This window comes from Gordonia sp. SL306, from assembly GCF_026625785.1.
Taxonomy (GTDB): Bacteria; Actinomycetota; Actinomycetes; order Mycobacteriales; family Mycobacteriaceae; genus Gordonia.
Genome location: NZ_CP113063.1, coordinates 2,007,710 through 2,238,395 on the forward strand (window position 1 = coordinate 2,007,710; position 230,686 = coordinate 2,238,395).

Genomic DNA, 230,686 nt, shown 5'->3' on the forward strand with positions numbered 1-230,686 from the left:
GGTGTGCGTCGGCGTAGCTGAACACACGGCCCAACAGCATCTTGTCCGGGGAGAAGCCCACGCCCGGAACCACATTGGACGGCTCGAAGGACGAGAGCTCGATCTCGGAGAAGAAGTTCTGCGGGTTGCGGTTCAGCGTCCAGGTGCCGACCTCGATCAGCGGGTAGTCCTGCTGGGACCAGACCTTGGTGAGGTCGAACGGATTGAAGCGATAGGCTTCCGCGTCCTCGACGGGCATGATCTGCACCTTGAGCGTCCAGCTCGGATGCTCGCCCCGTTCGATGGCCTCGTAGAGGTCCTTGCGGTGATGGTCGGGATCGCTACCCGCCAGCCGGTCGGCCTCTTCCTGCGTCAGGAAGTCGATACCCTGGTCGGTCTTGAAGTGGTACTTGACCCAGAACCGTTCGCCCGCATCGTTCACCCACTGATAGGTGTGCGATCCGTATCCGTCCATGTGGCGCCATGACTTCGGGATACCCCGGTCGCCCATCAGCCAGGTGACCTGGTGTGCCGACTCGGGCCGCAACGTCCAGAAGTCCCATTGCATGTTGTGGTCACGCAGGCCCGAGCCCGGCAGCCGCTTCTGCGAGCGGATGAAGTCCGGGAACTTGATCGGGTCCTTGATGAAGAAGATCGGCGTGTTGTTGCCGACGAGGTCGTAGTTGCCGTCCTCGGTGTAGAACTTGATCGCGAAGCCGCGTGGGTCACGCCAGGTGTCTGGACTGCCCTGCTCACCCGCGACGGTGGAGAACCGGACCAGCGACTCGGTCTTCGCGCCCGGCTGAAAGAGCTTGGCCTTGGTGTACCTCGAGACGTCGCCGGTGACGACCAGCTCGCCGAATGCACCGCCGCCCTTGGCATGCACGATCCGCTCGGGCACCCGCTCACGGTTGAACTGGGCGAGCTTCTCGATGAGGTAATGGTCATGCAGCAGGATGGGACCCTGCGTGCCGGCGGTCAGCGACTCGTTGTCGCTGGCGACGGGAATCCCGGCGTTGGTGGTGGTGCGCGGCGTCATACGGCACATCCCCTTTCGGATGAACGGCATCAGTTGGGCTGCGATGCGATGGATGAATTCGGTTGTGGTCGAGGGTGTTACGAAACCGGTCCGGCTTGCGCGCGCCGGCAATCGGGGCACGCTCCCCAGAAGATGACCTCCGCCTCGTCGATGCGGTATCCGTGGTCGCGGTCCGGGGTCAGGCACGGCGCCTCACCCACCACGCAATCGATGTCGATGATCTCGCCGCACGTGCGGCAGATCAGGTGGTGGTGATTGTCCGACGTCCTTGTCTCATACCGCACCGGCGATCCCGCAGGCTCGATCCGCCGCAAGAGGCCGCGATCCGTGCAGGCACGCAGCACGTCGTACACGGTCTGCGTGGACACTGCCCCGAGACTCTCGCGGACACCGGTGGTCACGAAGTCCGCCGTCGAATGCGGATGCTCATGCAGGATCTCCAACACCGCGAGCCGGGGCGCAGTGACGCGCAAACCGGCCTCTCGGAGTTGTCGATGAAGCATGTGACGGCCGGACATGAGTCCACCGTACACCTTTATCTGGAGTTGTTCCAGAAATTAGATGAACTCCAGAAAATGAGGGACGCCTAACCTCGCCTTCGCCGGACCGGCGGTCGGGTCGCGCCCCGTGCCGTCGTGGCCTAATCTGTGGTGGACGAGATCGTGTGTAGCAGCGGGCCGGAGTTCCCACTGTTCGCGTCCGCGATGTCCCTCTCTCAGGCGTCGCGTCGAAAAGCGCACGCGAACTCACTCACACGAGAGAGAACTCCCATGTCCGACATCACCACACTGTCCGACGACCACCGGCCCGAGGCCACCGCGCCCCGACCGGATGCGCCCTACGGGATGGCCGAACTCAATCGCGAGGCATCGATGGGCGGCCTCGGTACCGAGACCACCGACCGCGAGATCCGTCGCATCAGCCTCGCCGACTTCGATTCCCGACGTGAGCAGATCACGGCCGAACTATGGTCCGCAGCAACAGATATCGGGTTCTTCCAGGTCGTCGACCACGGCATTGACCTCGACGACGTGGCACACGCGTTCGACATGTCCGCCAAGTTCTTCGCGCTGCCCGGCGACGTCAAGGCGCAGTACCCGCTGAAGAAGGGGCAGAACGCCGGGTGGGAACACACCTCCCAGGTCCGTCCGTCCGTCGGCACGCCCGATCAGAAGGAGTCCTACCAGCTCACCTTGCCCCGGATGGACGGACTCTGGCCATCCGACGCCGAACTCGCGGGATTCCGGACGACGATCCTCGAGTTCGAGCGCAGATGCTGGCGCCTCGCGATGGATCTGCTGGGGTGCTTCGCAACCAGGCTCGGATTCGACAGTGAGTTCTTCACCCGCGCACACGATCCCGGCGTCGACACCTATCAGAGCACTCTTCGGCTGTTGCATTACTACGCCTTCCCCGAGGACCTGCTCGACACCGACAACGCGTGGCGCGCGGGTGCCCACACGGACTTCGATGCGCTCACCCTGCTGTTCCAGCGGACCGGCCAGGGCGGCCTGCAGGTGCTGCCCGGCGCCGAAGCGCACGGCCAGGCCTGGACGCCGGTGGAACCGTCCGACGACGCGATCACCTGCAACATCGGCGACATGCTGATGCGCTGGTCGGACGACCGCCTCCCCTCGAACTTCCACCGGGTGCGGGCACCGCGCCGAGGCGAGGACACCGGTCCGCGCTACTCGATCGCGTTCTTCGCCCAGGCGAACACCGACGCGGTCATCGAGAGCGCCGCAGGCAAATACCCGCCGATCACCGGGGGCGACTACATCGCCCAGCGCATCGCCGCCAATTTCGCGAAGTAGGGCCGACGTCATGACACCATCCGACCCCACCGCATCGCGCTCCCCCGCGTTCAGTGACGTCTCCGTCTTCTCTGCGGGCGCATGGCACGCACACCAGGACGTCCACATCACCGAGGGGGTGGTGGCCTCGATCACCGACACACCGGCGCCGTCGGACGGCGGAAACGGTTTCCTGATACCGGGATTCGTCAACACGCACACGCATCTGCAGCAGTCGCTGATGCGCGGGATCGCCGAATGCACCCCGCTCCTCGAGTGGCTGCTGGCGGTGGGTGAGGAATCGGTCGCGATCACGCCCGAGCGCGCCTACCTCGCCGCGGTGTCGGCCTGCCTCGAGGCGCTGCGCTCGGGCACCACGACCGTCGTCGAACACATGTGGCCGCACCCGTCCGACGAGGTGCACGGTGCGGTGATCCAGGCGGTGCGCGACACCGGGATTCGAGCCGTTCTGGGGCGTGGTGTCGCGGATCGTGGTGACGCGTCACGTAAATGGGGCTTCGAGCCGCGCCTGATGCAGCCACTCGGCGACGTCCTCGACCACATCGATCACCTTCGTACCCAGGTCGAGGAGGTGCCGATCACGCTCGCGCTTGCGGTGCCCAACCCGAGGTCGGTGACCGAGACCGGGATGATCACCCTGCGTGAGTTCGCGCAGGCGCGTGATCTGCCGGTGTCGATCCACCTGCTGGAAACACCCACCGACGACCGGATGTGCATCGAGCATGCCGGGATGGGTGCGGTCGAGTACCTCGACAGCAACGGATTCCTGTGGGATCGGGTGCTCGCCGTCCACTGCGTCGAGCTCGACGACGTCGGTCATGGCATCCTCGCCGACCGTGGTGTGGCCGTCTCGCACAACCCGCTGTCGAACATGCGGTTGGGCAGTGGGGTCGCACCTGTTCCGGCCATGCTCGACCGTGGACTCGCCGTGGGGCTCGGTGTCGACGGTGCCGCGAGCAACGACACCCAGGACATGCTCGAGACCTTCCGGATCGCGTCCTATGTCCAGCGCGCGGTGCACAAGCGCGCCGACCTGTTGGGCTTCGGTGAGATGCTCGACATCGCCTGTGGTGGCGCCAATGTCGCGCTGGGGCTGCCTGCAGTGGTCGGCGGCGTGAGCGTCGGGACGCCTGCGGATCTGACCCTGATCCGGTTCGACCGCGACTACGCGACGCTGCCCGTCCGGGACCCGGGGGCATCGCTGCTCACCACAGGCTCGCGGTCGATCGTCGACACCGTGATGGTCGACGGGCAGATCGTCGTCGAGGACGGCCACAGCACCCGGATCGACGAGGCGGAGTTCACCAAGGAGTTGCTCGCGCTCCGGTGACCGGGCGGCACATCCCGTTCCCTGAGGAGCGATCACCGCGCTCGCATCATCCTCGTCGGACGCATCCGGGTGGATTCCGGGAGCCATTGATTGACGCTGCGGCGCACGGTGAACATGGCCGCGACGATCAGCAGCGCGAACTGGATCCACGAGATCACGACCATCGCCGACCACACCTCCGGGTACTGGAACAGCAGGTCGATGCCGATCGGGATGCACAGCAGGTTGACCACCACGGCCGCGAGGAAGAAGTTCCGGCAGTTGCGGCTGTTGTGATGCGCCGCGGCGACGAGCAGCGCGTATTCGACCGCGAGGAACACGACGATCATGATCAGCATGAACGGCGGGAAGAAGCCGGCCAGTGAGTCGACCTGACCTTGCGGGCTCGCATTGCGCGGGTCGTCGATCACACCGTCGAGCAGTCGTTGCCGCAGTGCGTCGCTGATCAGTCCGAGGTTGACGAAGCCGTAGACGACGCTGACCAGGCCGGCCGCCGCCGCACCCCAGAACGCGACGCGGGCGTGCAGCGACAATGCCGCAGGCGCGGGCCCCGGGTCGTCGGTACGGGGCGGATACAGATTCGCCTGGTCGCGGTCCTTCGAACTCCGCTCGATCTCCGCCAGGTCCTCCGCATCGAGCTCGGCCTGCGACGGGATGCGATCGGGGTCGTCGGGTTGGGTCATGGGCCGATTGTCCCATGCACCGCGAGCCGCTCCGGCCGGGTCATCGAGCGATCTTCAACATCCGGCCGAGGGTCGCCTGCCACATCGTCCCGTCGCGGGCGATCGTCCCCGTCAGCTCCAGCGGCTCGTCGATCGGCGCGTCGCCGACCTTCAGGGTCCGGACACGACGTCCGGTCGCGAAGTCGGTGGCCACGTAGTCGACGGGACCGAGCTGCTGGACCGCCCCCGGCACGTACGGCCCGTACCCGAGCGCGTGAATGAGGCCGTCGGCACGGGACAGGCGGGGCAACGTCGCGATCCGGTCGTTGTTCTCCCAGACCCGGCGGCAGCCCTGAGCGGACACGTCGATCCGGGTCGATCCCCCGACGAACGGCGCGTTGGCAGGCACGCTCGGTCCGGTGACCGCCATGGGCGGGTACTGGTAGCCGTAGGTGCTCGGGATGACCAGTGAATTACCCCAGGCCATCGGCGAGTTTTCGGTGCCCTGGCCGGATCGGTCGAAGGCAGGCATCCGGCAGACGGTCGAGCCGGTGTCACTGTCGTAGACGATCAGCTGCGGCCGCCGGGCGTTGTCGACGATCGCGACCCAGCCGTCGCCGCCGGGTCCGAAGTAGGTCGGCGTGGTGCCGGATCCCCAGGTCAACTGGCCAGGCATGCGAGCGGTCCCCCGGTCGTACGCGCGGCGCCACACCACTCGCGGGACGCCGTTCGCACTCGCACGCATCTCGTAGAGCGCGTGCGTCGTCAGCACGGAGGCGCCGTCGGCGCGGATGGAGAGCCCGTTGCCGAGTTCCTCCCCGCGCGGGAGATGCATCGACCGGACGTTGCGGGCCCCGTCCACCGTCCCGACGACACCGTGGGTCGTCGCGAACCAGACCCGTCCCGAGAAATCGGGTGCCAGCCCGGTGATGGCATCCCCCGCCGCGATGTGCTTCGCGACGTCGATCCGGTCAGCGACGTAAACCTGCCACCCGCGTGCCGTCTTCCGGTGCGCGACACGGAGGATGGCGCCCGACCCGTCGGCCACGACCACCCGGTCCCGGTCGTCGAGGTAGCCGTAGACGCCCCCGAGCAGGCCGCCCTTGGCCAGCTGCAGACGCGCGACGGGAGCAGCGGTCGCCGGATCGAACAGGGTGACCGTGGGGACGGCGACGGTGGGTGGTCCGGCGCCGGGAGCGGAGCGAGCGGGCCGATTCGTCACGGCGCCGGGAGCGGAGCGAGCGGGCCGATTCGTCACGGCGCCGGGAGCGGAGCGAGCGGGCCGATTCGTCACGGCGCCGGGAGCGGAGCGAGCGGGCCGATTCGTTGCCCCCGTCCCGACGAACTGGGTGCACAGCGATACCGGCATGCCGTCGCGCCCGATGAACGTTGCGGCGCAGGCACCACCGGGCACCGACGATGCCGCGAGACGCGCACCCCGGCCCGGACCGGGGAAGGGCGTCGAGTCGGTGGACCACAGATCGCCGTGCATCAGCGAGGTGCCGGTCGGGCCGACTCCGGTGGTCGGCGATGGCGCAGCCGGTGCGGCATCGGCCGCCGAGCCGAGCAGACCCCAGGTCAGCAGGACCGCGACCAGAACCGCCGACCACCGAAACCGACCACCGCGCAACGCTCCACACCCCGACGACACCGCGACAGCAAATCACATTTCCGCGAACGCCGGAAGCTTCTCGGTCAGCTCGATCCGGTCAGCTCGATTCGACGCTGGCGTCCACTCTCGTCATCGATCGAAGTTCGCCAGCAGGAAGTTCGTCGCAGGCAGAAGTGTGGTCAGCATCGGCAGCGCGTGGTTGACGACGAGACCCGGGAAGATCGCCGGGATTCCGTTGGTCACCAGCCGCACATCGGCGCCCTGGGCGCGCCAGTCACGCTCGAGCGTGACGACCTGACCGTACGGGATCACGTCGTCGTTGATGCCACCTTCGAGAAGCACCGGCGCATTGGGCTTCAGGGTGCCGATCCGCTGTTCGGCCACCACCTTCTTCGCCTCCGGGTTCCGGTCGATCACCTGCGAGAGCGGCTGGCCGGTCCTCGTCCACTGGTTGGTCCGCTGGAAGCCGAAGGCCAGGCCGGTGTCGCCGATGCACTGGGTGGCCACCTGCGACAGCACCCGCTTGCCGGCCGGGGTGGTCTCCCGGTCGAGGATCGGACCCAGCTCCGGGTACCGAGCCGTCAAACCGTTGATCGCATAACCGATCCCACCGACGATGAACGTCCCGTCGATTCGGTCGATCACCTTGGCGAGATCGGCGGGCGGAGCGCCGGCGTAGGTCGCCTTCACGTTCAGATCGGGTGCGTACGTCGCGGCCATCTCCGCCGCCGACGCGGCCGCGCCACCGCCCTGGGAGTAGCCGGAGAACCCGACCGGAGCATCGGCCCCGGCCTTCGACAGACGCAACGCGGCCCGCGCGCCGTCGAGCATGGCCGCGCCCGACTCACGACGGTTGACGTACGTATGGATGCCGGGTGTGCCCATCCCGATGTAGTCGGTGATGAACACCCGCACACCGTTGATGAGTAGCAGGTTGAGTTCGAGTGCCGTGTAGTTCACCGCGATGCTCGGCTTCGCCGGGTCGATGGCGAGCGGGAAGCTCATGAGTTTCGAGCCCGCGCACTGGTCTCCCTGGCCGACCGTCCCCGGTCCGAGCACGATCGTCGGTCGTTCGCCCTTGCCGCGCCACCCCGCGGTCGGTTCGACCAGGGTTCCGGTGACCGGCGCAGGCTTCCCGTCCTGGTAGCTGGATGTGTACATGACGCGGGTTGCGGTCCCGGGCCACTGGTTCTTCATGCCGGGGATCTGCAGGAGCAGAGGACTGGGCTGACTGCGGATGACCGAGCCGGGTTCGGACGCGAACGTCGACGGCGGTGTATAGAAATCACCGGCCGCCGATGCCGTCGGCGATGCCATCGTGATGCCAGCGGCGGCCACCAGTCCGGTGGTGACCAGGGCCGCCAATCGTTGCGTCGACCTCGATCTACGCGCCGATCGGCCGAACAGTTTCCCCCACGTTCTCTTCATGGAGAAGTAAGCTACCGCACAGTAACTTGGTCAGGTGACCCGGGCCATCATGGCGCCGGCCGGCGATCAGATGACCAGACCCAACGCCAGCACCACCACGAGGCCCGTCACCGACAGCAGCGTCTCCATCGCCGACCATGTCTTGAACGTCTGCCCGACACTCATCCCGAAGTACTCCTTGACCAGCCAGAACCCGGCGTCGTTCACATGGGAGAGGAACACCGAACCGGCCCCGATGGCCAGGACCACCAACGAGATCTCACCCGAGCTCAATCCGTCGACGAGGCCGAGCATCAACGACGACGCCGTGATCGTTGCGACAGTGGCAGACCCGGTCGCGAGGCGGATGAGTGCCGCGAGGACCCAGGCGAGCAAGATCACCGAGATGTTCGCGCCCTTGGCCCAGTCGGCGAGCAATGTCCCGATACCCGTATCCACCAGGACCTGTTTGAAACCGCCGCCGGCCGCCACGATCAGCAGGATGCCCGCGATGGCGGGCAGCGCGGCACCCGTGCACTTGGAGATCGTCTCGCGATCCATCCCCGACCCCCGGCCGAGGGTGAACATCCCGACGATGACGGCGATGAGCAGCGCGACGAGAGGTGTCCCGAGGATGTCGAGCACCCGCCGCACCATCTGGTCCTCGTCGTCGACGAAGATCTCGGCGAGAGCCTTGCCGAGCATGAGGACCACGGGCAGCAGGACGCTGAACATCGTGATCGCGAAGCTCGGTCGTTTCGTGGTCGTACCGTCGGCCGGATCCGCGTCGAACGTGTCCGGTACCGGGACCGTCACCCAGCGGCCTGCGAGCACCCCGAACAGCGGGCCCGACACGATGATCGTGGGGATCGCGACCACCACTCCGAGGGCGAGCGTGGTACCGAGATCGGCACCGAGGGCGTCGATGGCGACGAGCGGGCCCGGATGCGGCGGGACGAACCCGTGCATAGCCGAGAGACCGGCGAGTGCCGGGATGCCGATCGTGATCAGGCCCAGACCGGATCGTCGGGCCACCAGATAGATCACCGGCATCAACAACACGAGCCCGATCTCGAAGAACATCGGTAGCCCGATGATCGCGCCCACGAGGGCCATCGCCCACGGCAGCATGCGCGGCGATGCGTGCCCGACGATCGTGTCGACGATCTGGTCGGCGCCACCCGAGTCGGCGAGCAGCTTCGCAAACATGGCGCCGAGTGCGATCAGGATGCCGACTCCGGCGGCGGTCGTCCCGAAGCCGTCGGTGAAGGATTCGATGACTTTCGGAACCGTCTCGCCGGCAACGAGTCCCACCGTTGCACCGCCGCCGATGAGGGCGAGGAAGGGATGGACCTTCCCGACGGTGATCGCGAGGACGATGACCGCGATACCGGCGAGCGCGGCGATGACGAGCTGACCGCCACCGGCCACCGGCTCGGGGAGTTCGGCGTCGGCGGCGAGCAGTGCCGTCGACGGGATCATGGTCGAGATCATGAGTTCGCCTCCCCGATCGAGAGCGCACCCACGAAGTCGTCGACGATCGCATCGATGCTCTGATCCACGTCGATCACCACGCCCCGTTCACCGGGACCGAGCGGCTCGAGCGTCGCGAACTGCGACTCGAGCAGGGCCGGCGGCATGAAGTGCCCGGGGCGTGCGGATTGTCGGCGTGCGATGACCTCCATCGAGCCGTCGAGGTGGGCGAAGCACACCGTCGGCGCATGTCTGCGCAGCACGTCCCGGTAGGCGTGCTTCAGCGCGGAACAGCTCATCACGCCGCCGTCGGCGTGGTCGGCGAGCCAGTCCCCGATGGCCTCGAGCCACGGACGCCGGTCGTCGTCGTCGAGCGGATGCCCGGCCGACATCTTGGCGATGTTCTCCGGCGAGTGGAAGTCGTCGGCGTCGGCGAACGGAACCCGCAGCCGCTGGGCCAAGGCCGCCCCCACCGTCGACTTCCCGGACCCGGAAACTCCCATCACCACCACTGGTGATCGCATCTGCACTCCTCACGTCGCTGTGCTGCTGGTCACAGAGAGTGCCTTAAACGTATTACTTTTGCAATAGTTCGGCGCGATACGTATGCCAATTGGCGTCCAAGCAATGCGAATGAGAAGATGAATTCGTGAGTCAGGACACATCAGGGGCGGGCGAGCTGCACGATCAGATCCTCGGCGCGGTCGGTCGGCCCATCGTCTCGGGCGCGCAACCCGTCGGCAGCGTGCTGACCCTGGACGGGATCTGCGCCGAGCACGGCGTCTCGCGGACCGTCGCGCGTGAGGTGATCCGGGTGCTGGAGTCGATGGGCATGGTCGCATCCCGGCGTCGCGTCGGGATCACCATCCAACCGCGGACGCGGTGGAGTGTGTTCGACCCGCGACTGATCCGCTGGCGACTCGACGGCGACGACCGCACCGAGTTCCTGCTGACACTCTCGGAACTACGCAGGGGCTTCGAGCCGGTGGCCGCCGCGCTGGCCGCCGAACGCGCCGACGAACATCAGTGCCGCATCTTGGCGGCGGCCGCGTCGGACATGGCCGTCCACGGCCGCACCGGTGATCTGGACGCGTATCTGTTGGCCGACAAGATCTTTCATCGCGGGCTCCTCGAGGCGAGCGGCAACGAGATGTTCCACGCGCTCGCCGAGGTGGTCTACGAGGTGCTGGCCGGACGGACCCATCACGGCATGATGCCCGACAAGCCCAATCCGGAAGCCATCGCGCTGCATGACGATGTCGCCCGCGCCATCCGGCTCGGAGATCCGGTGGCGGCGGAGACCGCGATGCGGGCGATCATCGTCGAAGCGGCGTCTGCCGTCGTCGAGCCCACGGATTCCTGAGCGCCCTTCGAGACACTCCGCTGGCGCTCCGTTCCTCAGGGAACAGAAATGCTGCCGCAGCGCTTGCGAGCGCCGCGCCCTGAGGAGCGAGCTTGCGAGCGTCTCGAAGGGTCTATCTAACTCTCAGACCAGCAGTTCGGCGATCTGGATCGTGTTGAGGGCGGCGCCCTTTCGCAGGTTGTCGCCGGACACGAACAGCGCGAGGCCGCGGCCCTCGGGTGCACCCTCGTCCTGACGGATCCGGCCCACCAGTGAGACATCCTTGCCTGCCGCGTCGAGCGGCGTCGGCACGTCGACCACCTCGACACCGGCTGCGCCGCCCAGGATCTCCCTGGCCTGTTCGGGCGAGAGCGGATTCGCGAACTCGGCGTTGATGGACAGCGAGTGACCGGTGAACACCGGCACGCGCACGCAGGTGCCGCTGACCAGCAGGCCCGGGATGTCGAGGATCTTGCGCGACTCGTTGCGCAGCTTCTGGTCCTCGTCGGTCTCGCCCGACCCGTCGTCCACCAGCGAACCCGCCAGCGCGACCACGTTGTAGGCGATCGGCGCGACATACTTGACCGGCTCGGGGAACGACACCGCACCGCCGTCGAGTACCAGCTTCTCGGCATCGTCTGCGCCGGCGCGGATCTGCCCCGCGAGTTCTTCGACGCCGGCCAGTCCGCTGCCCGAGACCGCCTGATACGACGACACGACCAGTCGCTTCAGGCCAGCGGCATCATGCAGTGGCTTGAGGACCGGCATCGCGGCCATCGTGGTGCAGTTCGGGTTCGCGATGATGCCCTTCGGGGGGTTCTTCGCGAGTTCGCCGTTGACCTCCGCGACGATCAGCGGGACGTCGGGGTCCTTGCGCCAGGCCGACGAGTTGTCGATGACGGTGACGCCGGCTGCGGCGAACCGCGGCGCCTGCTCCTTCGACATCGTGCCGCCCGCGGAGAACAGCGCGATGTCGAGGCCCGACGGGTCTGCGGTCGCGGCATCCTCGACGACGATCTCGCCGTCGCCCCACGGCAGCTTCTTGCCCGCCGACCGCGCCGACGCGAAGAATCGCACCTGGTCGGCGGGGAACTTGCGCTCCGCCAACAGGGTTCGCATGACGCCGCCGACCTGACCGGTCGCGCCGACAACTCCGATGCTGATACCCATGCCTACCGCCCCGTTCCTGCGTAGACGACTGCTTCTTCTTCGCCGCCGAGGTCGAAGGCCTGATGCAGCGCGCGCACGGCGTCGTCGAGTTCGGTGTCACGGCAGAGCACCGAGATGCGGATCTCCGAGGTGGAGATCAGTTCGATGTTGATGCCGGCGTCCGACAACGCCTCGCAGAAGGTCGCGGTCACGCCGGGGTGGCTCTTCATGCCCGCGCCGACGAGGGAGACCTTGCCGATGTGGTCGTCGAAGAGCAGCTCGGTGAAGCCGATCTCGTTCTGCAGCTTGGTCAGCTTCTCGACGGCGGTCGGGCCGAGCTCACGCGGCAGGGTGAAGGTGATGTCCGTCTTGCCGGTGTCCACCTTGGAGACGTTCTGCAACACCATGTCGATGTTGATGTCCGCCTCGGCGACGGCCCGGAACACCTTGGCGGCGTACCCCGGTTTGTCGTCGAGACCGACCACGGTGACCTTCGCTTCGCTGCGGTCGTGTGCAACTCCGGTGAGAATCGCTTCTTCCACTGGAATGTCCTCCATCGAGCCGGCCACCATCGTGCCGGGTTTTGTCGAGTACGACGAGCGCACGTGAACGGGAACGTTGTATCGGCGTGCGTATTCCACACAACGCAACATCAGGACCTTCGCGCCGCACGCCGCCATCTCGAGCATCTCCTCGAAGGAGACTGTCTGCAGGTGGCGCGCGTTCGGCACGATGCGCGGGTCGGCGGTGTAGATGCCGTCGACGTCGGTGTAGATCTCGCAGACATCGGCCTTCAACGCCGCGGCCAGCGCGACGGCGGTCGTGTCGGAGCCACCGCGGCCGAGCGTGGTGACGTCCTTGGTGTCCTGGGAGACACCCTGGAATCCGGCGACCAGGACGATCTTGCCGTCGTCGAGGGCGCTCCGGACACGACCGGGCGTCACGTCGATGATCTTCGCGGCGCCATGGGTGCCGGTGGTGATCACACCGGCCTGCGAGCCGGTGAACGACTGCGCCTGCGCACCGAGGGAGCTGATGGCCATGGCGACCAGCGCGTTGGAGATGCGCTCGCCGGACGTCAGCAGCATGTCCATCTCTCGCGCCGGCGGCGCGGGGCACACCTGGTTCGCGAGGTCGAGCAATTCGTCTGTGGTGTCGCCCATCGCGGACACCACCACGACCACGTCGTTGCCTTGTTTCTTGGTCTCGACGATGCGTTCGGCGACCCGACGGATGCGCTCGGCCGTCGCGACCGACGATCCGCCGTATTTCTGCACAACGAGTGCCACGTCGAACCACCTTCCGGGATTGTCGGATGCATCGGTTCGGATGCATCGCCCCTGCTCGGGATCGGTCTCCGATCGAGCATTCGGGGCCTTCCTTGCGGGCATCACCTTACCGGCGGCGCGGTAAGCGCCCGAATCGAGCGCCGTTCGCGCAGGCCAGACACGACGTCGGTGCGAGCGCCGGACGTGCAGAAAGTCCGGTGGACACCCGGAGCCGGACGGTCTTCTGGTCGTCGGCGGCGCATCGCCCTAACATCGCTCAGGTGGCCACTGGAACCGACGTCGGCACGACCCCCGCTGGTCGTCGCGAACCAGACGACCGTCGGCCGGGTCCACAATCGGGCCAGAAGCGCTCCGCCGACCGTCCGTCGCGCCTGGGGTCTCGGCCTCACACGCCGCTGCGTACCTGGCTCCAGCCCATCCTGCTGTTCCTCGCCATCCGAGGTATCGGCATCCTGGTCCTCGCGCGTTTCGCTCAGCTTCGGGACACCACGCTCGGCGACGCGCTGTGGCTGTGGGACGGCAAGTGGATGGTGGCGATCGCCGAATACGGCTACGCCGACGTGCCGTTCACCCAGACCGACGCCCGTGGCCTGCACACCCCCGACACCGCGTATGCCTTCTTCCCCGGTTATCCGATGCTGGTCGGCGCCGTGGCGAAGTTGCCGCTGATCACGCCCTACGGAGCCGCGATCACGGTGAATCTGGTCCTGGGCTGCATCGCCGCAGTGGGGGCTGCCCGCCTCGGCGCCCTGTGCGCCCGCGCGATGGCCGACAAGTCCCCGATCGGAGCGGTCGATCCCCGTCGCACTGGACTGTTCCTCGTCGCCCTCTTTGCCGCGACGCCGATGTCGGTGGTGCTGAACATGGCCTACACCGAAGCGCTGTTCTGCGCCCTGGCGGTCTGGGCGCTGATCGGCATCCTGGAGCGGAACTGGCTGCTCGCAGGCATCTGCGCCTGCCTCGCGGGCGCCAGCAGGCCCACCGCGATGGTGCTGATCGGAGTGGTGATGCTGGCGGCACTGCTGGCGCGACGCGACGGCTGGCGGGCGTGGGCGGCGGTGGTGATCAGTCCTCTCGGATATCTGGGCTACCTCGCCGTCGTGTGGGCCCACACGGGATCGCCGACGGGCTGGTTCACCATCCAGACCGTCGGCTGGGGCACCGAGTTCGACTGGGGCCGCGCCACCTTCGACTTCGTGAACGATGCACTCGTCCACGCTGGGGAGGTCGCGCCGGTTGCATCCGCCTGGATCATCCTGTCGACGATGGCGATGCTGGTGATCGCGGCGTGGTCGAGGCTGCCGTGGCCCGTGCTGCTCTATGGCGCGCTGGTCATCGCGTCCATCGTGTTGTCGAGCGGGTTGATGATGAGCCGCGCCCGACTGCTCCTACCGGCCTTTGTCCTGTTGGTACCCGTCGCGATGGTTCTCGCCCGCTGGCGCCCAGCGGTCGGGATCGCGACGATGGTGCCGATCGTCATCGGCAGCGCGTGGTTCGGAGCTCACATGCTCACGGTGTACCCACACGCGATGTAGCCGCCCCGACCCCTGCCGATCGTGCCCCACCTGCTGATCGAGCCCCACCTGCTGATCGAGTAGCGCGAACGGAGTGCGCGCGTATCGAGATCGCGCGCGCGTGCCTCGATACGTCGCTCGTTCCTCGCGACCACTCGATCGTCAGTCGGCAGTCGGTGGCAGGCCTACCGATCACCGACCCGGCGGTCGCAGACCGTCGAGGACCACGCCGATCAGCCGCCGGCGGGTCTCCTCGGTGTCCTCGGCCACGCACGTCATCGACAAACCGCCCATCAGACGCGTGATGTCGACCGGTTCCACGTCGTCGCGAAAATCTCCACTGCGTCTACCGGCCTCGAGGATGGCGGTCATCAATTCCCGCGAGTTGGTGCGGGTTTCCTCGAAGACCGGCGCATCGTTGCCGACGGCGACAAGGATGGCTTCGCGCATCCCACGCTTCGTTCCCGCGGTCGCCATATAGGCCGCGAACATGCCCTCGAGTGCGGCGACGGCGGACTCGCTGTCCAGCAGGCGCCAGCCGTCGGCGACGATCTGCGCCGAGTAACTGCGGAACGTCGCCTCGAGCAACGCGGCGCGGTTCGGGAAGTGGCGATAGAGCGTCCCGACACCTACCCCGGCCTCGGCGGCGACCTTGTCCAGGGCGACATCGGTGCCCTCGGTGGCGAACAAGTCCTGCGCCGCTGCGACCAGCTTGTCGTAGTTGCGGGCCGCGTCGGCGCGGGTGGGCCGCTGGGATGCCGGAGCCGGCGCATTCGTCTCGTCATCGACGGCCTTCGCGGCAGGACGGGATCGGGCGCCCACGACATCCACTCCTCACGGTCGGTACAGCATCTGTTTCGACACCACTGCTTCCACACAGCTGTTGCTAAACGGATGAATCCTCCGTATATTAATCGGAGGAAGCTTCCGTTTCACCGCTGAGTGTACTCCACAATCCCTACTCGAAAAGAGCTCATCAATGTCTCTTTCGCCATCCCTCGAACGCATCCGGATTCCGGGACAGCCGTCCCGGATCCACCGGTTGCGGTCACGGATCAACACCGACGCACTGGTTCTTCTCGCGGTTCTCGGATGCCAGCTGATGGTGGTCGTGGATGCCACGATCGTCAACGTCGCCCTACCGGATATCTAACGGTCCCTTGGCTTCTCGACCTCGAGCCTGTCCTGGGTCCTCAACGCCTACACCCTCACCTTCGGGGGCCTGCTCCTCCTCGGCGCCCGACTCGGCGACATCCTGGGTCGTCGGGGCACCTTCCTCGGTGGACTCAGCCTGTTCGTCGCGGCATCGATGTTCGGCGGTTTCGCCACCGACACCTCGATGCTGTTGGTGGCCCGGGCATTTCAGGGCGTCGGCGCCGCACTCGCCGCGCCGGCCGCGCTGGCCCTGCTGATGACCCGCTTCCCTGAGGGAAGCCAACGGACTCGCGCGTTGGCGCTGTTCACCGCGGTGTCGATCGGCGGATTCTCGCTGGGACTCGTGCTCGGCGGCGCCCTCGTGCAATGGCTGGACTGGCGATGGGTGTTCTTCGTCAACGTGCCCATCGGCGCGGTCGTGATCATCGCCGGCCTGCTGTCGCTGCCACGAACCGCCGCCCAGCCCGGGGCGTTCGACCTCCAGGGCGCCCTGTACTCGACGGCAGGCATCGGAGCGATCGTCTACGGTCTGGTCAACGCTGCCGAACACGGGTGGTCGTCATCGGTGACGATCGTGGCGCTGATCATCGGATTCGCCTTCCTGATCGGCTTCGTCTACACCGAAAGCCGTGCACCACAACCCATCACACCACTGCGGCTGTTCGCCAGCGTGTCTCGCAGCTCGGCCCACCTGGGCCGACTGGTGATGGTCGCCGGGTTCATGGGCATCATGTTCTTCCTGACCCAGTATCTACAGGAGGTCCTGCACTACGGCCCCTTGGAGACCGGCGTCGCCTACCTCCCGATGACGGTGGCCACCTTCGCCGCCTCGCAGGTGACCGCACGTGTGCTGGTCGGGCGGTTCAGCACTCGCGCCCTCCTCATCACCGCGTTCTCGGTGGCGGCAGCGGGCCTGTTCTGGCTGACCACGCTCGATGCCCAGACGCCGTATCTCGCCCTGCTGGGACCGTTCGTGCTCATCGGCGCAGGCGGCGGAATGGCGTTCCTGTCGCTGACCACCGCGGCGCTGCGGGGCGTGCACCCCGACGACGCCGGAGCGGCATCCGGGCTGGTCAACACCGCGCAACAATTGGGCGGCACCGTCGGTCTCGCCATCATGGTCGCCGTGTTCGGGGCCGCGACACGCGGCCTCTCACCCTCGACGACCACCTTCGCCCACGGCATGACAGTGACAGTGCTGGCAGCCGCCATCCTGCTCACGGTTGGCGCGGTGCTCATGGCGATCACCCAGGGCGAGCGTCGGACGCTTACCCCTGCACCTGCCGCCCCCGTGCAGTGAATCCGGCACACAGATAGGCGATCCCGTCGTCGAGGCGGGATCGCGGGTCGAGAAGCCGTGGCGCCGTGTCACATCCGGACAGTTCGGAGAGATGCGGCGCCACGGCCTTGCTCCGACCCCCGATCAGGTCCTCGAGCCCGTCCGGCCGTTCCGAGGGCTTCTCGGTGCGCAGCAGGTCGTCACTGACGGCCACCAGCGCGACGCCGTGCACGTGCGTCCAGACCGCGAGCGCCATCCCGGTCGCCTCGACGAGGTCGACACCGAGATCCAGGAAGCCCGCGGCGAACCAGTCCAGACACCGCAGGGACTCATCACCGAAGCTGTGCCTGGGCGACGAGTATGCGAGCACCACCCAGGGGTGGCGGCGATACAACTCCCAGTCGATCTCGACGATGATCCGTACCCGCTCCTGCCACGACGACGGCTCAGCCTCGTCGACCGGATACGGGAACCGCCTGCCGATCTCCTCCGACATCTGCTGGAGCAGGGCGTCCTTGTCATCGACGTGCCGATACAGCGACATCGCCCCGACACCGAGTTCGTCGGCGATCCGGCGCATCGACAACGCGCCGATGCCGTCCCGGTCCGCGACGTCGATCGCGGCATCGACGATCGCTCCGAGAGTCAGCTTCGCGCCGACCGCGGACTTGTCTGCAGCGGATTTCTCGTCAGACGGCAATCGTCGATCCCTCTCCCCGGTGTCGCCCACCGATCACCCCGGTGACCTGTGGGAATAATTCACTTGCGTACAGCGTACCCATTCTCGTACCCTTCCAAGCGTACGGCGTACGCGGCCACCCGGCGGCGTACGCCTTCGCCAGTATTGCGAGATCCAGGAGAGTTCGACATGTCCACCCTCATCCCATCGTCAGATCAGCGCCAACGGGATCCTTCCGGCGCCGACCGACGCATGTGGTGGGGACTCGGTGTCCTCACTCTCCCCGTGTTGCTGGTCTCGATGGACTTCTCGGTCCTCTACCTCGCCATTCCGGCGATCACCGAGGCCCTCGACCCGTCCGCGGCCCAGCAGCTCTGGATCCTCGACATCTACGGATTCCTCATCGCCGGCCTGCTCATCACGATGGGCAACGTGGGCGATCGCCTGGGTCGTCGGCGCATCCTGTTGGCGGGCGCGGCGCTGTTCGGTGTCGCCTCGGTGATTGCCGCATTCGCACCAACCGCCGGCGTGCTCATCGCCGCACGCGCCCTGATGGGCGTCGGTGGCGCGACCCTCATGCCCTCGAGCCTGTCGCTGATCGCCAACATGTTCCCGAACGCCCGGGACCGGGCCAGGGCGATCGGCGTCTGGACGGCCGCGTTCGCCGGCGGCAGTGCGCTCGGTCCGGTGATCGGCGGCGTGCTCCTGCACCACTTCTGGTGGGGCGTCGTGTTCCTCATCAACGTGCCGGTGCTGGCAGTGCTGTTCATCGCCGGTCCTCGGCTGGTGCCCGAGTATCGCGCGCCCAACACCACGCGGTTCGACGTGGTCGGCGTGGCGCTGTCGATGCTGGGCATCCTGCCGCTCGTGTATGCGGTGAAGACGATGGCGGCCGACGGCATCAGCGGAACCGTCGTGGCGATCGGCGTCTTCGGCGTCGTGATGCTCGCACTGTTCCTGGCGCATCAGAGGCGGGTGGCCGCACCACTGCTCGACCTCGCCCTGTTCCGGAACCCGCAGTTCAGCGCCGCTGTCTCGGTGGCGCTGGTCGGCATGATGGCGCTCGGCGGGATGTCGTACCTCACCGGCGTCTACCTGCAGTCGGTTCGCGGGTTCGACGTCCTCACCGCAGCACTCGCGGGGCTGCCGATGGCGGTCGCGGTGGCGGTCTTCTCGATCGGCGCGTCCCGGGTGGTCGCGGCGCTCGGGCTACGAGCCGCCTTTGTCGGGTCGGTGCTGCTCGCGGCGGTCGGCAACCTCGGGCTGCTCGCGCTGTCGATGTCCAGCCCGCTGTGGATCTACCTCGTCTTCACCTCGATCGCCGGCATCGGATACGGCATCCAGTTCAGCCTGGTCTCCGATGTGGTGGTCGGGTCGGTTCCGGTCGAGCGTTCGGGTGCGGCGTCGGGGATCTCCGAGACGAGCTTCGAACTCGGCACCGCACTGGGGCTCGCGCTGCTCGGCTCGCTGGCAACGCTGGTGTTCCGGGAGAACTCCGGTGGCTGGACCTTCGGCGACACGCTCGGCGACACCATGCACCGCGCCCTCGAGATGGGCGACGGCGGAACAGGATTGGCGGACGCGGCCCGCAACGCCTACGTAGACGGGATGCATGCCGCATCCCTCGCGAGCGTGATCGCACTCGGCGTGCTCGCGGTCGTGCTGACCGTCGTCATGCGCGACCGCACCGCAGCCGACGTGCGGCAGGACTGATCGGGTCGGAGGCGTTAGCCTTGCCCTCGTGCACGAGCTGATCGAAGGACGTTGGAGCGCGCGAGGGTATGACCCCGACGCGACGATCTCCACCGACGACGTGACCTCGATCCTGGAGGCCGGCCGGTGGGCGCCGACCTGGGGTCGGGTCCAGCCGGTCCGGTTCGTCGTCGGGATTCGGGGCGATGCCACGTTCATGAAGCTCACCGATGTCCTGACCAGCGGAAACGTGGGGTGGGCGCCTGCCTCCGCGGCGCTGGTCCTCGTGTGCACGGCCGCCGAACCCGACGACGAGAAGGCCCGCACCTACGCGACGGTCGACACCGGACTCGCAGTGGCGCAGATGATCCTGCAAGCCGCGGATCTCGGGTTCAACGGTCACCCGATGGCCGGGTTCGACCCCGCTCGTGTGCGGGAACTGTTCGCCATCCCCGACGACCGACGACCGTTGGTCCTGCTGGGCGTCGGCAAGCTCGCCGATCCCGCGACCCTGGCACCCGAGATCCGCGAGCGCGACGAACGCCCGCGCACCCGACTACCGCTCGACGAGGTGGCGTTCAGCGAGACCTGGGGTCACGCCTTCGGAAGTCCCTGACCCCGCCGATCGGGCACAGTTCCCCGTCGATCGGGCACAGTTCCACGCCGACCGGGCACAGTTCCACGCCGATCGGGCACAGTACCGAGTTCGTGCGCACACTCGGCGCGAACCTGCGCACGATCGACGGATTCGTGTGCCCGATCGACGGGCGCTGTGAACGATCAGAACTGCTCGCAGGTCGCCTTGGCCTTCTTGATCGCGTCGTGGTTCTTCTTCATCTCCGTGCGCATCGGCGGCATGATGTGGTGATCCTGCATGAACTGCCTGATCGACGCGCGGGTCGGGTGATTCTTGCGGAACTCCGCGCGCTTGGCCTGCTTCTGTTCCTTCGTCATCGTCATCGCCGACTCGAAGTGCTTCTTCATCTTCGGGTTGCCGTCGATGCGCTTCCACAATGCCGGGTCCTGCTTCGCGAGAGCACCCTCCACCTGGGACACGCTGCAGTGGGTACCCGGCACGCTCGAGTGCGGCGCGGGCGTTGCCGGGGCCGCAGTCGCGACGCCTCCGACCGCGATGGCCGACGCGATGCCTGCACCGGCGACGCTGCAGGCGACACCGCGGGCGAACCGCTTACCGGGGCGAGTGGACTGAGTCATGTACACATCCTTCGTTGTCGGTCGAACGGCGGAGCCGTCGCGCGACATGCACGGCCCGACGGGCCGGGCATGCGACGAAAACTAGCGGCGCCACATGAGATACGACTGAGAATCGCTCAACAGTCCGCGCATATTTCTCGCTGGTCAGAGCCCTTTTGCCGGGTTTGTGCCCGCATGTCGGAATCCGCGGGCGGCGATTGCGGCCGCCCAGCCTCGGGGCCGACGGCATTTGATCGGCACCATCGGTGGGGAGTACAGTCCGAGACATGCAGCGCGCGCTCCTTCTCGGTTGCCGCGGCGGGGTCTGAATGACCGGCCCTCCGTCGCGGGCCTACTCATGCGCCGGTCATCTTCCCCATTCGATTCACGGAGATTGACCACCAATGGCAGCAGCAGACTCATTCACTTCCGGCACGAGCCGTATCGTCGAGCCGTCCGGCCCCATTCCCTCCGGCCAACCGGTCTGGAACACTCAACGCAGTTCGGCGATGCCGTCTCATCGTTATCGTCAGTTCGCCGATGAGGTCGAGAACGTCGCCGTCCCCGATCGAACCTGGCCCGACAAGATCATCACGGGTGCGCCGATGTGGTGCGCGGTGGATCTGCGCGACGGCAATCAGGCCCTGATCGATCCGATGAGCCCGGCCCGCAAACGGCGGATGTTCGATCTGCTGGTCCGTATGGGCTACAAGGAGATCGAGGTCGGTTTCCCGGCGGCCAGCCAGACCGACTACGACTTCGTCCGGGAGATCATCGAAGAGAACGCGATCCCCGACGACGTCACCATCCAGGTGCTCACACAGTGCCGCGACGAGCTGATCGAGCGCACCTTCGACGCGTGCCGCGGTGCGGCCAACGTGATCGTCCATTTCTACAACTCGACGTCGGTACTGCAGCGACGCGTGGTGTTCCGCGCCGACAAGGGCGCCATCAAGAAGATCGCCACCGACGCTGCTCACAAGGTGCTCGATGAGCAGAAGAAGTACCCCGACACCAACTGGCGCTACGAGTACTCGCCCGAGTCGTACACCGGGACCGAACTCAGCTTCGCCAAGGACGTCTGCGACGCCGTCACCGAGATCATCGCGCCGACCCCCGAGCGTCCGATGATCCTCAACCTGCCTGCCACCGTCGAGATGGCGACCCCGAACGTCTACGCCGACTCCATCGAGTGGATGCATCGCAACCTGGCCCGTCGCGACTCGGTCATCCTGAGCCTGCACCCGCACAACGATCGCGGAACGGCCGTCGCCGCAGCCGAACTCGGCTACCAGGCAGGCGCCGACCGCATCGAGGGCTGCCTGTTCGGCAATGGCGAGCGCACCGGCAACGTCTGCCTGGTGACCCTGGGCATGAACCTCTTCAGCCGTGGCGTCGACCCGCAGATCAGCTTCTCCGACATCGACGAGATCCGGCGCACGGTCGAGTACTGCAACCAGCTGAACGTTCCCGAACGCCACCCGTACGGCGGTGACCTCGTGTACACGGCTTTCTCGGGCAGCCACCAGGACGCCATCAACAAGGGCCTCGACCAGATGAAGATCGACGCCGATGACGCCGACCAGGACATGGACGACATCCTGTGGCAGGTGCCGTATCTGCCGATCGATCCCAAGGACGTCGGCCGCAACTACGAGGCCGTGATCCGGGTCAACAGCCAGTCCGGCAAGGGCGGCGTCGCCTACATCATGAAGGCCGACCACGGCATGAACCTGCCGCGTCGCCTGCAGATCGAGTTCAGCCGCGAGATCCAGAAGATCACCGACGGCGAGGGCGGCGAGGTCAACCCGAAGGCCATGTGGGATGTGTTCGCCGAGGAGTACCTGTACCCGGTCCGACCGCTCGAGCGCATGCGCCAGAAGGTGGATGCGGCCGAGGTCGACGGTGGCGAGGACAGCATCACCGTGGTGGTCAAGGTCGACGGCGTCGAGCGTGAGATCAGTGGTAGCGGCAACGGGCCGCTCGCGGCGTTCGTGGACGCGCTGTCCACGGTCGGCTTCGACGTGCGGGTCCTGGACTACAGCGAACACGCACTCACCGCAGGCGGAGACGCCAGCGCCGCGGCCTACGTCGAGACCGAGGTCAACGGCGAGACCGTCTGGGGCGTCGGCGTCGCGTCGTCGATCACGACGGCCAGCCTCCGTGCGGTGGTCTCGGCGGTCAACCGCGCGAACCGCGTGACCGCGCCGGCCGCCGACGAAGCCGCCGCCGCACCGCGCACCTGGGCCCCGTAGCGGCGACCCACCCACCAAAGCCACCTCCCACCTCGCTGATCGAGTAGCGGCGACGGAGGAGCCGCGTATCGAGATCATCGACGCGCCAACCCCATTCGGCGCGCCAGCAGACCCACGATGGTCGGGCGACCCCCGATTCATCGTGTCGAGGCGTGGGCCGGGATCCATCGAACAGCGGGCGATCCCCGCTGACCGGGTCCCGGCCCACCCCTTTTCGGCATCCGACACGATCGTCATCCTTTCCGGATGACGACTTCCGCCCCCGAGCGGGACAGACTCCAAGGAGAGGATCGGGCGCACCGTCCGCGCTCCACTCGGCGAGAGGGGTCAGCATGGCCGACCGGGCCGAGCTCGGGCCGATCGACTACATCGTCGTCGAACTCCCCGACGACACAACGACTCTCATCGATCACATGATCACGGAGATCGCCGGACTCATGGCGGCCGGCACCATGCGCGTCCTCGACCTGGTGGCGATCTCCGTCGACGCCGACGGCGCGGTCGATGTGACCGAGGTCGAGACGGTCGAGGACCCCCGCCTCGCGGACTTCGTGACATCTCTCGCCGAGATCCTGGCCCTCGAGGATGTGGAGAACATCGCGACTGCGGTGACACCGGGGCGGAGCGCCATTGTGATCGTCTGGGAATACCTGTGCGCCCGCCCTTTTGCCACGCTCGCGCAGACGTCGGGATCGCAGATCATCGCCCAGGGACGCATCCCGACAGGAGCGGTGGTCGCGGCTCTGACGACCGAGCTTCCTGGATGAGGCCGTGGCCGACGATCAGATCAGGTCCCGTTCGCGGGCTCGGTCGACCGCCTCACGACGCGTCGACACCCCCAACTTCCGATAGATCGACTGCTGATGGGTTTTCACCGTGTTGACCGAGACGAACAGATCTGCGGCGATCTCCGACGCCTTGTACATGGTCGGCAGGTATCGCAGAACCACCAGCTCCCGCTCGGTGAGCACACCCACCGGCGCACCATCGACCGGTCCGGCCGTGCCGCCGCACGCCGCGATGAGCCGCCGGATGAAGCCGGCGTTGTCGTCGGCCAGGTGCTGGTGCCTGTCGAGCAGCGCCCGCACCGGCGGCCCAGCCGTCACGAACGGCCGTATGTGACCGATCGGTGCCGCCAGCCGCGTCGCGTCGCCGATGCGTTCGAGTGCGACCGACTCCCGTTGCAGCCGCGCCGAGGCCACCGCTGACAGCACCGCTGCCTCGACCGCCTGCAGACGATGCGGCGCAAAGGTACTCGTCGCGCCCAACAAGTCCGCCGCGTCACCGGGTCGATCCGCCGAGAGGTACGCCCTGGCGAGAGTGACCCTCGTCAGGGCACCGGCATACGAGTCGGCACGCGCCGGATCGCGGAGCCGTGCTATCACGGCATCGGCCTCGCCTGCGAGTATCTGCACCTCCGCCGACGTGACCTGATACCACGTGCTGAGCAGCGACGGCAGCCGGCCGGCCTGCTCACGCACGGCCTCGAGCCGCTTGGATGCTGTGCGTGCGGCATAGAGATCACCGCGCACCACCGCCAGCCAGACCGCCGAGACCTCCAGGATCAACCAGGCCCCGCTGTCCGTACCGAGCTCGACGGCACTGCGCCCCATGGCGATCGCGCGCTCGGCCTCCTCGAGTTCATGGCTCTCGAGGTGGGTCAGGGCGGAGGCGGCGTAGAGCGCCATCGCCTGGGGCTGACGGGTCCACCCGCGACGCTCGGCGAGCGACCTGATCGCCGTCGTCCGGGCACGGACCTCCGGCAACGCGCCGTCCGCGAGATCGGCGAGCGCCAGGTAGGTATCGGCCGCCATCGCCATCAGACTCAGCCCCGCACCGTCGGCGCTGATCCGGCTGGATTCGAGTTCTTTTGTTGCCAAGTCGATCTCACCGCGATGAAAGAGGCCGATGGCGCGGTTGTTCCTGGCGATCAACGCATAGGCCTGGGCGGCAGGCACCTCGCTGCGCGACACTCCGGCCACCAGTCCGAGCACCTCGTCGCACCGGTCGACGACATCGTCGAGCGAACTCAGCCGGGCGTGCACCATCCGCGTCAGGGCGAGCACGATCTGTGTTGCGGCAGGCGGAGTCGGTCTGCCACGCAAGGCATTCGTCGCGTCGTCGGCATCTCGGATCATCGTGCCGTAGTCACTGCGATGATATGCCAGCATCGACGCCACGATCAGGGTGTCGGCCGTCGGCCGTCGGTCGGCCTGCGCGGCCGTCGGTGCCAACGCCGCTGCCAGGGCAGGCGCCTGCGTCGACAGCACCAGGGGCAGTGCGATCCGGCACAGCACCTCGGCCACCTCGGCCCAGGCATGGGCCAGACCGTAATGCCGGATAGCCGAGATCGGATCCCCGCTCTCGGCGAACCAGGCCGCCGCTCGACGATGGAGATCAGCAGGGGCATCCGGGTTCTCGGCCGCGAGGCGATCCAACAACAGTTCCCGGAACAGGGGGTGATAGGCATACCAGTCCGGCCGATCGGACAACCGGACGGTGAGCAGGTTGTCCTCGACCAGGCTGTCCAGGACATGCCGACTGTCGATCCGCCCGGTCAGCGCACGCGCGAGCTCGCCGGTCATCATCTCCACAATGCTGCTCGACAGCAGGAATTTCCGATCGGTCGGTGCCAGATTCTCCAGCACCTCCTCGACGAGATACGCCGCGACGGTTTCGTTGCGGCCACCGAATTGCGCCAGTGCGTCGTGGATATCTGCGTCACGGGTACTCAGCAACGCGAGTCGGAGGCCTGCGGGCCATCCCTGCGTCCGCACGAGCAATGTGTCGAGATCCTCCTCGGAGAGTTCTGCTCCTGCGCGCGTACAGAATTCGAATGCATCGGCGTGCGTGAACGCGAGCTGATCGGAACCGATCTCGGTGAGCCGATCCGTGAGTCGCAGTTTCTGGAGCCGGAGTTCGGAGGCCGCACGGGTGATCAGGATCAGCCGCAATTGCGCGGGCTGACGGGAAATCAGATACCGGACGGACTCGAGAACGGCCTGGTCGGCGATCCGATGGAGGTCGTCGACCACCAGCGTCACCGGCGTCTCGGTGGCCGCGAGGCCGTCGATGACGAGCTCGACCTCGCTGCGATCGAACCCGACTCCCGGGACCACATCGGTCACGGCCGTGCCATCACGAAAAGCGCCAGCGGCCGACAGTGCCCCGACGACGCCACCCCAGAACGACCGGAGACCATCCGACTCGTCGGCCGCCAGCCACGCCACCGGTTCCGTCGCGATGTGACGGCTCCACGCGGCAACCGCAAGTGTCTTCCCATAACCGGGCCCGGCCGACACCACGGCGACCTGACCCGGCCGGCACGTGGTCAACGCACGGTCGATTCGACGCAGCCGGACATGACCCGGAGGTAGGTCGGGGCGCGAGATGCGCAGCCTGGCACCCGGCGCTAGGTGACCGATCGACTCGTTCACACGGATCCCGTCTACGACGCCCCGACTGGCCCGGGGGACCTGCACAGAGTCTAATCCGTCCGATCGGCGCACCCGTTCACTCATTCGAATGGAATGGCGACATCACGGTGTCCGGTCTGTGACGATCAGATGTGCGCGCAGCGAAGCGTCGCCGCAGGCACGAAGGAGGTGGTGGTCGTGGCCCTGCGTCCCGGACGGGCGAACCGGCGGGCCGTCATCGGTCATCCCATCGTTCGCTCGACGCCCCATCCGGAGTCCGCTGCCCTGATCGAACGCGCGATCGCCCGTCGCCGAGACGACTCCCGGGTCGCTGGGCCGGAGCGTTCCCCGGAACACTCCCCGCAACATTCCGGCGAGAGCCAGGGCCGCGACGAATGATCAGGCCTGATCGCCGCGGACGCTGACGGGCGGGTCGTCTGGTCCCGCCGTCTCGTCATCGGCCGTCACCGCGTCTGCCGGGCCCTCGTCTGCTGTTCCCGCGTCTGCCGGGCCCTCGTCTGCTGTCCCCTCGTCCACCGGGCCCTCGACCACCGGGACGGGGGTACGGCGCGCGGGCTGCATGGCCACTTCGAGGGCCGCCAACACCACGCACGCGATCACCACGGTCCAGATGACCACAAGCCCCGTCGGATACGGCCAGAACATCAACACCAGCGCGGCGATCGCGACCACGCCGATCCGCACCGCGATCCGCGCCTGCCAGAGGACGCGCTCGAAGGTGTTGGGCTGTCGTGCGGACCGACGGGAGTCGACGGCTCCGACGCCTCGGGTGAATCCGTGACGGACCGCCAGTGCCGCCCGCGAGCCACCGGCGAGGAACGCCGCCACCGCAACCACGAGGCCCACCACCGCGACCGCCCGCAACGCGAGACGTAGGGGTGCCGCGACGGTGTCGAAGATGACCCGTGCGGCATCTGGTGAGAGCACGTCGGGCGGAACCTGGCCGAGATAGATCGCCCGTCCGACGAGCAGCCCGATGGCGAGGACGAGCATGCTGAGGGTGATCGCGATCCCCACGATCGCGAGCATGCGAAGCCGTCGTCCGGATCCGATCAGGGCCACGGCCCCGACGGCCGCCAGGATGGCCAGCCACGGCAGGATGGACGCGATCTTGTCCAGCGCCCGCACCCAGCGCTGCGCCTTGGCCAGGTCAGGCGACTGGAACACAACGAATTGCTTGTCGACCTGCGGGATGCTGCCGGCGAAGGCGAAGCCGCGGTCCTGGAGTCGCTGCTTCACCTGTTCGATGATCGGACCCAATTGGATGCTGATCGTCCCGTCCGAACCGATCTTCACCGCGTCGCGTTGGGTTTCGCCGGTCACCGCGGCGACCACCGATCGATGTGCGGCGCGATTCGCCGCCACCCAGAGGTCCTTGAAGGTCGACGAGCGCACGAAGTCGTCCACCGTCTTGTGCACGAACGACTCGGCCTGCGATGCGAGAACGGGCGCCAGACCGATCAGCGCCTGATCGACGCGGGGCCGGTCCGCGGGGGTCAGGTCCACGATCTGCTGCAGCGCCTGCTGGGTCATCTGCTGGATGTCGACCCGCGAATCGATCTGTTCGGTGACCGCGGCGGAGACCTGCGCCTGCACAGCAGGATCGGAGGCCAACGGTGTCACGGTGGTCAAATAGTGTTCGGTGTCGAGGAGCTCGCCACGCACGTAACGGGTGGTCACGGAGGTGAGCGCGAGGAGCGCACACAGAATGACCAACACGGTCGCCCCGATGCGGCGCCATATCGACGGCCCTTCCCGACGGCGGCCGGATCGGCCCGCCACCTCTGCTCTCAGGCGCTCGAGCTCGGCACGTTCGTCGGCGTCGAGGGGGCGAGCGTCAAGGGGGCGAGCACTGTCGGATCCGGCTTCCGCCACGTCCGGGCCTCCTAGTAGTCGGCGATCGCTGCGATCGCTCCACGGTCGATGGCCGCCACGAATGTGGCGTGATCACGGGCGTTGCATTCCGCGTATCTGATAGCGAATCGTCCCATGGCGCGATCGAATTCGTCGGTCGACCCGAGGTATTCGGAGATCGCGATCGGATCCCCGGACCGCGCATGACCGTAGGCGAGGACACGGCCGCACACCCGTCCGTAAGCCCGGAGTGCAGCGGGATCGAGGGTCTCGATCACCACCGAGCCTTTGCCATCTCGCAATTGGCGGAGATAAAAGTCCCGGTACACGCCGTCGAAACCGACACCGGAGTCCCAGCCGAGGAACACGTCGCTGACGGCCTGGATCAGTCGCTGGCCGTTGACCACCCGCTCACCCTGGTTCAGGTGTTCGGGACCGTCGAGATAGCGCGCGAGCACCGACTCCTGCGCCTCCTTGGCCTGCAACAGCAACGGATCGCCATCGTCCTTGCCGCGGAACAACACCACCCAGGCCCGAGTTCCCACACTGCCCACGCCGACCACCTTGCGCGCCATCGCGACGAGTTCGAATTTGTCCAGCAGGACACGATGATGCGGCGGCATCGTCTCTCGGAAGTCGCGCAACCGCTCGTTCAGTTCGGCGTAGGCGCCTTCCATCTCGGTCGGATCCAGCAGTTCCTCGACCGGCACGATCAGCGGCGGCGAACTGACGAAACCGATCTTCCCGTCGGTCACCGTGGTCAATTTCGACAGTGCCTGGAGGGTGTTGTGCCGCCACGCCTTCTTGATCTGCTTCTCCAGGTTCTTGGCGGTCACGGCGTTGATCGTCTGCCGGATCCCGTCCAGGTTCCCGGCCGGCTCGGTGTGGCTGTACCAGCTGTCCAGGGTTCCGAGATTCGCCTGCGCGGCCATCGTCTCGCGGTATTCGCAGGCGCACTCCCGCGCAACGGCCTTCCCCTCCTTGCGTCCGAATCCGTTGTCGAGCGCGGCCACCACAAGACTCGCAGCCAACCGCTTGACATCCCATTCGAAGGGGCCGGGATATGTCTCGTCGAAATCGTTGACGTCGAAGGCGAGTCGACGTTCCGGGGTCGCGAAGAAGCCGAAATTGCTCAGATGGGCATCCCCGCAGAGTTGTACGGTCATGCCACTGTGCGGTGTCTGCGAGAGATCGTCGGCCATCGGGAGTGCGGCGCCGCGATAGAACGTGAACGGGGACCGCGCCATCCGCCCGTGGCGGATCGGCACCAGTTCGGGTACCCGGGAATCCGCCTGCTGCAGGAGCAATTCCATCGGGTCTCGGTGGGTGCCCGCATCGAGCACACCGGGCGGCACCTCGCCGAGCTCACCCGGCGCCACCCGTTTCCTGGCGGCGCGTCCGGACGCCACGCGCTCGGTGATCGAGAGATAGCCGGGGCCGGCGTGCATCATCGGCTCACCGCCGGTCGTGTCGACTGCCGTGTCCATCATCCGACGATGACAGCTCTCCCGACCAGCAGGCATCACCCAGGCGGTATGAAGATCCCCCGATGCAGGCGAACTCACCCGCTCCGGATGATCCGCCGGCGGTCGGATCACTCGCATAATGAGGCGAGCCCGGTACCTCGGAGGTATCCGGGTGCTTCGCTATCGAAGGAGACGACCATGTGGGATTCATTCTGGGACTTCATCTGGTACACGCTGGTCGTGTTCGCCTTCCTGGCCTACCTGATGATCTTGTTCTGGATCATCACCGACCTCTTCCGAGATCGGGCATTGTCCGGCTGGTGGAAAGCGGTCTGGGTGGTGTTCCTGATCGTCGTGCCATGGTTGACGGCCCTGGTCTACCTCATCGCTCGCGGGCACGGCATGTCGCAGCGCGCGGCCGAGGCGCAGTCACAGGCACGACAGCAGAGTGACGACTACATCCGCTCCGTCAGCGGACGATCATCGGCCGAACAGATCGCCGATGCCAAGGCTCTGTTGGACGCGGGGACGATCGACGAGAAGGAGTTCGCGCAACTCAAGGCCAAGGCACTCGGCTGAATCCGGAGGTGTTAGTGTTCCGGAAACGCGTGACTGGCCTTGACCGGTCGTGTGTCACATCTGCGCACCCACTGTGAACCTCCGTACGATTCCGCCCGGAGGCGTGCCATCGGGGCAGTTCACGCGGAGAATGGTCTCATATGGACACCACACTCATCTTTGCCCTGCTCTCCGTTCTGATCGTGACCACCGTCGGGATCGGCGCGATGATCGGCCTGCTCGCACATGCAGGCACACGCCCGGTTCCGGTTCGTGTCGACGATCAGCTGCCCGAGGTCATTCCGGCCAGCTGACCCTGTTCGAGCCTGCGACCCGACGGATCGGCATCCGCTTCACTCCGTGAACGAAGTCACTGCGCACGTACTCCGGATCGCCGAGTTCCACGTCGGGCAGCCGGGTCAGAAGCTCGGTGAACAAATGCGTCAGTTCCATCACGGCGAGCTGCTTGCCGAGACAGAAGTGCGGGCCCCCGCCACCGAATCCGACGTGCGGATTGGGAAAACGGTCCAGGTCGAACCGATACGGGTCGTCGAAGACCTCATGGTCGAAATTGCCTGAGCAGTAGAACAGGACGACTTTCTCCCCTGCCGCGATCGGCGTGCCGGCGAGCTCTGTGTCGACCGCCGCGTGCCGGGCGAAGCTGATCACCGGCGTCGACCACCTGATGAACTCGTCGACGGCTCCGCCGATCCGCCCCTCGAGATCCTCGAGCAGCCACCGACGCTGATCCGGATTGTCGATCAGCGCCTTGAAGGCATGCGAAGTCGTCTGCTTGGTGGTGTCGTTGCCCGCCGAGCCGAGCAGCACCATGAATGCGCCGATCTCATCGTCGGTGAGCCGGTGCCCGTCCACTTCGGCGTTGACGATGTTCGTCATCAGATCGTCGCGCGGGTCCACCCGTCGCTTCTTCGCCAGTTCCACTCCGGCACCGGTCAGGATGCCGAGTTGGGTCATCAGGAAGACCGCCTGCTCCTCCAGGCCACCGGCGTACTCGTCGTCGCTGGCGCTGAAGACGCTCTCCGCGGCGAACGCGACCGCTTCGTGCTCGTCGGGATGGATACCGATCATCTCCGAGATCGTCAGCATCGGGAGCTTCTTCGACACGGCGTCTGTGAAGTCCACGGGCGCGCCGGAATCCAGGTCGTCGAGCAACTCGCCGACGATCCGCTTTGCATTCGCCCCGATCTGCGCCTCGATGCGACGGACCTGCTTCGGCGTGAACGCCATCGAGATCAGCCGGCGATAGCGCGTGTGCTCGGGCGGGTCCATTGTCAGGAAGAAGGTCATGCTCCGCTGGATCTCCGCAGGCATCGGATCCATGCTGATCCCGTTGCTCGAACTGAAGAGTTCCGGGTGCTGGCTGACATGACGGATGTCGGCATGCCGCGTCACCGCCCAATATCCGGCCTCCTCATGCGGGAACATCGATTCGGCCGGACGATGCCACGTCAGACCGTCGACGGCACGTAGCTCGGCGAAGGTGTCGTCGCGGTTGCGGAAGTCCTTTTCCCAGAAGGCGGTTGCCGATATGTCGAGCGGATGGAAGGCGTGAGCGGAGGTCAGTTCGCTGGCCTCGGGCATGATTCCTCCAAAGAGTCGGGCTGCGCTGATGGGTCTACCGTATGCCATCCAGTACTGTCAATCGGAGCTGCCGCCAGGGCGGTTCCGCAGGCCACCGGGCGGCCGCCCCGGTCGACGACGATGCGGGTAATCTCGAACACACCGGCCGAGAATTCCCGCGGCCACCACATCCGAACACGAGATCGACACCGAGGTGACCACCATGAAGACACGACTGACCTGCCCGTGCGGCGAGATGATGAAGGGCACTGACGAGGACGAGTTGGTGACGCTGGTGCAGAAGCACCTGGCCGAGAACCATCCCGACCACGACTACAGCCGGGACGAGATCCTGTTCATGGCCTACTGAGGGCCGATTCGCCGCTCCGCGTTGACCGGACGGCCGCCGGTCAATACTGTTGCCCATACAGTACGAATGATCCGACGGACCGGCCTGCTCTCGGCGGAAGGACCATCACGATGCGCATCACCGTCGACACCGACCGATGCGTCGGGCATGGTCTCTGCGAAGCCACCTCACCCGAGGTCTTCGAGGTGAACGACGACGGCTACGTCGACATCGATGATGCCGCCGCAGACACAGCGGGCGAGCCGATTCTGCGTGAGGCGGCAAACAACTGCCCGTCGGCGGCGCTCACCCTCGAACCCTGACGGAGGCGTACCCGGCCGAAATCACCTGACCCGCCCCGATTCATGCCGTGCCACGCACCACAGCGCACCGGCAGGGGGATCCCGTATGCGCTACAGTGGCGGCAATACGGGCTGTCAGAGAGGCTGGTTCAGGGATGGCACGCAAGGAGAACGCCCCGAAGCGCGAACGGCGGGAGCGGGGATCCATCGATCCCGAGGAAATCATCAAGGGCGCTTTCGAACTCGCCGAGGAGATCGGCGTCGACAACCTGAGCATGCCGTTGCTCGGCAAGCATCTCGGCGTCGGCGTGACGAGTATCTACTGGTACTTCCGCAAGAAGGACGACCTCCTCAACGCGATGACCGACCGCGCCCTCGAACGGTACGGCCTCGCCGCGGCCCTCAAGCATTCGAGCGACGACTGGCGGACGCGTCTCCATGATCACGCTCACGCCATGCGGGACGTGTTCTTGAAGAACCCGATCCTCTGCGATCTCATCCTCATCAGGTCCTCGCTCGGGCCGCGCAATGCGCAGCTCGGCGCGCTGGAGATCGAGAGGTCGGTGGAGAACCTGATGCGCGAAGGGCTGTCCCTCGAGGATGCCTATGACAGCTACTCGGCAGTGCAGCTGCACGTACGAGGGTCGGTGGTGCTCGAGCGCCTGCACGAGAAGAACAAGGCCGAGGACTCGGCCGCCCAGGCGTACTACGAGAATCTGATCATCACACCCGATCAGACCCCATTGCTCGCCGAGGCCGCCGCCAAGGGCCGCGTGGGCGGCGCTCCCGACGAGCAGAACTTCGAGTACGGGCTGAGCTGCATTCTCGACCACACCAGTCGGCTCATCGACGAGCAGAAGAACGCGCCGAAGAGTGCGGCCAAGCGTTCACGGGTTGCCACCAAGGCGCCGGCCACCAAGGCCGCTCCGCGTCGGCGGGCGAGGTCCGCCGCCGGCAGCTGACCCCGGCCGCGCTCGCGAAGCCCCCGCCATGCGAATCATGTTCGGGAACGGTCGGATTCACGCCGGGCCGACTCCGAGAGGTGGCCCACCACGGCCTGCACCGCAATCCGCGACGACGGCCGGGTCAGCGCCTCGTACACCCGTGCCGCCCGAACACCCTTGAGTTCCAACCGTTTCACCCCGGGATGCCGCACCGCGAAGCGCGGTATCAGCGCGATACCGTGACCGGCCGCGACGATGGCCTCGATGGTCGCGAAGTCGAGCATCCGTTGCGTCACCCGGGGAGCCACGCCGGTCACCGCCGAAATCGACAGCAACACATCGTCGACGGGGAATCCCCCCTCCACGCTGATCCAGTCGTGGTCGGCCAGCTCGGCGACCTCGACCTCGTCGTGGTGCGCCAGCGTCGATTCGCGGGCGACCACCACGTCCACCGGCTCACGCATCAACTCGGTCACCTCGACACGGGGTTCACGCACCGACGCCGTGCGCTCGTCCCGGTGGGTCACCACGACGTCGAAATCCGCCAGCGACGGCGCCGCATCGGAGTAGCCGACGTCGAGTTCGGAGGCGTGCACGTCGATCCCCGCACCCGAGGCCCTATCGAGCACGGCCGGCAGCAACAGCGTCGCACCCGACGGGAACATCGCCAGGCGCACCGAGCTCTTCCCCGACCGGTACCCGGCCATCTCCTCCTGGGCCCGCTCGACGGCGGCGATCACCTCGTCGGCGCGCAGGACCAGAGCCCGACCCGCGTCCGTGAGGCGTATCCGCCTGCCGTCTTGCTCGAGGAGTTCCACGCCGGACTCCTTGGCGAGCACCTTCAGCTGCTGCGACACCGCAGACGGCGTCATGTGCATCGCGTCGGCGACGGCACCGACCGCTCCGCGATCGGCGAACTCCCGCAGCAACCGCAGCCGCTTCACATCCATGAGGAAGAACCCTATCGAAGGTCCACAACAGTTCGGATCTGCTACATCATCGCGGATGATGATGTCGCGGCCGCCTCGATGCCGAAGGTCGCTCGATAGGCGGACGGCGTGGTCGCGTACACCTTTACGAAGTTCTGCCTCATCGTCACCGCACTCCCGAATCCACAGGCGTGGGCGATACGGTCCATTCCCCATCGTGTCCGCTCGAGCAGCACACGGGCCTCGTCCAGGCGATGGTCCAGAACCCATTTCGCCGGCGACATCCCGGTGGCGCCCCGAAAGTTGCGGACCAGGCTCCGACGGCTCATGCGCGCACGCGCGGCCAGTTCATCGACCGAGAGATCGTGATCGAGGTGTGCCAGCGCCCAGGAACACACGTCCGAGATCGGGTCACCGGCAGGATGGTCGGCGACGGGACGCTCGATGTATTGGGCCTGGCCGCCGTCGCGGTGCGGTGCCACGACCAGACTGCGCGCCACCCGATTGGCCGCCGACGCACCGAGGAATCGCCGGACGATGTGCAGGCATGCGTCGATGGATGCGGCGGTGCCAGCCGACGTGATCACGTCGCCGTGGTCGATGTAGAGCACCGACGAATCCATCCGCAGGGTCGGATCACGCTGGGCGAGTTGAGACATCCACTGCCAGTGGGTGACCGCGGACCGCCCGGCGATGAGACCCGAGTCCGCAACGGCCACCGCTCCAAGGCACAGACCGACGATCACCGCCCCACGCGCATGCGCGTCGCGGATCACGGTCCGGAGTCCGTCGCCGATCGGCGGCAGGTCGGCGGGCCAGGTGGGGATGATCACGATGTCGGCGTCGTCGGCCACCGACGGATCCGCGACATCGGACAGCGTGTTGCCCTCGGCGGTCCGCACCGCGCCGCCGTCGAGCGACCACAGCGTCGTCGCCCAATCCTCGGCGAGACCGAGCCGTGCCACCTCACCGAACACCATCTGCGGCGCGGCGATGTGAAACAGCGACGCGTCGTCGAACACATGGATGGCGGTGCGCATATCCCTCCGCATCTGGTCGGTCATCCTCTACCGTCCGACCTGTGGCCCGATCTCATCGAAAGTGTGCATGTGGGCCACTACCCAACCGAACCACACCGCGGCAGGCTTGGCCATACCCGTTCTGCACCCACGAGGAGAGTGACCATGACCGCCACACCGCGCCGCGCCCTGATCGTCGTCGACGTCCAGCAGGAGTACTTCGACGGACCGCTGCAGATCCAGTACCCACCCCGGGACGACGCGCTGGCGAACATCGTGACCGCCATCGACGCCGCGACGTCGGCGGGCATCCCGGTCGTCGTCGTACAACACACCTATCCCGATGGGACGCCGGTGTTCGCCGAAGGAACACCGGGTTGGCAATTGCACCCCTCGATCGTCGAGGCGACGCCGGCTTCGGCCAAGCACGTGCGCAAGCAGTTCGGATCGGTCTTCGCCGGCACCGACGTCGCCGACTGGCTCGCCGGACACGACGTCGACACCATCACCATCGTCGGGTTCATGGCCAACAACTGCGACATCGCGACCGCCGTCGAGGCCGAGGGGCTCGGGCTGAACAGCGAGATCCTCTCCGACGCGACCGGCGCGATCCATCTCGCCAACGAGGCCGGGACGGTGTCGGCGGAAGATCTGCACCGGACTCTGATGGTGCTGCTGCAGTCGAACTTCGCCGCTGTCGCGACCACGGCAGACTGGCGGACGGCGCTCGAATCGGGCAGCGCTCTGACCAAGAACAATCTGGTGAGCTCTGCCGTCGGAGGCCGCACCGCCCGCGTGTGACGCCGCCCTTCCGCTGCAATCGAGACCCGAACGGGAATTAACCGGACCCGAGTACCATTTACCCACCATGAAGAAGATCGGTTTCCTGTCGTTCGGCCACTGGTCGGACTCGCCGGGCTCACAGGTCCGCTCCGGCTCCGATGCGCTGCTGCAGTCCATCGACCTGGCCGTCGCCGCCGAAGAGCTCGGCGCGGACGGCGCCTACTTCCGGGTGCATCATTTCGCCCGGCAGCTGGCGTCGCCGTTCCCGTTACTGGCCGCCGCGGGCGCCAAGACCAGCACCATCGAGCTCGGCACCGGCGTCATCGACATGCGCTACGAGAACCCGCTGTACATGGCCGAGGACGCGGGCGCCGCCGATCTCATCGCAGGCGGCCGGCTGCAACTCGGCATCAGCCGGGGATCCCCGGAACAGGTCATCGAGGGGTACAAGTACTTCGGCTATGTGCCACAGGAGGATTCGTCGGACGCGGAGATGGCCCGACAGCATGCCGACGTTTTCCTCAAGGTCATCGACGGCAGCGGTTTCGCGCAACCCAATCCGCGACCGATGTTCCCGAATCCGCCCGGCCCGCTGCCCATCGAACCCCAGTCCCCCGGTCTCCGGGACCGGATCTGGTGGGGCGCCGGGTCCCGCGCGACCGCGGAATGGACAGCGCAGCAGGGGATGAACCTGATGAGTTCCACATTGCTGACCGAGGACACCGGCGTCCCGTTCCACAAGCTGCAGGCCGAACAGATCCAGCGCTTCCGGGATGCCTGGGCTGAGGCGGGCCACTCCCGTGAACCGCGAGTGTCGGTGAGCCGCAGCATCTTCGCGCTCGTCGACGACCGTGACCGCGAATACTTCGGTCGGGGCGGTACCGAAGACGACCAGGTGGGCGTCATCGACAACACGGTCGCCCGGTTCGGACGGAGCTATTCCGACGAGCCGGACAAGCTGATCGAGCAGCTCCGTGAGGACGAGGCCATCGCCGCCGCCGACACCCTGCTGTTGACCGTCCCGAATCAGCTCGGCGTCGAGTACAACGCGCACGTGATCGAGGCAATCCTCACGCACGTCGCGCCGGAACTCGGCTGGCGCTGACCCTTCCCCGCCGACAGCAACGCCTTTCCCGCCGACAGCAACCTGAATTCTGCCGACAGCAACACGTTTCCCGACGACAGCAACCGGGCTCGGTTGCTGTCGTCGGAATTCGGGTTGCCGTCGGCGGATGTTTGTGTAGCTCAGCTACACCGTTGATGCGATTTATTTCGATTGTCCTGGATGAAGGACGCCAGCACGATGGTCGTCATGACAAGTCGCGATCGGCTCCTCGGGCTCGGCGTGATCGTGCTGTGGGGATTGAACTTCATCGCGATCCACCTCAGCCTCGACCACTTCCCGCCGTTCTTCTGCGCTGCGCTGCGCTTCGCGGTGATGGCCGTCCCGGTCGTGCTGTTCGTACGATTCCCCACGGTCCGGATGAAATGGTTCCTCCTCTACGCCGTCGGCTTCGGCATCCTGCAGTTCTCCTTCTTGTTCCTGGCGATGAACATCGGGATGCCGACCGGCCTGGCGTCGTTGGTCCTGCAGACTTCCGCACCCTTCACGGTGCTTCTCGGTGTCCTGTTCCTGCGGGAACGGATGAGTCCGCTGCAGGTCATCGGCATCGCGGTGGCAGTGGTGGGGATGATCGTCATCGGGATCGACCGCGCCGCCCACAGCTCGCTCGGTGTCGCCGCGGTCGTCCCGATGCTCCTGACCGTTCTGGGCGGCCTCGGCTGGGCGTTCGGCAACATCGGTTCACGCCTGTCCCGACCGGATGACGCGCTCCGCATGACCCTCTGGATGTCGGTCGTACCACCGATCCCGTTCCTGCTGATGAGCCTCGCCTTCGACGGCCCGACCGCCGGGATCGAGTCGATGACCACCCTCGGATCGCACAGCGGGCTGCTCGCACTCGCAGGTCTCGCCTACACGGTGGTCCTCGGCACGGTCGTGGGATCGGGACTGTGGACGCACCTCATGTCGAGATATCCGGCGAGCCGTGTCGCCCCACTGTCGCTGCTGGTGCCAGTCGTCGGGATCACCGCGGCCTGGCTGTTCCTGGGCGAGACGCCAACCGTCGTCGAGATCGTGGGGGCGGTGACCGTGATCGGCGGATGCGCCGCGGGCGTCCTCGCATCGCCGATGTCGAACCCCAAGGCGTCGGGGGCAGAACCGTCAGCTCAGCGACTCCGCCAGAGCGGCACCGATCCGGTCGACGGCGGCACGGGCATCCGGACTGATCAGCGTCATGTTCGCGAACGCGTGCATCAGACTGCCTGCCCGGTCGAGAGTCACCGGGACGCCCGCCGCCTTCAGTCGGTCGGCGTAGGCGATGCCCTCGTCGCGCAGCGGGTCGAAGCCCGCGACGATCACGTACGCGGGCGAGAGGCCGGAGAGGTCGTCGGCCAGTAGCGGCGAGACCCGCGGATCGGTGCGCTGGTCGACGTCGGGAACGTAGTTGTCGAGGAACCAGTCCATGTGCTCATCGGTGAGGTACAACCCGGTGGCGAACTCATGGCGCGACTGCCGTTTCGTGGACGCATCGGTGACCGGGTAGATCAGCATCTGCAGGCATGGCGTGACAGCGTCGTCGCGGACCTGCTGGGAGACCACCGCGGCGAGGTTGCCTCCGGCACTGTCCCCGGCGACAGCGATGTGATCGCTCGGCACACCCCAGGCCGGCGCCTTGGCGACCGCGAACCGCCACGCCGCGAGTGCATCGTCCACCGCAGCGGGAAATCGATGCTCGGGTGCGAGCCGGTAGTCCACCGAGAGGACGTCCGCCCCGGTGGACAACGCCAGACGTCGGACGAGGTTGTCGTGGCTGACCCGGTCGCCCTCCACCCAACCACCACCGTGGAAGAAGACGACGATGCCGACCGAGTCGACCTTTGCCCGATACCGCGTCACCGGGATCGGGCCGCCTGGCCCGTCGATGACGAGGTCCTCCTCGACCGCCATCGGCGGCAGCTTCTCGGCCATCGTCGACGCGTTGTCGCGCACATCGGCACGCGCCCGCTCGACTGACTTCCCGGCCAGTGCGAAAGCCGGCAGATGCGCGGCCACCCAGCCGGTCAACGCCATCTCCGGCGCCAGCCGGTCCCCGTCCGCGTTGACGCGGCCCCATCGACCCGCGAAGCGCAACAGCGCCGGCGGAGCATGACCGGCTCCACGCATCAATGCCCGCTGGACACGGGCGGGGAACGGGAGCGACATCGCTGTGGCCTGACTCACGATCGTGAGCGTACCCCCGGCGCACCGTCGTACTGCCCGTCACGGCTTGTGTCAGACTCGATGCCATGCCCGACCGCGTGAGAACACCGATGCGCACCAACGTCGCACTGGCCGCCGCATCCGCGGCACGCTGGGCGTCACGAACCGCAGGCCGCGGCAAGGGCTCGATGATCGGTGGCCTGGTGGCCGCCAAGATTGACCCGAACATCATGGGACGCCTCGCCGCGGGCAAACGTACCGCGCTGGTGACCGGCACCAACGGGAAGTCGACCACCACGCGGATGACTGCCGCGGCGCTGTCCGAACTCGGCGAGGTCGCCACCCAGGCCGACGGCGCCAACATGGACGCGGGGATCATCGCGACACTGACCCTGCACCGCCCGGCGACCATCTGCGCGCTCGAGGTCGACGAGCTCCACGTGCCGCACGTCAGCGATGCCGTCGATCCCGAAGTCCTTGTGATGCTGAATCTCTCGCGTGATCAGCTCGATCGGGTCGGCGAGATCAACATGATCGAACGCCGCCTGCGCGACGGCATCGCACGGCACCCGACGACGACGGTCGTCGCGAACTGTGACGACGTCCTGATCACCTCCGCCGCGTTTGACGCACCGAAGGTCATCTGGGTGGCGGCCGGTGCCGGCTGGGTCGGCGATTCAGTGAGCTGCCCACGCACCGGCGAGCCCATCGTCCGCAACGGCGACGACTGGCACTCCAGCGGCGACGACCAGTTCCGGAGGCCATCACCGCACTGGTGGTTCGATGACGAGAACATCTATGGCCCAGACGGTTTCGTGGCCCCGATGACACTGTCGGTGCCCGGTCGGGCCAACCGTGGCAACGCCGCCCAGGCAGTCGCGGCGGCCGTGGCGATGGGCGCCGATCCGGCGAAGGCGGTGGCCGCGGTCGGCACCGTCGGCGAGGTCGCCGGCCGCTACGGCATCCATCAGATCGGCAATCATTCCGTCCGGACCCTGCTGGCCAAGAACCCGGCCGGATGGCAGGAGGCCCTGTCGATGATCGACCAGGACGCCGACGGACTCGTGATCGCGGTCAACGGGCAGGTCCCCGACGGCGAAGATCTGTCCTGGCTGTGGGACGTGCGGTTCGAGGCGTTCGAGACGATGCAGGTGGTTGCGGCGGGTGAACGTGCCGCCGATCTGTCGGTGCGACTGCTGTACGCCGGGGCCGAGCACACCACCATCCCCGACCCGATGAAGGCCATCGCATCATGCCCGCCGGGTCGCGTCGAGGTGCTGGCCAACTACACGGCGTTCCGTGACCTCGGCGTCGCACTCGATCGCGCCGAACGCGCACGGGGCTCCGACCTGCAGAAGGGCGCGGAACAGTGAGCGAATCGACCCTCCGGATCGGACTCGTCCTGCCCGATGTGATGGGAACCTACGGCGACGGCGGCAACGCGCTGGTACTCAAGCAGCGCGCACGCATGCGGGGTATCGATGCCGAGATCATCCAGATCACCCTCGACGACGAGGTGCCCGATTCCCTCGACGTCTACGCCCTCGGCGGCGCAGAGGATTACGCGCAACGTCTGGCCACCCGCCATCTGACGCGCTATCCCGGCCTGCAACGCGCTGCGTCCGCAGGTCGTCCCGTTCTGGCCATCTGCGCGGCGATCCAGGTCCTCGGCCACTGGTACGAGACGTCGGCAGGCGAGCGGGTCGACGGGATCTCCCTCTTCGACCTCACCACTGCCCCACAGGCCGAGCGCAGCATCGGCGAACTGATCACCGCCCCCGCCGTCGACGGACTGACGGCTCCGCTCACCGGATTCGAGAATCACCGGGGCGGAACAACTCTCGGAAGCGATGCGATGCCTCTGGCGCGCGTCCGCAGCGGCGTCGGCAACGGTGTCGGCGACGGCACGGAAGGCGTCATCCAGGGATCGGTGCTGGGCACCTACATGCACGGTCCGGCGTTGGCACGCAATCCCGAGCTGGCCGACTACCTGCTGGCCCGCGCGACAGGCTCCGATACCCTTGCACCGCTGAACCTTCCGGAGGTCGAGCGGCTGCGGAAGGAACGGCTGGCCGTCGGTCGGCGCGGCTGAGCAACTCGGCGACCCGGCGGCGATCAGCGGCCCGGTCGCGTCCGCGTTGTCAGCCCGGCGTGGCGGGCTGCTGCGCTCAGCACGTCGATGAGCATCTCCGGCGTCAGACGTCCGGTGAACGTATTGTGTTGGCTCACATGGTAACTACCAAAGATCTCCAGTTCGCGATCACCACGATGGATGGTCGTGCGGGCGCCGTGGGCGAACTTCGGCTTCGGCCGCTCGACGATCCAGCCGAGCTCGCCGAAGGCGCGCAACGCGGACTGCCAACCGAACGCCCCGAGCACCACCACCGAGCGCAGAGTGGGCAACAGCAGGTCGACCTCGGCGTCGAGCCAGTGCGCGCACCGATCCCGTTCGGTCACCGTCGGTTTGTTCTGGGGAGGGGCACACCGGACCGGCGCGGTCATCCGCACCCCGAACAACTCCATGCCGTCGTCGGCGGACACCGCGGTCGGTTGGTTCGCCAGGCCGACGTCGTACAGGGCACGGAACAGGACATCGCCACTCTGATCGCCGGTGAACATCCGACCCGTGCGATTGGCACCATGCGCGGCAGGCGCCAACCCGAGGATCATCACCCGCGCGTCGACGGGACCGAAGCCGGGAACCGGTCGGCCCCAGTAGGTCTGATCGACGAACGCCGCTCGCTTCTCGCGCGCCACCTGCTCTCGCCACTCGACCAGCCGTGGACACGCGCGACATTCGACGAGCTCGTCGTCGAGCGCCGCCATGCTGCGATAACCCACACCTCACGGTAGCGCCCCCGAGACGCCTTCAGTCCAATACGCGGCATCGATCGCGGGTCCGATCGACCGCGAACCAGCCACGCTCGAACTGCTGCCACCGTTCCAGCTCGGTCCGTGATTCCTCACCGTCACGGGCAACCGCGCGTTCCAGCCGCTCCTCGGCGGGACCGCCGTCGAGCCAGAGCGAGTAGGTGAGCCGCTCGGCGATCCTGCGTCGCGCCGACGACACGCCCTCGATGATCAGCAACGGTTCCCATCGCAGCCACACCCGACGCCCCACCTCGGGAACCCCGCCGCGCCAGACCCGGGGCCGGTAGTGGTAGTCGTGCCGACGGATGAAGGCATGCAGCACATCGGTTTCCAGCTCCGGCCACCAGGCGACCGGGTTGTCCCAGGTGGCGAAGTCGTCGGTGCGGATGAGTTGGACACCGGTGCCCCGCTCGCGGAGTCGGGCCACCAGGGCATCGGCGACCGTGGATTTGCCTGCCCCCGACGGCCCGTCGATCGCGACGATTCCCGATATCAGCTCACCTGCCAGCTCGTCCAGGTGCGCCTCGACGGCGGGCGACGACGGTCCGGAGATGTCCACGGTGTCGAGGATATCCATCACTCGCCGTGGGCGTCGTCGGCCTCGCGGCCTGGCCGGAGTGTGATCGCGGTCAGGCCAACGCCCGACGTCCCGACAACGCGCGACCGAGGGTCAGCTCATCGGCGAACTCGAGGTCGCCGCCCATCGGGAGCCCGGAGGCGAGTCGGGTGACCGACAACCCCGGGAAGTCCTTGAGCATGCGCAGGAGGTAGGTCGCCGTGGCCTCACCCTCAGTGTTGGGGTCCGTCGCCACGATCACCTCGCTGACGTCGACACCGTCCTCCTGATTGGCCAGCCGACGCAGGAGTTCACGGATCCGCAGCTGATCGGGTCCGATCCCCGACAACGGGTCCAGTGCCCCGCCCAGGACGTGGTACCTGCCGTTGAACTCCTTGGTGCGCTCGATGGCGTGCACATCCTTGGGTTCCTCGACGACGCAGATCTTCGTGGCGTCGCGACGTGCATCCGAACAGATCCGGCACAGTCGGTTCGCCGAGACGTTTCCGCACTCGGCGCAGAACGTGACGTCGTCACGCACCCGGCCGAGCGCCGCGATCAGCCGATCGATCTCGTTGTTCTCCACGCCCAACAGGTGGAAGGCGATTCGCTGGGCACCCTTCGGGCCGAGTCCTGGTTGTTTGGCCAGCTCGTCGATCAGGTCCTGAATGGGTCCCTCGTACATGACGGCCTAGCCGAGACCGGGCAGACCGCCGCCGAGCCCGCCGGCGAGTGGTCCCATCTTCTCCTGCGTCAGCGCCTCGCGCTTGGACGCGAGGTCGGCGAGCGCACCGAGGACGAGGTCCTGGAGGGTGTCCACGTCCTCGGGATCGACGACCTTGGGATCGATGGCCACCCCGGTGACCTCACCGGTGCCATTACCCGTCACCGTCACCAGGCCGTTTCCTGCCGATCCGGTGACCTCGGCGGCCGCGATCTCGTTCTGCGCGGCCAGCAGCTGCTCCTGCATCTGCTGCGCTTGCGCGAGCAGCCCGGCCATCGGGTTGTCGCCGCCGGCGTTGTCGCCGCCGCCGAAGAGTGCGCTGGGGTCGAATGGTTGAGTCACGGGCTCCAGAGTAATCGCCGGGTCAGCGCAGGAGCCGATCGACATGCTCGGCGAGCTCCTCGACGGTGACGCCGTGACCGGGGGTGACGACGAACGAGATCACATCGTCACCGAACAGTCTGCCTGCTCGCCTGGTCAGAGCGAATTCGAACCGGTCGTCGATCCTCCGCCACTCGGTGATCGCACCGTAGATCGGGGCGCTGGCGCCCGTGGTCACGCAGTATTCGTCAGACCTCGGCCCGCCCACCAGGTCACGCTGGATCTGAAAACATGCCATGGACTCGTCGTCGATGAAGACGATGGCCTCGCACCCCAGATCGGTGTGCCGCTCGTATGTCGCCTGAATGGCCATGGGCTCAGGGTAGCCACAACGCCGTCAGCCGATCGGGTCGGTGACCGTCCGCCGGGAGACGAAGTGCCGTTTCTCCCCGCTCAGCGGGTCGACGAAACGCAACGTCTGCGCGACCAACCGCAACGGCTCGGAGAAGTCGCCGTGATCGGGTCGCGCAGCGAGCTCCGGACGGACGTCCGGATAGAGCGGATCCCCGACGATCCCGACACCGAGCTGTGCCATGTGCAGCCGGAGCTGATGTGTGCGCCCGGTGAACGGTCGTAGGTCGTACACCCCACCTGCGCCGACCTGCTCGACCAAGGTGATGTCGCTGATCGCGTTGACCTCACCTGCGATGACGCGTGCTCGCAGGTCACCCGCGGTCTTCTCGATCCGGTTGGCGACGGTGGTCGTGATCTCCAGATCGGCGCGGACGGGCGCCAGCGCCCGATACTCCTTGATGGCCAGCCGTTCGGCGAACAATGCCTGGTAGGCCGCCCGCACCTCGGGCCGGAGCGTGAACAGGAGTACGCCCGCGGTCAGCCGGTCGAGACGGTGCGCGGGGGACACCAGATCGGTCCCGAGCTCCCTGCGCAACCTCACGAGCGCGGTCTGGGTGACGTGGCGCCCACGCGGCATGGTGGCGAGGAAATGCGGCTTGTCGACGACGACGATGTTGTCGTCGGCGTACAGGATCGGCAGGTCGAACGGGATGTCCGGCTCCTCGGGCACGTCCCGGTAGAGGTAGACCGACGTGTTGAGACGAGCGGGCACGTCGAGACCGATCGGCCGACCGTCGGCATCGACGATCTCGCCGAGCGCCGCCCGGGCCGCCAGATCGTCGAGGGTGACGCCGGTCAACGAAGGTGTCGCGAGCAGACACTCGCCGACGGTTCGCTCCGGACCGGCCCGCAGCACCACACGCGTGGCATCGACCCCGTCGCGCGGCGGCAGCGGCGCGACGGGCCCTCGACGTCGTCGGCGGGTCAGTTCTCCAGACGCTTCTTGAGATTGCCCAGCAGCTCCGCCTGGATGCGGTTGAGCCCCTTGGGCGCGAAGGTCTTCTCGAAGAACCCGCCGATCCCGCCGGCACCGGTCCAGGTGGTCGTGGTGGTCACCGAACTGCCCGAACCGGACTTCGCGACTGTGTAGGTGGTCACCATCGACGAGTTCTCGTCGTTCTCGGTGACGGTGTCGGGCACCACCGAGACGGTGGCCTTGACGTCACGCTGACGTTTCTCGGTGGCCTGCAGGATCCAGTGCACCACCGTTCCCTCACCGTTTCCGCCGCTGATCACGGCATAGTCGCGGTACTGCGAGGGCAGGATCGCCGGGCGCACCTCGTTGTAGTCGGCGAGTGCGGCGACCACGGCATCCGGGGTGGCGGCGATGTCGATCGACTGCGTTGCGGAAACCTGACCCACGGCGGGCACTCCTTAGAACTGATTGGCGGGGGGCAAACTCACGACCTAGGCTATCCAAGTGAACTCTGACCGGTTGGAGATGGGGGCGCAGGGATTCGACCAGGGTGTCGCAACCCTCCTGAAGAGCTACCGCGACATCCCGCCCGGTGCGACCGTCCGGTTGGCGAAGAAGACATCGAACCTGTTCCGCAAGCGCGCCGAGAACCCGCATCCCGGCCTCGACGTCTCTGGCCTCGACCGGGTGATCTCGGTGGATCGGGATGCGAAGACGGCCGACGTCGCCGGCATGTGTACCTACGAGAACCTGGTCGCGGCGACCTTGCCCTACGGGCTGGCGCCCAAGGTGGTCCCGCAGTTGAAGACCATCACCCTCGGGGGTGCGGTCACCGGACTCGGGATCGAGAGCACGTCGTTTCGCAACGGTCTGCCACACGAGTCGGTGCTCGAGATCGACGTCCTGACCGGCGACGGTGAGATCATCACCGCCACCCCCACCAACGAGCATGCCGATCTCTTCTTCGGATTCCCCAATTCCTATGGCACGCTGGGCTATTCGGTCCGGCTGAAGATCGAGCTGGAGTCCGTGCAGCCGTATGTGGCGCTGCGTCACGTCCGGTTCGACCGGATCGAGGACCTTCAGTCGGCGATGGCCGCGATCATCGCAGACGGTTCGTATCGCGGCGAACGGGTGGACTACCTCGACGGCGTGGTGTTCACCGCCGACGAGTCGTATCTGACCCTGGGACGTCAGACCGACGAGCCCGGACCCGTCAGTGACTACACCGGGATGGACATCTTCTACCGGTCCATCCAGGAGCGGAATTCAGACCGCCTCACCATCCACGACTACCTGTGGCGATGGGACACCGACTGGTTCTGGTGCTCACGCGCCTTCGGTGCCCAGAATCCGCGGGTCCGCCGATTCTGGCCCAAGAAGCTACTGCGCAGCAGCTTCTATTGGAAACTCATCGCCCTCGACCACCGGTACAACATCGGCGACAAGCTCAGTGCCCGCAAGGGCGAGCCGCCGAACGAGCGGGTGGTCCAGGACATCGAGGTGCCGATCGAGAACACCACGGCATACGTGGAGTGGTTCCTCGACAATATTCCGATCGAACCGATCTGGTTGTGCCCGTTGCGACTCCGGGAGCCCGCCGTCAGCGGTTCGGATCCGGTCCGGCCCTGGCCGCTGTATCCGCTCGAACCACGGCGGACGTATGTGAACATCGGCTTCTGGTCGGCAGTGCCCGTCACCCCGGGCGATCCCGGGCACACCAATAAGCTCATCGAACGGAAGGTGGCCGACCTCGACGGCCACAAGTCCCTCTATTCGGAATCCTTCTACTCCCCCGACGAGTTCGACGAACTCTACGGGGGCGAGAATTATCGGCTGCTCAAGAAGCGGTACGACCCACGAGGCCGTCTGCTGGATCTGTATGCGAAAGCGGTGAAACGACAATGACGACATTCAAGGACAGCCCCCTACACGCCGGTGGTGACGCGGCGTCGACGGGCAGGATGACCCTGGCGCAGATCTTCGAATCGTTGATGGGTGGCGACCTCACGATACGCATCACCGCCTACGACGGCAGTGCGGCCGGTCCCGAAAACGCGGAATTCGGGCTCAACCTCAAGTCCTCCCGCGGCACCACCTACCTCGTCACCGCCCCCGGCGACCTCGGACTGGCCCGCGCCTACATCGCCGGCGATCTCGAACTCGTCGGAGCGCACCCGGGCGACCCCTACGGGGCACTGCGTGCCCTGGCGGCCGATCTGCACTTCAGTCGGCCCTCCCCGCTCGTCCTCGCGAACATCGCCCGCTCACTGGGCATCGAGCACTTCAAGCCGATCGCACCACCGCCACAGGAGGCTCTGCCGCGCTGGCGTCGCTTCGCCGAAGGCCTGCGACACAGCAAGGCTCGCGACGCCGAGGTGATCCACCATCATTACGATGTCTCGAACACCTTCTACGAGTGGGTGCTCGGGCCGTCGATGACCTACACGTGTGCGGTGTACCCCGAACTCGAGGCGTCGCTCGAGGCAGCTCAGGAGAACAAGTATCGGCTCATCTTCAACAAGCTGCGACTCAAGCCCGGCGACCGTCTCCTCGACATCGGCTGCGGCTGGGGCGGAATGGTCCGCTACGCCGCACACCGGGGAGTGAAGGTCATCGGGGCGACCCTCTCCGCCGAGCAGGCTCAGTGGGCGCAGCAGGCCATCATCGACGAAGGGCTGTCGGACCTGGCCGAGGTCCGGCACAGCGACTACCGCGACGTCACCGAGACCGGCTTCGACGCTGTCTCGTCCATCGGCCTGACCGAGCACATCGGAGTCGCCAACTACCCCGCGTATTTCAAGTTCATCCGGGACCGGCTACGGGTCGGCGGAATGCTGTTGAACCACTGCATCACCCGACCGGACAACCTCAAGAACGGGCGGGCGGGCTCGTTCATCGACCGTTACGTGTTCCCCGACGGCGAGCTCACCGGGTCCGGCAAGATCATCTCCAAGCTGCAGGACATCGGCGGCATGGAGGTCGTGCACGAGGAGAACTTCCGCGACCACTACGCGATGACGCTGCGCGACTGGAACAGAAACCTGCTCGAGCACTGGGACGAAGCCGTCGACGAGGTCGGTGAGGGAACCGCCCGCCTCTGGGGCCTCTACATGGCGGGCTGCCGGATCGGCTTCGAACGCGACATCATCCAGCTCCATCACGTGCTCGCGACCAAGCTGGACGACAAGGGTGGGAACGACCTGCCGTTGCGCCCCTGGTGGAACGCCTGAGCCCCTGACCGGCTCCCGCCCGGGCGCACAGTCCCGCCCCCGCCGACAGCAACCGAGATCCCGCCGACAGCAACCTGTTTTGCGCCGACAGCAACCGGCTCGACGCAATGTCAGGTTGCTCTCGGCGGGATTTCCGTTGCTCTCGGCGGGATTTCCGTTGCTCTCGGCGGAACTCCCCACACGTCGAGACCGCTCGAGAGCCACCTTCACTCGAGGGGGCGGGCTCCCAGCTCCGACTTGAGCAACTCCAGCGCGATCTGATCGGGATCGAGGCGGCGCTCCGGCGGCCCCGAGTGTGCGTCGGCGACCATCTCGTCGCGCTCCGCGTCGGTGATCTCCTCGTCCGGCCGTGGCGGCTCGGGCTCCTCGGGTTCGGGAGCGTGTTCCGGTGGCGGAGTGGCGGACTGTGACTGGTCACGTCCTCGACTCGGCCGCGAGTAGGCGGGCCGTTTCGGTGCCGGCCGCGACGGCTCGCGGTCGCCGGCGCCCCGCGGAGGCTGCGCCTGGACGGTCGGCCCGGACGCGTGGACGCATCGTGCATCCATTCCCGGGCCAAACACCCGCTGGACCGCGGCGCGGAGATTACCCGCGTGTTCGTTGCTCAACCGGCCGACGAGCATCTCGGTGGTGTGGCCGAACACGATGGTCTGCCCGTCGACCCCCTGAATGGACGCGCCGGAGAGCATGACCTCCAGGACGGGGGTGATACCGCGAGCCGTTTCGCGGATCTCCGGCCATCGTGCCTCGACGTCGGCGACGGCGAGCCCCGGGGCTGCTTGCGGCTCTTCGGGATCCGAGTCGTCGGCGGCAGCAGCGGCCGCGTCGTCATCGTAGGGCGGGGCGGCGTCGGCGGCCGGGTCGTCGGTCGGCTCATCGGGGAGCGGGATGTCGTCGTCGGTGGCGGACGTCGACGACAGCTCGGGAGCCGGTGGTTGCGGAGCTGTCGGCGTCGGGGCAACCGGCGGCGAATCCGGCTGCGCAGGCGCCGATTCCTGTACCACCGGCTCGGGTTCCCGTTCGGCGGGCACCCGCGCAGGCGGTTGCGGCGACGTCGGGTTGCCACCGCCGCGCGGTGCGGTCGGCTGGGGAACCGGCGGCGGATTCGACGACGGCCGCTGCGCGGGTTCGTCGACCGCTGCTGGGGGAACTTCCGGAACCTGCTCCACCACAGGCTCTTCGGCCGGTGCGCTCGCCTCGGCGGCTGGTTGCTCGACAGCCTTGCGCTGAGACGGACGCACGTACTTGGGCGCCGACTCGGACTCGGCCGTCCCGCCGGGCGCTTGTGCGCCGCCGGTGGCGGACGCGGCCGCTCCGGGCGTCGACGACACGCTCGTCGTCACGACGCCGGACTCGAGACGTTCGAGTCGGTGCAGAAGTGCCGCATCCTCCGTCGATGCCGCCGGGAGCAACATCCGGGCGCACATCACCTCCAGTAGCAGCCGGGGCGAGGTGGTACCGCGCATCTCGCCGAGCGCGGCATGCACGATCTCGGCGAACCGGGTCAGCGCCGCCGGGCCGAGGATCTCGATCTGGGACTGCATGCGCTGCAACTGATCACCGGGGGCCTCGACGAGTCCACGATCAGCTGCATCCGGAACTGCCTGCAGCAGAATGAGATCACGTAGCCGTTCGAGGAGGTCGACGGCGAACCGACGTGGATCGTGGCCCGCATCGACCACTTTCTCCACCGCGCCGAACAACCGCGAGCCGTCGGCATCCGCGAGTGCGTCGATCGCCTCGTCGATGAGCGCGATGTCGGTGACACCCAACAATGCGAGCGCACGGTCGTAGGTGACCCCTTCGTCACCCGCCCCGGCGAGAAGCTGGTCGAGGATGCTCAGCGAATCGCGCGGCGAGCCACCACCGGCCCGGATGACCAGTGGATAGACGTCGGGCGCGACCGTCACGTTCTCGTTCGCACAGATCTTCTCGAGCAGGCCACGCATCACCGGTGGCGCGAGCAGGCGGAACGGATAATGGTGCGTCCGTGAGCGAATGGTGGGGAGCACCTTCTCCGGCTCGGTGGTCGCGAACACGAAGATCAGATGTTCCGGCGGCTCCTCGACGATCTTGAGCAGCGCGTTGAATCCCGCATTCGTGACCATGTGCGCCTCGTCCACGATGAACACGCGGTACCGGGATTCCGATGGCGCATAGAAGGCGCGGTCACGCAGTTCTCGGGTGTCGTCGACGCCGCCGTGGCTGGCCGCGTCGAGTTCGATCACGTCGAGATTGCCGGCTCCGCCCGGCGCCAGCGCCTGGCACGAGTCACACACGCCACACGGCGTCGACGTCGGACCCTGCACACAGTTCAGAGAACGGGCCAGGATGCGGGCCGATGACGTCTTGCCGCATCCGCGGGGGCCGGAGAAGAGATAGGCGTGGTTGATCCGCCCCGAGTCGAGCGCGTGACTCAACGGATCGGTGACGTGCTCCTGGCCCACGACGTCGGCGAAGGTAGCCGGGCGATAGGTGCGATACAGAGCCACGTGACGAGACTACCGGCGATCGCCGACAGCCGAACCCGCTCCCCCACCCTGTCCACACCCAATCGTCGCGATCAGGGATGCCATGAGCATCACGGTCGCGGTTGCCACTGTTCGATGTCGTATTCGTCCGCTTCCGGGACACCCCGAGGTCGGCTTTCCCTGACAGGTATGTCGTCGGTTGCGGTCGGGTCATTTCCCAGGACCACGGGACGAGGCGTGACAAGTGCCGGATCTGTGTCGGACACCGCGTTCTCGCGCCGTCGGAACACCACGATCGTCGCGATGGCCGTCACCAAGAACACGGCGTTGTACGGGTAGTAGGTGAACCACGTCAGCCACCCGATGCCGGTCTTGAAGAACAGCCCGATCAGGTAGGCGTCGGGCACCGTCCGGTTCACGAACCAGATCGGATGCGCCAGGTAGCTCCGCCAGGAGAATGCCACCAGGATCAGGCCGATGAGCCCCGCCGCGATCAGGACGTAGGTCCTCAGGCGACGGCCCGGAGTCATCAGCATGTGGAACCCGATCACCACCAGCGGGACGAACCACACCCAGTGATGTCCCCAGGACATGGGTGAGATCGCGCAACCGCTCATCCCGACGGTGGTGATCGCGAGCAGTTCCTGACCGTGCCGGTGCGCCAGCACGGCCGCATACATCCCCAGAGCCAGGGCGGCGACGACGAAGGCCAGCCAGAGGAAACCGTTCGGGTCGTCGCTGTGCAGGAGGTTCGCGAGCAGGCCACGGACCGACTGGTTACCCGGCGTCTGGGGTGCCCCGACGCGGTCGGAATCGAACAGTTTGCCCGTCCAGTACGACCACGATTCCCGCGGCAACGCCACGAAGCCGACAACGGCCGTGCCGACGAATCCGGCGACCACACCGCCGACTGCGCGCCATTGACGCAGCAGTGCCAGATAGACGACGAAGATCAGCGGTGTCAGCTTGATCCCGGCGGCGATGCCCGTGCCGACACCGTAGAGGCGACTGCGTTCCGGGCGGGCCAGGTCGGCGACGATGATCAGCAACAGGAAGACGTTGATCTGCCCGTACCAGATCGTCGTGCGGACGGGTTCCAGCAGCAAGACCACCGTCACCAGCGACATCCCGATACAGCGCAGCGGCCATGTCGCCTGACGCCCAAGGCTTTTGAAGCTCAGCATGACGATCAGATAGAGCGCGACAAAGATCCCCGCGGTCCAGATGATCCGCGCCGCCTCGAACGACACCCAGGTGAACGGCGCGAACAAGAAGATCGAGATGGGCGTGTACGTGTAGTCCATCTGCCCGAGGAACTTGGCGTCGTAGAGGTGTCCGCCGGTGAGCACCGTCCGGGCACCGTCGAGGTAGACCTGGAGATCGAGCTGGTTGTCGAAGAGTCCCCAGAACGGGGTGTTCAGGGGCACCACCACGTCCTGCAGCCAGATCGCGAGAAGCCCGACGAGCACGAATCCGACGGCGACCAGCGCCGACCGGTGGGTCCTCACGCTCTGCGGACGGTCACGGGCACGAGTCCGGTCAGGATTCGCGCGACGCCAAGAGGGTCTCCGAAGCTGCCAGCAGCACGCAGGTCGCTACGCCGTCCATGGCTGTTCGGAGATCATCTGTGGAAGGGAACGTCGGTGCCAGTCGGATGTTGCGGTCGAACGGATCTTCCTTGTAGGGGTACGTCGACCCAGCTGCAGTCAGCGCGATACCCGCCTGCTTCGCGAGTTCGATGGTGCGGCGAGCAGTCCCGTCGATGACATCGAGGCTGATGAAGTAGCCGCCCTCCGGCTCCGACCACGCGGCGACCTTCGAGTCGGCGAGGCGATCGGCGAGGATGTCGAGCACCAGCCGGAACTTCGGGGCCAGGAGTTCCCGATGTCGGGCCATGTGCGCCCGCACGCCGTCGGCGTCGCCGAAGAACTTCGCGTGCCGGAGCTGATTGACCTTGTCCGGGCCGATCGTCTTGAACGCGAGGTGACGGCTGAACCAGTCGACATTCGCCTTCGACGAGCCGAAGAACGACACCCCGGCACCGGCGAAGGTGATCTTCGACGTCGAGCCGAGCACGTAGACGCGATTGGGGTTGCCTGCCTCGGCCGCCATCTCGATCACCGGCAGGGGCGTCGGCGGTGTCTCGACGAGGGTGTGCACCGCGTAGGCGTTGTCCCAATAGATGCGGAAGTCGTCGGCGGCGGGCATCTCCAGCAGACCGCGTGTCACGTCTTCGGTGAACGTCACGCCGGTCGGGTTGGAGTAGGTCGGTACGGCCCAGAGTCCCTTGATGCTGGGATCGGCCGCGGTGAGCGCGGCGCAGGCGTCGACGTCGGGACCGTTCGGCAGCATCGGCACCGGGATCATCTCGATGCCGTAGCTCTCGGTGATCGCGAAATGCCGGTCGTAGCCGGGTGCCGGGCACAGGAACTTGACGGGCCCCGATCCCCAGGGCTGCGCGGAATCGGGGTTGCCGTTCAGGAGCGAGAACACCGTGAGGTCGTGCATCAGCTCGAGGCTGGAGTTTCCGAACGCGATCAGGTTCGCCGGGTCGACGGCGAGCAGTTCGCCGAAGATCTCGCGGAGCTCCGGGAGGCCGGCCAGACCGCCGTAATTGCGGGTGTCGGTTCCCGCGGCGTCGCGGTATTCGGTCCCCGGCAGCGCCAGGAGCTCGTTCGAGAGGTCGAGTTGCTCGGGCGCGGGCTTGCCGCGGGTGAGGTCCAGTTTCAGGCCTGCCGCACACAGTGCGTCGTAGAGATTCTGCAGTTCGGACTTGGTTTCGCGGAGCTGGTCGGCACTCAACGAGTGGTAGTTCAACGCAGGGACCTCTCCAGTGACACCGGCGTGGGTTGGCGGTGGCGCTCCAAGCGGATGATTGTGTTTATGGGGACCCCGCGCACCCGAGAGAGCCCGTTGACCCTTGCTGCCTTCCGGCCCTGGGGGAGTTCACAGGATGCACGCCGCGCGGGATCCGCCGTCAAGTGTAGCGGGCGGTCGGGGCGGATCGACAATCCGGTGGTCGACAACCGCGCTCACCGGCCCTGACGCACAAAGACCTCATCACCGGCCAGGGACCTTTCACGCGCGGAAGGTCGCTGATCACAGGTGAGGTCTCGGCCGTCGTCGAGGTCGTCGTCGAGCCGGCCATCGCGCCCGGTTTTGGGCCAGCAGCCCCTCGGCCGCTATCATCCCTGACGGAGGATTCGCCTAGTGGCCTATGGCGCTCGCCTGGAACGCGGGTTGGGTTAACAGCCCTCAGGGGTTCGAATCCCCTATCCTCCGCCACACGAGATCCGTGGCCGTTCTCCTCGCTCGCCGGTGAGAATGGCTGCGGATCTTTCGTCTCTGCGGGTTCGGGTGGTGCGATCACCACAAGACCGCGTGCGATCAGCAAAAACCGCGCCTGATCGGCACACATCTGTGCCGACCGGCGCGGTGGAAGTTTGGACAAGACCGGGGGTTTCTGTAATCACCCCGGCCTCTGGTTCAACAAGCGAGTTACAGCATCGCGTGAACGTGGCCCCAACGATAGCAGCCCGGTGCGCGCACCGACGAATCGTCCAAGTGGGAAGCTGGTGGGGTGCTGTTCCCGACGCTGACACCCAACGCACCCGATATCCCCGATGCGATCACAATCGGCGACGACCGGCTCTCCCGAGAGGACCTGGTCGGCGCGGCGACCGCAGTGGCCGAGCGAGTCGCCGGCGCGCGGGTGCTGGCGGTCTACGCCCGGCCGACGACGGACACCGTGCTCGCCATCGTCGGCTGCCTGATAGCCGGTGTCGCCGCGGTGCCGGTACCGCCGGACTCCGGCGCGCGCGAAATGGAGCACATCCTCGGTGATTCCGGCGCGCAGGCGTGGTTGGGTGCCGCCCCCGACGATCCGACCCTCCCGGTGATCCCGGTGCGGCGCTACGCCAGATCGTGGCATCGCCATCCCGAGCCACCCGGGTCCGCGACTGCTCTCATCCTGTACACCTCCGGCACCACCGGGCTGCCCAAGGGCGTGCCGATCACCCGTTCCGCCATCGCCGCGGGCCTCGACGCACTCGCGGGCGCCTGGCAGTGGACCGCCGATGATGCACTCGCTCATGGTCTTCCGCTCTTCCATGTGCACGGGCTGATCCTCGGGATGCTCGGGCCGCTGCGCCGGGGCGGACGCCTGATCCACACCGTCACGCCGTCGGCAGAGAATTACGCAGCCGCGATGGGCCGTGGCGCGACCATGTTCTTCGGCGTGCCAACGGTATGGAATCGTGTTGCCGCCGAACAATCTGCGGCGCAATCATTGTCGTCGGCGCGATTGCTGGTGTCCGGCAGCGCCCCGCTCCCCGTCCCCGTGTTCGACAAGATCCGGAACCTGACCGGACACGAGATCGTGGAGCGATACGGCATGACCGAGACGATGATCACCGTCAGTACGCGGGTCGACGGAGAACGCCGTCCCGGCTGGGTCGGCTTGCCGCTCGACGGCGTCGAGACCCGACTCCGTGAGGGCGACTCCGACCTCCCGCACGACGGTGAGACGGTCGGAGATCTCCATGTGCGCGGTCCGATGATGTCGACCGGCTATCTCGATCAGCCGGAGAAGACTGCCGGCGCCGGGAGCGGAGCGAGCGGGCCGAATCCCAACGAGTCCTGGCTCGACGACGGGTTTTTCGCCACCGGCGACGTCGCGGTGATCGGTCCGGATGGCATGCATCGGATCGTCGGGCGGCGGGCCACCGACCTGATCAAGTCGGGAGGTTTCCGCATCGGCGCCGGCGAGATCGAGACCGTGCTGCTCGCTCACCCCGCCGTCGACGAGGTGGCCGTGATCGGCATCCCCGACGACGACCTCGGTCAGCGCATCGTCGCCTACGTCGTCGGTGGGCGCGTCCCCGACACCGAGCTCATCGACCTGGTCACCGCTGAACTGTCACATCACAAGCGGCCCAGGGAGATCCGCTTCGTCGAGTCGCTCCCCCGCAACGCGATGGGGAAGGTGCAGAAGAAGCTGCTCGACTGAGAGACTCGCCCCACCCGACAGTTCCTGCGCGGGCGGAACCGTCAGTTGACGCCCACCGGCGAGTGCCCGAGAAACTCCAGAATCGACTGCCGGCGACGCTGGTACGACTCCTCGAACTGCGCCTTGGGATCTCGCGGATTCTCGATGGTGATCACGTCCGCAACCGTCGCCGGACGATGGGTCAGCAGTACGACGCGATCCGCGAGCAGCAGGGCCTCGTCGACGTCATGGGTGACGAACAGGATCGTCGTGTTGAGCTGCCCCCACACCGAGATCAGCAACTGCTGCATGTCCAGTCGCGTTTGCGCGTCGAGAGCTCCGAACGGCTCGTCCATCAGCATGACCTGGGGTTCGCACGCGAGGGTGCGAGCCAGTTGTACGCGCTGACGCATACCGCCCGACAAATGGCTGGGGAGATGGTCGAGATAGGAACCCAGCCCGACCTGTTCGAGGTACTCGGTGGCCTTCCGCTTCGACTCACGACCGCGCATCCCTCTCAGCTTCAGCGGGAACTGCACATTCTTGAGAGCTGTGCGCCATGGGAACAACGCATCCTCTTGGAAAACCATGGCGCAGTGCGCATCGTTGCCGGTGATCGCCTGACCGTTCACCGTGGCCGCACCGTCCATCGGGGTGAGGAGTCCGGCAAGAGCTCGCAGGATCGTCGACTTTCCACAGCCGGAGGGACCGAGGAAGACCACCACCTCACCCGGTTCGATGTCGAGGGTGACGTTCGCCGCGATCTTGCCGTGGAAGCCGAGTTGCAGGTGGTCGAGGCGGACCGCTGCGCCGGAGGCTGCCCCGCCGTAGATCGGGATGTCGGCGGTGGCCTTGGCGGCGGCACGTGTCATGGTGTTGGTCGAAGTCATGGTTTCCGTCCTCTGGGTGGTTTCGGTTGTCATCGCGAGGCCCGCGGTAGCCAGTGGTTGACCCGACGTCCGATGAGCTCGACGATCCAAGCGGTGGTCAGGCCGAGCAAGCCGATCGAGAGCATGCCCACGACCACGCCGGCATAGTCGAGAAGTCCGTAGGCCTGCCAGGTGTAGTACCCGATGCCGAACTGTCCGGAGATCATCTCTGCGCTCACCACACAGATCCAGGCGACACCCATGGCCACCGAGAGTCCCGCGAAGATACCGGGCATCGCACCGGGCAGGACGACACTGCGCAGGATGGTCCAGCGGCTCGCGCCCATCGTCTTGGCCGCTTCCTCCCACACCTTCGGCAGTGAGTCCATCGCATGGATGGTGCTGACGAGGACCGGGAAGAAGGCTGCGAAGAACGTGATGAAGACGATGCCCTGTTCGCTGGACGGGAACAGCAGGATCGTCAGCGGAACGAGCGCGATCGCCGGGATCGGTCGAACCATCTCGATGAAGGGACGTAACGTCTTCCGGGCCATCTCGGATCGCCCGATCAGCATGCCGAGGGCGATGCCGACGACTGCGGCGAGCCCGAAGCCGAGCAGGATCCGTTGGAGGCTGGCGAACAGGTCAGCGTAGTAGCCGCCGCTGCCAACCCGCTCGACGAAGCTGTCGAGCACGGCGCCCGGCGTCGGCATCCGGTTGAACCGGAGCCATGCGACCACCTGGTTGGCGGTGAGAAGGTGCCACACCACCACGAACGCGACGATGGGGATCAGCGGGAGCACGACGGTCAGTGCGACTCGTCGGAGCTTCCCCGAGTCGATCACGCGGCCTGTGCCGTCTCCTCGGGAAGTCACACCCTCAGAGGGAGTCGATGCTCCCCCCTCGTCTGTGTCGGTGGTGGGCTCGCGCTTTTCTGTCGCGCGCTCCCGGGTCGGTGCCATGTGCGCCATGTGCATTCTCCCTTCTCGGAGTCTGGGGATCTGGATCGAGATTTCGGTGAGGATCAGGTCGTTGACCCGGCCTGGGTCAGGGCCGTCTCGTAGGAAACGTCCGTGAGCCCGGGGTGTGACTGCTGGTACATCGCCGCACCGCCGGTCGTGGCGAAGGGGAGGTACCGCCGGGAGGGCGGCGCGCTGGGGTCAACGAGCCAGGTCGCGTGGGCGGCGAAAAGCTTTGTGGCGGTGACCGCGTCGGGGACGTATGCCGCACGGACCCGAGTGCCGGTGTCGGCGATCCGGCGCAACGCACAGCTCGGGGTGGCGGCGACCGAGGTCGCCTGCTGGTCGGCGAACCAGACCTCGGACGCAGTTGCCGGGTCCGCCACGGGGAGCCCGCAGACGTCGTCGGTGCCGGTCAGATGACTCGGATTGCCGACGTCGGCGGTCTTGCTCGGATACTGCGAGCCGTACAGCGCCTCGAGGTAGTGGCTGTCGGTGAATCTCGCGATGTCGAAGGCCCCCGAGACGGATCCGCGCTTCACCAGGTAGGCCTTCACCTTCTCGAGAGCCGGCCCGAACTGCTTCTTGATCGTCGGGTCGAAGGACACCAGGCCGTTCGGGCCGTTGTAGAGGTAGACCACCTCCGGCTCGATGCCGGTGATCTCGCTGACGCGTAGCGCCGCCTGCATCGGCTGCGCCGTGATGTAGTCCGTGGTCCCTCTCAACGCCTGCATGAAGGCCGTCATCACCTCGGGGTTCCGGTCGGCGAACTGGTGACGGGCGACGACGCCGTGGAAAGTGGGGACCTCGTTGTCGCCGCCGTCGTAGACGAGCCGGCCCTGGTTGCGGAAGATCACCAGCTGCGGCCACGGGACGAACTGGGCGAATGCGTCCACCTGCTTGCCCTCGACAGCGGCCGCGCCGATGGACGGGTCCTGGTTGGCGATGTGGACGTCGTCCTTCGTGATGCCGGCGCGCTCGAGCGCGGTCGACAGCATTCCGTCACCGGCCGAGCCGAGACTGGTGGAGACGTCCTTCCCGCGGAGGTCGTCCAAGCTCGTGGCCGTGGAACCGGTCGGGACGACGACCTGATTCAAGGACCCTCGCAGGTTGTATCCGGTGGTCGCGATGAAGTCGGTCTGCGCGTCGTCGTACTTCTTGGTCTTGGACCCGTTGGTCAGCAGCGGGTAGTCGCCCATCGACCCGATGTCGACATGCGAGGCGATCATTGCGGCGGTCAACGGCGCACCCGACGAGAAGTCCTGCCACACCACGCGGTATCTCTTGCCGGACTTCTCCCCGGCCTGGTCCAGCGCGGCCTCGAACGCACCACGGTCACGCATCAGGGTGCCCGCGTTGACGGTGTTGAGCGTCTTGGACTGATATCCGACGTTGACGACGACGGATTCGGAGTCGAACATGCCGCAACCGGTCAGCGCTGAACTCAACGCGACGGTCGCGGTGGTGACGGCCAGCGCGGCCCGACCGCGGCGGCGGATGCGCCGCGGCGAGGGCCGGCGGATGAAGCGCTGGGTGGTGTTCTCGGTCATGACACAAGACTCGAAGCAAACTGTTACATCTGAGCGAACCACCGTTGCATCACGGTTAAGCCACCAGGTCAGCGGGGTGCGTACCCAGGAACGTCCAGCGCCGAATCGCGGCCGATCTGTGTAATACGTTGTACGCGAGCGATTATCGACATCAGGAACCGACGGTCGAAATCCGGAACGAGGCCCTATCCGAGCCCAAAGTTGGATAACGCCACCGTGTTTCGTTGGCGTTCGAACCGCGCGTACGGAAGCCTGGAGATATGGAGATCAGCGAACCCGACTACCGGTTCACCCTCGCCAACGAACGGACTTTCCTCGCGTGGCAGCGCACGTCGCTCGGACTGCTCGCGGCGTCGGTCGCGGTGTTGCAGTTCCTGCCGGGGGACACCCATCCTGCGGTCCGGTACGGGGTGGGGGGTCTGCTGGGCGCGCTGTCCGTCGCCACCGCCGTGGGCGGTTTGATGCGGTGGCGCAGCAACGACGACGCGATCCGGCACGATCAGCCGTTGCCACGGCCACGTCTCATCGCCTATGTGGCGTCGGCCCTGGCCGTGATCGGCGTGATCGCGGTGATCCTCGTACTCGTGCCGGAGTTCGGCGGCCGATGACGACCGCAGAAGTCGGGGTCGACCGCGGCCTGCAGGCCGAGCGAACGATCATGTCGTGGACCCGGACGTCGATCGCCGTCGGCGCGAACGGGCTCCTCGTGGCCGGTCGCGACCTGGTGAGCCATCCCGACGAGTGGATCGGCCTGCGGTGGGCCATCGGCGCGCTGGCTGCGGTTCTGGCAATCGCGATCTACATCGCGGGTCGGCGACGTGCGCGCGATCTCACCCGTCGCCCCCTTCCCCGGCCGGTCGCCGCACCCCGACTCATGGCGTGCACCGGTGTCGCAATCACACTGCTCGGCGTCGCGCTGTTGACCTCGGCCACACTCTGAGACCCGCGGTTCGCCGTTGTCGGCGCACAGCACAAAACGGGCCGGGCATCGATCGGATGATCGATGCCCGGCCCGTCGTCCGGCCGACCCGCGGTCACGTTCCGCGGAACGCTCCCTCCAGCCGGGTGTGCAGGGCCGCCGACGCGTCGTCGAGGCCGATAAAACTCACCGACGTACCTGCCGCCTGATACTTCCCGCGAATTCCCTCGAGCGTTGCGACCGACGTCGCATCCCAGACGCGTGCCGCCGAGAAGTCGATGATCACACGCGCAGGATCGTCGGCATAGTCGAAGCGGTCGACGAGATCGTGGCTGGAAGCGAAGAAGAGATCGCCGGTGATCCGATACGTCCGCACCGGCCCCGGATTCTCGAGATCGTCGTCGACGACGTGGTGGTGCTCCTCGACCGTGGCGCGTCCGGCCACCCGCCTGACGAACACCGCCATCGCGCACAGCACACCGACGATCACCCCGTACGCGAGGTTATGGGTGGCGACGGTCACCGCAACGGTTGCCAGCATGGTGATCGTCTCAGCGATCGGCATGCGACGCAGTGTCTTCGGAGAGATCGAATGCCAGTCCATGGTGGCGACCGAGACCATCACCATCACCGCGACGAGTGCCGCCATGGGGATCGCGGCCAGCGCCGGACTGAAGAACAGCACCAGACAGAGCAGGGCCGCGCCGGCGACGAACGTCGAGATCCTCGTGCGGCCACCGCTCTTCACGTTCATCATCGTCTGCCCGATCATGGCGCAGCCGCCCATGCCGCCGAAGAATCCGGTGACCAGATTTCCGACGCCCTGCCCCCAGCTCTCCCGTGTGGGGTCCGACGAGGTATCCGTGAGTTCGTCGACGAGCTTGGCCGTGATGAGCGATTCGAGCAGACCCACCAGGGCCACGGCCAGGGCGTACGGGAAGATGATCCGCAACGTCTCGAGCGTGAACGGCACACCGGGAACACCGAGCGTCGGCATCTCCGACGACACCGGCCCTTCATCACCGACGCGCGGCACCCCGACCGCGAACACCACGGCGATCACGGTGAGAACTGCCGTGGCGACCAACGGAGCGGGGACCACTGCGGTGATCTTGGGCAGGAACACCATCATCAGCAATCCTGCAGCGGTCATCGGGTACACCAGCCACGGGACGCCGATGAGGTGCGGCAACTGCGCGGTGAAGATGAGGATGGCCAGCGCGTTCACGAAGCCGGTCATCACACTGTGCGGGATGAACCGCATCAGCTTGGCCACGCCCAGCCACGCCATCACCACCTGCAGGATTCCGGCGAGGAGGACCGTGGCGATGAGGTGGTCGACGCCGTACTCGCGGACGATCGGTGCCACGACCAGCGCCACCGATCCCGCGGCCGCCGAGATCATGGCCGGTCGGCCGCCGACGAACGCGATCGTCATCGCGAAGATGAACGAGGTGAACAGGCCGACCGCCGGCCCCACCCCCGCGATCAACGAGAACGAGATGGTCTCCGGTATCAAGGCGAGCGCCGTCACGAGTCCGGCGAAGAACTCGGTCCGGAACTGCCGAGGATCCCGCAGAGCGGCCAGCGTCGACGACCGACGCACCCCGACGGCTGTTCGCGACAGTGCCCTGGCCACCTGTGTCCGAACATGGGGGCGTGGCAATGAGTCAACACTCATCAGAAGTCTCCATTGTGGTCGTGGGTGCCGAACCGCCACGAAAGCTGCACCGGCAGAGGATCTTCTGGGACCCTCTGCCGGTGCACCCCTCGATCACGCCTGAGCTGCCGCCAGCACTTCTTTTCGCTGGGGCACGAAGTCGATCGGCGCGCCGGGCGGAATCACTTCCTCCCGCTCGACCGATTCATCGTGCTCACGGATGATCCGGTGCGCATGCTGCATGACCCACCACCGCACGAAGGTCTGGTTGACCGCCTCGCGTTCCTTCGGATCCTCGAGCAGGTTGATGATGCGCGCGAAGCCGAGAGGGATCTCCGGGTCGTGGAAGTGTTGCTGCCGGACGAAACTGATCTTGAACTGCGACCACTTCACTGCGTGTAATTCGTCGTTGAGCCACACCATGCAGCCCTCGCGTGCCGATTCCTCTGCGCCGGCGAAGAACTCGCGCTGGTCGAGTCCGTCGATCTCCCGGTCGAGGGGGACCTCACAGCCGGCGAGACGCACCAAGGTGGTGAACATGTCGGTCACGTGCATCATCTCGTTGCTCTCGCGCGGCTTGACATGCCCGGGCCAGCGGATCAGTGCCGGGGTACGGATGCCGCCCTCTGCCGAACTGAAGTACGAGCCGTCGAAGAAGCCTGCGGTGCCGCGCCCGGCCAGGTGATCCTCGGGTCCGTTGTCTCCGGCGAACACCACGATGGTGTTGTCGGCGATGCCGAGTTCGTCGAGCTTGTCGAGGATGCTCTGGAAGTCGTGGTCGAGCATCAGCAGGGCGTCGCCCCAATCCCCGTTGCTGCTCTTGCCCCGGAACTCCTCCCGGACCTCGATCGGGAAGTGCAGCAGCGAGTGGTTGTGGTAGAGGAAGAACGGCTTGTCCTCGGCCACGCTGTGTTCCATGAAAGCATGCGCACGGCGATCGTATTCGGCGTCCATCCGACCCTTGAGTTCAACGGTCAGCTGCTCGTCGGTGGTGTGCACGCCGCCCTCTTTGGTGCCGTCGTACATGTACGACCAGCCGTCACGCTCGCCCTTATACCAGGGGTCGTCGGGCCACAGGCATTCGTCGTAGGTCCGGGCCGGCCCGTACCACTCGTCGAAGCCGTGATCGGTGGGCCAGCGTCCGTCCTCGGCGCCGATGTGCCATTTGCCGTAACAGGCGGTGGCGTAGCCGGCGTCGGACAGGATGTCGCCCATGGTGCGCTCCCAGGCGACCAGGCCACCGGCATTGCCGCCGAGCGCGATCGTGTGGTTGCCCGAACGGATCGGGTAGCGACCCGTCATGAGTGCGGAACGCGTTGGTGTGCACTGTGGTTCGACGACGAAATGGGACAGCTTCAGGCTCTCCGCGGCAAAGGTGTCGATATTCTTGGTGTCGGCGCCCCGCAGGATTCCGCCGCCGTAACAACCGAGCTCACCGAGCCCCAGATTGTCGACGTGGAAGTACACGATGTTGGGTTGCTTGCTGGGTGTGGACATGGCTATGCCTCACTTCCTTTCTGTTGATGACATTCGTGATGCGCTCGGGTGGGGAGTCAGTCGGACCTGTCGGTGTCCGAACTCCTGACCCGGGGATTGACGGAGACCAGCGACAGTCGGTCTCCTCGGTAGCGGACGGACTCCAAGTCGAACGGGGTGCCGTCTTCGAGATACGAGAGTCGGTGCAGTAGCAGGACGGGTGACCCGACCCGCACGCCCAGATGCCTGGCCGTGCCCTTGTCGGCCGCGACGGCTTCGACGGTGTTCTCTGCCTGACCCAGTCGGACACCGAGCTTGTCCTCGAGCAGACGGAACACGTCCTCCTCGGCCAGATTTGCGCCGTCGAGAGCGTCTATGGCCTCCGGTCGCAGCGACGTGGTGTCCAACGACAACGGGACATTGGCGACCGACCGGAGCCGCTCGATGAACAGGATCGGGCTCCCCTCGGGGATGCCCAACTTGTCGGCGACCGAAGGCGTCGCCGTCGACTCTCGTGCCGAGAGCACCTGATTCTGCACCGAGAGCTGATGCCCGGCAAGCGATTCGGCCAGCCCTTCGAGCCGGTCGATCCGCTGCCGGAGTTTGGCTCCGGTCACGAAGGTGCCCGCTCCCTGGACGCGGGTGATCAGACCTTCCGCGCGCAGCAGGTCGAGCGCTTCGCGGATCGCGTTGCGGCTGACACCCCACTCCTTGGCCAGTTCGTTCTCCGGAGGGAGCATCGGCCGCGGCGCGGCCAGTCCACCGAATGCGCCATCGAGGATCTGGGTCCGAAGGACGTCGCGTACCCACCGGGCAGCGTCCTCGCGGGTGCCGGCGTACTTGCGGGCCGGAGGGCGCGGGAAGTCCTTGGGTGGAATCCGTGGCCTCGATGTCATGGCTGTACTCTCCCAACTCGACATTCCGACTGATTTTCCTCGGAATTATCGATCGGTTACGCCACCCTGTATAGGCACAAACGCCTGGCCAGCAGCTATGAGATGGCGCAAGGGCTCGTGAAACGCCACCTTCATCGTGGGTAGGTGACGATCTCCTCTCCCGTTGTCGGCTTGTGCCAGGTGATGGTGCGGTCGGAGTGCATGGTGGGTAGCCACCTTCCGAGATGTTTGCGGTGGTGATCGGGTGTGCACAATGGCGCGAGGTTGACGCCCACAGTCCAGCCGCCGGCCTGCGGGTCGGCATGGTTGAACGTGACGAGGTGGTCGAGTTCGCATCCGTTGGACGGTCTGCTGCAGAACGGGTATCGACAGGTCCGATCCCACAGCACAATCTGTCTGCGTAACCGTGCTGGCGGTGCATAGTTCAGCGCGCCGGGCGGTGGATGCTGGTGGCCGCCGTGCCCGGTAGGGTCGACCGGCGGCGCGGGACCACGGTTTCCGACGACAATCAGGCCGGAGGGGCGGCGATGTGCGTTGTCGGGCAGGGTGATGGGCGAGGAGTTCTCGGCCAACGAGTTTGCCAACGCAGGGTCGATGGCCCCGTGGCCACGGAGTCGGGGTACCTCGATGCCGGTGGGGTCGAGGACGAGTGTCCAGGCGGGTGAGCTGAGCGATACCGGCTGTGCCGGCGACGTCTTGGCGGGAGCGCGCTCCGTGGGAACGTCGGCGATGTGCGCTGCCTCATCGACGATTGCGTCGGCAGCGCTGTGACCGCTGGTCGGGCCTGTTGGATCGGTGAGATCGATCGGATCGACAGGATCAATCGAGTCCGGCGACGGGTTCTTCGAACAGTCCCCGTGCCCGCACCGGCAGGTCAATGTCTTACCCGGTACGCCGGTGATCTCTGCCAATGCCATCACCCGTTGCTGCCCGATGCGGCGCGGATCGCGTCGGCACACCCGTTCGGCGATCAACGCCGCGATCCGCTGCGACAGCTACACTCCGTCCTCGGCAGGAACGCACGCATCGACATTCATGTGCCCCGACGAGTCAGCACTGACGGTCAGGTTCTGCCACGCCTCGGCGAACCCTTCGCGCGCGCGGGCGGCACCATCGGGGTCCAGGCTGATCACCGCCTCTGCCAACTGGTCCTGCAACACCGTGTCGGTGGTGGGCCGCGACCCCAACTCCAACGCCAGATCCTCGAAATCCCACACGGCCTCGGGAGCCGGTGCGGGATCGTCAGTGATGGGTTCACCATCGAGATCGGCATCCGCGGTGTCGGTTTCGGGCACATCGGCCTCTGCATCGTCAGCGCCGGTACCGTCGGTACCGGCCGCTTCAGCCTCCTCGACAGACGCTTGCGGTGCCGGATCGATGACCATGCCTTCAGGTGCAGCTTGGGCGGCATACACCATTTTCGCCATCCGATTGGTGCTGTACTCCCCGGCCAGATACGCCATCCGGAACTTCGGCAGGTGTTGCAGGGCATCTCCGAGGTTGAACCACGTACCGGCCTTGGTGCGCGAAAACCCCAGCTGCAACGAGATCGCACCGACCGCGGCTTTGTCCGCGCCATTGCGCACCATCATCTGCTGCCCCGTGCTCAAAGCCAGCATCATCTCGTCATATACCGACTGCCCCAGTCGATACGCCGACAGCAGCGAACGCGCTTCATGCTGGCGGCTGACCCGCAGATGCTCACGTGCCGCATCGCCGACATCGGTGGAGGACGCCGACGAGATCGCCGCATCAGCGGTTGCCGGATCCGAGCAAGGGAACACCAGAACAGGCCTTCACAGATCGAAACCGACAGGACACCAACAACATCTGCCCGTCATAGGAAACGAAAGCCCGCATCAACTCAACCGAGAACAGCATATCGGAGGACACCGACAAGAACTCGTCGGCTCGCCACACTCGACGAACCCTCCCGCATCAACTCGACCGGCAACGGAGTATCGGTCCGGTCCGACACAGTCCGGGGCCGTGGCGCGAGTGGTCTCGATACGCCCGCTCGGCTGGCGCGAGCTACTCGACCAACAAGTGGGGCGCGCTCGATCACTCCGTTCACCCACTCGCCAAACGGATCAGACGTCGAGGAAGCGCTCGTCGCCGGCGTTCCGGGAGATGAAGGTGCGCCTCGCCTCGACGTCTTCGCCCATGAGGATGGAGAACAACTCGTCGGCGATCGCGGCATCGGTCAGGGTCAGTTGCCGCAGTACCCGCGCTTCGGGATCCATGGTGGTCTCCCACAGCTCAGTCGCGTTCATCTCGCCGAGTCCCTTGTACCGCTGAATCCCGCTGTCGGCGTCCACCCGACGCCCGGTGGCCCGCCCCGCGGCGAGCAATCGGTCACGCTCGCGGTCGGAGTATGCGTATTCCGGTTCTCCCCGCTGCCATTTGATCTTGTACAGCGGCGGCTGGGCGAGGTAGACGTGACCGTGCTCGATGAGCGGGCGCATATACCGGAACAGCAACGTGAGCAGCAGCGTCGAGATGTGCTGACCGTCGACATCGGCGTCGGCCATCAGCACGATCTTGTGATATCGCAGTTTGTCGAGGTCGAACTCATCGCGAATGCCCGTCCCGAAAGCGGTGATGATCGACTGCACCTCGGTGTTCTTCAGCACCCGGTCGATGCGGGCCTTCTCGACGTTGATGATCTTGCCGCGGATGGGCAGGATCGCCTGGTACATCGAGTCACGGCCGGATTTGGCACTGCCACCGGCGGAATCGCCCTCGACGATGAAGATCTCGCCCCGCTCCGGATCGTTGCTACGGCAGTCGGCGAGCTTGCCGGGCAGGCCTCCGAGACTGCCGGCGGTCTTGCGGCGGACCAGTTCCCGTGCGCGCCTCGCAGCGATCCGGGCCTGCGCGGACGATGCGGCCTTGCTGACGATGACCTTGCCCTGTGCCGGGTTGGCATCGAACCACTCGGACAGATGTTGGTGGCACACCCGCTGGACGAACGACCGGATCTCGCTGTTACCCAGCCGGGTCTTGGTCTGGCCCTCGAACTGCGGGTCGGCCACCTTGACCGAGACCACCGCCGCGAGGCCCTCGCGGATGTCGTCTCCGGACAGGTTGGTGTCTTTGTCCTTCAGCACTTTCAGCGATCGCGCGTAGCGGTTGACGACGGCGGTGAGGGCCGCGCGGAAGCCCTCCTCGTGCACGCCGCCTTCTGGCGTGTTGATGGTGTTGGCGAAGGTGTGGACCGATTCGGCGTAGCCGGTATTCCATTGCAGCGCGATCTCGACCTCGTATCCCGTTCCGCGGCCCGAGAATCCGATCACCGTCTGATGGAGGGGCTCCTTGGTTCGGTTGATGTGTCCGACATAGTCGTTGAGGCCTCCGGGGTAGTGAAAGCGCTGTGATTCGGCGTCGGTCCGCTCGTCGACGAGGGTGATCTCCAGCCCACTGTTGAGGAACGCCATCTCCCGAAGCCGCCGCGCGACGGTCTCGACATCGAGGTCGGTCGTCTCGAAGATCTCGGTATCCGGCCAGAACCGAACGGTCGTACCGGTCTCCTGCGTCGGTTCGCCGCGCCGCAGCGTCCCCGGGACAGACCGGTCGTATCGCTGGAACCAGCGGTGGCCGTCCCGCGCGACGTCGACCTCGAGCCGCGTCGACAGTGCGTTCACCACCGAGACGCCCACGCCGTGCAAGCCACCCGAGACGGCGTATGCACCGCCCTCGGCATCGAACTTGCCGCCGGCGTGGAGTTGCGTCATGACGACGTCGATCGTGGGTATTCCACTGGCGTGCATGGCCACCGGGATTCCGCGACCGTTGTCGGAGACCTCGGCGCCGCCGTCGGCGAGCAGCCGCACCGCAACGGTCGTGGCATGTCCGGCCATCGCCTCGTCCACGCCGTTGTCGATGACCTCCCACAACATGTGGTGCAGTCCGCGGCTGCTGGTGGATCCGATGTACATTCCAGGTCGCTTGCGAACGACGTCGAGACCTTCGAGAACGGTGATCGAGTCGGCGCCGTAGGCGATCTCGGCGTCGTCGGTCACGGTCATCGCCCGTCGCCTTCCCGCGCGATGCAACGGAATCCGATGTGGCCGGTGGACGCATCGTCGACGTGCCCTTGCCGGGCCGCCGGGCGGTACCGATTGCAGTAGTTCGGCGCACACAGATGCGAGCCGCCCTTGACGACGCGACGCGGGAAGACCTCACCGTCGGCGGAACCCGCCTCCTGCACGGGGTTACGTGGGATGCAGCAGCTACTCGCCGGTGCGATGTTCTTGTCGCTGTCCGCGTGACTCGCAGTGTGGTGATCACGGGTCCATTCCCACACGTTCCCGGCCATGTCGAACAGTCCGTATCCGTTGGGGCGGAACCGTCCGACCGGCGAGGTTCCCGCGTAGCCGTCCACTTCGAGGTTCTCCCAAGGGAATTGCCCCTGCCACACGTTGCCGCCCGGTCGCCCGTTGGGCTCGTCCTGGTCACCCCAGACGTAGCGCTTACCGTCAAGACCGCCTCGCGCGGCGAACTCCCATTCCGCCTCGCTCGGGATGAGCTTGCCGGCCCACTCGGCGTACGCACAGGCGTCCAGGTAGGACACATGGGTCACCGGATGATGGTTGCGTTCGCCGACATTGCTGCCGGCTCCCTCGGGATGCCGCCAATCCGCCTGCGGGACATACGACCACCATCGGCGGTAGTCGTCGAGCGGAACCGGCGAGTCCGGCGGCGTGAAGACCATCGAGCCCGGGACGAGCAGATCGGGATCGGCATCGGGAAAGTCGGCGGCGTCGGGTTGGCGTTCCGCGGTTGTGACGTATCCGGTGTCCTTCACGAAGCGGCGGAACTGCGCGACGGTCACCGGGTGCGTGTCCATCCAGAAGCCGTCGACGGTCACCTGGTGGACGGGGCGCTCCTCGGGATAGAAGTCGTCCGAGCCCATCCAGTAGGTGCCACCGGGAATCCAGGTCATGCCCTTGCGCGCGACAGGCGCCTGCGGGGTCATCAGCAACATGGCGCCATCGTGCCAAGCAAAATGCGTCTCGGCGTTTTACATTGTGTTACGCCACCTGGTCGGTGCTGAATCTCCAGGTGGAGGTACCTCTCATGGCGGAATCGGTTCCGTTACGCCACCGACTGTGGCGCCGGAAACCCGCCCGCATGCAGAACCATGGCGGGCAGACGACGACCGAAGATCCCTTCGAGCCATTCGCCCGACGCCTGCAGCGCGGTGGTGTCCAGCCCGTGTGAGATCCCGGTGCGGTCCAGGGCGTACGCCAGATCCTCGGTGGCGATGTTGCCGGTCGCGTTGGGCGCGAACGGGCAGCCACCGATGCCGCCGAGGCTCGCGTCGAGGATGCTGACCCCGGATTCGACGGCGGCCAGCGCGTTGCCGATCCCGCAACTGCGGGTGTCGTGGAAGTGGGCGCGCAACGCGGTACCGGCCGGAGCCAGATCGGCGGCAACCACGAAGCGCTCACGCACGTCCTTCGGGACGGCGACCCCGATGGTGTCGGCCAGCGACAGTTCCGTCGGCGGTTCTTCGAGCACCCACTCGAGGATCGTACGCAGCCGATCCACGGGAACCTCGCCCTCGAACGGGCAACCGAAGGCGACCGCGATCGTCAGGTTGGCGGTGATGCCCGCCTCGCGTGCGGTGCGAGCGATGCGGTGCCAGATGGCCACCCCACCGTCAACGTCCGTGCCCTGATTCCGTCCGCTGAACGTGTCGGTGCAATGCACGACGGCATTGATCTCGGTGACGCCCGCGGCGAGCGCACGGTCGAGTCCCCGCTCGTTGAGCACCAACGCGCTGTAGGCGACCCCGTCCCCACCCGGCAGAAGACCGACGAGATCTTCCGCATCGGCCATGGCGGGCACCTTCTTGGGATGGACGAAGCTCGTGACCTCGATGTTGCGAGCCCCGTACTGGACCGCACGTTCGACGAGTTCCCGCTTCTGGGCGGTGGTCAGCTCCACCTTCTCGTTCTGCAGTCCATCGCGAGGCGCCACCTCGACGATGGTGACCCGGGGCTCACTGGGACCTGCCACGCTCATGCCGTCAGCCTACCGATCGCACCGACCGGTCGATGACGGCAGACTCGCACGCGGCAGATTAGATTTACTCCCATGAAGCCAGTTGGTCTGTCCGCGGTACCGTCGCACCGTCGGATCGGCATCGTCGTGTTCGACGGGGTCAAGATGCTCGATTTCTCAGGTCCCGCAGAGGTCTTCGTCGAAGCGAATCAGCACGACGGTGACTACGAGGTCGTGGTGTTGTCGCCCGGCGGCGCAGATGTGACGACGTCGGTCCACGCACGTTTGAGTACGCAATCGGTGGCCGGCTCGGGCCATTTCGACACCGTGCTGGTCGCAGGCAGCGAACTGGCACCTCCGACCTTCCTCACCGACGACCTCGTCGAGGCCGTTCGTGACCTTTCGACGCGCACCAGGCGTCTCGCGTCGGTCTGCACCGGGTCGTTCGTCCTCGCAGCCGCAGGCCTCCTCGACGGCCGCGCCGCCACCACCCACTGGAAGTTCACCGCCGACCTCGCCCACCGCTATCCCGCGATCAGGGTCGACGACGACGCGATCTTCGTCCGCGACGGCGATGTCTACAGTTCGGCCGGGGTGGTCGCCGGCATCGATCTGAGCCTGGCGCTCGTGGAAGAGGACCACGGCGCCGAGGTCGCGCGGCGCACTGCACAGGGGTTGCTCGTGTACATGCAGCGCGGTGGTGGTCAGTCGCAGTTCTCGGCGTCGTTGCGAGGGCCGATCCCCCGCAGCAGTGTGGTCCGCAGGGTCACCGACCACGTCCGCGGCAATCCTCGGCTCCCGCACACCGTCGGCAGCCTCGCGTCGCACGTGAACGTCAGTGCCCGGCAACTGACCCGCCTCTTCCGGGATGAACTGGCCACCACACCGGCCGGCTATGTAGCGGCGACGCGTTTCGAGGTGGCCTGTGACAGCCTCCACGCCGGATTCAGCGTCACCCAGGCCGCGCAGAGCGCCGGCTACAGCAGTGGCGAGGTGATGCGACGCGCTTTCATCGCACGGATCGGGATATCGCCGCGCAAGTATCAACAGCGCTTCGCGACCACCGGACCGATCGCGGTCTGACCACGAGTCGTCGGCCGCCGCGAGATCGTGGCGCAAAAAGGGGTGTTCCTGGCGCGCGAAGTGGGACCGCGACAGCCGGGAGAGCGGCACACTGAAGTGGCCGGTTGCGCCCGGATGTCTCACGGCGCGGCAACCGACATCCGAGCACTGTCGCATCCATTTCGAAGGAGCACCACCATGCCCACGATCACCACCTCCGACGGCGTCGAGATCTTCTACAAGGACTGGGGCAGCGGGCAGCCCATCGTCTTCAGTCATGGGTGGCCGCTCTCGTCCGACGACTGGGACACACAGATGATGTTCTTCCTCGCGGAGGGCTATCGGGTGATCGCCCACGATCGCCGCGGACACGGGCAGTCGACGCAGGTGGCCGACGGGCACGACATGGACCACTACGCGGCCGATCTCGCCGCCGTCGTCGAACATCTCGACCTGTCCGACGCGATTCACGTCGGGCACTCGACCGGTGGCGGCGAGGTTGCCCACTACCTCGCGCAGCACGGCCAGGACCGTGCTGCGAAAGCGGTCCTGATCAGTTCGGTTCCGCCGCTCATGGTCAAGACCGACGCCAACCCGGACGGGATTCCCAAGGAGGTCTTCGACGGCATCCAGGCGCAGGTCGCCACGGCTCGCGCCGACTTCTTCCGCACCTTTGCCGAAGGCCCCTTCTACGGCTACAACCGGGACGGCGCAAAGCCGTCCGAGGGCATCATCGCCAACTGGTGGCGCCAGGGGATGATGGGCGGCGCCAAGGCCCACTACGACGGTGTGGTCGCCTTCTCCCAGACCGACTTCACCGACGATCTGCAGAAGATCACCATCCCGACGCTGGTGCTGCACGGCGAGGACGACCAGGTTGTCCCCTATCAGAACACCGGTGTGCGGTCTGCGGAGCTGCTGCCCAACAGCACGCTGAAGACCTACCCCGGGTTCCCGCACGGCATGCCGACCACCGAGGCGGCGACCATCAACGCGGATCTGCTCGAGTTCTTCCGCTCCTGACAACCGTGTCGACGGGCATCGATCGCCTTGCCGATCAGGTGCCCGTCGACCAAGGTTGATCACATGGCGATCGAGGTACGTCCGGCGACGCGGTTCGCCGATGTCCGCACCATGGTCGGGCCGAAGCGGCCCGACGCCAATGTCTGCTGGTGTCTGAGCTATCGGATTCCCAACAAGCTCAATCAGGAACTCGCGCGCGAGGATCGTGGCGAGTACGTGAAGAAACTGTGCCGGCAGAAGCCGCCACCCGGCGTCCTCGCCTACGACGGTGACGAGGTGGTCGGCTGGGCCGCGGTCGCGCCGCGTGCCGACACCACGTTCGCCGGTAACCGGAAGATCCCGCACGTCGACGACCTCGACGTGTGGTCGGTGTGGTGCATCCGCATTCGCCCGGGCCATCGTAAGCAGGGCATCTCACACCCGCTGCTGGCCGGAGCCGTCGAGTTCGCACGCACCAACGGGGCGCCCGCCGTCGAGGGGTATCCGGTCGACAACGCCGGCGACAGGGTCGACCTGACCATGGCCTACGTCGGCACGCGAAAACTGTTTGAGGACAACGGTTTCGACTGGGCCGCCGACACGACGTCGGTGCTGAACGGATTTCCGCGCGTGCTGATGCGCTTGGATCTCACGTGACCAGATCGCTCAGAGCGCATTGCGGGACGTGAATCCATCCCTCACGAGCCGCGACGGCCCGGTCGCGGTGGCCGGGAAGGAAGGTCTGTCCCGACGCCGCCGCACGCGCGATCAGCGCGGTGATCACCGCATCGAACGCGTTGTCATCCTGGGTCAGGAGTTCTCGGTGGCCGGAGAGATCCAGCCATGGCGCGCTCTCGAGGAGGGACTCGTACGACGCCGCAAGCACAGCGCGCCGTGCGACGCCCTTGTAACCACGGGACGTGAGTCCCCATTGCTTCAGTGCTGCAGCCGGATAGGCCTCGACTGCCCACCCGGTCACACGATCGACGACGCGCAGATCCGCGATCAGCCCGGCCGCCCGGAACGCCACGTGCGCGATCTGGTCCGCGGACACGCTCAGCGGTCGGCCCCACCCGTTCTCCACGACGACTCGGTCGGTCCGTCGATAGGCCAGCGGCCTTCGTTGCTCGATGTCGTCGAGAGACCGTCCGGCGCCGAGCTCGCCCCGGTGTTGCGCGACGACGAAATCCACGAACGCATCCGGCCATCCGAACGGGGCGTCGATACCGACCTTCTCCGCACCGACCACCAGGTCGGCGATGTGCGCGTCGGTCGCGGGCATCACCAGGTCGACCAGTCGCGCGGCCCCGGGTGACCAGTCGACCACCGCGACGGCAGTGAACTTCGGCGACGCGGCCAGGTCGACGCCGACCGTCCGCATCGCCGTCCCCATCGAATCCGTCTGTCGCTCAGAACTTTCCGTCGAGGAACTCCGCATACGCCGGGAGGTCGAGCTGCCCGTGGCCGGAGAGTCCGATCACCACCACCTCTTCTTTGTCGCTGTCGGCGACGTGAGCGGCGCACGCGGCGATGGCGTGGGTCGACTCCGGAGCCGGGACGATGCCCTGCGTCCGGGCGAACTGCACGCCTGCCGAGAACGCGTCATGCTGAGTGATCGCGACACCCTGCACCAGGCCGAGTTCCACTGTGTGACTCAGCGCCGGCGCCATACCGTGGTAGCGCAGCCCGCCCGCATGGATGGGATCGGGAACGAAATCCATTCCGAGCGTGTGCATCTTGAGCAATGGAGTCAGGCCCGCGACATCGCCGTGGTCGTAGCGGTACTCGCCTTGCGTGATCGACGGGCAGGCGGCGGGTTCGGCTGCGACGACCCGCGGGTTCGACCGGCCGTGGATCTTCTCGCGCAGGAACGGGAACGACAGCCCGGCGAGATTGGAACCGCCACCAGCGCAGCCGAAGACGACGTCGGCGCCACCGGGCTCGACGGCATCGAGCTGCTCAACTGCCTCCACCCCGATCACACTCTGGTGCAACACAACGTGATTGAGCACACTGCCCAGCGCGTAGCGGGTGTCCGGGTCACCGGCGGCGACCTCGACGGCCTCGCTGACGGCCATACCGAGGCTGCCGGTGGTGTCGGGGTCCTTGGCCAGCATCGCGCGGCCGGACTCGGTGAGGTCCGACGGTGACGGGTGCAAGGTGCCTCCGTAGGTGCGGATCAGGTGCCCGCGATACGGCTTCGAGTCGTAGGAGGCGCGTACCTGCCAGACCTCGATGTCGATGCCGAACTGCGCACCCGCGAATGCGAGCGCGCTACCCCATTGTCCGGCACCGGTTTCGGTGGTCAGCTTCCGCACGCCGTCGACGCTGTTGTAGTAGGCCTGCGCGACAGCCGAATTCGTCTTGTGACTGCCGACCGGGCTGACACCCTCGTATTTCACGTAGATCCGGGCTTTGGTGTTGAGTGCCTCCTCGAACCGACGCGCCCGGATCAGCGGGGAGGGCCGCCACATCCGGTAGATCTCCCGCACCGGATCGGGGATCTCGATATACGGGTCGGTGGACACCTCTTGCGCGATCAGGCCTGCAGGGAACAGCGCGACGAGGTCGTCGGGTCCGACCGGCTCCTTGGTTCCCGGATGCAGATGCGGCGGGATCGGCACGTCGAGCTCGGCTGCGAGGTTGTACCAGTGGGTCGGCACCCCGACGGTCACCAGATCGGGATTGGTGGCGTCCACGTTCATCGTCATTCGAACACTGTAAACGGGCTGTCGCGGACGGTGGTCTCGATACGCCTCCTCGCTGCGCTCGTCGGCTACTCGACCAGCAGCAGACGAACCGGGCGCCGCTCACCCCGCCGCTACGACCAGGTCCAGTCCCGGATCTCCGGGAGGTCCTCGAAGTGCTCACGGACGTGATCGTGATGGCGGGCCAACTGCCGGTGACAGAACTCGACGAGTTCCTCGGACCGTTCGGGCACCCGACGCGATCGCCGGAGTGCCTCGAGCACGAGGTGGTAGCGGCTCATCTTGTTGAGCACCACCATGTCGAACGGTGTGGTCGTGGTGCCCTGCTCAGAGAATCCGCGTACGTGGAATCGGTCTGCGTCCGGCTGCCCGTGCAGGAGTTGATGGACCGCGCGCGGGTATCCGTGGAATGCGAACACCACGTGACCGTCACGGGTGAACAGGTCGGCGAAGTCGTCCTCGGACATCCCGTGTGGATGGTCGGCCTGTGGCAGCAACGACATCAGATCCATCACGTTGACCACACGGACCCGCAGATACGGCACCCACTCACGAAGCATCTGTGCCGCCGCGAGGATCTCCTGGGTGGGCACGTCACCGGCGCCGGCCAGCACGATGTCGGGGTCGTCGTCGTTGTCGCCCTCGGTCCCCGCCCACGGCCAGATCGAGATACCGGCCGCCGCCTGGTCGTTGGCCTCGTCGAGCGAGAGGTATTGCAGATGAGGCTGCTTGTCGACGACCAGCAGGTTCACGTGGTTGCGACTGCGGAAGCAGTGTTCGGCGATGGAGAGCAGCGAGTTGGAGTCCGGCGGCAGCCAGATCCGCACGACGTCGGGTGCCAGCGGGAGCACCGCGTCGATGAGTCCCGGCCCCTGGTGGGAGAAGCCGTTGTGATCGTTGCGCCAGCAGGTGGAGGTCAACAGGATGTTCAGCGACGCGACCGGCTCACGCCAGTCAAGGGTCGCCGCGTGCTGCAGCCACTTGGTGTGCTGGATCACCATCGACGCACTCACCATCGCGAACGCCTCATAGGTGGCGAAGAGACCGTGCCTGCCACTGAGTAGATAACCCTCCAACCAGCCCTGACACAGGTGTTCGCTCAGTACCTCCATCACCCGGCCCGACTGGGACAGGTTGTCGTCGTGCTCATTGGTGGGGAGTTGCCAGCAGCGATCGGTCGCCTCGAAGACCGCGGCGAGACGATTGCTGGCGGTCTCGTCGGGACAGAACAGCCGGAAGGCGCCGCCGTCGTCGTCGGACGACGAGTTCTCGGAGTAGATGTCGCGCATGTACTCGCCGAGTACCCGGGTGGTCTCGTGGATCGTCGCTCCCGGCTTGTCGACCTCGAGCGCGTAGCGGGCGATCGGCGGCAGTTTCAACGGGGTCAGCAGCCGACCGCCGTTGGCGTAGGGCGTCGCACCCATCCGCCGGTCACCCTCGGGTGCGAGCCCCGCGATCTCGTCGACGACCGCGCCTGCCGCGTCGAAGATCTCGTCTGGCCGGTACGACCGCAACCAGTTCTCCAGGATCTCGAGATGATCCGGATTCTCACGGACACCCGACAGCGGCACCTGATGCGCCCAATGTGTGCCCTCGATCAGTTCGCCGTCCACCTCGTGCGGACCGGTCCACCCCTTGGGGGTACGCAACACGATGGCCGGCCACCGGGTGCCGACCGACGGCCCGTCGTCGCGCGCCTCGGCCTGGAGGTCGCGGATGATCCGGTGGGACTGGTCGATCGCCGACTTCAGATCGCGGAACACCGCCTTGGGGTCATCACCCTCGACGAACATCGGGGTCCAGCCCTGTCCGCCGAGATAATCGGCGATGTCGCTGTCGGTGCTGCGACCGAGGACCGTCGGTCCGGCGATCTTCGCGCCGTTGAGATGCAGGATCGGGAGTACTGCACCGTCGCGTGCGGCGTTGAGGAAGGCCGGGATCTTCCACGATCCCGACAACGGACCGGTCTCCGCCTCGCCGTCACCGACGACGCAGACGACGGTGAGGTCGGGATTGTCGAACGCGGCGCCTGCGGCATGCACGAGGGCATACCCCAGTTCCCCACCCTCGTGGATGCTGCCCGGTGTCTGCACACTGACGTGACTGGGGATACCGCCCGGGGTGGAGAACTGACGGCACAGCTTCAGCACTCCCCGCGCGTCCCGCGAGACGTGCGGATAGATCTCGGTGTAGGTGCCCTCGAGATAGACGTTGGCGACCAGCGCGGGCCCGCCGTGTCCCGGCCCGGTGACGTAGAGCCAGTCCGAATCCGTCTCGCGGATCACGCGATTGAGCACGGTGTAGATCGCGGACAATCCCGGGCTGGTGCCCCAGTGGCCGAGCAGTCGCGGCTTGATGTGCTCCGCGGTCAGTGGTTCGCGCAGTAACACGTTGTCCTGCAGATAGATCTGCGCGACCGTCAGGTAGTTGGCGGCCGCCCACCATCGGAGGTCGGTGTCGAGCTCGTCATCGGCGTAGGCGGTGTGGTCGGTGCGGGTCTCGGTCAACGAGGACTCCTTCGGCGTGTTCCGGACGTCGGACACTCCCCCTCCACTGTTCTAGCCCGCCGATCAGGTGCGGTCCAGCAAACTCTTGTGTGTTGCGTCGAATCCGCGAGATCGGCGCCGCCCTCAATCCATCCCGTTGGACAACGAGATCGAATCACCGGACCGGCAGCGTCCGTGGTCGGAGACGAGGTAGAGCACCGCATTCGCGACATCGTCGGGTTCCAGCAAGCCCGGCCGCGGACGCCCCTGCGCGAACATCACCTCGACGTCGTCGCGGCCGGGGTTCTCGATATCGGGCCGGATCAGCCGGTAGGTCGCCGGGTTGTGGATCATCATCGTGTTGACCCCGGACGGGAGCACGGCGTTGACCGTGATCCCGTATTCGGCCACCTCGTAGGCCACCGACTGCACCAGTGCGACGACGCCTGCCTTGGCCGCCGCATAGTGGCCCGAGTTGGTCGCGCCGGTCTTCGCGACACTCGACGACGTCGCGACGATGCGCCCGGACCGGCGCTCGATCATGTGCGGCAGCACGGCCCGGAACGAGTTGAAGACCCCGGTGAGGTTGATGTCGATCATCGTCTGCCAGCGCCGCGAGGACATCGACGCGATCGGACCACTGCTCGCGATGCCGGCGTTCGCGATCAGGACGTCGATCCGGCCGTAGGCGGCGAGCGCCCGGCCCACGACTCCCTCGACCTCGGACAGATCGCGCACATCGGCCGTGATGCCGAGACAGCGTCGATCGAGGGATTCGACGTCACGCACCGTCCGCTCGACGTCGTCGGGCGTGGCCGTCTCGTAGTCCACATCCGACACCGGTGCGGCGATGTCGCAGAACACGATGTCGGCACCTTCGCGCGCCAGGGTCAGCGCGTGCGCTCGGCCCTGGCCGCGGGCGCCGCCGGTGATCATCGCAACCCTGCCTTCGAGCAATCCCATGGCCTGCCCTTCCACTCGTGTCGGAAGCGTTCGTCGAGGGTGTAGACCGGCTCGGTCGTACGGATTCATCGCGTCGCCGGGATTCCCCGCGTCAGCCCGGCAACCGGTACTCCTGTCGAGGCCGCCCGGTACTCCCGTATTGCAGCGACATCCGGACCCGGCCCGCGGACACCAGATGTGCGAGATGACGACGTGCGGTGGCCGGGGAGACGCCGACCGCTTCCGACACCTGGTCGGCGAAGAGCGGCCCGTCCGCGGTTGCGAACAGTTCGAGGATCCGCTGTTCGGTGTGTGAGCCCGCGTCGGGTCGATCGGATCCGCGGGTGCCGAAACGCAAGGCCGAGAGCGCCGAATCCACGGCGTGCTGATCGACGTTGTCGGCGGCGAGGACGCGCCGGTACTGGGCGTAGCCGGCCAGCCGCCTGGCGAGTTCGGTGTCGTCGAAGGGCTTGATCAGGTAGGCCAGCGCGCCGGCACGCATCGCCCGGCGCACCGCCGCCGCATCCGTCTCCGCACCGACGATGAAGGCGTCGCACGGCAATTCGGCGACCAGGTCGATCCCCGAGCCGTCGGGCAGGTAGACGTCGAGCAGCGCGAGGTCGACGTCGGGATGGTCGGCGACGGCGGCGCGGGCCGCGGCGATGTTGCCCGCCCGCGCGACGACACGAAACCCGCGCACGGCGTCGACGATGGTGGCATGTAACGCGGCTACCCGGAAATCGTCGTCGACGATGAGGACCCCGAGTTCACCAGCCATGTGCGCCACCTCCACTCGTCTCGCCGTCGTCATCGGTCGTCGCGGAACCGGTGGTGATCACGGCCGGCAGCCGGGCGACGACTACCGCCCCCCGGAGCTCATTGTCCACCCCGCCGACCGCTACCCCGTCCTCGCCGGGATCGCTGTCGGGCCCGCCCGGGTCGGCCACCCAGATGTCTCCTCCGATGCGCCTCGCGATCTGCCGGGACAACGCCAATCCCATGCCGCGCCCGCCGGGTACGCCGGGGTCGACCTTGGTGGTCACGCCCTCGTCGAAGATCGCGTCCGGATCGTCGACGCCGATCCCGGAGCCGGAATCGCTGACCGTGATGAACATGTCGTCGCCGTCGGTGAGGACCTCCACCTCGACGACGGCCTGCCGGCCGTCTCGACCGGCACTCGCCGAACCTGGCGCGCTCGCGTCGATCGCGTTGTCCACCAGGTTGCCCAGCACCGTCGTCACCACCACCGGATCCCGCAGGGTGCCCTGCACCCAGGTCTGGTCACCGAGCCGCAAGGTCACCCCGCGCTCCCGGGCGTGCGCGGCCTTCGCGTCGAGAAATGCCTGCAGATGCGGTTCGCCGATGTTGTCGAGACCCTCGAGCCGAGAGCTTCGCGGACCGGCACCGGTGAGCTCGTCGAGGTAGGCGATCGCCTCGGCCGGGTGGTCGTGGCGCAACAATCCTGCGAGCACGTGCATACGGTTGGCGGTCTCGTGGCGATGCGCGCGCAAGGCGGTACTCATGGCCCGGATCGAGTCCACCTCGCGGGTGAGTCGTTCCACGTCGGTGCGGTCGATCACCGACATCACCATGCCGAGATCACGTCCGTCGGCCTCCACGGTGTGCGAACTGACGAGCACCACCCGATCGCCGACGGTGGCGGCGATCGGCTCGGCGATCGGTTGGTCGAGCACACTCCGTACGCGCGGCGTGAGCCCGAGCTCGTCGATGTTCCGGCCGACCGGATCGGTGAGGTCGAGCAGTCGCCGGGCCGTGTCGTTGACAACTCGCACGATCCCCGTGCTGTCGACGGCGAGGACACCGTCGGCCATCGAGTGCAGGACCGCGCCCTGCTCCCGGACGAGTTCGGTGAGCTCGTCGGGTTCGAGTCCGAGCGTCAGTCGGCGCCAACGTCGGGCCAACAGTGCCGAACCGACCGCACCGACCGCCAACGCGGCCAGCGCGATGAGGACAGTGGCCACGGTGTCGCGCCTGGTCTCGACGGCCAGCCGCGCCGTGGACACCCCGACACTGACGAAGCCGACGACCCGCCCGTCGTCGAAGACCGGAACCTTGGCGCGGACCGACTCGCCGAGAGTGCCGCGGTCGGTGCTCACCTCCTCGTTGCCCGCCAGCGCGTTCGACGGGTCGGTGGAGACCTGCTTGCCGATCTCATCCGGCTCCGGATGCGCGAGCCGGACCCCGCTCTCGTTGCCGATCACCACGAACAGGGCGCCGGTACGTTGCTGCACGGCAACGGCTTCGGCCTGCAGCGGCCCTGATGCGAGTTCAGCCTGGTCGACGGCAGCACCTCGATGGCTCGCGACCTGACTCTGGACACCGGAGTCGGCGGCGACCGATTGTGCGATCGCAAGGGCTCGTTGCGCGTACTCCTCCCGCACGCGATCGTCCGATCCGGAGATCACCAGCCCGAAACCGACGCTCAGGCTGATCGCGATGACGGCGAGTTGCAGTAGCAGAACCTGCGTTCGCAATCGCATGCGGTCAGCCTAGGCGTCGGTCTGCCGGATCAGGTCAGAACGGAATCGCGCCGACCATGCATCCGACGACGAGCATCACGATCGACACCGCGGCCGCCCGCCACAGCACCTTCTTGTGATGATCGGCCAAGCTCACCCCGGCCAGTGCGACGAGCAGCAGGATCGCCGGGACCAGCGGGCTCTGCATGTGGAACGGCTGACCGGTGATCGACGCCCGGGCCATCTCCGCAGGGTCGATGCCGTAGCGGGTCGCGGTCTCCGACATCACCGGCAGCACCCCGTAGTAGAAGGCGTCATTGCTCATCAGGAAGGTCAGCGGGATGGAGAGGACACCGATGACGACCGCCATGTGCGGGCCCATCCAGTCCGGGATTCCGGAGGCCAGCCAGTGGGCGATCGCATCGACCATCCCAGTCCCGCTGAACACCCCGGTCAGCACTGCCGCCGCGAGCACCATCGCCACCACCGACACGATGCTCGACGAGTGCCGGGTGATCGCCTCCTGCTGATCCTTCACATGCGGGAAGTTGACGGCGAGCGCGATGCCGGTGGCGATCATGAACAGCACGGGAATCGCGACGATGTCGAGGCCCAGCACGGCGAGCAGCGCGACGGTCAGGCCCGCATTGATCCAGAACAGCTTGGGGCGCAATGTCTTACGATTCGGATCGAGGACTCCGGTGAAGCTCGATTCGTCGTCCTGCTCGTCGTCGTTCGACGTGTCGTCGCCCGAACCCCCGGAACCGGTTGTCACAGAACCGGTTGCCGGCTCACCCGCGTGGCGTCGCCCGCGGGAGGTCGGCGGGACGTCTCCACCTGCGCCACCACCGGCGGCCACCAGGACCTCCTCGCGCGGCATCAGAATCGAATCCCTGATCTCGATCCGGCCGATGCGACGCCGCTCCAGGACGCCGAGGTGGTACGAGAACAGCAGCACCACGACGAGACCGGCGATCAAGGCCGGGACCATCGGGAGGAACACCGCGTTCGTGTCGATCTTCAGCGCACTCGCAGAGCGGGCCGTCGGACCGCCCCACGGAAGGATGTTCATCGTCCCGTTGGCCAGGCCCGCGGCCACGGTCAGGACCACCGGGCTGACACCCAGTTTCAGATACAGGGGCAGCAGGGCGGCGGTGGTGATGATGAACGTCGTCGACCCGTCACCGTCGAGGGAGACCACCATAGCCAGCACCGCGGTGCCGACGACCAGTCGCGCCGGGTCGTTGCGGACCATCCGGACCACCAGGCGAACCACCGGATCGAAGAGCCCGACGTCGATCATGATGCCGAAGAAGATGATCGCGAAGAACAGCATCGCCGCCGTCGGGGCGAGTTCCTTGATGCCGTCGGTGACCATGTCGCTGATGTCGAGGCCGGCCCCGGCGAACAGACCGAACGCCACCGGCACCAAGATCAGCGCCACTACCGGGGTCGCGCGCTTGGTGATGATCAGGAACATGAAGGTGGCCACCATTGCGAGGCCGAGTGCTACCAACATTTGTCATGCTCTTTTCTGCGTGTGGGGAACGGCCGCCCGGTCGCCGAGCTGTCATGTCGGCCGTTACAGGAGCAGTCTTCGGGTAACCCACGTCACAGTCACGCTTGCGCTCATAAGTCGTCTTTTGCGCGTTTTGCGCACGCCCACCAACTACCTGCCGGTCGAGTAAGCGCCCCTCTGCCGGTCCAGTAGGCCGCCCCCTCGCCGGTCGAGTAAGCCACGAACGGAGTGAGTGGCGCATCGAGACCCCGCCTGGTGATCTCGACAAGCTCGATCGGCGGGCGGGCGCACGATGGGCAGGCGCGCACGCTCGACGTGAAAGTGCGCACGATCGGCGGGTCAGTCCGGCAGCATCGGAGCGTCGTCCCCGTGGTGGCGACCGACGAGGACCGCCCGGGTCACCGCGTCACGCCCGAACCTGTTGCGCAGGAGGTCCATCGCGATGTCGAGTTCGATACCACGGTCGGAGTCGAAGGGCAGCGCGAGTTGCACACTGTCGTGGTCGTCGAGGCTGGTCAGCGACAGCCCGATGAGTGTGCATCCCCGCTCCCGGATCAACGGCATCGCGTCGGTCAGCAACCCGCGCGCGACAGCCATGACGATGTCCGTCCGATCCGTCGACTCGAGGAAGGAGCGCGACCGGGTGGCTCGCGAGAAATCGTCGAACCGAAGTCGCAGAACGACTGTGCGGCAGACTCGTTCGGCACCTCGGAGACGTTTGCCCAGGCGCTCGACGATCGCGACGAGCGTCGCCTCGATGTCGGCCTCGCTCTTCGGTCTGCGCCCGAGTGCGCGTTGCGAACCGATCGATCGCCGACGACGACCCGTCTCGACCCGTCGCGGATCCCGGGCCATCGACAACGCGTACAGATGACGGCCGGTGCCCGGTCCGAGCAGGCCGCAGAGTCCGTGCTCCCCGAACGCCGCGAGGTCGCCGACCGAGGTGATCCCGGCGTCAGCGAGTTTCGCCTCGGTGATCGCACCGACGCCCCACAGGCGTCGCACCGGGAGAGGATGCAGAAAGGCGAGCTCGGTGCCCGGAGCCACCTCGAGCAATCCGTCGGGTTTGCCCACCGCGCTGGCGACCTTCGAGAGGAATTTGGTTCGCGCGATCCCGACCGTGATCGGCAGGCCGACCTCGGTCGCCACTCGTGCGCGTAATCGTTGCCCGATCTCGACCGGTGACCCGCTCACGCGGCGGAGTCCGCCGACGTCGAGGAAGGCCTCGTCGACCGAGATCCCCTCGACGACGGGGGTGGTGTCGTGGAAGATCTCGAAGACGGCGCGGCTCGCCTCCATGTACGCGTCGAACCGAGGACTCACGACGACTGCCCGCGGACACAGCGCCCGGGCCTCTCGTCCGGGCATCGGCGTCCGGACCCCACATGCCTTCGCCTCGTAGCTTGCCGCGAGCACGACTCCGCCGCCGACGATCACCGGCCGGCCGCGGAGCTCGGGATCGTCGCGCTGCTCCACCGAGGCATAGAAGGAGTCCAGGTCGGCGTGCAGAATCGTCGCTTCCGGCCGCTCCTTCCGCTCGATGCGCATAGAACATATGTTCGCATGCGGGTCCGACAGGTACGGTCGGGTCATGAGCGAGAGCACGAGCGGGTCGGATTTCGACGACGCCGGGAGCGCAGCGAGCGGGTCGGATTTCGACGACGCCGGGAGCGCAGCGAGCGGGTCAGATTTCGACGGCGCTGCCGAGTGGGACGAGCGTTATCGCAGCGCGGACCGGCTCTGGACCGCCGACGTCAATCCCGCCCTCATCGCCGAGGTCTCCGACCTCACGCCGGGCACGGCCCTCGACGTCGGCTCCGGCGAGGGTGCCGACGCCCGCTGGCTCGCCGACCGGGGCTGGCAGGTGACCGCCGTCGACATCTCACAGGTCGCCATCGACCGCGCCCGCGAGACCGATGCCCGCGAGTCGATCACCTGGCTGCAGGCCGACCTCACCGGGGCCGAGGTCCCCGGCGTCGAGTTCGGGCTGGTCTCACTGCAGTACTTCCCCATCGCACGCTCCGACGACCGCACGATGGGGAAGATCCTCGAGGCCGTCGGTCCGGGCGGCCATCTCCTGGTGGTGTCCCACGAGGCGGAAGGCATTCGCGCACACGGGCGCAACCCGGACGACTACTTCCAGCCCGCCGACATCGCGGCACTCCTCGGCGACGGATGGACGACGGTCACCGAGGAGACCAGGGAACGCGGGGTCGCCGCGGGCGGTGGCGCACACACCCACGACGTCGTGCTGCACGCCCGCCGCGAGTCCTGAGCGGACCGGCAGCGCAGGTCGGGAGTCAGACTCCGTAGCGCTTGTCCAGCAAGCGGATTCGGCCGCCGGCTAGAACACGGTCGGGATGCCCGGGCGCCAGACGATGCTCGAGGCGCCGCCACGCCGCCAGGTCGTCGCGACCGTGCGCCGACGACGTCCACTTACGGAGCACACCCACATCGCCTTCGGCGATGACCCGGGACCGGACGTCCTCCCGGATCTCCTCGAACAGTTCGGTGATCCCGGGCGCCGACGACTCGGCTAGCAGTCCGCCACGGCCGAGTTCGTCGATGACCGAGCCGAGTTCACCGCCACCGGCCACACGATCGCGGATCTCGGAGACGTCCGAGACCAGGTCGACGGTCAGCCGGTACGGCCGGGACTCGACCACATCGGTGCCCAGATCCCTTCGCAGCCTGGATATCTCGGCTCGCACCGTGACGGGATCGAGAGACTCCTCTGCGAGCAGGGTCGCGAGCTGCTCCGTGCTGAGACCTTCGGGGTATGCCTGGAGCAGCAGCAGGATCTCCGCATGTCGTCGGGACAACGTCCGTTCACCACTCGCATCACCCTCTCGACGCCATCGATGGGTGTTGCCTGCCAGCACCGTGAGGCGGGCGCCGCCGGGCGCGACGAACGTGGCCGGATCAGCGAGATCGACTGCTCGCGACTGCATCTCGCGTTCCACGGCAGCCACCACCGACCGCACCGCGGCCAGTGCGAACGGCGCTGCGACCTCACGGCCGCCCGTCACGTCGATGACGCCGATGACATGACCGGTGATCGGGTCGTGCACCGGCGCTGCCGCACAACTCCACTCCTGGACCGGCCCGGCGAAATGCTCCGGACCCACCACCTGCACACCACGGTCCACGGCCAGGGCGAGTCCCGGGGCGTTGGTGCCGGCGACCTCCTCGCTCCACAACGAGCCCTCGATGAAGTTGATGTTCGCGGCCTTGTCCCGGGCATCCGTCGCACCCTCGACCCACAGCAGCCGACCCGCCTGATCGGTCAAGGCGACGACGACGCCAGAATCGGCGATGTCGTCGAGCATGAGGGACTGCACGAGCGGGCGGACGGCGGTGATCGGGTGGGCGTCGCGGTACTCGGCGAACTCCGCCGCCGTCATCGACGCGGTATCGGTCTCGGGCGCCGAGACACTGGGATTGACGCCCCTCGTGACCGACCGGACCCATGAATCGCGCACCACGGATCGGACGGAGTCCGCCGGTGGCGTGATCCCCGTCAGGAAGTCCTCGTACGCTCGGCGCACACGTGAAGACGCCGAGGCAGAATCGCTCATACGTCCTCCGTCAATCGCCTCACCCGGTCCCATTGTGTCGCCCCGCCTGTGATGCGGCCGACACGACCTCGTGTTGTCAGACTAGCGCGCCGCCGGGATCGTCGAGGTCGACGCACGCGTGCGGGCGCTCTGTCACCTGCGGGAACGTCAGTCGAACCGCGCACCGAACTGTCCCGGGGTCATGCCAGTGACCGTGCGGAAATCGCGCACGAGGTGGGCCTCGTCGGCGTAACCGAGCTCGGCCGCGATCATCGCCAGGGTGGTCCCGGATCCGCGGAGCCGTTCGGCCGCCTCCTGCAGCCTGCGCCGCTGGATCAACCATTTGGGCGTCAGCCCCAGCCGACGCTGCGTGAGTCGTTGCAGACTGCGTTCGGTGAGGTGGAATCGGTCGCAGATCTGGGTCACCGACGTCACCGACGAATCGTTCTCGACGAACTCGACGATGGCGTTGACGAGCAGGCCGTCGTCGTCGACGGGCAGGCGGGGGCGGATCCACGCCTCGACGAGATCGGTGGCCTCGTGCTGGCGCGCGGAGTCGTCCGGGTCGTCGGCCATGACCGACCGGATGCCCGCGATGAGCGATGTCCCGACGTCGCCGGCCACCTCCGTGAGGTCGGCGTACCGATCGGTCCAGTCGGCGACCGGGCCGCCGGTGATCAGCGCACCGGCGGCCGGCGCGAGCATCGTCCCGATCGCCCATCCGCGACCGGTCAGCACCGTCTCCGACAGCCCGGTGTTGACCCCGTAGAAGCGGGCGTAGTCGTCGGTCACCACCACCAGACACACCGGATATTGCAGGACTCGCTGAGGCGCAGATCGGCCCGCAGGCACCGACCAGGTCGGCACCCAGTACCGCCTGACGAGGTCTGTGAGATCCGGCGACGGAGCCCAGCGCCCAATCGCGAACGACGTGTCGTCGGGGTCGACGAGGTGTGCGCGCTCCACGTCGTCGATGCGTGTCGCGGACTCACCTGATCTGTCGGATTTCATCAAGCCCCACTCCGGTCGTTCTCCGTACCTTTCCATCATGACCACTTCATCCGACATCACCCAGACACTCGCCACCGAGTACACGCGCCTCGCGACCGGCTTCGGCGACGTCCTCGACGAGATTCCGTCCGATCGGTGGGCGGCACCGTCGCCCTGCGACGGCTGGACGGCGCGCGACGTCGTCGGCCACGTCATCGAGACCCAGCGCGATTTCATCGCCCGACACGAGATCGACCTCGACGAGACCCCGGCCCTCGACGACCCGGCCGCCGCCTGGCGGACGCACCGAACCGCCGTCGCCGACCGCCTGGCCGATCCTGCCGTCGGGGCCAAGCCTTTCGACGGTCATTTCGGCCCGACGACCGTCGGCGAGACCCTGCTGCGCTTCTACGGATTCGACATGGTGGCCCACCGGTGGGATGTGGCCTCGGCCGCCGGCCGCGAGCTGCGCTTCACCGACGCCGAACTCGAGATGATGGAGACCGCGGCAGCGGGCTTCGGGCCCGCGCTCTACGGCGACGGGGTGTGCAAATCCGGTGTCGAGGCAGGCCCAGACGCCGATCGCCAGGCCCGCGTCCTCGCCATGCTCGGCCGTTCTGCCTGACAACGCGCCCGACCCCCGACACCGTCACGGAATCCATCCGTTGCGCCGGGGGTAGCGGGCGCGCAGAAAGCTGTAGAGGTAGGTGCTCACCAGCAGTACGCCCGCGGTGATCACCGTCGGCCACAGGTAGGCGTTGAGCAACGATCCCCGCACGGCCACCACCACCCATCCGATGGCCAGCAGCACCAGGGCGATCGTCGCGAGGATGCGGACCACCAGCACGAGCGTGGTGATCACCGCCCACACGGCTTCCCGACCCCGATCACCCATGGCGTCAGAGTAACCGCGTGGACGACCCGGCACCGGGCGATGCGGACGGGCACGACCGGTTTCTCGACGCGCGACCCGGCGGTGGCGGAGAATGGTGTCATGAAAACCGTTCTCAACGTGATCTGGCTGCTGCTGTGTGGTGTGTGGATGGCCATCGGCTACGTGGTGGCGGGGATCATCTGCTGCATCCTGATCATCACCATCCCGTTCGGGATCGCCTCGTTCCGGATGGCGAATTATGCGCTGTGGCCGTTCGGCCGAACTGTCGTACGCAAACCGACCGCCGGGGCGATGTCGCTGATCGGGAACATCATCTGGCTCATCGTGGCAGGGATCTGGCTGGCGATCGGCCATATCGCCACCGGAATCGCCATGTGCCTGACCATCATCGGTATCCCGCTGGGTATCGCGAGCTTCAAGATGGTGCCGGTCTCGCTGCTGCCGCTCGGCGCCAAGATCGTCTCCAAGGACGAGTATCTGCCCGCCGGCCCGCCACCGGCGCAACGCCCCGCCTACTGACGAGACGTCTCTCACACCTGCTGGGGTGGTTCGGCGTCCCTGTTCGACCCATCCGAACTGCTGATAGTTCCGAACACCGAGCATGAGTCTTTCACCGTCCCGGTCCATCGCGGTCATCGGTGGCGGCGTCTCCGGACTGGTCGCCGCCCACCTGCTGTCCAGGCAGAACCGGGTCACGTTGTTCGAGTCGGACGCGCGGCTGGGCGGACACGCCCACACTCACGACGTCACGATGCCCGACGGCGAGGTGCTCTCGGTCGACACCGGCTTCATCGTGCACAACGACCGCACCTATCCCACCCTCCTGCGGATCTTCGACGAACTCGGGGTGGCCACGCAGGAGACCGACATGTCGATGTCGGTGCGCTCGGAGATCACCGGACTCGAATACGCCGGCGCGCTCGGGGTGCGGGGCATCTTCCCCACCGCGCGCACGCTGACGCGCGGGCGCTATCTGACCATGCTGGGCGAGGTGATCCGCTTCCATCGGGCGGCGCGTCGGCTCCTCGACATCCCCGACTCCGACGAGCCGCTGCGCGAGTTCGTCGCCCGCGAAGGCTTCTCGGACTATTTCCTGGAGAACTTCCTCCTGCCCTTGGTCGCCGCGGTCTGGTCGTGCGACGACGAGGTCGCCGCCGAGTACCCGGCCCGCTACCTGTTCACCTTCCTCGACCATCACGGCATGCTGTCGGTGTTCGGATCGCCTGCCTGGCGAACGGTGGTGGGCGGTTCGGCTCGCTATGTGGAGAAGATCGCCGACGGCGTCGCCGGGCGTGGCGGGACGATCCGCACCGGGTCACCGGTCCGCTCGGTCACACCGGTCGACGGCGGCGTCGAGATCATCGCCGACGCCGTCGGGGCCGAACGATTCGACTCCGTCGTCATCGCCACCCACCCGCATCAGGCGCTGACCATGCTGACCGAACCGACCCGCGCACAGCAGCGCGCGCTCTCCGCGATCCGCTATTCCTCGAAACCGGCTGTGCTGCACACCGATACCTCACTCCTTCCGCGCGCTCGACGGGCCCGGGCATCGTGGAACTACCAGATCCGTGACGACGGTTCCGATGTCGCGGTGACCTATGACATGACACGACTGATGCGCCTCCCGACCACACAGCCCCGGATGCTCGTCACGCTCGGCCGAACCGACCTCGTGGACGAGACGTCGGTGATCGCCGAGATGGCCTACGAGCACCCCGTTTACACCACCGAATCCGTTGCCGCCCAGGCGCTGCTCCTCGACGCCGAGACAGATGTGATCCGCTTCGCCGGCGCCTATCATGGGTGGGGGTTCCACGAAGACGGCGCACTCTCCGGTGCCCGTGCCGCCGAGCGCCTCGGCGTGGCCTGGCAGACCTCCGCAACCCAGGTGACCGCATGACCAACGCATCGCACACCACCGCGCACCCCACTCGCCCCGCCTCGATCGCCTCCCTCGCCGACCGTGCGCAGTTTTTCGCCGATCGGGCCCAGAATCTCGCCCATCGTGCGCAGATCTTCGTCGATCGTGCGCAGATCTCCGTCGGACGGGCGATGGAAGACCGCCGTGCGCACAGTCGGCGCGAAACTGCGCACGGTCGGCGGGATTCCGTGCCCGATCGCGGGGTCGGCATCTCGTGTCCGACGCCGGCGGTGGTGGCCACCCGCATCTCGCACACCCGCACCACTCCGATCCGCCACGCGTTCGTCTACCGGAGCGCGTCGTGGCTGATCGACATCGATCACCTGCCAGCCCCGGCAAAGCCGTTGCGCCCCTTCGCCCGCTTCGATCCCGCCGATCACTTCCCCGAGACACCGACCGCGGGTCAGACCCTGCGTGGTCGGCTCACCGACCATCTGACCGCCGCAGGGGTCATCCCGCCCGCCGGTCAGGTCGTAGCCCTGCTCTCGCCACGGGTCGCCGGCTACGTGTTCAACCCGCTGAGCGTGTTCTGGTGCCACCACCCCGACGGGACCCCGGCATGCGTCGTCGCCGAGGTGCACAACACCTACGGGGAACGACACACCTACGTCGTCACACCCGACGACGACGGCCATGCCCAGGTGGACAAGGAGTTCTACGTATCGCCGTTCAACGATGTGAGCGGTACGTACCGGCTTCACATGCCCCCGCCGACGGCCGACGGCCGGATCGCGGTGTCGGTGACCCTGGAACGTGACGGCCACGATCCGTTCGTCGCCGCCCTGTCGGGTCGTGCCCGCCCGGCCCGGACCGACACAATTCTGGCGACCCAGCTCCGCACGCCACTCGCGCCGCTGGTCGTCGCCGCCCGCATCCGCTGGCACGGAATCCGGCTGTGGCTCGAGCACCTGCCGGTGATCCGCCGTCCCGACCACCCCCACGCCACCACCATCTCCACCGCCTCCGGCCGGAAGGAACGACGATGAACGCCCCGATTCGCAACTTCCCCAACGACTTCCCACCCGACGAGGCGGCCCGTTGGCCCGACATCGCCCGCGTTCCCGACGGGCCGACCGTCGCCCTGCGGAGCTCGGCCGCGGCATGGCTGTTCCGTCACGCCTCGCGGCGCGTGGACGTCCGCGTCGAATACCCCGACGGCGAGTTGTCGGGACTGCGGAGCTCCGGCGTCCAGCCCCGGATGATCATCAGGCGCCCGGAGGCCTTCGCCCGTCGCGTCGGCGCCGACGGTCTCATCGGATTCGGCGAGGCCTTCATGGCCGGGGACTGGACCACCGACGACCTCGTCGGCGTCCTCACACCGTTCGCCGCCCGGATGGCACATCTCATCCCGCGACCACTTCAGATCCTGCGATCCGCGGTTTTGCCGAGCCAACCGCGTTCCGAAGAGAACACGGCCACCAACACGCGCTCCAACATCGCGCGGCACTACGACCTCTCCAATGACCTGTTCGCCACCTTCCTCGACGACACGATGACCTACTCGAGCGCACTGTTCGACGGTCTGACCCCGGGCACCAGGCCGCCCTGGTCGGACCTCGCCGACGGGCAGCGACGCAAGATCGACCGGCTGCTCGACCTCGCCGGTGTCGGCCCGGGTAGTCGTGTCCTCGAGATCGGGACGGGCTGGGGTGAACTGTGCCTGCGTGCCGCGGCCCGTGGCGCCGTCGTCCGTTCGGTTACGTTGTCCGTGGAGCAGCAACAGCTGGCCCGGCAGCGGGTGGCCGACGCAGGCTTCGCCGACCGCGTCACCGTCGATCTCCTCGACTACCGGCAGGTCGACGGCGAGTTCGACGCGGTGGTCTCGGTGGAGATGATCGAAGCGGTCGGCGAGAAGTACTGGCCGGTGTACTTCCAGACCCTCGACCGGGTCCTGGCCCCCGGCGGCCGCGTGGCGATCCAGGCGATCACCATGCCGCACGACCGGATGTCGGCCTCGCGCAACACCTACACCTGGGTGCACAAGTACATCTTCCCGGGCGGACAGCTGCCGTCGCTGCGCGCTCTCGATTCGGTGACACGGCGCCACACCGACCTCCGGCTGGTCGACGTCCGCGCCATGGGCGACCACTATGCCGAGACGTTGCGGCTGTGGCGCGAACGGTTCGTCGGCCGGCACGACGACGTCGCGGAGCTCGGTTTCGACAACACGTTCACGCGGATGTGGGAGTTCTATCTCGCCTACTCCGAGGCCGGCTTCCGATCCGGCTATCTGGATGTTCACCAGCTGGTGTTCGCCCGCGATCGCGAGCAGCGGGACAGGCGATGATCTCCGGACTGCACGGCTGGGCCGCCTTCGGTGTGATCACCGGCGCTTCCCTGATCCTGCTCGCCGTCCTGCACGGGGTGACGATGGCGATCGGTCATCGCATCGGTCGTTACAACGTCGTCGACGTCGCGTGGGGGCTCGGATTCGTCGGGATCGCCGTGCTGTCGCTGATCCTGGGCCCCGGCGACCTCGGCCGCCGATGGTTGCTGGCGGTGCTGGTGACCGTGTGGGGTTCACGACTGACCTGGCACATGTACGTGAAGTCCGCAGGCAAAGGCGAGGATCCGCGCTACACCGAGTTGCTGTCGCGCTCCGGCGGCGACGGGCTCGGCGTGGTGGCCCGCAAGATCTTTGCCACCCAGGGCATCTCCCAGTGGTTCGTCTCCCTCCCGATCCAGGTGTCGGCAGTGGTCGGAGGCACCGAGGGGATCTGGATCGTCGTGCTGGTCGTCGGAAGCGGGTTGTGGGTGCTCGGCGTGGCCTTCGAGACCGTCGGCGATGCCCAGCTGCGCCGGTTCAAGGCCGACCCCGCCAACAAGGGCGAGATCATGGACCGTGGGCTCTGGTCGTGGACCCGGCACCCCAACTACTTCGGCGACGCCGCCGTGTGGTGGGGCCTGTGGCTCGTCGCGGCGAGCGCGTGGCCGGGAGTGCTGACCGTGCTCTCACCCGTCGCCATGACCTACTTCCTCGTGTACGCCACCGGGGCACGACTACTGGAGGAATCGATGAGCCGCCGGCCCGGTTACGCCGCCTACCAGGAGCGGACGTCCTACTTCCTGCCCCGACCACCTCGGCGGACAGTGCCATGACACCGCTCCAATCGTTGAGGCCCCGGCACCGTCCGGATAGGCTGATCGACGATGACTACGGAGCACTCGCGGTGACTGCTGATCCCGCATCCGACGTCGCCGCGCTGCCCGCGCTGCTCGACAGGATCGGATCGGGGGATGCCGATGCGTTCGCCCGGTTCTATGACCTCACCTGCGACCGCGTGTACGGCATGGTCCTGCGCGTGCTGCGCGACCCCGGTTACAGCGAAGAGACCACGCAGGAGGTCTTCCTGCAGGTGTGGCGGTCGGCGCGATCCTTCGATCCCCAGGCCGGTTCGGCACTTTCCTGGCTGATCACGCTGGCTCATCGCCGGGCCGTCGACCGCGTACGCTCCGAATCCGCGGCCACCCGCCGCGATGTCGCATACGGCCTCGAGGACACCCGCGCGAGTTTCGACCAGGTCGTCGACGCCGTGGCCACCCGGGAGACCACACGCGAGGTGGTCGGCTGTCTGGAGACCCTGACCGACGTCCAGCGTCAATCGGTGGATCTCGCTTACTACCACGGTCTGTCGTATCGCGAGGTCGCCGAGCGCCTCACCGTCGCGCTCCCGACCGTGAAGTCGAGGATCCGAGACGGTATGAAACGGCTGCGCCGGTGTCTGGGGGATCGCGATGCCTGACGACGAGCTCCTCGACCTCGCGCCCGTGGTGGGCCTGAATGCCGTGCACGGCGCCGAACTCGATGAGGTGACCCGGGAGGCCGACAGCGCATCCCCGATGATCCGCGACGAATTCCACCGGCAGGTCCAGGCCACGCGCGAGGCGATGGCCAGGGTGAGTGAGGCGACCGCGGTGTCTCCCCCGGAGACGCTGCGCGAGCGCGTCCTGGCGGCTGCCCGTGCCGAGGCCACTTCCGCGCAATCGGGCCCGTCCCCCGACGACCAGACCCCCGCGGCCGCGACGGTCACCCCATTGCACAATCGACGACGCCGCGCCGCCTACCTCGCAGCCGCAGCAATCGTGGCGATCGCGGTCGGAGCGATCGGCTGGGTCATCGGCGCAACGTCTGACACCGAACCCACCCGACCCCCGACGGCCGAGCAGGTGTTCGCCGCGACGGACGTCCGCACCTCGTCGGGCGACGTCGCGACCGGTCGCGCCACCGTCACGTACTCCCCGTCCGAGGACGCCGGGGTCCTGGTGATGAACGATGTGCCCCCACCCCAGCCGGGCACCGTCTACCAGATGTGGCTGGTCGGCCCCGACGGCCGGACGTCGGCCGGCACGATGACCGACAAGGACGTCGCACCGTCCACCACCGCGGTTCTCAAGGACCTCGGCGACGCAACCACATTGGCGTTCAGCGTCGAGCCGCCCGGTGGTTCACAGCAGCCGACCGGCCCCTTCGTCGCGGAGCTCCCGCTGAGCTGACCCTTGCCCCCCAGGGCGAAGCGACTCGTCACGGCAACTTCGCCCGGATGGCATCGATGGTGTCCGCCTCTGCGGCCGTCTTGTCGGGCCGGTAGCGCACGACGCGCGCGAATCTCAACGCCACTCCACCGGGATAGCGCGAACTGCGTTGCACGCCATCGAGTTCGATCTCGACGACGATTTCCGGACGCAGATACACCGTGTAGGAGTCACGACGCGTCTCGTGGCGCGGGAACTCGTCGGTCTGCCATTGCAGCAGCGCATCGGTGAGACCTTTGAAGGTCTTGCCCACCATGACCGGCGGGCCGCCGTCGGGATCACGCGCCCCGAGATGCAAATTGGAGAGGAAGCCCGTGCGTCGTCCGGAACCCCATTCGGCGGCGAGCACCACGAGATCGAAGGTGTGCACGGGTTTGACCTTCTGCCAACCCTTTCCGCGCCGACCGGCCGCATACGGACCCGCCAGCGACTTCACCATCACACCCTCGTGACCGGCGGCGAGTGCCGCGTCGAAGTGCTGTTGCGCCTGCGCGACACTCGGATCGGTCACCGACGGGATCCGCAGCCCCGGCGCGACCGACGTCAGCGCCGCCAGCCGGTCACGCAGCGGTCGGTCGATGAGGTCGACCCCGTCGAGGTGCAGACAGTCGAAGAAGAACGGGCGCAGCACCCCGGCCGGATCGTCGCCGAGATCACCCGCCGAACCGAACCTGCTCATGGTGTCCTGGAAAGGCCGCGGCCGACCGTCGGCGTCGAGCGTCAGCGTCTCACCGTCGAGGATCACTGTCTCGCAGGGTAATTCGCGGACGACGGCGACCAGATCGGGTACCGCCTCGGTGATGTCGCGCAGGGTGCGGGTGTACACCGAGACCTCGCCGCCACGACGATGGACCTGGATACGCGCGCCGTCGAGCTTGAAGTCGACCACCAGGTCCGGACCGAGCGATGTCACCGCGTCGGCGAGCGAATCAGCGGGGGTGGCGAGCATCGGGGCCACCGCGCGACCCACCTGCAGGCCGACGTCGGACAGCGCCTGCGCGCCGCCATGGACAGCGAGCGCAGCGGTCTCCGAGAGCGAGCCGGTGAGCATGTGGGCACGACGGACCAGGTCGAGCGACTGCCCGGACGCCGACGCGATCGCGTCCACCATCACCCCGGCCAGCGCCCCCTGCCGGAGTTCACCGGTCATCAACCTGCGGAGCAGATCTTGTTCGGATTCGGTTGCCGAGCCGAACAATTCGTCCAATAATGCGCGCCGACGGGCGACCGATCCCGGTCCGGTGGCGGTGGACAGGCGCGTGAGCAGGTCGTCCACACCGGCCACGGTGAGCGTCGGATCGGTCGCCGGCGGGAGTTCCAACGCGACCAGCGAGCGCCATCCGACACCGAGGCGCCCCTGCGGGATCGCCCCCGACAGCCATGCGACGACGGTGGGGATCTCGTCGGCCGAAGCGTCCCCGAGGAGCGCGCCGAGCTCTTCGGTCTTCTTCTTACGAGACCGGGTGGCGGTGACGGCGCTCGACGCCTCGACGACACGGGACAGCTTCATCGGCGATGACGTTACCCGCACAGATGACACCACAGCGGGCGTCCGCGACGAATGACGTCACGAAGGCCCGCTGTGGTGTCGGTTGTGTCGCGCTCGGATGAACAGATCGGGCTGAAGAGCAGTGCCGGTCAGCTTCCCCGCTTGATCCACTCCTCGAGATGCGGCGATTCCGCGCCGACGGTGGTGCCGTCACCGTGCCCGGTGTGGACCTTCGTCTCGGGATCGAGCGTGAAGATCTTCTCCTGGATGGATGCGATGATCGTCGGGAAACTCGAGTAGCTCCGCCCCGTCGCGCCAGGTCCGCCCTGGAACAGGGTGTCACCGGAGAACAGCACGCCGGCCTCCGGCGCGTAGATCACCGACGAGCCCGGTGAGTGTCCCGGTGTGTTGATCACCGTCAGCGACGTGCCGGCCACCTCGATCTGTTGACCGTCCTCGAGATCCTGATGCGCCACGTCCGGGTGCGTCTCGTTCCACAGCATGTCGTCGCCCGGATGCAGCAGGATCGGCGCGCCCGTCTCCTTCGAGAGTTCGGGCGCGACGGTGATGTGGTCGTTGTGGCCGTGGGTGAGCACGATCGCCTTCACGGTTCGGTCACCGACCGTCTCGAGGATCGGCGCGGCACTGTGCGCGGCGTCGATGATGATCACCTCGTCGTCGTTGCCGACCACCCAGATGTTGTTGTCGACGTCCCAGGTGCCGCCGTCGAGCGAAAACGTACCCGAGGTCACGACATTGTCGATGCGCAAGTCACTCATGCCTTCAACTCCACCACCGATCGCAACACCTTGCCCGCCTCCATCGCCGAGAACGCGGCCTCCACATCGCCAAGGCCGACACGCTCGGTGACGAATTTGTCGAGCGGCAACCGGCCCTGCTCGTAGAGATCGATGAGCATCGGGAAGTCACGTTCGGGCAGGCAGTCGCCATACCACGACGACTTCAATGCTCCACCGCGGGAGAAGAAGTCGATCAACGGCATCTCGAGCGTCATCTCCGGTGTCGGCACCCCGACCAGCACCACGGTGCCCGCCAGGTCGCGAGCGTAGAACGCCTGCTTGTAGGTCTCCGGGCGACCGACCGCGTCGACGACCAGATCCACACCGTTGCCATCGGTCAGATCTTGCACCGCGGCGATCACGTCATCGACCTCGGCACCGTTGATGGTGTGGGTCGCGCCGAGGCCCTCGGCCCACTCCAGCTTGGCCGGATCCCGGTCGATCGCGATGATGGTCGTGGCCCCGGCCAGCCGTGCACCCGCGATCGCCGCGTCACCCACACCGCCGCAACCGATCACGGCGACCGAGTCGCCACGGCCGACGTTGCCGGTGTTCATCGCCGCGCCCAGGCCTGCCATCACGCCGCATCCGAGCAGCCCGGCGACGGCGGGGTCGGTCTCGGGATTGACCTTGGTGCACTGCAATTCGTGGATCAGGGTCTTGTCGGCGAACGCTCCGATTCCCAGCGCCGGCGTCAGTTCGGTGCCGTCGGTCAACGTCATCGGAACACTCGCGTTGAAGGTGTCGAAGCAGTACCACGGCCGACCGCGCTTACAGGCGCGACACTGACCGCACACCGCACGCCAGTTGAGCACCACGAAATCTCCGACCTCCACGTGCGTGACGTCGGAGCCGACCGACTCCACCACACCCGCGGCCTCGTGGCCGAGCAAGAAGGGGTACTCGTCGTTGATGCCACCCTGCTTGTAGGCAAGGTCGGTGTGGCACACCCCGCACGCCTTGATCGCCACCACCACATCCCGCGCGCCCGGATCCGGGATCACCACGTCGACCAGTTCGGTCGGCGCTCCCTTGCTGCGTGAGATGACTCCCTTGACGGTCTGCGACATGCGCTGCTTTCCTTCCGCGACTGCGTTCTCGATGTGATCGGAACGTCGGCATCAGCCTAACGACGAGGCAACATCACGTCCACCCAGAGTGGACGGCGTTTATCTACATGATTGAGCTCGTCGCCGTTCCGATTCCCTCGCATGCAGCCTAGACAAGTGTCCAGGCGATGCGCCACATGTCAGTTGAGCGCATCGAGGAGCTGCGCCTTGGTCATCGACGAATAGCCCTTGACGCCCTTCTCCTTGGCCTGGGTGCGCAACTCCGCGACGGTCGGACCGCTCCGACGTGCTCGCGGCGTCGGGTGCGTGGAGGCCTTGGCCGCCGGCGCCGCTTTGGCGGCCGCCGATTTGGCAGGGGCGGTCTTCGGCGCGGGTTTCGCCGGGGTCGACGGCTTGGTCACCGCCTCCGGCACCACGGCGGGCCGCGGGGCCGGTTTTTCCGTGACGGCAGGCTTCGCGGACCCGCGCTGGCCGATCAACCTCAAGACCTCGCTGCGCAGCGACGCGACATCGCTGTCGGCTTTCTTCAGCCGCTTCTTGGCTTCCTTCTCCACGCGGGACAGTTCCTGCTGCAGCCTCTCGACCTCTTTCTCGAGGCGCCCGATCAACTTCTGCTTCTTGCCCATGTGTCGTCCCTCTCCGCTCCGGCTGTCTTCCAACCCTAGAACGAAACCGGCACTTCGGGCGTCAACCTGGCCTTTCGATATCGATTCTCAGCAGAGCGCATGTGCCGGGCGCGAACGGTGGCGTTGCCTGCCTGATTCGCCAATTTTCCACCCCACCGGGGTAGCCTCGAAAGCAGGCCCTCGGTTGAGAACACAGACGAGACCATGATTTCGAAGCTCTGTTTCGATCATCAGAGGAGGCAGCCATGCCAGAACGCGACCCCGGACCTTCTGTCAAGGACGACGAGCTGTACGAGGAGCTGCGCGACGAAGGCAACTCCAAGGAGAAGTCCGCCCGGATCGCGAACGCCGCCGCCAACGAATCCCGCTCATCGGTCGGCGAGAAGGGTGGCGCGTCCGGCTCATACGAGGACTGGACCGTCAACGAATTACGCGACCGTGCAAAAGAACTCGATCTCACAGGTTATTCGGACCTGAACAAGGACGAGCTCATCGAGGCGTTGCGGAACCACTGAATCCGTTGACCGCGGGCGGCGTTCGTCAGCCAGGCAGCAGGCCTGCCCGTCGAGCGATGACGACCGCCTCCAGTCGCGTCGACGCACCGAGTTTGCGCATCGCGTCCTTCATGTAGCCCTTGGCGGTCTGCACACCGACGCCGATGGTCTCGGCGATACGGGCGTTGCTGTAGCCGAGCGCCGCCAACGACAACACGTCCTGCTCCCGGCGTGTGAGCGTGGCTCCCGGACCGGCCGTCGAGTCGATCAGCGACTCGGTGATCAGGTCGAGTTCTCGCGTGAACGCCGGGTCGTCGACGTTCTGTGCCAGCATCCGCAGCCGGGCGTATGCGTCGGTGATCCGGTCGCGCAGCGCACTCACCTCCGGGACCGCCGCCGACGACTCCACGGCGGCACGGGCCGCGACGATCTGCTGTTCGAGTGCACGCGCCTCCATGGCCAGCACGTCGAGAGTGCGGTTTCCGATCGGGTCGTCGGTGTGCAGCGCGCCGTACAGAACCGCAACGGGGGTGCGGTCGACGATCACAGGTGCCGCGGCCATCGCACGGAGTCCCTCGGTCGCGATGATCGTGTTGTAGCGATGGGTGATGTTCGGGGTGCGCAGATAGTCGTCGACGGCGACCGGGCGGCTCACGCTGACGACCTTGCCGCCGAGACCGTGCCCGACGTCCACCGACACTCCGGCCAACGCGCCGATGGTGTTCCCGACGAAGTGCTCGAGGCGCACACTCCGTTGCCGTGTGCCGACCGCCGGTTTGACCATTCCGGCAAACGCGAGTGACACCCCACTTGTCCGGCGGACGCGGCGCAGCGCATCTGTGACCAGCGTCGATTCGCTCATCGCAGCCTCCAGGCGTCTCGGCGTCGACCGACCATCTCGGCGCGACCCCTCTTCGGGGGGTGTTCGGAATGCACCTCCACCGGGGACAATGTGACCCAGCTTACCCGTGGGCCGGATCCGATCCGACCCGCTCGTTCCGCCCCCGGCACCGACAGAGGTTCACCATGACGCAGACCGCTCCCACCCCCGCCGACCACGCCTCGGTCACCGCGACCATCGACGCATGGCTCACCACCTTCGGCGCCGACGACGCAAACGCCGCCGAACTGCTGGTGGATCGCCACGATCGGGCCGCCGTCGCCTTCACCACCATCGAGGTCGACGGCGATGATCTGGTCACCGTCGACCTCACCTACGGCGAACTCGCCGATTCGTCCAAGCGATTCGCCACCGCGCTCGCCGAGGCGGGCATCGGTCGTGGCGACACCGTCGGCGTCCTGATGGGCAAGCGCGCCGAACTCGTCGTCGCACTGCTCGCCATCGCGCGACTGGGCGCCGTCTACATCCCGCTGTTCACCGCCTTTGCGCCGCCGGCCATCGAGATGCGTCTGACGGCCGGTAAGGCACGCGTGGTGATCACCGAGCCGAGTCAGGCCTCCAAGCTCGACGGCGTGGACGGCATCACCACGATCGTCGCCGGTGAGCAGTTCGACGATCTCGTCTCAACCAGCGCGCCCATCGCCGAGTCGGTGGCCGTCGGCGGCGACGACGCGCTCATCTTGCTGTTCACCAGCGGAACCACCGGCGCACCCAAGGGCGTCCCAGTGTCGGTACGCGCGCTCGCGTCGTTCGCCTGCTACATGCACTACGGCCTCGACGTCGCCGCGGACGACGTGTTCTGGAACGCCGCCGATCCCGGCTGGGCGTATGGGCTCTACTACGGCGTGCTCGGCCCGCTGTCGCTCGGTCGCCGGAATCTGTTGCTGCACGCCGGCTTCTCCCCCGAACTGACCGCGCGCATCATCCGGGAACTGGGTGTCACGAACTTCGCCGCCGCTCCGACGGTGTACCGGTCGCTGTCGAAGGACCCGTCGTTCACCGGCTTCACCCTGCGGCGCGCGTCGTCGGCGGGTGAACCGCTGACCCCCGATGTGATCGAGTGGGCGAAAACCGCTCTGAACACCGAGGTGCGTGATCACTACGGGCAGACCGAACATGGCATGTTCATCAACAATCACTGGCACCCCGACGTCGCCGAGCCGCTCGTCCCCGGCTCGATGGGCAAGCCCATGCCGGGCTTCGCGGCAGGCATCGTCGACGGCCAGATCGCCATCGACGTGGCGCAGAGTCCACTGATGTGGTTCACCGGCTACCTCGACGCGCCGGACAAGACCGCCGCGCGTTTCACCGACGACAAGAAGTGGTACCTCACCGGTGACACCGGCCGGATGGACGAGAACGGTCGCTATTTCTTCACCGCCCGCGACGACGACGTGATCATCATGGCGGGCTACCGGATCGGCCCCTTCGACGTGGAGAGTGTGCTGATCACGCATCCCTCGGTGCTGGACGTCGCCGTCGTCGGGCGGCCCGATGAACTGCGCGGCGAGGTCCTCGAGGCCTTCGTGGTACTGGCGGAAGGAGTCTCCGGGACCGACGACCTGGAGAAGGAACTGCAGCAGCTCGTGAAGACCGGATTCGCGGCGCACGCCTATCCGCGGACCGTGCACTTCGTCGATGCCCTCCCCAAGACGCCGAGCGGCAAGATCCAGCGCTTCATCCTGCGCAAGCAGGAGTGAACCAGCACCCTTCCCGCCGATCGAGTAGCCCCCGAGCGAAGCGAGGGCGCGTATCGAGATCCCGCCGACCGTGGTTTCGGACCTACCCGTGAACATCGCGGACCAAACCTGTCCGCAATCGGCCATAACGTTGTCTTCAGCACCACACCGCAAGCACCGACAACGAGAGGCACCATCATGGCCGGCACCTACACCCCCGTCGCACTCCCGTTCACCGTCGCCGGTGAGAAAGAAGATCTGCTCACTCTGCTCGCCGATCAGCGGGCGCTCTTCAAGGTCACCGTCCGGGGCATCACCGAGGAGCAGGCCCGCAAGCGGACCACGGTGAGCGACCTGACCCTCGGCGGGCTGGTCAAGCACCTCGCGCTGGGCGAGCAGAACACTCTCGAGGAGCTGCGCGAACGCGACGAGACAGCCGAGTTCGACATGACCGAGGCCGAGCACGCCTACGATCTCACCGACGGCGAGACGCTCGCCGGCTGGCTCGACGAATACGACCGTGCGGCAGCCGAACTCGACGAATATGTCGCGGAAGTCGGCAGCCTCGACGAGCTGATTCCGCAGCCGACCGCACCCTGGCAGCCCGAGCGTGAGTGGTGGACGATCCGGAAGATGATGCTGCACAAGCTCCGCGAGACCGCGCATCACTCGGGTCACGCCGACATCATCCGCGAGGCCCTGGACGGGCAGTCGACGATGGGCGCCCTGTTCACCATGCCCGACGCGTAGACCGCTGAGGGACTAACGCGGCACGATGGCGTTGCCGAGAGCGACCTGCGCCTGCACGCGGGCGTCGTCGAGCGTCATCGCGCCGCGTTCGACGAGACCGACCGCACCGATCACCAGCATCGCGAGTTGTCCGGACGCGAACACCGGGTCGAGTCGCCCGTCGATCTCCCCCTGCTGCTGAGCTCGTCGGATCGCCCGGACCACCGGCGCTGTCGCCCTGGCCTCCGCTTCGAAGAGGCCGGGGTCCGTGCGTCGATACATCAGGATGAACCGGTAGCGCTCACCGATGGTGATGGCGTCGTCGAGGTACGCGCGCAGAGCCGGGACGACCGGCCCCTCGGCGGGCAGCTGCGACGACAACGCGGCCGTGTCGGCCAGCACCGCCTCGTGCAGCGCGGTGAGCAACTGTTCGCGATTCGTGAAATGCCGGTAGAGGGTGGCGCGATTGACGCCTGCCGCCTGCGCGATCTGTTGCATCGACGCATTCGGCGACTGACCCAGTAGCGCGATCGCCGCGGCGACGATCGCGGTGCGATTGCGTTCGACGTCCGCCCGTACTTGCGCAGCGACAGTCACCGGAATAGCGTACATGCAACACCGATGTCGCATTTCGTGCCGACAAGGGTGGCAGTCCAATCGCTTTCCTGCAGGGGTCGGGGCCGCATGACAGCAACGCAGCGCACCACGAGCCGAGCCGATTCGGACCTCGAGGATCCGGTGATCGTCGTCGGGGGTGGGCTGGCCGGACTCGCCACCGCGGTGTGGCTGGCGCGCGACGGCGTGCCGGTGGCCCTGGTCGAGAAGCGTGGCCGACTGGGTGGCCGCACCATGTCGTTCGAGCTACCGGGCGACGACCAACTCGTCGACAACGGACCACATCTCTTCGCCGGCTTCTACGATGCCCTGCTGTCCTACGTGGACACCGTGGGCACTCGCGACGAGTTGCTCTGGGATATACCACCGTTCGCAATTCGAACGGGTCCCGATCGGCTGCACGGATTCGACGGCGGGCCCTCGTGGCTACCGCTGCCGTTGAGCCGCGCCCTCGGCGCGTTCTGGATGGCGCGGCTCCCCATACCGATGCTCGACCGACCTGCGGCACTGCTCGCCCTGTTCCGCATCGCCCGTGCGGCCGCGTCACCGTCGCCGGACCTCGACCACCTGACCGCCGCCGCGTGGTTGCGGAATATCGGCGCACCGCGGTCGCTGCGGAAAATACAACTGGATCAGCTCGTGATCGGTCTGCTCAACGAGAAGCCCGACCGGGTGTCGGCGTTCACCTTCGTCCAGACGTTGCATGTCGGTCTCGAGCGCGCTCTCGCGGGCAACCCACGCAGCATGGACGCGATCTGGCCGCGGGTCTCCCTCTATGACCTCTTCGTCGCGCCCGCCGTCGAGTATCTACTGGACCGCGACGCGACCATCATCACCGGCAAGGCCGCCATCGACGTCGAGCTCGCCGACGACGGTGTCACGGCCGTGCAGCTCACCGACGGCCGCGTCCTTTCCGCATCCGCGGTGGTGCTGGCCATTCCGCCCTGGGCACTCACCACCATCCTCGACCGAAGCGCACTCGGCTCGCTCGAGCATTTCAGCCAGGTCCGCAAGATCGAGGCGGCACCGATCTCGTCGGTGTACGTCTGGCTCGATCGTCCACTGGGCAACCGGCGCCTGGCCGAGAACCTCCGCGACTGCACCATCGAGTGGGTCTTCGACGTCGGGCAGATGCAGGGGCGCGCCGACCATTGCTACGCCCTCGCGGTCAGCGCTTCCCGCGACGTGTTGCACACACCGCACGACGAGTTCGTCGACATCGCCCTGGATGCACTCCGCACGAACTATCCGGCCTTCGCCGAGGCCGAGGTCCTGCGCGCACAGGTCATTCACCAGCCGCAAGCCACATTCTCCGCACAACCGGGCTTCGAAGAACTACGGTTACCTTCACGGACCCCCGTCGACGGGCTGTTCCTCGCCGGCGACTGGACCGACACCGGTCTGCCGTCGACGATGGAGGCTGCGGTCGACAGTGCACAACGGGCGGTCGCGGATGTGCTTGCCCACGTTCGTGATCGACACGGTCCGTGATCGTTCCGCGGTGAATGCGGAACTCGACGAGGAGGTCCCGGTGAACGAGCCCGACACAACCAGCATCGGATCGGGCGCCGACGGCGCCGAGCTCCACGACGTCATCATCATCGGCGCAGGACTCTCCGGCATCGATGCCGCCTACCGGTTGACCGAGTCGGACCCCACCACCCGCTACCTGGTCCTGGAGCGACGCGAGCACATCGGCGGCACCTGGGACCTGTTCCGCTATCCCGGCATACGCTCGGACAGCGACATCTTCACCCTGAGCTTCCCCTTCGAGCCGTGGCGTCGACCAGAAGCCCTCGCCCAGGGCGCAGACATCCGTGACTATGTCACAGCGACGGCGGCCAGGCACGGAATAACCGAACACATTCGGTTCGGACACCACGTCCGCTCTGCCGACTGGGACTCGAGCACCGACACCTGGACGATCGCCACCTCGGCGGACGGCACCGAACAGACTTACCGATGCCGGTTCGTCTACTTCGCCACCGGGTATTACGACTACGACGATCCCTACCGACCGCGGTTCGCCGGGCTCGACGACTTCGCTGGCACGGTCGTGCATCCGCAGCACTGGCCGGAAGACCTGGACCACTCCGGCAAACGGATCGTCGTGATCGGGAGCGGCGCGACCGCGGTGAGCCTCATCCCGTCGCTGGCACGCACCGCCGAGCACGTCACGATGCTGCAGCGGTCGCCGTCGTATATCGCTTCGATGTCACAGCAGCAGCGAATCAATCCGCTGATCCGGAAGCTCTTGCCCGCCAAGGCTGCCCACAAGGTGATCCGCGCCCGCTACGCGGCGCAGACCGCCGCCATGGTGCACGGGATGCACCGGTTCCCGAAGGTCGGGCGTAAGCTCCTGCGTTCGGGCGTCGCCAAGGAACTCCCCGACAATTACCCGGTCGATGTGCATTTCAATCCCCGCTACGATCCCTGGGATCAGCGCATGTGCATGGTGCCCGACGGCGATCTGTTCGCCGAGATCACCACCGGCCGGGTGGAGATGGTGACCGATCAGATCGATCGGTTCGACGCGGGCGGCGTCACCTTGCAGTCGGGGCGACACCTCGATGCCGATCTCGTCGTGACTGCCACCGGTCTGCAACTGCTGGCGTTCGGCGGCATCCGGATTCGTGTCGACGACGCCGAGATCAAGCCGCACGATCGCTTCGTCTTCAAGAGCCATCTATTGGAGGACGTCCCCAATCTCGCATGGTCGGTCGGTTACACCAACGCATCCTGGACTCTGCGCGCGGACATGACAGCGCGAGCGGTGGCGAAGCTGTTGCGCTACATGAACTCCCATGGCTACACCCATGCCTACCCGCATCTGGGATCGGAATCGATGGGGTCCAAGCCGTTGTGGGATCTCAAGGCCGGTTACGTGGAGCGCTCACCAGACGCCCTGCCGAAGTCGGGCACCAGAGGGCACTGGGCGGTGCGCCACAACTACTACCGTGACGCGATCGACCATCGCCTCGACGATGTCGAGGACTCGATGGTGTTCGGCCGGGCACCTGCGCCTGCCTGACTCACCCCTCGATCCGGAACACCCGGCTGTGCCAGCCCGTGGCGCCGTCGGGGATCGGTGCCACCCGCTGTTCGGGTTGGGTACCGCCGGCCGCGTCGGTCGCGCGGCAGTGCAGAGTGTGCTGCCCCGGAGTCGCATCCCACTCCCAGGTCCACTGGCGCCAGGTGTCGACGGAGTACTCGGTCGCAAGCGTGGCGGGCTGCCATGGACCGTCGTCAACGCGCACCTCCACGCCACGCACGCCGCGATGTTGCGCCCATGCGGTGCCGGCCACCACCACCCGCCCGGCGGGTTGTTTTCGACAGTGGTGCAGGACGGTCGATGCGCGACGCGGTCTTGATCGGCGCCCGCACCCCCCAGCCACGCTTTGTCCAATAGGCCTGTGCGCGATCGAATCTGGTGATCTCCCAATCGACGACCCACTTGCATGCCGACACGAACCCGTAGAGTCCGGGAATCACCTGCCGGACCGGATAGCCGTGTTCGATTGGTAACGGGTCGCCGTTCATGCCGATCGCCAGCAACGCGTCCCGGCCGTCCGTGATCGCCTGCAGCGGCGTACCGGACGTCCACCCGTCGATGCTGGTGGACAGGAGCATGTCGGCGCCGGATTGCACACCAGCGCGATCGAGGATGTCGCGCATCGGGAAGCCGAGCCATCGCGCGTTTCCCGCGAGATCGCCGCCGACCTCGTTGGACACGCAGGTCAGTGTGATGATGCGCTCCATCGTCGGCATCGACATCAAGTCGTCCCACGAGAGCGTGATCTCTCGATCGACCATCCCGTGGATCCGCAATCGCCAGTCACGGGTGCTCAGCTGGGGGACCTGCAGGGCGGTGTCGATCCGGTAGAACGTCCCGTTTCCCGTGACAAACGGGGTCACGCCATCGACGGCCACCTCGGTGCCCGGCGGGATCGGGGCGGCCACCGATGAAACCTTCGGCAGGACCTGGCGCATCCGCTCCGCGATCACGCCGCCCGTGCGTGCCACGTGTCGAGCGACCAGGACCGAAGCGGCCGAGGCCACTGCGAGCACCCCGACCGCACCGGCGAACTGTCGGCGCGACCATCCCGCCCTGTCGGGGCGCTGATCAGGACCGCCCGCAGAATCGGCGGAACCGCCCGAACGGGGCCGCGCACCGCGGCACAGCACCACGAGCACGAGACCCGACACCAGTCCCGAGACAAGCGGCGGCAAAACGTACGACGGCTCGAAGGTCGGGCGGGTCACCGCAGCCAGCACACCGAAGGCCGCGAACAGCACGACCACCACGAGACCCAGCGGGGGGCGACGTACCTGCAGGAATCCGGCCACCACCGCGAGCAGGGCGATCACCGCCACCATGCCGAGCATCAGCGCCTGCTTGTCGTTGGTGCCGAAGGTCTGGATGGCGAATTCCCGCGCGAAGGCGGGCGAGTGGTCGACCATGAACGCGGCCACGGCCTGATATGGCGATGAGAACGGGGACACCGCCAGCGCGACGAGTTCGCCAGACGCCACACCACAGCCGACGGCGACGAGCCCGGATATGCCCCCACGCACATACTTTTCGGTACTGGCGCGCATGAGCATCCTCCTCGCACAACAAGTCTCTCGGGACTTGTTGTTCATCAATAGTCACCACCTATTCGGTGGAGTCGGATGCACGGATTGGTCGCGGCGCTCGGCGGCGGCAGCCAGGCTTGGGAGGCAATCGCAAAACTCACACCCATCCGGAATCATGTCGCCAGCGAATGACTCGATGAGACCTGCCGGGCGGTGGGTCCACCATCGACAGATTGGATCAATCATGGCGATCAAAGGAATGCAGCGCGCGGTGATGGCGGCCTCGGGTGCCGTTCTGGCAATAGGGCTGGTCGCGGGATGCTCGTCGGATGACAGTTCCACGACATCTGACTCGACCGCATCCAGCATGGCACCGATGAGTGGTATGGCCGGCGAAAGCGCTTCCGCCGCACCGGCAGCGATGGTCGGCTCCGGTTGTGCCGCCTACGCGCAACAGAATCCGACGGGCCCCGCCTCGGTCGACGGCATGGCGATGGCTCCCGTCGCCACGGCAGCGGCAGCAAACCCGATGCTGAAGACCCTCACCCAGGCGGTGTCCGGGCAGCTGAATCCGGACGTGAACCTCGTGGACACGCTGAACAACGGGCAGTACACCGTCTTCGCTCCCACCGACGACGCGTTCGCGAAGCTGCCGCCGGCAACCCTCGACAAGCTCAAGACCGACTCCGCGATGCTGACAGATATTCTTACCTACCACGTGGTTCCGGGTCAGATGACCCCGGATCAGGTCGGTGGTGAGCACAAGACCGTCGAGGGCAAGTCCCTCACCGTCTCGGGTTCGGGCAACGACATGAAGGTGAACGATTCGGCCGGCGTGGTGTGCGGTGGCGTCAAGACCGCCAACGCGACCGTCTACCTGATCGACACCGTACTCACACCTCCCGCCGCCTGATCGCGGACCTATCGGGTGCAGCACCGAGCGCCTCACGGCCTCGGTGCTGCCCCGCCGCTCCGACCAGATCAGCTGCAGTGAAAAGCTTTTCGACTCCAGCATCGCCTCCGGCGATCGAGAGGAGTTCGCCATGACTCTCGCCGACTTCGACGACGAACTCGAGGCCGCATGGCGCCGGTACCGGATCGACCTCGCCGATCACCTCGCGGGCCTGCGGTCCGGGGACGAGTTGGTCGTGTCGAGGATTCCAATCGACGGCAACAGCGACGCGCATCCGCTGATGACCTGTTCCCTCACCGCGTCCCGTAGGTACCGATGTCGCGTCCACGCAGACCGCCTCGCCGACGACGATCGACACCCCGCTCAGGTGCGCTTGATGGGCGACCTCGGCATGCGGTCGTTGCGGGGAGCCAACGGCGACTTCGTCATCGATTGCGGCAAGCGTCAGGTCGACAAACTCGCCGCGATCGTCGTGACGGCACTGCGCGAGGTGTGGGAGGTCATGCATCCGGTGTTCCTTCACCCGTCGTCGGGTGACACCGTCCCCGATGAGCCCGCCATCGAACTCGCCACCCTGGCCCACGACTCGACCCAGTTGCTGAGACTGGTCATCGACGCCCTGGAAGAACTCACCGGCGTCCCCGTCCACGTCGATCGGCACGGCGAGATCCCACTCCCGACCGATCCGGTCAAGTCGTGGCTGCGCCCGATTCACGACGTCGCCGCAATCGAGTGCTACACGATCCTCACCGATCACGTATCGGATTCCGGCGCTGCTGATTTCGTGGCCGCCAATGGACGTCGGTGGCCCGGCATCTGCCTGTCGGTCGAGGATGGCCGAGTCCACGCGTCGCATCGCGTCGAGTGCTCGGCCTTCCATCCGGCCAACCTCATTGCCGGACTGGAGATCTGGGACACCTTCATCCGAGAATCTGCGACCGAGATCGTATCGCGCTGTACTCAGGCGCGGCCACGACCTGCTCCCGCCGGATCAAACGCGGTACCGGCCGGCCTCGATGGCGTGCTGGACCTGGTCGACGATCGGTCGGAGCCGGACGGTATGACGATCGCCGCACTGTGCCGGTACGACGAAACCACCGTCCTCGAATACCTGCGCCACTGCGCCCAGCGGTCCAATCGATGCCGCGCCGACGAGAAGGCTTCCCGACAGATCGGCGATCCCGACGCGGCCGAGCGCCACGCCGAGGAGGCCCGGGAGTGGCGACACGTCATCCGTTGCCTCGGGACCGCGCTGCGAGCCCTCGATGACGCCCAGAACCACCGCAGGCCCGAGTCGTCGGGCCACGAACACACCACCTGACCGATCCGTGCCAGACCTCTCGGTCGGCACCACAAAGCCGGCCGCCCTTGCCCAGAGGCAAGAGCGGCCGGCTGTTCAGGTTGTCACTGCGGGGCGGGCGGTGGATCCCAGAACGCCACCTCGCCGTCGGGCATCGAGACGGCCCGGATCCCGTCGGGGGCGACGACGGACCACGCCTCGTATCGGCCGGTGGGGTCGCTGCCGATGTCGATTCGCGATCGGTCGTCGAGGGTCAGTGACAACGTCCCAGGGTGATCGACCGTCATCCTGTCGACGGATCTACCGGTCAGCGATTCGAGTGTGCTCGGCACTTCGTCCGGCGGAATGACCGCACCCTCCCCCGAGCGAACCGCGTCGTAGACCTCGAGCACGACGGTCCAGTCGAGATCGGTGCGGATGACGATTCGGTACGGCTCGATCACGACCTCGGAGATCGTCTGAGACCGGTCGGTGATGCTCGTCATTTCTGTGGCCATCCGCTGGGGACCGACGGGAACTGTCCATCCGGTCCGAAATCGTGGTGGGTCAGGTCCGGGCCGGTCGGTTTCAACTGCTGGTCGACTGGTTGTCCGTACTTGTTGTAGTACCGAACGTACCCGTTCGGGTGTTGCGGGGTGGGCTCCATGATCCGGATCGAGTTCTCGTCGCCCGGGGAACCCGGCGGACGCCACACGACTCCCTTTCCGTTCCTCGCCGGTCCGGCGACGTAGCCCTCCGGAACCTGCGGCGGGCGAGGGGCGCCCTGCTGCCATGGCCGCAGCTTCGCCGGCGCGGGGGCGGGCTTCTGGGCGGCGGGCGGCTGGGTCGGTCTGGCCGGTGCGGATTCGGGAGCCTTCGGCGCCGGGGCAGGTGCGGGCTCTGCCGGTGCCTTCGGAGCCGGCGGCTTCATCCCTGGAGGCTTCATCCCCGGGAGCGGGAAACCGCCACCCCGGGGCACCGGGATCTCGACGGGCGGCAGCTCGACGAACGGATTCTCGTTGTCGACGATGCCGTCGTGATCGTTGTCGACACCGTCCATGCCCGGACTGTCGAGTGGTGTCGCAGGCGGATCGTCCCGGTCCGGCGTGCGTTCCTCGGTGCGGCCGCTCTCGCCCGGCCGTCCATGCGAACTCCGATCCGGTGACGAGTCCGGACGGGCGAAGGTCTTCGGCGTGGTCTTGTTCGGGCCGCGGTTCTCGGACGGACCGGATGGACGGTCATTGCCCTTCCGCTTGTTCCCGCTGCGACCGCGGTGATCAGAAGTACTCGGCGCCTTGGTCTTCGGGGAGAACTTGTGCGGATCGCGATCCGGCTTCGCCGGTGATCTGTGGGGCGTCGACGGCTTCTTGGGGGCAGCCGGATTCGGCGGCTGCGCACCGGGAGACCCCGGCGACGAGGGCGACGGCGCATTGCTGTTCGGACTCGACGGCCCTGGCCGAGGCTTGATCTGGTGCGCCTCGCCGCCCCGGTTTCCCGGCGACGGGGCCTTGTTGTGGCCGCTCTTGCTGTTCCCCGACTGCGATGACGACGCTCCGCCACCCATGCCCTTGGTGGAGGCTGCACCGGCATGGGCCAGTGGGAGGACGGCGATGAGGACGGCGGCCACAGCGGTGACACAGGCGCCGATCAACGTGGTGATGGCTCTGGAAGATCGCATGTTGTCTCGACTCTCGCGAATGGATGGGTCGAGATGAATCTAGGTCGGCATCACCCTCTCCGAACCCCGTGAGGAACCAATTCGGCTCAACGAACGACGGCCGGGAACATTCCAGGTCCCGGCGGCGTCGGCCCGGCCGTCACGGCTTCGGCAGCTTGCGGTGCAACGGGTTCGCCGACACCGGGGTCGGCCGGCGACGTCGCCCCGGGACGCTCGACACCACCTGGGGTGAGTCCGCCGTCGACCTGGTCGCATCCTGCAGACGAACAGCTGCGGAATTGCCCGCGCCCAGTGCCGGGGCGCCGATCACCCGCCGTGCCTCATGTCCGCATTCCGGGCACGTCGACTCATCCGGGATCGACGACATCGAATGCTGCTCGGTGAAGTCATCGCAGGACTCCGAGCATCGGTAGACGTAGGTCGGCATCGGTTCACCATAAGCGGTCGACGCCGGCGTGACGCGTCGTAGACGCTGCCGATATCAGCTTGCGTCACTAGACTCGTCCCCGAGTCGATCCGTCGCCGGAAGATGAGGGAGTCGCTGTGCCGGAGCTGTTGTTCCCATTGGATTCGTCGAAGAGCTTCACCGATCAACAGATCGTCGGCCACAACCGCTGGCATCCCGACATCCCGCCGGCCGTCACCGTGAAACCCGGCGACACCTTCCGCGCGCATTGCCGTGAGTGGTTCGACGGCGCCATCCACAACGACGACTCGGCCGACGACATCCTCAACGCCCCACTGAACAACGTGCACACCCTGTCCGGGCCGTTCGCGATCGAAGGTGCCGAGCCGGGTGATCTGCTGATCGTCGACATCCTCGACGTCGGGCCGATCCCTCAAGAGGATTCGGGCCCGCTGGCCGGTCAGGGCTGGGGCTACACGGGCATCTTCGCCACTCGCAACGGCGGCGGATTCCTCACCGAACAATTCCCGGACGCCTACAAGGCGATCTGGGACTTCAGCGGCCAGAGCACGACGTCGAGGCATGTCCCGCATGTGAAGTACACCGGCATCGTGCATCCCGGCCTGATGGGCACGGCTCCGTCGCCCGAGCTGCTGGGGACGTGGAACGCGCGTGAGGCGACCCTGATCGCCACCGATCCCGACCGGGTACCGCCGCTCGCGCTGCCGCCCGAGCCGGACGGTGCTGTCCTCGGCTCCCTGTCCGGCGCCGAATTCGACCGCGTCGCAGGTGAAGCCGCGCGGACCGCACCGCCCAGGGAGAACGGCGGGAATCAGGACATCAAGAACCTCACCAAGGGCACCCGCGTGTTCTATCCGGTGTTCGTTCCCGGTGCCAATCTGTCGTTCGGCGACCTGCACTTCTCCCAGGGCGACGGTGAGATCACCTTCTGCGGGGCCATCGAGATGGGTGGCTTCATGGATCTCCACGTCGATCTGATCAAGGGTGGCATGGCGACCTACGGTGTCACCGAGAACGCCATCTTCCTACCCGGCAACACCGACCCGCAGTACTCCGAGTGGATCGCTTTCTCCGGTACCTCGGTGACGCTCGACGGCGAGCAACGCTACTTGGATTCGGATCTCTCCTACCAGCGCGCTTGCCTACACGCGATCGACTACCTCACCAAGTTCGGCTACAGCCCGGAGCAGGCTTACCTCCTCCTCGGGTCGGCGCCCATCGAAGGCCGCCTCTCCGGAGTGGTCGACATCCCCAATTCGTGTGCGACGGTCTACATCCCGACTGCGATCTTCGACTTCCCCATCGCGCCGTCGAAAGAGGGGCCGGTACAGATCGATCCGGGGGTGGGTGCGCCGACGGCGAGTTTCGGATAGGAGTCAACCTCGAGCGCGTGGCTCCTGTGGCTCCTGTTCACTGGTGTCCACTGCAGTCCACTGCAGTCCACTGGTGTGGCTGAAAGTTGTTGCGGTAAATGACTATTGACTCTTGCCTCGAACATATATTCGAGTAGAGTGGAGTCATGGGAGCAGCGGGGGATCTCACCACCATCACCGACATCTTGGGCGAATTGCGCGTTGACGCAGAGCTCAGTGGTCGCGACGTATGCGACGCAATGAAGTCGATCATCAGGGCACGCAACCAGATCGACCATCGTGCAGCCGTCCTCGCCGGCGCGCTCGATCGCCTGGGAGTCGCCAAAGATCACGGACGGACCACTCGAGAGTTGTTGATCGTCATGGGATTCGCGCCGTCGGCGGCGCAGCGACTGCTGCGCATCGCGGCCGGGGTGACACAGCTCCCGACCCTGGACGCGCACGCTGCCGACGGTGCCGTCTCCGGTGAGCACACAGATGCGATCGTGCGTGGCATGAATCACATCGCGATCCGATCGCCGGAACCGATCGATGAGGCGATGCGTCATAAACATGTGACAGATCTTCTCGGACAGTTCTTCTCCGGCGCCACACCCGCCGAGATCATGGATCGCGCACGGACACTCGGCAACCAGATCGCCGCTTCGACAGAGGGCGGCCTCCCTGCGGCCGAAGATCGGGCGCTCAACACGCTCGATCACGGCAAAGACGATGACGGCCGACTCCAGGTGCGGGCCGACCTCGACGTCGAGGTCGGCGAGAAGTTCCGTGCGGCCATCGACGAGCTGGCAGCACCCCGGCCAGAACCCGACGGCTCACCGGATGCGCGGTCCACCCAGCGTCGTCAGGCCGACGCCCTGGAGACGCTCCTCGACATCGCCGCCCGCAGTGGCGACACCGCGTCCGCGCCGCGCACCCAGGTGCTGCTGACAGTACCGGCCGACGCTCCGACGTTGTCGTCGTTGGCGCTCATGGGATCGGTCACCGAGGCCACGATGCGCACGCTTGCATGTGACACGTCGGTCACCACCGTCATCGTCGACGGCGAACGGGTGCCACTCGACATCAGCCGCGAGAAGCGATTCTTCCCGGCGCACCTACGCAAGGCCCTCTACGTTCGCGACCAGTGCTGCATCAAGTGCGGCGCACCTGCCGACCGCACCCACGCCCACCACATCCGTCACTGGGCAGACGGCGGGGACACATGTCTCGTGAACGGCTGCCTCCTCTGTCCGTCGTGTCATGCGGATGTGCATCACAACGGTTGGGAGGTGTTCATCGGTGCCGACCAGCATCCGTGGCTCATCCCACCGCGGGCCGTCGACCCGAGACGCAGACCCCTGCGTGCCTACAACAGACGCACGCTGACCACCGACGACCTCGCACTGGCCGGCTGACGCTGAACCGTCCCATCGCTCAACCGTCCCAGCGCAATTGATTCCTCGCACCCGGCAAGCAGCGGTTCACCCGGCCGGGACCGCATCAGTCCTTTGACAACTCCATAGTGTGAATCAACAGGGTGCCTGCGCTGTTGATCGGGTGGCCGCCCTGACACGGCGGCCACCCGATCAGCCCGCCACCTGCACAGGGGCCTTCTTGAGCTCGCGCAGTGCTGTCCGCAAGCCCCGACGCCGGCCGGTCGCCGGATCGACTCCGAAGTGGTTCTGTACACCCTCGCGCACGGCGAACCGCAACTCCGAGGCTGTCTCGGGTGCATCGTCGGACGTCGCCTTCAACAACGCGTTGGGCAGAGCGAGCTTGGCGATCGTCCGGAACGACTGGAAGTATTGGTGCACAATGGAACCCGTCGTATACGGCAGGTCGTACTTGTCGCACAGTTCACGTACCCGAACACCGATCTCCTCGTACCGATTGCTCGGCAGATCGGGGAACAGATGGTGTTCGATCTGATGACTCAGGTTGCCGCTCATGAAACGCATCAGCGGTCCGGCGCGAAAGTTGGCCGATCCCAGCATCTGTCGAAGGTACCAGCGCGGCTGATCTTCGTTCTCGTACTCCTCGACGGTGAACTTCTCGGCACCGTCCGGGAAGTGGCCGCAGAAGATCACCATGTACGACCAATAGTTGCGAATGATGTTGGCGGTGAAGTTGGCGGTGATGTTCGACTTCCAATTGGGACCGGCCAAGGCTGGGAAGATCAGGTAGTCCTTGGCCGCCTGCTTGCCGACCTTGCGGCCGATGATCCGCAGATCCTTGAACGCCTGCCGGTAGGACTTCTCCTTCTTGCGGAGCTTCTCGGTCTCCAGATGGTGAAGCGCCACACCGTATTCGAAGAAGGTACCGAGGGTGAGGTTGTAGAACGGGTTCCCGACGTTCCACCACTCCCACGGCTGATCGCGCGTCACGCGCAGAATCCCGTAACCCACGTCGTCATCCATCCCGACGATGTTGGTGTACTTGTGATGGACGAAGTTGTGGGAGTGCTTCCACTGCACACTCGGGCACGTGGTGTCCCACTCCCACGAGGACGAGTGGACCTCCGGATCGTTCATCCAGTCCCACTGCCCGTGCATCACGTTGTGGCCGAGTTCCATGTTCTCCACGATCTTCGCGAGACCGAGGATGGCGGTGCCCAGGACCCACGCAGGCTTGCGGTTGCTGAACATCAGCACCACACGACCACTGGCCGCGAGACTGCGCTGGATGGTGATCGAGCGTCGGATGTAGCGGGCATCCGACTCGCCGCGTTCTTCCTCGATGTCGCGTCTGATCGCGTCGAGTTCCGCGCCCAGGGCCTCGACGTCGGCGTCGGTCAGATGTGCGTATTGATCAATGTCGGTGATCGCCATTGCTCCCCTTTACAGGTCGAGTGTGCATTCTCCAGACACGGTGCTGATACATGTCTGGATTCGATCTCCTTCACGATGCTCATCGCCACTGCGCAGGTCGCGCACGTAGCCCCCGGCCAACGGAACAACGCAGGTCTGACAGATGCCCATCCGGCACCCGAACGGCATCTGGATGCCCAGTCCTTCGCCGGCCTCCATGAGTGTTGTGGCACCGTCGATCTCAGTGGTCTTGCCGGTCTTGGTGAACGTGACCGTCCCGCCTTCACCACCCACGTCGGTCCGTGCGATGGCGAACCGCTCGATGTGGAGCTGGTCGCGCAGACCCTCGTCGGTGTAGCGCTCCTCGACGGTATCGAGCATCGCAACGGGCCCACAGGCCCAGCACGAACGGTCGCGCCAGTCCGGGACCTCGGCATCGAGCTGATCGAGTTCGAACTTACCGTGCTCGCGGGTGAGCTGCAGTTGCAGACTGTAGGACACCATGTCGGAATCCATCTCCTCGAGTTCCTCGAGGAAGATGACGTCGTCTCGGGTGGGCGCCGAGTGCACGTGCACGATGTCGGGCTGCTGCTCGCGTGAGCTCACGGACCGGAGCATCGACATGACCGGCGTGATACCGCTGCCCGCGGTGAGGAACAGGATGCTGTCGGGTAGCGGCTCGGGCAGATGGAAGTCGCCCTTGGGCGCCGCGAGCCGGATGATCGTCCCGGGACTGACGCCGTCGACGAGGTGCGTCGAGAGGAACCCGTCGGGATTCGCCTTCACCGTGATCGCGATCTTCCGATCGTCCGAACTACCGATCGAGGTCAGGGAATAGGACCGCCAATGCCAGCGCCCGCCGACCTGCAGCCCGATCCCCACGTACTGGCCGGGTTTGTACGACTCAGGAAAGCCCCATCCGGTGCGGATGGTGACCGTCGCGGAATCCTCGGTCTCACGCTCGACGTGGACGACCCGGCCGCGCAATTCACGTGCACTCCACAGCGGATTGATGAGGTGCAGATAGTCATCGGGCAACAATGGCGTGGTCGCGCGGGCGATGAGGCCCCGCACGATGTTGACCTCGGGTTTCTTCGCCTCGACGTCGGCCGCCGGGCGCTTGCTCCACTTCAAAAGGTCCATACAGGCTCCTCCCACCTCCTGGTGTACGACTGTACACAGATCAGGGAGCTCCGTCGGAGTGTTCACGGCACATCGGTGGCCCTCAGGTTTCGTCCAGGTCGCTCCCAGACTCAGCCTCTAGCGTTGCTGACATGGCCGCGACTGTCACTGGGCGCAACCCCTCCCTCTCACGCGCAGTGGTGGTCGCGGCCACACTCGTCCTCGCCGCCGCGGCCGTCTTCCTGGTCGCGGTCCGGACACCGACCGGGCAGCGCATCGACCAGTGGCTCCTCGACGCCGGGCGGCGCATCCCGAAAGCCGATGTACCCGCCATCGTCACGATCGACATCGTCTCCAATCCGCTCCTGTGGCTGGGGGTCGCCGCGGCCGTCGTGGTGCTGATCCAGCTCGGGCGGTTCCGCTCACGCGCCGAGGCACGGCACACGCTGATCACCACTGCGGCGTTGCTCGCGTTTCCGCCGGCCGCCATCCTGGTTGCGCGCATCCTGCGCGATCACGTCCTGACCCGTCCGCAACTCCACGATTGGATCACCGAGACGTCCAACTCGGCGCCGAGCGGTCACGCCGCCGCGGTCACCGCCGTCGCCGTGGTGCTGATCCGTGCCACTCCCCCGGTACTGCGCCCACTGATCGGCATCGTGCTCGGCGGCTGGGCCGCCGTGATCGGCGTCTCGCTCGTCGCGGCCGGGTGGCACCGTCCCAGCGACGTGGTGATCTCGGTGCTCCTCGTCGCGGCAGCCGGGATGCTGCTCCCCGACCCGTGGCGCGAACCGCGCCGACGTCGTGTCGGGTCGACCTCAGCGAACCGGCCAGACCACCCGTTCGAGCGATCGACCGTCGAGGAGTCGACCGATGTTGTCGGCTATGTCATGGACGCGCCCGACGAAGGTGTCGCGGGTGACACCCGACGTATGGGGCGTCATCAGCACATTGGGCAGCTGGTGAAAGGGCATGCCTGAAGGTTCGGCGTGATCGCCGACTGACGGATATCGATACCAGACGTCGATCGCGGCACCCGCGATGGTGCCGGCGTCCAGCGCTTCGTACAGATCCCGCTCCACCACCAGCGGGCCACGCCCGACGTTGATCACGAGACCGTCGGGGCCGAGCTGGGCGAGTTCCGCCGCGCCGATCATTCCCGTCGTCCGGTCGTTCAGAGGCGCCGACACGACCACCACGTCTGATTCCTTCAGCAGCCGTCCCAGTTCGGAGGTGTCGGCGTGCCAGTCGAGACCCGCAGTGTCACCGACCCGGCCCGACCCGGTGACGGCACATCCACGGGCACCCATCGCGCCCAACAGATCCGCGGTGCGCCTACCGATGTGACCGAAGCCCACATAGCCGACCATCGCGCCTCGCATGGTCGGGGGTTGTGACACGCCGTCCTGATACACCGACGTCGCCCAGGTACCCGATCGCAGAGCCCGGTCCTGTGCGATCAGGCCGCGGCGCAGCATCACGGCGGCCGCCATGATGTACTCCGCGATCGAATCCTCGTGGTGAAACGTGTTGGCCACCTGCGTGATGGCCGGAAGGTCGTCGAACGACACCTTGTCGGTGCCTGCGCCGCAGGTGTGCACCAGCCGCAACCCCACCCCCGCTCGCGCCATCGCAGGGGTGACCCGACCGCCGATGTAGACGTCGGCATCGGCGAGATCCACGACGAGAGCCGCCTCGTCGAAGGTCGGATGCCACGACAACTCCACGCTCGACGGCAGCAGGGACACCAGTAGCTCTCGGTGGGGCAGGAGATTCCGCTCCCCTACCACCACCTTCAGCGATCCCGGCACCGCATCACCTCCGCACGAGCGCAGGACGTTTGCTGTCGAACGACCAGTCCGGGACCAGGTACTGCATGCCGACCGCGTCGTCGCGCGCACCGAGTCCCTCGGAGCGGTACAGCTGATGGGCGGCCTCCACCTGATCCATGTCGAGGTCGACGCCGAGACCCGGGCGGTCCGGCACCGTCAGATACCCGTCGACGATCTCGTAGGGCTCGGTGGTGAGCCGCTGTCCGTCCTGCCAGATCCAGTGCGTGTCGATCGCGGTGATGTCACCGGGCGCGGCGGCCGCGACATGGGTGAACATCGCCAGCGACACGTCGAAGTGGTTGTTGGAGTGCGATCCCCATGTGAGACCCCAGGCATCGCAGAGCTGCGCAACACGCACCGAGCCGGCCATGGTCCAGAAGTGCGGGTCGGCGAGCGGGATGTCGACGGCGTTGGTCCGGATCGTGTGGCCGAGTTCGCGCCAGTCGGTGGCGATCATGTTGGTGGCGGTCGGCAGCCCGGTGGCCCGCTTGAACTCGGCCATGATCTCGCGACCTGAGTATCGCCCCTCGGGACCGACGGGGTCCTCGGCGTATGCGACCACGTCGCGCAATCGCCGGCCGATGCGGATCGCCTCTTCGAGGAGCCATCCGCCGTTCGGATCGAGCGTGACCCGCGCAGTCGGAAAGCGTTCGGCGAGCGCGGTCACCACGTCGGCTTCCTCGTCCGGGGCGAGTACGCCACCCTTGAGCTTGAAGTCGGCGAATCCGTAGCGCTTCTGAGCCGCCTCTGCCAGCGCGACCACACCGTGGGCATCGAGCGCCTCCTGGTGACGGAGGCGGAACCAATCGTCGGACTCGTCGGTGCCGTCCGCGTAGTCGAGATCGGTCTTGGTGCGATCGCCGACGAAGAAGAGATAGCCGAGCGCTGCCACTCGATCACGCTGCTTGCCCTCGCCGAGCAGGGCGGCCACCGAGACCTGCAGATGCTGTCCTAGCAGGTCGAGAAGCGCCGCCTCCACCGCGGTCACCGCGTGGATGGTGACGCGCTGATCGAAGGTCTGGTCACCGCGACCGCCCTTGTCACGATCGGCGAAGGTGCGTCGGATGTCCTGCAGCACCGCGTGATGGTCGCCGATCCGGCGGCCCTCGACGAGCGGTCTGCTGTCGTCGAGGGTGATCCGGATGGGCTCACCGCCGGGTACCTCGCCGACTCCGGTGTTGCCCTCGGAATCGGTGAGGATGACCAGGTTTCGGGTGAAATACGGGGCGTGGGCACCGGAGAGGTTGAGCAGCATGCTGTCGCGGCCGGCGACCGGGACAACCCGCATCTCGGTGACCACCGGGGTCGTAGTCGTCATTCTTGGTCCTTTCAGAGAAGTTGCTGCGCGATGAGCAGCACCGCGCCGAGCGTCGACACGACGATCGAGACGATGCGCAGCCGGTTCTTGTCGAGGTGGCGATTCACGTAGCGGGAGGCCACGTAGCCGAGGATCACCGCGGGGATGAGTGCCACGAACACACCGGCGATGTCGCGGTGCAGATTGCCGGTCGCGGCCAGCGCGCCCATCGACATGATGCTCCCGACCAGGAAGAAGGCACTCAGATTGCTTCGCACCGTGGCATTTTCGGCGCCGGAGAGCACCAGCGCCATCGGCGGACCGCCGATCGAGGTCGCCGTACCGAGCAGACCGGATGCGGCACCCGCGGTGGCGAGGTTGCGTCGCATCGGAGCGGGCTGCCATCCGAGCGAGGCCAGCACCACGCCGCCGAGCACCACCGCCGCGAGCAGCAACGCCAGCCCTCGTTCGGGCAGCCACACCAGAAGCAGCGCTCCGGCGATGGTGCCGGGTACCCGGCCGACCAGCGCCCATCCGGTTCCCCGCAGGTCGAGCCCCTCCCGCTCCCGGACCACCACCATCAGAGTGACCACCGTGGCGGACATGATGAGGGTGCCCGGCAGCAGCGCAGGGTCCACCAGCGCGACAACCGGCGCGGCCAGCATGCCCATGCCGAAACCGATCGACGCCTGCATGCACGAGGCCATGCAGACGGCGACGGCGATGACGGCAAACGCCACGACGCTCACGCCACGGCGGGCATACCGAGCGCGACGCGTCCTCGCGGGTGGTAGCACTCGGCGATATGCCCCGGCTCGCTCTGGTCGGTGACCGTCGGCGGGACATCGGTCGCGCAGATGTCGGTGGCGTGTGCACAGCGGGTGCGGAACCTGCACCCCGACGGCGGGTTCAGCGGTGACGGCACCTCGCCGCTGAGCAGGATGCGCTCGCGGCGGGTGGCGGGATCGAGCGTCGGCGCCGCCGACATCAGCGCCTCGGTGTACGGATGGGCCGGATTGTCGAAAACTGCTTCGGTACCACCGGTTTCGACGATCCTTCCCAGGTACATCACCGCGACACGATCGGCGACGTGACGGACCACCGACAGGTCGTGCGAGATGAAGATGTAGGAGATGTCGAGTTCCTGCTGGAGTTCGTTGAGGAGATTCAACACCTGCGCCTGCACCGACAGGTCCAGCGCCGAGACCGGCTCGTCGCAGATGATCACCTCGGGATTCAGCGCGAGCGCGCGCGCGATACCGAGACGCTGACGCTGACCTCCCGAGAACTCCTGTGGACTGCGGTGCTCGTCGCTCGGGCGCAGGCCGACGAGGTGCAGCAACTCCCGGACCCGGGCGGCCCGGTCCCGCTTACGCGGGTACAGCTCCTTGTGGGTGCGCCACGGCTCCGAGATGATCTCGGCGGCGGTCATCCGATTGTTCAGCGAGGCATACGGATCCTGGAAGACCATCTGCACCTTGCGCCGCAGGGCGAGCAGGTCCTTGCCCTTCAGGCGGTACGGATCGGTGCCGTCCCAGCGCACGGTGCCGGTGTTGGGACGCTCGAGCATCATCAGGGTGCGTGCGAGAGTCGATTTGCCACAGCCGGATTCACCGACCAGACCGAGGGTCTCACCCCGACGCAGATCGAGGTCGATGCCGTCGAGGGCCCGGAGTTCCTTACGGCCGGACTTGCCCGACACCGAGAACGTCTTGCCGACGTCGCGGACCTCGAGCACCTGGGCTTCGTGGGTGTCGGGAAGTGCTGTGTCAGACGGTTTTCTCTCAGACATTGCTGGTCTCCTCGGAGAAGTGGCAGGCCGCAGCCCGGTTGTCACCGACGTCGATGAGGGCGGGCCGCTGCTGGACGCACAGGCTGCGGGCGATCGGGCAGCGCGCCTGGTAGACGCAGCCGGACGGGATCGAGTGCAAATCGGGTGGGGTGCCGCCGATGGATTTGAGGTCGGCACCACGTTCGGCGCTGACCGGCACCGAGTCCAGAAGCCCCTTGGTGTAGGGGTGTTTCGGATTTCCGAACACCTCGGCGACCGGGCCGGTCTCGACGACGTTGCCTGCGTACATGATCGCCACGCGGTCGGCCTGCTCGGCGACCAGCGCCAGGTCGTGGGTGATGAGGACGACGGCCATGTCGTGTTCTTCGCGCAGCCGTTGTAGCAGCGCCATGATCTGCGCCTGCACGGTCACGTCGAGAGCGGTGGTCGGCTCGTCGGCCAGCAGGACCTTGGGGCTCAACGCGACGGCCATGGCGATGAGCAGTCGCTGCCGCATACCGCCCGAGAACTGATGAGGGTAGGAGTCGATCCGGGACTCCGGTTCGGGGATGCCGACGTGCCGCATCAGTTCGATGGCCTCGCGCCGGGCCTTCTTCCGCGACATCTTGCGGTGGATGCGGAAGGGCTCGGCGAGTTGGGTGCCCACCGGGTACACGGGATTGAGCGCGGTGAGCGCGTCCTGGAAGACGATGGCGAGTTCGGTACCGGCCATCTGACGCCGCACCGACTCCTTGGCGGTCACGAGGTCGACGTCGTCGATGGTGATCGAGCCGTCGGCGACCTCGGCGATCGGATCGAGCAGGCCGACGAGGGCCTGCGCGGTCATCGACTTGCCGCATCCGGATTCACCGAGCAACGCGAGGGTCTCGCCGCGGCGGGCACGGAACGCTACGTGATCGACGGCCCGCACGGTCCCGGTGGGGGTCCGCAGGTCGACGGTCAGGTCCGCCACGTCGAGTGCGACACGATCATCGGTGCCGGCTCCGGACCGGTCCAGGGTGGGGGCACTCATCGCACTGCCTTTCGTGAGGAGAAGACACGCTTACGGGCCTTGGGGGTGGTCAAGCGCCACCGCTGGCCGGGATCGGTGGCGATCCGGGCCCAGGCCGCGAGCAGGGTGGCCGACACTGTGGTGATCACGATCGCCAGGCCGGGGAAGAACGAGAGCCACCAGGCGGTCTGCAGGTAGGTGCGCCCTTGCGAGACCATCAGACCCCAGCTGATCTCCGGCGGCTGGATGCCGATCCCGAGGAAGCTCAGCGACGACTCAGCCAGCATGACGTAGCAGAAGTCGAGAGTCGCGACCGTGAGCAGCGTGGGGAGCAGGATCGGCAGCACATGCCCACGCAGGATCTGACCGCTGCCGGCGCCGAAGGTACGGGCGGCGTCGACGAAGACGCGGCTCTGCAGTTCCGCCGATTCGGCGCGGGCCGTTCGCAGGTAGATCGGGATACGGGTGATCGCGAGCACCGCGACGATGTTCGCCGCGCTCGGCGAGAACACGAACAGGACCACGACGGCCAGCAGCAGCGACGGGAAGCTCATGATGACGTCGGCGACGCGCATCGCGGTGGTCTCGCGCCAGCCACGGTGGTAGCCGGCCCACATACCGACCGCGGAGCCGATGACACAGGAGATCAGCACGGCGGGCAGCGACACCATCAAGGTCGTCTGGCAGGCGACGATGAGGCGGGCGAGCATGCTGCGTCCGAGCGGATCGGTGCCGAGGATGTTCATCCAGCCGGTGTCCAGGTTGAACGGCGCCAGGTTGGACTCGTCGAGATTCTGGTCGGTGGCGGCGTCCCCGACCAGCCAGGGACCGAAGATGGCGACGAGCAACACGAAGGTGAGGATGACGGCGGCGACGGTGGCGAACTTGTCGCGCAGCAGCAGCCGCCACATGGGCAGTCCACCGGCCGGGACCTTCTTGGTGGCGACGGAGTCGCCCATGGGATCGGTCGAGGCGACGGGACTGGTCGTGTCGAGTGGATCGGTGACGATGGACATGTGGGCTCCTTGAGTTCCTTGCGCCTCTAGACCGTGGCCTTGTCGCGAACCCGCGGATCGAGGAGGGCGAGCCCCGCGTCGATCACGATGTTCAGGATGAAGATGCTGACGGCGGTCAGCAGCACGGCCGCCTGCAGGACTGCGAAGTCGCGCTGGAGAATCGAATCGATCATCAGCTTGCCGATGCCGGGCCATCCGAAGATCGCCTCCACCACCACCGCGCCGTTGATCAGGCCGACGGCCAGGTCGCCGGCGACGGTGAGGGCCGGGGCGGCGGCGTTGCGCAGCGCGTGATGGCTCACCACTCGCAGATCGCCTGCGCCTTTGCTGCGGGCCACCTTCACATAAGGCGCGGACAGCGCCGACACCATGGCGCCGCGGACCACCTGCGTGAGCACACCGAGTGGCCGGATCATCAGGGTGGCGATCGGTAGCACCCAGGAGAGGACACCGCCGGTGCCCGATGTCGGCAGCCAGCCCATGACCACCGCGAAGATCCAGATGCCGGTGATGGCGAACCAGAAGTCGGGGACGCTGGCGGCGGTCATCGAGAGCAGGCTGGAGAAGCGGTCGGCGAGTGAGTTGGGCCGGTAGGCGGCCCAACACCCGATGATCACCGAGGCGAGGATCGACAGCAGCAGGGTCACGAACGCCAGCTGCAGGGTGGCGGGAAAGGCCTTGAGCGCCATGCCCGCAGCTTCCTGCCCGGTCTTGAGGGACTCACCGAAGTCGAGGTGGATGACGCCCGAGAAGTAGTCGAACATCTGCTGCCAGATCGGCTTGTCCAGACCGTTCGCGGCCGCGAACTCGGCGCGCTGATCGGGGGTGGCCGAGACCGGCAGGTAGAGATTGGTGGGATCGCCGGTGAGTCGGGCCATGAAGAACACGCCGAACAGGACGATGATCAGCGGGATCAGGCTGGTGACCATCCGGCGCCGGAGGAAGGTGAACATCGGTCGTCTCGATTTCAGTCGTTACGGGTCTGGGCGTGGGTCATCTCGGCGAGTCGCATCTCATCACCGGTGGCCGAGTTGGGCTGATAGTCGACCTTGGGCGACTTCGCGAGGACGGCCTCCATGTGTGCGATGTACGCGTACTGCCGGACCTCGGTCGGCTCCTCGGCGAGGACCTTGGCAAGCGCGTCCTGTCGGGCGTCGCCGGTCATGGCCTCGGCAGCCAGGATCTCCTTGTCGTAGGCCTCGGTTCCGTAGGTGCTCTGGTAGCCGTCGGACAGCATGTACTGATCGAGCGTGAACTGGGTGTCACCGGCCTGGTTGCCGTGCATGATCATCAGCATCACCGGCCCGGAACCGGGGACGAACGGTCGGGTCTGGTACTGCATCTGCCCCGAGGTGTCCATCATCTCGATCTTGACGTCGAGGCCGATCTTGCTGAGCGAGAACTGGATTGCCTCGATCGTCTCGTTGATCTTGGGGAACTGCCCGGTACGTCCGATGAGTCGGATGGTCCGGTCGACGGGGACACCGTCGGCGCGCGCCTCGTCGATGAGCTTCTTGGCGCGGTCAAGGTCGTACGGGGTCGGCGTCAGCTGGTCGTTGTAGCCGACGATGCCCTTGCCGACCAGTTCGGCGGCCGGCTTCCCGAGACCCTGGAACAGGGCCCGGACGATGCCGTCACGGTTGACGGAGAGGTCGATGGCCTCCCGGACCCGGATGTCGTCCAGCGGCGCATCGGTCGCCTGCATCCGCAGCGCGGTGGTCTCGTTGTTGACATACGCGGTGCCGAGGTCGCCTGCACCGTCTTCGGGGCCCAGCGAGGTGGCGAGGTCGGCCTCGTCGTTGGTGACCATGGCCGCACGCACGCTGCCCTCGGCCCGCCACTGGTAGATGGCGCGGTTGTACTGGGGTGCCTGGCCGTGGAAGTTCGGGTTGGCCTTGAGCCCGATCCGCTGTCCGGAGTCCCAGAAGTCGACCATGTAGGGCCCGGTACCGATCGGTTGGCGCACCTTGGCGTCGGGGTCGGTGGTGCGCGGGACCATCTCGATGAACGAGAGCCGCAGCGGAAGAATCGGGTCGGGCTTCTCGGTCCGGACCTCGACGGTGTTGGGGTCGACGACGTTCACCTCGGTCTTGCTGTCGTCGAAGACGTAGCCGTTCACGTCGCAGCCGATCGCTCCGTTGAAGGTGCGCTTGATCGAGAATGCCGCGTCCTGCGCGTCGAAGGTGGCACCGTTGCTGAACTTGACACCAGACACCGTGGTGAAGCGCCAGACGTTCGGTTCCACCTGCTTCCACGAGCTGGCCAGCTTCGGCTGCAGATCACCGCTGCTGGGATCCCGCTCGATCAGCGGCTCGGTGATGTTGGAGCGGACCACCACGCCGGTAGCCGTCAGCGACGCATCGCAGGGTTCCAGCGTCGGGGGCTCCTGCGGCAGGACGATGCGCAGCGTGTCGGGGCTGGCGGACTCGCCTTGGGTCGTGTTGGCGACGCTGCAACCGCTGACGGCCAGTATCGCCGCCGCCGACACGGCCAACGTGCCGGCAAAGCGGCGACGTCGCGGGGATCGCATGGCTGCGATCTGCATGGGGACCTCCGATGAACAGAACTGCAAAGTGACTCGCGGGGGGCTGGTCCGCGGTTGTGACGGTAGACACACGCTAAGAGCGCCCGATCGGCGGCGTCAACAGCACAAAAGGGCCGTCAACTGCGATTTTGGCGAGTTTTCGCCCCCCTCTCGACGTCGACGTCATGCTGCCGTCGACCGCCGAAACCACCCCTGACCTGTCGGTTCTCGGCCGCCCCGGTGCGTCCGTCGAATCGTCGGCTGCACGTTCATACAGTTTGGGTATCGATCCATGTTATTTGCGTGTTGGACAGGTATTCAGCGGCCCACATACCGTGGACTCATCCATTGGAGGACATCTGTGTCCCGGACGGTCGAGGAGGACCGATGAGCAGCAGCCTCGCCAACCCTTCGGAATCACATGATGTGGTTGTCGGACAAGACCTTCCGGAGTCCGCGGGCAGGGTGCTGCGGGTCGGTCCGCTCAAGCCGTCGCTCGAGGAGACCCTGGCCGGCGACTTCCGCGCCGAGCGCCTGCCCGACGGAGACGCTCGCGCGTCCTTCCTCGCCGAGCACGGCGACGAGGTGACCGCCGTGGTCACCTCGGGCCGGACCGGCGTCGACGCCGACCTGATGGCCGCGCTGCCGAATCTCGGCTCGATCGTGCACTTCGGCGTCGGGTACGACACCACCGACGTGGACCGCGCAGCCGAACTGGGCATCGGCGTCAGCAACACCCCCGACGTGCTCACCGACTGTGTGGCCGACACCGCTCTCGGCCTCGTCCTCGACACCATGCGCGGATTCACCGCGGCCGACCGGTTCGTGCGCGCGGGCCGTTGGCCCGTCGAGGGCAATGTCCCGTTGACGCGCAAGGTATCCGGCGCAAAGGTGGGCATCCTGGGCCTCGGGCGGATCGGCACCGCGATCGCCGACCGGTTGACCGCGTTCCGGTGCACCATCGCCTACCACAACCGTCGCGTCGTCGACGGTTCCCCGTTCCGGTACGCAGCCTCACCCGCGGAGTTGGCCGCATCCGTCGACGTACTCATCGTCGCGGCTGCAGGCGGCGCAGGCACCCGGCATCTGGTCGATCGCGAGGTCCTGGAGGCCTTGGGCGCCAACGGCTTCCTGATCAATGTCGCACGCGGAAGCGTCGTCGACGAGGACGCGTTGGTCGAGCTGCTGCAGCAGGGACGACTGGCAGGCGCAGGACTCGACGTATTCGCCCACGAGCCCGAGGTCCCCGCCGCGCTGCTGGAACTCGACAACGTCGTCCTGCTCCCCCACCTCGCCAGCGGCACCATCGAGACGCGCGCGGCGATGGAGGAACTGACTCTGCAGAACCTCGACACATATCTCCGAACCGGCGACCTCGTCACCCCCGTGGTTGTGCCGGACCCGACCCTCCGCGGAAAGGAAACGCGATGAGCGTGGTCCTGAGTTATCTGCCGACCCCAGAAGGACGGGGCGCCCTCCCGTTCGGCTTCGCCGAAGCCCGGATGCGGGGAGTGGAGGTGCTGGTGGTCGCCGACGGCGACAGTGCATCGCAACCCGAGTTCCTGGTGGACGTCGAGAACGCACGGTCGACCGCCGAGGCCGACGACGTCTCCTACCGTGTCGCGAAGAACGATCCGGGTCTGTCGCACGCCGATCAGCTCATCGACGCCTCCTACGACGACGCGGTCGAGCTGTTGGTGATCGGCCAGAGGCGTCGCTCACCGGTCGGCAAGCTGCTGACCGGCAGTGTGGTGCAGCGCGTGCTGCTCGACGCCCAGTGCCCCGTCGTGGCGGTCAAACCCCCGGTCCGCGCCGCCGTCTAGTTCTCGCCTGTCAGATCCACTCCCGCTCGGGGAGAACGTCTTTCATGAGTCTCGCCAACGCCGGGTTGGGGTTGTCGGCCCGCCAGGCGACATTCATCTGCACCGGGCGATCGCGGATCGCCGTCACCTCTTTGAAGACGACGCCGTCCGGGTGCATCGTCATCGCCGATTCCGGGACCAGTGAGATCCCGAGGCCGGAATGCACCAGGACCAGCATCGTGTGCACCTGGGTCACGTACTGGACATAGCGAGGCGAGGCCCCGACGGCGGTGAAGGTGCTGATGAGCAGCTCGTTGAAATAGCGCGCATCCGTCGGTGAGTACATGATCACCGCCTGGCCGTCGAAGTCCTCGATCGCCAGGTGCTCGACCGCGGCCAGTTCATGGTCGGCCGGCAGTGCGGCCACGAGGCGTTCATGGTGCAGCGGCCGGGTGTTGATACCGGGTCGCGAGATGGGCGGTCGGACGATCCCGAGATCGAGGTCGCCGCCCGCGAGCGCCTCGACCTGGGCCGCGGTGACCATCTCGCGGAGCACCAACCGGACATCGGGCAACTTCTCGCGCGCGTTCTGCATCAAGCGGGGCAGCACCGCGCGAGCCGAGGCACCGGTGAACCCGATGTTGACGGTGCCCAGGTCGCCTGCCGGAACCCGGCGGACCGTCAGAGCGGCCCCTTCGGCCAGCGCGACGATCCGCCGTGCGTCGGGCAGGAACGCGGTCCCGGCCGCGGTGAGCGACACCGCCCGGCTGCTGCGCTCGATCAGCTGCACCCCGAGCTCGTGCTCGAGCTGCTGGATCTGACGACTCAGCGGCGGCTGCGTCATGTGGAGGCGCTCGGCGGCCCGGCCGAAGTGGAGTTCCTCGGCGACGGCGATGAAGCACGAGAGGCGCGACAAGGAGAACATCGATCCACTTTAGGCATCATCAGGCGCCGATGTGCGGCCTTCGGTGGATCGCGTGCACCCGACCTCCACCGCCGGTCGGCCCGCCCCGCACCCGTGACCGCCGAAGAACCACGCAAAACTCCCACACCCACGCTATGCATTGCGTGTGTGTGGGAGATCTGCGTGTGTTGCGGGGCCCGGCCCGCCTCAGCTCACCAGCGAGGGCAGGTGTTCTCGAAACTCGGATCGATCGACTGCATGTAGCCGGTGTCGTCGCGGTCGCGGATGCCGCAGTCGAGGTACTGCTGATGAAGACGCTCGAGCGCTGCCTCGTCGATCTCGACGCCGAGCCCTGGCCCGGTGGGCACCGGGACCGCCCCGTCCACAAAGCTCAGTGCGCCGGGCTCGACGACGTCCTCGGTCTTCCACGGCCAGTGCGTGTCGCATGCGTAGGTCAGGTTGGGTGTCGCAGCAGCGAGGTGCACCATGGCGGCCAGACTGATCCCCAGGTGCGAGTTCGAATGCATCGACAACCCCATCCCGAAGGTGTCGCAGATACCCGCGAGCTGCCGGGACCGCTGCAATCCACCCCAGTAGTGGTGATCGGACAGCACCACCGACACCGAGTTCTTCAGCACGGCCGGCTTGAGGTGATCGAAGGCCACCACGCACATGTTGGTGGCCAGCGGCATCTTGGCCTCCGCGGCCACCTCGGCCATACCGTCGAGCCCGGGTGTCGGGTCCTCGAGGTATTCGACGATGCCGTCGAGCTCCGCGGCCACGCGCACCGACGTGTCCACCGTCCAGGCGGCGTTCGGGTCGAGCCGCAGCGGAATGCCCGGGAACTCGGCGTGCAGGGCCTTGATGGCGGCGATCTCCTCGTCGGGCGCGAACACGCCTCCCTTGAGTTTGATCGCGGTGAAGCCGTACTCGTCGATCATCCGGTGTGCCTGGCGGATCAGGCCGGCGGGATCGATGGCCTCACCCCACGAGTCCTCCGCGGCACCGGGATGGCCGGCCCACTTGTAGAAGAGGTAGGCGCTGAACGGAACCCGGTCACGGACGGCGCCGCCGAGCAGGTCGCTGACCGGGCGGCGCAGCGCCTTGCCCTGCAGGTCGAGACAGGCCACCTCGAACGGCGAGAACACCCGATCGGTGGTGCTCGCCGTGGTGATCATGCCCGCGACACCATCGCCACCCGCCACGGACAGCTGGGAGACACGGTCATCGATGACCGCGCGAATCCGGTTGAGCGCGAATACATCGAGGCCGATGATGGAGTCGGCCGCCGCTTCCATCCGGGTGATGTGAGCGGTGTCGGCATAGGTCTCCCCGAGCCCGCGCAGACCGTCGTCGGTCTCGATCTGGATGATCGCCCGCAACGCGTACGGCTGGTGCACGCCGACCGTGTTGAGCAACGGCGGGTCCACGAAGGCCACCGGCGTGACGGTGACCCGGGTGATGGTCGACGATGTCATCAAGCCGTCGCGTTCGCCGCGAGCGAGCCGGCCAGCACCGCACGTCCGGCAGCGGTGATCCGTTCCAGCTCCACCTGATGCTCGGGGGTGAGCGGCACCAGCGGTGCCCGCACCGGCCCGGCATCGAGCCCTTCCATCGTGACGCCGTGCTTGACCAGTGACACCGCGTAGCCCGGCACCTTGTTCCGCAGGCGGACCAGCGGGTGGAAGAACTCGCGGAGCAGGGCCTCGGTCAGCTCGGTGTTGTCGTTCTCCAGTGAGTTGTAGAAGGCCAGCGCGAGCTCCGGGGCGAAGGCAAAGGTCGCCGACGAGTACAACGTGACGCCGATGGCCCGGTAGGCCTGCTGGGTGATCTCCGCGGTCGGGAGTCCATTGAAGAAGAGGAACTCCTTACCCGAGTCGGCCAAGGCATCCTTCACCGCGATGACGATGCGGGCGACGTTGTCGAGATCGCCTGTCCCATCCTTGAATCCGATCACGGTCGGCAGCTTCGCGACCTCGACGGCCGATGTCTCGTCGAACACCGCATTGCCGCGGTTGTAGACGATCAAAGGAAGATCGGTGGTCTTCGCGATCGTGCGTGCGTATTCCACCAGACCTGCGGCGGGCATCGTCACCAGGTAGGGCGGAAGCAGCAGGATGCCATTGGCACCATGCGCTTTGGCGCTGGCGGCGAACTCGCGGGCCTGGACGAGAGAGCCACCCGCCCCGGCGAAGACGGGCACCCGACCGGCGACGGTGTCGACGGCGCACTGGACGATCTTCCCGAACTCCTCGAGCCCGAGCGCGTGGAACTCGCCGGTACCGCAGGCGACAAAGACCCCACCCGGCCCGGCCGCGACGCCGCGGTCGATGTGCTCGGCGAGTAGCCGGTAGTCGACCTCTCCGTTGCTGTCGAAGGGGGTGACGGGGAAGAACAAGACGCCGTTGAGCATTGGGACTCCTTGAGGAAGGTACGGGCGGGAGCGGCTGGTCAGTCGCGGGTGAGTTCGCCGTCGATGCGGCGCCAGAGCTGTTCGGGGTTGCCGTCGGCGATCGACGACGGCAGAAGCGACGACGGGACGTCCTGGTAGGCGACGGGCCGCAGGAAGCGCTCGATGGCGAGCGATCCGACCGAGGTGGTGCGACTGTCGGACGTCGCCGGGTACGGCCCGCCGTGCACCATCGCATGCCCGACCTCGACGCCCGTCGGCCATCCGTTGAAGAGGATTCGGCCGGCCTTCAGCTCGAGCAGTTGCAAGAGGGCACCTGCGTCGTCGTGGTCGATGTCGTCGGCGTGCACGGTGGCGGTCAACTGCCCCTCGAGCTTTGCCGTGACATCGCGGACCTGTTGCTCGTCACGGCATTTCACGACGAGGCTCGACGCGCCGAAGATCTCCTGCTGCAGGGTCTCCGAGGCGAGGAAGGTGTCGGCGTCGGTGCTGAAGAGCGCCGCGCGGCAGGCATTGGGTGCGGAGGTCTCCGTACCTCGCGCCACCTCCGTTGCGACGCCATCGAATTCGCCGACGCCCCGGGCGTAGGTGCTGGCGATGTTCGGGGTGAGCATCGGCGTCGGGGTGGACTCACCGACGGCCTCGGCCGCGGCATCGATGAACGCGTCGAGATCGGGACCGTCGACAGCGATCACCAGGCCCGGGTTGGTGCAGAACTGACCGGAACCCATGGTCAGCGATCCGACGAACGCGCGGCCGAGGTCGGCGCCCCGGTTGCGGAGCGCCCCGGGAAGCGGGTAGACGGGATTGATCGAGCTCATCTCGGCGTAGACCGGGATCGGTTCGGTCCGCGAGGCGGCAGCGCGCACGAGTGCCGTTCCGCCGGAACGAGAACCGGTGAAGCCGACCGCCTTGACGTCGGGGTCGGTGACCAGTGCGATGCCGAGATCTCGGCCGGTGCCGTACAGCAGCGAGAAGGTGCCGGCGGGCATGCCGGTGGTGACGATCGCCTCGGTGATGGCGCGTCCCACGAGTTCCGACGTCCCGGGATGCGCGTCGTGGGCCTTGACGATCACCGGGCATCCGGCCGCGAGCGCGGATGCGGTATCGCCGCCGGCGACCGAGAATGCGAGGGGGAAGTTGCTGGCGCCGAACACCGCGACCGGCCCGAGCGCGATCTTGCGCTGGCGGATGTCGGCGCGGGGCATCGGTGTGCGGTCGGGCTGCGCGGGATCGATCCGCGCGCCGTGCCAGCTGCCCTCGCGAAGGACGCTAGCGAACATCCGGAGCTGTCCACTGGTGCGGCCGACTTCACCGGTGATGCGGGCGACGGGCAGCCCTGATTCTGCAGTTGCCCGCTCGACCAGCGCATCCTTGGCGGCATCGAGGTTGTCGGCGATGGTCGTCAGGAAGTTCGCACGATCAACCGAGGACGTGTTGCGATAGATCGCGAACGCCTCGACGGCGGCCGCGCTCGCCCGGGCGACGTCGTCGGCGGTGCCATGCGCATAGGCCGGCTGGATCCGCTCGTCGGTGGCCGGGTTGATGGCGTGCACCGCGCTGCCGGTGCCGGTGACGTGCTCACCGGCGATGATCATCTGTCCGGTGAGGTTCTGCGCGGTCGGCGACTCGGTCCGCTCTGCAGTGGTCGTTGCATCCATGCTCCGACCGTAAGACCGTGCATCTATACATGTCCAAGTCAAATCTCCACACTATCGATGCGCATCAGGTATCAACCCAGCTAGGGCCCCCATGGGGCGGTTACATGCTGTGCAAGGTCGTCACCATCACGAACACTGCGGGATAACAACCGCAGAAAGCCCAGGTGAATCGATTGAGACCCATCAGGAAGGCGCACATGACATGGAACGCGGCCCCGCTGATCAGAATGCCGAGAGCAACCGGCGGCGGGGCGAACAGAATCGCGAGAAATCCGAGTTCCCAGACAATCACGGTCCATCCGAGGAATCTGTCCAGTCCGGGATGGGCGCGCAGGATCCCGTTCATGAGCGGGAGTCCGTAGCATTCCGTCGACAGAATCCCGGACATCGCTCCCCCTCGCCGCCAAGTCGATGAGAATGCCTTCGCCGCACCTGCGGCGAGATAGGCGAGGACGATCTGGGCGCCGATGAAGACATCTCCCATCACACGCGCCGTCTCCCCGCCACCGGCGACCATCACGATGGCGAATGTCACCAGCGCGATGAACGTCAGTTGCTCGGCGCCGCTGCCACCGATCTGGCGGCGCATTCGGATGTACCCGGCAGTGACGAGACAGACCAGCGCGGCCGCGATTCCCGGTACGGTTCCGGTACCGACGGCAATCACCACGGTTGCGGCACCCAGTTGCAGGATGGCCGCCGTTCCCACGGCCCCCGCTCCGCCGAGAGTGGCACCGACGCGTTGATGCCACGCGACGGCGGCAGTGAGCAACTGGAGGTGGGACCTGGAGAAGATCCCATGCTGCCCGAATGCTTCTCTGAGGTAGACGATCTGGAATGACTCGATCACCAAACCGACAAAGATGAGCCTCGAGATGAGCAATTCAGGATGGGTGAACACGATCAGATCTCCGCAGTCGTGGCTCGGCGTCGGCGTCGTGCTCTTCGCCCAGGAACGACACAGCGCTGTGCCTGTTCGCGCCATCCCACGATGTGGTGACCAGCGCGAACTGGACCCGGACCGTTTCGGGGTTCTCGATTTGTTGAACCACCGCGCTCAGCAGCACAACATACGACGCACTTATCAGGGTCGTTCTCGAGGCCGTCTCCTCGTCCCCGGACGGCAGGTTGTTTGCGAGGTCGCTGACGGCTTTGTTCAGGACGAGTTCCGGGTTCCACAACCATCGGCGATGGGGTGGCGCGAAACCGAAATGGAGTTCCTGCCACGGCAGCCAACCTCCGTGCGCGCCATCGACGTATTCGTGCCAGATCAGACGCGAGTCAGATCGGGCAGGGTTGGGCGCGAAGAATGTCCACCCTGGCAGGAGTCCGATCGGGATACGATGCCGAATCCCGCGGGTCCACCTGCCTGAATCGATCTGATGTATCGCACTCACGACCCACCACGCGCCGAGAACGACCGCGCACACCGTGACGACGAAGTAGCTCATGGCCTAGTGGCGGCCGGTGACCACTTGCGCCCGGGCCTCCACCAAATCGGCAAGTGTCGTCCGGGCGCTGAGCTGCCCGGCGAGTTCCTTTATCTGCGTGATGATCTCACGATCCCGTTCGGTCAGCTCGATGAACGGATGGTGTGCGTCGGCGACTGCCTCCGCCATCATCTCGTGTGGGTTGCTCGACGACTCTGTCGGTCCGCCCAGGGTATGACCGGCTTTTTGCAGAGCAGTGATCGACAGGTCGATCGCGGCAAGTTCGATGGCGGAGAGTTCAGAAGTTTGCTTCTTGGTGGACATGGTGGAGCCTTTCTGGAGACCCGGCGGGCGCCGGTGCCATTCCAGCGTCCGCCCGGACCCAGCTGTGCACATGCGTAGTCGACTACGTGAATTCGGCAGACCCATGCTCGGGGGCCGCCCCGCCAGAGGCGACGAGGTCGTCAGCGGCGCCCGATCTCGAACACCACCCGCCCGACGGTGGTCCCGTCACCGAGCCGAGCCACGCCGTCCGCGACGCCCTCGAAACCCAGTCGCTCGCTGATCAGCGGTCTGATGGCCCCGGCATCGGCGAGCCGCATGAGTTCTGCATGACACTCCCTCACCAACGGCAGATTCTTGTGCTTGTACAGACCCCAGTGCACACCGACGATCGAATAGTTCTTCAACAGGGCATGATTCAGCGAGGCCTGGGAGATGCGGCCACCGGCAAATCCGACAACCAGCAGGGTTCCTTCGAAAGCTATGCATTTGGTCGAGCGGTCGTAGGTGTCGCCGCCGACCGGGTCATAGATGATGTCGGCGCCACGGCCATCGGTTGCTTCCTTGACCACGGCGACGAAATCCTCAGCGTGGCGGTCGATCACGATGTCGGCACCGAGTTCCCGGCAGTACTTGGCCTTCTGCGGTCCGCCGACCACGCCGATCACGGTCGCCCCGGCCGCCTTCGCCAACTCGACCGCAGTACTCCCCACCCCGCCCGTCGCGGCATGTACGAGGACCACGTCACCGGCGCGCACGTCGGCACGCCGGTGCAGCGCGAACCAACTCGTCTGATAGCCGATCGTCAGTGACGACGCCTCGGCGTCGTCGAGTGACGCGGGTGCGGGAAAGGCTGCGAAGTCGTCCATGAGCGCGAATTCGGCGAAGGCGCCGTCGGGCATCGCCGAGTTGCCGACTACACGATCCCCGACCGCATGAGTGGTGACATCGGACGCAACCTCGACGACCTCCCCACACAGTTCGACACCTGGTGTGAACGGCAGGTCCGGCTTCACCTGGTAGATCCCGCGACACATCAGGACGTCGGGGAAGTTGGCCGGCGCGGCCAGCACCTTCACCAGGATCTGGCCCGTCCCTGGCGAAGGGATGGCCACGTCGTCGAGGTCGAGGGCGTCTCGCGGCTCTCCGAGTTCTGTCACACGCCAGGCTTTCATGCTGTCCTGACCTCCCGTTTTCTCAAAAGTTGATGCATTGCGTCGCAATCTATGCCTATAGTTACCACAGACCAGCGTGAATGACGTCACGAGTTCGCATTGACTGAGGCACGCGTCATATTAGGACGATCATGCGCATGTGGGAGGGCTATGTCGTGAGCCACGGTGTCCGATGATCTCAATGCCATCGAGCAGCTCGCAGCGCAGCCGGCCGAGGAGCGTTACCACTCGTCGCCCGGTGGGATGCGATCCGGTGCCCGGCCCCCTCGAAGAGCGGACGTTCCTCGGCTCCCTCGGGATGTCGACGCCGGGCACACCATTATGTCGGGCTTCAATCCGGCTCCGGTCGAGTCACTCTGATTGACCTGTCCTGATCTGACCTGACCTCGCCGACGACGACCTATTCCACGCCGACAGCAACACAAAATTCGTCGACAGAATCCGAGAGACGTTGCAGTCGATGGATTTTCGGTTGCCGTCGACGACGGTTCTCACGTCCAGTCGCTCCACAGAACCGTTGTGACTCGAATCTTATTAATGATAATGTTTGTTCTGGATCACATCATCCGGTGACATCGAGGAGAATCCGATGACGCAGAACTCAACTCGGCAACGCAGCGGTGCCATCGTGCCTGTCATCTGCTGTATAGCGGTCATCTTCGATGGCTACGACCTATCCGTCTTCGCGACGACGATCCCGTCACTCCTCGACTACGAGCCGTGGAACCTCGACGCGGCCCGCACCGGACTCATCGCGAGCTACGCCTTCATGGGGATGCTCGTCGGCACACTGATCTGCGGTTTCGCGACCGACCTCCTCGGTCGCCGAAAGATGTTGATGGCCAGCATGAGCTGGTTCTCCATCTTCATGGGTGCCTGCACGATAGCTCCCACGGCTGAGCTGTTCGGGCTGTTCCGATTTCTGTCCGGCGTCGGCCTGGGCGGTCTGCTCCCGACCGCTCTCGCACTGTCCGTCGAGTTCGCGCCTCGCAACCGCCGCAACCTGGTCAGCGCGCTGGTGAGTTCGGGATTCTCGGTCGGCACCATCATCGCGGCCCTTCTCGGATTGGTCATCCTGGAGCCATTCGGCTTCCGCCCGATGTACGCCGTCGGCTTGCTCCCGCTCATAGTCCTGGTCCCACTCACGTACCTCGTTCTTCCGGAGTCCGTGCAGTTCCTCGCTTCGAAGGGACGGATGGACGAAGCAAGGACCGTTGCACGACAATATGGCCTCGCAGATCCGTCCGCACAGGTCGGCTCTCCCGAGCAGCATTCCCGGTTGCGTGATCTGTTCCGCCGACCGCTCATCACCGTCGCCATCGTTTTTGCCGGCGCCACGTTCATCGGCCAACTCTTCATCTACGGGCTCTCGACGTGGCTCCCGCAGATCATGCGGTCCGCGGGCTACCCCCTCGGTTCGGCACTGAGCTTCCTGGCGACGATGAGTGTCGGCGCAATCATCGGCGCTGCCACAATGTCGTGGTTCGCCGACCGGATCGGGCCACGGACAGTTGCACTGTGCGGCTTCGGAATCGGCACCGTCGCCCTGATCACCATGAGTATGGGGCCGCCGACCGCCATCCTCTACCTAGCGGTGGCCCTCGCAGGCGTCGGCGCCAACGGCACGGCCGTGATCCTCAACGGCTTCATCGCCACCTGGTTCCCGGCAGCCAACCGGGCCACCGCGCTCGGCACCATCATGACCGTCGCCCGCCTCGGTGGGATCTGCGGTCCGATCCTCGGCGGATACATCATCGCCGCCGACCTGTCGACCAGCTGGAGCTTCTACGTCTTCGTCGTCCCGGCGATCATCGGTATCGCACTGGTCTCGCTGTTGCCCCGCAAACACCTCGACGGTCGGCTCATTGGGACGTTGCGGCAACAACCGGCCCGTGAGCCCGCCAAGGTCTGAGACCGTCCTGCGCTCGACTTTCCGCCAACCACCCCGAACGGAGATCCTGTTGTCGAACACCAGCGAGAAAGAGAAATCCGCGTCGGTGACGCCTACCGAGATGGAGGCCGTCCGCGAGCTCCTGCACCGCTATGCACGCGCGGTGGACTCCCGCGACGAAGACCTGCTGGCCGATTGCCTGCACCCCGACGTCGTGCTGCATCGTGTGGACGGTCCGCGACATGGCCGCGACACCGTCCTTGCCTTCTACCGCACCGTCTTCGACGGTCCGACAACCTGGAGCAAGCACCTCGTCAGCAATATCACCTGCACCTCGAATCCGGACGGCATCGACGTCGGCGCCTATTTCCATGCGGCGTCGACAACCTCGGACGGCGGTCTGTCGGTGTTCGGCGAGTACTCCGACCGGGTCGTCCGGTCCGACGACGGTTCGTTGTGCATCGTGGTCAAGGCCATCGACGTCCAACAGATCTTCCCGATGGAGGTGTCCCGTGGCTGATCAACCTGCCGTCGTCATCACCGGGGCCGGTCAAGGAATCGGCGCCGCCATCGGGAGTCGTTTTGCCCGGGACGGCTTCACCGTCATCGGGCTCGACCTCGACCTCGACCGACTGAGCGCCACCATCGACCGATGGGAGGGCTCTGGTCACCATGCCGTTCACGGTGACGCCGCATCCCCCGACGACGTCGCCCGCGCATGTGATCTCGCCGACGGGCGGCTCTCGACATTCGTCGCCAACGCGGGCTTCGCCAAGGCCGGCCCGTCGACGGAGTACACACTCGCCGACTGGGACGCGATGCTGCGCGTTCACCTGACTGGTGCCATGATCGGCGCCCAGCAGGCCTCGGCGCGGATGCCCGACGGCGGCGCACTCGTGATGATGTCGTCACTCAACGGCCTCTTCGGCTTTCCCGGTCGGACCGCGTATGGCGCGGCCAAGGCCGGTGTGGCGGGGCTGGTCCGCGGCCTCGCCACCGAGTGGGCTCCCCGAAACATCCGGGTCAACGCGATCGCCCCCGGCTCTGTGGTCACCGAGCTGTCGCAGGACTTCATCCGACGCGGCGTTATCAAGGAGCAGGATTTTCTCGATCGCATCCCGATGAACCGGTTCGGTGAACCCAGCGAGATCGCGGAGCTCGCGTTCTTCCTCGGCACGCCGCGCGCGTCTTACATCACCGGGGTCGTCGTCCCGATCGACGGTGGCTGGAGCGCTCAGGGCATCGCCTGACCCGCACCCTGTTCTCGCGCCGACGGCAACGCAGAATCGATTGCCATCGGCGCGACAGCTACATGCCCCGTCGACACCGAGGATCGACCCGGGCGTATAGCTCGCCGCATCACTCGCGCCCGATAACCCTGTCCGACAAGGCCTCCGAGAAGCATTCGACACCGGCGAGGTGCCGGCATTGTCGATCTGCACGTCCACCTTGCCAAACCGTTCGTGACTCGCCTCGATGGTGCGTTGGGATCGGGCGCTATGGCAGACCCGTCGGCGTACTACATTTCGCTTGGATGTAGTACAAATCCGCACGTCAGGCGACTCCAAAGGTGTCATACTTGCTGAGTATGACCACCATTTCGCAGCCTGTGGATCACACCAGGCTCGACCGCCTGATCGGCGAGCTCAGACTCGGGGCGAACGCGTGGGCGTCGGTCTCACTTCACGAACGCGCAGCGCTCCTTCTCCGGACCCGCGACACCGTGCGCGACAACGCCGCCGAGTGGGCGGAAACGGCGATCCGGATCAAACAGACTCCACCCTCGGTACACGGCGAAGAGTGGCTCGCCGGCCCCTACATCACCATGGCGACCCTCACCGCGACGGCGCAGACCCTGACGGCCCTGGCCAGGGGAGGCAACCCGGTCGACGGGATACCGGTCGGGCAGGCGCCCGGCGGTCGGATCACCCTCGAGGTGTTGCCACATGGTGCGCAGGAAGCGTTGCTGCTCAACGGTTTCTCCGGTGCCATCTGGATGCCGCCGGGTGTCGGGATCGACGAGGTGCGCGCGACGGCCGGGCTGGCAGCACGACGTCCCACCGAAAGTGGCGGCGTCGGGCTGGTCCTGGGTGCGGGCAATGCCACCCTCATCGGCCCCCTCGACGCCCTGTACGAACTCGTCGCCCACAACCGGGTCAGCATGCTCAAGCTGAATCCGACGTTTGCCGAGATGCTGCCGGTGTACGAGAAGGCGTTCGCCCCGCTCATCCAACGCGACCTGATGCGAATCATCAACGGCGAGGGCGATGTCGGCGAGTACATCACCAGCCATCCGGACATCGGGCACGTCCACATCACCGGCAGCGCGTCCACCCACGACGCCATCGTCTGGGGCCGCGGCACCGAGGGCGAACGCCGGCGCGCCACCCACGCCCCGCTGATGTCGAAACCGATCACCAGCGAACTCGGCGGCATCTCCCCCATCATCGTGGTACCCGGGAAGTGGTCCGACGCCGATCTCGCCTACCAGGCGGAGAACGTCGCGACACAGAAGCTGCAGAACAGCGGCCACAACTGCATCGCCGGACAGGCCATGATCATGAGTTCGTCGTGGCCGCAACGCGCGCAGTTCCTCGACGCGCTCCGGAAAGTCTTCGACAGACTGCCTCCGCGAGACACCTGGTATCCGGGCAGCGACCGCAACATGGCCCGGGCCCAGCACGCCTACCCGCGCGCAGAACGTCACAGCGGCCGGATGCTGATCGAGGTGAGCGACTCGACGTCCGACGAGCTCTACCGGACCGAGTACTTCTCACCCGTGCTGGGCCACACCACCATTCCCGGAATCGGAGCCGAGTTCCTTCGCACTGCGGTGCGGTTCGCCAATGACCGTCTCGCGGGCACACTCGGTGCCAGCCTCATTGTCGCCCCGCATGATCGGAAGGAGATGGGTCCTGCTTTCACCGAAGCGATCGCCGATCTGCGTTACGGCACCATCGGGATCAACTGCTGGTCGGCCACGGGTTACCTCGCCCCGGTGATGCCGTGGGGCGCCTACCCGGGCAACAGACTCGACGATGTGGGCAGCGGCATCGGCGTCGTCCACAACACCCGGCTGATCGCCGGCCCCGAGCGCGTGGTGGTGAACGGACCGTTCCGCCCGTTCCCACGCTCGTGGCTGGGCGGGGAGGCGTCGATGGCACCGCCGATGCCCTGGCTGGTCACCTCCAAGGCCAACACTTCGGCGTCGAAGGCGCTCACTCACTACGCCGGCCACCCGGGTTGGGGACGGATACCGGGCGTGTTCAAGGCGATCCTGCTGCCCTGAGACGTTCGTTCGATCGACACGCAAACTGCCCGTGAGCCGTGGCGCGGCGCTACCCTCACCACAACGAAGTGATTGCATCTTGGGCGAGGAGCTGGAGCGCGATGTCGACACGCGTCGAGGCTGCAGAACCGACTGTATCGGTGACGATGTCGGGGACTGCGCGCGTCGAGATCGGCGGACAGCCCGCCGAGATCAAGTCCCGTCGCGAACGCGCCGTGCTCGCCCGGCTGGTCGCCGCGGACGGCCACGTCGTCTCGACGGACCGCCTGATCGACGACCTCTGGAACGGCGAGCCACCCCCGAAGGCCCTCGGCGGCCTGCAAGTGCACATCTCCAATCTGCGGCGCATCCTCGAACCGAACCGTCCGCCGCGATCGGCCGCACGGATCCTGGTGAGCGAGCCGCCCGGCTACGCATTGCGGATGCCGCGGGAGTCAGTGGACCTCTGGCGTTTCGCCGACCTCCTGGAGGCCGACGACACCGATCCGGCGACCCGATACGCCCGGCTCGGCGACGCGATCGCACTCTGGCAGGGCGAGCCATTCGGATCGCATGCCGTCGAGGACTGGGCACGGCCGGCCGTCGCGCGACTCGACGAGCTCTATCTCACCGCCCAGGAACAGCACGCAGGCGCGGCCTTGGACCTGGATCGGCCCGCGGAGGTGGTCACGCGACTGCCGGCATTGTGTGAACGTCACTCGACCCGCGAAGAACTGTTCCGGCTCCTCGCGCTCGCACAGTATCGCCTGGGGCGCCAGGCCGATGCGCTGCAGACCCTGCGCTCGCTACGCGACTATCTGGCCGACGAACTCGGCGTTGACCCGTCTCCCGCCGTTCGGGAACTCGAAGCCGCGATCCTGCAGCAGGATCCGGCGCTGCAGCTGGCGCCTCGACCTCGCGATGCTCGACCCGCCACCAGGACGACTCTGTCTGTCGCCGCTCCCGACGGCCGGCCACGACCCGACTTCGCGGGCCGGGACGCCGAAATGGAGAAACTCACCACGCACGCGGAGACGGCGCTGCGCACCGGGCTGAGGGTTGTCTGGATCACCGCGGAGGCCGGTGGCGGCAAGTCCACACTGGCGCAGTTGCTCGTCGGACGGCTTCGCGACGCGGGCTGGGCATCCGCGATCGGACATTGTCCCGAGGTCGACGGGGCACCGACCGCGTGGGCGTGGCGCGACGTGGTCGACGACCTCGGCGGCGACAACGAGATCGAGGACCCGTTCCTGATCGCCCGGCAGGTACGGGCCGCGTGCGAGGCGGCCCCCTCCGAGGGCACCGGCGTGGTGGTGGTCCTCGACGACGTGCACCGCGCCGACAGTGCAACGCTGCAGGTGTTGCGGCAGGTGGTGACGTGGATGGCGGACCAGCCGGTGCTGGTGGTCGCGACGTATCGACCGTCGGAGGCGGAGACCGAACTGCTCGCCACCGCTGCGTCACTGACCTCGGTCACCGCCGACCACTTGACGCTCGCCGGTCTGTCGGAGGACGGCATACGTGAGTTGGCGGCGTCGGTGGGACTGGACCCGGTCGACGAGACGACCCTGACCATGCTGCGTCAGCGCACCGACGGCAACCCCCTGTTCGCACGGGAGCTGGCCAAGCTGGTCGCGTCACGCGGCCCGCGAGACGCGCGAACAGCCGTTCCGAGCGGTGTGCGGGAGGTGTTGCTGCGCCGGGTCGAACGGTTGCCCGCCGACACAGTCGCGGTACTGCGGCTCGTCGCGATCTGTGGGCGTGACGCCGACATCGACACCATCGTCGCACTGCACCCCGACGACGCGGGCGGTGAAGACGCAGTGCTCGATGCGATCGACACCGCAGTCGTCGCCGATCTGCTGGTCGCCTCGGTCGATCGGGTGCGGTTCAACCATGTGCTGACCCGCGACGCCGTCTACGACAGCATTCCCGCGCTACGACGACGCCGGTTGCATTGGCGTGCCTTCGAGTGTCTCCGCGATCGCGGCGAGGTGCCGATCGACGAGCTCGCCCACCACGCGGCACTCGGCGCATCGTCGGGAACGGCAGCCGAGGCCCTCGACATCGTCGAAAGCGCAGCGCGGCAGGGATTCGCGCTGGAGGCCGACACCGCACCGCTCTGGCGGTCGGCAGTGGATCTGCACGTGATGGCCGGGCACGACCGGGCAACCGCGGACACCGGAGACCGCACCGCCCTCGTCCACGCCCTCTGTGATCTGGTGACCGCGCTGGCACACCGTGGCGAGGTGAGCGAGGCCCGGAGTCGTCGAGAACAGGCATTGTTGTTGGCACGCTCGGTGGGCGACGACGATCTCGTGCTGTCTGCGCTGACGTCGTGGCGGACGCCGACCATCTGGACCACTCGACCCAACCGGCTCCTCGACGACGTGATGAGTACCGCGGTGCGCGAGGCGCTGCCCGGCACATCGGGTGCAGACCGGGTGCGTCTCCTGGTGACGGCGGTCTTCGAATTCGAAGGAAACGAACAGCACTTCGCGGTCGAATGTGCACGGGAGGCGCTCGATCTCGCACAGCAGATCGGCGACATCGACCTCACGTGCGCTGCCCTCAACGCCCGCGTCTACACCGCGATGGGCCCCGACCAACGCGACGATCACCCGCGGATCGCGGCCGACTTCGTCACCGCAGCAGCAGAATCCGGCAATCTCGACTATCAGGCGGTGGCCCACTTCTTCCGGTCTCTCGTACGCTCGGGCGAGACCGATCTACCCGGCGCGGCAGCCGAGATGCAGCTGGCGATGCAGTCGGCAACGAGCAGCAAGGTCGGCGAACTGGTGGTGGTGCTCGCCACCTTCCGGGCGGTGCTCGACGTGCTGCGCGGTGACCTCGACCAGGCCGATCAGACCTATCAGGCGATCGGCATGCAATTGGCGGCCGCCGGGCTCCCGGCCGCCAACGAGTTCACCTTGATCTCACAGCTCTGCCTCGGCTGGCACCGCGGGTCGATTGGACACCTCGTCGACGGCGTGCGCGTGCTGTACGAATCGGCACCGGAGTCGATCGCGTGGGTCTACGTCGTGGCCTTGCTCGACGCCGGACGCGAGGACGAGGCCCGGCGGATCGCCGAGCAGGACATCCCGGTGGTCCGCGACTACTACTGGTCGGCGATCGCCGTGTTCCACGCACGGGCACTGGCCCGTCTCGGTTTGGCAGAGCAGGCCGCCCGGTTGTACGACGAATTGAGCGACTGGTCGGGCCTGATCGCCGGATTTGATTCCGGCAGTGTGGTTTTCGGCCCCATCGACGTGGTACTGGCCGAGTTGGCCGACCTGATGAACAAACCTGCTGCGGCGCAGCGACATCGGCAGGTCGTCGGCGAAGTCGAGGAGCAGGTCCGGCGCGGCCTCGCGCAGATCGACGTATCCTGAGGAGTCGATCGGGTCGCCGAGGTTCACCGCCCCCGTGCGGACACTGCAGCGCGGCGATGAGCACTATCGTGGATGGCGACCGCAACCGAAAGAGATGACTTCGATGGCCGATGCCGACATCAACTTCTACTTCGATCCGGTGTGCCCGTTCGCCTGGATGACCAGCAAGTGGGTCCGCAAGGTGCGTGCGCAGCGCGACTACACCGTCGACTGGCGGTTCATCTCGCTGCGCCTACTCAATGCCCATATCGACTACGACGCGCACTTCCCGCCGGAGTACGAGGCCGGTCACACGGCCGGGCTCCGCCTGCTGCGAGCCGCCGCGAGCATTCGGCGCGAGCACGGTCGCGCGGCGGTGGATCGGCTCTATGCGGCCTTCGGCACCCGCATCTTCGACACCCACACCGGTACCTACACCGTGGACGGTGGCGATCTCCGTGGCACGGCGGACTTCCTCGGGCCCGTGCTCGCGGAACTCGGTCTGCCCGACCACCACGTTGCAGCGCTGGATGATTCGTCGTTCGACGCCGAGATCCGGGCAGAGACGGATGAAGCCCTGGCGCTGACCGGGCGGGACGTGGGAACGCCCATCATCCAGTTCGAGCCACCGGAAGGAGTCGCGTTCTTCGGGCCGGTCATCAGTCGGTTGCCGAGCGACGACGATGCCGTGGTGCTCTGGGACCATGTGATCGGTCTGGCCCGCTTCCCCGGTTTCGCCGAACTGAAACGCAGCCTTCGCGAGAAGCCCCAGCTCACGGCGTTCGGCGTGGCCGATGCCGAGGTGGGCGTGCAGGAGGACTGGCACGGTGGGAGCCGTCGGACGAAGAAGTGATGCGCGGCTCCTGGCGGCTCACTCGTCACACCGAACGTCCCTCGCCCGGATCTGCTCGACGAGGATGTCGGCATGGCAGGCATGCCTAGCGACGTCGCCGATCAGTCGGTGTTCGGCGGTATTCTCCAGCACTTCCCGCTCGACGCCCGTGAACGGGCGACCCGCGTTGAGTAAAGCGGTCATCGTCATATCCCTTCTGTGGTCGATCCCTTGGCGAGTGATCGAAACTTGTCGGTACCTCGTTATAGATTGGTTTCAGCAGGATCGAAGACGATGAGCGAAGTGCGGCGCGGCGGTTGATCCGCTGCACCAGGGTTGATGACGACGAGGGTCCTGTGGTCGTGTCCGCAACTCTGGAAGGCTCGTCGTGTCCTCATCGTCGGTGTCGTGGCAGGATCTGCCCGCCGCGTTCGTCGGTGGCATCGATCCGTCGCATCCGGATGAGGAACCGATCAACGACCTGCTGCTCGGATTGGTCGATCTCGATCATGGTCGTTCTGATCGCACCCTGGCAGGCGAAGCTGATCATCTCACGAACCGACCTGCTCGACGACCAGTCCTTCGCGCCAGTCATCGACGCCTCGGTCGCGGATCTGCTGCGGCGTCGCAAGGGGACTTGGTCGAAGAAGCGGTTGCGCGACATGGTCGATCGCATCATCTTCCGCCACGACCCCAACAGCGTGCGTGAACGCCGCAAAGAGGCTCTCGATGCCCGCGGGGTGTGGACCGAGTCTCGGGGCGACGGGGTCGCCGAGATCACCGGGGTCATGGCTGCCGAGAACGTGCGCATCGCGGCTGCCGCGGTCGCCGCCCTGGCGGATGCGGCGTGTGAGCATGACGACCGCACGAAGCCTCAGCGCATGTCCGATGCGATGTTCGCGTTGCTGTCGGGGGCGACGTTCGAGTGCCAGTGCGGCCGTGAAGATTGCATCGCACGGATTCCTGAACCGGGCACTATCCCGTCGGTCGACACGCGGATCGTCCTACATGTGGTGTGCGACGAATCCACACTTGCCGGCACTGCCGATAACCCAGGCTTTCTGGATGGCCACGGCGTCATCTCCGACGAGCATGTGCGTGATATCGCTGCCCGCCCGGACACGAAGGTCTCGTTCCTGGTTCCGCCCGGCAACGCCCCGAATGCCGACGGCAGTTTCACCCTGCCCGCGCACCAACCGGCCGATCCGTATCGACCGTCGAACGCGCTGGACACCCACACGCGCCTCCGTGATGGTTACTGTGTCGAGCCCGGCTGCGCCACATCGGCATTCGACTGCGATCTCGACCATGTCGCCGAATACAACCACACCGATCCCGAAGACGGCGGTCAGACGACTTCGGCGAACTTGAACGCCAAATGCCGGCCGGGGCACCTACTCAAGACGTTCGGAGACTGGGTCGACGATCAGTACCGCGATGAGCACGGTCGACTGGTCACCGAACTCATCACCCCGGAAGGCCTGGTCATCCCCGGTGAAGCCGAAACCAACGAAGACCTGTTCCCCGGCCTGCGCCGGATTCGCTACCAATCCCCTCCGGCCAAGGCCCCACCGCCATCGTCGCCACACGAACACCGCCCCACCCGCGCCGGCACCCGGGCGGCGAACAAGCATGCTCGTCGACGGGCCGAGCGCTCTCGGAACCGTAAACGCAACAATGTCGGACCCGCACCGGACTTCTGAGAAGTCGCACACGGGTCGTTCACCCGAACGGTCGTTCACGCGAATAGGAGCCCTACCCTGACGCTCCACCCGTGGCTAGCGTTAGCCCGGAATCCATCAGCACACCTGCCACCCAAGGAGTAGGCAATGATCACACGCGCCCACAGGCTGTCGGCGATCCTGGTTGCCGCCGCAATCGTGGTCGGTGCGCCGGCCGCCACTGCGTCGGCCGAGCCCGACCGCGGCCCGCACAAGAGCACGCCGGGCGGCACCAACAACGACAATCATGTTCGGCATGGCGCCGAGCCGGATCGCAGTCCGCACAAGAGTGTTCCCGGCGGGAACAACAACGACAATCATCCGCGCGTGGGCGCGGAGCCCGACCGTAGCCCCCACAAGTTCTCGCCGGGCGACACCGGCGATCAGATAGCACCGATCACACCCGGTGGTCGGGACCGGACACCACCAAAGTCCGATGCCTCGCCCGAGGGTGATGGCCAATCCCCCTCGACAGCAGGTCCTTCCGAACATTCGGCGCCAGAGGCCGAGCCAGAGCCACAGCCACAGCCAGAGCCACAGCCGGAGCCACAGCCCGAACCCGCGACCCCGCAGACACAGTCACCGACCCCACCAGCGCCCACCACGCAGCCGCCCGCCGAGACACCCGCCCCGTCCGAGCCGACTGCGCCGTCAGAGCCGAGTGGTCCGTATGTCGATGCTCGGAGCATCCCGGGTAGTCCCTCCTTACCAGGTTCGGCGATCACAACCGAGAACTGCCCACACGGCTGCGCGGTGAGTTCCAGCCACAGCGGCACCACCCGTGTCTTCGACCTCGACAGCATGCCCGCGGGCGGCGACCCTCGGACCACCACTCGCGTCATCGATCCAGACGCCAACGATGGTGCGACAGGTACATTCTCGAAGAACCTGATCACGCCGAACCCGCTGACCAACAATGGTGTCGGCGTCCCCCTGCCGCAGGGCTCGGAACCGAACACCGCACCGGGCGCCGGCGGCAGAGTCAATCCCGCACGCCCGGGAGCCGCGGTCGACATCCAGGGCCGCTCTCAGATTCGGTTGCGTGTCGTTCGGGCGGTACCCGACAAGTCCTACCCGGTGACCACCGTCGGCGGGCGTGGAGTCGCCGTGCACTACCACTACGAGTACGAGGCACAGACCCTCAAGGGAGCCGACATCAACGGCATCCACATCTTCGGCAAGAGTGACTGGAAACCCGTGTCGCAGAGTCAGGTCAACGACTTCGCCTCGAAGGGAGTGCCGCTACCCAGCGTCCGGTGATTTCAGCGCGGTCAGCGGATGGCTGCGGAAGAAATCCCAGATGATTGCGGTGGCGCTGATCGACGAGGTGATCGGACCGGTGAACTCGGTAGCCGCGATGGCCGGGTCACCGCCGGGCCAGTTGTGGCCACCGCCCTGGATCGTGTAGAGCTCCACGGCGCTGTCGGGTGTGCACGAGTATGACGTTCGCGAAACATCATGAGCGACTTTCCGAGTCGTCGGTCGGCCTGTACAGCCGTTCCGCCGGGCCCAGGCGGCGGTCTGGGTGGGAATGCTCTCGCTGTTGGGCATCAGTTTCGGATGTGCGTCGTTGCGACGTTGCTGACCGATCGTTCTCGCCGAGCCGTCGGTGGACGGCAGGAGCTTGCCTCGCGGCCCGACACCACCGGAGTAGGAAAGGATTTCGTCGCCTGTCCCGTGGAAGGCAACCACTGGAACGTGTCGGGACGGACGACACCATGCAAAGTTCTGGAGACCGGAGACCGGCGCCACTGCGGCGAATCGATCCGCGAGCTGACAGGCAACCGACGAAGCGGTGAATGCGCCCATCGACAGTCCGGTCATGTACACCCGCCGCTTGTCCACACACAGCGTCTGCTCCACATGGGTCAGCAGCGCGGACAGGAACTTGATGTCCACACCGTTTCGGCCGTAGTCCCATTTCGGTGGCAGCACATGGGTTTCCGGTGTGATCACCGCGAACCCGTGGCGGGCGCCATAAGCACCCATCCCACTCCACGCGTCCTGCAGAGCGCCCGGCTGCAGGTAGCCGTGGACGTCGAAAACGACCGGCATCGGGACGCGGGGCGCAACGCGGGGAACCTCCTGCAGGTAGTCACCGGATCGCCCGACCGCGGAGAAGCCATGGAGAGATGTTCCGGGTGGCGTCGCGGCCGCCCGACATCCGGCCGACGGAACCGGCGCCGATGCCGCAGTCGACCGCTCCGCCGGAGCCGCGGAGACGGTGGCGCAGGTGGTCATCAACGCCAACGCGGTCGCGAACAATACGCACAGTGTGACCTGCACCCTCATGAGGTGGACATTAGATGTAGGTCACATATTGTGCAAGCGCCGCTCCCGCAGCACCGTCTTCTGGATCTTGCCCGTCGATGTCTTGGGCAACTCCGCGAACACGATCTCCTTCGGAACCTTGAACCGTGCCAGCCGCTCTCGCACGAATGCGATGAGGGCGTCCGCATCCACCTCGCCGCCCTCGCGGACGGTCACATAGGCGATCGGCACTTCACCCCAGCGCTCGTCGGGGCGCCCCACCACGGCCGACTCCACGACGTCGGGGTGGCTGTCGAGAACACGCTCGACCTCGACCGACGCGATGTTCTCGCCGCCGGAGATGATGACGTCCTTGCTGCGGTCACGGATCTCGGCGTATCCGTCGGGGTGCATGACCGCAATGTCGCCGGTACGCAGCCAGCCGCTCACCGTGGCCGCCGCGGTGGCCTCGGGATCGCGGTAGTAGCCGAGCATCACGTTGTTGCCTCGCGCCACCAGTTCGCCCTCGGTGCTGCCGTCCGCCGGGACGTCGTCTCCCTCCGGTGTCACCACCCGCACCACACCGGCCGCGATGTTGCCGATCCCTTGTCGTGCCTTCAGGTTTGCACGCTCCTGCGGGGTACCGGCGTTCCATTCGGGTTGCCACTGGTTCACGGCTATCGGCCCGAAGGTCTCGGTCAGTCCGTAGAGGTGAGTGACCTCGATGCCGAGGTCGGACATGCGCGCCAGGAGCGCCGGAGAGGGCGGGGCGCCGCCGGTCGTCGCCTCCACGATGTGATCGAGCGGGGCAGCGGCCGGATCCTCGGCGATCATGGTCAACACCGTCGGTGCGGCACTGAAATGCGTGATGCCGTCGTGGGTGAGGTGACGCCAGATCTGCGCGGTGTCGATTCCGCGGAGGCACACGTGGGTGGCGCCGGCGGCGGTGACGGCCCACGGGAAACACCAACCGTCACAATGGAACATCGGCAGCGTCCACAGATAGTTGGATGCCGGTCCGATGCCGGTGTGGTAGGCCATCGCGAGTGACTGCAGGTAGGCGCCGCGGTGGTGATACATCACGCCCTTGGGACGCCCGGTGGTGCCCGACGTGTAGTTGATCGCCAGCAGCCCGCGTTCGTCCACGTCACGCCACACCGGTCCCGGTGCGCTGTCGAGGAGCGTTCGGTACTCATCGTCGGCATCTCCCGACACCAGGACCCGGATACCCGCTGTTGCGCCGACCGCGCGGGCCGCCTCGGCGAACTCGACCGTCGCCACCAGCAGGCTCGCCCCGCTGTGCTCGACGATGTAGCTCAATTCCGCTTCGGAGAGGCGGATGTTCAACGGCACCAACACCGCACCGAGCCGTGGGACCGCATTGTGCAGCTCCAGCATCTCGTGACTGTTGCTGCACAACGCGGCCACCCGGTCGCCCGGCCGAATGCCCAGGCCGTCGAGTACTGCAGTCAACCCGCCGACCCGACGATGGAACTCGGCATAGCTGAACGTGCGGTCGCCGTCGACGATCGCGGTGCGGTCGGCGAAGACCAAGGCAGCACGCGCGAGGAACGTGACCGGGCTCAGCGTGTCGAAGGTGAAGTCCGCGGGTGTCGGGGGTGCGGGCCGATTGCTCTCTGACATCCCGGGGTCTCCTCTTCACTGGTCGCCAATGCGTGGTTCCGAGTGTGACCGATGACCTGCTGACGTGTGGGCCATCCCGGATCACCAATGCCAGGCGTCGCCTCCGACATTCGCGATGGTGCGCTGGAGAACGCTGATGGCGGTCTCGTATTCCTCGTCGGAGATGCCCCGCCGGCGTTCGATCCCCAGTTCACGCTGGGCCTCGGCGGCCACCGCAAATCGCTCGGTACCCGCCGAGGTCGCCATCACCATTGCCCCGCGCCGCTCGACCCATCCCTTGCCGATCACGGCGTCGATGGTCCGCACGATCGCTTCATCGGTATCGTTCGGTCCGATCGTCGCGACCAGTTGCTGCTCGTCGACACCACCCGGGTATCGAGACAGCTGATGCAGGACCCACCACTCATGCTGGGTGACACCCACCTCCGCGAGCCGCGACCTGATCCGTGATCGGATCGCCTCACCTGCACGGATGGTCCAGAATCCGATGGGCTGTTCCAGCGGCGGTTGCATCTGCGGTCTCATCGCACCGACGTTAGGACCTCAAGTGCGCTTGACGTCAAGCCTCGAGCGGCTGCGCGATTCGACACCGCGCCGACCATGCCTAACCTGGGTGCCATGCATTTCGTCATCTACGGGGCCGGCGCCGTCGGCGGTGTGATCGGTTCCCACCTGTTTCGTTCGGGGACTCCGACGACGGTGGTCGCCCGCGGCGCCCACCTACAGGCGATCCGGGATCGGGGACTCGTCCTCGACACCGCGGACGGCATCCAGAGCCAGAGAATCACCGCGGCGGCCAATGCGTCGGAGGTCGAGTGGACCGACGATTCCGTCGTACTCCTCTGCGTGAAGTCACAGCAGACCGCCGCTGCCCTCGACGACCTCCAGGCCCACGCACCACGGACCACGCCGATCGTGTCCGCCCAGAACGGTGTCGCGAACGAAGCGGCGATCCTGCGGCGCTTCCCCAACACCTACTCGATCTGTGTCATGTTGCCGGCCACGCACCTGGAGCCGGGCGTCGTGGTGCAGGGGTCATCTGCCAGACCCGGCATTCTCGACGTGGGCCGTTTCCCGACCGACGCCGACGATGTCGCCCAGGCGATCTCCACACAGCTTCGCGCGGCGTCGTTCGAGTCCCGGACGCGGCACGACATCATGGCGTGGAAGTACCGCAAGCTGATCCTGAACCTCGGGAACGGCGTGGACGCCACCTATCGGCGAGGCAGCGATGCACTGGGCGAGCTCATGCGGCACGCCCGCGCCGAGGGCGAGACCGTCCTCGCGGCCGCAGGCATCGACGTGGTCAGCGCAGCCGACGACCAGGAGCGCCGTGGCGACCACATCGTGCGGCGCGATACCGGCGAGGACAGCCTCGTCAGTTCGACCTGGCAGAGCGTCGCGCGTGGGGCCGGTGACATCGAAATCGATTACCTGTCAGGCGAGATCGTTCTCCTCGGCCGCTTGCACGGGGTACCGACCCCGGTCAACGAGCTGATACAGGCCGAGACCACACGACTCGTCAACCAGGGGCTCGAGCCGAACAGCCTTGACCCGACCGCCGCGTTGGCGCAGCTCGACGCGATCTGACGCCCTATTCGCCAAACGTTCCCGGTCGCAATTCCGCGTCGTCACCGAGCGGTCTGCGGATCGACCATCGCTCCGTCAGCGTGCTGGCCGACATCTTCCATTCGCCGTCCTCGACGACGTACTCGTCGTCGTACTCCCCCGTCATGATCGTCTCGGTGCGATCGAGCAGATTGACCTGCCGGAACTTCAGCGTCCAGCGGCCGGTCGCGGTGGAGTCAGAGGTCAGCGTGATGTCGGGATGCATTCCGTGGTGCATGTCGAAGATGACGTACTCCCCGTCGACCCGGTGCAGAGCAACCTGCCCGAAGATCTTCGCCATCGGTTCGGCGTCGTCGTAGGCGCCGAGGGGACCGTAGTCGATGCGGGCGCCGCTGCGGACGAAGCAATCCCGGAAACCGTTGGGGTCCTTGCCATCGCATGCACGCCAGTACCGATGCTTCAGCTGCTTGATCGCCTCGACCCGGTCGAGGTCGTCGAGGCGGCTGGTGAGGTCGTCGATGGACGTCATGGGTTCACGATAGGACAGAGTCCGCGCCATGTTCCTGTGGCGTTACGACGCAGTAACCATCTCCGTTTCACCTCGCCCACGCCGCGCGGCGACCGTAGGCTCCCAAAGATGGTCGGACCAACAGTCCAATTCGAAACAACGTGGGACACCCGTATCTGGCGAATCGTCGGTGCACCGCTGGTCATGCCGACCACCGACGGTCCACTGCACGGCGAGACGGTCGCGGTCAAGGATGTGTTCGGGGTGGCCGGAGTAGCGATCGGCGCCGGGCTCAGGGACTTTCTCGCCGAGATGGTTCCCGAGCCGGACCACGCGGCGGCGGTCCACACGTTGCTCGATGCCGGCGCGTCGGTCACGGGCGTTGCGCAGACCGACGCCTTCGCCTACAGCATCACCGGCACGAGCAACGACTACGGCACACCGATGAATCTGGCCGCACCGGGACGCATTCCGGGCGGATCATCGAGCGGCCCCAGCGCTGCTGTCGCGCACGGTGACGCGACGATCGGCCTCGGCACCGATACGGCCGGATCGATTCGGGTACCGGCCGCCTACCAGAAGCTGTGGGGCCTCCGCACCACCCATGGCGCCGTTGGCACCGCCGGAATGGTGCCACTCGCACCGTCTTTCGACACCGTTGGGTGGATCACACGCGACGGCGACACCCTTGCGCGTGTGGTCGACGCCGCGCTCGCAGCGCGATCGACCATCGAGGAGCCGGCGCCGGTCGTCCTCGACCCGACACTCCTCGCCGCAGCCGATGATGAGGTCGCCGACGAGATCATGCGCTACGCAGACCTTTTCGATGCCGATCACATCTCCATCGGCCTGGACCTCGATGATTGCCGGGAGACCTTCAACACGGTCCAGGCCTATGAGGCGTGGCAGTCCCACGGCAATTGGGTGACGAAGCATCCCACCGCACTCCCCGCCGACATCGCCGCCCGCTTTGCGATCGGGCGGGCCATCAGCACAAGCGACTATGTGGCCGCACGTCACCGTGCGCACGGGATCGCCGCACGCCTGCGGTCGGCCGTCGGGTCCCGGGTTCTGTTGCTGCCCACCGCCACCACCATCCCGGCACCGACCGACGCCGACTACGACGCCCTGCGCTGCGCGCGTGAGACGACGCTCCAACTCACCTGTCTCGCATCGATCGGAGGGTTACCGGCGGTCACATTCCCATCGTCGCGACCGGGCCTCCCGATCGGCATCTGTCTCGTCGGAGCCCCCCACACCGATCGCTCCCTCGTTCGCCTGGCACGTCGGTGCGCAGACGGTGAGGGATGACGCAGGACGGGTGGAGCCGGCCCGCGGGAGCCGACTCCACCCTCGCATGGCCGGTCAGAACACCAGGCAGATGCTGCCGAAGTTCATGCCCTGGCCGACTTGAACGCTTGTTGAGCGGGTGGGGCCATTACCTGTGCCCTGTTGGGCCGTGATGGTGTGCTGGCCCGGTGTGGTCGGGGTCCATTTCACGGTTGCCACGCCACCGGAGACCGCGATGGGTCCGCCGCCGATGAGTACACCATTGTCCTTGAAACGCACCGTGTTAGGCCCGGTGACGGGTGCCGTCACATCGTAGGTACAGGTGGTGCCGATGCGACCTCCGGGGCCCGGGGTCACCGAGACACTGGTCGCCTGTGCGGATGCCGGAGCCGCGAGAATGAGGGTCGCGGCACCCGCAGCGGCCGCGAGGGTTGCGATGCCCGCTGTCGTGCGGGCCCGACGCCGGGTTGTGGAAGATGCAGTGGTGGACATGATTGCTCCTGGTGGGTGAATGTGCGCCAGGGGGGATCGCGCACATCTCGATGGTCACCCTTGCGGCCGCTCGCGGAACGGGTATGCGACTACCCGGATTCCATCGCGGACAGTACCCACGCCACTCACCACTACCCGCGATACCTACACCGCAGCCCCGGGAGGTTCACACGAACAATGGGACCGTGGCATGCGGCGGGGCGCCGGCATAACGGTCCACCACCTTGTTCAGTTCGAACTGCATGTAAAGGAGATTCGTCCCGAACACGAACGCCAGCACCCAGCACAAGGTCGGCGAGCAGGTGGCGGGAAGTCCGGCAGAGGCCTGCGCGTTTCGGATTCGCGCCCCAGCGTTGTGGAAGCTGATCAGGGGTCCGATGACGGTCCAGCCGAGCAGGAGCATCACGAGCATCGGACCGACGACCGGGATCTGGCGTCGTTGATCGAACTCCGCCATCTCCTTGTGAATCTTGTAGTACCACACGTAAAAGTAGATGCCGAGGGTGATCAGCGGCAGCCCGATCCAGACGGCGAAGGGGTTGCGACGCTTCATTGCGAGCCCTGACGCGACCGGTACCGGATGCGGCGCGACCATCGGCACGTGACCCTGCGGAACCGGACGGGGTTGAACGGGAGGTTCGGACATGATCAGGCTCGATTCGTGATGCGGTGGCCACCCGTGACAGCAGGCGCAGCCGGGAGCGGAGTATGCGTTCTGTCAGACGCATCGGTCTCACTTGGGTATACGACGATGCGCTGTCTCCCGTTACGCATCGGGACGAAATCCGAGATGATTCAACCGATCAGATGACCGCCCAGCCCGCGGTGTGGGCGTATGCGCGTGCCGCGGACAGACCTTCATGAAGAGCACCGGAATCCGGTCTTGCACCCACCCAATTGAGGTGCCACGTGGCAGTGGCGTTCGGTGACAACGGTTTCCAGACGAACCCGTCGCGGACATCGGCCGCCACCGATTCCAGACAGACGAAGATGGCTTTGCCGTCGGTCACCATGTCGCTGCCGGCGACGATGCCGAACACGGCCGACGTCGTCCAGCGTGGCTGGCATCCATGGATGCCCAGCCAGTCGGTGACCCATCGGTTCCATCGACTCAACTGGTCATCGATGGAGACCACCGGGTGACGCGTGAGGTCGTCGGGCGCGATGGTCGCAGCGGATGCGAGCGGGTGGTCGTCGGTCATCAACGCACCGACTCGTTCGATGCGGATCGGCTCACTCATCGCGCCGGGCACTTCCAGCGGGCCGCCTATCGTCAGCGACAGCTGTGCTCGCGCCGCATCGTCACCGGTCAACGCACGGGGCAACGTCGTCAGATGCACCGACAGGTCCGGCTTGGCGGCGCGGAGCGCGGCCAGCAATCGACGAGGGGTCTCCAGCGCCGGCTCACTGACGTGGACGGTGAGCACGTGCCGCGGTGTCCCGGTCGCACGGGAGACGGCGACTCGGACCCGGTCGATGATGTCGCGGGCGTCCGCGGCCAGCTCGTCGCCCGCTCTGGTCGGATCCACCCGCCGGCTGGTGCGCTCGAACAGCATGACACCCAAGCGTCGCTCGAGCCGGATGATCGCCTGGCTGAGGGCGGGTTGCGCCATGTGCAGGTGCCGCGCGGCACGGGTGAAGCTGCGTTCCCGATGGACCGCGACGACGTACTCCAGCTCTCGCAGCGAAACATCTAGCATCGCTCGATGCTAGATCGATAGCGAATGGGTGTTGGTGGTTTGGTCCGGCTGGGCGCGACGATGGCATCATGCCTGATCACGTCGTCGACGCTCACGTCCACCTCTGGGATCTGAACCATCCGTGGTACCCCGGCCTCCAAGCCATGGCCGAGAGTCTGGGCCAACCCGAGCTCTACTCCGACTTCGGTCTCGACGATTACTCGAAGGCGGCCGGATCGTTCCCGGTGGAGAAGTTCGTGCACGTCTCCGCCGTCACGGCCCCGCGGACCTATCTCGACGAATTGCGGTGGGTCAGCACCGTGGCAAGCGACCATGACGTGGACATGCACTTCATCGGGACCGTCGACCCGACGCTCCCCGAGGCCGAGCTCCTCGCCGACCTCGATGCGCAACTCGCAGTCACACCGCACTTTCGTGGCATCCGGGTGCTCTACGACCTACCGCCCGAGTCGTCGTCGGCCCGGACCATCCTGCACTGGTTGGACGACCACGAACTGGTCTTCGACCTCGTCACCCATCCGGACACCATGGACGATTGGCTGCGAACGATCGGCGAATACCCGGATCTCGAGGTGGTGCTCGAGCACACGGGCTGGCCGACCGGTGTCGACGACGACGCCCGGACGGCGTGGCGTCGCGCCATCGCCGACTGCGCCCAGCGTTCGCGTGCATCGTGCAAGGTGTCGGGGCTCGGTATGACGACCGTCGATCTGTCGGCGTCCGCGTTGCGGCCATGGGTGGAACCCGCTGTCGATGCCTTCGGCTGGGATCGGGTGATCTTCGGCAGCAACATCCCGATCGAGCACATGGCCGGCCGCTACGCCGAGCTGGTCGAGTCACTGGATTCCATCATCGGCGCCGCGACACCGGACGAGCAGGACTGTTTCTACCGCCGCAACGCGGTCCGTGTCTACGGATTCGAGGAATGACGATGACCGATCTCTCCGGACGCGTCGCATGGGTGACCGGCGGTGCGCGTGGTCAGGGACGTGCGCACGCCAGGGCGCTGGCCACGGCAGGCGCCCACGTGGTGGTCACCGACAGTGTGCGGCAGGTGACCACCGTCAATTACCCACTGGCGACGTCCGAAGAACTCGACGCGACGGTCTCCGAGATCGTCGATGGTGGTGGCCGCGCGACCGGTGCGCAGCTCGACGTCAGGGACGCGGGAGCGGTCGGCGCGCTGGTCGAGCGCATCGTCGCCGAACACGGCCGGCTCGACATCCTGGTCGCCAACGCCGGGATCTGTGCATTCGTACCGCTCGAGGACATGAGCGACGAGCAGTGGACCGACATGCTGGACACCAACCTGTCCGGAACCTTCCACTGTGTCCGGGCCGCTGTTCGAGCGATGAAGCCCAACGGGTTCGGCCGGGTCATCGGAGTGTCGTCGGGAGCGGGTCGCGGTGGGATGAAGGATCTCTCGCACTACTCGGCCACCAAATGGGGCATCATCGGCTTCATCAAATCGGTTGCCCTGGAGGTCGGTTCGCACGGCATAACCGCGAATGTCGTCTGCCCGTCGTCGGTGGCGACGCCGATGGTGATGAACGAGACGACGTTGCGACGGTTCCGGCCAGATCTGGACGACCCGACACCCGACGACGCGAAACCCGTGTTCGCCGGTCTCAGCCCGCTCGGTGTGCCATGGCTCGAACCCGAAGACGTCACCCGTGCCGTCATGTACTTCGTCGACGACCCGGGGCTCACCACCGGTACCGTGCTGGAGGTCAACCTCGGTACGTCGGCGTCACGGACCTGACCGACCGCGTCGACGCCACGGCGTCTGCGGCGACCGCACGGAAGTCTCGGGTGAAATCGATCGTCCTCATCTGGGCGATGTATTGCGTGGCGAATCCGGGGTACATCGTCGCATTGAATCCGTCGGCAGTCAGATACCAGCTACGACAGCCGGAGTTCCAGGTCGTGTGTTCGAGCCGTTTCTGGATGGTCGCGTTGTAGGCGTCCTGCGCCGGTTCGTGTACGTCGAGGAGTCGAAGGCCGCGGTCACGGATGATCGAGATCGCGGTGACGATGGCGTCGATCTGTGCCTCCATGTAGACCAACGCCGAGTTGTGCCCCGGTCCGGAGTTCGGGCCGAAGGTGAAGTACAGGTTCGGAAAGCCCGAGACCGCAAAGCTCTTGTACGCATATGCGCCGCCCGACCATTCGTCGGCCAGGACCCGCCCGTCGCGACCTCGGATCGGGATGGGTGTCCCTTGTTTCGACACCTCGAAACCCGTTGCGAACACGAGGCAGTCAAATCGTCGCTCGATGCCTTCGACGGTCCGCACCCCGTGTTCGCAGATCTGCGCGATCGGCCACGTCACGAGTGTGCAGTTGTCTGCCTGCAGCGCCGGGTAGTAGTCGTTTGTCATGAGCAGACGCTTGCAACCAGCCCGGAAGTCCGGGGTCAGTTGCCGCCGCATCCACGGATCACCTACCTGCGCGCGCAGATTCAGCTTGGCCACGGTTTCGATCACACGGGTGAACGGCGAGTTCCACACCGCACCCAGTGCCACCGACTCATGTCCCGCGAACCACAGTCGACGAGCTACGGTCTGCGTCAACGGCATCGAACGGTACAACTGCCGGGTCATCCCCGAGACACGGCGATCGAGACGCGGCAGCACCCACCCGGGCGTGCGCTGGAAGACCGTCACATCGGCGCCGGCGCGAACCAGTTCCGGGATCAGTTGGACACCGCTGGCGCCGGTGCCGATCACGCCGACCTTCTTTCCGTCCAGATCGTAGTCGTGATCCCATGCCGCCGAGTGCATCCGATGCCCTGCGAACTCGTCGAGGCCGGTGATGTCGGGATAGCCCGGCGTCGAGAGCGGCCCCGAGGCCACCACCACGGTGCGCGCGACGATCGGTTCGCGATCGGCTATGTCCACGACCCAGGTACCGGCCGCTTCGTCGAACTCCATCCCGGTCGCCAGGTGCGAGTACCGGATGTAGCGGTCGAGTCCGTGGTCGGCGATCATGCTGTCGATGTACGCCAGGATCTCGTTGCTTGCCGAATATGTTTGTGTCCACTCCGGATTCGGAGCAAACGAATACGAATAGAGTCGCGACGGGATATCGCAGGCGGCGCCCGGGTAATCGTTGTCCCGCCAGGTTCCGCCCGGCCGCACGTCGCGTTCGAGGATCACCAGGTCGTCGTGTCCCTGTTGGAGCAGTCGGATCGCGGTGCCGATGCCGGCGAACCCGGCGCCGATGATCAGCGTGGTGGTGTCGACGGTCCGCTCATCGATCGCGCCTCCCCCGCTCATGCGACCGGCTCGTAGGTCAGTTCCTTCGACCAGGTCGGCTGCGGCCGCAACAGGAAGCGCGGATAATGATCGGTCACCCGGACCATGGCATCCGCGAAATAGTGATACGGACTGTCGCGGTTGATGACCCAGCCTGCGTGATATTTCAGCACCTGATAGGTGAGCAGGCGGGTGCCCTTGCCGCGCTCCCCGTTATTCTTGAACCGCTTCATCGCCTCGTACAGGCGCTCCTCCTGGAGTCCCATGTCGACGATGTTGTCGCGCATCTTGTTCAGCAGCGGCACGTACATCAGCGCGCCGATGATGACACCGGGCGAGGCCACGGTACCGACCGTCTCGATGATCAGTGTGCGCAGCCGTGAGTTGCCGATCATGTCGAGGGCATGGAAGTCGACGGCGAGATGTCGGGACTCGTCGGCATTGATCTTCCGGAACGCCTCGTGACACACCGGATCCTGAACCTCCTCGAGGAGGAACTTGAGCAGCGCACCGTCGAGCGCGACCTCCAGCATCGGGATCACGGTGCCCAACACGGACAGTGACATGCGATCGGCGAAGGTGTCGAGCCATTCGATCGCGAGCCGGATGTTGACGTTAGGCTCGGGAACCTCGTCATCCTCGAGCATCCCCCACCGTCGCATCAATGCGAGCTCGGCGTTGGCGTGCTTCTGCTCCTCGGCATGGAAGTAGCGGTAGATCTCGGCGAGGGTCTCGTCGGGGGCCTTCTTCGCCAGGGCGGCGAATCCGCGCGCCCCGACGTTCTCGATCCACACCAGATCAGCCATGAAGGCCTTGAGCTTTGGCTTCTGTTCTTCGGTGATGAGATCGGCACCGGGAGCCTCCCAGTCGACGTCCCCGAGCGCCCACTGTCGGTCCTTGATGGTCTGCAACATGTCCTCGAGCACGATGGGCATCTCACACTCCTTCCGGGATGGGGTCATCGACCTCTGACGACACGAGGTCGGGTAGGAACCGCTGCAGGAGACCGGCGCCGAAGGTGTAGGTCCGCGGGGCCAGTCGCTTGAACAGCCAGATCGCCTTGGCGTCGATCTGAGGCATCACGTAGAGACGGCCCCGGTCGTTGGCGTCGAGGGTCTGCCGCGCCACTTGTTCCGGAGATCGACCGGACAGACGCATCAGGGTTTCGGCCACCTTCATCGCCTCGCCGGTGATCCTGCCGTCGGCGGCGACGTTGGTCCGGACGAATGTCGGACACAGGACGGTCACCGCGATGCCGCTTCCCGCCACCTCCGCGGCGATGGTCTCCGACAACGCCAGCACACCGGCCTTGCCGACGTTGTAGGCGCCCATCCCGGGCGCCGCGGAGAACGCTGCTGCGGATGCGACGTTGATCAGCCCTGCGCGTCCGGATTCGCGCAGTTGCGGCAGGAACAGCTCTGAGCCGTACACCATTCCGCGCAGGTTGATCCCGAGTGCCCACTCCCAATCGTCGACGCCGATGGTGCCCACCGCTCGGCCGCCGATCCCGACGCCCGCGTTGTTGATCATCAGGTCCGCCGGACCACCGAGATGGTCGAGGGCCCGCGCCGCGAGCGCGCGCATGTCGTCGGCATCGGCCACGTCACAGGAAATGGCCTCGGCCTGTCCATGTCCCGCCTGATCGATCAGTCGGACCGTCTCGGTGGCGCGGTCGATATCGATGTCCGCGCACAGCACGCGCCCGCCGCGTCGAGCGAGCTCCACGGCAAATGCCCGCCCGATTCCGCTGCCGGCACCGGTGACCACCGCGCGTGCGTCATACGATCGCTTGGCTGTCATGGTTTCGCGTGTCCCTTTCCTCGATGACGTCCTGGTCGGAATCACTGGATGATTCGAAAGGCCGCGTGATGAATGCGGCGACTTCGGCCAACGCGGGTGTCGCCTCCGGGATCAGCGTCGGAAGTGCTTGGAACACATGCATTTGGCCCGGCCACGTCTGGAGTTCGCATGTCCCGCCGGCATCCAGGATCATCCGCTGAGCTTCCGCTGCGTCGGCGGCGAGCATCTCGGTTCCGCCGACCTGGATGAGTGTCCGCGGCAGATCGGCGGCGCGGTCGAGAGTGAGCTTCAGACGCGGCAGGTCGTCGGGATGTGCTGCCGTGTAGTGACGGACCAGTCGCCGTGCGGCCCGAGCCGATATCAACGGGTCGGGGCCTACTTCGCGCTCGCGCCGGCGGGCAAGCCCCAGCGTCAGATCGACGATCGGGGACATCAACACCGCCGACCTCGGCTGTGAACGCCCACGACGAACGTTCTCGGCCAACAGATCCAGGATCAGATGCCCGCCCGCCGAATCGCCCGCGACCGTGATGTTCTGCGGTCGGTAGCCGATGTCCTGGAGCCACGCGTACGCTGCCTCGACGTCGTCGGCGGCCGCCGGGAACGCATGTTCCGGAGCCAATCGGTAGTCGACTGTGAAGACCGGCATCCCGGTCAGGCGAGCAAGTCGGGCGGCGATCCCGCGATGGGTACGGTCCGAGCAGATCGCATACCCGCTCCCGTGGACGTACAGGATGACCTGACGCGACTCCTTCGCGGTGGCGGGGTAGACCCACTCTCCCCGGAAGGTTCCGGTGGCAAGCCTGTCGACTGTCACCTTGTGCGGGGGCGGGCAGCCGATCAGCATCGCGGCCGCCACGATGGCACGCGACGTGTGGACTTGCACAGATCCGGTAGGCAGCACCTCGGCGAACGGGCGCAAGGTTCGTCGCGCCAGCCAGGCCGCCCATCGTGATGCAGATGAGGTCTCCGTCACAGTCGAATCGCATCACCAATCCCGCCATCTGTCAATGGCACATTGCGTAGTGTGATAACCGGGCGTCGGCCGCGGCGCGGAAGCACAGCACGAAGGCGGAGGTGACGAGCGATGGCCCGGGCATCGTCAGCGCGCATGGCTCATCTGGCAACACTGATCGAGCACATGTCGGCCACGCCTCGCTACGTGGGCAAACAGTCGCGCGAACTCGAGACCACCATCACCAGGCTGCTGGCAAACGCCACACGACAGGCATTCGGCCAGCCCGCCGTGTCGAGGTATCGCATCGACGACCTGGCCCGGATCTCCGGCGTCACGACCCGGAACATTCGGGTCTATCGAGAGCGCGGTCTGCTGCCACCACCCCATCGCGTCGGACGTGTGACGCTGTATTCCGACAGCCACGTATCGCGGCTCGCGCTGATCAGTTCGATGCTGTCACGGGGGTACACCATCGCCCACATCGACGAGTTGATCACGGCATGGCAAAACGGAGGACAGATCGCCGACGTCCTCGGACTCGAAACCGAGCTCACCGACATCCAGGAACCACCAACGTCACGTTCGACGTCTCTCACGGAACTCGCCGAGGCAGGCGTCGATGCCGCCGACGCCAACCGTCTGGTGCGCCTCAAGCTCATCACCATCCACTCCGCGGATGACGTGACCGTCGAGGAACCGGCCCTTCTCGACACGATCCTGCCCCTGATCACCGCCACCAGGCCCGCATCGGCGGTCATCGACGTCATCGAGCAGGTCACACCCGCCTTCCAGGAGTTGGGCCAGGCGATGATCGGTGCCGCAGAAGCACTCGCGGTTCCGACGGCAGGCGGCACGGGCGACGACCGACTCACCGAGGTGACGCTCACACTGGTCCAGCTGCGAGCCCTCGCCGATGCAGCCACGCGCGTCACCCTCACAGAGACGACGAATACCCTTCTGGCACAGTCGCTGGCGACGCGACTCGGCGAGGGCGGGTGAAGCACGGGCAGGACCATCACCCCGCCCCGAACATCGCCTCCAACGTCGTCGTCCGGTTCCGCTCCGCGTGCTCCCTGGCGAGCGACTCCGCCAGCTCACCGTCGCCGGCTGCGATGGCCTCGACGATCTCGTGGTGATCGTGTGACACGGTGTGCGGGTCCGGGATCTGCCGGACCAGCCATTGCACGCGAAACAGGATGGGAGACATGATCTCCCCCAACGTGCGGTTGTGCGATGCCGTCACCAGCAGCTGGTGGAAGAGCGCATTCGCGTCATGTGCTGCCGTGGCGTCGCCCGCGTCATCGGCGGCGACCACCGCGGCGCGCAGGGCCGCGATGTCGTCGTCGGTCCGGTTGTCGGCGGCCTCGCGGCACGCCATCGCCTCCAGCGCCTGGCGGATGTCGAAGAGTTCACTCACGTCGCGTTCGGTCCACGAGCGCACCACCAGGCCACGAGTCTTGCGCACTTCGAGGAAGCCTTCGGCGCGCAATGCCTGCAGGGCTTCGCGCGCAGGCAGCCGCGAGACCCCGTAGGTATCGGCAACATCCCGTTCCACCAACCGGTAGCCGGGCGGATAACGGCCGGTCATCACGTCCGAGCGCAGCGAATCCAGCAATCGCCCGCTCAGCGAGACGCTGTCGGTGATGTTTGTGGACGAGGCTTCGGGACTGATCGGCGACATGACGCTCATAGCTTACGGCCCGGCCGTCACTCCCCTGGCGAATGCATCATCGGCCCACGAACTCGGGTCGCGCCTGCGCGTCGAAGGGAAAGCGGGTCCGGAACTCATCCGCGGCATCAGCCATGGTCACGAACTCGACACCGTCGAACGAACCCCAGCGGTCGAGGAGGCGTTCCAGCATCAGCAGCACTTGCGGTCTCCCGGACACGTCGGGATGCAGGGTCATCGGGATGACCGCGTAGTCGAGTTCGCGATAGACCCAGTCGAACTGGTCGTTCCACAGCTGCTCGATGTCGCGGGGATTGACGAATCCGTGCGAGTTCGGGTGTCCCTTGATGAACATCATCGGCGGCAGATCGTCGACGTACCAGTTGCCGCAGAACTCGACGAGGTCGATTTCGTGTCCGTGCTTGAGCGGTGTCATCCAGTGCGACGCGGGCTGCGACGTGTCGATCGGCGTCCACTGATCTCCCACCCGGGCGTAGAACGGGACGAAGTCGTTGTAGTTCTGCGAATGGTCGTAGGCGAAGCCGTATTCGGCGAGGATCGAGGCGGTGTGCTCACTCATCTCCCACCACGGTGCGACGTAGCCTTTGGGTCGCTCACCGCAGAGCTGCTCGATCAGCTTGACGCTCTTGGCCATCACGTCGCGCTCCTGCTCGAGGGTCAACGACCGTGGGTTCTCGTGACTGTACCCGTGGGCACCGATCTCATGCCCCGCATCGACGCACATCTGCGCCTGCTTCGGGAAGGTCTCGATGGAGTGGCCGGGCCAGAACCAGGTGCTGACGATGTCGCGACGCTCGAGCAGCCGAAGCATGCGCGGCACCCCGACCTCGCCGGCGAACACGCCGCGCTGCATGTCATTGGGCGAGTCCTGCCCGCCGTATGATCCGAGCCAGCCGGCGCAGGAGTCGACATCGATGCCGACGGTGATCTGAATCTTCTTGTCAGTCATGTGTTGTGCTCTTTCTGTCTCAGCGTCCGAGGAGATCGGCCATCGCGGCGCGGGCGTCGTTCATGGCGGCGACGTCGTCGTCGGACCAGCCACGTTCGGCGAGGCTATGGGCCGAGAGCCACGCGGCGACCTCACCGTCACGTTCGACCGGGCCGAGCACCTGGGCACTCACCCCGTACACATCGCGCAACGCCTGCGGCGGGAACGGCGGCTCGACGAACGCGGGCTGCACCAGTACCCGACGGGTCTCGTCGAGCCAGCGCACCGTCTCCAGCGCTCGCTGGTCGAGTGACGGGTCATGTTGGATCGATCGGATTCCCGCACCACAGGATTCGGCCACGCAGAGGTCCACATGAAGTCCGAGCGCGGCGTCGTCGACGCGCACCGTGGTGCGGTCACAGCCGGTTCGCTCGCGCAGCTCGGTGACGACCTGCTTGGCACGGTGGCGGAATGCCGCCTGCTCGAGAAAGATTCCCCACCCTCGGATTCGGGCGTCGGCACCGGCCATCTCGAGTGCCCACCAGAGTGTGGCCGCGATGCTGTCGATGACCGGTACACCCACCTTCTGCTCCACCGCCCGGGTCACACCGGTGCCATCGACGTTCGTGCAGACGAGCGCAACCGCCTGCGGATCGCCCTGCTCGGTGGCGCCGATGAGCAGGTTGGTCACCTCGTCGTCGGAGGCCGCCGCGAAGGAGAAGTTGTCGGTCAGACCCCACTCCGAGTGGGACACCACATCAATGCCGCTACTGCGGTACTCGGCGACGATCTGTTCGACCACATCCTCGGTGTACGGCGTGCCCAGCGCCAGTGCGGTGACACCGAAATCATGACAGGCCTGAAGAATTGCCAGCGTCGACGTCGTCGCCGGAAGGCCGGTGTCGTCGGTGATGGCGGCGCAGATGGTTCGATCGTGCTCAACGCCGAGCCAGGAGCCGGCCGTGCCGTTCCACACGATCACGTCGACCTTCGCATCGGCGAGCAGGCGTGCCGCGGCCACCATCGACTCCACGTCGAACGCTGCTCCAGCACCATCGGTACTGATGGCCTGCACCCGGATTCGCGTGGACACGAAGGATACGTCGTCTCGCCCGGCCAGCAGGCGTGAGGTGGTGTCCTCGACGCTGGTGTTCGACGACGGGACGATCATTCCGATCCGGGTCATACCGCTACTCCTGGTGTCGTGGTGGCCGGCTGCCCCGCTTTGGGGGCGAGCCGCTGTGCGTAGTCGAGAACGAGGACGGCAACGGTCATGATGATGCCCGCTCCGACGAAGTAGAGCAGCGCCCAGGTGTACCCGCCGGTGGCGCCGACGATGAACCCGACCGCCATCGGTGTGACGAAGCCGGACACGTTCCCGGCGAGATTCATTGCGCCACCGAGTACACCGGCGTCCTCGCGGCCGCCGAGAATGGCCGGGACGGACCAGAACAGGCCAACCCATCGCAGGAAGAAGAGCACCACCGACAGCAGCGCGATCGCTGCGACCGGCCCTGGCATGAGCACGACTCCGACCAGGCCGAGCACCACGCAGACCCCGGCGAAGCCCAGCAGGGACCGCATCACCAGATTGGTGTTGTAACCCTTCTCCTTCAGCCTATCGGCGAGTTGTCCGCCGATTATCTCGCCCACGAATCCGGAGCCGAAGATCACGAAGGTCGACCAGCCGATGGTATTGAGATCGAAACCCTTGCTCTCCGAGAGGAACAGGGGCCCCCAGGTCAGCAATCCGTAGAAGACCCCGTTGAATCCCAGCCAACCAAGGCACATCGCCCAGAAGCTGCGGAACTTCAGATAGTGCGTGAGGCCCGCGCGCTGACCCGTCGAGCGATGGCGTGCACTCTCCTCGGCGTGCGAACGAGTCAGGTACTCCAATTCGGCGGGATTCACCTTGGGATGTTCGTCCGGTGTGTCGCGGATGGCCCGCCACGCCCACACGCCGAGGAGCATGGTGACCACACCCGCGGCGAGGAAGGCCCAGCGCCAACTGCCGGTGAAAGCGATCAGCCCGGTGATGGCGATACCGCCGACCGCCGATCCCAGCGGTGCACCGGCGTCCAGAATGGTTGCGCCACGGCCGCGTTCCTTCTCGGTGAGAAAGGCTGCGTTGAGTTTGCCGCCGGCAGGCATGATCGGCGCCTCTGCGATGCCGATCGCGCCCCGCGCGAACGCCATGATCCCGATGTTGGGTGCCAGGCCCGACATCGCCGTCGCGCCACCCCAGCCGAAGCAGGCCGCCACGATCAGCTTGCGGGGGCCGAACTTGTCGATCAACCAGCCGGCGGGGATCTGCATCGCCGCGTAGGCCCAGAAGAACGCCGACAAGAGCAGACCGGTCATCTCCGCGCTGATGTGGAAGTCCTCTTTGATCATCGGCAGCGCCACGGACAAGGACCCGCGGTCGACATAGTTGACCGTGACCAGGAGGAGCAACAGGCCGAACATGCGCCAACGGGTGTTGGACATCGGGACTACTCCTTCGAAGTTTTGGTATACCAATTTGGTATGCCAAGAACCTAGGTGCTGGCGGCCCGATCCACAAGCGTTCGCGGTAACCAGTACGTAAACCCTGCAAACCCGGAGGTAGAGGCGATGAGCCGATCATTCGAGCCCCGCACGATCTGGGGCACCGGCGGCAACTTCCCCACTCTCGAATCGACGGCTCCCCCGCCACGCCCGCAGCTGTTCGTCAAGAACACCCATTCCGTGATCGGCGATGACGAGTCGCTGCATCTTTCCGGCGATATCGCGCAGCGAGTGGTGTGCGAGGGCGAACTCGCGATCGTCATCGGGACGGAATGCCGGCGCCTGACATCCGCCGACGAGGCGCGTGCCGTGATCGCCGGTTACACCGTCGCCAACGACGTGACGGCCCGCGACCTCCAGGACGTCGACGCCCACTGGTCGCGCGCAAAGGGACTCGACGGCTTCTGCCCGCTGGGCGCGGGGCTCGTCGCGCCGGTCGACGCCCCCGATTGGGACGAGGCGATCATCCGCACCCGAGTGGACGGCCAGACCATCCAGCACACCCCGGTCTCGGCCGCATTCGTCGGGGCAGAGGAGCTCGTCGTATGGGCATCCCAGCAGTTCACCCTTCACCCCGGAGACGTATTCCTCTTGGGTACACCGGATTACCTACCGCCGGGCCGCGAGGATGCGGCGGTATTACGGCCTGGTTCGGTCGTCGAGATCGACATCGCCGGGATCGGCTCGTTGCGGACGCCGGTGCGGGGAGACTCGGGCTGATCACCAGAAACTGATCGTGCCCCTGGGGTCGAAACACCCAGGGGCACGACAATCGGTCAGCTCAGTCGAGCAGATACCACCTTTCCTACCCGACCCGGATCACCGTCTTGATCTCGCCGGCATCGGGATCGGTCCAGGCCTCCACCGCACGGTCGAAGGCGAGCTCACGCGACACCAGCGAGTCGGCGTCGACACTTCCGTCGGCCAGCATGCCGATCACTGTCGGCCAGGTGAACGCGTACCGCATCACGCCGTGCAGAGTGATCTCCCGCTCGATGACCTGGGACATCGGTACCGACGCGTCGTCGCCGCCGACCCCGATGAACACCACCCGCCCGCCTGGTCGCACCTTGTAGAAGCCGTCGTGCCGCACCGTCTCGACACCGGTGCACTCGATGAACGCGTGCGCGTCACCGAAGGCATCGTCGAGGCTCTCGAAGGCCTCGCAGCCGAGCTTTGCCGCTATCTCGCGCCGCGCGGAATTCGGTTCGACGATCCCCACACGCCCGGCACCGGCGGCATGACACAGCTGCGCCACGAAGAGACCCACCGGCCCCGCCCCCGCGATCAGTACCTGCGCCCCGATCGGCAATGCCGCCTTCTCGATGCCGTTCAGCGCCACCGAGATCGTCTCGACCATCGCGGCCGCGTTGTCACTCACGCTGTCGGGGATCGCGTGTGCGTTGCCCTGCGGAACGGCGACGTATTCTGCGAGACCGCCGTCCAGCCCGGGCACACCGAAGAACTTCTGGGACGGGTCGATGTTGTACCGCCCTGCCCGCGCCTCGCGGGAGGTCCAGTCCGGCACCAGTGGCTCGACGGCGACGCGCTCCCCGATCCGCGAGTCGGGCACGTCAGACCCGACGGCGACGATGGTGCCCCCGAACTCGTGGCCGAGGACCACCGGCTCGGTGACGACGTCACTACTGGCCCGGCCGTGCTGATAGAAGTGCTTGTCGCTTCCGCAGACCCCGACCGAGCCGACACGGACGAGCACCTCCGATGCCCCGATGCCGGGTACGGGTCGCTCGTCGATCCGAATGTCCTTGGGTCCGTGCAGCACCCAGGCCTTCATCTGGGTGGGGATGTGTGTCGCGGTCATGGGCGCGCTCCGATCTCTTCCGACGCGGACGCGTCGACGATGTGGACTCGTGGAGTAAACGTGCCGCCTTTGAGGGAGCTCTCGATCTCCTCGAGGCTGCGGCCCTTGGTCTCGGGAACCCAGCGCCACACGAACAGCCAGGCGATCACGTTCACCACCGCCAGGACACCGAACACCAGCCCGGTGCCGAGTTTGTCCGCGGCGAAGTACAGCAGGAGTGTCACGAGGAAGTTCGTGACCCACAGGCAGAACGCGCACAGGGAGACCGCCCGACCGCGAACCTCCAGCGGGAAGATCTCCGCCATGTACAGCCAGGTCATCACCGAGAGGCTGCCGCCGTTGAAGGCGAAATATCCTGCCAGACAGATCATCACGAGGACTTGTAATCCGATACTCAGTTCGGCTCCGGCGCCCGCCGTCCACGGTAGGACCATGGCGAGGACGGCCAGCACCACCACTGCACCGGGCAGCCCCCACAGAACCAGTTTCCGTCGGCCGAGGCGTTCCAGGAGCGCCATGCCGACGAGTGTGAACACCAGCAGCGACACACCGACGCCGATCGAGGCGAGTGTGGCCGCAGATGTCCCGAATCCTGCCAGGGCCAGTAGTGACGGTGCGTAATAGATGATGGCGCTGATCCCGGTCGCCTGGGAGAAGAAGGCGACGCCGAGTCCGGCCACCAATGCCGGGCGCACCCAGGGTGTTCGGAGGTCGCGCCATGATCCGGTCTTCGGCTCACTGACCGACCTGATCTCGTCGAGCTCGGCCGAGACGTCGTAGCCGGCGGGCCGCACTCTCGCAAGTGCTTGAGCCGCATCCTTTTCACGAGACTTCAGGATCAGCCATCTCGGGCTCTCCGGGAGCATCAGCATGATGATGAGGAACACCACTGCCGGGATGGCCGCGAACGCCAGCATCTCCCGCCACGCGGCGTGCGTCCCCAGTGCATGCCCCGTCGCGTATGCGACGAGCGTGCCCACGCAGATCATCACCTGGAACAGGACGGCCTGGGTGCCTCGGACATGCTTGGGAGCGAGCTCGGCGATGTAGGTCGGGATGATCTGTGATGCGCCCCCGACCGGGAGGCCGAGCAGGAACCGGAAGATGATGAGCACGGTCACGTTCGGGGCCAAGCCGCATCCGATGGCGAACACGATGAACGCCACCGCCACCAGCACCACTGTCCAACGCCGCCCGAGGCGCTCCGACAACGGTCCGGTCCCGATGGCACCGAAGATCGCGCCCAGCAGCGTGATCGACGTGATGACCGACAACAGGCCCGGATCGTCACTGATCCCGAAGTCGTCCTGGAGAAACAGCAAGGCGGAGCCGATGATGCCCGTGTCGTAGCCGTAAAGCAGTCCGCCGAGGCTCGCGCCGACGGCGACGAGGATGGAGAAGGGCGTCACCTTGGGCGGCTGCACTCGTGTCAAGGTCTCGGTCATGGCTGCACTCTTTCGAATTCGGCGCCGACTAGGTCGGCCAGCACTTCGAGATCCGCGGCGAGATGTCCCCGCGCCATCGACCAGTGGTGGGTGGATCCCGACATGGCCCATTCCTCGGTCCACAGACCTGGGTCACATCCGAAGTCGATGCGGGTGGTGGTGTTGCCGATGGTGATGTGCGGACCGTCCACGGCCTCGCCCTCAGACGCGATGAATCGCAGCCGGCCGTTACCACGCTCGGTGATGGAGAATTGCGTGACCGGACCCAGCGCCACACCGCATTCGATGGACGCGCCGCCTCCGCCCTTGCCGTGGAAGACCTCGAGGTTGCGCAACACCGGCCGGTGCTCGGTGATCGCCAAGTCGGCTGCATCGTTGTGGCCGAGCTCGACGACTCCCGCATCGAAATCGAGTGCCTGCCCCTCGGTGAGGGTTCCACCGCCGCCGAGGGTGGAGGTCACGAGCATCGCGATCGCCGCGCGGAGTTCGTATTCGGTGACGGTCGGGATGCCGCGGCTGGTCAGCAGGGTGGCCCCGATGGGGAACCCCGTCGCGAGCTTGCCGTAGATATCACCCGGCTGACCGAAGTGGAAATAGGCCAACGTGGACAATGCGTAGTCGTCGACTAGCTGATCGAGCGCCGCCGAGACCTGCGACTGGAAGCGGATGTTGTCGGTGTCGACGCCGGGCGCCAGCTCGAATCCCGACTCCACCGCGGCCATCACCCGGTCGATCGCCTGACCTTCGACCTTCTCGAAACGTACTCGGAGGTCGTCGAACTCGAGCACCTCCACATGGCCGCCGAGGACCTTGACCACGTTGGTGATGTTCGTCGCGATGTCGTACATGCCCGGATACAGGTGGCCCATCATGCCGTGTCGTGCGGTACGCAGCAGACGAGTGGTGCGGGCTGCCGCGACGTACCGGGTGACCTTCCGCCACACGCGCGGGTCGTCCAGCCAGCCGGCGATGGCGCGCGGCTTCTTGCCGATGCGATCCATCGCCACGCCGATCTCGGGCAGCCCTGCCGAACCCGCGAACGCCAGCCAGTCCCCGGTGCCGAATCGTGCATGGTCCATCTTGCGGTCGGGTTGTAGCGACAGCAGAACCATGGGCACGTCGACGTCACGCAGGATCGGAAGCACTTGCGCCGACGTCATATAGGTCGGCACGAGCATGACGATCAGATCGAGATCTTGCGCTGCCAGCAGGCGTGCGGCGGCCACGCCCTCGGTCACGTCGGAGACGAGACCGGCGTCGACCACGGTGGCCCCGAGGTCGGCGATGCGGGCGATGACGTGCCGAGACGAGTCGTCGATCCGATCCTTGAGTCCGTCGAACTGCGGCCAGTAGGCGCCCAGCCCGCCTGCGACGACACCGATGCGCGCGTTGGGGACTCCGACACGCGTCATCGGGGCGGGTGGTTGCCGCAGGGCGAGATGCGGGGCCGATGACTCACCGGCTGTCTCGGCGCTGTGGATGGTCTGCGTCATGCGTGTGTCTCCCGTCGGGTGATCGGACGATTGGAACTCCGGGCGTGATCGGTGATGCCGCGAACCTCGCGGAAGTCGATGCCCAACAATTGCGCGGCGGCCCGGTAGTCACCGGAGCGATGTCCGGTGGACAACGACCAGTGGTGTGCCACACCGGTTCCCGACCACTCGTCCACCCATTCGCCCGGGTCGCGGCCGAAATCGACCCGGCTCGTCGTGTTGCCGATGGCCAGTAGCGGTCCCGGAACCACCTCTCCTTCCGAGGCGATCAGAGAGAGGGAGCCGTCGGCGTCCTGCCCGAGTCCCAGCACGGTGACCGGTCCGTGCTGTACGTCGAACTCGACACTGACGCCCCAACCTCGCTTGCCGTGGTAAACGCCGAGTCCACGCAGGGTGGGTTCACGCGAGGCGACGCCGAGGTGCGCCGGGCCGTCGTGTCCCATCTCGACGACGTCGTCCTCGAAGTTCAGCGCCTGGATCTCGCAGAACGACCCACCGGCGCCGACCACCTGGGTGACCAGCTGCGCGACCGACGTCCGCAGCTCGAACTCTCCGGTGGTGGGGATTCCGCGCGCCGTCAGCAGCGAGGCACCCAGGATCATCCCGGCGCCAAGTCGCTCGTGCTGTTCACCGTCGAGACCACGGTGGTAGTAGGCGAGACTGTCGAGCCCGAAGTCGTCGACCAGACGGTCGAGGCCCACGGATACCTTGGCACCCCAGAAGAAGTCGTCCTCGTCGACGGTGGAGTCGACGGTGAAGAGCTCGCGGGCCAGCTCCATGCGTTCGGTGACCTCGCGGTCGGTCACCGCCGCGACACGCACCCGCAGGTCGTCGAACTCGAGCACCTCGACGTGCGATCCGAAGGTGGCCGGCAGCAGGGTCATGTCGGTCGAGACGTCGAGCATCCCGGGGTAGACGTGCCCCATCAGCCCGTGCCGCGCATGCCGCAACGTGGCGCGCACCTGGGCGGCATTGATCCACTGCTCGATACGACGCCAGGCACTCGGCTGGTTCAACCATCCGGAGACCGAGCGGAACGGCACGCCGGAACGCCGGAACACATTGCCGAGCTCCGGCACGGAGCACTGGCCGCAGTACGCGAGCCACGCACCGGTGTCGAAGGTGGCGTGGTCCATCTTCTCGGTGGGCTGCAGGTCGATCACCAGGATCGGCGCGTTCGACCGTTTCGCGATCGGCATCACCATCGACGCGGTCAGGTAAGTCGTCAGGAAGAGGACGATGATGTCGCAGTCGGCGCGTCGAAGGACTTCGGCCGCCCGGTCCCCGTCGCGTGCATCCGAGATGAACCCGACGTCGACGACGTCGGCGTCGAACTCCCGGAAGCGTTCCGCGACGAATTCGGCCGACTGCTCGAGCTGCGGCAGCAGATCAGGAAACTGGGGCCAGTAGGTGCCGAGGCCTCCCGCGACCAGGCCGACGCGCGCCTTCCGCCGCGTCTTTGCAGGGGGCAATGCGGTTCGAAAACTGTCCATGAGCTGCGTCATTTCGCGATTCTCTCCTTGGGTCTATCAGCTCCACCTCGTGGATTTAATCGATTAAATCACCAAGGTGCTCTGCATCACAACCCCTCGCCGAGAGTGGTGTGCGTCCGCCGCGCTAGCTCGGCGCCGACTCCCTGATCACCAGTTCAGGGGAGAGGCGTCGCGCCTGATGTGTGTGCTCGGTGCCGCCGGTCTCGGCGTCGAGTTCATCGAGCAGCAGCGATACGGCCAGCTCACCCAGTTCGTTCTTCGGCTGTTTCACCGACGTGAGCGGGACCAGCGACTCCCACGCGAGCGGGAGATCGCCGTAGCCGACCACCGCCACGTCGTCGGGTACCGACAGCCCGGCAGCGCTCAGTCCGCGCACCACACCGACGGCCAGCTGATCGTTGGTGCAGAAGATGGCGCGGGGCCGATCCGCTTCGAGGATCTCCTCGATGGCCTGCTGCCCGTTGTCGATGGTCATCTCGCTGACGTGCCGCATGATCACCGACTCCGGGTCGACCTCGTGTGCGGCGAGGGCCTCCCGGACACCTTCGTCGCGCTCGGCGCACTGGGGAATGCCGAGGTCGCCGTTCACCACCGCGAGCGGACCTCCGAGGCGCAGCAGATGTTCGGTCGCGAGACGACCACCCAAGACGTCGTCGATGGCCACCGAGCATCCCTCGGAGACCGACGCGCGCCGATCGACGAGCACCAGGTGACTTCCCACCAGCCGCAGACGTTCGAGCCGTTGATGATCGGCGCTCAAGGTCACCACGATCGCGCCCGCGGCGCGGAGCTCGGCCAACGCCGCGAAGTGGTTTCTCTCCCGGTCCGGATCGTCGCCGCTGACGCAGAGGGACACGGCGTACCCGGCGCGCGACGACGCCGCGCACACCGCATCGGTGATCTCCGCATAGAACGGATTGACGATGTCGGGCACCACGAGCCCGATCAGGCGATTGGAGCCGGTGCGTAGTGCGCCGGCGGCGCGGTTCGGGACAAAGTCGAGTTCTTCGATGGCGGCCATCACTCGGTCGCGGGTGGCGGGTGCCACGATCTCCGGCCGGTTCAGGGTGTTCGACACCGTCGCAGTGGACACGCCCGCCAGCCGGGCGACCGCGGCGACGCCCAGATCCGGTCGGCCGCGGCGCGATTCCCTGCTCCGTGCCACCACTCACCTCTCTCGAAAACGACCATCTGCCGGCCCATTATGCTCTCGGCGGTCAGTTCATCGTCCGATGAGTCACCAGCACCGAGTCATCGGTGAGGACCACCGCATTGCAGGCGAAGGTGTTGGTCGGCCCGAGGCGCGCGGCACTCGGGAGATCACCCGGTACCGACACCGATCCCCGCACCGCCCATTCGGTGGCCACCGACGAGCGATCATGACCCGCGTCCCGCAACGCGGACTCGTCGTCGGGCCCCACGCTGGTGGTGCGGGTCGTGACATCGGAGAACCCTGCGGCTGCGGATTGCGACGCTGCCGTGCCACTGCCGGCCTCGGCCAATCGGTCGCGGACATCGGCGCGGATCACGTCGAGACATTTCGCGGTCGACTCCGTCTTCCGTTGTTCGCGGTCGTCCAGCGTCGATCGACCGTGCAACACCAGCAGAGCGATCACCACGACGACGACCACTGCCCCGACGATCCAGAGCGGTGAACGACGGGGAACGCGTACGCGAGACACTCCACGATCATCGACCAGCAGCGACCAAAAGTTGGTCAATTCGCCCGTTGGCTGCGGGCTCTCGACGAGTCGTCGTCGTTCCTGAGCTCGTTCTGTCCCATCCACCAGCGAGCGATGTCGATGCGCCGGGCGAACCAGACGTCCGGGTGTGCGCTCGCGTACTCCAGGAAGCGCCGGACCGCGTGCGCCCTCGCGGGCCGCCCGACGAGGCGTAGGTGCAGTCCCAGGCTCATCATGCGTGGCGCCTCGGATCCACCGAGGAGCAGTTCATCGAGCGTGTCGATCAGTTCGTCGCCGAACTGACGGCCGGTTGCCAGTCCCGGCGTGGTGGCCAGTCGCATGTCGTTGGTGTCGAACGCGTACGGAAGCACCAGATGCGGCTTACCGAACTCGCTGTCCCAGTACGGGAGTTCGTCGTCGTAGGCATCGCTGTCGTAGAGAAGGCCGCCGTGTTCGACCACGAGGCGGCGGGTGTTCGGACTGGTGCGGCCCGTGTACCAACCGAGGGGTCGCCGTCCGGTCGCCGAGGTGATGGCGTCGACCGTCCGCGCGATGTGATCGCGCTCCGTCTCCTCGGCGACGCCGTGATAGTCGATCCATCGATATCCGTGGCCGCAGATCTCATGGCCGCGAAACGCGAACTCGGCGGCCAGTTCTGGATAGCGCTCCACCGCCATCCCACACGCGAACACCGATGCGGGTACGCGATAGGCGTCGAGGATGTCGAGGAGTCGCCATACTCCGACCCGTGTACCGAAGTTGTACATCGATTCGGTCCGCAGGTCGCGCGCCCCGAACCGCGGCCGACCGTCGGCGACGTCGCAACCGCCGTTCTCCGACGAGTCATCGCCGTGGAGCACATTGTGTTCGGCGCCTTCCTCCCAGTTGATCACCACGCTGACCGCGAGCTTCTTGCCTCCCGGCCACCGCCACATCGGGGGTTGCTCCGCGTAACCGCGCAGGTCGCGGGGATACGTTTCACTCAACGCGGGCCGCCTGATGCGCCTGGCGGTAGGAGATCGATGTCGCATCGGCCAGTCGCGCAGCCCACCACACGGTGGCGATGGCCGAGTCGATCGCGTGGTCGGTGCTGGTGGACACGTTGGTGGAGATCACCGCCACCGGCCTGCCCTCGGGACCGGCGAGGGCTACGACGGTGGCGTCGAGTTCGGCCTGCGGGATCTTGGCGTAGTCGATGTTGCGGGTGATGCCACCCGCCTTGTCGACCTCCACCGAATAGCCCTGATCGCTCAGGCACTCGTGCACTCGACGATGCAGGGCATCGGCATTGGGCGTGTACAGCGCGATCCGTTTCGTTCCGGCCTCGGACAGGGCGGCCATCTGCGCGCGATACGACGTCGACGTCGGAGTGCCGGTGCGCGTGTGCATCGCTGCGGCGATCGAGTCGTCGGCGTGCCGGCTCAGCCAGAAGCCGGTCGTGCCGGCCCACATGATGGCGTCACACTCACAATCGGCCAGCAACTCTGCCGCGTCTGCCAAAGTGTCGGTGGCGAACTGACTCTCCGATTCGGTTCCCTCCTCCACCGAGCGGACCCGAATTCGAGTGCAGACCGCCGAGATCCCAAGGGCCGAGATGAGATCAGTCGAGTTCAGCAATCGCTCCATGGTCGGATTCGACGACGGGATGACGAATCCGATACGTGGTCGGCTCACCGTCTCCTCCTCTCGTTCATTCCTGCACCCACCAGGTGCGAATCATTCGGCGATGCGAGACGCTCTGCCAGAGAACACAACCGGCTCTCGGTCCCCGGAACACCCACCAGCTGCACCGATATCGGCCGCCCGTCGTCTCCGTGGCCGACCGGCATCGACAACGCGGCCAGCCCGGTGAGCGACACCGCCCGCAGATGTGCCATCAGCTGATGCCCCGACAACGATCTGCCGCCGACCTGCACCTCTTCGGCAGAGCCCACCGCTCCGGTCGGCGCGCACGGCACGATCACGGCGTCGTACCCTCTCAGTGCATCGCCGATGCGCCGACGGACACGCATGGCGGTCGTCCACGCATCGCGAACGTCGCTGCCGACGACCACCTCCCGCGGCGCGGCCTCCAGCACCGCACGGGTGGAGCCGCAGAGGAGTTCTTCACGCCCACGGGCCAATTCGTGGACATCGGCGTGGTCGTCGAGCTTGGCGCGTAGCTCGCTGTACGCCTCCAGGGCGTCGGCGAACAGTCCGTCGGCCGGGTCGACAACCAGCCCGCCCTGCCGCGCCCACTCGACGACCGACGACAACGCGGTCCGCACATCGTCGGAGATCGGCGCGATCTCCGAGCCGTCGGTGACCAGCACCCGGCCCGTCGACTCCCCGTGTCCCTGCTGATCCGCGAGCACACCGATGACGTCGGCGATCTTGCCTGCGGACCGGGCCATCACACCGACCACTTCGAGTTCGCTCGCCAGTCGCCATGGGGCCCTGGCGAGTCCGATCGGTGCGCTGCGGTCGGCACCGAGCCCGCCGATGCGTCCGTACGTCGGAACGTTGCCCACGCCCGGACGGAGCCCGAAGATGCCGAGCGCCTGGGCTGGCCAGCGGATGGAGCCGCCGTAGTCGCCGGCGATCGCGAAGTCGACGATGCCGGTCGCGACGGCCACCGCGTCGCCGCCGCTCGATCCGCCGGGCGACAGGTCGTCGCGTGTCGGGTGCAGAACCCGACCGCCCAGGCGAGTGTCGGTGTCGATGCCGAAACCGAATTCCGCACAGTTGGACTTTCCGAAGAAGACCGCACCGGCCCGGCGCGCGCGGGCGACCGCCGTGGCATCGACCTCGGGACGAAAGTCGTCGAGGACGAGGCTGCCCCCACGTGTCGGGACACCGGCGACAGCGAACAGGTCTTTGACGCTGAACAGGTCGCCGTGCAGCGTCCCCGGACGGGCGACGGTCGCCTCCGCACGTACCGCGTCGGCGTCGACGTGGACGAAAGCGTTGTTCCACGAGTAGTTTTCGTATCTGGAGAGCGCCTGTTCGACAGCAGTTTCCGTGGTCAACGGACCCGCTCTCGTTCGGCACGTACGCCGGCCTCGATACGATCGGCGATCGCGCGTCGCAGATGGTTGAACTCCGACGATGTCACATCGCGCGGATGCGGTGAGTCGACCTCGAAGATCTCGGTCACCTGACCGTCGGCCATGGTGGCGATCCGATCGCTGAGGACCAGAGCCTCTTCGATGGAGTGGGTGACGAACAGGGTGGTCACCTGACGCTCTTGTTGCAGCCGCACGGCGAGCTCCTGCATCTCGCGGCGCACATACGCGTCCAGGGCAGCGAACGGTTCGTCCATCACGAGCACGTCGGGTTGCATCGCGAGCGCCCGCGCGATGCCCACGCGCTGCGCCATGCCGCCGGACATCTGGTGCGGATACCGGCCGGCGGCGTGCTCCAGACCGACCTCGGAAAGCTGTTGCAGCGCTCTCGCCTTGCGTTCGCGCCGCGACAGATGGAGGTGCCGCAGGCCCTCGGCCACGTTGCCTGCCGCAGTGAGCCAGGGGTACAGGGTCGGCGCCTGGAAGACCACGGCACGGTCGGGTCCTGCGGTGCGCACCTGGCGATCACCGACCCGAACCGTTCCCGAGTCGGGTCGTTCGAATCCGGCGAGCAGATTGAGCAGGGTGGTCTTGCCGGTGCCACTCGGACCGAGCAGCGAGAAGAACTCGCCGGCTGCGATCTCGAGTGTGCACTCATCGAGGGCCGTGGTGCAGCGTCCTTTCTGCCAGTACTCCTTGGTGACCCGGTCCAGTGTCACGGGCGTGGACGTCGTGGTGTCGATCGTGGTCATGCGCGTACTCCTGTTGCGGTGTGCCAGCGGAGGGCCGATGCGGTGATCGCGCGCAGGAGCATATCGGTTGCCAGACCGCAGATCCCGAGGACGATCATGGCGGCGAACACGCCCGGGTAGTCGAGGTAGTTGTAGCAGTTCCAGATGGTGTAGCCGAGGCCGGAACGTACGGCCAGCATCTCCGAGGTGACCGCCATCATCCAGGCCAGGCCGAGTCCGATGCGCAGCCCGCCGACGATCCCGGGCAGCGCGGCGGGCAGGACCACCGCGAACGTGGTGCCGAGTCGGCCGCGGCCCATCATCCGAGCGGCACGCACCAGGTCGCGGGCAACTCCCGAGACCGCCACGGTGCTCGACGCCGCGATCGGGAAGACCGCACCCAGGAACACCAGGAAGTAGTTGGTGACCGCGCCGATGCCGAGAACGACGATGCACACCGGAATCCAGGTGGTGGGCGGAACCGGTCCGAGGATCCGCATGGTCGGGGTGAGAAGTTCATCGGCCCATCGGGATACGCCGATCAGCAGACCGAGGAGGACGCCGATCACCGCCGCCGACAGATAGCCGATCGCGACTCGCTCCAGTGTCGCAGCAACGTCGCCGGGCAGCTTGCCGCTGTAGAACATGCCGCCCTGCGATCCGGTGGCCCAGTCGTTCAGCGTGGACAGCACCATCGACGGCGACGGGATGAGCGCCTTGGGAAAGATCTCCAGGCGTACCACCACATCCCATCCGGCCAGGATGAGGATCGGGACGATCGCCCCGACCGCTATCCGTCGAATCATCGTGGCGGCGTTACCGGTTCTGCTTCGGAGATCGCGGGGTTGCGGACCGAGAGCCGGGTCGGCGGTGGTCTGCGTCTGCGGCTCGGCCAGAACCATCGAGTCGCTCATTGTGCGTCGCCCAGTTCCGTGGAGGGCTGGCCGGTTGCGGTGGCGAGCATCGAGTAGTCGATGTGCTCACGCAGTTGCGCGTCGGTCAGCGGCTTGGAGATCAGCTTCTGCGCGTACATGGCGTCGGCGATCGCCTTGATCTGGGTGAACGGCATGTCGACGCTCGGTGAGAGTTGCGTCATGGCCTCGTCGATCGCGGGCTGCGGCACGTTGGTGTACTTCTTGATCGCGCCGATCCAGTCTTGCTGCCCTTCCGGAGTTTTCAGGTACGGGACGAGTTCACTCATGCCCTGCGCGACCGCTTTGACCTTGTCGGGCTGCTTGGCGATGTAGTCCTTGCTGACCACCACCACGTTGGTCAGATCACCTGCGGCCTGGTCGTAGGGGAACGTGAAGTGCTCGGCGAACTTCTGGTCGATGATCTCCGCGGCGAACGGCTGGGCGGGGATCGCGGCGTCGACCGAGTCGTTCGAGAGCGCCTGTCCCATGCCCTCATAGGGCACGTTGGTCATCTCCACGTCGTTGTTGGGGTCGATGCCCTTCATCGGGAGCTCCAGGCGCAATTCGATGTCCTGGACGGTGCCGAACTGTGATGCGATCTTCAGCGGCTGACCGTCGGCCTTGGCCTTCTTCGCCGCGGCGGTGAAGGCAGGCCAGTCGTTCGCGTTCAGTCCCAGCTTCGGGCTGACCACGAAGTCCGAGCCACCATTGACCTGCCCGCTGATCGCGACGATCGGCAGTCCCTTGGAGATGAGGCTGACGAGTGCGGTGTAGTCGATCTGTCCGACGTTGATCTGGCCCGACGCGAGGCCGGTGCTGAGATCCGACAGCTTGGTGAAATTCTGGTAGGTGACGTCTTGTCCCGGCATCTTGTCGGGCAGCAGCGACATCGAGAGGCAGTGTGCGCATTGGGGCGAGGCCACCACGATGCTGTCACTCGAGGTGTCGCTGCCGCAGCCGGCGACAAGGGCGGTCGACGCGGCGACCGCGACGGCGGCCAGGGTGGTGGTCAGTCTCTTGGTGAATCGTGCACGGCGCATGGCTGCGCTCCTCCATCTCGCTGATGACGTGGGTACGGCCTGAGGCCGACGTCATTGACGGTAGGAAGGCGCAGTTGCCCGACCGTAACGCGGGAATCAAAGATGATTACGCAAGTGGTCTTACCAATCTGCCTGTCGAGGTCGCGGCGTCCTCGTCAATGACCGGGCTGGTCGCCGCGCGTCGCCGACGCACCCGGGCGATGGTCGCACCGTCTCCGCCGAACAGGTCGCCGCCGATCCGGGACAGGTGATCGGTCATGGCGTCGGCCGCACCATCTTCGTCGCCGAGCGCGATCGCCTCGAGGATCTGCCGGTGCTCGTCGGCCTGCACGTCGGACTGGTTGGTGGTGGCGCTCGACCCGTTGAGCAGCGCCCACATCGGGTGCGACGCCACGTCGACCAGTTGTCTCGTCATCCCGGCGATCACCGAATTGCCGCAGTAGCCGGCCAGTTCCGAGTGGAATGCCTGGCTGAGCTGGAAGTAGCTGCCGAATCGCCGTTCCCGCACCGGCTCGGCATCGCCGAGGTCGGACGCGTCGATCAGGGCATTGAGCCGCCGGATCTCGTCGAGATCCAGCCGTCCGGCGCACATCCGCGCCATGGTGGGTTCCAGGTGCAGTCGCGCCTCGAGAAGATCCTGCGGCGTGGCGTCGAGCAGTCCGAGCGCGGGATTCTGCAGGTGATGGCCGCGCTCGGTGATGTAACAGCCTGAGCCACGTCGGATCTCGACCACACCGAACAACTCCAACGCCAGCAGGGCGTCCCGCACCGTCGGGCGCGACGTGCCGCATTCGACGGCCAGGTCACGTTCATTGGGCAGCCGGTCCCCCGGGCTCAGCCGGCCCGCACTGATGGATGTGAGCACCTGGTTGACCACCTGCATGTACTTGCGGCCAACCCCGGGGACCTGTGGGATGAGTTCGGACACGAAGGTCAGGATAGTTGGTCTGACCAGTTCGCATCGTTTGAGTATTCCGACGGCGTATCCGCTATTCAAGGTCTGCCCATTCCCGCCCGGACACATTCAGCAGCACCCGTGAATACACGGTTGCGCAAACCGAAAATGCCCGATAATCTGAATCTATCGAACATACGTTCGAGTCCGGGCATCAGGGGGTGCAGCGCGGTGAACACCACAGATTCGCAGACCGAGATCGTTGCGCTGTACGCCGAGTTGCACAGCGTTCTCGACCGAATCAGCGTTGCGTCTTCCACACCCGCCTCCGATCTGGAAGTCATTGAAGCCGCCGAGTCTCATGAACGCGCCGTGAAGCGGATGAGCTGGATCGGACACCGCCGAGTACTCGACGTGTCCGACCGGGCAGCGCACATCAAGGCCGGGTACCGATCGCTGTATGCATTCATGGCGGCCCGGTTGCGGATCACGAACCCAACTCGGCGCCGGCGGCACATGGAAGCTGTCGCACAGATGTACTCGATGCAGGGCGAATTGCTCCCTCCTGCGTGCCCGGCCACTGCCGCTGCGCTGGCAGAGGGAGCCGTCGGCCCCGACCACGTCGAGGAGATCCTGAAAACGCTGCGCCACATCCCATCGTCGGTCTCCACCGAAGACAAGGTCGCCGCCGAGTCCCAGCTGGCGCAGCACGCCCGCGAGTTCGATCCGGCAACCGTTGCTCGACTCGGTGCACAGGTGATCGCTCATCTGGACCCCGACGGAAGTCTCACCGACGACCGCGATCGGGCGCGTCGGCGCAGCTTGAGTCTTGGCAAACAAGACCCGCAATCGATGAGCACCCTGAGTGGCACACTCGACCCGATCACCCGAGCGATGTTCGACACTCTTCTCGATGCGTGGGCCGCACCGGGTATGAACAATCCCGATGACGAGAGTTCACCGCGCGGCGGCAAGGTCGATGCTGACTCGAAGATCCTCAAAGAGGCTGCGCGACAGGATATGCGCTCGCAGTCCAAACGGAACCACGACGCGCTCACCGCTCTGCTGAAAGCGGCGCTCGGTGGTGGCGTGCTAGGAAAGAGCCACCGCGGATTGCCGCCGCATCTGATCGTCAAGATCACCGAATCCGAGCTGCGCGAGCGCGCCGGACTCGGCGAAACTGCCGGTGGTGCACATCTTCCCATCAAAGATGTCATCGAGCTGGCGGCCGAGGCACAACATCATCTGGCAGTGTTCGCCGATCACAGCCCTGAGATTCTCTACCTCGGCGAAGCTCAGCGGCTCGCCAACCAGTCGCAGCGATTCGCGCTGTTCGCCCGTGACGGCGCCGGATGCACCTGCCCTGACTGCACACAGCCGTTCACCCGCCTGGAAATCCACCACGCCGAACGGGACTGGGCCGACGGAGGCTGGACAGACGTCTCGGACCTCGCCGGGGCGTGCCCGAAACACAACCGGATGGTCGGCCCAAAGGTCGGACAGTGGACGACCCACATCATCCGGGAAGGCCCCGACACCGGTCGGCCGGCGTGGACTCTCAACAGCGACGGCACTGGACCCCCGAACTCGCCGAGGGTCAACCGCATCCACCACGTCGGCGAGAACCTCGACCGACTACTCCGCGGTGTGTCACCGCCCCCGACCATCGACTCACGGCGCGAGGACATGTCGCGCGAGGAACGACGCCGCGTGCAGAACGCGGTTTCCATGGGATGGCTGGTACGTGCCGTCCGGTGGGAGGATCTCGGCCTGGCCGGATGATGTTCGTGGCCGCGTCGACCTGGGAACATCCGCAAACGCTACGCTCTCAGGCATGAATTCTGGGATGACGGGGCGTCCATCGCAAGCTGGGTCGATGGCTTCCGGGTCGCATCGCGAGCTTCCGGTCCCACTGGTCGGCGCGATCTGTCTGATGTACTTCGGCGCCGTCGTCCAGATCGCGGGTTTGGTCGCTGCCCTCACCGCCATGAACACGGCGGCACTGAAGGTTCGCACCCAGCATGCGCAGGGTTCGGGACTCGCCGACGCAGACCTGGAAGGTTCGGTCGATACGGGCCTCGGCGCGGGCGTCGCTGTCGCCATCGTCGTCAGCGCGATCGCTGTCGGGCTGTGGATCTGGATGGCCCGCGCCAACGCTCGCGGGCAGACCTGGGCCCGGAGCACTGCGACCACGCTCGCTGTCCTCGGCACGGTGTTCGGCCTCTTCTCGGCGGTCCGCGCCGACACTGATTTCACGATGATCACCAACTTCGTGATGTGCGTTCTCGCAGTGGGCATCATCGTGTTGTTGCATCGTCCGGACTCACGCGAGTACTACGAAGCGATGTCGCGGTAGGACACCGGACTGCGCCGGTGAGCGGGCATGTTCGCCACGCATTCCGTCGCCGAAGCGGTCTTCCTCTCCACGCGTGTGGTGGTCATGGCGCCGCGACCGGGACGGATTCTCGACGTAGTCGACATCCCGTTCGACTATCCACGTTCCCGTGGCCTGCGTTTCGGACCGGAGTTCAACGAGATCTGCGCACATATCGACAATCAACTACGGGAGGTCGTGCTGTGACCCGTGCATCGGAGGTCGTCACCGTGCGAGCAACCGGGACCGCGGAGATCGAGGTCGCCGACGTCGAGGAGGGATCGCCCACCGCCGCGCGGTCGCACAGCAGCGCCAGTAGCGGCTCGACGGGACTGGACTTGCGGTGCTCGGACGTGTCCTCGGTCCGGCAGCGGTATTCGTCGCGGTGCTGGGTCTGTGGTCGCTGGTGAGTTACGTGATCCTGCCCGAGCAACGGAGGTTTCTGGTGCCGCCGCCGGGCGATGTGTTCGCCGCTGCGCTCACCGGACCGGAAGCAGCGCACATGTGGTCGGCGCTGGGACGCACGACCGTCGTCGCGCTCGTCGGCCTGGCGATCGCCTTCGTGGTTGGTGTCGGGTGGGCTGTCGTGATGTCGCAGGCACGCTGGATCGAGAACTCGCTGTTCCCCTATGCGGTGGTGCTGCAGTGTATTCCGATCCTCGCCGTGGTGCCGGTGGTCGGATTCTGGTTCGGCTTCGGGTTCGTGTCCCGGGTGTTGGTGTGCGTGCTCATCGCCCTGTTCCCCATCGTATCCAACACTCTGTTCGGATTGCGCTCTGTCGACGTGGGTCACCGCGACCTGTTCGCGTTGCACTGCACGAGCAGGTGGGTTCGCCTGCGCAAGTTGGAGATTCCGTCGGCGCTGCCGGGGCTCTTCGCCGGGCTACGCATCTCGGCCGGGCTGTCGGTGGTCGGAGCGGTGGTCGGCGACTTCTTCTACAAACAGAACTCGCCGGGCATCGGCATCCTGATGGACACCTACCGTGCTCGACGCGAGTCGGCGGAGTTGTTCGCGGCCGCCAGCCTCGCGTCCCTGCTCGGCGTGTCGGTCTTCGTGGTGTTCGGGTGGATCGGACAGCGGGTGGTGGGACGCTGGTCTCGCGCGTGAGGTGTTTCTCCACGGCGCTGGTCGACTCATATCCTCACACGAACACCGGAACCGTCGTATGCAGTGGCGCTCCTGCGTAGCGGTCCACGACCTTGTTCAGCTCGAACTGCACGTATTGCAGGTTGGCGCCGACCACCTGTGACCGGAGGTGACGGACCTATGACGGGCGCCGTGTCACACGCGCGGTGCTTACGCTGGTCATACGCTCATCGGCGGCGCGCGCTAAGGGTTGACCTCGATCTGGGCTAACACAGTCGTTAGGATGCGCGGTCGCCTCCGCGACGCTGATGACCCCGGAAAGATACGGTAACAGGCGCTGCGAGGCGCGGCGTCCGAAGATTGCGGTGGATACGGCGCCATCCGGCAGCGCCCTATCCACGCCGGTTTTAGCGGCATTCAGCGCTGCCCCTCACCCACCCACGGCGACGCGCAAGCTGTCTTGCCGATTCGAGCCGCAATGTCCCGGAACATGTAATCCGGACTCTTGCGATGACGGCAGCGGACGACAGTTCCGTGCCGAGACTTAGTCGGGATCGAGGAAGAAACGTACGTGATTGACCGACTAGGTTCTATTCGGCCTACAGGTCGCAGTCGACATGGGTCCACTCGTTGACGTAGAACCACTGCCGAACTTTTCCGTCCCAGATCACTCCGCGATAGACACGGTGGGAGTAGTCGGGCCAAAACTGAATGTCGTACTTTGTCGTGCTCGATAGCTGCCATCCCGCGTTGTTGGACGCCTTGATGTACTTTGTGCGGCACCAGACGCTGTCCTTGGGAGTGAGTGGTGGACGGGGCCCCCCGTAGTTGAAGCGTGGGACGCTGAGCCTTGGAACCTTCGGCCAGCCGCAGCCCCAATTCAGGCTCCCGTCAGGCTTGTACGCGCTGCATGCCGCCTGAGCGTCAGGGGTTCCCGAATGGGGAGCGATCGCACCGACTACGGAAACAGCGGCTGCAAGAGTGAGAGAAAGGGCGCCACGGTTGATCCTTCCCATGTCATCTCCTTCTTATTGCTAATGTTCGTCGTCTCCATGCGCCTCCGGCATGGACCTCGTCGTCGCAGTTTCAGGTCGGTTGCTGATGATGGGATACGACGTAGACGACGACGCGAAATCTGTTCCAGAGCCTTCAGATTGGTCGTACGAGAAGACTGCACTGATAATCGCTCCCATCCGCATGATCACTGCGAACGCTACACCAGACCTGGAATATTGAGCACTGAATCCGCAGCACGGAATATAATTAGCGTCGCGAACCATCGTGTGCTGCAACGGTATTGCCCGCCACGTCAGCGATGCTCAAGATGCTATTGGTGCTTGTGTGTTTGCGTGCCGGCTTCATTCGTTCGATTGAATCCGTTGCGTGTACGCTTCACCGGCTCGGCATCTTCTTTCGGCTCAACCGGAAGCCGTGATGCGTTGCAGCACAGCGCTTCATTGTTCAAACGTCACAGGGGTGGAACTCTCAAACAGCGGCGGATCGAAACAAGAGCCGCAGAGAGCTTTGTGCGTTGCGGGCACGGCGCTGCAGCTTCGCGCTTACCGTAGCCCATAGATCGGTCAACTATTGAATAGATCCGAGGTTTGTAATGAAGAATCCTGTTCGATCATTCTTGCTGGTCTTGTTGGGCGCGGGGTTGGTGTCAAGTCTGTTCGTTGGCGTCTCCGAAGCCAGTCCGATCGGCGCCAACGGGCGCCCGCCTGGCAATGCGTCGTCACCAAATGTCGCGCAGTGCAAGTACAAGCCAGCCTGGTCTGCTCTACAAGTATCAATCGGTGGCCCTACCGTGCGAACTAGCCGCGTTGTGAGAGTGCGATACACGCTGCTCGCGCAGAATGCCGTAAACCGCAGAGGAGTGGCCGCGGTTTCGTCACCATTCGTGACGGTGCGTCCCGGCCGGCCCTACACTTTCGCTCCGGGCAACATCCAGGTGCATTGGAGGCAGAATGTGCGCCTGTATACCCTTGTCGAGTTCGCGACCGGCGCACGAAGGATGCCAGCGATCGCGTTCGTTGCTGATCGCTACCAGTATTTCAACGGGCAGAACGTCGGTCCGTTCGGCCCCTTCCGCAGTTGCTATCGACCGTGAATGAATGAAAGGGACTGCCCCCGGTTTGGTTGACATCTGATCTGTGAGGACCACTCCTCACGATGGGAGGATGTCCACATGCCGAAGCCTTTCCCCGAGGAGTTCCGCCGCGACGTCATCGCCGTCGCCCGCAAGGGCGAGGCCTCACGGCGTCAGATCGCCAAGGACTTCGGAATCTCCGAAGGGCGCCTGCACCCCGCTGGCTGAAGATCGCTGACCGCGAGGTCATGCGTCGTGCCGTCGCCTATCTGTCCCGGGACGTCAACCCACAAATGATGTACCCGCTGGTCCTCGACCTCGCTGCTGACCGAGTGCCCGTCACGGTGACCTGCCGGGTTCTCGGATTCTCCACCCAAGTGTTCTACAAGTGGAAAAAGGACCCAGTTTCACCACGAGATTGGGACGCCGCACACCTCATCAATGCCGCGCGCGAGATCCACACCGACGATCTCGCCTTCGGCTACCGCTTCATCGCCGTCGAACAACCCCGGCCGGGGAATCGCCGCCGGCGAGAATCGCGTCGCCAGGCCGTGCTCACAGGAGCGAATCTGGTCGGTGTTCGCGAAGAAGAAGGGCCTGAACACAAAAGGGAGGCCCGCACCGACGAGGGCAAGCTCTACCTCTGCGCGATCAAGGACCTGTACTCGACCAGAATCGTCGACTACTCGATCGACTCCCGGATTGAAGGCCTCGCCGGCCGTGTCCGCCGTGCGGAACGCAGTCGAGCACAGAACCCCGTCCGGGGCCATTGTTCACTCGGACCGCAGGAGTCAATTCCGATCTCGGAGATTCGTTCATAAGCTGTGCTGCAATGGATTACAGGGTTTCATGGGTCGGGTCGGAGCGTGTGGCGACAATGCCCGTCATGGAGCGTTCTTAGGCCCTCAATGGTTACCCGCGCAACTACCGTTCCCGATCTCGAGGCCGCGCTGGCCACGCAGACAAGTTTCACTCCAGACCCCGACGACGCCGGCTGGTTCCGCGGCGAAACCTCGACGACGCCGCTCTACCTTCGAATGGGGAACTTTCCCGACGAGCACCTCTACTCCCTATATCTTGGACACGGACGCTGGATGGACTTCACCTCATCTCCCGACACATGAACCGTGATCACCAAGGGAGACTGGCCCAGTTCTGCTCGACCGCGACTACCCAAGGGTCAGTTCCATGAATGACGATAATCGGGTCGAGCCGAACTCGGCCAAGCCCAACTGGACTATCTCATTTCGAAATGAATTGACCCGCAAGCTAACCCGCGACGTTCAACCGTTCAACCGCACGACCATCACCAAGCTCGTCACGAGCGTCGGGATGTTTCACGTAGTGCTGCAGGAAGGCCAGAAGCTGATCGGCGCCGACAGCGAAAAGGTCAGCGGCAACCGTGATCGACCGTTGCAGATCACGGCGGGCCGGGGCGAGGGGCCCGATGAAGTTGATGTCGACCTGTGCGTGGGCACCGTCAGCGACGGTGATCGCCAGTCCCAGATTGTTGTTCGAGGCCACCGGCTCGACGTCGACGATCTCAGACCAACGAATCTGCTGGCGCGCCTTGAACCCTTGCACCACCAGATCATCAGGCGTGCAGTCGATTGTGGGGAACCGTGCAAACCCCATCGCTAACCAGATCAGGGCCACTGCTCCGTACAGTCCCAACGCCAGAGCGACAAACGGCAGAACCATGTCGAAGCCTGAGCTCATCGGGAATGTCAACGCATCCGTCCACATCCCAACGGCGAGGGTCACGCTTGCGATGACTGTCAGTACAAAGACGACCCAGTATCCCCATTCCAACGTCCTGGGCATCTGGAACGAAATCGTGCCGGACGCAACGGTGACAGCCGTCCGCGGTGCGACGGAGTTCCTCAGCCGCTGCCGCATGATGACGATCGTCAGCGCTGCTACGGCGAGACAGCCCACAGCAGCTGGGAGATAGAACAACACGTAGACAAGTCGGGCATCTCCGATGGCGCGGATGCCGTGGTAAGCCCAGAAGAGCCCCAACACCGCGAGTGCCGCGACGACCACCACAAGCACTTTCGTCTTGCTTCGGACACTGTCCCAGCCGGCGAGCCCGTCAACGTGTTCCCCGCTCAATTGCAGACCGCCTTACCCAATTCAGAACCCACCCAACCGAACGCCCACGCTCCTCCGGCCCCGAGAACACCGGCCGTCACCACATTGACCCCGGGAATCGGGACCGCGGCACCCAGGGCTCCGCCACCCCAACCGCCGGCAACACCCCCTAGGCCGGCGATGGCTGCTCGGCACTTGTCAGCCCCGCTGTCCGCGGTCACCACGTCATACATTGCGACGCCCGACGCAAGCGCAAGACCACCGTATTTTGCTCCGTAGTGAAGATCTTCGACGGTGTTCTTGGTGAGCGTCGGCAGAGACTTCTGTAGTGCGTTGCCGCTTCCGGCTTCGGTACCCGAAATTATTCCGCCCGCCGTGGTGAGCGCTGGGTGCGAGAAGAACTCACTGTTGGCGGGTATCTCCTGCGGTTCCCGGCCGAGCGGGTAAACGGTGCCGGAGCGATACCCATTGGGATTGGAGTAGATCTCGACAAGCGTCTGATCCGCATACCGGATCGACGTGGCAGTCGTCCCGTTGTCCATCTCGAATGATTTGGTTGTGGAGACGAGCGCACCATCCGGATCGAAGGCCTCTTCGACCGTCATCGGTCGCACCCGGCTCGAGCCGCCGTACGTGGTCGACTCGGTGAACACCTTCTTGCTGCCGTCCTGCATGAACACCGTCGTCGTCGGCTCGCCTTTGGCGTTCATCCCTGGCGTCTTCGAGGCCACGGTCACCGCGGCATCCGCATCGGCGATCGCGCGCTGGTACATCATTCCCTGCAACAGCATCGGATTCGGTACATCGTCGGACGGCGGCGCACCGCCGGTGAGCATCTCCGCCAGGTTGGGCCCGGTCGCGATGAATCCTTGTGCGGTGGCCGCGGCGCGCGCACTGTCGGCGACCCCGCTGTCAGCAGCGCCGACAGCACTCACCAGCGGATTCAGTTCGCCCTGCAGCTGGTTGCGACGATCCACCAGCTTCTCCGCCTCCTCTGGGGTCAGCTCGATCGGCTTGATGGTGACGACCCAGTGGTCACCAACGAGGAACGAGTCCGCCTCAATGTCCGCGACCTTGCCCATCACCGTCGTTTTCGCAGACGTCAACGTCCAGTAACCCTCGGTAAGCACGTTCCCGAGCCCCTCCGAAAGATCTCCGACGACGACGGCCTTCTCCTTGGCCCGGCCGTACGAGCCAGCCGCAGAGACGTGAGCTGTTCCGTCCCATGCCTTTAACGCGGGCAACTGGTTACACCGAGCCTCGATGCCCGCGCCCGCACCCTCGATCGCCGCACCCCTCGACTTGATCGCTTCGGCACCGGTGAGCAGACCGCCAAAGGTCCACCCGTTGAGACGCGACCGCGACGGAATCACCGCGGGAACACCTTGTCGATCGCCACCGCCAAGTCTTGATCGGTGACTTGGTAGGAGTCGGCTGAGCCGCGCGCCGCGGTCGCCAACGCATCGAATCCGTCGGACAGATTCGTCACCAGACCGGTCACAAACGCATCGATCGAGTTCGCCGCCCAGAGGCTGGTGGAACCAGGCATCCCCGCAAACGCAGCGGGCACGCTATTCGACAGGTCGTTCTCGCTCACCGTGTCTGCAGTCCGAGACGTTTCGCCTGCAAATGCGCGCAGGGTATCCGGATCAACCAGCATTCGCGTCCCCCTAGGCTCTGCTGCTGCATACCGTCCTTGGGTCCGGATGCTAACAGTCGACCAGCACCGAACCATCTCCATGCGCCCTTGTTCATTCGCGTCGATGACACGACTCCCTCGACGTCGACGCCAACATCGGTAAGGAAGCCCTCGCGCTCCCGGTCGAGCACCGTGTGGGCACGTTCTTCGAGAACACCCAGCACGGTCCTGACCTTCTGGCCTACGCGGTACAGCACGCCGTCGGCGATGACCGGCAGGCGTTCGCGCAGCGGAACCTGTTCGGGCCATCGGGCATCAAGGAGAGCGACTACTTTCTCTACCCGCGGCCGCAGCCGCCACACGTATGGCTACGCCTTTCATTTCATGCCGCCCGCCGGTGCGACTCGGATTGGTGATGGTCAACGACGGCGTGTGGCACGGCAAGCGGATTATCGACTCCGGGTGCATCCGCCAGTTACGCTCGCCGTCGTCAGCGACCCGCTACTGCGGGTGCTTGTTCTGGGTCAACAGCTCCCTGTGCACCGGTTCGTCGTTCCCGTCGCGGTAGACCCGACGACATCGTGCCCCTCCCCGGGATGCCGTCCGACGCCTACGCGATGGTCGGCTTCCTACAACAGAACAACTTCGCCGTGCGGAGTCTCGGCCTCCTCGTGAGATCGAACGGTTTCCTCGGCGACGCCTCCCCGACCCGGGCACCGTACTGAGCGCGAGCCTCAACGGCGAGCTCTACCACGAGTCCTTCCCACAACTCGCCGACGCGTTCCGTCCCCCCGGGCGACGATGAACCTAAACTTCGACCCCATGCAGTTCGCCGATCCGAATGTGACGCTGGGCTCGATTGGGGTCGGACCCTATGCCCCGAAGGACTGCACGGTCATTGCATGCGGGACGAACCCGCTGCGGGCGCCGTGCAGGGGAATCCGGGTTGCTTTGCGGTGACGTGTGTTCCGGGGCTGCCGGGTTCGTCGGGGAGTCGGGGAGGGTGAGGTGACAGGAGTCATCGCGGGACCAATTGCCGAGGCCAGCGCGCTTCGTTGACGTCACGGATTTCAACTGAATGAACGACACACGAACCATGTTTCGGCGTCGTACCAGCGTGGGACAATCGCGAAGTTCGAGTTGTCCATACGTCTCCGCGCGCAACCGCTTTAAGCATCGGGAACTGGGGCAACCGCGCGGCAACCAAATCTGCTACTTCGATTGCTGATAGTGGACTGTCACGTAGTCGAGCCGACTAGATCGGGGGCAGCGCCGCCAGTGCCGACTGCCGACCTCGCGGACCTACTCCAGGAGCAACAGTGACCAAAGCTAGGGCGCCCTCCAAGCCTGCCGAACCGGCTGCTGCGCGGTCTGAGGAGTTCGCGCGAACCCATCATCGGCTGGTCATCCACGATTACCTACCCCAAAGCTTTCACGATGGCGCCGCCGAGGCGAGCAAGTGCGAGTGGAGCTCACACATCGCCGTCAGCCTCAGCCCCGAGGAGTCGGGCGCCCTCGCCTGGGTGCTGATCGACACGATGATGCAGGCCCGCTTCGGCCCCGCCACCAGCCTGTACGACACGTGGCGCCAGTACACCCTTACAGGAACCAAGATCCCGTCGCCTGGCAGAGAGACCATCGCGTCGTTCATCGAGCCGGTCTTCGGGCTGCCGGACAAGCCGAAGAGCCAAGACCACCTGCACGGCCACGTCGGCGAGTGGCTCTGGCACCTGCTCACCAAGGACAACGCAGCCGTCCGCATCCAGCCCGACCCGAAGGGTGACGTTACGGACGCCGGCGCCGATGGGTTTTCTATCTACGAAAACCCCTCGGGCGCACTGCGGTTTCGGCTATGGGAGAGCAAGAAGAACACCGGCACTCGTGCGCTGTCGACGAGCCTCAACGAGGCGTACAAGCAGATCGCCGACTCCGGCCAACGTTACGTCGCCAAGATCGTCGGCACCTTCACGCCAGGCTCGTACGACGCCGAGATGCTGACCTTCATTGCCGAAGTGCCTGCCGCATGGACCCAAGGAGACGAGCTCGTTGGCGCCGGGGTGACGCTCGCGACCCACCAGCCGCTGCCAAGGAAGCCGTTCAAGAAGATGAACAAGAAGCTCCCGCTACTGGACAAGCCCGGTCAGCTACGCGGCCTGGCGACCAGCATCAGTTGCTACAGCGAACTCGCCAAGACGGTCAGGAGGTACGCGTGGAGCGCGCTCTAGCGGCCGAGCACCTCAATGCGGCTTTCGGCGACGACCAGCTCACCGAACTCCCGACTGTCGCCGAACTCACCGACCTCATCGCCGAACTCGAGATCGAGCTCGTACGCGGCCTCACCGACACCGGGTTCCGCACCAATCTCACACCGTTGCGGCGCACCGCCTGGTATCTACACGGAATCGCATCGACAGCCGAGACGTCCCGGTATCCGCTCGAGCAGCGCCGCCGCGCGTTTGCCGTCAGCGCCCACGTCCACGACCTCCTTCTCGAAGACCCAGCCGAAACACGTCGCGAGCGAATGACCACTGCGTTCGCAGCACAGGTCGGCTATCACCGCGCCGACGAGAGCCCCAACGCCAGCGCTGTCTACCGTAAGGTCCGCGACGTCGTGGAGGAGACAGCCAAGTTTATCGACGGCGCTGACGTCGCCCTCCAAGCCGGAATCCTGTTTCTCGGCCTCGACATGGCCGACCTCAACCGACGGCTTCACACTTGGGCGGCCACCGCTGCCGCTCTGACCCGCGGAACCGAGCTAGCCACCCTTGACGGCACCATGTTCGGACCAACCCAGCGACTCTTGCGCGGCATCGCTGACCTCGTCCAGTACCTACGCGAAGGCAGCCCAGACACACTCGAAACCGCCCGGGGCCACCTCCAGCTTGTCGTCGACGACGAAGTCGGCCTCAGCGACCTGGACACCCGATGGGTAGCCGGACACCTCCTCGCCCTCGCCGACGGGCTCGCCGGGAGCAGCATCTGGGCAGTCCTCCCGCCCGACCTCCCCGCAGCCGTCAAACAGGCATTCACCCTCGACCAAAAGCCCATCCTGACGCTGTGGCCGCCACAGCGCAGCCTCATCGCCCACCCGACCATCAGCCCCCTCGACCCGGCGACCTCCAGGCTTCTCGTCTCCGTCCCGACCAGCGCCGGCAAGACGCTCCTCGCACAGCTCATCATCTGTGCACACACCGCACGAGATGACCGCGACGTCTGCTACGTAACCCCTCTGCGCAGCCTCGGCCGGGAGATGCGTCAAGGACTCCGCCCGCGGTTGCGCTACCTCGATCGCCGCCTCGGCGCAGACCTCCCCGACGGCTTTGGCGCTCAGGACCTCTCCGGCGACAACACGGCCGCCCACGGCGCGAACGGCACTTTAGGCGTGGACGGCACCTATCAGCTGTCCCAGGTCGAGGTGATGACGCCCGAACGACTCATGCACGCTCTGCGGCAATCGCCACAGGAGATCCTGAGCCGGTTCAGCCTGTTCATCATCGACGAAGTCCACCTCATCGCCGAGTCCGGCGGCCGCGGACTGCTACTCGAAGGCCTGCTGTCAGTGCTAGACGCCAGCGGCGCGCGACTCATTCTTCTCTCCGGCGTGATAGGAAATGCGGCATCGCTCGCCGCGTGGACCTCGACCGGACAAGCAAACGTCCTTTTCACCGACGAGTGGAGAGCGCCACGACGGCTGCACGTCCTCCTGGGCACCGAGAAGATCGAAGGCAGCCGCACCAACATCCCAGCTCGAAGCCGACGCGGCAAGGACAAAATTCGGTACGACCTGCGTGCCCTCCTGGCGGTCCGCCCCACCAACACGACCGAGCAACACCTGACCACCAGCGACGACACACCTATCGGTCACCTCGTCCTCGGCCCTGACAACAAGCGCCTCACCGGCCAGGGCAACAGCTCCACCGCTTACACAACGACTGCCAGAACAGCCACACTGCTGCTCCGCGCCGGCAGTCTCCTCATGGTCGTCTCTCACCGCGCCACCGCACGCGACGCCGCGAAAATCATGGCCAACGAACTAGAGGAAGACCCGCGCTCCCAAGGCCTTGCCGACGCCCTCGCCGCGCGCCTCAGCGACAACCATCCGCTCGTCGGAACAGTCCGCAAGGGCGTGGCCTACCACCACGCCGGGTTGCCCGTCGAGGTGCAAGAAGCGGTCGAAGACGCGATCCGCAGCGAAACGATAAAGGCCGTGGTCGCAACAAGCACCCTCACCGAGGGGGTGAACCTACCCGTCCGCACCGTCGTCATCGCAATCACCGAGTACGACGGTCAAGACCCCGCGTTCCAGATGAGTGCCGCCCAACTCCTCAACGCGGTCGGTCGGGCCGGCCGAGCCGGTAAGGAGTCCGAAGGCTGGATCGTACTGGCCCTCCAGAAGTCGCTGTCCGGCAGTGACTTCGATCGACTCACCCCCGGCCCCGACGAACTGGAGGTCCGCTCGACGATAGCCAAGCCGTCCGCTCTCGAAGCTCTCGCGGAGGCCGAAGCACTGGTGGCAAAGACACAGGACGCGATCCTGCAGCTGACCCCTGACCAGGAGACCGGAGGATTCGTCAGTTACGTCTGGTTCATCCTCCACGTCCTCGAGCACGTGCCCGACCTCGCGAGCAACCGGACGTGGCGAGACGTCGTTACGAGGCTCTTCGCCTTCACCCAGCTCCCCGACGACCTCAGAGAACGGTGGCTCGAGCTCGCCGAGCGCGTCGCGACGCACTACGACCAGACACCACCAACATCACGTCGACGCTGGGCACAGACAGGAACCAGCCTCGCCTCAGGTGCCGACATCGAGTCGATCGCTGAGAACCTTGCCGACCATGTACAGCAGCCGGGCGGCCTTAACGAACAAACCCTGGAGGAAACCCTCAACGTTCTCTCCGAACGGTCCGTGTACACCCGTCTGCTAGCGCTTCCTGAAGCCCCGAAGCGCTGGCGCTTCCGAAAGTCACCGAAAGGTGCAGATATCGAGGTGAATACCGACGCCGTGGTCCGCGACTGGATCGCGGGCCGAACACTCAGCGAACTGGCCAACGCCCACCTCGCCATGGTCACGGACCCAGCATTCCGACTAGAGCAGATGGTCGACGGTGTTAGCGAGGGAATTCAGCACTACCTGTCGTGGACCGTCGGTCTCGTAATCACCCAGGCGAACGACATCCTTCTGTCACGCCACAGCCCCGTGCAGCTGCTCGCCACTGCTGCTGCCCATTTGCGTTACGGTGTCGATACACCGCTCGCGATCGACCTGCTCGTCCGAGACGTGAAGTCCCGAACACTGGCGCAGCACCTGGGGCGCATGGCAGCGGGCGCCGGACTGGATAAAGAAGGCTTGCGCGAGTACCTGAGCGAGCAGCACATCCAAGGGTGGCGCGACAACCTCGGAGCGACCCCGACAGACGTTCTCGACCTGCTCCACTACGTGCAGGGCAGAGACCGACACAAACTCGCAGAAATGATGGCAACCGGTGTAGTCACTGCTCAGGCTCGGCTCGAGGGCAATGAGTCTCCAGACCCGGTGCCGGTGACTGTAGCCGCCTCGAGCGACGGCGATGAGCTCAAGATCCTGGCCGAAGATGGCTCGAGTCTCGGGGTGATTGTTGCGCGCGATCACGCCGGTGTCGCAGCGGTACTCGACAGCGGTCTGGTACTCAATTTCACCCTACACGGGACCATTGCGACAATTACTCGCGCAGCGACAGGCCGTCTCAGCTTCATGTAACCCTGCGTGCTCGTCCATGCAACAATTCAACCCGGCCGTCGTGAGCGCTACTACTCCTCCGCTGTTGTCGCCAGTCGGGCCAGAGGCTGCGAGTGCAGACGGTGATCGAGGGCCAATAATGTCCGTTTTCGTCAACGTGATCACTAGCAAACGCCGTAACGAAACTGGGCCGCAGGAATACTAGCGATCGGCGCTCTGAAGTTGAGTCACGAACGGCTCCACTTCGGCTGGATTCTGGCTGCACCACAGCGCGGACAACTGCCGCAGAGCGAACTGACGGCCATAACGCTCGCCCAGACTGTTCACCCAATCATGAGGGTCCTGGCCTTCAATGGAATCCAAGAACTCGGACAGGGGCGCTACCGACGTGCCCAGCGAATGGGCGATAGCGGGTTTGTCGGCCCTCAAATCCATAAACAACGTATCTGGATCCTTGACGGTTGGCAGAAACACTATGGGCCACCGCCGCCCGACAGATGACTTCACCGTCTCTCGCTGATCGCCGTCAAATACATAGGCAAAGTTCACACGAGGAGCGGGTGACCGCGGCAAAGCCTTTTCCAGCGCCACAAGACAGCCTTGCCCCGTGCCCCAGACGATCTCGCTTGGACGGCCCGCCGCTGCCTCATTGGCGTCCAACAGAGCGGACAGTAGGAAGTAGGCCGACTCGTCCTCGCAGAACAGAACCTGCTGGACTGGAGGACTCGCCAGGAGAGTGTTGCCGGCATTGGGATCAATCGATGACGCGGTCGCCACAGTTCTGCCATCGTTGTCAACTTGCAGCAACACAAATCCCTCGTGTTGACGAGAAAGACGGATCATTTCCTCTGAATGAGTCGAAATGACTACCTTCCAGTTTCGCTTCAGACATAGGTGAAGAATGCACATAAGCAACTTATGAGCGCCAACCGGAGGGAGGAAAGCATCGGGCTCATCGAGCAATAGAAGAAGATTGCTTCGCTCTTTGAATTTCTCGAGTATCCAGAAGAGGAAGTGTACACAGAACTCCCCCTGCCCCATCTCCTTCGCAGAATACTGCATGCCTCGGTACTCCACCCTGAAGAAGGGGAGAACGGGTTCATCATCTGTCCACAGAAAGTCATCCGCATCGTCTTCATTAGCGGGCTCTATTTCTAGATCGTACCACTCGATCGATTCGTACTCACGTCCGACAATCAACTTCGAAATCGACGTGACGTCATCGTCCAAAGTCAGAGGTGTGTATTCCTCCACCATTTCATTCAAATCATCCCGCGATCTGAGCACCCGAAGAGCCTGTTCAGCCAGAGTATGAAGATTGATATAAACCCGTTCTTTTGGCGCGTCTTTCGCAATGGACCGCAGAACTCGTGACTTTCCAACTCCGTTTTTTCCACCGAGCACGATACATGGTTGGGCTAAATCGATCTCGACGCCATCATGAAACGTTAGGACCTGTGATGTGCGCACCATCCTATTGAGTTTCGGCCAGGCGCTTCGCGCCTCCGCGATCCGCATCTCAGATGGTCCCTTTCAGCGGAACGCCCCAGTCTGACGATTGAACAAAATCGAAGAATATGGCCTGTTGCCGCTCCTCTGGGGCTTCAGCGAGGGCCGCAAGAAGAGCATCCGAGTTCTTGCGCGGAGAAGTTCCATACAGCTTCATCGAGAACAAGTGAAGTGCTAAGTCACGAGTCAACACCGAGGATACATCGGTCACGCGATACGAGGCGCGGTCATCATACAGGCGGATCGCTGTCCGCAGCGAACTCAGCGCTGGGTCACCCGCCCCAAAATTTCCTTGTCGCAGCAGGTTTCGCTCGGACTCGAAACGGTGCAGCAGATCACGAGGTAGGGCCGAATAGTCGCTCCACTCATACGCCCAGTCGCAGTACAGAAGCCAGGTTTGGAGTGTACCCTTATTGAATCGAACTTTCCCCGAGCCCTGAACCATTCTAAAGAGCCGCGCACCGCTATCTCGGATAGAATCCAGGGTACTTGTTGAGAACTCACCACCGCGGTAGTATTTTTCGACTACGGCATTATTGATATGCGTTCCGATACTGTTTTGCTCGAGCGCCACACATGACCTCGCAATGATATCGTCATACGCGAGTCGTCGGTTATTGAACCCTACCGTCTCATGTTGCAATAGCCCAATCGTTCCTAGCTGATTAACTAGATGCCGAACCTGGTCCCGCGCCGCGCTATGAAGCGCATTCCGCTTTTCCGGTGGTGTAAGGTTATAGGATTGATTTAATCGAAAGAAGAGTTCATTGGGCTCCTCCGGCTCGTAGTCTCTGAGCGTGACGATCGGAATTACGAACCGATTTATTCGCCGTCGAACAGGGGCTGGCAATTGCGTATACCTGAGTCCATCTAGTTCTTGGATATCCTCGCTGATTGGATCAACATTCCCATTGACAGGAAAATCGTCAGCGAAGAAGGACCGCAGCGTCGCGAATCGTTGTTGCCCGTCCAGCACCAGATCATTCTCATCCGAATCGACCACGATATGTACTGCCGGCACATACCAGCCGCGTAAGACAGTGTCGATCAGACGCTGTTTACGTTTGATATCCCAAATTTCACCACGCTGGAAATTCGGTTGAAGATCAAGTTCGCCCGACTCGATCCGGTTCACGATCGTCTCCAGTTCAACGTCTGACTTATGGAGCTTCAATCGTCTTGCCTCTCACGCTGTACGTCGTCGTTGGTTCGATCCATCCTATTGCCTGTTGAAGATCGATAAGCACTCGGGAGGTCACGGCGTTATGAGCTGTCGCCGTTGTCTGGAAGTGGTAGCTGTCGACGTTCTCGGCGTTGCCGAACCTCTACGTGGTACGAGACCGGGGTCACGGCCAAAAGATGGTCAATCATCTCTATGAAGAAGCGGTCGGGTCGGATGTCGTCGGGTACGAGTTCAGGGCGCGTGACTACGCTGAGCTGGTTATCGATTTCGGTGATCCAGTCAACGAGGAGAAGGGCAGTCGTGGTGTAGCCGTTGACATCTCCGCGGTGCCGAAGCTTGCGGACCATGTCGACACTTCGTTCAAAGGCTTCGGGTTCGACGTCGATGATGGTGGCGCGCTGGACGAAGAAGTAGCCAACAGAGGCGAGAGGGTATCTGCCGCGCAAATTGCTGGCGTCACCGTAGGATTCCTCGAATCGGTTGGGGAGGTTCTTACCGAAGCTGGATAGCTGAGCTTTGGTGGATACGAGAAGTTCGGGTCCACGATCCCAGCGGGCGATGACCACGTCAACTTGTTTTGGGTAGGCCTGTCCGAGGATGCGAGCGTCGACGGGAGCAACGGAAGGGATCGTTGGGAGCCTTTTGGCGAGTTCGTCTCGCAGCTGGGTAGGGATCTTGTCCATCAGGACAGCGATATCCCGGGGCAGCACTCGGGGACGAGATGCTCTGGGCCACACTTCATCTGCGCGAAACCCAGATCGGCGAAACTCTTGAGCAATCCAGGCGTCAATACCGTTCGCGAACTTTCCGCTCTCCGAAGCGGCGCCCTCGGCGACGGGGATTGTCAGTAGTTGTTCGAGCAACAGGTAGTCGGGATCATATCGCGGCGCCTCCCCAAGACTGTGTGTCCAGGGATCGCTGGGCTCGGTGGGGAGTAGATCGTCAAACTGACTAAAGGAATCGGTGCGAGCCATCACTGTGTCCGGCTAGGATTGGCTGCGCGCGCCAGTCGGCGCGCTGACATCAGCGCTTGTGCAGCAACGAGTTCGCTATGTTGCGCTTCCGACAAGCGTAGATAGTCTCGCAGTACGAGTTGGTCGACGATTCGGACGGCACCGAGCAGGTCGCCGGCCTTGAGCGCGTCGCGCACACTGCGGCGTATTTCGCGCAAGCCGGGGGCGAGGTGCGCGACGAGCGACGGTGAGGGGAGGGGGAGCTGGTCTGCTTCACTTGGTTCGACCTTGAGCATTCCGCCGCCGTAGGACCGTCCGACGAGTTCCGCCCCGAGTAGCGTAACTGTATTGAGGCTGGCGATCGGCAATAACGACTTCCCGGGCTCTTTGTGCTCGGGATGTAGGTAGACGCCATGGACGCTATTAAGGTGGACCGCATTTGCGAGGTTGGTGGTCAATCGCGGGGTGTCAGCGTTCATGTAGGTCAACAGCAGATCTGCCGGCGCGTTGATTGGTACTTGCCACCACGGGGATCGAACGCGGCACTTATATGCCTGGTCGACCCCAAGGTGCTCTCCTTGCAGGAGGTAGCGTTGTGCGCCTGCCGACATTTGCCGCTTCTTTAGGCCTGGCCTGAACAAGAGAGTCTGCAATCCCTCGTCGCCCATAGAGTTCAGAGCGCTGGTATTCAGCGATAGTCCACGCAGATGGCGGCTGCCAGGCGGGGAAAGCGTAATCGTCTCCGAATCCTTCAGCTTCAGCTCACCAGCGCGGGCGGGCGAGATGGCGAAGTAGTTATTTCGGCCGGTGACCGCGCCAAGCGTGGTATCGCCCCACTCATGCAATATCGCGAAATGCTCGCTGTCGGTGAGTGGTGTGTACTCATTGAGTGCGGCTGCTGAAAGGAGCGCGGGTGTCCACTTGGCACTAGCGTGGGCGGGGCGCCATCGATGGGGCAACCCGTAACCAGAGTGGTCCTCCTCGCTGAGCTCGTCGACGGATCGGACCTGGTGCAGCTCGCAATGATCCGTCCCGCCTTCGGCCAGCGCGTCCTCGGCGAGCAGCAGCACGACCTCTTCCTGGACATCGGGAAAGACACGCTCGGTGAACATCACGAGCCGCACTCGACCGAATCTCTCCATGAGGTAGCGACGCACATCTGCGGCGTAATTGACCGACAGGAGCTCGGCAGGTAGCACCAACCCCATTCGGCCGCCCGGCCGCAAGAACTCCGCGGCATGCACCGTCGCGGCGGCCCACATCGAAGCCAACGCTGTCAAGCCAACCCCGCCTCGCAGGGCTGCTTGTCGGCTGGCAACCCGGGCAGCGCCGACATGGTCCTGGTACCGCACATACGGTGGATTTCCGATCACGGCGTCAAAGCGCCGAGCGGCGGTGACAGTAAAGAAATCGGCTACCTCAATACTGGCCGAGCGGCCGGTGACACTGACCAGTTCGGCGGCAGCTCGAGCACTCGGTGGATGTATCTCGATACCTTCCAGAGTCGTTGAGCCATGTTCCTTGGATGCACCGAGCTCGTCGAGACGCATTGCCGCTGCCACGAGGAAAGCCGCCTCGCCACACGAGGGTTCTAGAATGCGGTCCGATGGGGCGCGGATTGCCCAGCGAGAAACGAAGTTCGCCAGGGCTGGTGGAGTAAAGAAGGCTCCTCGTGCCTTGCGCAGCACAAGGCCATCGACAGGTGCAAGAAGGTCGTCGTGGGTAGTCGTCACGCAACCGACGCTTCGGGTTGCAGCGCTTCTGCAAGGAGGACCGCAGCGCAGTCGCTCACCGATGTGCCTCGGTCGTGGGCCTCTTCGACGAGTTGCTCAGCCAAGGCCACTGGTACGCGCACCAAGACGGCTTTGCGCTCGCCCCGCCAATGGCGACGTCGGGCTGATCCCGGATCCCTCCTCGCAGTCATGCCGAAAGTTGTATCAACTTTGACCGACAAGTTCGGCAAGGCGCGCTGGCGGGATGAGACATCGGTGTTCGACAGCCCATCGTGACCGGGTGGGGCCGGCGGTTCGAAGGTGCGGAGGGTGAAGCCTGCGGAAGCCGATCGAGAACGAGATACATGACGTCGACAACCTCCGTGTCCAGGCACATGATTCTGTCGCAAGCGCAGCAATGGCCGGCGCCAACGGCTGACGCGTCAACATGACGTCGATCACGCGCCACGGCTTGCGCATGCACGGCTGACGTCATCTCCCCCGCCTCATCTCCGACGCCACATTCAATTCAGCAGCAACTCCGATCGCTTCCACCAGCACCGGCACAAATCGCTGCACCTCGCGAGGCTCCGGCATGCGCGGCTCATCGCACCCGGCAGCCGGTTCACCGTCGGGCCATTCGGCGAGCCACTCTTCGCAGATGCGCGCATACCGGCGCAGCATCGGTGCATTCGCTCTGGTGTCGCAGGCGATCCGGGACGGGGTGACACCGTTGGGGTCAGCCACGAACCGTCTGATCAGGTCGACAAGTTCGGCAGGCATCTGCCCGCGGACGGGCCCGAAGTGGCCGGTCGCATCGGGATGGAGTTGTTCGACGATGTCGATCGCGCCGGCGGCGCAGAATTGTCGCCACGCGTCCAGCGCGGCCAGCAGGTTGATGGGATAGAAGGTGGCGCACTCGAGCGCCCGGACCGCGAAAATGTGGTCCTTGGTGACCAGGATGGAGACATCGGGCCATCGCGAGGAGTGCTCGGCGACCACCGCCCCGAGCAACGCCATGTCGGGCGTGCAGTGACCGACAATGGTGCAGAACTCCAGGCGCATCGCGTGCGGAGACACCAGCAACTTGGTATAGAAGCCGTCGACGTCCGTGAACCGGATGGCACCGTCGTCGATCGAGACGTTGCAGCCCCAGGCGGTTGCCAATGTGTCAGCGGCCATCGTCAGCAGATGTTCGGCATCGCCGGGGATCACGCCGAGTGATGCCGTCCCACTGAGGGTCAGCGTCCGTTCCTTCGGCCGGGCTTGCGCTCTCAGGCGCTGCGCCTCCGGACTGAACGGATCGTGCACGTGCAACACCGACGGATCTGCGATCTTCCACACCTCGCGCAAGGCCCGCTCGGCGTCGCGCATGAGCGCATTCGTATTGCGCTTGCCCGTCTCACGAATCATGCTGCCCGATCGCAACTCTCGCCATCCGAGGCGATCGACGGCGGCTCGTTGTGCACGAGCCGTCGCTGCTTGTTCGGGCGGCCAGAAGTTGGTGAGCGCACTGCCACCGATCGTGCACCGCACCCGGCCGGACCCGGTCACCGTGAAAATCAGCAGCGGTCGCCCGGTCTCCCCGGCCCGGCTCACCTCCACGAACTCGTCACGACCCAGCCTCGTCACCCTCTCGGCGAGCCGCTCCCAGAACCCTCGCCATGCCGCATCCGGATTGCCATCGGCTGCACCCTGACGGTCCGACATGTACATCTCCCCCTGGGCCGTCGGCCATCGGCGATGACCGGATGCGTTGCACGGTAGGAAGGAACTCCGACAGGTCGGGCGAATGCAGATCAGTTGTCCACAGGGGCCGCCGGTTTTGCATCCGACGTCGCCTCGTCAGTCCTCCTGCTCGAGCTTTTTCGCCAGCGGCGCAAGCGCATCCAGATAGATGGACGCCAGCATCTCCGACTCGTCGGCGGTGGCGCGCATCCGGTCGGCCTCGGTGGCGTCCCACTGGACGTCGACCTCGTTCTCGAATTCGTCGATGGCGCTGACCCGGTCGAGCCACTCCCGCTTGTCCTGTCGGTGCTGGATGGCGGCGACGATCTGCTGGTACTCGCCCAGCGCACCGAGCCGTTCGACGAGCCCGTCGAGTCGCCGCGACAGCAGCACAGCCTTGGCGGTGTAGGTGTCGACGACGTCGTCGTCGGTCCTCAGGTGTGTGGGTGGCTCACCGAGGAGCGCAACCTGCTCGTGGACGTTGGCCGCCGACGTCGTGAGCGCGGTGACCTCGGCCGCGAGGTCCACGCGGACGCCGTGCCGGTCGAAGAAGTCCAGTTTCCAGGCCGGGTAGTCACTGATCCGGTCGGCGACCATGCCCGCGGAGATGGCGATCTGTCCGATCGGGTCGTTGCGCAATCGGGCGCCGTCATCCGAGCCCGCGGTCCAGTTGTCGACCGCGAGGTCCAAGTATCGCCGCGACTCGGTGGGTTCGGCGAGTTCCCGGATCGCCCGGCACTGCGACCATCGGCGGGCGCGGGCCGCGCGCAGATCGTCGGCCAGTTGCGCGAGGGGATCGTCGAACACGGCGTCCGCATCTGCCTCGACGGTCGGCAGTTCGGGCCGCGCCTCGCCGGCTGCACCGCTGCCTCGCGCCAGGCGTCCGAGCCGGACACCCAACGATCGGACACCGCTGACCACCCAGGAACCGATCACGACCAACGCAATCGCGATCGCCGCCGCAACGACGACAATCACGAGGAGCTTGATCATTCCTCCAGTACAGCACGATCCGAAGACCCATCAAGCCCGCGAACACCGTTAACGCCGGCAGCGACGACCGTTGTCGACGCGATCGATGTCGATTGTCTTGTCAGACCCCGCTCCTACTCTGATCGCATCCCTTCACGCATCGGAGCGCCATGACCGTCACCACCGGCCCGCAGGCCATCGAGTTCTCATTTCCGGATGTCCATGCCGACGCCACACTGCGCATCACCTTTCACCAGACCCTGCGAGTCCCCGACGACCCCACCACCTACGGGCTGCCACCGAGCCTCGGCACCCTCGACGTGCGCTCCACGCGCGAGATCAGACCTCGCGCAGTACCGGCAGCCGACGGCCTACTCCCGCTGTGGCAATCCGAGGCGACCTGGATCGACTTCAGCACACCCCAGGACTATCCCTTCCTGGTGAAAGTCGGTGTTGGTGGAATCAACGCGATCACCGGGAACTCCTACGTCCCGCAGCCCGACTTCGATGCCGAGGACTACCTCGAGGCTCCGACCCAGCCATGGCTGGATGGATTTCGGGTCGACGCGACCACCGTGCGGCAGTTCATCGCCATGCCGCTCGGCGAGGGATACACCGCAGCCGAACAACTGACAGGCACCGACGACGGGCTCATCCGCTTCTCCGTGGCCCCGCTCAAACCCGACGTGTGGGCTCAGCGGCCGCCGATCTCCCGGATGGTCGTCGACGGGTGCACTGCCGCACCGGCCGGTATGGGCCTCGGTGCCGGTGGCACGATCCACCAGTCCATCGCCACGCCGATCGAGTCCCACGAGAACTGGGATGTCGACGCGCGGAGAGAGGTCAGCGTGAGGATCGTCAATTCGGCTGTGTGGCAGATACTCACCGACACTCCGCCGCACCGGCCACCTCTGACGATCGACGAATACCTGACTCACGGATACCCGTGGTTCGAGTGGTACGACGACTCCCTGGCGCGCCAGGGTGGTAGCGCGCTCAGTGAGGTGCAGACCGTCCGCCAGTTCGGCAACGAGAAGGGTGCCGATCCACTCCCCGACAACACGAGCTTCACGCCTCCGACACCGCACATCGTCGGCGGCGCCTGACCGACAATCTGAGTCCGAGGAGGGACGAATGCCGAAGGACGGCTGGGAGTTCTGGCGCCTCGTACGTGTCGACGACGGTTCGTTGGAGTGGCTGGCCGGCACGAGGCCTAACGCGCGGGCGACGATTGATCAGCACAAGGTGTGGACGTTGATCCCGAATCGCTCCATATTCGTCGCGAACTGGATCGTGACCGAAGACCACCATCGCGATTCAGGATTCCGGTGGACCCACGAGAACATCGACATTGACGACGCACGGAAGGTTGCGCTGGCTGTTCCCGAGATCGGTGTCGACGAGTTGCAGCGGATCAGCAAACCCGAGTCCGAGTTGACACTCGACCAGGTCGACCGCTACTCGGCCCAGAAGGTGCTCGGGAAGCGTGTGGCAGACGCGCTGAGTAATCGGCGGTTCGAGACAAGGGAGTAGTAGCGAGCCGTGCACCCCTCACTCCGGCGACTGGGCGGCAGCTTCTTTCTTCGCACCGCGCTTCGGGATGAGGTGCATGATCGCCACGACGATCGCGCCGATCACCAATCCCACGAGCGCCGAGACCACTGTCCCTGCGGTCCATGACAGGACGCCACCAAACCCGTGGGAGAGTTCTGCGAACCAGTGCTCGATGTCGTGCAGGCGGTCGGCCGGCCAATGGAATCCGGCTTCGCCGACGTTGACGATCAGGATGTGGCCGCCGACCCACAGCATCGCGGCGATCCCCACCACGGTCAGCGTGGACATGATCTTCGGCATCGCCTTGACCAGGCCGCGGCCGATCGTTTGGCTCGCCGTCGACTGACGTTGCGCCAGGGCCAGCCCCACGTCGTCCATCTTGACGATCAGCGCAACCACCCCGTACACGAGCGCGGTGATGAGGAAGGCCACGACGATGAGCACCAGCAACCGCGTGAGGAACGGTTCGGATTCGACCGACGACAGCGAGATCACCATGATCTCCGCCGACAGGATGAGGTCGGTGCGGATGGCGCCATTGACCATCGACTTCTCGAACTCCGGTCCCTTCTCCGCCGCCGGCACGTCGTCGGTGTGGTCGTGCCCATGCCCGCCGCCGAAGGCCTCGTAGACCTTCTCGGCACCCTCGAAGCAGAGGAACAGGCCACCGGCGATCAGCAGATACGGCAGTGCCTGCGGGAGGAACTGACTGAGGATCATCGCCACCGGCAGGATGATCAGCAGTTTGTTCCGGATCGACCCGACAGCGATCTTGCGGACGATCGGCAGTTCGCGGTCGGGGGTGAAGCCGTGGACATACCGCGGCGTGACAGCCGTATCGTCGACGACCACCCCGGCGGCCTTGATGCTGGCCTTACCGGCTGCGGCACCGATGTCGTCGATCGACGCCGCAGCCACCTTGGTCAGGGCCACGACGTCGTCCAGCAGAGCCACGAGGCCACCGGCCACAGGAACCTCCAGATAGAGAACACGAGTCACCGATCAGTATGCCCAACGATGAGCCTCCTCGGAGATCTGTCGACGGGGCTCCGGCTGCGCCGACACGTAGCGCCGCAAGCCGTCGGAGCATGTCGTACCCGGCTCGTATCTTCGTCGTCATCGGCAGCTGCCGGTCCGCCCATCGGCCCAGGAGGACCATGACCACCGAGACGTATGACGACGATGTCGAGGGATACGACGAGCAGATCGCCGAATCCTGGCGCGATTTCACCGCGGACCTTGCGGCGCGTCTCGGTGATCTGCGGTTCGGTTCGTTCGAGTTCATCGATCTGGCGCACCCCGTCGGCAATCGCGAACAGCTGCTCATCACCTTTCGCGCCAACCGGGCAGGTCGTGTCCGCGCGACAGTGCCCAAGAGTGCGCTTGTCGGCACGCGGCAACCCGACTGGTCACACACGCAGCGGACCTTCGAGGCGCTCGACTGGCGCTACCTCTCCCGCAAGGACGAGTACATCCGGGAGTTCGGCCGCAGGCAGCTGTACCGGGCGGCGGTCCAGTCCATCACCCTGCTGCGCGGCCAATGGGGTGTCACCCATCCGTCGTTCCTGACTCTCACCGATCCGATCAGTACCGTGCATCCGTTCTCGCTCACAGGGTGACGTGGTGTTGCCTGTTCTGCAGCTCGGCCGAGGGAACAGCCCGGCCCTGGCAACTTGCTCCGGCACCACATCAACGGGCGAACCTGCCGACCCCCGCCTGTCGTGGTCGAAGTGTGGAGTGTCGCAGTATCTCTGGCCACCAGAACAATTCGTCAAGTGGGCGAGCTGCACCTGATGGCATCCACGCTCACGATCTCCGCGTCGGGGCCTTCCCCGACTTCATCCGATCAAACGACGTTCCATGTCGGTCATATGCGGGACAATCACTTCATGCGTTCAGGATTTCGTCGGGCCGCGCAGCGCAGTGCTCTTGCGGTCGCACTCTTCACGGGCGTCGCCATATCCGTCGCCGCACCCGCGTCAGCCGCGCCTCCACCGACCGTCATCCACGACTGCACCGGCAATGCTTTCGTCAAACCCAAGATGATCGACTCGATCTTCTGCGCCGACGTCAGCATCATCGTCACCGATATCCACTGGTCACGATGGTCACCGACCCTAGCCGTCGGCCACGGCATCGAGCATCGCAAAACGTGTGTGCCGAACTGCGCCGAGGGGCCGATCGAGGTGCGACCGGTTGACGTCACGTTGTTCGCACCCAAGGGCGGCGAGTTCACCCACATCCGACTCGTCGACAAGAACGGCGTCATCACCCGCAAATTGACCGACCCCGTGCCGTCGTAGCGCGTGCGTCCCAGGCGAATCCGGCCCAGAGCCGCTCAGCGACTCACATGGACAGTCGCTCAACCAGTTGGCCGGTGATACCCGCGATGAGGTCAAAGTCCTTGCCCAGGTGCAGGACTGCGTGTCCTGCGGGCTCAGCCGTGGCTCCGATGCGCGAGTAGCCGACCTGAAGCCCGCTCATCGTGGTGTTGAAGACGAGCCCTCATTCGATTCGCTGCGCCCATTCGTCGGCATCGGGGCTACTGCCACGCCGTTGACATCACATCGTCGGCCCCGAGCGCGGAGAACGTGTCGGCGAACGACCGAAGATCGTCTCTGGTCACTGGCGCCGTATCTGCTTCGGCATCCTGAGCGAGCCGTCGGCGAAGATACTGAGTACGCGAGAGCCCCACCTGGCGGCTCGCGCGTCTATCGCGGCCACCACCTCATCTGGGACATCCCGGATCAGGACATCGGTCATCATCACCCCTTCCGCCTGGTGATATCAAGACGCTATCGCGGCAGTCGTCGGCCGCCAACTGGTCTTCGGGCTGGGTCGTACTTCGTCCTCGCCTAGGCTTATCCCCTGATGCCACCGCCCACCCATCCCCTGACGCTCGGCCAGAAGCTGGTCGCGGTGCTCGAGGTCGGACGGCGCACGGCGCACGGCGACTTACAAGCTGGCCGTCCTGATGGCGCTGCTGGACTTGGCGACCGCGATTGTCGGACATCGCAGAACCAGTGGTGAACGCGGGACTTCCGGGTAGTGGTGCCCAGCCAATAGCCTCGCAAAACTGTCATACCCCTCCCCTACTCTGCGGGTGAAAGGTGATTCGCGGCCACCGCGAAGCGCCCCCACTCCACGCGAGCACCGCAACGGACCCCGCGTTCAGCCACCCTTCGAGGGTGCGCGCGAGCGTGCTCACAGAGAGGAGAAGTCATGTCCGACTTCGATTTCGATGCCACCGTCGACGGTGCTTGGCGTGCGTTTCGCGCCGACCTCGCTGACCGGCTCGCAGGGATGGCCATCGGCAACAGCCACACGGTCGCACAGTCCGAGTTCCCGGAAGGCCCACACGGCGTCATCGCCTTCACGGTCACACGCGCCCAACGGGTGCGGGCAACGGTGGACGCCGGCGACCTGCACACCACGCCCGAGTACCTCCGCGAGCAATTGGATGCGATGGTCCGCGCCGGCTGGCGGCTGCTGCGCGACGGCCGGCTCATCTACGAGGTAGGGCAACGTCGCGTCGACAAGCTCGCCCAGGTCGCGGTCGACATGCTGCGGGACATCTGGGAGGTCGTGCACCCGGCCTTCCTCGAACACTCCGGGCCCACGCCGCGGGAGGCCACCATCGCCGTCGGGACAATCCCGGAGACACAACTTCAACTGGGGCGTCTGGTGGTCGAGGCCCTCGAGAACATGGCCGGGCGGCGCATCGTCGTCGATGACGACGGTGACATCCCGCTGCCCACCGGGCGGACTCCGTCCTGGCTGCGCGTGCTCGCCGACGAGGCGACCGTCGAGTTCTTCGGGACGGTCGTCGACGTTGTCCCGAACGGTTCGACGGCAGCCGAGTTCGTTGCCACCGAGGCACCTCGCTGGCCGGGCATCACGCTGGTGCTGCACCAGAAGACGCTGATGGCGTTCCAGACCATCGAGATGACGGCCTTTCACCGGGAGAACCTGACGGCCGGCCTCGGTCGGTGGTTGCAATTCATGCACGACGAAGCGCCACAGATCATTTCGGCGATCACCGGCGCTGAGACTCCGGAACCGCCGCGTACAGCGGAGAGCGATCTACTCCCCGATCCGCTGCAGACCCTCATCGTGCTCGATGAGGACGGCACGTCCCTCGATGCGCACGAGGTCGCGGAGATCTGCCGTCACGATCAGTCCGCCATCCTCCGCTATATCCGCACCAGCCAGGAGCAGTACCTGGAGTGGAGCAGTTCCGCTGCGTTGGCCGACGCCGCCGACGATGCTGACGAAGCGGCGGCATGCCGACACGAGGAGCAGGCATGGCGCGCGACAACCGACCAGCTGCGTGCAGCGCTGCGGATCGTCGCACTGCGTGGCGACGGCAAAATCGCCGACCGTGATCCGCATGCGACCACACAATGATGGAGTCGACAACCTCGTGCTCGCGTGCCCGTCGTTCAACTGGTTCAGCTCCCAACCGGTCTGTCGTCGGCGCAGTGGTCGCCCCCTGCCGTCACTCGAGTCAGTCCTCAAGCGAATCCGGGGCGATCAGAGGGTCGTGCGACTGCCCTCCGATGAACACCATGCTTGCCACAGCCGCGGCCAGAGCACAGATACCGACCACCAGATACCCGATCGAGTAGCCACTGCCCAACGCTTCGAACGCGGTGTGCTGCAGCGGATTGAAGGGCACCGTGCCGCCGTCCGGTAGCTGAATCTGGGACGGTACCGCATTGGCGCCGAGCGGACCCGAGTTCACCGCATCGATTGCCGCCTGCGCCGACGCCTGCTGATCAGGCGGAGCGGACGCTGCGGAGTTGTTGAACGCGTCGAGCGATTGGCTCAACGTCGGGTCCGAGTTGACCTGACTGGAGATCTGGTTGGCAGCATGCCCGAGAGCGATGGCGCCGATCACCGCCGGGCCGAGAGTGAAGCCAAAGTCCCGCAACAGGCTTGCCCAACCGGCCGCCATCCCCGCAAGGTGGTTCGGAACGGTGTTGATCACAACAGCGGTGACCGCTGTCAACGCGAAGGCCATGCCGGCACCCGATACAGCCAGAGGTGGCAACAGCACCGCGATCGATTCGTGGCTGATCGGGATCTGCCACATCCAGAATCCACCTGCGGCGATGAGGAGCAGACCACCACCGAGGACCCACTTCGGGTTGTAGCGGACGATCAGCCGGGAAGCGATGGGCACCTGAATGAGTGCGGAAACACCGTTGAACACCACGAATGCCACCGATGCCGCCAGCGGAGTGAACCCTTGGATCGCCGTCAGGCGGATGCTCGTGATGTATCCCGTCGCGAGATAGGTGAACATGCCGACCACCGTGACGATGGCTGCGGTGCTGAAGTTCCGGTTGGCGAACAGATCGAGTTGCAGCAGCGGCGACTCCTGTCGTCTCTCGACGAAGATGAATGCTGCGGTGAATATCGCGCAGACCACAAACCCGCCGATGACCTCACGACTGCCCCATCCGCTCGTGGGTGCCTGGATGACAGCGAACAGGAACCCGAGGACGGCAAACGCGATCGTGATCTGCCCGGGCCAGTCGAACGAACGGCCTTCAGGAGACGACGATTCCTGCGCAACCACGGCCGCCAGTACACCCACCGCAACAGCCAGGATTGCCACAACGATGAACGCCCATTTCCATCCGGCATAAGGATTCGAGCCGAAATGCAACTTTGCGGCCAGACCGCAGATGACCGGCGACACCACACTGCCCATCGACAACGCGGCCGCCCAGGTGGACAACCCCCGTGCCCGGGACCGCGCGGTGTGGGTTCCGGCGGCGACCATCGACAGCGTGGTCGGAATGACCGCTGCGGCACCGACACCCGCAATGAACTGGCCCGACCACATGACGGCGAGGCGGATCGTCTGGCTCGTCTCCGGTCCTGGAGTCAGTACACAGATGGTGAACCCCAGCGCGAGAATCCCCGAACCGATCACCAATAGCCGACGGCGCCCGAACATGTCACCCAGCAAACCGAAGCTCAACTCCAGGATGGTCACCGGAATCAGAAACGCGTCGGTGATCCACGTCAATTGTGACGCGGTGGTCCCGAAGTCCTGTTGAAAGAGCCCGTTCAATCCCGCCGGGACGGTCAATCCGAACTGCGCGACGAAGATGCAGAGTGCGGCCGCCACGAGCGTGCCGCGGGTAAGTGGAGACGGCTGGAGGTGAGCGGTTCGGGACAGTCCTGGACTGACACTGCCGATCCCATTATCAATGTCGGACATGATGATTCCTTCGGAATGGACGATTACCGAACTCGGGGAAGCAACCCGCGGACAGGCCACCGGTGCGGTGGTGCCGTAGGTGACCCGATGATCAGGCGACGCGCTCAGAACGTGTCGGTGATGTGGGGCTCATGGAGTTCCATGGCCGGCGTCGATCAGGCTATTCCGCCGAGACCCGCGGTCCGCGAATGGCGGCGACCAGGTCGCTCAGCAGCCCGCAGCAGTCGGCTACCGAATCAGCAGTGGCGTAGACCGTGTGGTCGGGACGCGCGATGACGAATTTCTGCCCGAGGTCGGCCAGCCAGGTGGACAGGACGTCGTCGGTCTCGGTGAGCGGCCGCAACCCACCAGGCGAACCTCTTCGCGGAGAGAGCGCTGTGACGTTACCTCCTAGTGGCGCTATGGCTTCGGTGAGCAGGTCAGCGTCGCTGGGCTCAAGCGGGGCTGCGCAGATCACTCGGAAGCCACTCCCGATGACATCGTCGAGCAGCGCCGAAGTTCCGTCGGGAGCGGTGACTCGCGGTTGCGGGAGGATTCGCCCCGCACCGGGGGTGTGCGTGGCGATGAGGCCGTCGCAGAGTGGGGGCAGAAATGTTGCTCGGTATGTGACCGGCACGTCGGGGGTGTCGCCACGGAGTTCGCGGTCTCGCTGACGTGCCGCAACCTGGTCGCGTTCACAGATGACCCGGCCGAGATCGATAGCGTGACCGGTTGTTTCGATGACGTGCGGGCGTCGTTCCTGTTGATAGCTGTCCAGCAGCGACGCGTCAACCGTCGGCGAATCGACTGCATACCGCAGCTTCCAGGCCAGATTCTGGGCATCGCGAATTCCTTGGGCCATGCCCTGTGCCATGAACGGCGGAGTCATGTGCGCGGCGTCGCCGGCAAGCAGGATGCGGCCGTCTCGCCAGCTCTCGGCCACCAGACCATGGAAGGTATAGGCGGCAGATCGCCACAGCGTGGCCTCGCCAGGCCGGATCCATCGATCGATGAACGGCCAGGCATCGTCGTCGGCAACGCTTCCCGCGGCGAGCTCCCCGGGTTCGAGCATGATCTCCCAACGTCGGTGATGGCCGGCGAGGACCACATAGGTCGAGGGGCGATCCGGTTCGCAGTACTGCACTTGGGTGGCCGGCAGGCGCTCCACCGCGTCGTCACCGACGATGGCGTCGACAACCAGGAAGTTCTCGTGGAAACCCAAGTCGATCATCGTGATTCCGAGACGCCGACGTATTGGACTGGCGCCCCCGTCGCAGCCGACGAGATAACGCCCCGTGACGTGATCGACAGTCGTGGCTCCGGCCCGCCGCACGTCGACCCAGACATGGTCGTCATCTTGTCCGGTATCGATGATCGTGCTCTCCAGCGATACGGTGACCGACGGCAAGGAATCGACGCGTTCGCGCAGGAGGGTCTCGAATGCGGGCTGGTCGAACGCAAACATCGGGTCCCAGCCGAGTCGGTGAGGAGGGGGCGGCGAGTCGAGCCGCTTGATCACTTCGCCGTCCACGCCCCGGTATTCGCTTGCCCGGTAGGGCACTACATGGGGCTGCAGCTGATCGGCGATTCCCAACTCCTGGGCGACCCGCATGACCTCGTGATCCATGCCCGCCGCACGCGGTAGCGGATACAACCCGGGAAGCTGATCGAAGATGGCGGTACGAATCCCGTGCTGTCCGAGCAGTCCTGCCAGAGCAGCGCCAGTCGGACCCATCCCCACGATCAGAACGTCGGTGTCGAAGTCGCCGGCTCCGCTCATCGTTCGCCGAACTTCTGACGCTGCCAGTCTTCGACAGTCATGAAGGTGGGGTCCTGGCGGCACACCTGCTCCGTTGTGGCCCAGATCTTTTCGTCGGAATCGGCAAGGTCGAGCGGATCGCCGTGCGGTTGCTCCACATACCAGGGTGTGTCGAGATACACCTCGACGGTGTTGTCCTCGATATCAGAAAAGTAGATGGACAACGCGTTTCCGTGATTGAGTCCACGCAGCTTGGTGGCGCTTGCGGCTTCCGCCCGCGACCAGGCTTCCCGGAGGTCGTCGATCGTCGCCACCTTGAAAGACAACTGCATGATAGTGCTCGGCGCATCCGCGCCGCGGCCCGAGGCGAGCGCGAGCTGATGATGCTGAGCCGGATTCCCCGACAGGAACGCGATGGTGAAAGGCATGGTCTTGCCCTCGCCGCGGTCGGTTTGAACCATGCCGAAGACCGACGTGTAGAAATCGACCATGGCGTCGAGGTCGCGACAGAAAACGCCGAAATGGGAGAGTGTCGGCTGAAAGGTCGTCTCTGTTGTGGATGTCATGTGAGTCTCCTCGTTGAGGCCATGATGGTAGATCAGTGGTGGTGGATCAGCGTTGCCCGTCGTGGACGGAGACATCAGCAATGCTCAATCCGCCCAGGCGGGAATGGATGCGGCCGCCGTCAGACATCGCCAGCGCGAACAGAATCTCGTTCGGGCGGGGTGCATCTTGGATACCCACCTCGACCACGTTGTAATGACTCCGCACATACGCGGCGTGGATGTAGTGCAGCGGCACCATCAAGCGATAACCGGTGGCCGCGACCGCCTTGGCCGACGGCACCATCGCCTTGGGCGCACCGAGGCTTTCACGCATCGCCCAGCCACCCGCCTCATGCCACACGGCCCCGTGCTCGAGTTCTCCGTTCACGCCGACGATGCTGGCCTTGCCGTAGGCTTCGACGTGTTCGACGCCACCCAACAGCTCGATCAGGTCGCCGGCGAGTGACGCGCCGAGCGGGCGCAGTGCGCCCATGAATTCGGAGAGATCCTCCTGGTAACGGCCGGCGAACGGGTTGGCGACCACGGCGGATGCAGTGGCGATCCGGACCGGCTGTTCCGATGTGGGGCCGAATTCGTGGAATACGGTCTCCACCACCAGCTGCCTTTTGCGAACCCGCACCAGGTCGTCGATGCCGGCGACGGTCACTTCTGCGCTTCGATCGGGTTGCGGAGGGTACCGATGGCCTCGATCTCGACCTCCACCACGTCACCCGGCTTCATATAGCGCGGGGGTTTGCGCGAGAATCCGACGCCTGACGGAGTTCCGGTGATGATGACATCGCCCGGCGCGAGGGTGAAAATCGTCGACGCGTAGTTGATCAGCTGCGGGATGCCGAAGATCATCTGCCCGGTATCGCCGGACTGAACGACTTCGTCGTTGAGTCGGGTTTCGAGCTTCAGTTCGCGGCCGGGTTCGATCTCGTCGGCGGTCACCATCCATGGGCCGAACCCGCCGGTGGACTCGAAGTTCTTGCCTGCGGCGATCTGCTTGGCGTGGAACTGGAATTCGCGGACCGACCCATCGTTGTAGCAGCTGTATCCCGCGACGTGATCCCAGGCGCTCTCCACCGGGATGTCGCGGCCGCCGCGGCCGATGATCACCGCGAGCTCACCCTCCCAGTCGAGGGTCTCCGAGGCGTTGGGGCGCACGATCGCACCCTCGTGCGCGACCTGTGAGCGCCACACCCGCAGGAAGATCGGCGGGTAGTCGGCCAACTCTCGCTTGAGCCCCGCGGCGATCGCCTCTTGGTGATGATCCATGTAATTGCGCACCGATGCCACGATCTTCTCCGGGCGCGGGATTACCGGCAGATAGGTGACCACGCCCAACGGGATCGGTGTGCCCTGTGAGACCAGCTCCTCGCGACGGGCGAAGTCATCGCCGGCGATGAAGGCGGCCAACGTGTCAACGCCTGAGGCATTGGCCAAATCGACCACGGTGTCGTCGACGACTGCGCCGAAGGATTCGCGACCGGAGTGGAGGAAGGACATGAGTTTCATTTGACACCTCAGCGGTTTCGGGGTTTCGGCCGTTCGCTCGTGTGAGCTCGAACACTGTGAACACGAAGCTACGGCACTTTCGTGCACAAAACAATAGAACCTGCATTTTCCTTGCAAGCTTCGCGAGGTCTGTGCTTCGCTTCTGGTGGCACAACGATCTACGGCGGTGCCGGCCCCGGCACGACGTCCCGTGGAGATGACCGCCGACCCGCCCACCACAGCAGGAGTTCCCTATGTTCGGTGCAAATTATGTTGATGGACAATGGATCGACGGATCTTCGGCGGTGCCGGATATCAATCCCTCCGACCTCGACGACGTTGTCGGGGAGTTCGCCCGCGCCGATAGGACCCAGGCCGAGGACGCGATCTCCGCAGCGACTGCGGCACAACCCCACTGGGCGGCGCTGCCCGGCGCAGCACGCGCCGAGATTCTCGACCGGGCCGGTGATGAACTCCTCGCCCGCGCAGACGAGCTCGGCGATCTCCTGTCGCGCGAGGAGGGCAAGACGCTGCCCGAAGGCGTGGGCGAAATACGCAGGGCCGGACAGATCTTGAAATTCCACGCGGGAGAGGCAGTCCGGAACCCAGGCGAACTACTCGGTTCCGTACGTCCCGGCGTCGAAATCCTGGTAGATCGCGAACCAGTGGGTGTGGTCACGGTCATCACCCCGTGGAACTTTCCCATCGCCATTCCCGCGTGGAAGATCGCGCCCGCACTGGCGCACGGCAACGCCGTGGTGTTCAAGCCTGCTGACCTCGTTCCGGCTTCGGCGTGGCATCTGGTGGACGTCTTGGTTCGTGCGGGTTTGCCGGCCGGCGTGCTGAACCTGGTCATGGGGTCGGGCCGCGAGATCGGCGACACCCTCACCGGTGATGTGCGGGTGAATGCGGTGTCATTCACGGGCTCCACCGTCACCGGACAGCGCGTTCGTGAGTCCGCGCACTCCCATGGCGCCCGAGTGCAATTGGAGATGGGCGGCAAGAATCCACTGGTCATTGCCGATGACGCCGATCTCGATGCCGCGGTGGCCGGGGCGATCGAGGGATCGTTTGGTTCGACGGGACAGCGGTGCACCGCGTCGTCGCGCCTGATCGTCGTCGACAGCATCCACGACGAGTTCGTCGATCGCCTGGCAGCGGCTCGTGCGCGAATCGTGGTCGGCGACGCCCGACACGGGGACACGACGATGGGTCCCGTCGCGGACGCGAGTCAGCTCGAGCAAGACCGGCGATACATCGACCTGGCCCGATCGCAAGGCGCCGACGTCGTCGGTGGAGAGCTGCTCGACCGCGCAACCCCGGGTCACTACCTGTCACCGGCCCTGCTGATCGGCACCCGCAACGAAGACACCGTCAACCGCGAGGAGGTGTTCGGGCCAGTCGCATCAGTGATCCGCGTTGCCGATCTCGACGAAGCGATCAGCGCAGCCAATGACACCGAATTCGGTTTGACGGCTGGTATTTACACACGGTCCCTCGCTGCTTCTACCCGATTTCGGAAGCAGTCCACTGCAGGCATGGTGATGGTCAACCTCCCGACCGCCGGGGTCGACTACCACGTCCCGTTCGGTGGGCGCCGGGCGTCGTCGTTCGGACCTCGGGAGCAGGGCCGGGATGCGCGGGACTTCTACACCAGCACCAAGACCTGCTACGTACTCGGCGACCCGACTTCATAACAGCGAGAATTTGTTTGGGCTCTCCGGTCACTATGCGCGGAGAGCCCAAACAACTGCATCGAAAGTCAGGAGGTCAGCTTCGGCATGATGGTGGCGATGTCATGCTGTGTCCGCGTGATGTGCCGGGTGAGAAGTGCGACGGCCTCGTCTGTTTTCCGCTCCACTGTCGCGTTGAGAATCGCCTCGTGCTCACCGGATTTCGAACGCGACTGGGTCCGATGCGCGGCCGAGAACCGTCGATACCGCTCGGCCTGATCGAACAAGTTGGAGCACGACTGCAACAGCCGCGGAGATGTCGTCGCCGACAACAGCGTCATATGGAAGTTCTTGTGCAGCATCGACCATTCGCTGTCGAGGACCAGAGGTCCCTCGGGAAGGCGATCCTCGACCTTCTGCAGCCGATAGAACGACGCGATCGCCTGAGCTTCCCACTCGTCGCCGCCGCGCTCGATGGCCTCTTCCAGCGCCTGCATATCGAGTATCAAGCGCAGCCGCGTGATGTCGTTGAAGTCATCAACAGACATCTCCGCGACCCGGAACCCCCGCCGCTCATCGGCGACGACCAAGCCTTCGTACGTCAATCGGTTCAACGCTTCGCGTAGCGGACTGCTCGAGCAGCCGTAATGCTCCCGAAGGTGATCGACTTTCAGCTTGTCTCCCGCCCGGTGGACGTTGGACAGCAGGTCCTGACGTAGTCGGGCGACCGTCTGCGCGACGAGGGGCGGAGGTAGGGTCGCGGTGCTCATTCGACAATTCTATGCACAAAGATGGCGTTGCGCATTGACGACGAGGCGATCGGACCCCGGCCGGTCACCACGTCACTGGGACGCAGGCAGCGGGGAGACGATGTAATTGCTGAACCCCCCGTTGCGATCGGCGATGCCGTTGATCGCGTTGTTCACGTCCTGCAGCGGGAACACGTGATGCTCGAGTGGCGACAAATCGAGTGTTCCGGCGGCGACCATGTCCGCCATCTCCTGGCATTCGCGGGCAGTCGACCACGCCGAACCGAGGAGCTTGAGCTGCTGATCCATCAGGTGATGGATGTCGATGGCCAGCTCGCCCATCATCGCGCCGATGTCGACACACACGCCGCCCCGGCGCAGTGATCGCATTCCTTCGCGGAAGGTCTCGTGCTCAGCGCCCGGACCCAGCGCATCGACGTAGATGTCGACTCCGCGACCGTTGGTCTGCTCCTTGATCCAGGTGTCCACCGGTCCGTCGAGCAATGAGTGTGTGTGAATGCGTCCCGGTACCAGGTCAGCGACGGTCTTCAGCAGCCCGTGGTTACGGGCCGTCCCGTACAGGGTCGTCAGTCCCATGGCCGGCGCCAGCAGCGCGGCGGACAGACCGAGCGTGCCGCTGATCCCGTTGACGAGAATCGACTTGCCCGGGCGGGCGTCTGCCTTCTTGAGCGCCGAGTACATCGTGCCCAGATAGCCGAAGCGCGCGGCGGTGTTGAAGTCGAGATTGTCCGGCAGACGCACCAGAGCGTAGGCGGGCGCGAGCATCTGTTCGGCGAGCCCACCGGGATATCGGTCGAGCAGTTCGATCGAGGTCGGGGTGAATCCGAAATAGCCGGCGAAGGCATAGCTCGAGCAGTTGATCAGATCTCCATCGCGGCACGCCTCGCACGCCAGGCAGTATCGGCCTGGATTGACGTAGACGCGGTCGCCGACCTCCCAGCCGATGACGCCCTCGCCGACCTCCTCGACGACCCCGGCGGGATCGAGCCCGAATGTCGCGGGGAGCGTCGGCAGCGGATCCTCTGGGAACCAGGTGGTCCAGTTCTGCAGAATGTTGCTGAGATTCGGGACGATGTTGACGGCGTGAACGCGGACGCGCACTTCACCAAGGCCCGGCACCGGGCGAGGAACTTGTTCGAGTCGCATCTCCTCGGCGACGTTGTGCATACGTGCAGCCAGCATGGTGTCTGTCATTCTCTGTGAACCTTTCGTGAACGAGTGAGTCGTCAGCCGGCCTGGCCGATGAGGACGACGAAGATGGTTGCGGGCTCGTCTCCAGGCACACGCCAGGCGTGGCGCGTACCGTTCTGAACGACGATGTCGCCCGGATGAAGTTCGGTACTCGCGTTGTTGTCGAGTTCGAGAACGACTGTGCCGCTGAGGAGTACCGCGTAGTCGATGGTCGGCGTGGTGTGCATACCCGGGGCATCGGGCTCGAAGAGGTCGGCAAGTCCCGGAGTGTTGGCCAGATTCTCGGCGACCGCGGCCTCGGGGTCGAAATCGGTCGCGCCGAAGACACTGTCCGGGGGAAAAGTCACCGTCAGCGCAATTGTCTCGCCCGGGCCCGGAACGAAGCTCGCCGGTGGAGCGGCAGCTTCCATTCCACGCGCCGTCGGCGGCCGGGTCGTCGTCCACACCACGGAACTCTCGAATCCTGGGGTGTGCTTGTAGACGGTGGCCGCTGTGGGTCCGTCCTCTTTGATGACCGACGATCCTGCGCTGTCAACGCCCGTCACGACTCGACGAACCATGTTGTGCACTCTCCTTCAACTCGGCCGGGGTAGTGGCCTCCATCACACTGGTCAGTTTATGCATAACTTGATCCTTTTGCATAGAGTCCGGAAGGTCTGAGTGCCCTGCCCGACGTCATAGAGGCCGACCGGTTGTACTGAGATGCACGTTCCTCCCCGACTGCCGGCGGCCCTGACCCGCCTCGGCCAGGCCAACTCCAGCGGCGCACTCAGTAGCCGTATCTGGAAACCCCTTGGCGGCCACGGAGATGGGCCGAGTCAGCTCAGTCGACAATCCGCGCCGGCGCCAGATTGGACGCAAGATCGAACGCTCCAGAGGGTCGATCAGACGATTTCGTTCACGAACCGCGAGCCGTTGTCCGACTCGTATGTGAAGATGTCGTCCTTGTAGGTGGGTGGGGCTGGGCGCACTAGCGCCCAGCCTGGTCTATCCGAGCGGTATCGCACCGGCCGCGCGGGGCCAATTGCTTATGGCACCTTCGCTTTTGGTCATCCGGGTATCGATCACAACCCGCCGCACTATCGGCAGCGACGTCTCAAGTGCGCTTCCGCGTTTCGGCCACCCGCACTCCAATTGTCACGGACTCGCCGATCTCGACGTCGCTGGGCGTAGACACACTCAGCATGGCCTGGATCTCCGCAGGCGTCGCCCACCGACCCTGGGCATGCCAACCCTGCAGTTGCTCGATCGTAGACAGCATCGTGTTGAAATCGACGTTGTACGGCCGGTGCAGCAACCGTCGCGTGCGTCCGCTTCTCAGCGTCGCAGAGCGCAGCTCGATCGCGGGGACTCCGTTGCTCATCATGAGGAAGCCGACCGTCGTCGATTCGAAGTCGAACCGCCTCCCATCACCGAACTCGATGCCAGCACCGTCAATGACCAGCGGGCCACGCTCGCGGTAACTCACTGTGAGGAGCACCGGGACAAGCGCCGCGCTCATCAGTGCTGGAAACAGCATTCGCCCAGCATCCGAGTATCCGAGAAGGAAGGCGCCGATCATCCCGCCGGCCATGACCCCGCACAACAGCGAGAGCGTGACCCCGGGGTTCGCATAGAAGGGTTGCCGGTACACCGCGACGTGATCGCATCGCATCATCAGTTTCGTGCGCAACGGGGCCCGCGCTGCAACTGGTATGAGCGCCACGCACACGAATGTCAATGCAACCGCTGGAAACGACATCGCCAGTGACCCAACGCACCCCACGACCCCGATCCCGATCAGAACGAACAACCCATCCCGCGACGGTCGGTATTCGTATGCGGTGCGCTTCGTCCAGCGCAGTGTGAGAGCGCTGCTTTCATGCTCTGGTTCCATGGGCAGTCAGTGCCTTTGGAAGTGCGAGAGGATACGTAGGCCTCGGGCAGAGCCGTTGGTACGGCTTCGTGTCGCGGCGACGACATACGCAACGACCACGAAGATGGTCACGCGCATTTCAATCCCCCAGCCGAAGGCACCCGTACCCGCACCCCCGAAATCGATTGACCTCGCCCGTTTGATTGCGTCATCCAGATTGTGCATCGCGTCGGCCAGCGAGGACAACGCACCCTCGCCACCATCCGGATACGCTTGCGGCACATCGCTCCACGTGCCCGGCACCCCGTCGAGGATCGCGCCGACGTCAGCCGCCGTCGCGTGACGATCGTCTGTGGCATCGAGGTCGACGTTTCGGGAAACCGAGAGCGAAAAGCGGTCATCCCAGTATCGGTACTCCGCCTCGTTGCCGATCCCGATTATCGCCGCCACCATGACTGTTTGCAGCGCAACGATTCCCAGCGGAATGCTCCACCGCTCGAGGAGCAGTATGCCGCCCGCCGTCGACCTGCTAGACACTGCCAAAGCGTCGCAGTTGGGCGAGCAGGTTCGCACGCACGTCGTCGACGATCTGGGTACGCCGCTCATCGGTGAGCCAGCCGCCCCGGCCATCGATCTCAGCTTCGAAAGCCTCGTCTACGCGCCTGCGGAACTCGGCATTGCGCGCGTTCTCATCTGTCGCCCACCGACGCAGATCGGCGAGATCATCACCGGTGCGACCCGGATCAGCGTCGGGTTCTGGCTCCGGCGAGGTGAATTCGACGCTCGGGAACTCGATGTTGCGCGCTCGGATTGTTACGGTGGCGAGGTGATCCAAGGCGCCCTGAAGCTTGTGAAGTGCTTCGTCAAAACCGGCCGGGTCCGTCATGGAGAAATCACCAGCCCAGTGCCTTGAGGACCTTTTCGGTCTGGGGGATGGCAGACTCGCAGAGTTTCGATGCATCTGCTTGGCCATCAAGTCTCACCCGCAGTACGAAGCCCTTCGGTGTGTCGGGCGTTTTTACCAGCGCCCGACACGTCGAAGCGTCATCTTTTGTCTGCTGGTACACGGTCCCGTCCCCGACAGGGAATTGCCGGACCACAGCGCTGTCCAGAATTATGCTCACGTCAAAGGGCTTGAAGACATCCATTTCCAACGACCCGTATCCGTCACTGACCGGCCATTCGCATCCAGGTAGACCGCGGTCGTCCTTGGGTTCCGGCTGCTTGGTTACGTCACCGTCGGTAAGTGGTGCGATGTCTTGCGGGGTCAGGGCCGCGCAGATGGCTTCAGCGGTCAATGCGGTCGGGCTTTGCACAGGAGCTCCGCGGGAAGCGGCCGTCTCACTCTGTCCTGTTGCCTGCTGGGCAGTATCGTCAGCAGAATCCTCCCCACATGCAGATAGCAGCAGCGCCACGGACAAGGCAGGGATCGTCAGCAAGAGTCTGGATCTGTATTTCACGGTTCGTCCTCCCAAATTTCTGGACCCGAGCCCGGGTTGTAGGCGGCGGTTGGCCTGTCGCTCAAGCGCTCCAGGTCCAACGCGGTGTCCACATCGATGACCAGCTGGCGTGTGGATTGTGCCTTCTCAAGGAAGTCGGTGAACGGCTTGAGTTCTTCCTTAACCTTGTCCTCGGCACGTCCGTGCGCAAATCCAATTGGATCATTGCAGAATTCGATGAATGTACTCACGGCATCGATGGAGGACTTCAACTCCCTGATCAGGTCCTCAACTGCAAATGACACTTCCAGGAGCAGATGAGAGACCTCGGCAATCGCTGCCGCGGTTCCGGCACCAGGGACCACCTTCGCAGCTAGCTTCAATGCACCGGTGAAGCTGTCCACCTTGACGATTCGTGACAGACCCTTCTGGACGAGCTCGATGATCGCCTTTGCGGCCGACTCGAGCTGATCGGCCGACAGGGACAGCCCTTGCTCGACGAGACGACCGACTGAACCTTCCCAGTTCAGCCCCTTCACCATCTCGGTGGAGTATGCGCTGTAGGCCACTGCAGCCTGGCCATTCCAGTGCTCGTCGATCTCGCCGTGCCCAGACGTCAGGTCCCCGGCAACGGTGTCGAACGCACCGCCCGATTTGCCGTACGTCTTGCCGATGCGCTTGAGTTCCATCCAATTGCCGGCGACCGGTTCGAGCGCCTCCCGGATCGGACTCCAACCCGACAGGTCCTCGATGAACGAATCGGCATCGGCCAGCCAACCTGCCGATTCCTCGATCAGAGCGTTCCAGTCCACGTTCTCGTTCGGCGGAGGAACGACGTCGATCTCGCGCGGCGCTGCCAGCAGTCGCGCATGGGGAACATCGTCGACCACGGGTATTCGAATAACCGGATCATCGGCTGTTCCGAGCATTACCTCGGCAGGTGGGATGAACGGATTGGTGTTGTATTCCTGCGTGCGAGTGTGCGCGATTCCCAGAGCGGCTTCGTGATCGGTGCTGGTGTAGTTCCAGGCGGCCTGCTTGAGGTTCACACTGGTCCCCTGCATCGCGGGACCGAGGGTGCTCTGCCGGCGGACAGTCGCCCTACACAAGGTGTCGATCGGGTCCTTGAGGTTGTCCATCAACCCTTTGAACTCGCCTGTGGAGCCCGAATGGCTGTTGACGAGGTTGACCGTCCTGAGGACGTTCGCGTTCAGCGCCAGGACGTGATTTCCCAGGCCACTGATCCAGTCCGGCTCAGCCTTGAGCACTTCCCCCACTCGACGACCCCCCGATCGCTGTCCCCACCTGCATTTAGATCGGTTCGACCGTAGCAAGCGGGTCGACCGACTCGACCAACCGGCGTCGGTCGCTTGGATGACTCCGTGCCATGCACCGACCGCCAGGTTTCAGCAACCCTTCAGCTCCGATCCCGCACACTCGAATGGACCACCGAGAGCAACCCAGGGAGCCCGGATGAACCGGCACCATCACGCCCGCATCCTGGCGACCGCCATCTTGACGTCCCTCGCCGCGCTGACCCTGGTCAACGCCCCGGCGGCATCAGCGGCCGAGGCCGGTCCACCGCCCACCGTCGTGAACCCCGACGAACCAACGACGGCACTCCCACCCGGCGCCATCGTCACGACCTTCGCCGGCAACCAGCTGAAGTACTGTGCGCTCATCTGCCCCCACATCATCGACTTCGTGGTGGACGTACCTGTCGCCATCGTTCGCTCTCCGGGAGTCTTCGTAGCAGCCCAGGCACAGACCGGATCTACCGACCGCGCAACGGGTATCGCCGCAGCATCCGTCACGCGACCGGCAAACTCGGCAATGACCGGCATCATCGACAACGATCTGAATTTGGTGCTGCCCCGGGCCCAGAACGCGCTCGAGGTGGCCGTCGTCGAGGGGCTCACCCTCGCCGACACCGTCCGGTCAGGCGCCCCGCCTGCGGCCGTCGGTAAAGCCATTGACACCGGACGGACGAAGATCGTGGATGCGCTCAACGCGCCGATCGTCGCGAACCCACCACAGATCGCCACGCCCACCACACCCGCGCAGGCCGCGACACTCGATGCCATCGACGTCGGTTCGGCCGTCCTGTTCCAGGCTCCCGAGCTCCTGATGGTCGGCGCCACCGAAGCCGCAGACATCGCCGCACAGCACCTGGCGACCACCGGCGACACCGACGGTGCACGCGCGGCGGGTGTCGCACATTTCAACGAGACCCTCACCCACGCGAACGATGTGATTCGCCAGGAAACTACCAATCATCTTGTCCCGGCGACACTCTCAAGTAGGCCCTGAGCCTTCAGAATGGCGGCCGGCCTCTGCATGCAGAGCCCGTCCCGTTGAGGGGATCGAGTATTGCGGACGATCGACGCAGGCATCGTCACCGCGCGTCGCAAGGCCAGCCAGGCGACGCTAGTAGTCTGCTTTCAGTGACCGCGACGCTTTGTGCGAACTTTTTGGATACATCAAGCAAATCGAGACCACTATGTCATAGTATTAGCGTAAGCGTGGTGTGAAACTCAATCAGGAGATGGCGTGGAGACTGCCCGGCAGATACTCAGGTGGAGCATTCCCGGTTTTGTCTTCATGCTGAACATACTTGCGTTTCAATCTATCTGGCGGCTCCTCAACAATCCGAAGAACGGTCTGTCCGAGTTTTTGGACAGTGCTACTACTCATACCCTTATTGCCGCATTCGCCGCCTCACTACCAATCGGATTCATCTTGTACCAGATGTATTACTTCCGCTACAAGAGCTCTGCCAGCATCCTGGGGACTACGCTTTTCTATCGTCGAGACCGCGGCGCGCACGTCCTGGGCCAGTATCTTACTGCGTACAAAGGTAGTCCGGAATCGCTAGCCCGCTACTCGCGGACCGCGTCATCCGAAGAGCTCAGTCGTAGACTATCGAAAGCGCCGTTTATCTATCCACGCCGGATACCATTACTACACATCAAGCCCGGATCGCGTTTATGCGATCCGGAGCTCGAACATAAGGCGAAATTCTGCGCTGCTCGTTGCACGAATTGCCGCAGTGCTTACAATCGGACATTCATTGATAACTGGACGCTCCTACAAACAGTTCTCGGTAGCCTGGAATGTAAACCAGGACTTGCGCCTATCAAGAAAGAGTACACGAACGGCTCGGACCTTTATCACACGCTCGGTGCGAGTAGGTACGCTGTCGGCGCCGCTTCCATCGGTATATTCACATTCAATGCGTGCATCTTGTTGGGCCCAGCCGGTTCTCCCGGACTAGCCGAGAGCGCAAGTGCTCTCTTGATTCTCGGAGTCTTTACGTTCTGGCAGTACTATGTGATGTACAAGTGCAGACAAAATGTCGAGCGTGACTATGCCCGTCGACTTGCATCAATGTTCTCGATTGTCCTGACCGGCCCAGCGTTCGACAATCAGTCGATCCCAGCAGGTCCGCCGGCCCACGCATTCGATTATCCTGTCGAATCGAGCATCGAACCTCAAGCCGATCCATCCGCGAGCACATCGCCGTTCGCCGACGTCGATCCTGCCGCTACCAAAGCAACCACCGGGTAACGTCCACACGGTGACCGCCGAACCCCGCACCAGGACAATCCATGTCAACGGAATCGACATGTTCATCACCGAACAGGGCAGCGGCGTACCCGTCATCCTCTGCCACGGATTCCCCGGACTCGGCTATTCGTGGCGCCACCAGATCCCCGCCATCGCCGACGCCGGCTGGCATGCAGTGGCCCCCGACATGCGCGGCTACGGTCACAGCAGCCGGCCGACCGACGTGGCGGCCTACGACCGCACCACGACGGTGGCCGATATCGAGGGCCTGCTCGACGCGCTGGACGCCGACCGAGCGATCTTTGCCGGACACGATTTCGGCGCCCAGCTGACCTGGGATCTCGCCCGGTGGATTCCCGATCGCGTCGCCGGCCTCATCCAGCTCAGCGTCCCGCTGACTCCCCGCGTACCTGTCAGCCCCAGCACCATCTACACCGCCATGGCCCGCGACCACTTCCTGCACTTCCACTATTTCCAGCAGCCGGGGCTCGCCGAGCAGGAGCTCGACAACAACGCCGACGAGTTCCTGCGTCGGATCTTCTGGGCGCTCAGTGACGTCGATCGGTACCTCACCTGCTGGGAGCACCCGTCAGAGGGCAACGGCTACCTCGACGTCCTCCCGCCCGCACCCCCGCTCCCCTGGCCGTGGCTGAGCACCGACGAGTTCGACCACTACGTCGCCGAGTTCCGTCGTACCGGCTTCACCGGCGGACTCAACTGGTACCGCGCGGCCGATGCCGTCTGGGAGCAGAACACAGAGATCGGCGATGCCGAGATACACACTCCGACATTGTTTGTCGTCGGTGATCGCGATCCGGTCCTCGGGATGATGGGCCGCGACCCACTCGGGTCCATGAAGCAGCTCGTGCCGGGCCTGCGCCACGTCGAGACCGTCCCTGGCGCCGGCCATTTCGTGCAGATGCAGGAACCCGATCGTGTGAACGCCGCGATCCTGGAGTTCCTCAACGGCGTGTGACGGCGCTACCCGAGAGCCGACACCACACCCACGCAACCGATCACCACCGCGATCACCCACAGCAACACCGTCGACGCATGCTCGGCACACCGCGGATTCTCCTGATAGCGGCGAGCGCGCTGCCGCATGCCGACGCACAGCGCGCACACCAGAGCGCCACTGAGCGCAACGGCCACCACATGAGCCACCGTCTGACCGACCGCCAGCGCACGACAACACAGCAGGAGCACGCCGACTGCGGTAAGAGTTGTTCGGCGCCAGGCCAACAGCGTTCGCTCCGGCTGCAGTCCGGGATCGCGTTCGGTCGTCGTCACAAGATCACGACCACCACACAGACCAAGGCGATGGCGCACACCCCACCGACCGTTATCCGCACGATCGACGCCGGGGGCAACGGATCGCTGCGCCGCATCGCGGACTGCACCCGGCGCCACCGGTGAAACGCGCCCAGCGACAACAGGGTCGCCACCACCACACAGGTCACCGCCAGCACCGAATGGTCGATGTTCCCGGCGCCGCCACCGATCAGTTCGTCGGCGGCGACCCCGGCAGCCAGCAATGCCAGCGCCGTGCGAATCCAGGCAAGGAAGGTGCGTTCGTTGGCCAGGGTGAACCGGTAGTCGGGTTCGGCGTCCTGCACCCCCGACTCCTGCACCCCCGACCCCTGCGCCGCAGCCTCCGGGACCTGCGACGTCGACTGCCGGGTCACGGGGTGACGATGTTGAACGTGCGGGCGAACGTGTCGAGCAGCGCGAACAGCAGATACGCCGGTTCCTCGTCACCGGAGATCTGCGCCTGGCCGGCGGCCACCGCGTCGGCCAGCGCCACCGCACCCAACGCCAAACCGGTCAACGCGGCCTTGGGCAGGCAAAGCGTGGTGTCCGTGTGATCGTCGGGTTGCGCAGGCGTGCAGTTCAATACGCCGTGGACGAGCTCCACTCGCCGGGACTCGCCGGTGTCGGTGAGTTGCACCTGCATCGCGAAGCTCTGCCCACCCGCCTTGGGCCCGTTGAGCCGGATGGCCAGATAGTCGAACAGCATGTCGACGGTCATCGCGGCGATCACTTCACCCGCACCCAACGCCGCCTCGTCGCTGTGGGCACCTTCGCGCAGATCCTGCGCACCGGTCAGGTAGAAGTTGCGCCACGGCGCCGATTCACTCTGATAGCCGAGCTGTTCCAACGCATCGGCCTGCAACTCGCGCGCGGCCTGGTTGTTCGGCTCGGCGAACACCACATGATTGACCACCTCGGCCACCCACCGATAGTCGCCGTCGTCAAAGGACTTGCGCGCCTTGTTCAACACGGCATCGGCACCGCCCATGAACTCCACATAGCGTTGTCCGGCCTCAACGGGCGGATGCGGATGCAGGTGCGCCGGGTTGCCGTCGAAGAACCCGAGATACTTCTGGTAGACGGCCTTCACGTTGTGATTGAGCGACCCGTAATAGCCGCGCGCTATCCACGAGGTGGCCAGCCCCTCGGGCAGTTCCACCATCTCCGCGATCTCGATCATCGTGTAGCCGTGCGCGGCCAGGCGCAGCGTCTCGTCGTGGATGTAGCGGTAGAGGTCACGCTGCTCGGCCAGGAACTCGCACACCGACCGCGTTCCCCACACCGGCCACTGATGGCAGATGAACATCACATCGGTCACCGCGCCGTAGCGCCGCAACGCCTCATCGATGTAGCGACTCCACCCCACCGCGTCCCGAATCTGCGCGCCGCGCGGCGTGTACAGATTGTGCATGTGGTGAGATACGTTCTCGGCCATACACAATGCCCGCATATCAGGCAGGTAGAAGTGCATCTCGGCCGGCGCCTCGGAATCCGGGGTGTACTGGAACTCGAACCGCACACCGTCGAGCACCAGTTCCTGGCTGGTCCCCGAGATCACGTCGGTCGGTTCGAGCAGACTCATCTGCCCCTTCGACAGTGCGATCCCCAGGCCCGTCGAGATCACCCCGGCCGCGTCGACCGGCAGGTTCTGCCCGTACATGTACTGGGCGCGGCGCGTCATGGCGTTGCCCGCGTATACGTTCTCACTCACCGCGTGTTCCAGGAAGCCGAGCGGCGCGACGATCCGCACCGTGCCGCCGGCCACCTCGTCGTCGGACACGATGCCCTTGACCCCGCCGAAGTGATCGGCGTGGCTGTGGGTGTAGATGATCGCGCGGATCGGCTTGTCGCCCAGGTGTTCACGCACCAGATCCATCGCCGCCCGAGCACATTCGACCGAGGTGAGCGGATCGACGACGACGTAGCCGGTGTCACCCTCGATGACGGTCATGTTGGAGATGTCGAATCCGCGGACCTGGAAGATGCGATCGGCCACCTGGAACAGGCCGTGCGCGGTGTGCAGCTGCG

Annotated in this window: 212 protein-coding genes, 1 tRNA gene, 1 other RNA gene and 6 pseudogenes (2 of these 220 cut by a window edge); 84 read left to right on the forward strand and 136 right to left on the reverse strand. The window is 65.7% G+C overall.

Annotated features, from left to right (window positions below; all coding sequences use genetic code 11):
• A protein-coding gene (locus OVA31_RS09190; RefSeq protein ID WP_267630761.1) for a catalase crosses the window boundary here: on the reverse strand, window positions 1–1,018 show its 5' portion. 437 nt of this gene lie to the left of the window's left edge; the window shows 1,018 of its 1,455 coding nt (coding positions 1–1,018); it begins with the start codon at window positions 1,016–1,018; its stop codon lies beyond the left edge, outside the window.
• Between the two features lie 77 nt (window positions 1,019–1,095).
• The gene (locus OVA31_RS09195) at window positions 1,096–1,536 is read right to left on the reverse strand and encodes a Fur family transcriptional regulator (RefSeq protein WP_267630762.1); all 441 of its coding nucleotides are present in this window, start codon (window positions 1,534–1,536) and stop codon (window positions 1,096–1,098) included.
• A gap of 252 nt (window positions 1,537–1,788) precedes the next feature.
• Between OVA31_RS09195 and OVA31_RS09200 the strand changes: the two genes are divergently transcribed.
• Together OVA31_RS09200 and OVA31_RS09205 are read left to right on the forward strand one after the other, a co-directional pair.
• A complete protein-coding gene (locus OVA31_RS09200; protein ID WP_420714162.1) occupies window positions 1,789–2,832 on the forward strand; it encodes an isopenicillin N synthase family dioxygenase in 1,044 nt (347 codons plus the stop codon).
• Between the two features lie 10 nt (window positions 2,833–2,842).
• Window positions 2,843–4,162: an amidohydrolase family protein gene (locus OVA31_RS09205; RefSeq protein WP_267630763.1), complete on the forward strand. Its 1,320-nt coding sequence runs from the start codon at window positions 2,843–2,845 to the stop codon at window positions 4,160–4,162.
• Window positions 4,163–4,194: 32 nt separating this feature from the next.
• On the opposite strand, the gene OVA31_RS09210 is transcribed toward OVA31_RS09205, so the two are convergent.
• From OVA31_RS09210 to OVA31_RS09230, 5 genes are all read right to left on the reverse strand, one after another.
• Window positions 4,195–4,845: a hypothetical protein gene (locus OVA31_RS09210; protein WP_267630764.1), complete on the reverse strand. Its 651-nt coding sequence runs from the start codon at window positions 4,843–4,845 to the stop codon at window positions 4,195–4,197.
• A gap of 40 nt (window positions 4,846–4,885) precedes the next feature.
• On the reverse strand, window positions 4,886–6,454 hold the full coding sequence (locus OVA31_RS09215; protein ID WP_420714163.1) for a hypothetical protein: 1,569 nt from the start codon (window positions 6,452–6,454) through the stop codon (window positions 4,886–4,888).
• Window positions 6,455–6,565: 111 nt separating this feature from the next.
• Entirely contained in the window at window positions 6,566–7,864 is a 1,299-nt protein-coding gene (locus OVA31_RS09220; RefSeq protein ID WP_267630765.1) for a lipase family protein, read from the reverse strand.
• Between the two features lie 66 nt (window positions 7,865–7,930).
• Window positions 7,931–9,325: a GntP family permease gene (locus OVA31_RS09225; protein WP_267631464.1), complete on the reverse strand. Its 1,395-nt coding sequence runs from the start codon at window positions 9,323–9,325 to the stop codon at window positions 7,931–7,933.
• Between the two features lie 8 nt (window positions 9,326–9,333).
• Window positions 9,334–9,840, reverse strand: a complete 507-nt coding sequence (locus tag OVA31_RS09230; RefSeq protein WP_267630766.1) for a gluconokinase — start codon at window positions 9,838–9,840, stop codon at window positions 9,334–9,336.
• A 125-nt stretch (window positions 9,841–9,965) separates the two neighbouring features.
• On the opposite strand from OVA31_RS09230, the gene OVA31_RS09235 reads away from it, so the two are divergent.
• A complete protein-coding gene (locus OVA31_RS09235) occupies window positions 9,966–10,679 on the forward strand; it encodes a FadR/GntR family transcriptional regulator (RefSeq protein WP_267630767.1) in 714 nt (237 codons plus the stop codon).
• A gap of 123 nt (window positions 10,680–10,802) precedes the next feature.
• On the opposite strand, the gene OVA31_RS09240 is transcribed toward OVA31_RS09235, so the two are convergent.
• Together OVA31_RS09240 and OVA31_RS09245 are read right to left on the reverse strand one after the other, a co-directional pair.
• The gene (locus tag OVA31_RS09240; protein WP_267630768.1) at window positions 10,803–11,828 is read right to left on the reverse strand and encodes an aspartate-semialdehyde dehydrogenase; all 1,026 of its coding nucleotides are present in this window, start codon (window positions 11,826–11,828) and stop codon (window positions 10,803–10,805) included.
• 2 nt (window positions 11,829–11,830) lie between these two features.
• Entirely contained in the window at window positions 11,831–13,096 is a 1,266-nt protein-coding gene (locus OVA31_RS09245) for an aspartate kinase (RefSeq protein WP_164310387.1), read from the reverse strand.
• Window positions 13,097–13,356: 260 nt separating this feature from the next.
• Here OVA31_RS09245 and OVA31_RS09250 point away from each other — a divergent pair, with 260 nt between their 5' ends.
• Window positions 13,357–14,631: a hypothetical protein gene (locus OVA31_RS09250; protein WP_420714164.1), complete on the forward strand. Its 1,275-nt coding sequence runs from the start codon at window positions 13,357–13,359 to the stop codon at window positions 14,629–14,631.
• A 171-nt stretch (window positions 14,632–14,802) separates the two neighbouring features.
• Here OVA31_RS09250 and OVA31_RS09255 read toward each other — a convergent pair whose 3' ends face one another.
• Complete coding sequence (locus tag OVA31_RS09255) at window positions 14,803–15,432, reverse strand: TetR/AcrR family transcriptional regulator (RefSeq protein WP_267630769.1); 630 nt, start codon at window positions 15,430–15,432, stop codon at window positions 14,803–14,805.
• A 157-nt stretch (window positions 15,433–15,589) separates the two neighbouring features.
• Here OVA31_RS09255 and OVA31_RS09260 point away from each other — a divergent pair, with 157 nt between their 5' ends.
• From OVA31_RS09260 to OVA31_RS09265, 3 genes and pseudogenes are all read left to right on the forward strand, one after another.
• A complete protein-coding gene (locus OVA31_RS09260) occupies window positions 15,590–15,763 on the forward strand; it encodes a hypothetical protein (RefSeq protein WP_267630770.1) in 174 nt (57 codons plus the stop codon).
• Between the two features lie 15 nt (window positions 15,764–15,778).
• Window positions 15,779–16,066 (forward strand): annotated as a pseudogene (locus tag OVA31_RS24675) (MFS transporter); the annotation flags it as partial.
• Window positions 16,067–16,126: 60 nt separating this feature from the next.
• Window positions 16,127–17,065: an MFS transporter gene (locus OVA31_RS09265; RefSeq protein WP_420714201.1), complete on the forward strand. Its 939-nt coding sequence runs from the start codon at window positions 16,127–16,129 to the stop codon at window positions 17,063–17,065.
• Here the strand turns inward: OVA31_RS09265 and OVA31_RS09270 are convergent.
• Window positions 17,034–17,744 (reverse strand): TetR/AcrR family transcriptional regulator, encoded by a 711-nt coding sequence (locus OVA31_RS09270; RefSeq protein ID WP_267630771.1) that lies wholly within the window; start codon window positions 17,742–17,744, stop codon window positions 17,034–17,036. The two genes, OVA31_RS09265 and OVA31_RS09270, sit on opposite strands and share 32 nt — an antisense overlap.
• Window positions 17,745–17,912: 168 nt before the next feature.
• Between OVA31_RS09270 and OVA31_RS09275 the strand changes: the two genes are divergently transcribed.
• Window positions 17,913–19,436, forward strand: coding sequence for an MFS transporter (locus OVA31_RS09275; RefSeq protein WP_267630772.1), 1,524 nt, complete (start codon window positions 17,913–17,915; stop codon window positions 19,434–19,436).
• A gap of 28 nt (window positions 19,437–19,464) precedes the next feature.
• Window positions 19,465–20,031 carry a nitroreductase family protein gene (locus OVA31_RS09280; RefSeq protein WP_267630773.1) on the forward strand — a complete coding sequence of 189 codons (567 nt, stop codon included), beginning with the start codon at window positions 19,465–19,467 and terminating at the stop codon, window positions 20,029–20,031.
• 164 nt (window positions 20,032–20,195) lie between these two features.
• On the opposite strand, the gene OVA31_RS09285 is transcribed toward OVA31_RS09280, so the two are convergent.
• Window positions 20,196–20,630, reverse strand: a complete 435-nt coding sequence (locus OVA31_RS09285; RefSeq protein ID WP_267630774.1) for a hemophore-related protein — start codon at window positions 20,628–20,630, stop codon at window positions 20,196–20,198.
• A 383-nt stretch (window positions 20,631–21,013) separates the two neighbouring features.
• Here OVA31_RS09285 and leuA point away from each other — a divergent pair, with 383 nt between their 5' ends.
• Entirely contained in the window at window positions 21,014–22,864 is a 1,851-nt protein-coding gene (gene leuA, locus OVA31_RS09290; protein WP_267630775.1) for a 2-isopropylmalate synthase, read from the forward strand.
• A gap of 332 nt (window positions 22,865–23,196) precedes the next feature.
• Complete coding sequence (locus tag OVA31_RS09295) at window positions 23,197–23,631, forward strand: DUF6325 family protein (protein ID WP_267630776.1); 435 nt, start codon at window positions 23,197–23,199, stop codon at window positions 23,629–23,631.
• Window positions 23,632–23,646: 15 nt separating this feature from the next.
• On the opposite strand, the gene OVA31_RS09300 is transcribed toward OVA31_RS09295, so the two are convergent.
• On the reverse strand, window positions 23,647–26,301 hold the full coding sequence (locus tag OVA31_RS09300; protein ID WP_267630777.1) for a LuxR C-terminal-related transcriptional regulator: 2,655 nt from the start codon (window positions 26,299–26,301) through the stop codon (window positions 23,647–23,649).
• A 93-nt stretch (window positions 26,302–26,394) separates the two neighbouring features.
• Here OVA31_RS09300 and OVA31_RS09305 point away from each other — a divergent pair, with 93 nt between their 5' ends.
• Complete coding sequence (locus OVA31_RS09305) at window positions 26,395–26,679, forward strand: hypothetical protein (protein WP_267630778.1); 285 nt, start codon at window positions 26,395–26,397, stop codon at window positions 26,677–26,679.
• Here the strand turns inward: OVA31_RS09305 and OVA31_RS09310 are convergent, their stop codons facing one another.
• Both OVA31_RS09310 and OVA31_RS09315 read right to left on the reverse strand, forming a co-directional pair.
• Entirely contained in the window at window positions 26,680–28,176 is a 1,497-nt protein-coding gene (locus OVA31_RS09310) for a hypothetical protein (protein ID WP_267630779.1), read from the reverse strand.
• Between the two features lie 11 nt (window positions 28,177–28,187).
• Window positions 28,188–29,606 (reverse strand): DUF2252 domain-containing protein, encoded by a 1,419-nt coding sequence (locus tag OVA31_RS09315; RefSeq protein ID WP_420714202.1) that lies wholly within the window; start codon window positions 29,604–29,606, stop codon window positions 28,188–28,190.
• Window positions 29,607–29,819: 213 nt separating this feature from the next.
• Between OVA31_RS09315 and OVA31_RS09320 the strand changes: the two genes are divergently transcribed.
• Window positions 29,820–30,200, forward strand: coding sequence for a hypothetical protein (locus OVA31_RS09320; RefSeq protein WP_267630783.1), 381 nt, complete (start codon window positions 29,820–29,822; stop codon window positions 30,198–30,200).
• Between the two features lie 140 nt (window positions 30,201–30,340).
• Window positions 30,341–30,493, forward strand: coding sequence for a hypothetical protein (locus OVA31_RS09325; RefSeq protein WP_267630784.1), 153 nt, complete (start codon window positions 30,341–30,343; stop codon window positions 30,491–30,493).
• Here the strand turns inward: OVA31_RS09325 and OVA31_RS09330 are convergent.
• Entirely contained in the window at window positions 30,477–31,781 is a 1,305-nt protein-coding gene (locus OVA31_RS09330; protein WP_267630785.1) for a cytochrome P450, read from the reverse strand. The two genes, OVA31_RS09325 and OVA31_RS09330, sit on opposite strands and share 17 nt — an antisense overlap.
• Before the next feature lie 202 nt (window positions 31,782–31,983).
• Between OVA31_RS09330 and OVA31_RS09335 the strand changes: the two genes are divergently transcribed.
• The 3 genes from OVA31_RS09335 to OVA31_RS09345 all read left to right on the forward strand — a co-directional run bounded on the left by OVA31_RS09335 (window position 31,984) and on the right by OVA31_RS09345 (window position 33,373).
• Window positions 31,984–32,130: a DUF1059 domain-containing protein gene (locus tag OVA31_RS09335; protein WP_267630787.1), complete on the forward strand. Its 147-nt coding sequence runs from the start codon at window positions 31,984–31,986 to the stop codon at window positions 32,128–32,130.
• Window positions 32,131–32,240: 110 nt separating this feature from the next.
• Window positions 32,241–32,432 carry a ferredoxin gene (locus OVA31_RS09340; RefSeq protein WP_267630788.1) on the forward strand — a complete coding sequence of 64 codons (192 nt, stop codon included), beginning with the start codon at window positions 32,241–32,243 and terminating at the stop codon, window positions 32,430–32,432.
• Between the two features lie 134 nt (window positions 32,433–32,566).
• Window positions 32,567–33,373 (forward strand): TetR/AcrR family transcriptional regulator, encoded by an 807-nt coding sequence (locus tag OVA31_RS09345; RefSeq protein WP_267630789.1) that lies wholly within the window; start codon window positions 32,567–32,569, stop codon window positions 33,371–33,373.
• Window positions 33,374–33,408: 35 nt separating this feature from the next.
• Here OVA31_RS09345 and OVA31_RS09350 read toward each other — a convergent pair whose 3' ends face one another.
• Complete coding sequence (locus tag OVA31_RS09350; RefSeq protein ID WP_267630790.1) at window positions 33,409–34,305, reverse strand: LysR family transcriptional regulator; 897 nt, start codon at window positions 34,303–34,305, stop codon at window positions 33,409–33,411.
• 41 nt (window positions 34,306–34,346) lie between these two features.
• The gene (locus OVA31_RS09355) at window positions 34,347–35,324 is read right to left on the reverse strand and encodes a GlxA family transcriptional regulator (protein WP_267630791.1); all 978 of its coding nucleotides are present in this window, start codon (window positions 35,322–35,324) and stop codon (window positions 34,347–34,349) included.
• 144 nt (window positions 35,325–35,468) lie between these two features.
• Between OVA31_RS09355 and OVA31_RS09360 the strand changes: the two genes are divergently transcribed.
• The 3 genes from OVA31_RS09360 (at window position 35,469) to OVA31_RS09370 (ending at window position 38,547) form a co-directional block, all read left to right on the forward strand.
• Window positions 35,469–36,104 carry a cysteine hydrolase family protein gene (locus tag OVA31_RS09360; RefSeq protein WP_267630793.1) on the forward strand — a complete coding sequence of 212 codons (636 nt, stop codon included), beginning with the start codon at window positions 35,469–35,471 and terminating at the stop codon, window positions 36,102–36,104.
• Window positions 36,105–36,171: 67 nt separating this feature from the next.
• Window positions 36,172–37,191 carry an LLM class flavin-dependent oxidoreductase gene (locus OVA31_RS09365; protein ID WP_267630794.1) on the forward strand — a complete coding sequence of 340 codons (1,020 nt, stop codon included), beginning with the start codon at window positions 36,172–36,174 and terminating at the stop codon, window positions 37,189–37,191.
• A 207-nt stretch (window positions 37,192–37,398) separates the two neighbouring features.
• Entirely contained in the window at window positions 37,399–38,547 is a 1,149-nt protein-coding gene (locus OVA31_RS09370) for an EamA family transporter (protein WP_420714165.1), read from the forward strand.
• Here OVA31_RS09370 and OVA31_RS09375 read toward each other — a convergent pair.
• Window positions 38,449–39,351: pseudogene (locus OVA31_RS09375) on the reverse strand (alpha/beta hydrolase); the annotation flags it as partial. The gene OVA31_RS09370 and the pseudogene OVA31_RS09375 sit on opposite strands and share 99 nt — an antisense overlap.
• 83 nt (window positions 39,352–39,434) lie before the next feature.
• Between OVA31_RS09375 and OVA31_RS09380 the strand changes: the two are divergent.
• Complete coding sequence (locus OVA31_RS09380) at window positions 39,435–40,721, forward strand: Mur ligase family protein (protein WP_267630797.1); 1,287 nt, start codon at window positions 39,435–39,437, stop codon at window positions 40,719–40,721.
• Window positions 40,718–41,440, forward strand: coding sequence for a type 1 glutamine amidotransferase (locus OVA31_RS09385; protein WP_267630798.1), 723 nt, complete (start codon window positions 40,718–40,720; stop codon window positions 41,438–41,440). Before OVA31_RS09380 ends, OVA31_RS09385 begins: the two co-directional genes overlap by 4 nt.
• A gap of 23 nt (window positions 41,441–41,463) precedes the next feature.
• Here the strand turns inward: OVA31_RS09385 and OVA31_RS09390 are convergent, their stop codons facing one another.
• Genes OVA31_RS09390 through OVA31_RS09420 form a run of 7 tightly spaced genes read right to left on the reverse strand, consistent with a single transcriptional unit; the run spans window position 41,464 to window position 45,596 of the window.
• Window positions 41,464–42,174 (reverse strand): uracil-DNA glycosylase, encoded by a 711-nt coding sequence (locus tag OVA31_RS09390; protein WP_267631466.1) that lies wholly within the window; start codon window positions 42,172–42,174, stop codon window positions 41,464–41,466.
• A 43-nt stretch (window positions 42,175–42,217) separates the two neighbouring features.
• Window positions 42,218–42,796, reverse strand: coding sequence for a uridine kinase family protein (locus OVA31_RS09395; protein WP_267630799.1), 579 nt, complete (start codon window positions 42,794–42,796; stop codon window positions 42,218–42,220).
• Window positions 42,797–42,848: 52 nt separating this feature from the next.
• On the reverse strand, window positions 42,849–43,460 hold the full coding sequence (gene recR / locus OVA31_RS09400; RefSeq protein WP_164310358.1) for a recombination mediator RecR: 612 nt from the start codon (window positions 43,458–43,460) through the stop codon (window positions 42,849–42,851).
• A 6-nt stretch (window positions 43,461–43,466) separates the two neighbouring features.
• Entirely contained in the window at window positions 43,467–43,886 is a 420-nt protein-coding gene (locus tag OVA31_RS09405) for a YbaB/EbfC family nucleoid-associated protein (protein ID WP_267630800.1), read from the reverse strand.
• The gene (locus OVA31_RS09410; protein ID WP_267630801.1) at window positions 43,864–44,193 is read right to left on the reverse strand and encodes a hypothetical protein; all 330 of its coding nucleotides are present in this window, start codon (window positions 44,191–44,193) and stop codon (window positions 43,864–43,866) included. The genes OVA31_RS09405 and OVA31_RS09410 overlap by 23 nt, the downstream gene beginning before the upstream one ends.
• Before the next feature lie 24 nt (window positions 44,194–44,217).
• Window positions 44,218–45,126 carry a pseudouridine synthase gene (locus tag OVA31_RS09415; RefSeq protein ID WP_420714203.1) on the reverse strand — a complete coding sequence of 303 codons (909 nt, stop codon included), beginning with the start codon at window positions 45,124–45,126 and terminating at the stop codon, window positions 44,218–44,220.
• A 32-nt stretch (window positions 45,127–45,158) separates the two neighbouring features.
• The gene (locus OVA31_RS09420; protein ID WP_267630803.1) at window positions 45,159–45,596 is read right to left on the reverse strand and encodes an SRPBCC family protein; all 438 of its coding nucleotides are present in this window, start codon (window positions 45,594–45,596) and stop codon (window positions 45,159–45,161) included.
• A 79-nt stretch (window positions 45,597–45,675) separates the two neighbouring features.
• Between OVA31_RS09420 and OVA31_RS09425 the strand changes: the two genes are divergently transcribed.
• Together OVA31_RS09425 and OVA31_RS09430 are read left to right on the forward strand one after the other, a co-directional pair.
• Complete coding sequence (locus OVA31_RS09425; protein WP_267631467.1) at window positions 45,676–47,058, forward strand: FAD-binding oxidoreductase; 1,383 nt, start codon at window positions 45,676–45,678, stop codon at window positions 47,056–47,058.
• Entirely contained in the window at window positions 47,055–48,383 is a 1,329-nt protein-coding gene (locus OVA31_RS09430) for a class I SAM-dependent methyltransferase (RefSeq protein ID WP_267630804.1), read from the forward strand. Before OVA31_RS09425 ends, OVA31_RS09430 begins: the two co-directional genes overlap by 4 nt.
• A gap of 206 nt (window positions 48,384–48,589) precedes the next feature.
• Here OVA31_RS09430 and OVA31_RS09435 read toward each other — a convergent pair whose 3' ends face one another.
• The 4 genes from OVA31_RS09435 to ffs form a co-directional block, all read right to left on the reverse strand.
• Window positions 48,590–50,872, reverse strand: a complete 2,283-nt coding sequence (locus tag OVA31_RS09435; protein WP_267630805.1) for a DNA polymerase III subunit gamma and tau — start codon at window positions 50,870–50,872, stop codon at window positions 48,590–48,592.
• 89 nt (window positions 50,873–50,961) lie between these two features.
• The gene (locus OVA31_RS09440; RefSeq protein ID WP_267630806.1) at window positions 50,962–52,359 is read right to left on the reverse strand and encodes a glycosyltransferase 87 family protein; all 1,398 of its coding nucleotides are present in this window, start codon (window positions 52,357–52,359) and stop codon (window positions 50,962–50,964) included.
• 31 nt (window positions 52,360–52,390) lie between these two features.
• Window positions 52,391–53,668 (reverse strand): aminotransferase class I/II-fold pyridoxal phosphate-dependent enzyme, encoded by a 1,278-nt coding sequence (locus tag OVA31_RS09445; protein ID WP_267630807.1) that lies wholly within the window; start codon window positions 53,666–53,668, stop codon window positions 52,391–52,393.
• 64 nt (window positions 53,669–53,732) lie between these two features.
• Window positions 53,733–53,827, reverse strand: an RNA gene (gene ffs, locus OVA31_RS09450) — signal recognition particle sRNA small type.
• 220 nt (window positions 53,828–54,047) lie between these two features.
• On the opposite strand from ffs, the gene OVA31_RS09455 reads away from it, so the two are divergent.
• Window positions 54,048–54,136 (forward strand) — tRNA-Ser (locus OVA31_RS09455).
• Between the two features lie 295 nt (window positions 54,137–54,431).
• Window positions 54,432–55,859, forward strand: a complete 1,428-nt coding sequence (locus OVA31_RS09460) for an acyl-CoA synthetase (protein ID WP_267630808.1) — start codon at window positions 54,432–54,434, stop codon at window positions 55,857–55,859.
• A 41-nt stretch (window positions 55,860–55,900) separates the two neighbouring features.
• Here OVA31_RS09460 and OVA31_RS09465 read toward each other — a convergent pair whose 3' ends face one another.
• From OVA31_RS09465 to OVA31_RS09475, 3 genes are read right to left on the reverse strand one after another with little or no spacing between them, the layout of a single operon-like run.
• The gene (locus OVA31_RS09465) at window positions 55,901–56,710 is read right to left on the reverse strand and encodes an ABC transporter ATP-binding protein (RefSeq protein WP_420714204.1); all 810 of its coding nucleotides are present in this window, start codon (window positions 56,708–56,710) and stop codon (window positions 55,901–55,903) included.
• A gap of 47 nt (window positions 56,711–56,757) precedes the next feature.
• On the reverse strand, window positions 56,758–57,678 hold the full coding sequence (locus tag OVA31_RS09470) for an ABC transporter permease (RefSeq protein WP_324290206.1): 921 nt from the start codon (window positions 57,676–57,678) through the stop codon (window positions 56,758–56,760).
• A 53-nt stretch (window positions 57,679–57,731) separates the two neighbouring features.
• On the reverse strand, window positions 57,732–59,216 hold the full coding sequence (locus OVA31_RS09475; RefSeq protein ID WP_267630812.1) for an ABC transporter substrate-binding protein: 1,485 nt from the start codon (window positions 59,214–59,216) through the stop codon (window positions 57,732–57,734).
• A 260-nt stretch (window positions 59,217–59,476) separates the two neighbouring features.
• Between OVA31_RS09475 and OVA31_RS09480 the strand changes: the two genes are divergently transcribed.
• Together OVA31_RS09480 and OVA31_RS09485 are read left to right on the forward strand one after the other, a co-directional pair.
• Window positions 59,477–59,824 carry a YidH family protein gene (locus OVA31_RS09480; protein WP_267630813.1) on the forward strand — a complete coding sequence of 116 codons (348 nt, stop codon included), beginning with the start codon at window positions 59,477–59,479 and terminating at the stop codon, window positions 59,822–59,824.
• Complete coding sequence (locus OVA31_RS09485) at window positions 59,821–60,156, forward strand: DUF202 domain-containing protein (protein WP_267630815.1); 336 nt, start codon at window positions 59,821–59,823, stop codon at window positions 60,154–60,156. The genes OVA31_RS09480 and OVA31_RS09485 overlap by 4 nt, the downstream gene beginning before the upstream one ends.
• A 94-nt stretch (window positions 60,157–60,250) precedes the next feature.
• On the opposite strand, the gene OVA31_RS09490 is transcribed toward OVA31_RS09485, so the two are convergent.
• From OVA31_RS09490 to OVA31_RS09525, 8 genes are all read right to left on the reverse strand, one after another.
• Window positions 60,251–61,816 carry a SulP family inorganic anion transporter gene (locus OVA31_RS09490; RefSeq protein ID WP_267630817.1) on the reverse strand — a complete coding sequence of 522 codons (1,566 nt, stop codon included), beginning with the start codon at window positions 61,814–61,816 and terminating at the stop codon, window positions 60,251–60,253.
• Window positions 61,817–61,909: 93 nt separating this feature from the next.
• A complete protein-coding gene (locus OVA31_RS09495; protein WP_267630818.1) occupies window positions 61,910–63,292 on the reverse strand; it encodes an arylsulfatase in 1,383 nt (460 codons plus the stop codon).
• Window positions 63,293–63,348: 56 nt separating this feature from the next.
• Window positions 63,349–64,167, reverse strand: a complete 819-nt coding sequence (locus OVA31_RS09500) for a GntR family transcriptional regulator (RefSeq protein WP_267630819.1) — start codon at window positions 64,165–64,167, stop codon at window positions 63,349–63,351.
• A gap of 131 nt (window positions 64,168–64,298) precedes the next feature.
• Entirely contained in the window at window positions 64,299–65,084 is a 786-nt protein-coding gene (locus tag OVA31_RS09505) for an HNH endonuclease signature motif containing protein (protein ID WP_267630820.1), read from the reverse strand.
• Window positions 65,085–65,162: 78 nt separating this feature from the next.
• Window positions 65,163–65,951 carry a hypothetical protein gene (locus tag OVA31_RS09510; protein ID WP_267630821.1) on the reverse strand — a complete coding sequence of 263 codons (789 nt, stop codon included), beginning with the start codon at window positions 65,949–65,951 and terminating at the stop codon, window positions 65,163–65,165.
• Window positions 65,952–66,257: 306 nt separating this feature from the next.
• Window positions 66,258–68,195, reverse strand: a complete 1,938-nt coding sequence (gyrB, locus tag OVA31_RS09515; protein ID WP_267630823.1) for a DNA topoisomerase (ATP-hydrolyzing) subunit B — start codon at window positions 68,193–68,195, stop codon at window positions 66,258–66,260.
• Window positions 68,192–69,145 (reverse strand): formylglycine-generating enzyme family protein, encoded by a 954-nt coding sequence (locus tag OVA31_RS09520; protein WP_420714205.1) that lies wholly within the window; start codon window positions 69,143–69,145, stop codon window positions 68,192–68,194. The genes gyrB and OVA31_RS09520 overlap by 4 nt, the downstream gene beginning before the upstream one ends.
• Window positions 69,146–69,264: 119 nt before the next feature.
• The gene (locus OVA31_RS09525; RefSeq protein ID WP_267630825.1) at window positions 69,265–70,197 is read right to left on the reverse strand and encodes a hydroxymethylglutaryl-CoA lyase; all 933 of its coding nucleotides are present in this window, start codon (window positions 70,195–70,197) and stop codon (window positions 69,265–69,267) included.
• Between the two features lie 72 nt (window positions 70,198–70,269).
• On the opposite strand from OVA31_RS09525, the gene OVA31_RS09530 reads away from it, so the two are divergent.
• The 3 genes from OVA31_RS09530 (at window position 70,270) to OVA31_RS09540 (ending at window position 72,897) form a co-directional block, all read left to right on the forward strand.
• Window positions 70,270–71,259 carry a GlxA family transcriptional regulator gene (locus OVA31_RS09530; RefSeq protein WP_267630826.1) on the forward strand — a complete coding sequence of 330 codons (990 nt, stop codon included), beginning with the start codon at window positions 70,270–70,272 and terminating at the stop codon, window positions 71,257–71,259.
• 177 nt (window positions 71,260–71,436) lie between these two features.
• The gene (locus tag OVA31_RS09535; protein WP_267630827.1) at window positions 71,437–72,261 is read left to right on the forward strand and encodes an alpha/beta fold hydrolase; all 825 of its coding nucleotides are present in this window, start codon (window positions 71,437–71,439) and stop codon (window positions 72,259–72,261) included.
• Window positions 72,262–72,324: 63 nt separating this feature from the next.
• On the forward strand, window positions 72,325–72,897 hold the full coding sequence (locus OVA31_RS09540; RefSeq protein ID WP_267630829.1) for a GNAT family N-acetyltransferase: 573 nt from the start codon (window positions 72,325–72,327) through the stop codon (window positions 72,895–72,897).
• On the opposite strand, the gene OVA31_RS09545 is transcribed toward OVA31_RS09540, so the two are convergent.
• The 8 genes from OVA31_RS09545 to dinB form a co-directional block, all read right to left on the reverse strand.
• Complete coding sequence (locus OVA31_RS09545; protein WP_267630831.1) at window positions 72,890–73,633, reverse strand: DUF429 domain-containing protein; 744 nt, start codon at window positions 73,631–73,633, stop codon at window positions 72,890–72,892. The genes OVA31_RS09540 and OVA31_RS09545 overlap by 8 nt on opposite strands.
• Before the next feature lie 16 nt (window positions 73,634–73,649).
• The gene (locus tag OVA31_RS09550; RefSeq protein WP_267630832.1) at window positions 73,650–74,951 is read right to left on the reverse strand and encodes a TrpB-like pyridoxal phosphate-dependent enzyme; all 1,302 of its coding nucleotides are present in this window, start codon (window positions 74,949–74,951) and stop codon (window positions 73,650–73,652) included.
• Between the two features lie 110 nt (window positions 74,952–75,061).
• Window positions 75,062–77,455 (reverse strand): phosphoketolase, encoded by a 2,394-nt coding sequence (locus OVA31_RS09555; protein ID WP_267630833.1) that lies wholly within the window; start codon window positions 77,453–77,455, stop codon window positions 75,062–75,064.
• Between the two features lie 123 nt (window positions 77,456–77,578).
• Window positions 77,579–78,397: a mycofactocin-coupled SDR family oxidoreductase gene (locus tag OVA31_RS09560; protein ID WP_267630834.1), complete on the reverse strand. Its 819-nt coding sequence runs from the start codon at window positions 78,395–78,397 to the stop codon at window positions 77,579–77,581.
• Between the two features lie 91 nt (window positions 78,398–78,488).
• The gene (locus OVA31_RS09565; protein ID WP_267630835.1) at window positions 78,489–79,154 is read right to left on the reverse strand and encodes a response regulator; all 666 of its coding nucleotides are present in this window, start codon (window positions 79,152–79,154) and stop codon (window positions 78,489–78,491) included.
• Window positions 79,144–80,877 carry a sensor histidine kinase gene (locus tag OVA31_RS09570; RefSeq protein ID WP_267630836.1) on the reverse strand — a complete coding sequence of 578 codons (1,734 nt, stop codon included), beginning with the start codon at window positions 80,875–80,877 and terminating at the stop codon, window positions 79,144–79,146. The genes OVA31_RS09565 and OVA31_RS09570 overlap by 11 nt, the downstream gene beginning before the upstream one ends.
• 34 nt (window positions 80,878–80,911) lie before the next feature.
• Window positions 80,912–82,375: a CitMHS family transporter gene (locus OVA31_RS09575; RefSeq protein WP_267630837.1), complete on the reverse strand. Its 1,464-nt coding sequence runs from the start codon at window positions 82,373–82,375 to the stop codon at window positions 80,912–80,914.
• Between the two features lie 339 nt (window positions 82,376–82,714).
• Complete coding sequence (gene dinB / locus OVA31_RS09580; RefSeq protein WP_267630838.1) at window positions 82,715–83,923, reverse strand: DNA polymerase IV; 1,209 nt, start codon at window positions 83,921–83,923, stop codon at window positions 82,715–82,717.
• Between the two features lie 43 nt (window positions 83,924–83,966).
• Here dinB and OVA31_RS09585 point away from each other — a divergent pair, with 43 nt between their 5' ends.
• On the forward strand, window positions 83,967–84,650 hold the full coding sequence (locus OVA31_RS09585; protein ID WP_267630839.1) for a class I SAM-dependent methyltransferase: 684 nt from the start codon (window positions 83,967–83,969) through the stop codon (window positions 84,648–84,650).
• 25 nt (window positions 84,651–84,675) lie between these two features.
• On the opposite strand, the gene OVA31_RS09590 is transcribed toward OVA31_RS09585, so the two are convergent.
• Both OVA31_RS09590 and OVA31_RS09595 read right to left on the reverse strand, forming a co-directional pair.
• On the reverse strand, window positions 84,676–85,953 hold the full coding sequence (locus OVA31_RS09590) for a helix-turn-helix domain-containing protein (RefSeq protein ID WP_267630840.1): 1,278 nt from the start codon (window positions 85,951–85,953) through the stop codon (window positions 84,676–84,678).
• A gap of 147 nt (window positions 85,954–86,100) precedes the next feature.
• Window positions 86,101–86,943, reverse strand: coding sequence for a helix-turn-helix domain-containing protein (locus tag OVA31_RS09595; protein ID WP_267630841.1), 843 nt, complete (start codon window positions 86,941–86,943; stop codon window positions 86,101–86,103).
• A 37-nt stretch (window positions 86,944–86,980) separates the two neighbouring features.
• Here OVA31_RS09595 and OVA31_RS09600 point away from each other — a divergent pair, with 37 nt between their 5' ends.
• Window positions 86,981–87,547 carry a maleylpyruvate isomerase family mycothiol-dependent enzyme gene (locus tag OVA31_RS09600; protein ID WP_267630842.1) on the forward strand — a complete coding sequence of 189 codons (567 nt, stop codon included), beginning with the start codon at window positions 86,981–86,983 and terminating at the stop codon, window positions 87,545–87,547.
• Between the two features lie 24 nt (window positions 87,548–87,571).
• Here the strand turns inward: OVA31_RS09600 and OVA31_RS09605 are convergent, their stop codons facing one another.
• A complete protein-coding gene (locus OVA31_RS09605) occupies window positions 87,572–87,817 on the reverse strand; it encodes a hypothetical protein (RefSeq protein ID WP_164310322.1) in 246 nt (81 codons plus the stop codon).
• 99 nt (window positions 87,818–87,916) lie between these two features.
• On the opposite strand from OVA31_RS09605, the gene OVA31_RS09610 reads away from it, so the two are divergent.
• The 7 genes from OVA31_RS09610 to OVA31_RS09640 all read left to right on the forward strand — a co-directional run bounded on the left by OVA31_RS09610 (window position 87,917) and on the right by OVA31_RS09640 (window position 94,235).
• Window positions 87,917–88,336: a YccF domain-containing protein gene (locus OVA31_RS09610; RefSeq protein ID WP_267630845.1), complete on the forward strand. Its 420-nt coding sequence runs from the start codon at window positions 87,917–87,919 to the stop codon at window positions 88,334–88,336.
• An 82-nt stretch (window positions 88,337–88,418) separates the two neighbouring features.
• The gene (locus tag OVA31_RS09615) at window positions 88,419–89,720 is read left to right on the forward strand and encodes an NAD(P)/FAD-dependent oxidoreductase (RefSeq protein WP_267630846.1); all 1,302 of its coding nucleotides are present in this window, start codon (window positions 88,419–88,421) and stop codon (window positions 89,718–89,720) included.
• Between the two features lie 230 nt (window positions 89,721–89,950).
• Window positions 89,951–90,727, forward strand: coding sequence for a DUF1365 domain-containing protein (locus OVA31_RS09620; RefSeq protein ID WP_420714206.1), 777 nt, complete (start codon window positions 89,951–89,953; stop codon window positions 90,725–90,727).
• Window positions 90,724–92,028 (forward strand): class I SAM-dependent methyltransferase, encoded by a 1,305-nt coding sequence (locus tag OVA31_RS09625; RefSeq protein WP_267630847.1) that lies wholly within the window; start codon window positions 90,724–90,726, stop codon window positions 92,026–92,028. Before OVA31_RS09620 ends, OVA31_RS09625 begins: the two co-directional genes overlap by 4 nt.
• Window positions 92,025–92,840: a DUF1295 domain-containing protein gene (locus tag OVA31_RS09630; RefSeq protein WP_420714166.1), complete on the forward strand. Its 816-nt coding sequence runs from the start codon at window positions 92,025–92,027 to the stop codon at window positions 92,838–92,840. Before OVA31_RS09625 ends, OVA31_RS09630 begins: the two co-directional genes overlap by 4 nt.
• Before the next feature lie 71 nt (window positions 92,841–92,911).
• A complete protein-coding gene (gene sigK, locus OVA31_RS09635) occupies window positions 92,912–93,484 on the forward strand; it encodes an ECF RNA polymerase sigma factor SigK (RefSeq protein WP_267630848.1) in 573 nt (190 codons plus the stop codon).
• Window positions 93,477–94,235, forward strand: a complete 759-nt coding sequence (locus OVA31_RS09640; RefSeq protein ID WP_267630849.1) for an anti-sigma factor — start codon at window positions 93,477–93,479, stop codon at window positions 94,233–94,235. Before sigK ends, OVA31_RS09640 begins: the two co-directional genes overlap by 8 nt.
• A gap of 28 nt (window positions 94,236–94,263) precedes the next feature.
• On the opposite strand, the gene OVA31_RS09645 is transcribed toward OVA31_RS09640, so the two are convergent.
• From OVA31_RS09645 to OVA31_RS09660, 4 genes are all read right to left on the reverse strand, one after another.
• A complete protein-coding gene (locus tag OVA31_RS09645) occupies window positions 94,264–95,784 on the reverse strand; it encodes an ATP-dependent DNA ligase (RefSeq protein ID WP_267630850.1) in 1,521 nt (506 codons plus the stop codon).
• Window positions 95,785–95,912: 128 nt separating this feature from the next.
• On the reverse strand, window positions 95,913–96,542 hold the full coding sequence (locus OVA31_RS09650) for an MBL fold metallo-hydrolase (RefSeq protein ID WP_267630851.1): 630 nt from the start codon (window positions 96,540–96,542) through the stop codon (window positions 95,913–95,915).
• On the reverse strand, window positions 96,539–97,633 hold the full coding sequence (locus OVA31_RS09655; protein ID WP_267630852.1) for an S-(hydroxymethyl)mycothiol dehydrogenase: 1,095 nt from the start codon (window positions 97,631–97,633) through the stop codon (window positions 96,539–96,541). Before OVA31_RS09655 ends, OVA31_RS09650 begins: the two co-directional genes overlap by 4 nt.
• 179 nt (window positions 97,634–97,812) lie before the next feature.
• Entirely contained in the window at window positions 97,813–98,259 is a 447-nt protein-coding gene (locus tag OVA31_RS09660) for a Rho termination factor N-terminal domain-containing protein (RefSeq protein WP_267630853.1), read from the reverse strand.
• A 245-nt stretch (window positions 98,260–98,504) separates the two neighbouring features.
• Between OVA31_RS09660 and OVA31_RS09665 the strand changes: the two genes are divergently transcribed.
• Entirely contained in the window at window positions 98,505–98,774 is a 270-nt protein-coding gene (locus OVA31_RS09665) for a DUF7218 family protein (protein ID WP_267630854.1), read from the forward strand.
• A gap of 25 nt (window positions 98,775–98,799) precedes the next feature.
• Here OVA31_RS09665 and OVA31_RS09670 read toward each other — a convergent pair whose 3' ends face one another.
• Complete coding sequence (locus OVA31_RS09670) at window positions 98,800–99,615, reverse strand: helix-turn-helix transcriptional regulator (protein ID WP_267630855.1); 816 nt, start codon at window positions 99,613–99,615, stop codon at window positions 98,800–98,802.
• Between the two features lie 164 nt (window positions 99,616–99,779).
• On the opposite strand from OVA31_RS09670, the gene OVA31_RS09675 reads away from it, so the two are divergent.
• Window positions 99,780–101,354 (forward strand): AMP-binding protein, encoded by a 1,575-nt coding sequence (locus OVA31_RS09675; RefSeq protein ID WP_267630856.1) that lies wholly within the window; start codon window positions 99,780–99,782, stop codon window positions 101,352–101,354.
• A 177-nt stretch (window positions 101,355–101,531) separates the two neighbouring features.
• Entirely contained in the window at window positions 101,532–102,083 is a 552-nt protein-coding gene (locus OVA31_RS09680) for a DinB family protein (RefSeq protein ID WP_267630857.1), read from the forward strand.
• A 12-nt stretch (window positions 102,084–102,095) separates the two neighbouring features.
• On the opposite strand, the gene OVA31_RS09685 is transcribed toward OVA31_RS09680, so the two are convergent.
• A complete protein-coding gene (locus OVA31_RS09685; RefSeq protein ID WP_267630858.1) occupies window positions 102,096–102,659 on the reverse strand; it encodes a TetR/AcrR family transcriptional regulator in 564 nt (187 codons plus the stop codon).
• An 87-nt stretch (window positions 102,660–102,746) separates the two neighbouring features.
• On the opposite strand from OVA31_RS09685, the gene hpnE reads away from it, so the two are divergent.
• Window positions 102,747–104,168: a hydroxysqualene dehydroxylase HpnE gene (hpnE, locus tag OVA31_RS09690; protein WP_267630859.1), complete on the forward strand. Its 1,422-nt coding sequence runs from the start codon at window positions 102,747–102,749 to the stop codon at window positions 104,166–104,168.
• Between the two features lie 40 nt (window positions 104,169–104,208).
• Window positions 104,209–105,708 (forward strand): flavin-containing monooxygenase, encoded by a 1,500-nt coding sequence (locus OVA31_RS09695; protein ID WP_267631470.1) that lies wholly within the window; start codon window positions 104,209–104,211, stop codon window positions 105,706–105,708.
• Window position 105,709: 1 nt separating this feature from the next.
• Here OVA31_RS09695 and OVA31_RS09700 read toward each other — a convergent pair.
• Window positions 105,710–107,276 (reverse strand): annotated as a pseudogene (locus tag OVA31_RS09700) (molybdopterin-dependent oxidoreductase).
• 223 nt (window positions 107,277–107,499) lie between these two features.
• Here OVA31_RS09700 and OVA31_RS09705 point away from each other — a divergent pair.
• Window positions 107,500–108,168, forward strand: a complete 669-nt coding sequence (locus OVA31_RS09705; protein ID WP_267630860.1) for a fasciclin domain-containing protein — start codon at window positions 107,500–107,502, stop codon at window positions 108,166–108,168.
• Between the two features lie 130 nt (window positions 108,169–108,298).
• Window positions 108,299–109,489: a TY-Chap domain-containing protein gene (locus OVA31_RS09710; protein WP_267630862.1), complete on the forward strand. Its 1,191-nt coding sequence runs from the start codon at window positions 108,299–108,301 to the stop codon at window positions 109,487–109,489.
• Window positions 109,490–109,572: 83 nt separating this feature from the next.
• Here the strand turns inward: OVA31_RS09710 and OVA31_RS09715 are convergent, their stop codons facing one another.
• From OVA31_RS09715 to OVA31_RS09725, 3 genes are all read right to left on the reverse strand, one after another.
• Window positions 109,573–109,953, reverse strand: coding sequence for a DUF6188 family protein (locus OVA31_RS09715; RefSeq protein ID WP_267630863.1), 381 nt, complete (start codon window positions 109,951–109,953; stop codon window positions 109,573–109,575).
• Window positions 109,950–111,125: a hypothetical protein gene (locus OVA31_RS09720; RefSeq protein WP_267630864.1), complete on the reverse strand. Its 1,176-nt coding sequence runs from the start codon at window positions 111,123–111,125 to the stop codon at window positions 109,950–109,952. The genes OVA31_RS09715 and OVA31_RS09720 overlap by 4 nt, the downstream gene beginning before the upstream one ends.
• Before the next feature lie 139 nt (window positions 111,126–111,264).
• On the reverse strand, window positions 111,265–111,552 hold the full coding sequence (locus OVA31_RS09725; RefSeq protein ID WP_267630865.1) for an FmdB family zinc ribbon protein: 288 nt from the start codon (window positions 111,550–111,552) through the stop codon (window positions 111,265–111,267).
• A gap of 116 nt (window positions 111,553–111,668) precedes the next feature.
• Here OVA31_RS09725 and fmdA point away from each other — a divergent pair, with 116 nt between their 5' ends.
• On the forward strand, window positions 111,669–112,925 hold the full coding sequence (gene fmdA / locus OVA31_RS09730; RefSeq protein ID WP_267630867.1) for a formamidase: 1,257 nt from the start codon (window positions 111,669–111,671) through the stop codon (window positions 112,923–112,925).
• A 146-nt stretch (window positions 112,926–113,071) separates the two neighbouring features.
• Entirely contained in the window at window positions 113,072–114,322 is a 1,251-nt protein-coding gene (locus OVA31_RS09735) for an HNH endonuclease (RefSeq protein WP_267630868.1), read from the forward strand.
• 171 nt (window positions 114,323–114,493) lie between these two features.
• Here OVA31_RS09735 and OVA31_RS09740 read toward each other — a convergent pair whose 3' ends face one another.
• Together OVA31_RS09740 and OVA31_RS09745 are read right to left on the reverse strand one after the other, a co-directional pair.
• Window positions 114,494–115,735, reverse strand: coding sequence for a fatty acid desaturase family protein (locus tag OVA31_RS09740; RefSeq protein WP_267630870.1), 1,242 nt, complete (start codon window positions 115,733–115,735; stop codon window positions 114,494–114,496).
• Between the two features lie 9 nt (window positions 115,736–115,744).
• Window positions 115,745–116,857 (reverse strand): ferredoxin reductase, encoded by a 1,113-nt coding sequence (locus tag OVA31_RS09745; RefSeq protein WP_267630872.1) that lies wholly within the window; start codon window positions 116,855–116,857, stop codon window positions 115,745–115,747.
• Between the two features lie 131 nt (window positions 116,858–116,988).
• Here OVA31_RS09745 and OVA31_RS09750 point away from each other — a divergent pair.
• Window positions 116,989–117,591: pseudogene (locus OVA31_RS09750) on the forward strand (phosphatase PAP2 family protein); the annotation flags it as partial.
• Window positions 117,592–117,654: 63 nt separating this feature from the next.
• On the opposite strand, the gene OVA31_RS09755 reads toward OVA31_RS09750, so the two are convergent.
• Genes OVA31_RS09755 through OVA31_RS09790 form a run of 8 tightly spaced genes read right to left on the reverse strand, consistent with a single transcriptional unit; the run spans window position 117,655 to window position 126,309 of the window.
• Window positions 117,655–118,635 (reverse strand): 2-hydroxyacid dehydrogenase, encoded by a 981-nt coding sequence (locus OVA31_RS09755; RefSeq protein WP_267631471.1) that lies wholly within the window; start codon window positions 118,633–118,635, stop codon window positions 117,655–117,657.
• Window positions 118,636–118,651: 16 nt separating this feature from the next.
• Window positions 118,652–119,986 (reverse strand): enolase C-terminal domain-like protein, encoded by a 1,335-nt coding sequence (locus OVA31_RS09760; protein ID WP_267630873.1) that lies wholly within the window; start codon window positions 119,984–119,986, stop codon window positions 118,652–118,654.
• A gap of 11 nt (window positions 119,987–119,997) precedes the next feature.
• The gene (locus OVA31_RS09765; protein ID WP_267630877.1) at window positions 119,998–120,714 is read right to left on the reverse strand and encodes a sulfite exporter TauE/SafE family protein; all 717 of its coding nucleotides are present in this window, start codon (window positions 120,712–120,714) and stop codon (window positions 119,998–120,000) included.
• Window positions 120,711–121,757 carry an ABC transporter ATP-binding protein gene (locus OVA31_RS09770; protein WP_267630879.1) on the reverse strand — a complete coding sequence of 349 codons (1,047 nt, stop codon included), beginning with the start codon at window positions 121,755–121,757 and terminating at the stop codon, window positions 120,711–120,713. The genes OVA31_RS09765 and OVA31_RS09770 overlap by 4 nt, the downstream gene beginning before the upstream one ends.
• Window positions 121,750–122,769 carry an ABC transporter ATP-binding protein gene (locus tag OVA31_RS09775; RefSeq protein ID WP_267630880.1) on the reverse strand — a complete coding sequence of 340 codons (1,020 nt, stop codon included), beginning with the start codon at window positions 122,767–122,769 and terminating at the stop codon, window positions 121,750–121,752. The genes OVA31_RS09770 and OVA31_RS09775 overlap by 8 nt, the downstream gene beginning before the upstream one ends.
• Entirely contained in the window at window positions 122,766–123,764 is a 999-nt protein-coding gene (locus OVA31_RS09780) for an ABC transporter permease (RefSeq protein ID WP_420714167.1), read from the reverse strand. The genes OVA31_RS09775 and OVA31_RS09780 overlap by 4 nt, the downstream gene beginning before the upstream one ends.
• Window positions 123,765–123,790: 26 nt before the next feature.
• Window positions 123,791–124,717 carry an ABC transporter permease gene (locus OVA31_RS09785; protein WP_267630881.1) on the reverse strand — a complete coding sequence of 309 codons (927 nt, stop codon included), beginning with the start codon at window positions 124,715–124,717 and terminating at the stop codon, window positions 123,791–123,793.
• A 14-nt stretch (window positions 124,718–124,731) separates the two neighbouring features.
• Window positions 124,732–126,309, reverse strand: coding sequence for an ABC transporter substrate-binding protein (locus OVA31_RS09790; protein WP_267630882.1), 1,578 nt, complete (start codon window positions 126,307–126,309; stop codon window positions 124,732–124,734).
• A gap of 366 nt (window positions 126,310–126,675) precedes the next feature.
• Between OVA31_RS09790 and OVA31_RS09795 the strand changes: the two genes are divergently transcribed.
• Entirely contained in the window at window positions 126,676–127,719 is a 1,044-nt protein-coding gene (locus OVA31_RS09795; protein ID WP_267630883.1) for a 2-hydroxyacid dehydrogenase, read from the forward strand.
• Window positions 127,716–128,111 (forward strand): universal stress protein, encoded by a 396-nt coding sequence (locus OVA31_RS09800; protein WP_267630885.1) that lies wholly within the window; start codon window positions 127,716–127,718, stop codon window positions 128,109–128,111. The genes OVA31_RS09795 and OVA31_RS09800 overlap by 4 nt, the downstream gene beginning before the upstream one ends.
• A 10-nt stretch (window positions 128,112–128,121) precedes the next feature.
• Here the strand turns inward: OVA31_RS09800 and OVA31_RS09805 are convergent, their stop codons facing one another.
• The 8 genes from OVA31_RS09805 to OVA31_RS09840 form a co-directional block, all read right to left on the reverse strand.
• Window positions 128,122–129,015, reverse strand: a complete 894-nt coding sequence (locus OVA31_RS09805) for a LysR substrate-binding domain-containing protein (protein WP_267630886.1) — start codon at window positions 129,013–129,015, stop codon at window positions 128,122–128,124.
• Window positions 129,016–129,206: 191 nt separating this feature from the next.
• On the reverse strand, window positions 129,207–130,472 hold the full coding sequence (locus tag OVA31_RS09810) for a glucarate dehydratase family protein (RefSeq protein WP_267630887.1): 1,266 nt from the start codon (window positions 130,470–130,472) through the stop codon (window positions 129,207–129,209).
• Window positions 130,472–131,407 (reverse strand): 5-dehydro-4-deoxyglucarate dehydratase, encoded by a 936-nt coding sequence (locus OVA31_RS09815; RefSeq protein ID WP_267630889.1) that lies wholly within the window; start codon window positions 131,405–131,407, stop codon window positions 130,472–130,474. The genes OVA31_RS09810 and OVA31_RS09815 overlap by 1 nt, the downstream gene beginning before the upstream one ends.
• 38 nt (window positions 131,408–131,445) lie before the next feature.
• Window positions 131,446–133,065, reverse strand: a complete 1,620-nt coding sequence (locus OVA31_RS09820) for an aldehyde dehydrogenase (NADP(+)) (protein WP_267630890.1) — start codon at window positions 133,063–133,065, stop codon at window positions 131,446–131,448.
• Between the two features lie 100 nt (window positions 133,066–133,165).
• Entirely contained in the window at window positions 133,166–133,966 is an 801-nt protein-coding gene (locus OVA31_RS09825; protein ID WP_267630892.1) for a hypothetical protein, read from the reverse strand.
• The gene (locus OVA31_RS09830) at window positions 133,950–134,516 is read right to left on the reverse strand and encodes a hypothetical protein (RefSeq protein WP_267630893.1); all 567 of its coding nucleotides are present in this window, start codon (window positions 134,514–134,516) and stop codon (window positions 133,950–133,952) included. Before OVA31_RS09830 ends, OVA31_RS09825 begins: the two co-directional genes overlap by 17 nt.
• Before the next feature lie 3 nt (window positions 134,517–134,519).
• Entirely contained in the window at window positions 134,520–134,819 is a 300-nt protein-coding gene (locus OVA31_RS09835; RefSeq protein WP_267630894.1) for a hypothetical protein, read from the reverse strand.
• A 140-nt stretch (window positions 134,820–134,959) separates the two neighbouring features.
• Window positions 134,960–135,952: an NADPH:quinone oxidoreductase family protein gene (locus tag OVA31_RS09840; RefSeq protein WP_267630895.1), complete on the reverse strand. Its 993-nt coding sequence runs from the start codon at window positions 135,950–135,952 to the stop codon at window positions 134,960–134,962.
• 589 nt (window positions 135,953–136,541) lie between these two features.
• On the opposite strand from OVA31_RS09840, the gene OVA31_RS09845 reads away from it, so the two are divergent.
• The 6 genes from OVA31_RS09845 to OVA31_RS09870 all read left to right on the forward strand — a co-directional run bounded on the left by OVA31_RS09845 (window position 136,542) and on the right by OVA31_RS09870 (window position 145,335).
• Window positions 136,542–137,864, forward strand: a complete 1,323-nt coding sequence (locus OVA31_RS09845; protein WP_267630898.1) for an MFS transporter — start codon at window positions 136,542–136,544, stop codon at window positions 137,862–137,864.
• A gap of 49 nt (window positions 137,865–137,913) precedes the next feature.
• Window positions 137,914–138,363, forward strand: coding sequence for a nuclear transport factor 2 family protein (locus tag OVA31_RS09850; RefSeq protein ID WP_267630899.1), 450 nt, complete (start codon window positions 137,914–137,916; stop codon window positions 138,361–138,363).
• Complete coding sequence (locus OVA31_RS09855; RefSeq protein ID WP_267630900.1) at window positions 138,356–139,093, forward strand: SDR family NAD(P)-dependent oxidoreductase; 738 nt, start codon at window positions 138,356–138,358, stop codon at window positions 139,091–139,093. The genes OVA31_RS09850 and OVA31_RS09855 overlap by 8 nt, the downstream gene beginning before the upstream one ends.
• Window positions 139,094–139,431: 338 nt before the next feature.
• Window positions 139,432–141,132, forward strand: coding sequence for an aldehyde dehydrogenase family protein (locus tag OVA31_RS09860; RefSeq protein ID WP_267630901.1), 1,701 nt, complete (start codon window positions 139,432–139,434; stop codon window positions 141,130–141,132).
• Window positions 141,133–141,233: 101 nt separating this feature from the next.
• Window positions 141,234–144,503 carry a BTAD domain-containing putative transcriptional regulator gene (locus tag OVA31_RS09865; protein ID WP_267630903.1) on the forward strand — a complete coding sequence of 1,090 codons (3,270 nt, stop codon included), beginning with the start codon at window positions 141,234–141,236 and terminating at the stop codon, window positions 144,501–144,503.
• Between the two features lie 103 nt (window positions 144,504–144,606).
• Window positions 144,607–145,335 carry a hypothetical protein gene (locus tag OVA31_RS09870; RefSeq protein WP_267630904.1) on the forward strand — a complete coding sequence of 243 codons (729 nt, stop codon included), beginning with the start codon at window positions 144,607–144,609 and terminating at the stop codon, window positions 145,333–145,335.
• Window positions 145,336–145,353: 18 nt separating this feature from the next.
• Here the strand turns inward: OVA31_RS09870 and OVA31_RS09875 are convergent, their stop codons facing one another.
• Complete coding sequence (locus OVA31_RS09875; RefSeq protein ID WP_267630905.1) at window positions 145,354–145,518, reverse strand: hypothetical protein; 165 nt, start codon at window positions 145,516–145,518, stop codon at window positions 145,354–145,356.
• 305 nt (window positions 145,519–145,823) lie between these two features.
• On the opposite strand from OVA31_RS09875, the gene OVA31_RS09880 reads away from it, so the two are divergent.
• Both OVA31_RS09880 and OVA31_RS09885 read left to right on the forward strand, forming a co-directional pair.
• Entirely contained in the window at window positions 145,824–147,017 is a 1,194-nt protein-coding gene (locus tag OVA31_RS09880) for an HNH endonuclease signature motif containing protein (RefSeq protein WP_324290208.1), read from the forward strand.
• 771 nt (window positions 147,018–147,788) lie between these two features.
• Window positions 147,789–148,295, forward strand: coding sequence for a hypothetical protein (locus OVA31_RS09885; RefSeq protein WP_267630906.1), 507 nt, complete (start codon window positions 147,789–147,791; stop codon window positions 148,293–148,295).
• Here the strand turns inward: OVA31_RS09885 and OVA31_RS09890 are convergent.
• From OVA31_RS09890 to OVA31_RS09900, 3 genes are all read right to left on the reverse strand, one after another.
• A complete protein-coding gene (locus OVA31_RS09890; RefSeq protein WP_267630907.1) occupies window positions 148,278–149,327 on the reverse strand; it encodes an alpha/beta hydrolase family esterase in 1,050 nt (349 codons plus the stop codon). The genes OVA31_RS09885 and OVA31_RS09890 overlap by 18 nt on opposite strands.
• Window positions 149,328–149,348: 21 nt before the next feature.
• The gene (locus tag OVA31_RS09895; protein WP_267630908.1) at window positions 149,349–150,929 is read right to left on the reverse strand and encodes a long-chain-fatty-acid--CoA ligase; all 1,581 of its coding nucleotides are present in this window, start codon (window positions 150,927–150,929) and stop codon (window positions 149,349–149,351) included.
• A gap of 81 nt (window positions 150,930–151,010) precedes the next feature.
• Window positions 151,011–151,454 (reverse strand): MarR family winged helix-turn-helix transcriptional regulator, encoded by a 444-nt coding sequence (locus tag OVA31_RS09900; protein ID WP_267630909.1) that lies wholly within the window; start codon window positions 151,452–151,454, stop codon window positions 151,011–151,013.
• A gap of 93 nt (window positions 151,455–151,547) precedes the next feature.
• Between OVA31_RS09900 and OVA31_RS09905 the strand changes: the two genes are divergently transcribed.
• Window positions 151,548–152,519, forward strand: coding sequence for a ketopantoate reductase family protein (locus OVA31_RS09905; RefSeq protein WP_267630911.1), 972 nt, complete (start codon window positions 151,548–151,550; stop codon window positions 152,517–152,519).
• Window positions 152,520–152,523: 4 nt separating this feature from the next.
• Here the strand turns inward: OVA31_RS09905 and OVA31_RS09910 are convergent, their stop codons facing one another.
• Window positions 152,524–153,027, reverse strand: a complete 504-nt coding sequence (locus OVA31_RS09910; protein WP_267630912.1) for a nuclear transport factor 2 family protein — start codon at window positions 153,025–153,027, stop codon at window positions 152,524–152,526.
• Between the two features lie 108 nt (window positions 153,028–153,135).
• Here OVA31_RS09910 and OVA31_RS09915 point away from each other — a divergent pair, with 108 nt between their 5' ends.
• The gene (locus OVA31_RS09915; RefSeq protein ID WP_267630915.1) at window positions 153,136–154,317 is read left to right on the forward strand and encodes an amidase family protein; all 1,182 of its coding nucleotides are present in this window, start codon (window positions 153,136–153,138) and stop codon (window positions 154,315–154,317) included.
• A gap of 54 nt (window positions 154,318–154,371) precedes the next feature.
• Here the strand turns inward: OVA31_RS09915 and OVA31_RS09920 are convergent, their stop codons facing one another.
• The 3 genes from OVA31_RS09920 to OVA31_RS09930 form a co-directional block, all read right to left on the reverse strand.
• Window positions 154,372–154,788, reverse strand: coding sequence for a hypothetical protein (locus tag OVA31_RS09920; RefSeq protein WP_267630918.1), 417 nt, complete (start codon window positions 154,786–154,788; stop codon window positions 154,372–154,374).
• A 166-nt stretch (window positions 154,789–154,954) separates the two neighbouring features.
• Entirely contained in the window at window positions 154,955–155,434 is a 480-nt protein-coding gene (locus OVA31_RS09925; RefSeq protein WP_267630919.1) for a DUF4234 domain-containing protein, read from the reverse strand.
• A 157-nt stretch (window positions 155,435–155,591) separates the two neighbouring features.
• On the reverse strand, window positions 155,592–156,488 hold the full coding sequence (locus tag OVA31_RS09930; RefSeq protein WP_267630921.1) for a LysR family transcriptional regulator: 897 nt from the start codon (window positions 156,486–156,488) through the stop codon (window positions 155,592–155,594).
• Between the two features lie 68 nt (window positions 156,489–156,556).
• Here OVA31_RS09930 and OVA31_RS09935 point away from each other — a divergent pair, with 68 nt between their 5' ends.
• Both OVA31_RS09935 and OVA31_RS09940 read left to right on the forward strand, forming a co-directional pair.
• A complete protein-coding gene (locus OVA31_RS09935; protein WP_267630923.1) occupies window positions 156,557–157,417 on the forward strand; it encodes an amidohydrolase family protein in 861 nt (286 codons plus the stop codon).
• A gap of 2 nt (window positions 157,418–157,419) precedes the next feature.
• The gene (locus OVA31_RS09940) at window positions 157,420–158,250 is read left to right on the forward strand and encodes a mycofactocin-coupled SDR family oxidoreductase (protein WP_267630925.1); all 831 of its coding nucleotides are present in this window, start codon (window positions 157,420–157,422) and stop codon (window positions 158,248–158,250) included.
• Here OVA31_RS09940 and OVA31_RS09945 read toward each other — a convergent pair.
• Genes OVA31_RS09945 through OVA31_RS09960 form a run of 4 tightly spaced genes read right to left on the reverse strand, consistent with a single transcriptional unit; the run spans window position 158,219 to window position 162,401 of the window.
• Complete coding sequence (locus OVA31_RS09945; RefSeq protein WP_267630926.1) at window positions 158,219–159,763, reverse strand: flavin-containing monooxygenase; 1,545 nt, start codon at window positions 159,761–159,763, stop codon at window positions 158,219–158,221. The two genes, OVA31_RS09940 and OVA31_RS09945, sit on opposite strands and share 32 nt — an antisense overlap.
• On the reverse strand, window positions 159,760–160,677 hold the full coding sequence (locus OVA31_RS09950) for a ferritin-like domain-containing protein (protein WP_267630927.1): 918 nt from the start codon (window positions 160,675–160,677) through the stop codon (window positions 159,760–159,762). Before OVA31_RS09950 ends, OVA31_RS09945 begins: the two co-directional genes overlap by 4 nt.
• A 1-nt stretch (window position 160,678) precedes the next feature.
• Window positions 160,679–161,542, reverse strand: a complete 864-nt coding sequence (locus tag OVA31_RS09955) for an SDR family NAD(P)-dependent oxidoreductase (RefSeq protein WP_267630928.1) — start codon at window positions 161,540–161,542, stop codon at window positions 160,679–160,681.
• Window positions 161,520–162,401, reverse strand: coding sequence for an alpha/beta hydrolase (locus tag OVA31_RS09960; RefSeq protein WP_267630929.1), 882 nt, complete (start codon window positions 162,399–162,401; stop codon window positions 161,520–161,522). Before OVA31_RS09960 ends, OVA31_RS09955 begins: the two co-directional genes overlap by 23 nt.
• A gap of 252 nt (window positions 162,402–162,653) precedes the next feature.
• Here OVA31_RS09960 and OVA31_RS09965 point away from each other — a divergent pair, with 252 nt between their 5' ends.
• Entirely contained in the window at window positions 162,654–163,499 is an 846-nt protein-coding gene (locus OVA31_RS09965; RefSeq protein WP_267630930.1) for a MerR family transcriptional regulator, read from the forward strand.
• A gap of 16 nt (window positions 163,500–163,515) precedes the next feature.
• Here the strand turns inward: OVA31_RS09965 and OVA31_RS09970 are convergent, their stop codons facing one another.
• Genes OVA31_RS09970 through OVA31_RS09985 form a run of 4 tightly spaced genes read right to left on the reverse strand, consistent with a single transcriptional unit; the run spans window position 163,516 to window position 167,605 of the window.
• Window positions 163,516–164,181, reverse strand: a complete 666-nt coding sequence (locus tag OVA31_RS09970) for a GntR family transcriptional regulator (protein WP_267630931.1) — start codon at window positions 164,179–164,181, stop codon at window positions 163,516–163,518.
• A gap of 46 nt (window positions 164,182–164,227) precedes the next feature.
• Window positions 164,228–165,139, reverse strand: coding sequence for a polysaccharide deacetylase family protein (locus OVA31_RS09975; protein ID WP_267630932.1), 912 nt, complete (start codon window positions 165,137–165,139; stop codon window positions 164,228–164,230).
• Window positions 165,140–165,158: 19 nt separating this feature from the next.
• Window positions 165,159–166,304, reverse strand: coding sequence for an aspartate/glutamate racemase family protein (locus OVA31_RS09980; RefSeq protein ID WP_267630933.1), 1,146 nt, complete (start codon window positions 166,302–166,304; stop codon window positions 165,159–165,161).
• Window positions 166,301–167,605 (reverse strand): MFS transporter, encoded by a 1,305-nt coding sequence (locus OVA31_RS09985; protein ID WP_267630934.1) that lies wholly within the window; start codon window positions 167,603–167,605, stop codon window positions 166,301–166,303. Before OVA31_RS09985 ends, OVA31_RS09980 begins: the two co-directional genes overlap by 4 nt.
• 126 nt (window positions 167,606–167,731) lie before the next feature.
• On the opposite strand from OVA31_RS09985, the gene OVA31_RS09990 reads away from it, so the two are divergent.
• A complete protein-coding gene (locus tag OVA31_RS09990; protein WP_267630935.1) occupies window positions 167,732–168,385 on the forward strand; it encodes a fumarylacetoacetate hydrolase family protein in 654 nt (217 codons plus the stop codon).
• A gap of 85 nt (window positions 168,386–168,470) precedes the next feature.
• On the opposite strand, the gene OVA31_RS09995 is transcribed toward OVA31_RS09990, so the two are convergent.
• From OVA31_RS09995 to OVA31_RS10055, 13 genes are all read right to left on the reverse strand, one after another.
• Complete coding sequence (locus tag OVA31_RS09995) at window positions 168,471–169,487, reverse strand: alcohol dehydrogenase catalytic domain-containing protein (RefSeq protein WP_267630936.1); 1,017 nt, start codon at window positions 169,485–169,487, stop codon at window positions 168,471–168,473.
• Window positions 169,484–170,932, reverse strand: coding sequence for a sugar porter family MFS transporter (locus OVA31_RS10000; protein ID WP_267630937.1), 1,449 nt, complete (start codon window positions 170,930–170,932; stop codon window positions 169,484–169,486). Before OVA31_RS10000 ends, OVA31_RS09995 begins: the two co-directional genes overlap by 4 nt.
• On the reverse strand, window positions 170,929–172,425 hold the full coding sequence (locus OVA31_RS10005; RefSeq protein ID WP_267630939.1) for an arabinose isomerase: 1,497 nt from the start codon (window positions 172,423–172,425) through the stop codon (window positions 170,929–170,931). Before OVA31_RS10005 ends, OVA31_RS10000 begins: the two co-directional genes overlap by 4 nt.
• Window positions 172,422–173,930 carry an L-fucose/L-arabinose isomerase family protein gene (locus OVA31_RS10010; protein WP_267630940.1) on the reverse strand — a complete coding sequence of 503 codons (1,509 nt, stop codon included), beginning with the start codon at window positions 173,928–173,930 and terminating at the stop codon, window positions 172,422–172,424. The genes OVA31_RS10005 and OVA31_RS10010 overlap by 4 nt, the downstream gene beginning before the upstream one ends.
• Window positions 173,931–174,042: 112 nt before the next feature.
• A complete protein-coding gene (locus tag OVA31_RS10015; RefSeq protein WP_267630941.1) occupies window positions 174,043–175,083 on the reverse strand; it encodes a LacI family DNA-binding transcriptional regulator in 1,041 nt (346 codons plus the stop codon).
• 52 nt (window positions 175,084–175,135) lie between these two features.
• Window positions 175,136–175,600: a hypothetical protein gene (locus OVA31_RS10020; RefSeq protein WP_267630943.1), complete on the reverse strand. Its 465-nt coding sequence runs from the start codon at window positions 175,598–175,600 to the stop codon at window positions 175,136–175,138.
• Window positions 175,601–175,635: 35 nt separating this feature from the next.
• Window positions 175,636–176,586, reverse strand: coding sequence for an allantoinase PuuE (locus OVA31_RS10025; protein WP_267630944.1), 951 nt, complete (start codon window positions 176,584–176,586; stop codon window positions 175,636–175,638).
• On the reverse strand, window positions 176,579–177,274 hold the full coding sequence (locus OVA31_RS10030; RefSeq protein WP_267630945.1) for a hypothetical protein: 696 nt from the start codon (window positions 177,272–177,274) through the stop codon (window positions 176,579–176,581). The genes OVA31_RS10025 and OVA31_RS10030 overlap by 8 nt, the downstream gene beginning before the upstream one ends.
• Complete coding sequence (locus OVA31_RS10035) at window positions 177,271–178,608, reverse strand: amidase (protein WP_267630947.1); 1,338 nt, start codon at window positions 178,606–178,608, stop codon at window positions 177,271–177,273. The genes OVA31_RS10030 and OVA31_RS10035 overlap by 4 nt, the downstream gene beginning before the upstream one ends.
• Window positions 178,605–179,396: an ABC transporter ATP-binding protein gene (locus tag OVA31_RS10040; protein ID WP_267630949.1), complete on the reverse strand. Its 792-nt coding sequence runs from the start codon at window positions 179,394–179,396 to the stop codon at window positions 178,605–178,607. Before OVA31_RS10040 ends, OVA31_RS10035 begins: the two co-directional genes overlap by 4 nt.
• A complete protein-coding gene (locus OVA31_RS10045; protein ID WP_267630950.1) occupies window positions 179,393–180,289 on the reverse strand; it encodes an ABC transporter permease in 897 nt (298 codons plus the stop codon). The genes OVA31_RS10040 and OVA31_RS10045 overlap by 4 nt, the downstream gene beginning before the upstream one ends.
• A complete protein-coding gene (locus OVA31_RS10050) occupies window positions 180,286–181,329 on the reverse strand; it encodes an ABC transporter substrate-binding protein (RefSeq protein WP_267630951.1) in 1,044 nt (347 codons plus the stop codon). Before OVA31_RS10050 ends, OVA31_RS10045 begins: the two co-directional genes overlap by 4 nt.
• 106 nt (window positions 181,330–181,435) lie before the next feature.
• Window positions 181,436–182,257 (reverse strand): FadR/GntR family transcriptional regulator, encoded by an 822-nt coding sequence (locus OVA31_RS10055; protein ID WP_267630952.1) that lies wholly within the window; start codon window positions 182,255–182,257, stop codon window positions 181,436–181,438.
• Between the two features lie 198 nt (window positions 182,258–182,455).
• Here OVA31_RS10055 and OVA31_RS10060 point away from each other — a divergent pair, with 198 nt between their 5' ends.
• The 5 genes and pseudogenes from OVA31_RS10060 to OVA31_RS10080 form a co-directional block, all read left to right on the forward strand.
• The gene (locus OVA31_RS10060; RefSeq protein ID WP_267630954.1) at window positions 182,456–184,006 is read left to right on the forward strand and encodes an HNH endonuclease signature motif containing protein; all 1,551 of its coding nucleotides are present in this window, start codon (window positions 182,456–182,458) and stop codon (window positions 184,004–184,006) included.
• A 94-nt stretch (window positions 184,007–184,100) separates the two neighbouring features.
• Complete coding sequence (locus tag OVA31_RS10065; RefSeq protein WP_267630956.1) at window positions 184,101–184,580, forward strand: hypothetical protein; 480 nt, start codon at window positions 184,101–184,103, stop codon at window positions 184,578–184,580.
• A gap of 27 nt (window positions 184,581–184,607) precedes the next feature.
• Window positions 184,608–184,805, forward strand: coding sequence for a hypothetical protein (locus OVA31_RS10070; protein ID WP_420714168.1), 198 nt, complete (start codon window positions 184,608–184,610; stop codon window positions 184,803–184,805).
• Between the two features lie 136 nt (window positions 184,806–184,941).
• A complete protein-coding gene (locus OVA31_RS10075; RefSeq protein WP_267630957.1) occupies window positions 184,942–185,706 on the forward strand; it encodes an ABC transporter permease in 765 nt (254 codons plus the stop codon).
• Window positions 185,707–187,873: 2,167 nt separating this feature from the next.
• Window positions 187,874–188,671: pseudogene (locus OVA31_RS10080) on the forward strand (DDE-type integrase/transposase/recombinase); the annotation flags it as partial.
• A gap of 372 nt (window positions 188,672–189,043) precedes the next feature.
• Here the strand turns inward: OVA31_RS10080 and OVA31_RS10085 are convergent.
• From OVA31_RS10085 to OVA31_RS10095, 3 genes are read right to left on the reverse strand one after another with little or no spacing between them, the layout of a single operon-like run.
• Window positions 189,044–189,889: a hypothetical protein gene (locus OVA31_RS10085; RefSeq protein WP_267630958.1), complete on the reverse strand. Its 846-nt coding sequence runs from the start codon at window positions 189,887–189,889 to the stop codon at window positions 189,044–189,046.
• A complete protein-coding gene (locus OVA31_RS10090; RefSeq protein ID WP_267630959.1) occupies window positions 189,886–191,241 on the reverse strand; it encodes a hypothetical protein in 1,356 nt (451 codons plus the stop codon). Before OVA31_RS10090 ends, OVA31_RS10085 begins: the two co-directional genes overlap by 4 nt.
• Complete coding sequence (locus tag OVA31_RS10095; protein ID WP_267630960.1) at window positions 191,238–191,528, reverse strand: type VII secretion target; 291 nt, start codon at window positions 191,526–191,528, stop codon at window positions 191,238–191,240. The genes OVA31_RS10090 and OVA31_RS10095 overlap by 4 nt, the downstream gene beginning before the upstream one ends.
• 173 nt (window positions 191,529–191,701) lie before the next feature.
• Here OVA31_RS10095 and OVA31_RS10100 point away from each other — a divergent pair, with 173 nt between their 5' ends.
• The 3 genes from OVA31_RS10100 to OVA31_RS10110 all read left to right on the forward strand — a co-directional run bounded on the left by OVA31_RS10100 (window position 191,702) and on the right by OVA31_RS10110 (window position 197,244).
• The gene (locus tag OVA31_RS10100; RefSeq protein ID WP_267630961.1) at window positions 191,702–191,923 is read left to right on the forward strand and encodes a hypothetical protein; all 222 of its coding nucleotides are present in this window, start codon (window positions 191,702–191,704) and stop codon (window positions 191,921–191,923) included.
• A 903-nt stretch (window positions 191,924–192,826) separates the two neighbouring features.
• Window positions 192,827–193,732 (forward strand): hypothetical protein, encoded by a 906-nt coding sequence (locus OVA31_RS10105; protein WP_267630962.1) that lies wholly within the window; start codon window positions 192,827–192,829, stop codon window positions 193,730–193,732.
• A 146-nt stretch (window positions 193,733–193,878) separates the two neighbouring features.
• Entirely contained in the window at window positions 193,879–197,244 is a 3,366-nt protein-coding gene (locus tag OVA31_RS10110; protein ID WP_267630963.1) for a DEAD/DEAH box helicase, read from the forward strand.
• A 180-nt stretch (window positions 197,245–197,424) separates the two neighbouring features.
• On the opposite strand, the gene OVA31_RS10115 is transcribed toward OVA31_RS10110, so the two are convergent.
• The 6 genes from OVA31_RS10115 to OVA31_RS10140 form a co-directional block, all read right to left on the reverse strand.
• Entirely contained in the window at window positions 197,425–198,696 is a 1,272-nt protein-coding gene (locus OVA31_RS10115; protein ID WP_267630964.1) for an ATP-dependent nuclease, read from the reverse strand.
• Between the two features lie 46 nt (window positions 198,697–198,742).
• On the reverse strand, window positions 198,743–199,867 hold the full coding sequence (locus OVA31_RS10120; RefSeq protein ID WP_267630965.1) for a DUF262 domain-containing protein: 1,125 nt from the start codon (window positions 199,865–199,867) through the stop codon (window positions 198,743–198,745).
• Between the two features lie 128 nt (window positions 199,868–199,995).
• Window positions 199,996–200,889: a hypothetical protein gene (locus tag OVA31_RS10125; protein ID WP_267630966.1), complete on the reverse strand. Its 894-nt coding sequence runs from the start codon at window positions 200,887–200,889 to the stop codon at window positions 199,996–199,998.
• The gene (locus OVA31_RS10130; RefSeq protein WP_267630967.1) at window positions 200,889–202,601 is read right to left on the reverse strand and encodes an HsdM family class I SAM-dependent methyltransferase; all 1,713 of its coding nucleotides are present in this window, start codon (window positions 202,599–202,601) and stop codon (window positions 200,889–200,891) included. The genes OVA31_RS10125 and OVA31_RS10130 overlap by 1 nt, the downstream gene beginning before the upstream one ends.
• A gap of 471 nt (window positions 202,602–203,072) precedes the next feature.
• The gene (locus tag OVA31_RS10135; RefSeq protein ID WP_267630968.1) at window positions 203,073–204,290 is read right to left on the reverse strand and encodes a TY-Chap domain-containing protein; all 1,218 of its coding nucleotides are present in this window, start codon (window positions 204,288–204,290) and stop codon (window positions 203,073–203,075) included.
• Between the two features lie 135 nt (window positions 204,291–204,425).
• The gene (locus OVA31_RS10140; RefSeq protein ID WP_267630969.1) at window positions 204,426–205,301 is read right to left on the reverse strand and encodes a hypothetical protein; all 876 of its coding nucleotides are present in this window, start codon (window positions 205,299–205,301) and stop codon (window positions 204,426–204,428) included.
• A 149-nt stretch (window positions 205,302–205,450) separates the two neighbouring features.
• Between OVA31_RS10140 and OVA31_RS10145 the strand changes: the two genes are divergently transcribed.
• The gene (locus tag OVA31_RS10145) at window positions 205,451–206,386 is read left to right on the forward strand and encodes a hypothetical protein (RefSeq protein WP_267630970.1); all 936 of its coding nucleotides are present in this window, start codon (window positions 205,451–205,453) and stop codon (window positions 206,384–206,386) included.
• 28 nt (window positions 206,387–206,414) lie between these two features.
• Window positions 206,415–206,813 carry a hypothetical protein gene (locus OVA31_RS10150; protein ID WP_267630971.1) on the forward strand — a complete coding sequence of 133 codons (399 nt, stop codon included), beginning with the start codon at window positions 206,415–206,417 and terminating at the stop codon, window positions 206,811–206,813.
• An 18-nt stretch (window positions 206,814–206,831) separates the two neighbouring features.
• Here OVA31_RS10150 and OVA31_RS10155 read toward each other — a convergent pair whose 3' ends face one another.
• Window positions 206,832–207,803 carry a DUF808 domain-containing protein gene (locus tag OVA31_RS10155; protein WP_267631473.1) on the reverse strand — a complete coding sequence of 324 codons (972 nt, stop codon included), beginning with the start codon at window positions 207,801–207,803 and terminating at the stop codon, window positions 206,832–206,834.
• Between the two features lie 188 nt (window positions 207,804–207,991).
• Between OVA31_RS10155 and OVA31_RS10160 the strand changes: the two genes are divergently transcribed.
• A complete protein-coding gene (locus tag OVA31_RS10160) occupies window positions 207,992–208,453 on the forward strand; it encodes a TY-Chap domain-containing protein (protein ID WP_267630972.1) in 462 nt (153 codons plus the stop codon).
• Between the two features lie 270 nt (window positions 208,454–208,723).
• A complete protein-coding gene (locus OVA31_RS10165; RefSeq protein ID WP_267630973.1) occupies window positions 208,724–209,137 on the forward strand; it encodes a hypothetical protein in 414 nt (137 codons plus the stop codon).
• Window positions 209,138–209,180: 43 nt separating this feature from the next.
• Here the strand turns inward: OVA31_RS10165 and OVA31_RS10170 are convergent, their stop codons facing one another.
• Window positions 209,181–209,318, reverse strand: coding sequence for a hypothetical protein (locus tag OVA31_RS10170; RefSeq protein WP_267630974.1), 138 nt, complete (start codon window positions 209,316–209,318; stop codon window positions 209,181–209,183).
• A gap of 387 nt (window positions 209,319–209,705) precedes the next feature.
• On the opposite strand from OVA31_RS10170, the pseudogene OVA31_RS10175 reads away from it, so the two are divergent.
• Both OVA31_RS10175 and OVA31_RS10180 read left to right on the forward strand, forming a co-directional pair.
• A pseudogene (locus OVA31_RS10175) lies at window positions 209,706–209,841 on the forward strand (HNH endonuclease); the annotation flags it as partial.
• Window positions 209,842–210,056: 215 nt separating this feature from the next.
• Window positions 210,057–211,241 (forward strand): TY-Chap domain-containing protein, encoded by a 1,185-nt coding sequence (locus OVA31_RS10180; RefSeq protein WP_267630975.1) that lies wholly within the window; start codon window positions 210,057–210,059, stop codon window positions 211,239–211,241.
• A 100-nt stretch (window positions 211,242–211,341) separates the two neighbouring features.
• Here OVA31_RS10180 and OVA31_RS10185 read toward each other — a convergent pair whose 3' ends face one another.
• The 5 genes from OVA31_RS10185 to OVA31_RS10205 form a co-directional block, all read right to left on the reverse strand.
• Entirely contained in the window at window positions 211,342–213,069 is a 1,728-nt protein-coding gene (locus tag OVA31_RS10185) for an MFS transporter (RefSeq protein ID WP_267630976.1), read from the reverse strand.
• 160 nt (window positions 213,070–213,229) lie between these two features.
• Window positions 213,230–214,828 (reverse strand): bifunctional 3-(3-hydroxy-phenyl)propionate/3-hydroxycinnamic acid hydroxylase, encoded by a 1,599-nt coding sequence (locus OVA31_RS10190; protein WP_267630977.1) that lies wholly within the window; start codon window positions 214,826–214,828, stop codon window positions 213,230–213,232.
• Window positions 214,825–215,448 carry a VOC family protein gene (locus OVA31_RS10195; protein WP_267630978.1) on the reverse strand — a complete coding sequence of 208 codons (624 nt, stop codon included), beginning with the start codon at window positions 215,446–215,448 and terminating at the stop codon, window positions 214,825–214,827. Before OVA31_RS10195 ends, OVA31_RS10190 begins: the two co-directional genes overlap by 4 nt.
• Window positions 215,420–216,019, reverse strand: a complete 600-nt coding sequence (locus tag OVA31_RS10200; RefSeq protein WP_267630979.1) for an amino acid synthesis family protein — start codon at window positions 216,017–216,019, stop codon at window positions 215,420–215,422. Before OVA31_RS10200 ends, OVA31_RS10195 begins: the two co-directional genes overlap by 29 nt.
• The gene (locus OVA31_RS10205) at window positions 216,016–216,873 is read right to left on the reverse strand and encodes a fumarylacetoacetate hydrolase family protein (protein ID WP_267630980.1); all 858 of its coding nucleotides are present in this window, start codon (window positions 216,871–216,873) and stop codon (window positions 216,016–216,018) included. The genes OVA31_RS10200 and OVA31_RS10205 overlap by 4 nt, the downstream gene beginning before the upstream one ends.
• Before the next feature lie 233 nt (window positions 216,874–217,106).
• Between OVA31_RS10205 and OVA31_RS10210 the strand changes: the two genes are divergently transcribed.
• A complete protein-coding gene (locus OVA31_RS10210) occupies window positions 217,107–218,549 on the forward strand; it encodes an aldehyde dehydrogenase family protein (RefSeq protein ID WP_267630981.1) in 1,443 nt (480 codons plus the stop codon).
• A 65-nt stretch (window positions 218,550–218,614) separates the two neighbouring features.
• On the opposite strand, the gene OVA31_RS10215 is transcribed toward OVA31_RS10210, so the two are convergent.
• The 8 genes from OVA31_RS10215 to OVA31_RS10250 all read right to left on the reverse strand — a co-directional run bounded on the left by OVA31_RS10215 (window position 218,615) and on the right by OVA31_RS10250 (window position 225,048).
• A complete protein-coding gene (locus tag OVA31_RS10215) occupies window positions 218,615–219,295 on the reverse strand; it encodes a GntR family transcriptional regulator (RefSeq protein ID WP_267630982.1) in 681 nt (226 codons plus the stop codon).
• A 72-nt stretch (window positions 219,296–219,367) separates the two neighbouring features.
• Window positions 219,368–220,489 carry an alcohol dehydrogenase catalytic domain-containing protein gene (locus OVA31_RS10220; protein ID WP_267630983.1) on the reverse strand — a complete coding sequence of 374 codons (1,122 nt, stop codon included), beginning with the start codon at window positions 220,487–220,489 and terminating at the stop codon, window positions 219,368–219,370.
• 32 nt (window positions 220,490–220,521) lie between these two features.
• A complete protein-coding gene (locus OVA31_RS10225; protein WP_267630984.1) occupies window positions 220,522–221,046 on the reverse strand; it encodes a cupin domain-containing protein in 525 nt (174 codons plus the stop codon).
• A 536-nt stretch (window positions 221,047–221,582) separates the two neighbouring features.
• Complete coding sequence (locus OVA31_RS10230) at window positions 221,583–222,191, reverse strand: hypothetical protein (RefSeq protein ID WP_267630985.1); 609 nt, start codon at window positions 222,189–222,191, stop codon at window positions 221,583–221,585.
• Between the two features lie 177 nt (window positions 222,192–222,368).
• The gene (locus OVA31_RS10235; RefSeq protein WP_267630986.1) at window positions 222,369–222,878 is read right to left on the reverse strand and encodes a hypothetical protein; all 510 of its coding nucleotides are present in this window, start codon (window positions 222,876–222,878) and stop codon (window positions 222,369–222,371) included.
• Window positions 222,871–223,227, reverse strand: a complete 357-nt coding sequence (locus OVA31_RS10240) for a hypothetical protein (RefSeq protein ID WP_267630987.1) — start codon at window positions 223,225–223,227, stop codon at window positions 222,871–222,873. Before OVA31_RS10240 ends, OVA31_RS10235 begins: the two co-directional genes overlap by 8 nt.
• Before the next feature lie 7 nt (window positions 223,228–223,234).
• On the reverse strand, window positions 223,235–223,801 hold the full coding sequence (locus OVA31_RS10245; protein ID WP_267630988.1) for a DUF3558 family protein: 567 nt from the start codon (window positions 223,799–223,801) through the stop codon (window positions 223,235–223,237).
• Window positions 223,798–225,048 carry a WXG100 family type VII secretion target gene (locus tag OVA31_RS10250; RefSeq protein WP_267630989.1) on the reverse strand — a complete coding sequence of 417 codons (1,251 nt, stop codon included), beginning with the start codon at window positions 225,046–225,048 and terminating at the stop codon, window positions 223,798–223,800. The genes OVA31_RS10245 and OVA31_RS10250 overlap by 4 nt, the downstream gene beginning before the upstream one ends.
• A gap of 205 nt (window positions 225,049–225,253) precedes the next feature.
• On the opposite strand from OVA31_RS10250, the gene OVA31_RS10255 reads away from it, so the two are divergent.
• From OVA31_RS10255 to OVA31_RS10265, 3 genes are all read left to right on the forward strand, one after another.
• On the forward strand, window positions 225,254–226,090 hold the full coding sequence (locus OVA31_RS10255) for a hypothetical protein (protein WP_267630990.1): 837 nt from the start codon (window positions 225,254–225,256) through the stop codon (window positions 226,088–226,090).
• 240 nt (window positions 226,091–226,330) lie between these two features.
• Complete coding sequence (locus OVA31_RS10260) at window positions 226,331–227,347, forward strand: hypothetical protein (RefSeq protein WP_267630991.1); 1,017 nt, start codon at window positions 226,331–226,333, stop codon at window positions 227,345–227,347.
• A 58-nt stretch (window positions 227,348–227,405) separates the two neighbouring features.
• Window positions 227,406–228,323 (forward strand): alpha/beta fold hydrolase, encoded by a 918-nt coding sequence (locus tag OVA31_RS10265; protein ID WP_267631474.1) that lies wholly within the window; start codon window positions 227,406–227,408, stop codon window positions 228,321–228,323.
• Window positions 228,324–228,328: 5 nt separating this feature from the next.
• Here the strand turns inward: OVA31_RS10265 and OVA31_RS10270 are convergent, their stop codons facing one another.
• The 3 genes in view from OVA31_RS10270 to OVA31_RS10280 are tightly spaced (each overlapping or abutting the next) and all read right to left on the reverse strand, a layout consistent with a single transcriptional unit that may run on beyond the window.
• A complete protein-coding gene (locus OVA31_RS10270) occupies window positions 228,329–228,637 on the reverse strand; it encodes a DUF202 domain-containing protein (protein WP_267630992.1) in 309 nt (102 codons plus the stop codon).
• A complete protein-coding gene (locus OVA31_RS10275; protein WP_267630993.1) occupies window positions 228,634–229,032 on the reverse strand; it encodes a YidH family protein in 399 nt (132 codons plus the stop codon). Before OVA31_RS10275 ends, OVA31_RS10270 begins: the two co-directional genes overlap by 4 nt.
• Window positions 229,029–230,686: the 3' portion of an alkyl/aryl-sulfatase gene (locus OVA31_RS10280; protein ID WP_267630994.1), read on the reverse strand. It continues 238 nt past the right edge of the window; the window shows 1,658 of its 1,896 coding nt (coding positions 239–1,896); its start codon lies beyond the right edge, outside the window; it ends in the stop codon at window positions 229,029–229,031. The genes OVA31_RS10275 and OVA31_RS10280 overlap by 4 nt, the downstream gene beginning before the upstream one ends.

Bases quoted from the DNA above. Each gene is read 5' to 3' on its own strand.
- OVA31_RS09195 (WP_267630762.1), bottom strand. From the start codon at position 1,536: ATGTCCGGCCGTCACATGCTTCATCGACAACTCCGAGAGGCCGGTTTG.
- OVA31_RS09200 (WP_420714162.1), top strand. From the start codon at position 1,789: ATGTCCGACATCACCACACTGTCCGACGACCACCGGCCCGAGGCCACC.
- OVA31_RS09205 (WP_267630763.1), top strand. From the start codon at position 2,843: ATGACACCATCCGACCCCACCGCATCGCGCTCCCCCGCGTTCAGTGAC.
- OVA31_RS09210 (WP_267630764.1), bottom strand. From the start codon at position 4,845: ATGACCCAACCCGACGACCCCGATCGCATCCCGTCGCAGGCCGAGCTC.
- OVA31_RS09220 (WP_267630765.1), bottom strand. From the start codon at position 7,864: ATGAAGAGAACGTGGGGGAAACTGTTCGGCCGATCGGCGCGTAGATCG.
- OVA31_RS09225 (WP_267631464.1), bottom strand. From the start codon at position 9,325: ATGATCCCGTCGACGGCACTGCTCGCCGCCGACGCCGAACTCCCCGAG.
- OVA31_RS09230 (WP_267630766.1), bottom strand. From the start codon at position 9,840: ATGCGATCACCAGTGGTGGTGATGGGAGTTTCCGGGTCCGGGAAGTCG.
- OVA31_RS09240 (WP_267630768.1), bottom strand. From the start codon at position 11,828: ATGGGTATCAGCATCGGAGTTGTCGGCGCGACCGGTCAGGTCGGCGGC.
- OVA31_RS09260 (WP_267630770.1), top strand. From the start codon at position 15,590: ATGTCTCTTTCGCCATCCCTCGAACGCATCCGGATTCCGGGACAGCCG.
- OVA31_RS09275 (WP_267630772.1), top strand. From the start codon at position 17,913: ATGTCCACCCTCATCCCATCGTCAGATCAGCGCCAACGGGATCCTTCC.
- OVA31_RS09285 (WP_267630774.1), bottom strand. From the start codon at position 20,630: ATGACTCAGTCCACTCGCCCCGGTAAGCGGTTCGCCCGCGGTGTCGCC.
- leuA (WP_267630775.1), top strand. From the start codon at position 21,014: ATGGCAGCAGCAGACTCATTCACTTCCGGCACGAGCCGTATCGTCGAG.
- OVA31_RS09295 (WP_267630776.1), top strand. From the start codon at position 23,197: ATGGCCGACCGGGCCGAGCTCGGGCCGATCGACTACATCGTCGTCGAA.
- OVA31_RS09305 (WP_267630778.1), top strand. From the start codon at position 26,395: ATGGCGACATCACGGTGTCCGGTCTGTGACGATCAGATGTGCGCGCAG.
- OVA31_RS09315 (WP_420714202.1), bottom strand. From the start codon at position 29,606: ATGATGCACGCCGGCCCCGGCTATCTCTCGATCACCGAGCGCGTGGCG.
- OVA31_RS09320 (WP_267630783.1), top strand. From the start codon at position 29,820: ATGTGGGATTCATTCTGGGACTTCATCTGGTACACGCTGGTCGTGTTC.
- OVA31_RS09325 (WP_267630784.1), top strand. From the start codon at position 30,341: ATGGACACCACACTCATCTTTGCCCTGCTCTCCGTTCTGATCGTGACC.
- OVA31_RS09330 (WP_267630785.1), bottom strand. From the start codon at position 31,781: ATGCCCGAGGCCAGCGAACTGACCTCCGCTCACGCCTTCCATCCGCTC.
- OVA31_RS09335 (WP_267630787.1), top strand. From the start codon at position 31,984: ATGAAGACACGACTGACCTGCCCGTGCGGCGAGATGATGAAGGGCACT.
- OVA31_RS09340 (WP_267630788.1), top strand. From the start codon at position 32,241: ATGCGCATCACCGTCGACACCGACCGATGCGTCGGGCATGGTCTCTGC.
- OVA31_RS09345 (WP_267630789.1), top strand. From the start codon at position 32,567: ATGGCACGCAAGGAGAACGCCCCGAAGCGCGAACGGCGGGAGCGGGGA.
- OVA31_RS09350 (WP_267630790.1), bottom strand. From the start codon at position 34,305: ATGGATGTGAAGCGGCTGCGGTTGCTGCGGGAGTTCGCCGATCGCGGA.
- OVA31_RS09355 (WP_267630791.1), bottom strand. From the start codon at position 35,324: ATGCGCACCGCCATCCATGTGTTCGACGACGCGTCGCTGTTTCACATC.
- OVA31_RS09360 (WP_267630793.1), top strand. From the start codon at position 35,469: ATGACCGCCACACCGCGCCGCGCCCTGATCGTCGTCGACGTCCAGCAG.
- OVA31_RS09365 (WP_267630794.1), top strand. From the start codon at position 36,172: ATGAAGAAGATCGGTTTCCTGTCGTTCGGCCACTGGTCGGACTCGCCG.
- OVA31_RS09370 (WP_420714165.1), top strand. From the start codon at position 37,399: ATGACAAGTCGCGATCGGCTCCTCGGGCTCGGCGTGATCGTGCTGTGG.
- OVA31_RS09380 (WP_267630797.1), top strand. From the start codon at position 39,435: ATGCCCGACCGCGTGAGAACACCGATGCGCACCAACGTCGCACTGGCC.
- OVA31_RS09390 (WP_267631466.1), bottom strand. From the start codon at position 42,174: ATGGCGGCGCTCGACGACGAGCTCGTCGAATGTCGCGCGTGTCCACGG.
- OVA31_RS09395 (WP_267630799.1), bottom strand. From the start codon at position 42,796: ATGGATATCCTCGACACCGTGGACATCTCCGGACCGTCGTCGCCCGCC.
- recR (WP_164310358.1), bottom strand. From the start codon at position 43,460: ATGTACGAGGGACCCATTCAGGACCTGATCGACGAGCTGGCCAAACAA.
- OVA31_RS09405 (WP_267630800.1), bottom strand. From the start codon at position 43,886: ATGTCGATCGGCTCCTGCGCTGACCCGGCGATTACTCTGGAGCCCGTG.
- OVA31_RS09410 (WP_267630801.1), bottom strand. From the start codon at position 44,193: ATGGCCATTCAGGCGACATACGAGCGGCACACCGATCTGGGGTGCGAG.
- OVA31_RS09425 (WP_267631467.1), top strand. From the start codon at position 45,676: ATGGGGGCGCAGGGATTCGACCAGGGTGTCGCAACCCTCCTGAAGAGC.
- OVA31_RS09430 (WP_267630804.1), top strand. From the start codon at position 47,055: ATGACGACATTCAAGGACAGCCCCCTACACGCCGGTGGTGACGCGGCG.
- OVA31_RS09465 (WP_420714204.1), bottom strand. From the start codon at position 56,710: ATGACACGTGCCGCCGCCAAGGCCACCGCCGACATCCCGATCTACGGC.
- OVA31_RS09470 (WP_324290206.1), bottom strand. From the start codon at position 57,678: ATGGCGCACATGGCACCGACCCGGGAGCGCGCGACAGAAAAGCGCGAG.
- OVA31_RS09475 (WP_267630812.1), bottom strand. From the start codon at position 59,216: ATGACCGAGAACACCACCCAGCGCTTCATCCGCCGGCCCTCGCCGCGG.
- OVA31_RS09480 (WP_267630813.1), top strand. From the start codon at position 59,477: ATGGAGATCAGCGAACCCGACTACCGGTTCACCCTCGCCAACGAACGG.
- OVA31_RS09485 (WP_267630815.1), top strand. From the start codon at position 59,821: ATGACGACCGCAGAAGTCGGGGTCGACCGCGGCCTGCAGGCCGAGCGA.
- OVA31_RS09490 (WP_267630817.1), bottom strand. From the start codon at position 61,816: ATGAGTGTTGACTCATTGCCACGCCCCCATGTTCGGACACAGGTGGCC.
- OVA31_RS09495 (WP_267630818.1), bottom strand. From the start codon at position 63,292: ATGTCCACACCCAGCAAGCAACCCAACATCGTGTACTTCCACGTCGAC.
- OVA31_RS09500 (WP_267630819.1), bottom strand. From the start codon at position 64,167: ATGACATCGAGGCCACGGATTCCACCCAAGGACTTCCCGCGCCCTCCG.
- OVA31_RS09505 (WP_267630820.1), bottom strand. From the start codon at position 65,084: ATGGCATTGGCAGAGATCACCGGCGTACCGGGTAAGACATTGACCTGC.
- gyrB (WP_267630823.1), bottom strand. From the start codon at position 68,195: ATGACCGTGACCGACGACGCCGAGATCGCCTACGGCGCCGACTCGATC.
- OVA31_RS09520 (WP_420714205.1), bottom strand. From the start codon at position 69,145: ATGACCCCGCAGGCGCCTGTCGCGCGCAAGGGCATGACCTGGATTCCC.
- OVA31_RS09525 (WP_267630825.1), bottom strand. From the start codon at position 70,197: ATGAGCGTGGCAGGTCCCAGTGAGCCCCGGGTCACCATCGTCGAGGTG.
- OVA31_RS09530 (WP_267630826.1), top strand. From the start codon at position 70,270: ATGAAGCCAGTTGGTCTGTCCGCGGTACCGTCGCACCGTCGGATCGGC.
- OVA31_RS09535 (WP_267630827.1), top strand. From the start codon at position 71,437: ATGCCCACGATCACCACCTCCGACGGCGTCGAGATCTTCTACAAGGAC.
- OVA31_RS09540 (WP_267630829.1), top strand. From the start codon at position 72,325: ATGGCGATCGAGGTACGTCCGGCGACGCGGTTCGCCGATGTCCGCACC.
- OVA31_RS09545 (WP_267630831.1), bottom strand. From the start codon at position 73,633: ATGGGGACGGCGATGCGGACGGTCGGCGTCGACCTGGCCGCGTCGCCG.
- OVA31_RS09550 (WP_267630832.1), bottom strand. From the start codon at position 74,951: ATGACGATGAACGTGGACGCCACCAATCCCGATCTGGTGACCGTCGGG.
- OVA31_RS09560 (WP_267630834.1), bottom strand. From the start codon at position 78,397: ATGGGATTGCTCGAAGGCAGGGTTGCGATGATCACCGGCGGCGCCCGC.
- OVA31_RS09565 (WP_267630835.1), bottom strand. From the start codon at position 79,154: ATGGCTGGTGAACTCGGGGTCCTCATCGTCGACGACGATTTCCGGGTA.
- OVA31_RS09570 (WP_267630836.1), bottom strand. From the start codon at position 80,877: ATGCGATTGCGAACGCAGGTTCTGCTACTGCAACTCGCCGTCATCGCG.
- OVA31_RS09575 (WP_267630837.1), bottom strand. From the start codon at position 82,375: ATGTTGGTAGCACTCGGCCTCGCAATGGTGGCCACCTTCATGTTCCTG.
- dinB (WP_267630838.1), bottom strand. From the start codon at position 83,923: ATGCGCATCGAGCGGAAGGAGCGGCCGGAAGCGACGATTCTGCACGCC.
- OVA31_RS09585 (WP_267630839.1), top strand. From the start codon at position 83,967: ATGAGCGAGAGCACGAGCGGGTCGGATTTCGACGACGCCGGGAGCGCA.
- OVA31_RS09590 (WP_267630840.1), bottom strand. From the start codon at position 85,953: ATGAGCGATTCTGCCTCGGCGTCTTCACGTGTGCGCCGAGCGTACGAG.
- OVA31_RS09595 (WP_267630841.1), bottom strand. From the start codon at position 86,943: ATGAAATCCGACAGATCAGGTGAGTCCGCGACACGCATCGACGACGTG.
- OVA31_RS09600 (WP_267630842.1), top strand. From the start codon at position 86,981: ATGACCACTTCATCCGACATCACCCAGACACTCGCCACCGAGTACACG.
- OVA31_RS09605 (WP_164310322.1), bottom strand. From the start codon at position 87,817: ATGGGTGATCGGGGTCGGGAAGCCGTGTGGGCGGTGATCACCACGCTC.
- OVA31_RS09610 (WP_267630845.1), top strand. From the start codon at position 87,917: ATGAAAACCGTTCTCAACGTGATCTGGCTGCTGCTGTGTGGTGTGTGG.
- OVA31_RS09615 (WP_267630846.1), top strand. From the start codon at position 88,419: ATGAGTCTTTCACCGTCCCGGTCCATCGCGGTCATCGGTGGCGGCGTC.
- OVA31_RS09625 (WP_267630847.1), top strand. From the start codon at position 90,724: ATGAACGCCCCGATTCGCAACTTCCCCAACGACTTCCCACCCGACGAG.
- OVA31_RS09630 (WP_420714166.1), top strand. From the start codon at position 92,025: ATGATCTCCGGACTGCACGGCTGGGCCGCCTTCGGTGTGATCACCGGC.
- OVA31_RS09640 (WP_267630849.1), top strand. From the start codon at position 93,477: ATGCCTGACGACGAGCTCCTCGACCTCGCGCCCGTGGTGGGCCTGAAT.
- OVA31_RS09645 (WP_267630850.1), bottom strand. From the start codon at position 95,784: ATGAAGCTGTCCCGTGTCGTCGAGGCGTCGAGCGCCGTCACCGCCACC.
- OVA31_RS09650 (WP_267630851.1), bottom strand. From the start codon at position 96,542: ATGAGTGACTTGCGCATCGACAATGTCGTGACCTCGGGTACGTTTTCG.
- OVA31_RS09655 (WP_267630852.1), bottom strand. From the start codon at position 97,633: ATGTCGCAGACCGTCAAGGGAGTCATCTCACGCAGCAAGGGAGCGCCG.
- OVA31_RS09660 (WP_267630853.1), bottom strand. From the start codon at position 98,259: ATGGGCAAGAAGCAGAAGTTGATCGGGCGCCTCGAGAAAGAGGTCGAG.
- OVA31_RS09665 (WP_267630854.1), top strand. From the start codon at position 98,505: ATGCCAGAACGCGACCCCGGACCTTCTGTCAAGGACGACGAGCTGTAC.
- OVA31_RS09670 (WP_267630855.1), bottom strand. From the start codon at position 99,615: ATGAGCGAATCGACGCTGGTCACAGATGCGCTGCGCCGCGTCCGCCGG.
- OVA31_RS09675 (WP_267630856.1), top strand. From the start codon at position 99,780: ATGACGCAGACCGCTCCCACCCCCGCCGACCACGCCTCGGTCACCGCG.
- OVA31_RS09680 (WP_267630857.1), top strand. From the start codon at position 101,532: ATGGCCGGCACCTACACCCCCGTCGCACTCCCGTTCACCGTCGCCGGT.
- hpnE (WP_267630859.1), top strand. From the start codon at position 102,747: ATGACAGCAACGCAGCGCACCACGAGCCGAGCCGATTCGGACCTCGAG.
- OVA31_RS09705 (WP_267630860.1), top strand. From the start codon at position 107,500: ATGGCGATCAAAGGAATGCAGCGCGCGGTGATGGCGGCCTCGGGTGCC.
- OVA31_RS09710 (WP_267630862.1), top strand. From the start codon at position 108,299: ATGACTCTCGCCGACTTCGACGACGAACTCGAGGCCGCATGGCGCCGG.
- OVA31_RS09715 (WP_267630863.1), bottom strand. From the start codon at position 109,953: ATGACGAGCATCACCGACCGGTCTCAGACGATCTCCGAGGTCGTGATC.
- OVA31_RS09720 (WP_267630864.1), bottom strand. From the start codon at position 111,125: ATGCGATCTTCCAGAGCCATCACCACGTTGATCGGCGCCTGTGTCACC.
- OVA31_RS09725 (WP_267630865.1), bottom strand. From the start codon at position 111,552: ATGCCGACCTACGTCTACCGATGCTCGGAGTCCTGCGATGACTTCACC.
- OVA31_RS09735 (WP_267630868.1), top strand. From the start codon at position 113,072: ATGGGAGCAGCGGGGGATCTCACCACCATCACCGACATCTTGGGCGAA.
- OVA31_RS09740 (WP_267630870.1), bottom strand. From the start codon at position 115,735: ATGGCGATCACCGACATTGATCAATACGCACATCTGACCGACGCCGAC.
- OVA31_RS09745 (WP_267630872.1), bottom strand. From the start codon at position 116,857: ATGGACCTTTTGAAGTGGAGCAAGCGCCCGGCGGCCGACGTCGAGGCG.
- OVA31_RS09760 (WP_267630873.1), bottom strand. From the start codon at position 119,986: ATGACGACTACGACCCCGGTGGTCACCGAGATGCGGGTTGTCCCGGTC.
- OVA31_RS09770 (WP_267630879.1), bottom strand. From the start codon at position 121,757: ATGTCTGAGAGAAAACCGTCTGACACAGCACTTCCCGACACCCACGAA.
- OVA31_RS09775 (WP_267630880.1), bottom strand. From the start codon at position 122,769: ATGAGTGCCCCCACCCTGGACCGGTCCGGAGCCGGCACCGATGATCGT.
- OVA31_RS09780 (WP_420714167.1), bottom strand. From the start codon at position 123,764: ATGTCCATCGTCACCGATCCACTCGACACGACCAGTCCCGTCGCCTCG.
- OVA31_RS09785 (WP_267630881.1), bottom strand. From the start codon at position 124,717: ATGTTCACCTTCCTCCGGCGCCGGATGGTCACCAGCCTGATCCCGCTG.
- OVA31_RS09790 (WP_267630882.1), bottom strand. From the start codon at position 126,309: ATGCAGATCGCAGCCATGCGATCCCCGCGACGTCGCCGCTTTGCCGGC.
- OVA31_RS09795 (WP_267630883.1), top strand. From the start codon at position 126,676: ATGAGCAGCAGCCTCGCCAACCCTTCGGAATCACATGATGTGGTTGTC.
- OVA31_RS09800 (WP_267630885.1), top strand. From the start codon at position 127,716: ATGAGCGTGGTCCTGAGTTATCTGCCGACCCCAGAAGGACGGGGCGCC.
- OVA31_RS09805 (WP_267630886.1), bottom strand. From the start codon at position 129,015: ATGTTCTCCTTGTCGCGCCTCTCGTGCTTCATCGCCGTCGCCGAGGAA.
- OVA31_RS09810 (WP_267630887.1), bottom strand. From the start codon at position 130,472: ATGACATCGTCGACCATCACCCGGGTCACCGTCACGCCGGTGGCCTTC.
- OVA31_RS09815 (WP_267630889.1), bottom strand. From the start codon at position 131,407: ATGCTCAACGGCGTCTTGTTCTTCCCCGTCACCCCCTTCGACAGCAAC.
- OVA31_RS09820 (WP_267630890.1), bottom strand. From the start codon at position 133,065: ATGGATGCAACGACCACTGCAGAGCGGACCGAGTCGCCGACCGCGCAG.
- OVA31_RS09830 (WP_267630893.1), bottom strand. From the start codon at position 134,516: ATGAGCTACTTCGTCGTCACGGTGTGCGCGGTCGTTCTCGGCGCGTGG.
- OVA31_RS09835 (WP_267630894.1), bottom strand. From the start codon at position 134,819: ATGTCCACCAAGAAGCAAACTTCTGAACTCTCCGCCATCGAACTTGCC.
- OVA31_RS09840 (WP_267630895.1), bottom strand. From the start codon at position 135,952: ATGAAAGCCTGGCGTGTGACAGAACTCGGAGAGCCGCGAGACGCCCTC.
- OVA31_RS09845 (WP_267630898.1), top strand. From the start codon at position 136,542: ATGACGCAGAACTCAACTCGGCAACGCAGCGGTGCCATCGTGCCTGTC.
- OVA31_RS09860 (WP_267630901.1), top strand. From the start codon at position 139,432: ATGACCACCATTTCGCAGCCTGTGGATCACACCAGGCTCGACCGCCTG.
- OVA31_RS09865 (WP_267630903.1), top strand. From the start codon at position 141,234: ATGTCGACACGCGTCGAGGCTGCAGAACCGACTGTATCGGTGACGATG.
- OVA31_RS09870 (WP_267630904.1), top strand. From the start codon at position 144,607: ATGGCCGATGCCGACATCAACTTCTACTTCGATCCGGTGTGCCCGTTC.
- OVA31_RS09875 (WP_267630905.1), bottom strand. From the start codon at position 145,518: ATGACCGCTTTACTCAACGCGGGTCGCCCGTTCACGGGCGTCGAGCGG.
- OVA31_RS09880 (WP_324290208.1), top strand. From the start codon at position 145,824: ATGGTCGTTCTGATCGCACCCTGGCAGGCGAAGCTGATCATCTCACGA.
- OVA31_RS09890 (WP_267630907.1), bottom strand. From the start codon at position 149,327: ATGAGGGTGCAGGTCACACTGTGCGTATTGTTCGCGACCGCGTTGGCG.
- OVA31_RS09895 (WP_267630908.1), bottom strand. From the start codon at position 150,929: ATGTCAGAGAGCAATCGGCCCGCACCCCCGACACCCGCGGACTTCACC.
- OVA31_RS09900 (WP_267630909.1), bottom strand. From the start codon at position 151,454: ATGAGACCGCAGATGCAACCGCCGCTGGAACAGCCCATCGGATTCTGG.
- OVA31_RS09905 (WP_267630911.1), top strand. From the start codon at position 151,548: ATGCATTTCGTCATCTACGGGGCCGGCGCCGTCGGCGGTGTGATCGGT.
- OVA31_RS09910 (WP_267630912.1), bottom strand. From the start codon at position 153,027: ATGACGTCCATCGACGACCTCACCAGCCGCCTCGACGACCTCGACCGG.
- OVA31_RS09915 (WP_267630915.1), top strand. From the start codon at position 153,136: ATGGTCGGACCAACAGTCCAATTCGAAACAACGTGGGACACCCGTATC.
- OVA31_RS09920 (WP_267630918.1), bottom strand. From the start codon at position 154,788: ATGTCCACCACTGCATCTTCCACAACCCGGCGTCGGGCCCGCACGACA.
- OVA31_RS09925 (WP_267630919.1), bottom strand. From the start codon at position 155,434: ATGTCCGAACCTCCCGTTCAACCCCGTCCGGTTCCGCAGGGTCACGTG.
- OVA31_RS09930 (WP_267630921.1), bottom strand. From the start codon at position 156,488: ATGCTAGATGTTTCGCTGCGAGAGCTGGAGTACGTCGTCGCGGTCCAT.
- OVA31_RS09935 (WP_267630923.1), top strand. From the start codon at position 156,557: ATGCCTGATCACGTCGTCGACGCTCACGTCCACCTCTGGGATCTGAAC.
- OVA31_RS09940 (WP_267630925.1), top strand. From the start codon at position 157,420: ATGACCGATCTCTCCGGACGCGTCGCATGGGTGACCGGCGGTGCGCGT.
- OVA31_RS09945 (WP_267630926.1), bottom strand. From the start codon at position 159,763: ATGAGCGGGGGAGGCGCGATCGATGAGCGGACCGTCGACACCACCACG.
- OVA31_RS09950 (WP_267630927.1), bottom strand. From the start codon at position 160,677: ATGCCCATCGTGCTCGAGGACATGTTGCAGACCATCAAGGACCGACAG.
- OVA31_RS09955 (WP_267630928.1), bottom strand. From the start codon at position 161,542: ATGACAGCCAAGCGATCGTATGACGCACGCGCGGTGGTCACCGGTGCC.
- OVA31_RS09965 (WP_267630930.1), top strand. From the start codon at position 162,654: ATGGCTCATCTGGCAACACTGATCGAGCACATGTCGGCCACGCCTCGC.
- OVA31_RS09970 (WP_267630931.1), bottom strand. From the start codon at position 164,181: ATGTCGCCGATCAGTCCCGAAGCCTCGTCCACAAACATCACCGACAGC.
- OVA31_RS09975 (WP_267630932.1), bottom strand. From the start codon at position 165,139: ATGACTGACAAGAAGATTCAGATCACCGTCGGCATCGATGTCGACTCC.
- OVA31_RS09980 (WP_267630933.1), bottom strand. From the start codon at position 166,304: ATGACCCGGATCGGAATGATCGTCCCGTCGTCGAACACCAGCGTCGAG.
- OVA31_RS09985 (WP_267630934.1), bottom strand. From the start codon at position 167,605: ATGTCCAACACCCGTTGGCGCATGTTCGGCCTGTTGCTCCTCCTGGTC.
- OVA31_RS09990 (WP_267630935.1), top strand. From the start codon at position 167,732: ATGAGCCGATCATTCGAGCCCCGCACGATCTGGGGCACCGGCGGCAAC.
- OVA31_RS09995 (WP_267630936.1), bottom strand. From the start codon at position 169,487: ATGACCGCGACACACATCCCCACCCAGATGAAGGCCTGGGTGCTGCAC.
- OVA31_RS10000 (WP_267630937.1), bottom strand. From the start codon at position 170,932: ATGACCGAGACCTTGACACGAGTGCAGCCGCCCAAGGTGACGCCCTTC.
- OVA31_RS10005 (WP_267630939.1), bottom strand. From the start codon at position 172,425: ATGACGCAGACCATCCACAGCGCCGAGACAGCCGGTGAGTCATCGGCC.
- OVA31_RS10010 (WP_267630940.1), bottom strand. From the start codon at position 173,930: ATGACGCAGCTCATGGACAGTTTTCGAACCGCATTGCCCCCTGCAAAG.
- OVA31_RS10040 (WP_267630949.1), bottom strand. From the start codon at position 179,396: ATGACCACGATCGACACCACGACGTCCACGCCCGTGACACTGGACCGG.
- OVA31_RS10045 (WP_267630950.1), bottom strand. From the start codon at position 180,289: ATGAGCGACTCGATGGTTCTGGCCGAGCCGCAGACGCAGACCACCGCC.
- OVA31_RS10050 (WP_267630951.1), bottom strand. From the start codon at position 181,329: ATGCGCCGTGCACGATTCACCAAGAGACTGACCACCACCCTGGCCGCC.
- OVA31_RS10065 (WP_267630956.1), top strand. From the start codon at position 184,101: ATGGCTTCCGGGTCGCATCGCGAGCTTCCGGTCCCACTGGTCGGCGCG.
- OVA31_RS10070 (WP_420714168.1), top strand. From the start codon at position 184,608: ATGTTCGCCACGCATTCCGTCGCCGAAGCGGTCTTCCTCTCCACGCGT.
- OVA31_RS10095 (WP_267630960.1), bottom strand. From the start codon at position 191,528: ATGCTGGTTGATCCGGATACCCTGCGCGCATTTGCAGGCGAAACGTCT.
- OVA31_RS10115 (WP_267630964.1), bottom strand. From the start codon at position 198,696: ATGGTGCGCACATCACAGGTCCTAACGTTTCATGATGGCGTCGAGATC.
- OVA31_RS10125 (WP_267630966.1), bottom strand. From the start codon at position 200,889: ATGGCTCGCACCGATTCCTTTAGTCAGTTTGACGATCTACTCCCCACC.
- OVA31_RS10135 (WP_267630968.1), bottom strand. From the start codon at position 204,290: ATGTCGGACCGTCAGGGTGCAGCCGATGGCAATCCGGATGCGGCATGG.
- OVA31_RS10140 (WP_267630969.1), bottom strand. From the start codon at position 205,301: ATGATCAAGCTCCTCGTGATTGTCGTCGTTGCGGCGGCGATCGCGATT.
- OVA31_RS10145 (WP_267630970.1), top strand. From the start codon at position 205,451: ATGACCGTCACCACCGGCCCGCAGGCCATCGAGTTCTCATTTCCGGAT.
- OVA31_RS10150 (WP_267630971.1), top strand. From the start codon at position 206,415: ATGCCGAAGGACGGCTGGGAGTTCTGGCGCCTCGTACGTGTCGACGAC.
- OVA31_RS10160 (WP_267630972.1), top strand. From the start codon at position 207,992: ATGACCACCGAGACGTATGACGACGATGTCGAGGGATACGACGAGCAG.
- OVA31_RS10165 (WP_267630973.1), top strand. From the start codon at position 208,724: ATGCGTTCAGGATTTCGTCGGGCCGCGCAGCGCAGTGCTCTTGCGGTC.
- OVA31_RS10170 (WP_267630974.1), bottom strand. From the start codon at position 209,318: ATGAGCGGGCTTCAGGTCGGCTACTCGCGCATCGGAGCCACGGCTGAG.
- OVA31_RS10180 (WP_267630975.1), top strand. From the start codon at position 210,057: ATGTCCGACTTCGATTTCGATGCCACCGTCGACGGTGCTTGGCGTGCG.
- OVA31_RS10185 (WP_267630976.1), bottom strand. From the start codon at position 213,069: ATGTCCGACATTGATAATGGGATCGGCAGTGTCAGTCCAGGACTGTCC.
- OVA31_RS10190 (WP_267630977.1), bottom strand. From the start codon at position 214,828: ATGAGCGGAGCCGGCGACTTCGACACCGACGTTCTGATCGTGGGGATG.
- OVA31_RS10195 (WP_267630978.1), bottom strand. From the start codon at position 215,448: ATGTCTCCGTCCACGACGGGCAACGCTGATCCACCACCACTGATCTAC.
- OVA31_RS10205 (WP_267630980.1), bottom strand. From the start codon at position 216,873: ATGAAACTCATGTCCTTCCTCCACTCCGGTCGCGAATCCTTCGGCGCA.
- OVA31_RS10210 (WP_267630981.1), top strand. From the start codon at position 217,107: ATGTTCGGTGCAAATTATGTTGATGGACAATGGATCGACGGATCTTCG.
- OVA31_RS10215 (WP_267630982.1), bottom strand. From the start codon at position 219,295: ATGAGCACCGCGACCCTACCTCCGCCCCTCGTCGCGCAGACGGTCGCC.
- OVA31_RS10220 (WP_267630983.1), bottom strand. From the start codon at position 220,489: ATGACAGACACCATGCTGGCTGCACGTATGCACAACGTCGCCGAGGAG.
- OVA31_RS10225 (WP_267630984.1), bottom strand. From the start codon at position 221,046: ATGGTTCGTCGAGTCGTGACGGGCGTTGACAGCGCAGGATCGTCGGTC.
- OVA31_RS10240 (WP_267630987.1), bottom strand. From the start codon at position 223,227: ATGACGGACCCGGCCGGTTTTGACGAAGCACTTCACAAGCTTCAGGGC.
- OVA31_RS10255 (WP_267630990.1), top strand. From the start codon at position 225,254: ATGAACCGGCACCATCACGCCCGCATCCTGGCGACCGCCATCTTGACG.
- OVA31_RS10265 (WP_267631474.1), top strand. From the start codon at position 227,406: ATGTTCATCACCGAACAGGGCAGCGGCGTACCCGTCATCCTCTGCCAC.